This window comes from Rhodococcus sp. 320_ES (genome assembly GCF_059691855.1).
The window spans coordinates 765,026-995,711 of record NZ_JCAWAG010000001.1 but is presented as its reverse complement, the minus strand read 5'-3'; the positions used below and the strand labels follow the sequence as shown (position 1 = coordinate 995,711).

219 protein-coding genes and 1 pseudogene (2 of these 220 cut by a window edge) are annotated in these 230,686 nt (G+C 66.8%); 64 read left to right on the top strand and 156 right to left on the bottom strand.

Features of this window, described 5'->3' with window-relative positions; all coding sequences use genetic code 11:
- Nucleotides 1–68, bottom strand: the beginning of a protein-coding gene (locus AC59JP_RS04990) for a protoporphyrinogen oxidase (protein ID WP_497324508.1). The gene continues 1,300 nt to the left of window position 1, outside the view; only the first 68 of its 1,368 coding nucleotides appear in the window; it begins with the start codon at nt 66–68; its stop codon lies beyond the left edge, outside the window.
- A 26-nt stretch (nt 69–94) separates the two neighbouring features.
- The gene (gene hemE, locus AC59JP_RS04985) at nt 95–1,177 is read right to left on the bottom strand and encodes a uroporphyrinogen decarboxylase (protein WP_497324507.1); all 1,083 of its coding nucleotides are present in this window, start codon (nt 1,175–1,177) and stop codon (nt 95–97) included.
- A gap of 75 nt (nt 1,178–1,252) precedes the next feature.
- Between hemE and AC59JP_RS04980 the strand changes: the two genes are divergently transcribed.
- From AC59JP_RS04980 to AC59JP_RS04965, 4 genes are all read left to right on the top strand, one after another.
- On the top strand, nt 1,253–1,852 hold the full coding sequence (locus tag AC59JP_RS04980) for a DUF3000 domain-containing protein (RefSeq protein WP_497324505.1): 600 nt from the start codon (nt 1,253–1,255) through the stop codon (nt 1,850–1,852).
- Between the two features lie 19 nt (nt 1,853–1,871).
- Nucleotides 1,872–3,215: an HRDC domain-containing protein gene (locus tag AC59JP_RS04975; RefSeq protein WP_497324504.1), complete on the top strand. Its 1,344-nt coding sequence runs from the start codon at nt 1,872–1,874 to the stop codon at nt 3,213–3,215.
- Nucleotides 3,216–3,280: 65 nt separating this feature from the next.
- Nucleotides 3,281–4,492: a thiolase family protein gene (locus AC59JP_RS04970; protein WP_497324503.1), complete on the top strand. Its 1,212-nt coding sequence runs from the start codon at nt 3,281–3,283 to the stop codon at nt 4,490–4,492.
- Nucleotides 4,493–4,495: 3 nt separating this feature from the next.
- Entirely contained in the window at nt 4,496–6,583 is a 2,088-nt protein-coding gene (locus tag AC59JP_RS04965; RefSeq protein WP_497324502.1) for a 3-hydroxyacyl-CoA dehydrogenase NAD-binding domain-containing protein, read from the top strand.
- A 61-nt stretch (nt 6,584–6,644) separates the two neighbouring features.
- On the opposite strand, the gene dxs is transcribed toward AC59JP_RS04965, so the two are convergent.
- Nucleotides 6,645–8,522, bottom strand: coding sequence for a 1-deoxy-D-xylulose-5-phosphate synthase (dxs, locus tag AC59JP_RS04960; protein WP_497324501.1), 1,878 nt, complete (start codon nt 8,520–8,522; stop codon nt 6,645–6,647).
- Nucleotides 8,523–8,629: 107 nt separating this feature from the next.
- On the opposite strand from dxs, the gene glsA reads away from it, so the two are divergent.
- Complete coding sequence (glsA, locus tag AC59JP_RS04955; RefSeq protein WP_497324500.1) at nt 8,630–10,441, top strand: glutaminase A; 1,812 nt, start codon at nt 8,630–8,632, stop codon at nt 10,439–10,441.
- On the opposite strand, the gene AC59JP_RS04950 is transcribed toward glsA, so the two are convergent.
- The 4 genes from AC59JP_RS04950 to AC59JP_RS04935 all read right to left on the bottom strand — a co-directional run bounded on the left by AC59JP_RS04950 (nt 10,425) and on the right by AC59JP_RS04935 (nt 15,491).
- Nucleotides 10,425–11,171, bottom strand: coding sequence for an anti-sigma factor (locus AC59JP_RS04950; protein ID WP_497324499.1), 747 nt, complete (start codon nt 11,169–11,171; stop codon nt 10,425–10,427). The genes glsA and AC59JP_RS04950 overlap by 17 nt on opposite strands.
- A complete protein-coding gene (locus AC59JP_RS04945) occupies nt 11,164–11,922 on the bottom strand; it encodes a sigma-70 family RNA polymerase sigma factor (protein ID WP_497324498.1) in 759 nt (252 codons plus the stop codon). Before AC59JP_RS04945 ends, AC59JP_RS04950 begins: the two co-directional genes overlap by 8 nt.
- A 303-nt stretch (nt 11,923–12,225) precedes the next feature.
- Nucleotides 12,226–13,497 carry a class I SAM-dependent RNA methyltransferase gene (locus AC59JP_RS04940; RefSeq protein ID WP_497324497.1) on the bottom strand — a complete coding sequence of 424 codons (1,272 nt, stop codon included), beginning with the start codon at nt 13,495–13,497 and terminating at the stop codon, nt 12,226–12,228.
- Nucleotides 13,494–15,491: an APC family permease gene (locus AC59JP_RS04935; protein ID WP_497324496.1), complete on the bottom strand. Its 1,998-nt coding sequence runs from the start codon at nt 15,489–15,491 to the stop codon at nt 13,494–13,496. Before AC59JP_RS04935 ends, AC59JP_RS04940 begins: the two co-directional genes overlap by 4 nt.
- Before the next feature lie 131 nt (nt 15,492–15,622).
- Between AC59JP_RS04935 and AC59JP_RS04930 the strand changes: the two genes are divergently transcribed.
- On the top strand, nt 15,623–16,288 hold the full coding sequence (locus AC59JP_RS04930) for a potassium channel family protein (protein ID WP_497324495.1): 666 nt from the start codon (nt 15,623–15,625) through the stop codon (nt 16,286–16,288).
- 34 nt (nt 16,289–16,322) lie between these two features.
- A complete protein-coding gene (locus AC59JP_RS04925) occupies nt 16,323–16,988 on the top strand; it encodes a potassium channel family protein (protein WP_497324494.1) in 666 nt (221 codons plus the stop codon).
- Here AC59JP_RS04925 and AC59JP_RS04920 read toward each other — a convergent pair.
- Both AC59JP_RS04920 and AC59JP_RS04915 read right to left on the bottom strand, forming a co-directional pair.
- The gene (locus AC59JP_RS04920) at nt 16,975–17,559 is read right to left on the bottom strand and encodes a DUF3159 domain-containing protein (protein WP_497324878.1); all 585 of its coding nucleotides are present in this window, start codon (nt 17,557–17,559) and stop codon (nt 16,975–16,977) included. The two genes, AC59JP_RS04925 and AC59JP_RS04920, sit on opposite strands and share 14 nt — an antisense overlap.
- A gap of 56 nt (nt 17,560–17,615) precedes the next feature.
- The gene (locus AC59JP_RS04915; protein WP_497324493.1) at nt 17,616–18,002 is read right to left on the bottom strand and encodes an OB-fold nucleic acid binding domain-containing protein; all 387 of its coding nucleotides are present in this window, start codon (nt 18,000–18,002) and stop codon (nt 17,616–17,618) included.
- A 95-nt stretch (nt 18,003–18,097) separates the two neighbouring features.
- On the opposite strand from AC59JP_RS04915, the gene AC59JP_RS04910 reads away from it, so the two are divergent.
- Nucleotides 18,098–18,835, top strand: coding sequence for an alpha/beta fold hydrolase (locus AC59JP_RS04910; protein WP_497324492.1), 738 nt, complete (start codon nt 18,098–18,100; stop codon nt 18,833–18,835).
- Here AC59JP_RS04910 and AC59JP_RS04905 read toward each other — a convergent pair.
- Both AC59JP_RS04905 and dut read right to left on the bottom strand, forming a co-directional pair.
- Nucleotides 18,812–19,594, bottom strand: a complete 783-nt coding sequence (locus AC59JP_RS04905) for a DUF3710 domain-containing protein (RefSeq protein WP_497324491.1) — start codon at nt 19,592–19,594, stop codon at nt 18,812–18,814. The genes AC59JP_RS04910 and AC59JP_RS04905 overlap by 24 nt on opposite strands.
- A gap of 2 nt (nt 19,595–19,596) precedes the next feature.
- The gene (gene dut / locus AC59JP_RS04900; RefSeq protein WP_497324490.1) at nt 19,597–20,088 is read right to left on the bottom strand and encodes a dUTP diphosphatase; all 492 of its coding nucleotides are present in this window, start codon (nt 20,086–20,088) and stop codon (nt 19,597–19,599) included.
- A 72-nt stretch (nt 20,089–20,160) separates the two neighbouring features.
- Between dut and AC59JP_RS04895 the strand changes: the two genes are divergently transcribed.
- Complete coding sequence (locus AC59JP_RS04895) at nt 20,161–20,616, top strand: DUF3093 domain-containing protein (protein WP_497324877.1); 456 nt, start codon at nt 20,161–20,163, stop codon at nt 20,614–20,616.
- Nucleotides 20,617–20,637: 21 nt separating this feature from the next.
- On the opposite strand, the gene AC59JP_RS04890 is transcribed toward AC59JP_RS04895, so the two are convergent.
- Nucleotides 20,638–20,940 carry a DUF4193 domain-containing protein gene (locus tag AC59JP_RS04890; protein WP_497324489.1) on the bottom strand — a complete coding sequence of 101 codons (303 nt, stop codon included), beginning with the start codon at nt 20,938–20,940 and terminating at the stop codon, nt 20,638–20,640.
- A gap of 501 nt (nt 20,941–21,441) precedes the next feature.
- Between AC59JP_RS04890 and cei the strand changes: the two genes are divergently transcribed.
- On the top strand, nt 21,442–22,125 hold the full coding sequence (gene cei / locus AC59JP_RS04885) for an envelope integrity protein Cei (RefSeq protein WP_497324876.1): 684 nt from the start codon (nt 21,442–21,444) through the stop codon (nt 22,123–22,125).
- Nucleotides 22,126–22,128: 3 nt separating this feature from the next.
- Here cei and AC59JP_RS04880 read toward each other — a convergent pair whose 3' ends face one another.
- Nucleotides 22,129–23,025, bottom strand: a complete 897-nt coding sequence (locus tag AC59JP_RS04880; RefSeq protein WP_497324488.1) for an inositol monophosphatase family protein — start codon at nt 23,023–23,025, stop codon at nt 22,129–22,131.
- A gap of 104 nt (nt 23,026–23,129) precedes the next feature.
- Between AC59JP_RS04880 and ppgK the strand changes: the two genes are divergently transcribed.
- Both ppgK and AC59JP_RS04870 read left to right on the top strand, forming a co-directional pair.
- Nucleotides 23,130–23,939: a polyphosphate--glucose phosphotransferase gene (ppgK, locus tag AC59JP_RS04875; protein WP_497324487.1), complete on the top strand. Its 810-nt coding sequence runs from the start codon at nt 23,130–23,132 to the stop codon at nt 23,937–23,939.
- 165 nt (nt 23,940–24,104) lie between these two features.
- A complete protein-coding gene (locus AC59JP_RS04870) occupies nt 24,105–25,424 on the top strand; it encodes an RNA polymerase sigma factor (protein ID WP_497324486.1) in 1,320 nt (439 codons plus the stop codon).
- Between the two features lie 60 nt (nt 25,425–25,484).
- Here AC59JP_RS04870 and AC59JP_RS04865 read toward each other — a convergent pair whose 3' ends face one another.
- The gene (locus AC59JP_RS04865; protein WP_497324485.1) at nt 25,485–25,853 is read right to left on the bottom strand and encodes a DUF952 domain-containing protein; all 369 of its coding nucleotides are present in this window, start codon (nt 25,851–25,853) and stop codon (nt 25,485–25,487) included.
- 45 nt (nt 25,854–25,898) lie between these two features.
- Entirely contained in the window at nt 25,899–26,819 is a 921-nt protein-coding gene (locus tag AC59JP_RS04860) for an EamA family transporter (protein WP_497324484.1), read from the bottom strand.
- Nucleotides 26,820–27,032: 213 nt separating this feature from the next.
- Here AC59JP_RS04860 and AC59JP_RS04855 point away from each other — a divergent pair, with 213 nt between their 5' ends.
- Nucleotides 27,033–27,227: a DUF7455 domain-containing protein gene (locus AC59JP_RS04855; protein ID WP_497324483.1), complete on the top strand. Its 195-nt coding sequence runs from the start codon at nt 27,033–27,035 to the stop codon at nt 27,225–27,227.
- A gap of 112 nt (nt 27,228–27,339) precedes the next feature.
- On the opposite strand, the gene AC59JP_RS04850 is transcribed toward AC59JP_RS04855, so the two are convergent.
- Complete coding sequence (locus AC59JP_RS04850; RefSeq protein ID WP_497324482.1) at nt 27,340–29,079, bottom strand: DEAD/DEAH box helicase; 1,740 nt, start codon at nt 29,077–29,079, stop codon at nt 27,340–27,342.
- Nucleotides 29,080–29,274: 195 nt separating this feature from the next.
- Between AC59JP_RS04850 and AC59JP_RS04845 the strand changes: the two genes are divergently transcribed.
- Complete coding sequence (locus AC59JP_RS04845) at nt 29,275–30,381, top strand: YihY/virulence factor BrkB family protein (protein WP_497324481.1); 1,107 nt, start codon at nt 29,275–29,277, stop codon at nt 30,379–30,381.
- Here the strand turns inward: AC59JP_RS04845 and AC59JP_RS04840 are convergent.
- Complete coding sequence (locus AC59JP_RS04840; RefSeq protein WP_497324480.1) at nt 30,354–30,590, bottom strand: DUF3039 domain-containing protein; 237 nt, start codon at nt 30,588–30,590, stop codon at nt 30,354–30,356. The genes AC59JP_RS04845 and AC59JP_RS04840 overlap by 28 nt on opposite strands.
- A gap of 148 nt (nt 30,591–30,738) precedes the next feature.
- On the opposite strand from AC59JP_RS04840, the pseudogene AC59JP_RS04835 reads away from it, so the two are divergent.
- The 3 genes and pseudogenes from AC59JP_RS04835 to AC59JP_RS04825 form a co-directional block, all read left to right on the top strand.
- A pseudogene (locus AC59JP_RS04835) lies at nt 30,739–31,086 on the top strand (DUF3099 domain-containing protein); the annotation flags it as partial.
- A gap of 188 nt (nt 31,087–31,274) precedes the next feature.
- Complete coding sequence (locus AC59JP_RS04830; RefSeq protein WP_497324479.1) at nt 31,275–32,771, top strand: DUF7782 domain-containing protein; 1,497 nt, start codon at nt 31,275–31,277, stop codon at nt 32,769–32,771.
- Between the two features lie 172 nt (nt 32,772–32,943).
- Nucleotides 32,944–33,912: a sigma-70 family RNA polymerase sigma factor gene (locus AC59JP_RS04825; RefSeq protein ID WP_497324478.1), complete on the top strand. Its 969-nt coding sequence runs from the start codon at nt 32,944–32,946 to the stop codon at nt 33,910–33,912.
- Nucleotides 33,913–33,933: 21 nt separating this feature from the next.
- Here the strand turns inward: AC59JP_RS04825 and AC59JP_RS04820 are convergent, their stop codons facing one another.
- Together AC59JP_RS04820 and AC59JP_RS04815 are read right to left on the bottom strand one after the other, a co-directional pair.
- A complete protein-coding gene (locus AC59JP_RS04820) occupies nt 33,934–36,615 on the bottom strand; it encodes a bifunctional acetate--CoA ligase family protein/GNAT family N-acetyltransferase (protein ID WP_497324874.1) in 2,682 nt (893 codons plus the stop codon).
- A gap of 100 nt (nt 36,616–36,715) precedes the next feature.
- Nucleotides 36,716–37,963 carry an acetoin utilization protein AcuC gene (locus AC59JP_RS04815; RefSeq protein ID WP_497324477.1) on the bottom strand — a complete coding sequence of 416 codons (1,248 nt, stop codon included), beginning with the start codon at nt 37,961–37,963 and terminating at the stop codon, nt 36,716–36,718.
- An 82-nt stretch (nt 37,964–38,045) separates the two neighbouring features.
- On the opposite strand from AC59JP_RS04815, the gene AC59JP_RS04810 reads away from it, so the two are divergent.
- Entirely contained in the window at nt 38,046–38,735 is a 690-nt protein-coding gene (locus tag AC59JP_RS04810; protein ID WP_497324476.1) for an iron-dependent transcriptional repressor DtxR, read from the top strand.
- Between the two features lie 22 nt (nt 38,736–38,757).
- Entirely contained in the window at nt 38,758–39,750 is a 993-nt protein-coding gene (gene galE, locus AC59JP_RS04805) for a UDP-glucose 4-epimerase GalE (protein ID WP_497324475.1), read from the top strand.
- A 9-nt stretch (nt 39,751–39,759) separates the two neighbouring features.
- Here the strand turns inward: galE and AC59JP_RS04800 are convergent, their stop codons facing one another.
- The 4 genes from AC59JP_RS04800 to AC59JP_RS04785 all read right to left on the bottom strand — a co-directional run bounded on the left by AC59JP_RS04800 (nt 39,760) and on the right by AC59JP_RS04785 (nt 43,373).
- A complete protein-coding gene (locus tag AC59JP_RS04800; protein WP_497324474.1) occupies nt 39,760–40,896 on the bottom strand; it encodes a DUF4192 domain-containing protein in 1,137 nt (378 codons plus the stop codon).
- A gap of 89 nt (nt 40,897–40,985) precedes the next feature.
- Nucleotides 40,986–41,669, bottom strand: a complete 684-nt coding sequence (locus AC59JP_RS04795) for a sensor domain-containing protein (RefSeq protein WP_497324473.1) — start codon at nt 41,667–41,669, stop codon at nt 40,986–40,988.
- On the bottom strand, nt 41,659–42,291 hold the full coding sequence (locus AC59JP_RS04790; protein ID WP_497324472.1) for an MBL fold metallo-hydrolase: 633 nt from the start codon (nt 42,289–42,291) through the stop codon (nt 41,659–41,661). The genes AC59JP_RS04795 and AC59JP_RS04790 overlap by 11 nt, the downstream gene beginning before the upstream one ends.
- Nucleotides 42,288–43,373, bottom strand: coding sequence for an S-(hydroxymethyl)mycothiol dehydrogenase (locus tag AC59JP_RS04785; RefSeq protein WP_497324471.1), 1,086 nt, complete (start codon nt 43,371–43,373; stop codon nt 42,288–42,290). Before AC59JP_RS04785 ends, AC59JP_RS04790 begins: the two co-directional genes overlap by 4 nt.
- A gap of 159 nt (nt 43,374–43,532) precedes the next feature.
- On the opposite strand from AC59JP_RS04785, the gene sthA reads away from it, so the two are divergent.
- From sthA to AC59JP_RS04760, 5 genes are all read left to right on the top strand, one after another.
- On the top strand, nt 43,533–44,945 hold the full coding sequence (sthA, locus tag AC59JP_RS04780; protein WP_497324470.1) for a Si-specific NAD(P)(+) transhydrogenase: 1,413 nt from the start codon (nt 43,533–43,535) through the stop codon (nt 44,943–44,945).
- Between the two features lie 113 nt (nt 44,946–45,058).
- Entirely contained in the window at nt 45,059–46,003 is a 945-nt protein-coding gene (locus tag AC59JP_RS04775; RefSeq protein ID WP_497324469.1) for a proteasome assembly chaperone family protein, read from the top strand.
- Nucleotides 46,004–46,134: 131 nt separating this feature from the next.
- Nucleotides 46,135–47,172, top strand: coding sequence for an alpha/beta fold hydrolase (locus tag AC59JP_RS04770; protein ID WP_497324468.1), 1,038 nt, complete (start codon nt 46,135–46,137; stop codon nt 47,170–47,172).
- A 9-nt stretch (nt 47,173–47,181) separates the two neighbouring features.
- Nucleotides 47,182–49,683 carry a DEAD/DEAH box helicase gene (locus tag AC59JP_RS04765; protein WP_497324467.1) on the top strand — a complete coding sequence of 834 codons (2,502 nt, stop codon included), beginning with the start codon at nt 47,182–47,184 and terminating at the stop codon, nt 49,681–49,683.
- 21 nt (nt 49,684–49,704) lie between these two features.
- Complete coding sequence (locus tag AC59JP_RS04760) at nt 49,705–50,391, top strand: PhzF family phenazine biosynthesis protein (protein ID WP_497324466.1); 687 nt, start codon at nt 49,705–49,707, stop codon at nt 50,389–50,391.
- Here AC59JP_RS04760 and AC59JP_RS04755 read toward each other — a convergent pair.
- On the bottom strand, nt 50,378–51,010 hold the full coding sequence (locus tag AC59JP_RS04755) for a hypothetical protein (protein ID WP_497324465.1): 633 nt from the start codon (nt 51,008–51,010) through the stop codon (nt 50,378–50,380). The two genes, AC59JP_RS04760 and AC59JP_RS04755, sit on opposite strands and share 14 nt — an antisense overlap.
- Nucleotides 51,011–51,033: 23 nt before the next feature.
- Here AC59JP_RS04755 and AC59JP_RS04750 point away from each other — a divergent pair, with 23 nt between their 5' ends.
- The gene (locus AC59JP_RS04750; protein WP_497324464.1) at nt 51,034–51,312 is read left to right on the top strand and encodes a hypothetical protein; all 279 of its coding nucleotides are present in this window, start codon (nt 51,034–51,036) and stop codon (nt 51,310–51,312) included.
- Here AC59JP_RS04750 and AC59JP_RS04745 read toward each other — a convergent pair.
- Together AC59JP_RS04745 and AC59JP_RS04740 are read right to left on the bottom strand one after the other, a co-directional pair.
- Nucleotides 51,251–52,483, bottom strand: a complete 1,233-nt coding sequence (locus AC59JP_RS04745; protein WP_497324463.1) for an aminotransferase family protein — start codon at nt 52,481–52,483, stop codon at nt 51,251–51,253. The two genes, AC59JP_RS04750 and AC59JP_RS04745, sit on opposite strands and share 62 nt — an antisense overlap.
- A gap of 10 nt (nt 52,484–52,493) precedes the next feature.
- Entirely contained in the window at nt 52,494–53,108 is a 615-nt protein-coding gene (locus AC59JP_RS04740) for a Pr6Pr family membrane protein (RefSeq protein ID WP_497324462.1), read from the bottom strand.
- A 69-nt stretch (nt 53,109–53,177) separates the two neighbouring features.
- Here AC59JP_RS04740 and hrpA point away from each other — a divergent pair, with 69 nt between their 5' ends.
- Nucleotides 53,178–57,071, top strand: coding sequence for an ATP-dependent RNA helicase HrpA (gene hrpA / locus AC59JP_RS04735; RefSeq protein WP_497324461.1), 3,894 nt, complete (start codon nt 53,178–53,180; stop codon nt 57,069–57,071).
- Here hrpA and nrdR read toward each other — a convergent pair.
- Complete coding sequence (gene nrdR, locus AC59JP_RS04730) at nt 57,057–57,515, bottom strand: transcriptional regulator NrdR (RefSeq protein ID WP_497324460.1); 459 nt, start codon at nt 57,513–57,515, stop codon at nt 57,057–57,059. The two genes, hrpA and nrdR, sit on opposite strands and share 15 nt — an antisense overlap.
- Nucleotides 57,516–57,543: 28 nt before the next feature.
- Nucleotides 57,544–57,873, bottom strand: coding sequence for a hypothetical protein (locus AC59JP_RS04725; RefSeq protein ID WP_497324459.1), 330 nt, complete (start codon nt 57,871–57,873; stop codon nt 57,544–57,546).
- A gap of 277 nt (nt 57,874–58,150) precedes the next feature.
- Here AC59JP_RS04725 and lexA point away from each other — a divergent pair, with 277 nt between their 5' ends.
- Nucleotides 58,151–58,933: a transcriptional repressor LexA gene (gene lexA, locus AC59JP_RS04720; RefSeq protein ID WP_497324458.1), complete on the top strand. Its 783-nt coding sequence runs from the start codon at nt 58,151–58,153 to the stop codon at nt 58,931–58,933.
- A 61-nt stretch (nt 58,934–58,994) separates the two neighbouring features.
- Here lexA and AC59JP_RS04715 read toward each other — a convergent pair whose 3' ends face one another.
- Both AC59JP_RS04715 and ptsP read right to left on the bottom strand, forming a co-directional pair.
- On the bottom strand, nt 58,995–60,137 hold the full coding sequence (locus AC59JP_RS04715; RefSeq protein WP_497324457.1) for an acyl-CoA dehydrogenase family protein: 1,143 nt from the start codon (nt 60,135–60,137) through the stop codon (nt 58,995–58,997).
- Nucleotides 60,138–60,242: 105 nt separating this feature from the next.
- Nucleotides 60,243–61,922: a phosphoenolpyruvate--protein phosphotransferase gene (ptsP, locus tag AC59JP_RS04710; RefSeq protein ID WP_497324456.1), complete on the bottom strand. Its 1,680-nt coding sequence runs from the start codon at nt 61,920–61,922 to the stop codon at nt 60,243–60,245.
- A 136-nt stretch (nt 61,923–62,058) separates the two neighbouring features.
- On the opposite strand from ptsP, the gene AC59JP_RS04705 reads away from it, so the two are divergent.
- From AC59JP_RS04705 to AC59JP_RS04685, 5 genes are all read left to right on the top strand, one after another.
- Nucleotides 62,059–62,826 (top strand): DeoR/GlpR family DNA-binding transcription regulator, encoded by a 768-nt coding sequence (locus AC59JP_RS04705; RefSeq protein ID WP_497324455.1) that lies wholly within the window; start codon nt 62,059–62,061, stop codon nt 62,824–62,826.
- A complete protein-coding gene (locus tag AC59JP_RS04700) occupies nt 62,823–63,806 on the top strand; it encodes a 1-phosphofructokinase family hexose kinase (protein WP_497324454.1) in 984 nt (327 codons plus the stop codon). Before AC59JP_RS04705 ends, AC59JP_RS04700 begins: the two co-directional genes overlap by 4 nt.
- 52 nt (nt 63,807–63,858) lie before the next feature.
- Nucleotides 63,859–65,910 carry a PTS fructose transporter subunit IIABC gene (locus tag AC59JP_RS04695; protein ID WP_497324453.1) on the top strand — a complete coding sequence of 684 codons (2,052 nt, stop codon included), beginning with the start codon at nt 63,859–63,861 and terminating at the stop codon, nt 65,908–65,910.
- Nucleotides 65,911–65,942: 32 nt separating this feature from the next.
- On the top strand, nt 65,943–66,200 hold the full coding sequence (locus AC59JP_RS04690; protein WP_497324452.1) for an HPr family phosphocarrier protein: 258 nt from the start codon (nt 65,943–65,945) through the stop codon (nt 66,198–66,200).
- 237 nt (nt 66,201–66,437) lie between these two features.
- Nucleotides 66,438–67,307, top strand: coding sequence for an aldo/keto reductase family oxidoreductase (locus AC59JP_RS04685; protein ID WP_497324451.1), 870 nt, complete (start codon nt 66,438–66,440; stop codon nt 67,305–67,307).
- 467 nt (nt 67,308–67,774) lie between these two features.
- Here the strand turns inward: AC59JP_RS04685 and AC59JP_RS04680 are convergent, their stop codons facing one another.
- From AC59JP_RS04680 to AC59JP_RS04655, 6 genes are read right to left on the bottom strand one after another with little or no spacing between them, the layout of a single operon-like run.
- Nucleotides 67,775–68,785: a hypothetical protein gene (locus AC59JP_RS04680; RefSeq protein WP_497324450.1), complete on the bottom strand. Its 1,011-nt coding sequence runs from the start codon at nt 68,783–68,785 to the stop codon at nt 67,775–67,777.
- Nucleotides 68,778–70,220: a GTPase HflX gene (hflX, locus tag AC59JP_RS04675; protein WP_497324449.1), complete on the bottom strand. Its 1,443-nt coding sequence runs from the start codon at nt 70,218–70,220 to the stop codon at nt 68,778–68,780. Before hflX ends, AC59JP_RS04680 begins: the two co-directional genes overlap by 8 nt.
- A gap of 43 nt (nt 70,221–70,263) precedes the next feature.
- Complete coding sequence (gene dapF / locus AC59JP_RS04670; protein ID WP_497324448.1) at nt 70,264–71,133, bottom strand: diaminopimelate epimerase; 870 nt, start codon at nt 71,131–71,133, stop codon at nt 70,264–70,266.
- A gap of 10 nt (nt 71,134–71,143) precedes the next feature.
- The gene (locus AC59JP_RS04665; RefSeq protein WP_497324447.1) at nt 71,144–71,962 is read right to left on the bottom strand and encodes a TrmH family RNA methyltransferase; all 819 of its coding nucleotides are present in this window, start codon (nt 71,960–71,962) and stop codon (nt 71,144–71,146) included.
- Nucleotides 71,950–72,876 carry a tRNA (adenosine(37)-N6)-dimethylallyltransferase MiaA gene (miaA, locus tag AC59JP_RS04660; protein ID WP_497324446.1) on the bottom strand — a complete coding sequence of 309 codons (927 nt, stop codon included), beginning with the start codon at nt 72,874–72,876 and terminating at the stop codon, nt 71,950–71,952. Before miaA ends, AC59JP_RS04665 begins: the two co-directional genes overlap by 13 nt.
- 47 nt (nt 72,877–72,923) lie before the next feature.
- The gene (locus tag AC59JP_RS04655; protein ID WP_497324445.1) at nt 72,924–73,637 is read right to left on the bottom strand and encodes a class III extradiol ring-cleavage dioxygenase family protein; all 714 of its coding nucleotides are present in this window, start codon (nt 73,635–73,637) and stop codon (nt 72,924–72,926) included.
- Between the two features lie 123 nt (nt 73,638–73,760).
- Between AC59JP_RS04655 and AC59JP_RS04650 the strand changes: the two genes are divergently transcribed.
- Entirely contained in the window at nt 73,761–75,164 is a 1,404-nt protein-coding gene (locus tag AC59JP_RS04650) for a DUF349 domain-containing protein (protein ID WP_497324444.1), read from the top strand.
- On the opposite strand, the gene AC59JP_RS04645 is transcribed toward AC59JP_RS04650, so the two are convergent.
- The gene (locus tag AC59JP_RS04645; protein WP_497324873.1) at nt 75,157–75,687 is read right to left on the bottom strand and encodes an Rv2732c family membrane protein; all 531 of its coding nucleotides are present in this window, start codon (nt 75,685–75,687) and stop codon (nt 75,157–75,159) included. The two genes, AC59JP_RS04650 and AC59JP_RS04645, sit on opposite strands and share 8 nt — an antisense overlap.
- Nucleotides 75,688–75,752: 65 nt before the next feature.
- On the bottom strand, nt 75,753–77,264 hold the full coding sequence (miaB, locus tag AC59JP_RS04640; RefSeq protein WP_497324443.1) for a tRNA (N6-isopentenyl adenosine(37)-C2)-methylthiotransferase MiaB: 1,512 nt from the start codon (nt 77,262–77,264) through the stop codon (nt 75,753–75,755).
- 176 nt (nt 77,265–77,440) lie between these two features.
- Between miaB and gluA the strand changes: the two genes are divergently transcribed.
- From gluA to AC59JP_RS04620, 4 genes are all read left to right on the top strand, one after another.
- Nucleotides 77,441–78,169, top strand: coding sequence for a glutamate ABC transporter ATP-binding protein GluA (gluA, locus tag AC59JP_RS04635; RefSeq protein WP_497324872.1), 729 nt, complete (start codon nt 77,441–77,443; stop codon nt 78,167–78,169).
- A gap of 48 nt (nt 78,170–78,217) precedes the next feature.
- Nucleotides 78,218–79,045, top strand: a complete 828-nt coding sequence (locus AC59JP_RS04630) for a glutamate ABC transporter substrate-binding protein (RefSeq protein ID WP_497324442.1) — start codon at nt 78,218–78,220, stop codon at nt 79,043–79,045.
- A 94-nt stretch (nt 79,046–79,139) separates the two neighbouring features.
- Complete coding sequence (locus AC59JP_RS04625; protein ID WP_497324441.1) at nt 79,140–79,820, top strand: amino acid ABC transporter permease; 681 nt, start codon at nt 79,140–79,142, stop codon at nt 79,818–79,820.
- A complete protein-coding gene (locus AC59JP_RS04620; RefSeq protein WP_497324440.1) occupies nt 79,817–80,707 on the top strand; it encodes an amino acid ABC transporter permease in 891 nt (296 codons plus the stop codon). The genes AC59JP_RS04625 and AC59JP_RS04620 overlap by 4 nt, the downstream gene beginning before the upstream one ends.
- 2 nt (nt 80,708–80,709) lie before the next feature.
- On the opposite strand, the gene AC59JP_RS04615 is transcribed toward AC59JP_RS04620, so the two are convergent.
- The 5 genes from AC59JP_RS04615 to AC59JP_RS04595 all read right to left on the bottom strand — a co-directional run bounded on the left by AC59JP_RS04615 (nt 80,710) and on the right by AC59JP_RS04595 (nt 84,338).
- Nucleotides 80,710–81,300, bottom strand: a complete 591-nt coding sequence (locus tag AC59JP_RS04615) for a regulatory protein RecX (RefSeq protein ID WP_497324439.1) — start codon at nt 81,298–81,300, stop codon at nt 80,710–80,712.
- 6 nt (nt 81,301–81,306) lie between these two features.
- Complete coding sequence (gene recA / locus AC59JP_RS04610) at nt 81,307–82,353, bottom strand: recombinase RecA (RefSeq protein ID WP_497324438.1); 1,047 nt, start codon at nt 82,351–82,353, stop codon at nt 81,307–81,309.
- A 179-nt stretch (nt 82,354–82,532) separates the two neighbouring features.
- Nucleotides 82,533–82,727, bottom strand: coding sequence for a DUF3046 domain-containing protein (locus AC59JP_RS04605; RefSeq protein WP_497324437.1), 195 nt, complete (start codon nt 82,725–82,727; stop codon nt 82,533–82,535).
- A gap of 267 nt (nt 82,728–82,994) precedes the next feature.
- The gene (locus AC59JP_RS04600; protein ID WP_497324436.1) at nt 82,995–84,149 is read right to left on the bottom strand and encodes a glycosyltransferase; all 1,155 of its coding nucleotides are present in this window, start codon (nt 84,147–84,149) and stop codon (nt 82,995–82,997) included.
- An 18-nt stretch (nt 84,150–84,167) separates the two neighbouring features.
- A complete protein-coding gene (locus AC59JP_RS04595) occupies nt 84,168–84,338 on the bottom strand; it encodes a hypothetical protein (RefSeq protein WP_497324435.1) in 171 nt (56 codons plus the stop codon).
- A gap of 159 nt (nt 84,339–84,497) precedes the next feature.
- Between AC59JP_RS04595 and AC59JP_RS04590 the strand changes: the two genes are divergently transcribed.
- Nucleotides 84,498–84,659 carry a hypothetical protein gene (locus AC59JP_RS04590; RefSeq protein WP_497324434.1) on the top strand — a complete coding sequence of 54 codons (162 nt, stop codon included), beginning with the start codon at nt 84,498–84,500 and terminating at the stop codon, nt 84,657–84,659.
- Here AC59JP_RS04590 and pspM read toward each other — a convergent pair.
- The 4 genes from pspM to pgsA all read right to left on the bottom strand — a co-directional run bounded on the left by pspM (nt 84,647) and on the right by pgsA (nt 87,322).
- A complete protein-coding gene (pspM, locus tag AC59JP_RS04585) occupies nt 84,647–85,384 on the bottom strand; it encodes a phage shock envelope stress response protein PspM (RefSeq protein WP_497324432.1) in 738 nt (245 codons plus the stop codon). The genes AC59JP_RS04590 and pspM overlap by 13 nt on opposite strands.
- 10 nt (nt 85,385–85,394) lie before the next feature.
- Nucleotides 85,395–86,216: a PspA/IM30 family protein gene (locus AC59JP_RS04580; RefSeq protein ID WP_497324431.1), complete on the bottom strand. Its 822-nt coding sequence runs from the start codon at nt 86,214–86,216 to the stop codon at nt 85,395–85,397.
- Nucleotides 86,217–86,310: 94 nt separating this feature from the next.
- Nucleotides 86,311–86,649 (bottom strand): helix-turn-helix domain-containing protein, encoded by a 339-nt coding sequence (locus AC59JP_RS04575; protein ID WP_497324430.1) that lies wholly within the window; start codon nt 86,647–86,649, stop codon nt 86,311–86,313.
- A gap of 82 nt (nt 86,650–86,731) precedes the next feature.
- Complete coding sequence (gene pgsA / locus AC59JP_RS04570) at nt 86,732–87,322, bottom strand: CDP-diacylglycerol--glycerol-3-phosphate 3-phosphatidyltransferase (RefSeq protein ID WP_497324871.1); 591 nt, start codon at nt 87,320–87,322, stop codon at nt 86,732–86,734.
- A gap of 114 nt (nt 87,323–87,436) precedes the next feature.
- On the opposite strand from pgsA, the gene AC59JP_RS04565 reads away from it, so the two are divergent.
- Nucleotides 87,437–87,931: an amino-acid N-acetyltransferase gene (locus AC59JP_RS04565; RefSeq protein WP_497324429.1), complete on the top strand. Its 495-nt coding sequence runs from the start codon at nt 87,437–87,439 to the stop codon at nt 87,929–87,931.
- 15 nt (nt 87,932–87,946) lie between these two features.
- Nucleotides 87,947–88,228, top strand: coding sequence for a YciI family protein (locus tag AC59JP_RS04560; RefSeq protein ID WP_497324428.1), 282 nt, complete (start codon nt 87,947–87,949; stop codon nt 88,226–88,228).
- Nucleotides 88,229–88,245: 17 nt separating this feature from the next.
- On the opposite strand, the gene AC59JP_RS04555 is transcribed toward AC59JP_RS04560, so the two are convergent.
- Together AC59JP_RS04555 and AC59JP_RS04550 are read right to left on the bottom strand one after the other, a co-directional pair.
- Complete coding sequence (locus AC59JP_RS04555) at nt 88,246–90,816, bottom strand: FtsK/SpoIIIE family DNA translocase (protein WP_497324427.1); 2,571 nt, start codon at nt 90,814–90,816, stop codon at nt 88,246–88,248.
- Between the two features lie 67 nt (nt 90,817–90,883).
- Nucleotides 90,884–91,510 carry a TIGR03085 family metal-binding protein gene (locus AC59JP_RS04550; RefSeq protein ID WP_497324426.1) on the bottom strand — a complete coding sequence of 209 codons (627 nt, stop codon included), beginning with the start codon at nt 91,508–91,510 and terminating at the stop codon, nt 90,884–90,886.
- 57 nt (nt 91,511–91,567) lie between these two features.
- On the opposite strand from AC59JP_RS04550, the gene AC59JP_RS04545 reads away from it, so the two are divergent.
- Nucleotides 91,568–92,338 (top strand): sulfite exporter TauE/SafE family protein, encoded by a 771-nt coding sequence (locus AC59JP_RS04545; protein ID WP_497324425.1) that lies wholly within the window; start codon nt 91,568–91,570, stop codon nt 92,336–92,338.
- A 2-nt stretch (nt 92,339–92,340) separates the two neighbouring features.
- Here the strand turns inward: AC59JP_RS04545 and AC59JP_RS04540 are convergent, their stop codons facing one another.
- Genes AC59JP_RS04540 through thyX form a run of 3 tightly spaced genes read right to left on the bottom strand, consistent with a single transcriptional unit; the run spans nt 92,341 to nt 95,819 of the window.
- Nucleotides 92,341–94,155 carry a ribonuclease J gene (locus AC59JP_RS04540; RefSeq protein WP_497324424.1) on the bottom strand — a complete coding sequence of 605 codons (1,815 nt, stop codon included), beginning with the start codon at nt 94,153–94,155 and terminating at the stop codon, nt 92,341–92,343.
- The gene (dapA, locus tag AC59JP_RS04535) at nt 94,152–95,048 is read right to left on the bottom strand and encodes a 4-hydroxy-tetrahydrodipicolinate synthase (protein ID WP_497324423.1); all 897 of its coding nucleotides are present in this window, start codon (nt 95,046–95,048) and stop codon (nt 94,152–94,154) included. The genes AC59JP_RS04540 and dapA overlap by 4 nt, the downstream gene beginning before the upstream one ends.
- Nucleotides 95,049–95,069: 21 nt before the next feature.
- Entirely contained in the window at nt 95,070–95,819 is a 750-nt protein-coding gene (gene thyX, locus AC59JP_RS04530; protein ID WP_497324422.1) for an FAD-dependent thymidylate synthase, read from the bottom strand.
- A 69-nt stretch (nt 95,820–95,888) separates the two neighbouring features.
- Here thyX and AC59JP_RS04525 point away from each other — a divergent pair, with 69 nt between their 5' ends.
- A complete protein-coding gene (locus AC59JP_RS04525; RefSeq protein WP_497324421.1) occupies nt 95,889–96,332 on the top strand; it encodes a toxin-antitoxin system HicB family antitoxin in 444 nt (147 codons plus the stop codon).
- Here AC59JP_RS04525 and AC59JP_RS04520 read toward each other — a convergent pair.
- Nucleotides 96,314–97,519: a winged helix-turn-helix domain-containing protein gene (locus AC59JP_RS04520; RefSeq protein WP_497324420.1), complete on the bottom strand. Its 1,206-nt coding sequence runs from the start codon at nt 97,517–97,519 to the stop codon at nt 96,314–96,316. The two genes, AC59JP_RS04525 and AC59JP_RS04520, sit on opposite strands and share 19 nt — an antisense overlap.
- Before the next feature lie 29 nt (nt 97,520–97,548).
- Here AC59JP_RS04520 and AC59JP_RS04515 point away from each other — a divergent pair, with 29 nt between their 5' ends.
- Nucleotides 97,549–97,896: a VOC family protein gene (locus tag AC59JP_RS04515; protein WP_497324419.1), complete on the top strand. Its 348-nt coding sequence runs from the start codon at nt 97,549–97,551 to the stop codon at nt 97,894–97,896.
- Here AC59JP_RS04515 and AC59JP_RS04510 read toward each other — a convergent pair.
- The 10 genes from AC59JP_RS04510 to AC59JP_RS04465 form a co-directional block, all read right to left on the bottom strand.
- Nucleotides 97,893–98,516: a hypothetical protein gene (locus AC59JP_RS04510; RefSeq protein WP_497324418.1), complete on the bottom strand. Its 624-nt coding sequence runs from the start codon at nt 98,514–98,516 to the stop codon at nt 97,893–97,895. The two genes, AC59JP_RS04515 and AC59JP_RS04510, sit on opposite strands and share 4 nt — an antisense overlap.
- 71 nt (nt 98,517–98,587) lie before the next feature.
- On the bottom strand, nt 98,588–100,618 hold the full coding sequence (locus AC59JP_RS04505) for an HNH endonuclease signature motif containing protein (protein ID WP_497324417.1): 2,031 nt from the start codon (nt 100,616–100,618) through the stop codon (nt 98,588–98,590).
- 94 nt (nt 100,619–100,712) lie between these two features.
- A complete protein-coding gene (locus AC59JP_RS04500) occupies nt 100,713–100,874 on the bottom strand; it encodes a hypothetical protein (protein ID WP_497324415.1) in 162 nt (53 codons plus the stop codon).
- A 261-nt stretch (nt 100,875–101,135) separates the two neighbouring features.
- Entirely contained in the window at nt 101,136–101,561 is a 426-nt protein-coding gene (locus tag AC59JP_RS04495; protein WP_497324414.1) for a hypothetical protein, read from the bottom strand.
- 63 nt (nt 101,562–101,624) lie between these two features.
- The gene (locus AC59JP_RS04490; RefSeq protein WP_497324413.1) at nt 101,625–102,068 is read right to left on the bottom strand and encodes a flavodoxin family protein; all 444 of its coding nucleotides are present in this window, start codon (nt 102,066–102,068) and stop codon (nt 101,625–101,627) included.
- A complete protein-coding gene (locus AC59JP_RS04485; RefSeq protein WP_497324412.1) occupies nt 102,065–102,526 on the bottom strand; it encodes a hypothetical protein in 462 nt (153 codons plus the stop codon). The genes AC59JP_RS04490 and AC59JP_RS04485 overlap by 4 nt, the downstream gene beginning before the upstream one ends.
- Entirely contained in the window at nt 102,523–103,269 is a 747-nt protein-coding gene (gene dapB, locus AC59JP_RS04480) for a 4-hydroxy-tetrahydrodipicolinate reductase (protein WP_497324411.1), read from the bottom strand. The genes AC59JP_RS04485 and dapB overlap by 4 nt, the downstream gene beginning before the upstream one ends.
- Before the next feature lie 9 nt (nt 103,270–103,278).
- Nucleotides 103,279–104,388, bottom strand: a complete 1,110-nt coding sequence (locus AC59JP_RS04475; protein ID WP_497324410.1) for an alcohol dehydrogenase catalytic domain-containing protein — start codon at nt 104,386–104,388, stop codon at nt 103,279–103,281.
- A gap of 13 nt (nt 104,389–104,401) precedes the next feature.
- Nucleotides 104,402–107,080: an MGH1-like glycoside hydrolase domain-containing protein gene (locus tag AC59JP_RS04470; RefSeq protein WP_497324409.1), complete on the bottom strand. Its 2,679-nt coding sequence runs from the start codon at nt 107,078–107,080 to the stop codon at nt 104,402–104,404.
- 20 nt (nt 107,081–107,100) lie between these two features.
- Nucleotides 107,101–108,804 carry an AMP-binding protein gene (locus tag AC59JP_RS04465; protein WP_497324408.1) on the bottom strand — a complete coding sequence of 568 codons (1,704 nt, stop codon included), beginning with the start codon at nt 108,802–108,804 and terminating at the stop codon, nt 107,101–107,103.
- A 115-nt stretch (nt 108,805–108,919) separates the two neighbouring features.
- Between AC59JP_RS04465 and AC59JP_RS04460 the strand changes: the two genes are divergently transcribed.
- Nucleotides 108,920–109,585, top strand: a complete 666-nt coding sequence (locus AC59JP_RS04460; RefSeq protein ID WP_497324407.1) for an NADPH-dependent F420 reductase — start codon at nt 108,920–108,922, stop codon at nt 109,583–109,585.
- 19 nt (nt 109,586–109,604) lie between these two features.
- Here the strand turns inward: AC59JP_RS04460 and AC59JP_RS04455 are convergent, their stop codons facing one another.
- From AC59JP_RS04455 to AC59JP_RS04420, 8 genes are read right to left on the bottom strand one after another with little or no spacing between them, the layout of a single operon-like run.
- Nucleotides 109,605–110,399, bottom strand: a complete 795-nt coding sequence (locus tag AC59JP_RS04455; RefSeq protein ID WP_497324406.1) for an IclR family transcriptional regulator — start codon at nt 110,397–110,399, stop codon at nt 109,605–109,607.
- 12 nt (nt 110,400–110,411) lie between these two features.
- The gene (locus tag AC59JP_RS04450) at nt 110,412–112,283 is read right to left on the bottom strand and encodes a putative nucleotidyltransferase substrate binding domain-containing protein (protein WP_497324405.1); all 1,872 of its coding nucleotides are present in this window, start codon (nt 112,281–112,283) and stop codon (nt 110,412–110,414) included.
- Nucleotides 112,280–113,797 (bottom strand): GMC family oxidoreductase, encoded by a 1,518-nt coding sequence (locus AC59JP_RS04445; RefSeq protein WP_497324404.1) that lies wholly within the window; start codon nt 113,795–113,797, stop codon nt 112,280–112,282. Before AC59JP_RS04445 ends, AC59JP_RS04450 begins: the two co-directional genes overlap by 4 nt.
- The gene (locus tag AC59JP_RS04440) at nt 113,794–115,326 is read right to left on the bottom strand and encodes an APC family permease (protein ID WP_497324403.1); all 1,533 of its coding nucleotides are present in this window, start codon (nt 115,324–115,326) and stop codon (nt 113,794–113,796) included. The genes AC59JP_RS04445 and AC59JP_RS04440 overlap by 4 nt, the downstream gene beginning before the upstream one ends.
- A 42-nt stretch (nt 115,327–115,368) precedes the next feature.
- The gene (locus AC59JP_RS04435; protein WP_497324402.1) at nt 115,369–116,877 is read right to left on the bottom strand and encodes an aldehyde dehydrogenase family protein; all 1,509 of its coding nucleotides are present in this window, start codon (nt 116,875–116,877) and stop codon (nt 115,369–115,371) included.
- 20 nt (nt 116,878–116,897) lie between these two features.
- On the bottom strand, nt 116,898–118,013 hold the full coding sequence (locus AC59JP_RS04430) for an aromatic ring-hydroxylating oxygenase subunit alpha (protein WP_497324401.1): 1,116 nt from the start codon (nt 118,011–118,013) through the stop codon (nt 116,898–116,900).
- On the bottom strand, nt 118,010–119,107 hold the full coding sequence (solA, locus tag AC59JP_RS04425; protein WP_497324870.1) for an N-methyl-L-tryptophan oxidase: 1,098 nt from the start codon (nt 119,105–119,107) through the stop codon (nt 118,010–118,012). The genes AC59JP_RS04430 and solA overlap by 4 nt, the downstream gene beginning before the upstream one ends.
- 40 nt (nt 119,108–119,147) lie before the next feature.
- Nucleotides 119,148–121,580 (bottom strand): GcvT family protein, encoded by a 2,433-nt coding sequence (locus AC59JP_RS04420; protein ID WP_497324400.1) that lies wholly within the window; start codon nt 121,578–121,580, stop codon nt 119,148–119,150.
- Nucleotides 121,581–121,830: 250 nt separating this feature from the next.
- On the opposite strand from AC59JP_RS04420, the gene AC59JP_RS04415 reads away from it, so the two are divergent.
- The 3 genes from AC59JP_RS04415 (at nt 121,831) to AC59JP_RS04405 (ending at nt 124,490) form a co-directional block, all read left to right on the top strand.
- A complete protein-coding gene (locus AC59JP_RS04415) occupies nt 121,831–122,169 on the top strand; it encodes a bifunctional 3-phenylpropionate/cinnamic acid dioxygenase ferredoxin subunit (protein ID WP_497324399.1) in 339 nt (112 codons plus the stop codon).
- Nucleotides 122,166–123,344, top strand: a complete 1,179-nt coding sequence (locus AC59JP_RS04410) for an NAD(P)/FAD-dependent oxidoreductase (protein ID WP_497324398.1) — start codon at nt 122,166–122,168, stop codon at nt 123,342–123,344. The genes AC59JP_RS04415 and AC59JP_RS04410 overlap by 4 nt, the downstream gene beginning before the upstream one ends.
- A 72-nt stretch (nt 123,345–123,416) precedes the next feature.
- Complete coding sequence (locus AC59JP_RS04405) at nt 123,417–124,490, top strand: fused (3R)-hydroxyacyl-ACP dehydratase subunits HadA/HadB (protein WP_497324397.1); 1,074 nt, start codon at nt 123,417–123,419, stop codon at nt 124,488–124,490.
- Here AC59JP_RS04405 and AC59JP_RS04400 read toward each other — a convergent pair.
- From AC59JP_RS04400 to AC59JP_RS04385, 4 genes are all read right to left on the bottom strand, one after another.
- Nucleotides 124,482–125,810, bottom strand: coding sequence for a M16 family metallopeptidase (locus AC59JP_RS04400; protein ID WP_497324396.1), 1,329 nt, complete (start codon nt 125,808–125,810; stop codon nt 124,482–124,484). The two genes, AC59JP_RS04405 and AC59JP_RS04400, sit on opposite strands and share 9 nt — an antisense overlap.
- A gap of 31 nt (nt 125,811–125,841) precedes the next feature.
- Complete coding sequence (locus AC59JP_RS04395) at nt 125,842–128,109, bottom strand: polyribonucleotide nucleotidyltransferase (RefSeq protein ID WP_497324394.1); 2,268 nt, start codon at nt 128,107–128,109, stop codon at nt 125,842–125,844.
- A 304-nt stretch (nt 128,110–128,413) separates the two neighbouring features.
- Entirely contained in the window at nt 128,414–128,683 is a 270-nt protein-coding gene (gene rpsO / locus AC59JP_RS04390) for a 30S ribosomal protein S15 (RefSeq protein ID WP_188544827.1), read from the bottom strand.
- 104 nt (nt 128,684–128,787) lie between these two features.
- A complete protein-coding gene (locus AC59JP_RS04385) occupies nt 128,788–129,762 on the bottom strand; it encodes a bifunctional riboflavin kinase/FAD synthetase (RefSeq protein WP_497324393.1) in 975 nt (324 codons plus the stop codon).
- Between the two features lie 89 nt (nt 129,763–129,851).
- Here AC59JP_RS04385 and AC59JP_RS04380 point away from each other — a divergent pair, with 89 nt between their 5' ends.
- Nucleotides 129,852–130,523, top strand: a complete 672-nt coding sequence (locus tag AC59JP_RS04380; RefSeq protein WP_497324392.1) for a metal-dependent transcriptional regulator — start codon at nt 129,852–129,854, stop codon at nt 130,521–130,523.
- Nucleotides 130,524–130,540: 17 nt separating this feature from the next.
- Here the strand turns inward: AC59JP_RS04380 and truB are convergent, their stop codons facing one another.
- The 11 genes from truB to rimP all read right to left on the bottom strand — a co-directional run bounded on the left by truB (nt 130,541) and on the right by rimP (nt 141,325).
- Complete coding sequence (gene truB / locus AC59JP_RS04375) at nt 130,541–131,455, bottom strand: tRNA pseudouridine(55) synthase TruB (protein WP_497324391.1); 915 nt, start codon at nt 131,453–131,455, stop codon at nt 130,541–130,543.
- A 21-nt stretch (nt 131,456–131,476) separates the two neighbouring features.
- Nucleotides 131,477–132,148 (bottom strand): 4'-phosphopantetheinyl transferase family protein, encoded by a 672-nt coding sequence (locus AC59JP_RS04370; protein ID WP_497324390.1) that lies wholly within the window; start codon nt 132,146–132,148, stop codon nt 131,477–131,479.
- A complete protein-coding gene (locus tag AC59JP_RS04365) occupies nt 132,145–133,128 on the bottom strand; it encodes a metallophosphoesterase family protein (RefSeq protein WP_497324869.1) in 984 nt (327 codons plus the stop codon). The genes AC59JP_RS04370 and AC59JP_RS04365 overlap by 4 nt, the downstream gene beginning before the upstream one ends.
- 2 nt (nt 133,129–133,130) lie before the next feature.
- Complete coding sequence (locus AC59JP_RS04360; RefSeq protein WP_497324389.1) at nt 133,131–134,486, bottom strand: MATE family efflux transporter; 1,356 nt, start codon at nt 134,484–134,486, stop codon at nt 133,131–133,133.
- Nucleotides 134,479–135,450 carry a DHH family phosphoesterase gene (locus AC59JP_RS04355; protein WP_497324388.1) on the bottom strand — a complete coding sequence of 324 codons (972 nt, stop codon included), beginning with the start codon at nt 135,448–135,450 and terminating at the stop codon, nt 134,479–134,481. Before AC59JP_RS04355 ends, AC59JP_RS04360 begins: the two co-directional genes overlap by 8 nt.
- A 9-nt stretch (nt 135,451–135,459) precedes the next feature.
- On the bottom strand, nt 135,460–135,915 hold the full coding sequence (rbfA, locus tag AC59JP_RS04350; protein WP_497324386.1) for a 30S ribosome-binding factor RbfA: 456 nt from the start codon (nt 135,913–135,915) through the stop codon (nt 135,460–135,462).
- 33 nt (nt 135,916–135,948) lie between these two features.
- Nucleotides 135,949–136,239 (bottom strand): DUF503 domain-containing protein, encoded by a 291-nt coding sequence (locus AC59JP_RS04345; RefSeq protein ID WP_497324385.1) that lies wholly within the window; start codon nt 136,237–136,239, stop codon nt 135,949–135,951.
- 93 nt (nt 136,240–136,332) lie between these two features.
- Nucleotides 136,333–139,203 carry a translation initiation factor IF-2 gene (gene infB, locus AC59JP_RS04340; RefSeq protein WP_497324384.1) on the bottom strand — a complete coding sequence of 957 codons (2,871 nt, stop codon included), beginning with the start codon at nt 139,201–139,203 and terminating at the stop codon, nt 136,333–136,335.
- 102 nt (nt 139,204–139,305) lie between these two features.
- Nucleotides 139,306–139,659, bottom strand: coding sequence for a YlxR family protein (locus AC59JP_RS04335; protein ID WP_497324383.1), 354 nt, complete (start codon nt 139,657–139,659; stop codon nt 139,306–139,308).
- Between the two features lie 44 nt (nt 139,660–139,703).
- Nucleotides 139,704–140,720, bottom strand: coding sequence for a transcription termination factor NusA (gene nusA, locus AC59JP_RS04330; RefSeq protein ID WP_497324382.1), 1,017 nt, complete (start codon nt 140,718–140,720; stop codon nt 139,704–139,706).
- The gene (gene rimP, locus AC59JP_RS04325) at nt 140,717–141,325 is read right to left on the bottom strand and encodes a ribosome maturation factor RimP (protein WP_497324381.1); all 609 of its coding nucleotides are present in this window, start codon (nt 141,323–141,325) and stop codon (nt 140,717–140,719) included. The genes nusA and rimP overlap by 4 nt, the downstream gene beginning before the upstream one ends.
- Nucleotides 141,326–141,477: 152 nt before the next feature.
- On the opposite strand from rimP, the gene AC59JP_RS04320 reads away from it, so the two are divergent.
- Entirely contained in the window at nt 141,478–141,978 is a 501-nt protein-coding gene (locus AC59JP_RS04320) for a hypothetical protein (protein ID WP_497324380.1), read from the top strand.
- Nucleotides 141,975–142,421, top strand: coding sequence for a ferritin-like domain-containing protein (locus AC59JP_RS04315; protein ID WP_497324379.1), 447 nt, complete (start codon nt 141,975–141,977; stop codon nt 142,419–142,421). The genes AC59JP_RS04320 and AC59JP_RS04315 overlap by 4 nt, the downstream gene beginning before the upstream one ends.
- Before the next feature lie 52 nt (nt 142,422–142,473).
- Here the strand turns inward: AC59JP_RS04315 and AC59JP_RS04310 are convergent, their stop codons facing one another.
- On the bottom strand, nt 142,474–143,070 hold the full coding sequence (locus AC59JP_RS04310; RefSeq protein ID WP_497324378.1) for an O-methyltransferase: 597 nt from the start codon (nt 143,068–143,070) through the stop codon (nt 142,474–142,476).
- The gene (locus AC59JP_RS04305) at nt 143,067–144,821 is read right to left on the bottom strand and encodes a proline--tRNA ligase (RefSeq protein WP_497324377.1); all 1,755 of its coding nucleotides are present in this window, start codon (nt 144,819–144,821) and stop codon (nt 143,067–143,069) included. The genes AC59JP_RS04310 and AC59JP_RS04305 overlap by 4 nt, the downstream gene beginning before the upstream one ends.
- A gap of 45 nt (nt 144,822–144,866) precedes the next feature.
- Between AC59JP_RS04305 and yaaA the strand changes: the two genes are divergently transcribed.
- Complete coding sequence (gene yaaA, locus AC59JP_RS04300; RefSeq protein WP_497324376.1) at nt 144,867–145,610, top strand: peroxide stress protein YaaA; 744 nt, start codon at nt 144,867–144,869, stop codon at nt 145,608–145,610.
- Here yaaA and AC59JP_RS04295 read toward each other — a convergent pair.
- From AC59JP_RS04295 to mqo, 9 genes are read right to left on the bottom strand one after another with little or no spacing between them, the layout of a single operon-like run.
- Nucleotides 145,600–147,090: an MFS transporter gene (locus AC59JP_RS04295; RefSeq protein ID WP_497324375.1), complete on the bottom strand. Its 1,491-nt coding sequence runs from the start codon at nt 147,088–147,090 to the stop codon at nt 145,600–145,602. The two genes, yaaA and AC59JP_RS04295, sit on opposite strands and share 11 nt — an antisense overlap.
- An 11-nt stretch (nt 147,091–147,101) precedes the next feature.
- Nucleotides 147,102–148,319: a uroporphyrinogen-III C-methyltransferase gene (gene cobA, locus AC59JP_RS04290; protein ID WP_497324374.1), complete on the bottom strand. Its 1,218-nt coding sequence runs from the start codon at nt 148,317–148,319 to the stop codon at nt 147,102–147,104.
- A 16-nt stretch (nt 148,320–148,335) separates the two neighbouring features.
- Entirely contained in the window at nt 148,336–150,033 is a 1,698-nt protein-coding gene (locus tag AC59JP_RS04285; RefSeq protein ID WP_497324373.1) for an alkaline phosphatase D family protein, read from the bottom strand.
- A gap of 4 nt (nt 150,034–150,037) precedes the next feature.
- Nucleotides 150,038–150,436: a cobalamin biosynthesis protein gene (locus AC59JP_RS04280; protein WP_497324372.1), complete on the bottom strand. Its 399-nt coding sequence runs from the start codon at nt 150,434–150,436 to the stop codon at nt 150,038–150,040.
- Nucleotides 150,426–151,820: a cobyrinic acid a,c-diamide synthase CobB gene (locus tag AC59JP_RS04275; protein WP_497324371.1), complete on the bottom strand. Its 1,395-nt coding sequence runs from the start codon at nt 151,818–151,820 to the stop codon at nt 150,426–150,428. The genes AC59JP_RS04280 and AC59JP_RS04275 overlap by 11 nt, the downstream gene beginning before the upstream one ends.
- Nucleotides 151,814–152,434 carry a cob(I)yrinic acid a,c-diamide adenosyltransferase gene (cobO, locus tag AC59JP_RS04270; protein WP_497324370.1) on the bottom strand — a complete coding sequence of 207 codons (621 nt, stop codon included), beginning with the start codon at nt 152,432–152,434 and terminating at the stop codon, nt 151,814–151,816. The genes AC59JP_RS04275 and cobO overlap by 7 nt, the downstream gene beginning before the upstream one ends.
- Nucleotides 152,435–152,447: 13 nt before the next feature.
- Complete coding sequence (locus tag AC59JP_RS04265; RefSeq protein ID WP_497324369.1) at nt 152,448–154,400, bottom strand: VWA domain-containing protein; 1,953 nt, start codon at nt 154,398–154,400, stop codon at nt 152,448–152,450.
- Between the two features lie 27 nt (nt 154,401–154,427).
- Nucleotides 154,428–154,904 (bottom strand): GNAT family N-acetyltransferase, encoded by a 477-nt coding sequence (locus AC59JP_RS04260; protein ID WP_497324368.1) that lies wholly within the window; start codon nt 154,902–154,904, stop codon nt 154,428–154,430.
- Nucleotides 154,905–154,916: 12 nt separating this feature from the next.
- Complete coding sequence (mqo, locus tag AC59JP_RS04255) at nt 154,917–156,470, bottom strand: malate dehydrogenase (quinone) (protein WP_497324367.1); 1,554 nt, start codon at nt 156,468–156,470, stop codon at nt 154,917–154,919.
- Between the two features lie 92 nt (nt 156,471–156,562).
- Between mqo and AC59JP_RS04250 the strand changes: the two genes are divergently transcribed.
- On the top strand, nt 156,563–157,600 hold the full coding sequence (locus AC59JP_RS04250; protein ID WP_497324366.1) for an alpha/beta hydrolase: 1,038 nt from the start codon (nt 156,563–156,565) through the stop codon (nt 157,598–157,600).
- The gene (mtr, locus tag AC59JP_RS04245) at nt 157,597–158,964 is read left to right on the top strand and encodes a mycothione reductase (protein ID WP_497324365.1); all 1,368 of its coding nucleotides are present in this window, start codon (nt 157,597–157,599) and stop codon (nt 158,962–158,964) included. Before AC59JP_RS04250 ends, mtr begins: the two co-directional genes overlap by 4 nt.
- Before the next feature lie 13 nt (nt 158,965–158,977).
- On the opposite strand, the gene AC59JP_RS04240 is transcribed toward mtr, so the two are convergent.
- A complete protein-coding gene (locus AC59JP_RS04240) occupies nt 158,978–159,493 on the bottom strand; it encodes an alpha/beta hydrolase (RefSeq protein ID WP_497324364.1) in 516 nt (171 codons plus the stop codon).
- 112 nt (nt 159,494–159,605) lie between these two features.
- Between AC59JP_RS04240 and AC59JP_RS04235 the strand changes: the two genes are divergently transcribed.
- The 3 genes from AC59JP_RS04235 to AC59JP_RS04225 are packed head-to-tail and all read left to right on the top strand — an operon-like array spanning nt 159,606 to nt 161,583.
- Complete coding sequence (locus AC59JP_RS04235) at nt 159,606–159,965, top strand: GntR family transcriptional regulator (RefSeq protein ID WP_497324363.1); 360 nt, start codon at nt 159,606–159,608, stop codon at nt 159,963–159,965.
- Complete coding sequence (locus AC59JP_RS04230) at nt 159,962–160,855, top strand: ABC transporter ATP-binding protein (protein WP_497324362.1); 894 nt, start codon at nt 159,962–159,964, stop codon at nt 160,853–160,855. Before AC59JP_RS04235 ends, AC59JP_RS04230 begins: the two co-directional genes overlap by 4 nt.
- A complete protein-coding gene (locus AC59JP_RS04225) occupies nt 160,852–161,583 on the top strand; it encodes an ABC transporter permease (RefSeq protein WP_497324361.1) in 732 nt (243 codons plus the stop codon). The genes AC59JP_RS04230 and AC59JP_RS04225 overlap by 4 nt, the downstream gene beginning before the upstream one ends.
- On the opposite strand, the gene AC59JP_RS04220 is transcribed toward AC59JP_RS04225, so the two are convergent.
- From AC59JP_RS04220 to dxr, 7 genes are all read right to left on the bottom strand, one after another.
- Nucleotides 161,539–163,074 carry a cobyric acid synthase gene (locus tag AC59JP_RS04220; protein ID WP_497324360.1) on the bottom strand — a complete coding sequence of 512 codons (1,536 nt, stop codon included), beginning with the start codon at nt 163,072–163,074 and terminating at the stop codon, nt 161,539–161,541. The two genes, AC59JP_RS04225 and AC59JP_RS04220, sit on opposite strands and share 45 nt — an antisense overlap.
- Nucleotides 163,074–163,931: a type I methionyl aminopeptidase gene (gene map, locus AC59JP_RS04215; RefSeq protein ID WP_497324358.1), complete on the bottom strand. Its 858-nt coding sequence runs from the start codon at nt 163,929–163,931 to the stop codon at nt 163,074–163,076. Before map ends, AC59JP_RS04220 begins: the two co-directional genes overlap by 1 nt.
- 184 nt (nt 163,932–164,115) lie before the next feature.
- Nucleotides 164,116–165,912, bottom strand: a complete 1,797-nt coding sequence (locus AC59JP_RS04210) for a penicillin-binding transpeptidase domain-containing protein (protein ID WP_497324357.1) — start codon at nt 165,910–165,912, stop codon at nt 164,116–164,118.
- Nucleotides 165,913–165,979: 67 nt separating this feature from the next.
- The gene (locus AC59JP_RS04205) at nt 165,980–166,816 is read right to left on the bottom strand and encodes a GNAT family N-acetyltransferase (RefSeq protein ID WP_497324356.1); all 837 of its coding nucleotides are present in this window, start codon (nt 166,814–166,816) and stop codon (nt 165,980–165,982) included.
- An 88-nt stretch (nt 166,817–166,904) separates the two neighbouring features.
- Nucleotides 166,905–168,062 (bottom strand): flavodoxin-dependent (E)-4-hydroxy-3-methylbut-2-enyl-diphosphate synthase, encoded by a 1,158-nt coding sequence (gene ispG / locus AC59JP_RS04200; RefSeq protein WP_497324355.1) that lies wholly within the window; start codon nt 168,060–168,062, stop codon nt 166,905–166,907.
- A gap of 100 nt (nt 168,063–168,162) precedes the next feature.
- Entirely contained in the window at nt 168,163–169,383 is a 1,221-nt protein-coding gene (locus AC59JP_RS04195) for a M50 family metallopeptidase (protein WP_497324354.1), read from the bottom strand.
- Nucleotides 169,380–170,546, bottom strand: coding sequence for a 1-deoxy-D-xylulose-5-phosphate reductoisomerase (gene dxr, locus AC59JP_RS04190; RefSeq protein ID WP_497324353.1), 1,167 nt, complete (start codon nt 170,544–170,546; stop codon nt 169,380–169,382). Before dxr ends, AC59JP_RS04195 begins: the two co-directional genes overlap by 4 nt.
- A gap of 86 nt (nt 170,547–170,632) precedes the next feature.
- Here dxr and AC59JP_RS04185 point away from each other — a divergent pair, with 86 nt between their 5' ends.
- The gene (locus AC59JP_RS04185; protein ID WP_497324352.1) at nt 170,633–171,139 is read left to right on the top strand and encodes a DUF1990 domain-containing protein; all 507 of its coding nucleotides are present in this window, start codon (nt 170,633–170,635) and stop codon (nt 171,137–171,139) included.
- On the opposite strand, the gene puuE is transcribed toward AC59JP_RS04185, so the two are convergent.
- The gene (gene puuE, locus AC59JP_RS04180; RefSeq protein WP_497324868.1) at nt 171,129–172,064 is read right to left on the bottom strand and encodes an allantoinase PuuE; all 936 of its coding nucleotides are present in this window, start codon (nt 172,062–172,064) and stop codon (nt 171,129–171,131) included. The two genes, AC59JP_RS04185 and puuE, sit on opposite strands and share 11 nt — an antisense overlap.
- A gap of 183 nt (nt 172,065–172,247) precedes the next feature.
- On the opposite strand from puuE, the gene AC59JP_RS04175 reads away from it, so the two are divergent.
- Nucleotides 172,248–172,502: a DUF2631 domain-containing protein gene (locus AC59JP_RS04175; RefSeq protein WP_497324351.1), complete on the top strand. Its 255-nt coding sequence runs from the start codon at nt 172,248–172,250 to the stop codon at nt 172,500–172,502.
- A gap of 4 nt (nt 172,503–172,506) precedes the next feature.
- Here the strand turns inward: AC59JP_RS04175 and rlmN are convergent, their stop codons facing one another.
- Entirely contained in the window at nt 172,507–173,571 is a 1,065-nt protein-coding gene (gene rlmN / locus AC59JP_RS04170) for a dual-specificity RNA methyltransferase RlmN (protein ID WP_497324867.1), read from the bottom strand.
- Between the two features lie 275 nt (nt 173,572–173,846).
- Here rlmN and AC59JP_RS04165 point away from each other — a divergent pair, with 275 nt between their 5' ends.
- Nucleotides 173,847–174,698, top strand: coding sequence for an HpcH/HpaI aldolase/citrate lyase family protein (locus AC59JP_RS04165; protein WP_497324350.1), 852 nt, complete (start codon nt 173,847–173,849; stop codon nt 174,696–174,698).
- Here the strand turns inward: AC59JP_RS04165 and AC59JP_RS04160 are convergent.
- From AC59JP_RS04160 to rpsB, 6 genes are all read right to left on the bottom strand, one after another.
- Nucleotides 174,685–175,386: a class I SAM-dependent methyltransferase gene (locus AC59JP_RS04160; RefSeq protein WP_497324866.1), complete on the bottom strand. Its 702-nt coding sequence runs from the start codon at nt 175,384–175,386 to the stop codon at nt 174,685–174,687. The two genes, AC59JP_RS04165 and AC59JP_RS04160, sit on opposite strands and share 14 nt — an antisense overlap.
- Before the next feature lie 13 nt (nt 175,387–175,399).
- Nucleotides 175,400–176,260, bottom strand: a complete 861-nt coding sequence (locus tag AC59JP_RS04155) for a phosphatidate cytidylyltransferase (protein ID WP_497324349.1) — start codon at nt 176,258–176,260, stop codon at nt 175,400–175,402.
- A complete protein-coding gene (gene frr, locus AC59JP_RS04150; protein WP_497324348.1) occupies nt 176,261–176,818 on the bottom strand; it encodes a ribosome recycling factor in 558 nt (185 codons plus the stop codon). It lies immediately after the preceding gene.
- A gap of 34 nt (nt 176,819–176,852) precedes the next feature.
- Nucleotides 176,853–177,578 (bottom strand): UMP kinase, encoded by a 726-nt coding sequence (gene pyrH, locus AC59JP_RS04145; protein WP_497324347.1) that lies wholly within the window; start codon nt 177,576–177,578, stop codon nt 176,853–176,855.
- Between the two features lie 131 nt (nt 177,579–177,709).
- Nucleotides 177,710–178,534 (bottom strand): translation elongation factor Ts, encoded by an 825-nt coding sequence (tsf, locus tag AC59JP_RS04140; protein WP_497324346.1) that lies wholly within the window; start codon nt 178,532–178,534, stop codon nt 177,710–177,712.
- A 98-nt stretch (nt 178,535–178,632) separates the two neighbouring features.
- Entirely contained in the window at nt 178,633–179,514 is an 882-nt protein-coding gene (gene rpsB, locus AC59JP_RS04135) for a 30S ribosomal protein S2 (protein WP_497324345.1), read from the bottom strand.
- A 335-nt stretch (nt 179,515–179,849) separates the two neighbouring features.
- Between rpsB and AC59JP_RS04130 the strand changes: the two genes are divergently transcribed.
- On the top strand, nt 179,850–180,347 hold the full coding sequence (locus AC59JP_RS04130; RefSeq protein WP_497324344.1) for a murein hydrolase activator EnvC family protein: 498 nt from the start codon (nt 179,850–179,852) through the stop codon (nt 180,345–180,347).
- Here the strand turns inward: AC59JP_RS04130 and AC59JP_RS04125 are convergent.
- The 22 genes from AC59JP_RS04125 to AC59JP_RS04020 all read right to left on the bottom strand — a co-directional run bounded on the left by AC59JP_RS04125 (nt 180,335) and on the right by AC59JP_RS04020 (nt 203,793).
- Complete coding sequence (locus AC59JP_RS04125) at nt 180,335–181,498, bottom strand: MinD/ParA family ATP-binding protein (protein ID WP_497324343.1); 1,164 nt, start codon at nt 181,496–181,498, stop codon at nt 180,335–180,337. The two genes, AC59JP_RS04130 and AC59JP_RS04125, sit on opposite strands and share 13 nt — an antisense overlap.
- 161 nt (nt 181,499–181,659) lie before the next feature.
- Nucleotides 181,660–182,550 (bottom strand): tyrosine recombinase XerC, encoded by an 891-nt coding sequence (locus AC59JP_RS04120; protein ID WP_497324865.1) that lies wholly within the window; start codon nt 182,548–182,550, stop codon nt 181,660–181,662.
- Between the two features lie 55 nt (nt 182,551–182,605).
- Nucleotides 182,606–183,370 carry a siderophore-interacting protein gene (locus tag AC59JP_RS04115; RefSeq protein WP_497324342.1) on the bottom strand — a complete coding sequence of 255 codons (765 nt, stop codon included), beginning with the start codon at nt 183,368–183,370 and terminating at the stop codon, nt 182,606–182,608.
- A gap of 66 nt (nt 183,371–183,436) precedes the next feature.
- Entirely contained in the window at nt 183,437–183,778 is a 342-nt protein-coding gene (locus AC59JP_RS04110) for a histone-like nucleoid-structuring protein Lsr2 (RefSeq protein WP_497324341.1), read from the bottom strand.
- 367 nt (nt 183,779–184,145) lie between these two features.
- On the bottom strand, nt 184,146–185,288 hold the full coding sequence (gene dprA / locus AC59JP_RS04105; RefSeq protein ID WP_497324340.1) for a DNA-processing protein DprA: 1,143 nt from the start codon (nt 185,286–185,288) through the stop codon (nt 184,146–184,148).
- A complete protein-coding gene (locus tag AC59JP_RS04100) occupies nt 185,285–186,793 on the bottom strand; it encodes a YifB family Mg chelatase-like AAA ATPase (RefSeq protein ID WP_497324339.1) in 1,509 nt (502 codons plus the stop codon). The genes dprA and AC59JP_RS04100 overlap by 4 nt, the downstream gene beginning before the upstream one ends.
- Nucleotides 186,793–187,206 carry a YraN family protein gene (locus AC59JP_RS04095; RefSeq protein ID WP_497324338.1) on the bottom strand — a complete coding sequence of 138 codons (414 nt, stop codon included), beginning with the start codon at nt 187,204–187,206 and terminating at the stop codon, nt 186,793–186,795. The genes AC59JP_RS04100 and AC59JP_RS04095 overlap by 1 nt, the downstream gene beginning before the upstream one ends.
- Before the next feature lie 712 nt (nt 187,207–187,918).
- A complete protein-coding gene (nuoN, locus tag AC59JP_RS04090; RefSeq protein WP_497324337.1) occupies nt 187,919–189,490 on the bottom strand; it encodes an NADH-quinone oxidoreductase subunit NuoN in 1,572 nt (523 codons plus the stop codon).
- A complete protein-coding gene (locus tag AC59JP_RS04085) occupies nt 189,487–191,067 on the bottom strand; it encodes an NADH-quinone oxidoreductase subunit M (protein ID WP_497324336.1) in 1,581 nt (526 codons plus the stop codon). Before AC59JP_RS04085 ends, nuoN begins: the two co-directional genes overlap by 4 nt.
- Nucleotides 191,067–192,941 (bottom strand): NADH-quinone oxidoreductase subunit L, encoded by a 1,875-nt coding sequence (nuoL, locus tag AC59JP_RS04080; RefSeq protein WP_497324864.1) that lies wholly within the window; start codon nt 192,939–192,941, stop codon nt 191,067–191,069. Before nuoL ends, AC59JP_RS04085 begins: the two co-directional genes overlap by 1 nt.
- A 13-nt stretch (nt 192,942–192,954) precedes the next feature.
- Nucleotides 192,955–193,254, bottom strand: a complete 300-nt coding sequence (gene nuoK, locus AC59JP_RS04075) for an NADH-quinone oxidoreductase subunit NuoK (RefSeq protein ID WP_188544777.1) — start codon at nt 193,252–193,254, stop codon at nt 192,955–192,957.
- Nucleotides 193,251–194,012 carry an NADH-quinone oxidoreductase subunit J gene (locus AC59JP_RS04070; RefSeq protein ID WP_497324335.1) on the bottom strand — a complete coding sequence of 254 codons (762 nt, stop codon included), beginning with the start codon at nt 194,010–194,012 and terminating at the stop codon, nt 193,251–193,253. The genes nuoK and AC59JP_RS04070 overlap by 4 nt, the downstream gene beginning before the upstream one ends.
- Nucleotides 194,009–194,533: an NADH-quinone oxidoreductase subunit NuoI gene (gene nuoI / locus AC59JP_RS04065; RefSeq protein WP_497324334.1), complete on the bottom strand. Its 525-nt coding sequence runs from the start codon at nt 194,531–194,533 to the stop codon at nt 194,009–194,011. Before nuoI ends, AC59JP_RS04070 begins: the two co-directional genes overlap by 4 nt.
- On the bottom strand, nt 194,526–195,851 hold the full coding sequence (gene nuoH, locus AC59JP_RS04060; RefSeq protein WP_497324333.1) for an NADH-quinone oxidoreductase subunit NuoH: 1,326 nt from the start codon (nt 195,849–195,851) through the stop codon (nt 194,526–194,528). The genes nuoI and nuoH overlap by 8 nt, the downstream gene beginning before the upstream one ends.
- Nucleotides 195,848–198,235 (bottom strand): NADH-quinone oxidoreductase subunit G, encoded by a 2,388-nt coding sequence (locus tag AC59JP_RS04055; protein ID WP_497324332.1) that lies wholly within the window; start codon nt 198,233–198,235, stop codon nt 195,848–195,850. Before AC59JP_RS04055 ends, nuoH begins: the two co-directional genes overlap by 4 nt.
- A complete protein-coding gene (gene nuoF / locus AC59JP_RS04050; protein ID WP_497324331.1) occupies nt 198,232–199,536 on the bottom strand; it encodes an NADH-quinone oxidoreductase subunit NuoF in 1,305 nt (434 codons plus the stop codon). The genes AC59JP_RS04055 and nuoF overlap by 4 nt, the downstream gene beginning before the upstream one ends.
- A 1-nt stretch (nt 199,537) precedes the next feature.
- The gene (gene nuoE / locus AC59JP_RS04045; protein WP_497324330.1) at nt 199,538–200,290 is read right to left on the bottom strand and encodes an NADH-quinone oxidoreductase subunit NuoE; all 753 of its coding nucleotides are present in this window, start codon (nt 200,288–200,290) and stop codon (nt 199,538–199,540) included.
- Complete coding sequence (gene nuoD / locus AC59JP_RS04040; RefSeq protein ID WP_497324329.1) at nt 200,287–201,579, bottom strand: NADH dehydrogenase (quinone) subunit D; 1,293 nt, start codon at nt 201,577–201,579, stop codon at nt 200,287–200,289. The genes nuoE and nuoD overlap by 4 nt, the downstream gene beginning before the upstream one ends.
- A complete protein-coding gene (locus AC59JP_RS04035) occupies nt 201,579–202,247 on the bottom strand; it encodes an NADH-quinone oxidoreductase subunit C (protein ID WP_497324328.1) in 669 nt (222 codons plus the stop codon). Before AC59JP_RS04035 ends, nuoD begins: the two co-directional genes overlap by 1 nt.
- Nucleotides 202,244–202,798 carry a NuoB/complex I 20 kDa subunit family protein gene (locus AC59JP_RS04030; RefSeq protein ID WP_497324327.1) on the bottom strand — a complete coding sequence of 185 codons (555 nt, stop codon included), beginning with the start codon at nt 202,796–202,798 and terminating at the stop codon, nt 202,244–202,246. Before AC59JP_RS04030 ends, AC59JP_RS04035 begins: the two co-directional genes overlap by 4 nt.
- A gap of 40 nt (nt 202,799–202,838) precedes the next feature.
- Entirely contained in the window at nt 202,839–203,198 is a 360-nt protein-coding gene (locus AC59JP_RS04025) for an NADH-quinone oxidoreductase subunit A (protein WP_497324326.1), read from the bottom strand.
- 151 nt (nt 203,199–203,349) lie between these two features.
- Nucleotides 203,350–203,793, bottom strand: a complete 444-nt coding sequence (locus AC59JP_RS04020) for a hypothetical protein (RefSeq protein WP_497324325.1) — start codon at nt 203,791–203,793, stop codon at nt 203,350–203,352.
- A gap of 82 nt (nt 203,794–203,875) precedes the next feature.
- On the opposite strand from AC59JP_RS04020, the gene AC59JP_RS04015 reads away from it, so the two are divergent.
- Nucleotides 203,876–204,190 (top strand): hypothetical protein, encoded by a 315-nt coding sequence (locus AC59JP_RS04015; protein ID WP_497324324.1) that lies wholly within the window; start codon nt 203,876–203,878, stop codon nt 204,188–204,190.
- A gap of 4 nt (nt 204,191–204,194) precedes the next feature.
- On the opposite strand, the gene AC59JP_RS04010 is transcribed toward AC59JP_RS04015, so the two are convergent.
- The 6 genes from AC59JP_RS04010 to AC59JP_RS03985 all read right to left on the bottom strand — a co-directional run bounded on the left by AC59JP_RS04010 (nt 204,195) and on the right by AC59JP_RS03985 (nt 209,830).
- On the bottom strand, nt 204,195–204,500 hold the full coding sequence (locus AC59JP_RS04010) for a DUF2469 domain-containing protein (RefSeq protein WP_497324323.1): 306 nt from the start codon (nt 204,498–204,500) through the stop codon (nt 204,195–204,197).
- A gap of 37 nt (nt 204,501–204,537) precedes the next feature.
- The gene (locus tag AC59JP_RS04005) at nt 204,538–205,269 is read right to left on the bottom strand and encodes a ribonuclease HII (protein WP_497324863.1); all 732 of its coding nucleotides are present in this window, start codon (nt 205,267–205,269) and stop codon (nt 204,538–204,540) included.
- Between the two features lie 23 nt (nt 205,270–205,292).
- On the bottom strand, nt 205,293–206,078 hold the full coding sequence (lepB, locus tag AC59JP_RS04000; protein WP_497324322.1) for a signal peptidase I: 786 nt from the start codon (nt 206,076–206,078) through the stop codon (nt 205,293–205,295).
- Between the two features lie 15 nt (nt 206,079–206,093).
- On the bottom strand, nt 206,094–206,435 hold the full coding sequence (gene rplS, locus AC59JP_RS03995) for a 50S ribosomal protein L19 (RefSeq protein WP_497324321.1): 342 nt from the start codon (nt 206,433–206,435) through the stop codon (nt 206,094–206,096).
- A 188-nt stretch (nt 206,436–206,623) separates the two neighbouring features.
- Complete coding sequence (locus AC59JP_RS03990; RefSeq protein WP_497324320.1) at nt 206,624–207,481, bottom strand: hypothetical protein; 858 nt, start codon at nt 207,479–207,481, stop codon at nt 206,624–206,626.
- A 30-nt stretch (nt 207,482–207,511) separates the two neighbouring features.
- The gene (locus AC59JP_RS03985) at nt 207,512–209,830 is read right to left on the bottom strand and encodes a Tex family protein (RefSeq protein WP_497324319.1); all 2,319 of its coding nucleotides are present in this window, start codon (nt 209,828–209,830) and stop codon (nt 207,512–207,514) included.
- A gap of 81 nt (nt 209,831–209,911) precedes the next feature.
- Between AC59JP_RS03985 and AC59JP_RS03980 the strand changes: the two genes are divergently transcribed.
- Nucleotides 209,912–210,832, top strand: a complete 921-nt coding sequence (locus AC59JP_RS03980) for a hypothetical protein (protein WP_497324318.1) — start codon at nt 209,912–209,914, stop codon at nt 210,830–210,832.
- On the opposite strand, the gene trmD is transcribed toward AC59JP_RS03980, so the two are convergent.
- The 8 genes from trmD to AC59JP_RS03940 all read right to left on the bottom strand — a co-directional run bounded on the left by trmD (nt 210,829) and on the right by AC59JP_RS03940 (nt 216,322).
- Nucleotides 210,829–211,506: a tRNA (guanosine(37)-N1)-methyltransferase TrmD gene (gene trmD, locus AC59JP_RS03975; RefSeq protein WP_497324317.1), complete on the bottom strand. Its 678-nt coding sequence runs from the start codon at nt 211,504–211,506 to the stop codon at nt 210,829–210,831. The genes AC59JP_RS03980 and trmD overlap by 4 nt on opposite strands.
- A 1-nt stretch (nt 211,507) precedes the next feature.
- Nucleotides 211,508–212,050, bottom strand: coding sequence for a ribosome maturation factor RimM (gene rimM, locus AC59JP_RS03970; protein WP_497324316.1), 543 nt, complete (start codon nt 212,048–212,050; stop codon nt 211,508–211,510).
- An 8-nt stretch (nt 212,051–212,058) separates the two neighbouring features.
- Nucleotides 212,059–212,301 carry an RNA-binding protein gene (locus AC59JP_RS03965; protein WP_188544758.1) on the bottom strand — a complete coding sequence of 81 codons (243 nt, stop codon included), beginning with the start codon at nt 212,299–212,301 and terminating at the stop codon, nt 212,059–212,061.
- Nucleotides 212,298–212,747 (bottom strand): 30S ribosomal protein S16, encoded by a 450-nt coding sequence (rpsP, locus tag AC59JP_RS03960; RefSeq protein ID WP_497324315.1) that lies wholly within the window; start codon nt 212,745–212,747, stop codon nt 212,298–212,300. The genes AC59JP_RS03965 and rpsP overlap by 4 nt, the downstream gene beginning before the upstream one ends.
- Before the next feature lie 184 nt (nt 212,748–212,931).
- On the bottom strand, nt 212,932–213,321 hold the full coding sequence (locus AC59JP_RS03955) for a universal stress protein (RefSeq protein ID WP_497324314.1): 390 nt from the start codon (nt 213,319–213,321) through the stop codon (nt 212,932–212,934).
- Complete coding sequence (locus AC59JP_RS03950; RefSeq protein ID WP_497324313.1) at nt 213,318–214,844, bottom strand: tripartite tricarboxylate transporter permease; 1,527 nt, start codon at nt 214,842–214,844, stop codon at nt 213,318–213,320. Before AC59JP_RS03950 ends, AC59JP_RS03955 begins: the two co-directional genes overlap by 4 nt.
- Nucleotides 214,845–215,357 carry a tripartite tricarboxylate transporter TctB family protein gene (locus AC59JP_RS03945; RefSeq protein WP_497324311.1) on the bottom strand — a complete coding sequence of 171 codons (513 nt, stop codon included), beginning with the start codon at nt 215,355–215,357 and terminating at the stop codon, nt 214,845–214,847. It lies immediately after the preceding gene.
- Nucleotides 215,354–216,322 (bottom strand): Bug family tripartite tricarboxylate transporter substrate binding protein, encoded by a 969-nt coding sequence (locus AC59JP_RS03940; RefSeq protein WP_497324310.1) that lies wholly within the window; start codon nt 216,320–216,322, stop codon nt 215,354–215,356. The genes AC59JP_RS03945 and AC59JP_RS03940 overlap by 4 nt, the downstream gene beginning before the upstream one ends.
- A 246-nt stretch (nt 216,323–216,568) precedes the next feature.
- Here AC59JP_RS03940 and AC59JP_RS03935 point away from each other — a divergent pair, with 246 nt between their 5' ends.
- Nucleotides 216,569–218,125 carry a sensor histidine kinase gene (locus tag AC59JP_RS03935; RefSeq protein WP_497324309.1) on the top strand — a complete coding sequence of 519 codons (1,557 nt, stop codon included), beginning with the start codon at nt 216,569–216,571 and terminating at the stop codon, nt 218,123–218,125.
- Nucleotides 218,126–218,132: 7 nt separating this feature from the next.
- Nucleotides 218,133–218,798: a response regulator gene (locus AC59JP_RS03930; RefSeq protein ID WP_497324308.1), complete on the top strand. Its 666-nt coding sequence runs from the start codon at nt 218,133–218,135 to the stop codon at nt 218,796–218,798.
- A gap of 7 nt (nt 218,799–218,805) precedes the next feature.
- Here the strand turns inward: AC59JP_RS03930 and AC59JP_RS03925 are convergent, their stop codons facing one another.
- From AC59JP_RS03925 to smc, 7 genes are all read right to left on the bottom strand, one after another.
- On the bottom strand, nt 218,806–219,885 hold the full coding sequence (locus AC59JP_RS03925; protein WP_497324862.1) for a metal-dependent hydrolase family protein: 1,080 nt from the start codon (nt 219,883–219,885) through the stop codon (nt 218,806–218,808).
- The gene (gene ffh, locus AC59JP_RS03920) at nt 219,885–221,447 is read right to left on the bottom strand and encodes a signal recognition particle protein (protein ID WP_497324307.1); all 1,563 of its coding nucleotides are present in this window, start codon (nt 221,445–221,447) and stop codon (nt 219,885–219,887) included. The genes AC59JP_RS03925 and ffh overlap by 1 nt, the downstream gene beginning before the upstream one ends.
- Before the next feature lie 43 nt (nt 221,448–221,490).
- Nucleotides 221,491–223,914, bottom strand: coding sequence for a [protein-PII] uridylyltransferase (locus AC59JP_RS03915; protein ID WP_497324306.1), 2,424 nt, complete (start codon nt 223,912–223,914; stop codon nt 221,491–221,493).
- Nucleotides 223,915–224,020: 106 nt separating this feature from the next.
- Nucleotides 224,021–224,359 (bottom strand): P-II family nitrogen regulator, encoded by a 339-nt coding sequence (locus tag AC59JP_RS03910; RefSeq protein WP_188544748.1) that lies wholly within the window; start codon nt 224,357–224,359, stop codon nt 224,021–224,023.
- 3 nt (nt 224,360–224,362) lie between these two features.
- Entirely contained in the window at nt 224,363–225,727 is a 1,365-nt protein-coding gene (locus AC59JP_RS03905) for an ammonium transporter (RefSeq protein WP_497324305.1), read from the bottom strand.
- Between the two features lie 200 nt (nt 225,728–225,927).
- The gene (gene ftsY, locus AC59JP_RS03900; RefSeq protein WP_497324304.1) at nt 225,928–227,349 is read right to left on the bottom strand and encodes a signal recognition particle-docking protein FtsY; all 1,422 of its coding nucleotides are present in this window, start codon (nt 227,347–227,349) and stop codon (nt 225,928–225,930) included.
- A 25-nt stretch (nt 227,350–227,374) separates the two neighbouring features.
- A protein-coding gene (gene smc / locus AC59JP_RS03895) for a chromosome segregation protein SMC (protein WP_497324303.1) crosses the window boundary here: on the bottom strand, nt 227,375–230,686 show its 3' portion. Its footprint extends 300 nt past the window's final position; the window shows 3,312 of its 3,612 coding nt (coding positions 301–3,612); its start codon lies beyond the right edge, outside the window; it ends in the stop codon at nt 227,375–227,377.

Here is a 230,686-nt window from a genome sequence, read left to right as displayed (position 1 = left end):
AGTGCGAGCCGAAGTCGGTAGGCCGCAACGAGACCGGTGATTCCGGCGCCGACGACCGCTACTTTCACTGCGGAAAGGCCGGAGGCCGGTCGGTTCACTGCGCGATGCCGGTAGGTGGCAGCGCGTGCACCAGCTCCACGACCGCAGTCAGAACGGTGGGGTCGGTCTCGGGAAGAACGCCGTGCCCGAGGTTGAAGATGTGCCCGATGGCGTTGCCCGCCACCGCTGCGTCGGCTTCGGTGGCGATGCGTCGGACTTCCTTCTCGACGGCGGCCGATCCCGCGAACAGAACGGACGGGTCGAGATTGCCCTGCAGCGCCTTCCCCGGCCCGACGCGCTCGGCGGCCACGTCCAACGGGATGCGCCAGTCAACACCGACCACGTCCGCACCGGCTTCACCCATCGCGCCGAGGAGCTCGCCCGTGCCCACTCCGAAGTGCGCACGGGGAACGCCGGCTCCGGCGATCTCGGCGAACACCCGCGTGGAGTGCGGAAGCACGAACTCGCGGTACTCCGCCAGCGAGAGAAAGCCCGCCCAGGAATCGAACAGCTGCACCGCGTCGACCCCGGCGCGCAATTGCGCCTGCAGGAACGTGATCGTCAGGTCCGCAAGGGAGCCGAGCAGCGCGTGCCAGGTCGCCGGATCGGAGTGCATCATCGCCTTGGTGCGCTCGTGATTACGGCTCGGGCCGCCTTCCACGAGGTAGGACGCCAGGGTAAAGGGCGCACCGGCGAAACCGATCAGGGGCACGTCGCCGAGTTCGTCGAGCAGAAGTCCGATCCCGCGCGCGACCGCACCCACCTGCTCGGGAAGAAGTCGGGGAAGAGCGGCCACGTCCGCGGCGGTGCGAATCGGGTTCGCGATCACCGGGCCGGTACCCGGAACGATGTCGAGGTCCACCCCCGCGGCCTTGAGCGGAACCACGATGTCCGAGAACAGAATGGCTGCGTCCACACCGTGACGGCGGACGGGCTGCGCGGTGATCTCGCAGACCAATTCGGCGTCGAAGCAGGAGTCGAGCATGGCGATGCCTGCACGCACCTTGCGGTACTCGGGGAGCGACCGACCGGCCTGGCGTTGGAACCACACGGGGCGACGGCTGGGAATCCGCCCGGTCGCCGCCGCGAGGAACGGTGCATCGGGAAGAAGGCGTCGCGGAGTCAAGTCGGTGCTCATCGCCGTCCATGCTGCCACGGGTGGTGCGGCGCGCCTCCGACGCGTCGGCCTCGGGCGGCGATACCGTCCGCAGTTGTGACCACGCCCGTATCCGCCGCCGAGCCCGCGGTTTTTCGCGCCGCGATCGATGCGATGCACAAGGCCACGGTGCATCCGGACATCGAGGTCGGCCCCATCCGTCCGCCTCAGCGTCTGGCGCCGTTCAGTTATGCGATCGGCGCCGAGGTGCGCCACCCCGAGTCCGACATCGTGGCCGAGCAGTCCGACGGCGACGCGTTCGGCCGGCTGATCCTGCTGTACGACCCGGACGGCGACGAAGCGTGGAACGGCACCATGCGCCTCGTGGCGTACATCCAGGCCGACGTCGACGCCTCTCTCGCCTCCGATCCTCTCCTTCCCGAGGTCGCGTGGAGCTGGCTGGTCGAGGCGTTTCAGACCCGTGACGAGCCGCTGACCGCACTCGGCGGAACGATCACCTCGACCAGCTCGGTCCGCTTCGGCGACATCGCCGGTCCCGCGCGGGCGCACCAACTCGAGTTGCGGGCGTCCTGGACGGCGCTGACCGGTGAGCTGGCCGTCCACGTCGAGGCGTTCGGCGAGGTCCTGGCGTACGCGGCCGGATTGCCGCCTGCCGGAATCACCCGCTTGGAGTCACGCGCCGACACGGTCGACTGACCGCATAAAGTCGACTCTCATGCCCGACCAACCGGTAGCCGCCGAGAACCCCGAGATCCCGGACACCCCCGAGACCCCGGAGAGCCCCGAGGTACCGGAAAGCACGGCAGTGCCTCTTCTCGTGCCGGCGGACGGGGTTCCTCCTCTCACCGACACTCCGGCGTCGGTCGTTCGCGCTGCCGAGCTGCTGGCGGGCGGTACCGGCCCGCTCGCCGTCGACGCCGAGCGCGCATCCGGGTTCCGGTACTCCGCCCGCGCATACCTGGTTCAGTTCCGCCGCAAGGGTGCCGGCACGGTTCTTCTGGACCCGATTCCGATCGTCGAGTCCGCGGGCATTGCGGCGCTCGCGCCGCTCGCGGAGGTCGTCAATCCGCTCGAATGGGTCCTGCACTCCGCCGATCAGGACCTGCCCGGACTGGCCGAGCTCGGCATGGCACCCGCCGTCCTCTACGACACCGAACTGGCCGGGCGCCTGGCGGGCTTCGAACGGGTGGGGCTCGCCGCCATCGTCGAACGCACTCTCGGACTGGCCTTGCAGAAGGGCCACGGAGCGGCCGACTGGTCCACCCGCCCGCTGCCGGAGACCTGGCTCAACTACGCGGCACTCGACGTGGAGGTGCTGGTCGAACTCCGCGACGCGATGGCGGCGGAACTCGAAGCTCAAGGCAAGACCGCTTGGGCCGCAGAGGAATTCGAGCACATTCGGCTCGCGGGTCCACCTCCGCCGAAGCCCAATCGTTGGCGACGCACCTCCGGCATTCACGCCATCAAGTCGGCGCGCTCGCTGGGCGCGGTGCGCGAGTTGTGGACGACGCGCGACGAAATTGCGCAACGTCGCGACATCGCGCCGAGCCGGATACTGCCCGACTCCGCCATCGTCGCCGCGGCCCAGAAGGACCCGAAGACGATGAACGATCTGCGTACCCTGCCGGTGTTCGGCGGGCCGCGCCAACGGCGGTCATCGGCCGTCTGGCTCAGCGCACTCGAGCGCGCCCGCGCACTCGGGGACGCAGATCTGCCTCCCGTGTCGCAGCCCTTCACCGGTCCGCCGCCGGTCAGCCGGTGGTCCCGGCGCAACCCCGAGGCTGCTGCGCGCCTCACGGCGGCACGTGCGGGGTTGACCGAGCTCGGTGTCGACGTGTCGGTTCCCATCGAGAACCTCGTGACGCCCGATCTGGTGCGTCGGCTGTGCTGGGACTGGACTCCGCTTCCGGCCGACGAGGTCGAGGCCGCGGTCGATCGGTTTCTGGCCGACGGTGGTGCGCGGTCCTGGCAGCGCACCCTCACCGTGCCGGTGTTGACCGCGGCGCTGATCGAGGCGGAGCAGACACCCGCCGAGACCACCGAAGTTACCGGCGAGTAATCAGGGTTTAGAGTGTGCGTGTCCGGACCCCCGTCCGGCACGTAACAGTCCACCCCGGAGGAAGCATGTCCCCGAGAAGCGTCGTGTTCGTCGACGGCATCAGAACACCGTTCGGCAAAGCCGGACCCAAGGGCATCTACGCCGAGACTCGCGCCGACAACCTCGTCGTGAAGGCAATCCGCGAACTGCTGCGTCGTAATCCGCAGCTCCCGCCGGAGCGCGTCGACGAGGTTGCAGTGGCCGCGACGACACAGACCGGTGATCAAGGCCTCACGATCGGCCGCACTGCCGCCATGCTGGCCGGATTGCCGCGCAGCGTCCCCGGTTTCGCGATCGATCGCATGTGTGCCGGCGCCATGACCTCGGTGACCACCACCGCGTCGGGCATCGGTTTCGGTCAGTACGACGTCGCCATCGCCGGCGGGGTCGAGCACATGGGCCGCCACCCGATGGGCGAGGGCGTCGACCCCAACCCGCGCTTCCTCGCCGACCGCCTCGTCGACCCCAGCGCGCTCGTCATGGGCAACACGGCGGAGAACCTGCACGACCGGTTCCCGTCGATCACCAAGGACCGCACCGACGCCTACGCCGTGCGCAGCCAGGACAAGTACGACGCCGCCAAGAAGGCCGGCTTCATCGCCGACACCCTCGTACCCGTCGCCACCAAGTCCGCCGCCGGGTGGGGCCTGGCCACCGAGGACGAGCCGCCTCGTCCGGGTACGACGGTCGAGGATCTCGCGAAGCTCAAGACCCCGTTCCGTCCGGCCGGCCGCGTGACCGCCGGCAACGCCGCCGGACTCAACGACGGAGCCACCGCCGCCCTTCTCGCCGGTGAGGACACCGCCGCCGAACTCGGTCTGCCCGTCGGCATGCGGATGGTCGGCTTCTCCTTCGCCGGAGTCGATCCCGCCGTCATGGGCATCGGTCCCGTCCCGGCCACCGAAAAGCTGTTCGGTCGAACCGGATTGAGCATCGACGACATCGGACTGTTCGAGATCAACGAGGCCTTCGCCGTGCAGGTGCTGGCGTTCCTCGATCACTTCGGAATCGACGACGACGATCCCCGCGTCAACCCGTGGGGCGGCGCCATCGCCTGCGGCCACCCGCTCGCGTCGTCGGGCGTGCGCCTGATGACCCAGCTGAGCCGTCAGTTCGCGCAGCGTCCGGACGTTCGATACGGCTTGACCACGATGTGCATCGGCCTCGGTATGGGCGGCACGGTCGTGTGGGAAAACCCCGCGTTCGAATCCAATACTGCCGACGGCAAGAAGGACTGAACCATGGCCGACATCTCCACCGCCTTCGCCGACGAAGTCGTGACGAACGCGTACACCAAGATCTTCTCCGTTCCGGGCCTCGACGGCTCCGTCGCCCTGGTGACCCTGGACAACGGCTTGGACCACACCAAGCCGTCCACATTCGGGCCGGGCGGACTCACAGCGCTGGACGCCGCACTGGACGAGGCCTTCGCCGCGAATCCGGTGGCGATCGCCGTGACGGGCAAGCCGTTCGTGTTCGCGGTCGGTGCCGATCTGAACGGTGTTCCCAACATCACGTCGAAAGACGATGCGCTGCAGATCGGTTCGCTCGGTCACCGAGTGTTCCGTCGGCTCCGCGAATCGACGATCCCGACGTTCGCGTTCGTGAACGGGGCGGCACTCGGCGGCGGCCTCGAGATCGCGCTGCACTGCCACTACCGCACCGTTGCGTCGAACGCGGCCGCACTCGGTCTGCCCGAGGCGTTCCTCGGTCTCGTACCCGGCTGGGGCGGAACGCAATTGCTTCCGAACATCGTCGGGGCGTCGGCCGCCGTCACGGTCGTGATCGAGAACTCGCTGAACCAGAACAAGATGCTCAGCCCGGCGCAGGCGAAGGATCTGGGCATCGTCGACGAGGTGTTCGACGGCGCCGACTACCTCGAGCAATCACTGGCGTGGCTGGCCACCGTCGTCCGCGGCGACGTCACCCCCGCCCGCCCGGAGATCGATCGCGGTCAAGCGTGGGACGACGCGATCGCCCGCGCATCGGCCATCGTGGCCGGCAAGACCGGCGGGTTCGCGCCCGGTCCCGTCGCCGCCGTCGAGCTGTTGAAGTCCGCCAAGACCGTCGACATCACCGACTCGGCGTCACTGGATGCAGCCTTCGCCGCCGAGGACGAGGCTCTCGCGACGTTGCTGATGTCCGATGAGCTGCGCGCGGGTCTGTACTCGTTCGACCTGGTGCAGAAACGGGCCAAGCGGCCGGCCGGAGCGCCGGACAAGTCGTTGGCGCGCACGGTGTCCGGGGTGGGCATCGTGGGCGCGGGGCTCATGGCAAGCCAGCTCGCTCTGCTGTTCGTGCGTCAGCTGAAGGTGCCGGTCATTCTCACCGACATCGACCAGGAGCGCATCGACAAGGGAGTGGGGTACGTTCACGCCGAGATCGACAAACTCCAGGGCAAGAAGCGCCTGTCCCCCGATGCGGCCAACCGCCTCAAGGCACTCGTCAGCGGATCGCTGGACAAGGCCGCGTTCGCGAAGACCGACTGGGTCATCGAGGCCGTCTTCGAGAATCTGGACGTCAAGAAGAAGGTGTTCGCCGAGCTCGAGCAGTACGTCTCGCCGGAGACCATCCTGGCGACCAACACCTCGTCGTTGTCGATCGGCAAGATGTCGGCGGACCTCGCCCATCCCGAGCGTGTCGTCGGGTTCCACTTCTTCAACCCCGTCGCCGTGCTTCCGCTCCTCGAGATCATCAGGGGCGACAAGACCGACGACGCCACTCTCGCAACGGCATTCGCCACCGCGAAGGCGCTGAAGAAGTCTGCCGTGCTGATCGCCGACAAGCCGGGCTTCGTCTTCAATCGGTTGCTGACGCGGGCGCTCGGCGAGGTCATGAACGCGATCGACGAAGGCACCCCCTTCGACGTCGCGGACAACGCGATCACCGAACTCGGTATGCCGATGAGCCCGCTCACGCTGCTTTCCCTCGTCGGCCCGGCCGTCGCGCTGCACACCGGTGAGACGATGGCCGAGTACTACCCGGAGCGGTTCCACGACTCCCCCGGGCTGCAGGCCATCGTGGCGGCCAAGAAGTCGGCCATCTGGACCTACGGCGCCGACGGCACCAAGACCGTCGACTCCGAGGTCGCGGACATGTGGCCACAGGGCGACCGGCCGTCGACCGCGGAGCAGGTGCTCGATCGCACCCGGCGCGCGTTCGCGGAGGAGATCGAGATCATGCTGAGCGAAGGTGTGGTCGCAGCGCCGGAAGACATCGACCTGTGCCTGATCCTCGGCGGAGGATTCGGCTTCTGGAACGGCGGCATCACCCCGTACCTGGACCGCACCGGAACGTCCGAAGCGGTGACCGGCAAGAAGTTCCATTAGCAAGCAGTGATACGACAGCGGGCCCCTTCCGAGGAAGGGGCCCGCTGTCGTCGATCTGCGTCTAGTTCTCGCCGACCCATCCGAGGATGCGGCGTGCGATGTCGGCCGGGGTGAGTTCGAGCTCGGAATGGATGCTCTCGCGACTGGCGTGATCGAGGAAGCGCTGGGGCACACCGAGATCGCGGCAGGGAACATCGAGCCCCGCGCCGCGCATCGTGGCGGACACCGAGGATCCGATGCCGCCGTGCAGTCCGCTGTCCTCGAGCGTGACGACCAGTCGATACTCCTCGGCGAGCTTGATCAAGGACTCCGGGACCGGCAGCACCCACCGGGGATCCACCACCGTCGCCGAGACACCCCGTGCACGAAGCGCTTCCGCGGTCGAGAGGGCCATCGCGGCGAACGATCCGATCGAGACGATGAGCACGTCTCGCGACGACTCCGGAGCCTCGAGCAGCACGTCGAGAACCCCGTCCAGGCGGTGGACGGCCGTGATGTCTTCGCTCACAGCGCCTTTGGGGAACCGGATTGCCGTGGGGCCGTCCGACACCGCCAGCGCCTCGCCGAGTTCCTCGCGCAGGGTGGCGCCGTCACGCGGCGCGGCGACGCGCATCCCCGGAACGATGCCGAGCAGCGACATGTCCCACATACCGTTGTGGCTCGCGCCGTCCGAGCCGGTGACACCGGCGCGGTCGAGCACGACCGTGACCGGAAGCTTCAGCAGTGCCACGTCCATCAGCAACTGGTCGAACGCTCGATTGAGAAACGTCGAGTAGACGGCGACCACGGGATGCAGACCGCCCAGCGCCATGCCGGCCGCCGAGGTCATGGCGTGCTGCTCGGCGATGCCCACGTCGAACATCCGGCCCGGGTACGCCTCGCCGAACGCTGCCAGACCGGTGGGTCCGGCCATCGCTGCGGTGATGGCCACGACGTCGTCGCGGGTCTTCGCGCGCTCGATCAACTCGGCGGAGAACACCGAGGTCCAGTCGGGCTTGGACTTGGACTTCGCCAGTCCCGTGAGGGGGTCGATGATGCCGGTGGAGTGCATCTGGTCGGCCACGTCGTTCTCGGCGTACGAGTACCCCATGCCCTTGCGCGTGACCGCGTGGACGATCACGGGGCCGCCGTAGCTCTTGGCCCGCCGCAGCGCGGATTCGAGGGCTCGCTCGTCGTGACCGTCGACGGGTCCGAGGTACTTGATCCCGAGGTCGGTGAACATGACCTGCGGGCTGACGGCGTCCTTGAGGCCTGCCTTCATGCCGTGCAGCATCAGGTAGGCGGGTTTCCCGACGACCGGCATGCGCTTGACGAAACGGCGGCCGGTGTCGAGAACGCGCTCGTAGCCCGGCTGCAAGCGCAGTGCCGCGAGGTGGTCCGCCAATCCGCCGATGGTGGGTGAGTACGACCGGCCGTTGTCGTTGACGACGATGACCAGCGACCGGTCCTTCCCGGCGGCGATGTTGTTCAGAGCCTCCCAACACATACCGCCGGTCAGTGCGCCGTCACCGACCACCGCGACGACATGCCGCTGCTGGCCGGTGAGTTCGAAGGCCTTCGCCAACCCGTCGGCGTAGGAAAGCGACGCGGACGCGTGGGACGACTCGACCCAGTCGTGCTCGCTCTCGGCGCGGGAGGGATAACCGGACAGGCCGCCCTCCTTGCGCAGCGACTCGAACAGGTCGACGCGACCGGTCACCATCTTGTGGACGTAGGCCTGGTGACCGGTGTCCCAGATGACGGGGTCGGTGGGCGAGTCGAAGACGCGGTGGATCGCGAGGGTCAGCTCGACGACGCCGAGATTGGGTCCGAGATGGCCACCTGTGGCCGACACCTTCTCGACGAGAAAAGCTCTGATCTCCGCCGCCAGCTCGGACAGCTCCGACTGGTCGAGCTCACGCAGATCGCCAGGCGTCCGAATGCGGTGAAGTACACCCACCGAGATCGCTCCCTCCAGATTCGACCAACCGCAACATTCGGTGGTCAGGTTGTCCAAGTCTACGTGCCACTCGAAACTAGGGTTACCTCCATGATCGGGTTCCAGACATGAACGTGGTGAACGACATGCTGCGGCAGGTTCACTCACAATTCGTAGCCGACACGTCCGGGAGCGTGGCCGATTACATCCCCGAACTGGCCGCCGTCGACCCCGACTCGTTCGGCATCGTGGTGGCGACCGCGGACGGATACGTCTACGAGGTCGGCGACACTGCGACCGAGTTCACGATCCAGTCCGTGTCGAAGCCGTTCACCTACGCCCTCGCACTCGCCGACAACGGCGAGGACGCGGTGGGCGCCAAGATCGACGTCGAACCGTCTGGCGAGCCGTTCAACGAGATCAGTCTCGACCCGGTCACCGAACGGCCACGCAACCCGATGATCAACGCGGGCGCGATCACCTCGGTGTCGTTGGTGCACGGGCGATCTCACGAGGACAGGTTCGACCGCATTCGCGACACCTACTCGCGGTACGCCGGCAGGAACCTGACGATGAACGAGCAGGTGTACCGATCCGAAGCGCGCACCGGACATCGCAACCGGGCAATCGGACACATGCTGCGCTCGTTCGACATCGTCGACACCGATCCGGACGACGTGGTGGACCTGTACTTCCGGCAGTGCTCCATCGACGTCACCTGCCGCGATCTCGGAGTGATGGCCGCGACGATGGCGAACAACGGCGTCAACCCGATCACCCGCACCCGCGTCGCCGCGCCCGCGCTCGTCGAGCGAGTCCTGAGCGTCATGACGACCTGCGGCATGTACGACGGAGCCGGTGACTGGGTGGCACGCGTCGGCCTGCCCGCCAAGAGCGGAGTGGGCGGATCCATCCTCGCGGTTCTGCCCGGTCAGCTCGGCATCGCGGTGTACTCGCCCCGGCTCGATCCGCACGGCAACAGCGTGCGCGGAGTCCTGGCGTGCCGCGAGCTCTCCCGCCGGCTCGAACTTCACTTCCTGCACGTCGGACGAGCGGCACGCTCGGCGGTCCGAGCCGATTACACCCTCGCGGACGCACCGTCACGGCGGCGGCGCAGCGCCAGTGAGCAGACCACTCTGGAGGAGAAGGCGCCCGGAGCGCGCATCCTCGAGCTGCACGGAGACATGCTCTTCTCGGCGGCGGAAAGCGTCGTCCGCGCACTCGGCACCTCGGGCCCGGACCTGGATGCGGTGATCCTCGACATGCGCCGTGTCGACGACGTCAGCGACGTCGCCCGCACCATGCTCGACGACATGATGGCGTCCCTGCGATCGGACGGGTGTGCCACCGCGCTCGTCGACCCGAACGGCTCCCTCGGCCACACGACGTCGTCCATCTCCGGCGGGCAGGGCGAGCGGGTGTTCACCACCGTCGACGCCGCCAGCCAATGGGCCGAGGAACTGGTGCTGGATCGGTGGTGCACCGGGCCGAGGCAGCCGGCACGGGTCACGCTCGGCACCCACCCCGTCCTCGAGGCCATCGACGTCGATCACCGAGACGTGGTGCGGAACGCATTCGAGCTACGACATCACGGGCGCGGCGACGTGATCGCAGCGCCGGGCGACGACGCGATCGGCTTGGCGCTGATCCTCGAGGGCCGTGTCGTGATCGGCGCACCCGACCCTGCCGGTCGCACGGTGGCGGTGTCCACACTCGGGCCAGGCATGTCGTTCGGCGAGATGCCGATGATGCAACGCTCGCAGTTTCTCGTGGAAGTGCGCGCCGCGGCGCCCGTCACCCTCGCACTGATGACCATGGACCGCTTCGATGCGCTGACGAAGCAGGACCCGTCGGCCAAACTCGACCTGCTCGAGACGTTGCTGACGAGCGCCTACACGCAGGCCGAGTCGATCATTCGCTCGCTCAGGCGTCCAGTGTGACCGCGGCGATCGGGGTGGTCGTCGGCGCCGGCGAACCCCCGTCGGGTTCGACCGACACCGCGAAGGTGCCTGCCTGACCGAGACCGGTGATCAGGGTCGGCGCGTCCGGGTTCGCCGCGTCGGGTGGCACGAGGCCGACCGACCGTGGAGCGGACTCGCCCTCGATCAGCCACAGCTCGAAAACGCGATCGGGACCGGGCGAGGCCAGGCCGTCGAACGTGACGACCGCGGCGTTCGCGGTGCGTGACCACTTGACCGTCGCCGTTCCTCCGCCGGTGACCTCCGCAGTCGAGGTCCGGACGTCGTTCGCCGCCAGCACCTGCGATGTCGGAGCGTCGGATCGGTTGTCGCCCAGCTGGGTGGAGACGACCGTTCCGCCGACACCGACCACCACCACGGCAGCAGCCGCCGCGGCGACGACACGCCACCGGGACGAGCGTCGGGCACGGTGCTCGGCGAGCGAGGAGACCGAGCCGGACTCCTGCTTCGCATCGCCGATCGCGTCGAGAATGCGGTCGCGCAGTTGCGGGGGCGGCGTCACGGCCGTTGCGGACGACGTGACCGCCAGCGTCTCCCGCGTGTCGCGGACCACAGCGTCGAAGCTCGCACGCACGTCTGCGTCGGCGCCGCGCAGGGTTGCCTCGATGTCCGCGCGCTCGGCGTCGTCCATCGCGTCGAAGGCGTAGGGGTACGCCAGGTCTGCCAGGTCCGCGTAGCGGTCGTCAGTCATCTCGGTTCACCCCCAGACACGTCTTGAGTTTGATCAATCCATCTCGTATTCGGGACTTGACGGTCGGAACGGCGACTCCGAGACGCTCGGCCACCTCGCGGTAGGTCCAGCCGCTGTAGTACGCCATCTGCACGGACTCGCGCTGCGTGGCGGTCAGTGTGTCGAGGCACCGCACGACGGCCTCGGATTCGAGGGTCTGCGTGACCGATTCCAGCACTTCGTCGTGCGCCGGGCTGTGCGTCGAGGATCCGTAGAGCGCTTCGCGATCGGTGCCGGACTGTTCGGACCGCACTCGATCCACCGCACGTCGGTGCGCGAGAGTCATCATCCAGGCCAGCGGTGAGCCCTGCGCCGGGTCGTAGCGCTCGGCGGTCTTCCAGATCTGCAGGAACACCTCCTGCGTCGTTTCCTCGCTGAACCCGGGATCACGCAGGACGCGCAGAACCATGCCGTAGACACGCGCCGAGGTGAGGTCGTAGAGCTGAGAGAACGCGGTGCGGTCGCTTCGACCGGTGGCGAGCAGCAGCGTGCGCAGTTGATCGGTTTCCGCGATGCGCTGGGCCGCCGCACCGGTCTCGGGAACCGGGCACGTCGGATCGGGCGCCGAGTCGGGCACAGCAGTCGGCTCGTCCGCGCGGTGACGACCCACGTCGGTACCGGCCGCCTGGTCCCAGTTGTCGGTGCTCACCGGGAGAACCTCCCGCAGAGACCGGTCGTGATCACGTTCATCGACCATGAGAGTAGTGCTCATCTGCGCAACACCTGCACACCTCCACCATTTGGGGGCGTTGTCGCACGTGGACCGTCCCGTCGATCAGTGTGTCAGCCCGCTAGCGGTGGGGGTAACCGTCTCTGCGCCCGTTTTGCGGTAGTTCGGTAAGGGTTGATTCGTACAAGACCCTTACCGGAAGCTGGCGTTCATGACATCGACGATCAGCTGCCTGCACTCCTGGACCACCGAATCCACCCACCGCACCAGCGAGGGAACCGTCACGTACGAACGCTGCTCGTGCGGAGCGCGGCGGGTTCAGCAGCGAGGGGAGATCGTGCACGACTACCGCGTGAACAGTCCGATCACCTCGACGTGGTGGGTCAACGGGAACGCGTCGAACGCTCGGAGGTCGGTCAGCCGGTAGCCGGCCTCCTCGAAGAGTCCGGCGTCACGCGCGAACGCAGCGGGGTCGCACCCGATGTGGACGACGGTGCTCGCACCGGCCGACGAGACGCCACCGACGACGTCGCGCCCGGCTCCCGACCGAGGTGGATCCAGCACCACCACGGACGGGTCCGGCGGCAGTCGGTCGAACATCCGCTCTACCCTTCCCGAATACAGCGACACCTGCGGCAGATCGGCCAGCGCGACGCGGCCGTCGCCGACCGCCTGCCGCGAGAACTCCGCGCCGACCACCGAGCCCTGCTCCCCCACCTGATCTGCCAGGACGGACGCGAACACACCCACCCCGCAGTAGAGGTCCCACACCGTCGCGCCCGGCGCCGCACCGGCCCAGGCCCGCACGACGTCGCTGTATCGCTCGGCGGCGCCGGTGTGGGCCTGCCAGAAACCGGTCGCGTCCAGTTCGAACGTGCGCGAACCCACTCGCTCGACGGGCCGACCCGTTCCCTCGAGAACACGGTGGCGCTTCGGGCCGGACGCACCGGCCCGGCGTGCTGCGGCGCCGCGGCGACCGCGGTCGGTGCGTGCGGTGCGGCTCCCGGACCCCGGCGCCGACGCCTCGACGACGTGCCGCGCGCCGGTCGAATCGACCACTACGTGCAGTTCCGAATCCGGACGCCACGCCGTGTCGCCCAGACCCACGTACAGCCCCGGTACGACCTGGGGACAGCGGAGGTCGGTGACGAGACGCGAGCTGCGGAAGCGATGGAAACCGGCGTGCCCGGACTCGTCGACCGCGAGTCGCACGCGGCTGCGCCATCCGGTGCCGTCGTCGCTACCGGGCAACGCCTCTACCGTCACCTCACGGTCGATCTTGGCAATCCGCGCCAGCTGCTCGCGGACCACCGTGGACTTGATGGCCCGGAGCGCGTCGGGAGTGACGTGTGAGAAGTCGCAGCATCCGGATCCGCCCGGTCCCGAGATAGGGCAGCGCGGCGACATGCGATCCGGTGATGGATCGAGCACCTCGACGGCGTCCGCGCGGCAGAACGACTTGCCGGGGTCTTCGGTGACGCGGGCCAGAACCAGTTCTCCGGGAAGGGTGTGGCGAACGAACACGACGCGGCCGTCGCGGCGTCCGACACAGAATCCGCCGTGCGCCGGACCTTCGACTCGAATCTCGAAGGTCTCCCCGAACCAGCTGACGCTCACCTGCCGGTGGGCGGTTCGTAGCCGCGACGCGACGACCCGGGCGCGTTCTCGATCCGCTCTCGTTTGGCACGTTCCGACGAATTGAGTTGCCACGGCACGCTGGTCACCATGACGCCCGGCTGGAACAGCAAGCGGCTCTTGAGCCGCAGCGCGCTCTGGTTGTGCAGGATCTGCTCCCACCAGTGACCCACGACGTACTCGGGGATGAACACGGTGACGACGTCGCGCGGTGAGTCTCGGCGCACGCGCTTGACGTAGTCGAGCACCGGCTTGGTGATCTCTCGGTAGGGAGACTCCACGACCTTCAGTGGCACGGAGACATCCGAATTCTCCCACTCCCGCACCAGCTTTCGGGTGTCGGGCTCGTCCACGTTGACCGTGACCGCTTCGAGGGTGTCGGGCCGACTTGCCCGCGCGTACGCGAGCGCCCGCTGCGTCGGACCGTGCAACTTCGACACCAACACGATCGAATGCGTCCGGCTGGGCAGAACGCCGTCCCACTCGAAGTCCTCGAGTTCGGACGTCACCGAGTCGTAGTGCTTGCGAATCAACTTCATCAACCCGAAGATCGCGACCATCGCCACGATGGCGATCCACGCTCCTGCCGCGAACTTGGTGATCAGCACGATCACCAGCACGGTGGCCGTCATGGCCAGGCCGATGCTGTTGACGACGCGCGAGCGCATCATCTGGCGCCGCACCGCCGGGTCGGTCTCCGTCTTCAGATGCCGCGTCCAGTGCCGGATCATTCCGGTCTGGCTGAGGGTGAAGGAGACGAACACGCCGACGATGTAGAGCTGGATCAGCTTGGTGACCTCGGCGCCGAACATCACGACGAAGAAGATCGCGGCCGCGGAGAGAAACAGAATGCCGTTGCTGAACGCGAGACGATCGCCGCGCGTGTGGAACTGACGCGGCAGGAAGCGGTCCTGCGCGAGGATCGAGCCGAGCACCGGAAAGCCGTTGAAGGCGGTGTTCGCGGCTAGCACGAGGATGAGCGCCGTGACGATGGTGATGAAGTAGAACCCGATCGGGAAGCCGGAGAACACCGCGTCCGCGAGCTGTGCGATCAGCGTCTTCTGCTGGTACCCCTCGGGCGCGCCGATGAGCTGCGTCTCCGGCTCCGCCGCGTACTTCACGCCGATCTTCTCGGCGAGCACGATGATGCCCATCAACAAAGTGATACCGATGGTGCCGAGCAGCAGCAGGGTCGTGGCCGCGTTCCGCGACTTGGGTTTGCGGAACGCCGGCACTCCGTTCGAGATGGCCTCGACTCCCGTGAGCGCCGCGCACCCGGACGAGAACGCACGCGCGACCAGGAACGCGAACGCGATGCCGTAGAGGTGACTGTCGTCCTGCGTCAGCTCGAAGCTCGACGACTCGGCGGACACGTCGTCGCCCAGGACGAACACCTGGACCAGTCCCCAGATCAGCATCACGAACATGCCGATCATGAACGCATAGGTGGGGATGGCGAACGCCGTGCCCGACTCCCGCACACCGCGCAGATTGATGGACGTGATCAGCGCGATCGCCGCAACGGCGAACAGCACCTTGTGCTCGGCGACGAACGGCACCGCCGACCCGATGTTGGAGGCAGCAGCCGAGATGGACACGGCGACGGTCAGGACGTAGTCGACCAACAGCGCGCTGCCCACGGTGAGGCCCGCGGTCGGCCCGAGATTGGTCGTGGCGACCTCGTAGTCGCCGCCCCCCGACGGGTAGGCGTGGACGTTCTGGCGGTAGCTGGCCACGACGACGGCCATGACGACCGCCACCGCCAGTCCGATCCAGATGCTGAAGGAGTAGGCGCTGATCCCGGCGACCGAGAGCACGAGAAAGATCTCCTCGGGCGCATACGCGACGGAGGACATGGCATCGGACGCGAACACCGGGAGGGCGATCCGCTTGGGCAGGAGCGTATGTCCGAGCGTGTCGCTACGGAACGGTCTACCCAGCAGCAGCCTCTTGGTGGCCGTCGAAAGCTTGGACACAGAGGGAAGCGTAAGGCGTGGCAGCGCGCTCGGCGTGGTGCGGGTACGCCCGGCCGGTTTCGCGGTCTCCGTCGACGGTTGTACCGTTCTGACTCGGAAGCACACTCGCACTTGCCCCGATCGGAGCAGCGTTGTACGTAGTCGTCATGGGGTGTGGCCGCGTCGGGTCGTCCCTCGCCGCAGCACTCGTCCGGGTCGGGCACGAGGTTGCCGTGATCGACCGCGATCACACGGCCTTCCTCCGACTGGGACCGAACTTCCCCGGACTCACGGTGGTGGGGATGGGATTCGACCGGCAGGTGCTCATCGACGCCGGGATCGAGAAGGCCGACGCATTGGCCGCGGTCTCCTCCGGTGACAACTCGAACATCATCTCCGCCCGAGTCGCACGGGAGACGTTCGGTGTCGACCGCGTCGTCGCCCGCATCTACGACGCCAAGCGCGCCGCCGTGTACGAACGGCTGGGCATTCCCACGGTCGCCACGGTGCCGTGGACCACGGATCGCTTCCTGCACAACCTGATTCACGACACCGAGCCCACCAAGTGGCGCGACCCGTCGGGCAACGTGGCCGTCGCGCAACTGCATCTGCACGACGGGTGGTTCGGCAAGGGTGTGGGAACGCTGGAATCCGCCACCAACACCCGCGTGGCGTTCATGATCCGCTTCGGCAACGGCGTTCTTCCCACCCGCAAGACGGTTCTGCAGTCCGGCGACGAGGTGTGGGTCGCGGCCGTCGACGGAACCGTCGCCGAAGCCTTTGCCGCAGCGGGCAACCCACCCCCCGAGGACAGCTGATGACCGACTTCGCTTCTCCGACAGGTGGATCTCGATGAGGGTTGCAATCGCCGGCGCCGGCGCGGTGGGTCGATCCATCGCCCGCGAGCTGCTGCGCAGCAAACACCACGTGCTGCTGATCGAACGCAAGCTCGACCACGTCGACCCCGAGGCTGTCGCCGACGCGGAATGGCTCCTGGCCGACGCGTGCGAACTCGTCACGCTCGAAGGTGCGGAGATGCACACCTACGACGTGGTGATCGCGGCGACGGGTGACGACAAAGCAAACCTGGTCCTGAGCCTGCTCGCGAAAACCGAGTTCGGCGTGAACCGCGTCGTGGCGCGCGTCAACGACCCGCGCAACGAATGGTTGTTCGACAGCTCTTGGGGTGTCGACGTCGCCGTGTCGACACCGCGGATGCTGGCCTCGCTCGTGGAGGAGGCGGTGTCGGTCGGCGACCTGGTACGTCTGATGACACTGCGTCAGGGGCAGGCGAACCTGGTGGAGATCACGCTTCCCGCTGACACCCCGCTCGCGGGCAAGGCTGTTCGCAAGGTGGATCTGCCTCGCGACGCAGCGCTCGTGACGATTCTGCGCGGCGGGCGGGTGATCGTTCCCGAGAAGGACGACCCGATCGAGGGCGGCGACGAGTTGCTTTTCGTCACGACCGTCGACGTGGAGGATCAGTTGCGCGAGGCGCTCGGGCTCACGGCTCGCTGACCGGTTTCGGCGTCAGCGCGTCGGCTCTACGCACCGCCCAGAACGTCACGAGGAAGGCCAGCGCAGCCAGGGGCCAGCCCATGCCGATGCGGGCGACCGCGAGCCAGCCGGTGCGGTCCGCGTCGTATAGCTGCGACTGGACGATGTAACGAGCAGCGAACACGAGAACCCAAGCCGCCGTGGCGATGTCGTACGCCCGCATGGCGCCGCGCACGCGTCGCCACTGCGTTCCGCCGCCGTTCAGGACACCCCATACGATGCCGACCAGCGGCCGCCGAACGAGTATCGACACCAGGAACACTCCGGCGTACAGCAGCGAGGTATAGATGCCGAACAGGAAGAACCCCTTGGCGTCCCCGGTGCGGTGTGCGATGAACGCGCAGACCCCGACACCCAGGAAACCCGAGATCGCGGGCTGAATTGGATTGCGACCGATCAAGCGCCACACCAGAATTGCCGCCGCGATGCCGAGCGCCGACCAGATGGCCACGGTCAGCCCGAAGATCGAGTTCAGCGGAACGAAGGCGATGATCGGCAACGACGAGTAGACGAGGCCGCTGACGCCGCCCATCTGTTCGAGAACCGTCTCCGGCCGCTCCTTGCGCGCGACCGACGGCGTGTCTTCGGTCAAGAGAGCTCGGAATCCTCGTGAAGTTCGTAATACGGGTTGTAGACGATCTTGCGGCCGTCCCGTTCGCCGATGCGGCCCCGGATCAGCACCGTCTTGCCGGGCTCGATGCCGGCGATGCGGCGACGGCCGATCCACACCACCGTGATGGTGTCGGTGCCGTCGAACAGTTCGGCCTCGATGTTGGCGTTTGCCGCCTTGGAACACGCTTCGACGCTGCGCAACCGGCCGAGGACGGTGACTTCCTCGCCGCGCGTGCAATCGCACGCTCGTTGCGCCCCGGACGCCTGTGACGACTCGGCCATGTCCTCGGCATCGAGCTGATCGATGTCGGCGGTCAGCTTGCGGGTCATGCGGCGGAAATATCCTGCGGCAGCGGGTGCCATGGTGCGCTCCTGTTGATTCGGACAAGTGTCCCCGACTGTAGACCTCCCGGGACCCGACAACCACATCAGTCGCACCCGCGGTGCAGGATCGTTCGATGCCCCTGTTCGACACGCCCAGAACTGTGATTCTTCTCCCCGGCACCGGGTCGGATGCACGGTTCGTCGAGGACGCCTTCGCCACTGCCGTCGCCCACGCCGGGAGCACTCTGACCGCAGTGCGACCGGAACCGGCCGCCCTGGTGGCCGGGTATCTACGAGCGCTCGACCGCGCGGCCGAGGAGGCCGCGTCACCCATCGTGGTCGGCGGCGTGTCGATCGGCGGCGCGGTGGCTCTGGACTGGGCCACGCAGAACCCGGAGAAGGTCGCGGGCGCCCTGGTGGCGCTTCCCGCATGGACGGGCGACGGCGCCGACGCTCCCGCCGCGGCGAGCGCACGCGCAACAGCCGACGTCCTGCGCTCGGTGGGATTGGACGCCACGATCGAATCCATGACCGCGTCGTCCCCTCCGTGGCTCGCAGAGATGCTGTCGCGGTCGTGGCGAGAGCAATGGCCCGATCTGCCCACCGCCCTCGACGACGCCGCACGCCACGCGTCACCGTCGGTGCAGGCGCTGCGTACGGTTCGAATTCCGGTCGGAATCGTAGCCGCGGTCGACGACCCGGTTCATCCCGAAGACGTGGCCCGGCTGTGGGCACAGGAAATTTCCGTCGCCGCCCTGACCACACTCACCCTCGATCGACTCGGCGCCGACCCGTCGCTCCTCGGCCGACTCTGCGTCGAGGCCCTCGTCGAAGCCGACGAGCGGGGATCAGCCCAGCTGCTGCATTGCTGACCCCGACGCGCCGCGACGCGGCTGGGGCGTCTGGGCCTGAGGTGTCTGGGTCTGAGGTGTCTCGGCCTGCGGCGCGGGGCCCTGGGGTGCGGGTTGCGGGGCAGCCTGCGCCTGCGCAACCTGCTGCTGATGTGCTGCGGCCAGCTGCTCGGCGAGCGCCTGCGGCAACGTGATCGGAAGCGGGGTGCGCACCGGATGCGGCTCGGTCCCTCGGTCGACGACGGTGCCGCGGATCACGGTGCGAATTTGCTCGGCCAGCGGCGAATCGGCGCCGACGGTTCCGATCGGGCCCGTCGCGACTCCGCGAATCATCCAGCGATACCCGTCCACGCCGACGAACCGCAGATCGCCGTTGGCGGTCGACGCCAGGACCTCACGACCCCACGGGCCGGACTCGATGCTCACCGACGCGCTGTCCGTGCGCAGGGCGTCCGCGAGCTCGGACGCGACGTCGCGCCACTGCCCCGGCGACTTGGGGGCGGCGAAGGCCGCGATGGTGATGCGGCCGTGCTGCGTCATGAGGTGAACGGCCTGCGGCGCGCCGGCCGGTGTCATCTCGACCTGCAGTTGACCGCCGTCCGGAACCGGCACCAGCACGGATCCGAGGTCCAGCCGACCTTGCTGCAGGGTCTCGCGGTCCTCCCCCAGATCGGAGATCTCGAAGGGTCCGTCACCGGTCGCACCGGTCTCGTCGGCGACGCCCTCGTCCCGGTCGTCGTCTACCGGCGCACTCTCGTTCTTGTTGCGTCGTCCGAACATGTTCAGCTCTCTTTCTCGCCCGCTGCGACGGACCGCAGAAGTGCGTGGCCGCCGCTCGAGCCGTATCCGCCGCTGCCGCGGGTGGTTTCGTCGAGTGACTCGACCTCCACAAAGTCCACCAGCTCGACCCGTTGGACGAGGAGCTGCGCGATCCGATCGCCTCGGCGTAGTTCGATGGGTGTGCGCAGGTCGTGATTGATCAGACACACCTTGATCTCGCCGCGGTACCCCGCGTCGACGGTCCCCGGCGTGTTGACCACGGACAGACCGGTCTTGGCCGCCAGCCCGGACCGCGGATGAATCAGTCCGACCGTGCCCACGGGCAGTGCGATTGCAATTCCGGTCCCGACCATTACTCGCTCGCCCGGTGCGATGGTGACGTCCGCAGTCGTGGTCAAGTCCACACCGGCGTCACCGCCGTGAGCGCGAGTGGGCATCGGCACACCCGGATCGAGTCGCGTGATCGCGATGGGGGGTAGGTCACTCACGTGCACCGAGATTACTCGGCTGCATCTACTGTGGATGACGTGACCGACGGATCCCTGGCTGCAACCCCCACGACCCGCGTGGTGTACTCCGAACGGCTGTGGGTGCCGATCTGGTACTGGGTGGCCGCGGTCGGAGTCGCCGGCCTGCTCTCGGCCGAGGTGCACATGGGCTCGCCCGGCATCATCACCTGGCTGCCGTACGTCGTTCTGGTGCCGCTCGCGGTCTGGGGCGTCATGCACCTCAGTCGCACACGCGTCGAGATCACGGACGGACCCGACGGACGCGTCCTGCACGCGGGCAAGGCCCACCTGCCGGTATCCGTGATCGCCCGCGTTGCCGTGGTCCCCCCGAGCGCAAAAAGTGCGGCGCTGGGAAGGCAGCTCGATCCTGCTGCCTTCGTTCAACACCGCACCTGGGTGAAGCCGATGGTGATCGTCGTTCTCGACGACCCCGAAGACCCCACCCCTTACTGGCTGGTGAGTTCCCGCCATCCGGAGAAGGTGGCGGAAGCCCTCGTTCCTGCTACTTCGTGACTCTCGTGCCGCCGGTCGATCTCACGCGGCACAGTCGCGGCACACCAGGACGCCGCCGTTGTCCTCGGCGAGGCGCGAGCGGTGGTGCACCAGGAAGCAGCTCGAGCACGTGAACTCGTCGGCCTGCTTCGGCACGACCCGCACCGACAGTTCTTCGCCCGACAGGTCGGCGCCCGGCAGTTCGAACGACTCCGCCGTGTCCGTCTCGTCGACGTCGACCACTGCGGACTGAGCCTCGTTGCGCCGGGCCTTCAGCTCTTCGAGCGAATCCTCGGATACGTCATCTGTTTCCGTACGCCGTGGGGCGTCGTAATCGGTTGCCATGTTTCCCCTTCACCTTCCTGCACAGGCCACGCGCACACGCGCGCGGCCCTCTGTCGATCGTCTCGCTGGGGAGTTTCGTTCTGACTCGTCGCCGACCATTTTTCGATCCGACTTCTCTCGTCGTCCACCTATTCGCAGCCGAGGCCGACACGGATGATCCGACGGTCGAGCCCACACACGGTTGCCCGAATTCTTGCCCGCCGAACCTTCGTTCGACCCGGCGTCGAAAACGAATACTGCCCGGTCGACACCGTTTCTCGACTCGCCGGGCCGCCAGACGATAGCCGATCGCGGTCCGGAAGTGGTAACCGGGCCGAATCGGCGTGTCGAATGCGGTCCGACACACGCCCCAACGCCGGCCGCATCCCGAATGTTCCGCGCGTCCGCCTGCCCATCACAGGCACCACGCGGCGGTGCGGAACTAGAGTGACCTCCGACAGTCGCCGATCACCCGAGAACGGGGACGGCGGCATCGCCGGACACGAAGGGCATTTCAGCACCGTGGTTTCTTTGATTACCGAGGGTCGGTCCACCGACCGCAACGGCAACCCCTTCCGTCGTCGCCGAGCGCTCCCGATCGTGGCGGTACTCGCGGTGTTGGCCGTTCTGGGCGCCGTCGTCTGGATCAAGGTGTTCACCACCACGGAGGCAACCACCGCGGCCGTGTCCTGCAACCCACCCCAGCCGTCGTCGGATCCGAACGCCCCGGCTCCGGCTCCACTCGGAACCGAGGTGGATCCCGAGTCGCTCCAGGACGTACAGCCCGCGCCCCTCTCCGCGACGCGGGTCCGGGTGTTCAACGCGAACGGCCAGGGCGGGCAGGCCGCGCACATCGCCGCTCAGCTCAGCGACTTCGGTTTCGCGAGCGCTCCGGACGTCCAGGTCGGAAACGACCCCGTGTACGTCGACCAGAACCTCCAGTGCCAGGGACAGATCCGGTTCGGTGAGAACGGACGCGCCGCCGCGGAGACCGTCGCTCTCGTGGCACCGTGCTCCGAGCTGATCCAGGACACCCGCGCCGACGACACCGTCGATCTGGCTCTCGGGACCTACGCGCTGGCCGATCTGCAACCGAATCCCGATGCACAGGAAGTGCTGCGCTCGCTCGCGGACACCCCGCAGGGCGCCCAGCCTGCTCCGCTCGACCTCGACCTGCTCAAGGCAGCGCGGGTGTCGCGCTGCTGATCGTCACGGAATCGGGGCGAGCCCACCGATCTCGTTCAGCACGGTGCGAAACTCGTCCGCTATGCCCGGCGCGCACGCCACGGTGACTGCGCCGTCCCGACTGCGGGACGAGGCGGACGGCACGATGACGACAGCGCCCGCCTCGGCTGCGATCAGGCTGCCCGCTGCCCAGTCCCACGGACTGAGTCCGTGCTCGAAGTGTGCGTCGACCAGACCGGCCGCCACCATGCACAGATCCAGTGCGGCAGAACCGATTCGGCGGACGTCGCGGACGCGGGGAAGCAGCTCGCACACCAGGCGACCCTGTTCCCGCCGGCGAGCCGGGTCGTATCCGAACCCGGTAGCCATCAGCGCCATGGCCAGATCGTCGACCGGGTTGGCGCGCAACGGCTTCCACGTCTGTCCGTCGTCACACACGTGCGCACCCCCACCGAGGTGTGCGGCGTAGGTCCGTCGACCGACGACGTCGACGACGGCGCCCGCGACGGACGTTCCGCCGACCTGCGCGGCCACGGAGACCGAGTACACCGGAATGCCGTAGAGAAAGTTGACCGTGCCGTCGATGGGGTCGACGATCCACCGCACGCCGTCCGGCGGCGCGTCGTCGCCGCCCTCCTCCTCACCGAGTACGGCGTCGCCGGGGCGCAAGCGCACCAACGTGGTTCGCACCAGATTCTCGGTCTCGGTGTCGACGACGGTCACCGGATCGGTCGGCGTCGACTTGGACCGGACAGCGTCGTCGTGCGCACCGGACTCGGCGAACACCTCCGGTCGCCGACGGCGCACGAGCTCGCTCGCTTCCTCGGCGACGGCGACGGCGACACGCCGAAGAACGGCCGCTTCGAGGGACGAGGAGTCGAAGTCTCTTGTTGCGGAAGGAGGTCTCGTCACATCCATCATCCTCGTCCATCGGCGACGGCTATGCGAACGAACTAGTGTGGGCGCGAGTCGGATCACCCCAGACTCGGCCAACCAAGGTACTTGCACTCTTCGAAGGGGACCCCATGACGGAAGCAGTCTCGTCGCCCGGCTCGATCTCGATCTCGAACGCGTCCGCCGACGTGGCCGGAACACAGGGATTCGGAGTCGACATCGGTGGTAGCGGAGTCAAAGGCGGCATCGTCGACCTGACCACCGGTGATCTGATCGGCGAGCGCTTCAAGATCGAGACTCCGCAGCCGTCCACGCCCGAAGCGGTTGCCGACACGGTGAAGAAGATCGTCGATCACTTCGAGTGGACCGGCCCGGTCGGCATCACACTCCCCTGCGTCGTGACCGGAAACGTGGCGCGCACCGCAGCGAACGTCGACAAGGGATGGATCGGCACCGACGCCGGAAAGCTGTTCGGCGAACTTCTCGAACGTGACGTGACCGTCCTGAACGACGCCGACGCGGCCGGACTCGCCGAGGACAAGTTCGGCGGCGGCAAGAACACCAAGGGCGTGGTCATCCTCCTCACCTTCGGCACCGGAATCGGCTCGGCGATCCTCCAGAACGGGGTGTTGCTGCCGAACACCGAACTCGGTCACATGGAGGTCGACGGCAAGGAGGCCGAGCACCGGGCCGCGTCGTCGGTGAAGGAGAACAAGGACATGTCCTACAAGGAATGGTCGAAGGAGGTCTCGCGAGTTCTGACCCGTATCGAGGACCTCTTCTGGCCCGACCTGTTCATCGCGGGCGGCGGAATCAGCCGCAAGGCGGACAAGTGGATCCCCCATCTGACCAACCGGACGCCGGTCGAGGCGGCAACCCTGCTCAACACGGCCGGGATCGTCGGCGCCGCTCTGGCAGCCCAATCCGGCCTCGCACCATGACATGAGCGGCAGTGCGCGCCGGTTCCTGGCGCTGCGGTGGGTTCACGCGGCCGAATCATCGTTACAATAGAGTCCGCCCGGCTTCGGGCATGAAAACCGACTGACCTCTCCGCCGGAAGAACACTCTGGCGTGACGCCGCACGACACCGTCACGAAAGGGCGTACGTGGCAGCCACCGATACCCGTCAAACCGTAGACCGCGAGACCGACAGCAGCGAGATCGTCGGTACCGTCACGGAGACTTCGGCCCCCGCCAAGAAGGCGCCCGCCAAGAAGGCTCCGGCTCGCAAGGCCGCAGCCAAGAAGGCAGCGCCCAAGAAGGCAGCGCCGGCCGCCGCGCCATCGGAGGAACCGTCCGAGGACGGCCCCACCGACATCGCCGATCTCGACGTTCCGGAAGCCGAACTCGGCACCGACGTCGTCGAGGTCGTTGCCGTCGGTGACGAGGTCGAGGACGAAGCCACCACCGAGCCGACCGCCGAGGACAAGGCGTCGGGCGATTTCGTCTGGGACGAAGAGGAGTCCGAGGCGCTGCGTCAGGCGCGCAAGGACGCCGAGCTCACCGCGTCGGCCGACTCCGTCCGTGCCTACCTCAAGCAGATCGGCAAGGTCGCACTCCTCAACGCCGAGGAGGAAGTCGAGCTCGCCAAGCGCATCGAGGCCGGTCTCTACGCGACTCAGATCATGGCCGAGCACGCCGACAAGGGCGAGAAGCTGCCCGTGGCTCAGCGCCGCGACATGAACTGGATCTGCCGCGACGGAAACCGCGCCAAGAACCACCTCCTCGAGGCCAACCTTCGCCTCGTGGTGTCGTTGGCCAAGCGCTACACCGGCCGCGGCATGGCGTTCCTGGACCTGATCCAGGAGGGCAACCTCGGCCTCATTCGTGCCGTCGAGAAGTTCGACTACACCAAGGGCTACAAGTTCTCGACCTACGCCACCTGGTGGATCCGTCAGGCCATCACGCGCGCGATGGCCGATCAGGCTCGCACGATCCGTATTCCGGTCCACATGGTCGAGGTCATCAACAAGCTCGGCCGCATCCAGCGCGAACTCCTCCAGGATCTGGGCCGTGAGCCCACGCCCGAGGAACTGGCGAAGGAAATGGACATCACGCCGGAGAAGGTGCTGGAGATCCAGCAGTACGCCCGCGAGCCCATTTCGCTGGATCAGACCATCGGTGACGAGGGCGACAGTCAGCTCGGTGACTTCATCGAGGATTCCGAAGCCGTCGTGGCGGTGGACGCCGTGTCGTTCACCCTTCTCCAGGATCAGCTGCAGTCCGTGCTCGAGACGCTCTCCGAGCGCGAGGCCGGCGTGGTGCGCCTGCGCTTCGGCCTCACCGACGGCCAGCCGCGCACGCTCGACGAGATCGGTCAGGTCTACGGGGTGACGCGTGAGCGCATCCGTCAGATCGAGTCGAAGACGATGTCGAAGCTGCGCCACCCCAGCCGCTCGCAGGTTCTGCGCGACTACCTGGACTGATCTGGATCGATCGCACCACCGAACGCCGAGCCGGGCCGACCTCCACGAGGTCGGCCCGGCTCAGTTCGCTGACGCCTCAGTGAACACACCGCTCTCGTCCGGCCGATAGTCGACGACGGCGGTGACGGCGGACGCGGGCAGCGGACCGTACAGGTGCGGGAAGAGCATTCCGCCCGGATCGGTGGGCACGCCCGGCTCCCACTTCACCGGTGACCCCAGCCGCGACGGATCGAGGCGGAGCAGGACGAGGTCCCTGCGGCCGGCGAAGATCCGGTTGGCCGGCAGATGAACCTGCTCGGGTGTCGACAGGTGGACGAAGCCGTGGTCGTCCAGCGAGGCGGGTCGGTGTTCTCCGGTCCCCTTGGACGCCAACCAGTCCGAGAGGGTGCAGATGTGCACGAGGGCCGGGGTGGATGCGGTATCGGTCATCAGCGAACTCCTGTTCGTCCGGTCACACCAGTGTCGCACCAGCGGTCAGGGCGGCGGAACCGGCGCGCGCAACCCGGTACCTCCGAGTATCACCGCGGCGACGACCAGGGCGATGCCGACCACCTCCAGAGCGGTGGGCACCTGCCGGAGCACGACGACGCCGACGATCGTGGCGGTCGTGGGCAGCAGGGCCAGCAGCAGAGCGAACCGCGCACGCCCCACCCTGCGCAGCACCACCTGATCGAGCGCGTACGGAATCACGCTCGACAGCAGACCCACCCCGATACCCAGAACCCACGTGGCGGGATGGAGAAGCACGCCCGCCCCGACGGCGAACTGTGGCCACAACGCGACCGGAGCGAGCACCACGGCGGCGATGGTGATGCCGACGGCCAGAGAGTCCAAACCGTCGCCGTCGTCCGCCACACGCTTGCCCAGGACCACGTACGCGGCCCACAGAGCCGCGGACGCGAGCGCGAAACCGACGCCGACGATGCCGCTTCCGTCGAAGGTGTCGCCGTCGAAGGTCGCACCCGCGACCGACACCACCCCCGCGGCCACCATGAGCAGCGCGACGATGTCCCGCCCTCGACGAGACCCCACCGCCGCCACCGCGACCGGGCCGACGAACTCGATGGCGACCGCGGTGCCGAGCGGAATACGCGCGATCGCTTCGTAGAAGACCAGATTCATCCCGACGGTGACGATTCCGAAACCGCCGGCGATCGCCGCCGTGCGACGGGTCCACCGGCGTCCGCCGCCGAACGGCCGTCTCCACACGAGCAGCACCACGGCCGCGCCCGCAGCACGAAGCCACGCCACGGCGGCCGGTTCGGTGGTGTCGAACAGGAACACTCCGATGGCCGCTCCGAGGTACTGGAACACTCCTCCGACGACGAACACGAGGGGAATCGCCCACGTCGGTACCCGCGCCGCGTCGTGACGCGGTTGCTCTGTTCCGGTCATGTCCGGCCCGTCACCTGTTCACCGGTAGCGAACGTCGGCAGCGGCTCGGCCTCGGCACCAGCATGTTTCGTGTTGGTGACAACACACGGAAACGGGCGTGGGAACAACGCATGACGCCCGAACGTCTGTAAGAGTGAAGGAACCGCGTCGGACCGGCGCGGCGGACCGGCCCCAGGCTCGCGACTCGAAAACGCGAGCCAGTACGGAGGAGTCATGCCCGGATTGTTGACCGAAACAACGTTGAGTGCTGCGGATCGTTGCGATCGCTGCGGTGCCGGAGCGCGGGTGCGTGCCGTCCTCGAAAGCGGCGGCGAGCTTCTCTTCTGCCGTCACCATGCGAACGAGCACCAGGACCGACTGCAGCAGATGAACGCGACCATCGTCGCGGACGCTGACGCAGTGGCGTAATTCCGAGCTTGCTCGAACAGAGGGCAACCTCCGACAACTGAATTTTGCAGTTCCTGAGCGGGCGATCACCACGGTGATCGCCCGCTTTGTCGTTCTTCACCAGGCACGCAGCTCACCAGGCACGCAGCGCGGCGATGCGCTCGGTCAGTTGATCCGCCGTGGCGATGGCCGTGGGCGGGCCACCACAGGTACGGCGCAGTTCGCCGTGAATGATCCCGTGCGCCTTTCCGGTCCGGTGGTGGTGCATGGCGACCAGCCCGTTCAGCTCCCGTCGCAGCGACGCCAACTGGCCGGCTGTGCCGGCGCGCTCGGCGGCCGCTGCAGCGGGCGCGGGTGCTTCGACGACCTTCGACGGCGCGTCGATCTGCTCCTGCTGCCGTTTGCGCAGCAGGGCGCGCATCTGCTCGCCGTCCAAGAGCCCTGGCAACCCCAGGTAGTCGGCCTCCTCGTCGCTGCCGGAGAACGTGGCAGTGCCGAAGGACGACCCGTCGTAGATCACTTGATCGAGTTCGGCGTCGGCACCGAGCGAGGTGAACGCCTTCTCCTCGTCGCCCGGTTCGTCCTTGACCTTGTTGGCGTCGACGAGCAGGTCGTCGTCGAGACCGTCCTTCTCGCGGTGCGGCTTGCCGATCACGTGGTCGCGCTGCGCCTCGAGCTGGCTGGCCAGGTCGAGCAGCACGGGCACCGAGGGCAAGAACACGCTGGCAGTCTCGCCGGGCCGCCGCGATCGCACGAAACGCCCGATGGCCTGCGCGAAGTACAGCGGAGTCGACGCACTGGTCGCGTAGACCCCGACTGCGAGCCGGGGCACGTCGACACCTTCGGACACCATCCGCACGGCCACCATCCAGGCGGACGTCCCGGCGCCGAATTCGGCGATGAGCGACGAGGACGAGGGCTCGTCCGACAGCACGAGCGTCGGCGTCTCCCCCGTCAGAGTTTCGAGAATCTTCGCGTACGCGCGCGCCGTGGTCTGGTCGGAGGCGATCACCAAGCCGCCGGCGTCCGCGATCCCGCCCGCACGAAGTTGATGGAGCCGGGTGATGGCGGCGGTCAGCACCGCCGGAATCCAATCCCCCGACGGGTCCAGAGCGGTACGCCACGCGCGGCCGGTCTGCTCCGCGCTCAGCGGCTCTCCCAGACGGGCCGAGAATTCCTCGCCCGCGCTGTCCCGCCACCGAGCTTCGCCGGAGTAGGCCAAGAAGACCACCGGCCGCACGACGCCGTCCGCCAGCGCTTCGGCATAGCCGTAACTGTGGTCGGGCTTCGAGCGCGGCAGACCTTCGTCGTCGGGCTCGTACGTGACGAACGGGATGGGGCTGTCGTCGCTGCGGAAGGGCGTTCCGGTCAGGGCGAGTCGACGCGTGGCGTCGCTGTAGGCCTCGCGGATTCCCTCACCCCAGCTCTTGGCGTCGCCGCCGTGGTGAATCTCGTCGAGGATCACCAGGGTGCGCCGCGCCTCGGTGCGGACGCGGTGCCGAGCCGGGTGCGACGCAACCTGTGCGTAGGTGACCACGATGCCGTGGAAATCGCTCGACGTCTGACCGGTGCTGTTGGAGAACCGCGAGTCCAGCGCCAGCCCCACCCGCGCCGCCGACTCCGCCCACTGGTGCTTGAGGTGCTCGGTGGGTGCGACGACGGTGATCTGGTCCACGGTGCGGTCCGCCAGCAGTTCCGAGGCGATGCGCAGGGCGAACGTGGTCTTGCCGGCGCCGGGTGTCGCGACGGCCAGGAAGTCTTTCGGGCCTGCGGACAGGTACTTCGTCAGTGCTCGTCGCTGCCACGCGCGAAGGGGTTGACCCGACCCCGATAGCGTTGCGGTGGTCGAGCTTTCGCCGGTCTCAGCACTCATGAGCACACCTCGCCCACGCTGACATCGCACTCCCGTTCACTGCTGGTGTATCTGTTTCGGTCCGCAGGAGAGCCTAGCGTCCGAAGCCCGCCGCCCTCGCATCGAAGACCTCCGCGTCGATGTGAGGAGGAAGACGATCGGCGCGTCGCGTGGGTGCGACGAGCGGGCGTGTCGCCGGTAGGCAATGCTGGAACGATGACCGACGACGCGCAGACAGGACCGGACGGGGTTTCACCTCGTCGCGGTCCCGTGCGCACCGGTCTGCACGTGCTCGGCCGAACGGCGAGCAAGGCCTGGGACGATTCGATTTTCAGCGAGTCCGCTGCCGCCGCGTTCTGGCAGACGCTGTCTCTGCCTCCGCTCCTGTTGGGCCTGCTGGGCAGCCTCGGGTACGTGGGCGGATGGTTCGGTCCGGACACGTTGACCATCATCGAGTCCAAGATCGTCACCTTCGCCGGAACAACGTTCAGCGACAGCGTGGTGAACGAGATCATTGCGCCCACCGTGCAGGACGTCCTGCAGAACAGCGCCGGCGAAGTGGTCTCGTTCGGCTTCCTGCTCTCGCTGTGGGCGGGCTCGTCGGCCATCTCCACGTTCGTGGACGCCATCGTCAAGGCGCACGGTCAGCAGGACGCGCGGAATCCGGTGTGGCAGCGCATCTTCGCGCTTCTGCTGTATGTCATGTTTCTGATCGTCGCGGTGTTCGTGCTGCCCCTCGTCGCGCTCGGGCCCACGCTGATCGGTCGGGCGCTCCCCACGGCCTGGTACGAGGCCGGGTCGCAGGCCCTGGACATCTTCTACTACCCGGGCGTGGCGCTGCTGCTGATCGTGGGTCTGACCACCCTCTACAAGGTCGCGCTGCACACCTCGCTGCCGTGGCACCGCCTGCTCGGAGGGGCGTTGCTGGCGGCGGTGTTCTTCGTCATCGCCAGCGCGGTGCTGCGGTTCTATCTCTCGTGGGTCACGAGCACCGGCTACACGTACGGCGCCCTCGCGTCGCCGATCGCGTTCCTGCTGTTCACGTTCTTCCTCGGGTTCGCCGTCGTGCTGGGCGCCGAGTTCAACGCCGCCATTCAGGAGACCTGGCCCGCCAAGGCCACTCGTATCGACCACGTGAAGGAGTGGATCGTCGAGAAGGCGGCTCAGGACGGCGAACAGCCCACCTCGACCGTCGACGCGCTCACCAAGCTGGCCACCGGACCCATCCGTATCGACAGGTCCCGTCGCGCCACCCCGGCGGATTCCCACACACGGCCGACGGATTCCGACAAGCGTCAGTCGCCCTTGCGCAAACCGTCGTAGACCTTTTTGCACTCGGGGCAGACCGGCGATCCGGGCTTCGCCGACTTGGTCACCGGAAAGACCTCACCGCACAGTGCGACGACATGAGTACCCATGACCGCCGACTCGGCGATCTTGTTCTTCTTGACGTAGTGGAAGAATTTCGGTGTGTCGTCGTCGGCGGTTTCGTCCGTGGTGACGTCGGGACGTTCCTTGGTCTGAGTGCTCATCAGACGATTATGAAGCACGTCGGCGCGGCGCGAGAGGGACCAGGCGCCGAAAAGCGCTTATTCGTTACGGATCCCCTGTTCGGACCGGTTTTTCCCTTGTGACGTATGGACGTGTGCGCAGCGCGTAAGACAGTGACAGAGTGGAGTCATGGCACGCAACGCGAAGGTACAGACCTCCGGAGACGACTCTCCTCGCGAGGCCATCCGTATCACCGAAGCACACCTGTCCGTCGAGGATCAGCACCGGGCGCGGGTGAAGAAATACCTCACCATCATGTCCGTCCGTATCCCTGCGCTGGTTCTCGCTGCGATCTCCTACAGCATCTGGGCCAACCCGTGGATCGCGATGGCCATCATCGGCATCTCCATTCCACTGCCGTGGATGGCAGTGCTGATCGCCAACGACCGGCCGCCGCGCACCGAGGACGAGCCGTCTCGCTACCACTATCGCGCGCAGGACTCCACCGCGCTCGAAGCGCGTCCGCACCCGGTTGTCGCCGACGACGAGGACATCGTGATCGACGATCGTCCCGCGCTGACGACCAAGGTGGCGGCTCCGACCGCGTCGACGCCGCGTGAGCCGCGCAAGAAGAAGCCGAAGCCGTACACCGGCGAGGACTTCCTTGCGGACAACTACCCAAGTTCCTGATCGCTGACGTTCCCGCACGCTGGCAGAATGCGTCGGTGACCGATTCCTCGCCCGTCGACAGTGTCGGCCTTCTCGGATTGTGCCCGACGCTTCGAGCGGCATTCCGGCGTTGCTCGTACGACGCCGACTCGGTTCTCGCGACCCTGGGTGACGATGTTCACGCCGCGCTGGGACGCGCCGAGCCCGTGCCGGTTCGACGGGCGTGCGCATCCGCCGGTGACCTGGGCACGCTGATTCGGCTGTTTCTGTTGGCGGACGACCTCCCCACCGCGGCGGTCGAGACAGCGATCTCCCCCGTCGGTCTGGCCGACGCGATCGCCTGCGGCCTCCTGGTCGGCGACCATGAGTTCACGCGCGCCGCGCTGGACATTCGGCCGCTGGATCTCGGCAGCGGTAACCGCTGGGTGGTGTCCGACATCGACGGCAGCACCCGCGCCGTGGACATCGGCTCGGACCACGTGTTGGGCGTCGGACAGGCCTCGCTGTCCCTCGTACGTGCGACGCCCACCGATCCGGTCGCGTCGGTGCTCGACATGGGAACGGGCTGCGGTGTGCAGGCGGTGCACGCCGCAGCGTACGGAGCACACGTGACCGGCACGGACGTCAGCGAGCGGGCCATGACGCTGGCCGCGATGACCGCCGCCCTCAACGAACTCGACGTCGAACTGGTGCGCGGTTCCTGGTTCGAACCCGTCGTCGGCAGAACCTTCGAACGCGTCGTCGCCAATCCCCCGTTCGTCGTCGGGCCGGCGCGCGTGGTGCACAGCTACCGCGATTCCGGTCTCGAACTCGACGGCGCCAGCGCGTTGGTCGTCGGGACCGCCCCGGATCACCTCGAACCAGGCGGCGTCGCAACACTTTTGGCGGCATGGCTGCACGTCGAGGGCGAGGACTGGCAATCGAGGGTGGCGTCCTGGTTGCCCGATCACGGCGTCGACGCGTGGATCCTCCAACGCGACGTGGCCGACCCGGCCCTGTACGTCGGGACCTGGATGCGCGACGGCGGCGTCGACCTCCGATCGCCGGCGTCGGCGGCGCAGGCGGAGTCGTGGCTGGACCGCTTGCAGCAGGCGGACGTGGTCGGCATCGGCTTCGGAGTGGTGTATCTGCGGCGAACCGATCGGCCGACGCATGTCGTGGCCGAAGATCTCACCCACGGCTTCGACGATCCTCTGGGATCGGAGGCACCCGCGTGGTTCGACCGACTCGATTGGCTGCGTGAGCACGACGTTCTGGGATCGACCTTCGCGCTGGACCCGGCGACCGCGCTGGAAGAGGTGTCGCTGCCGTCCGAGGACGGGTGGTCACGTGTCGTCACCCGCGTGCACCGTGGAAACGGTCCGCAGTGGTCGCACGAGATCGACGAGCTGGGTGCGGCTCTGCTCGCCGGGTTGCGCCGTGACGGTCTCCCGGCCGGCGAGCTCGTCGAATTGCTGGCTGCTGCGCACGATCTCGATCCCGACGACCTCGCGGTGGTCGCCGAGGAGTTGCTCACCGGACTGCTCATGCACGGGCTGATCACACCCGGCTGATCACACCCTGCCGAGTGCGGCCGTATCCCACGGCGTCGTCTTCTCAGCAACTTCTCAGACGTGTGAGGGAGAAACCGCAGCTCACAGGGTTTACGACCCCTGCCTCGAGGGAACTTTCCAAGCGTGTCCGGGCGTTGAACCCAGTGAGACACCACAGAGCAGGAGGCACGTCATGACCAGCCCCACCACAGTCCGCCCTCGTCCCACCGACGCCGATCTGGACGCCCAAAGCCCGGCTGCCGATCTGGTGCGCGTGTACCTCAACGGGATCGGCCGGACCGCGCTGCTCACCGCCCTCGAAGAGGTCGATCTGGCCAAGCGAATCGAGACCGGCCTGTACGCCGCTCACATTCTCGAGACCGGCAAGCGCCTGTCGCCCGCCAAGAAGCGTGACCTGGCCCTCATCGTTCGGGAAGGCCGTGCTGCACGTGCACACCTGCTCGAAGCCAACCTGCGCCTGGTGGTGTCGCTGGCAAAGCGCTACACCGGTCGCGGCATGCCGTTGCTGGACCTGATCCAGGAGGGCAACCTCGGGCTGATCCGCGCGATGGAGAAGTTCGACTACGCCAAGGGCTTCAAGTTCTCGACGTACGCCACCTGGTGGATCCGTCAGGCCATCACCCGCGGCATGGCCGATCAGTCGCGCACCATCCGCCTTCCCGTCCACCTCGTCGAGCAGGTGAACAAGCTGGCGCGTATCAAGCGCGAGCTTCACCAGCAGCTCGGTCGCGAGGCCACCGACGACGAGCTGGCCGAAGAGTCGGGCATCCCCGTCGAGAAGATCGCCGATCTGCTCGACCACAGCCGCGACCCGGTGAGCCTCGACATGCCGGTGGGCAGCGACGAGGAGGCACCCCTCGGTGACTTCATCGAGGACTCGGAGGCCACCTCCGCGGAGAACGCCGTGATCGCGGGTCTGCTGCACACCGACGTGCGCAGCGTGCTCGCCACCCTCGACGAGCGTGAGCAGCAGGTCATCCGTCTGCGCTACGGCCTGGACGACGGTCAGCCGCGCACACTCGACCAGATCGGCAAGCTCTTCGGCCTCTCGCGTGAGCGCGTACGCCAGATCGAGCGTGAAGTCATGGGCAAGCTGCGCCACGGCGATCGCGCCGATCGGCTCCGGTCCTACGCGAGCTGACCCACAGCCCGACTCATACCATCAGCGCAATCGGCGCGGTCCCAGATCGATCTTGGTCGGGACCGCGCCGATTCGTATTTTGGCGTCCGTGATCGCGGCGCCCGACGACGACGCCAGCACCGGATCGCACACCAACTCGCGAAGCTCCGGAAGGTCTTCCGAAATGGCCGAGACTCGCTGAACGAAATCCACCAGCGCGCTTCGGTTCACCGGTTCCGCCGTCCGGTATCCGCTCAGCAGCGGCGCCGCCTTCGGCGCGTCGATCAGGGACACGGCCTCCTGCTCGGTGAGGGGCAGCACCCGAAATGCTCTGTCGCCGAGCAGGTCCGAGATGATCCCGGACAGGCCGAACGAGATGAGCGAGCCGAACGAGACGTCGTCCTGCACCCTGATCACGCACCCGATGCCCTTGGTGGCCATCTTCTGCACCTGAACCATCGGGGTTCCCGACACGGCGGACAGGTCGCGGTACGCGCGTGCCACCGCGTCGTCGCCCACGACGTCGAGCCGCACTCCCTCGAGGTCGGGGCGATGACGCCACTGCTCACCGAGCGCCTTCACGGCCACCGGATGGCCCAACTCCTGCGCCGCCTCGACGGCGTCCGCTTCCGTTGCGACACCGCGGAATTCGGCCACGTGTAGCCCGTAGCACGCGAGCAGCTGGGCTGTCTCGACGTCCGAGAGCCAGCGCCCGTTCGGGCTCGCGGAATGCCATCCCTCCACCAGGGAGCGTGCGCGTCCGGTGTCGATGTCGGCCGGGCGGACCACCTTGTCCGGCGGACCGCTCAGCCACGCCGCGTAGCGCCACGCCTTGGCGAGGGCGTTGACCGCGCGATCGGGGTCGGGGTACGACGGAACCGATCCTCGAACGGGATTGCCGTCGTCGTCGAGCGTGGCCAGCACGTCCGGAATACCCTCGGCCGCAAGGAATGTCGTCACGACCGGCTTCGTGGCTCCGCGCACGACGTCGACCAGAGCCTGCGCGTACGCCTCCACCTTCAGGGTGACCGGCGGGACGAACACCGCCACCACAGCGTCGACGTCGTCGGACGCCAGCGCCGTCTCGATGGCACCGGCGAACTCCGACGGAGACGCGGCCGCACCGACGTCGACCGGAGTACCCGATCGCAATCCTCGGGCGTTGGCACCGTCGGCCGCGAGCACACCGAGCGCCGTGGAGTTGCCGACCACCGCAACCCGCGGGCCGGCCGGCAACGGTTGGTACCCGAGCAGGATCGCGCAGTCGAAGAGTTCGGAAATCGATTCGACCTGAATGACTCCCGCCTGTTCGAACAGGGCGCGCACGATGGAGTCGTCGATGTCGTTTCCCGTCGCGAGCGCGGGAGGCACCGCGCCCCGCCCGCTCTTGACGGCAACGATCGGCTTGTTCCGCGCGACCCGGCGGGCGATCCGCCAGAACTTGCGCGCGTTGCCGAAGCTTTCCAGGTAGAGCAGCACCACCTCCGTGCTCTCGTCCTGATCCCAGTACTGCAGCAGGTCGTTGCCCGAAAGGTCCGCGCGGTTGCCCGCCGAGACGAAGGTCGACAGTCCCAGGCGACGTTTCGACGCCTGGGCCAGAATCGCGATACCCAGAGCGCCGGACTGACAGAAGAAGCCCACCCGCCCTCGGCCCGGTAGTTCCGTCGCCAACGTGGCGTTCAGCGCGATCTCCGGGTCGAGATTGGCGACGCCGAGAGCGTTCGGACCGACCAGACGCATCCCGTGTGCGCGCGCGGCGTGGACCAGACGGCGCTCGTTGGTTCGGCCGTCCTCACCCGCCTCGCCGAAACCGGAGGACACGACGACCAGCGCGCGCACACCTTTGGCCAGGCAGTCGTCGAGAACGGCGTCGATCGCTTCCGCTGGAACCGCGGCGACGGCCAGGTCGACCTCGTCGGGGATGTCGCTCACCGTGGCGTAGGCCCGGACACCGCGCACCGAGGTGTGTTCGGCGTTGACCGGGTAGACCGGCCCGGTGAATGACGCGCGAAGCAGGTTCGTCAGGACGGCGTTGCCGACCTTGGCCGGATCGGTCGACGCACCGATCACGGCGACCGATCGCGGACGAAGAACGTTGCGCACACTTCGAGCCTCGGCCGCTCGTTCCCGCGAATTGCGAACGGTCACCAGGGCATCGGTGGGGTCGATGTCGAAGTCGAGGCTGAGCACGCCGCCGTCGTAACTGCGGCTGACCTGGTACCCGGCTTGGCGGAACACCGTCACCATGTTGCGGTTCTCCGCGAGAACTTCGGCGATGAAGCGCGTCACCCCGTTCTCCGCCGCGGCGCCGGCCAGATGCTCGAGCAGGATGGGTCCCAGCCCACGGCCCTGATGGGCGTCGGCCACCACGAACGCCACCTCGGCCGAGTTGCCGTCGTGCCCTGAATCGTCGGCCGGTAGTCGCTCGTAGCGGCCGACCGCGATGATCTCGTCGCCGAGGGTCGCCACGAACGCCACCCGGTTCGAGTGGTCGACGGTGGTGAAGTTCAGGACGTCGCGCTGCGGCATCGTGGGGTACGGGCCGAAGTAGCGCAGGTATCGCGTGCGTTCGGACAGCTTCGAGTGGAACTCGACCAGCGCGTCGGCGTCGGACGGAACGATGGGCCGCAGGCGCACCGCCCGGCCGTCGGACGCCAGCACGTCGGCGGCCCAGTGTTTCGGGTAGTTCTCCGCCCTAAGACGCTCGCGTTCCTTCGGCGTCAGGTCGTCGGGAAGGCCGGAGGCCGGTCGTGGATCGTCGGGTAGGCCGGAGGCCGGTCGGGGTGTGTCGGGAAGGCCGGAGGCCGGTCGGGATGCATCGCCGTCAGTCACGGGGATCCTCCGGGTCGAGGCCGAGCAGTGGGAACACGGCACGACGGGTGGCGATGATCGCGGTGTCGATCCGTTCCAGTGAGCGGTCGAGGTGGGTGACACCCGATTCGGGGGTGCCTCCCGGTCCGTCCCACGGCGGGTAGTCCACGTCGCCGTCGTCGCTGAGGGTCGACGGCAGGTCGATACTCGGCGCGATCTCGCGCACGTGGTCGTGCCATACGTCCGGAATCGGTGTGGTGGGGTCGAGTTCGCGGCCCAGCGCGGCGGCGATCAGATGGGTCCAGGCGCGGGGAACGACACGCACGAGGCCGTAACCCCCACCGCCGACGGCCAACCAGCGTCCCTCCGAATGCTGATCCGCCAGATCGCGCATGGCGAGGAAGGCCGCGCGCTGCCCGTCGACCGTGAGGCCGAGATCGGCGAGCGGATCCTCACGGTGGCTGTCGACGCCGCACTGGCTCACGATGATCTGGGGTCGGAACGCAGCGATCGCCCCGGGCACGATCGCATGAAATGCTCGCAGCCACAGTCGATCTCCGGTCCCGGGGAGCAGTGGAACGTTGATGGAGGTGCCTTCGCCCTTCTCGACGCCGATCTCGCTGGACCATCCGGTGTTGGGCCACAACGTCGCCGGGTGTTGGTGCAGCGACACGGTGAGCACGCGTGGGTCTCCCAGGAACGCGGCCTGCACTCCGTCACCGTGATGTGCGTCGACATCGACGTAGGCGATGCGGTCGAAGCCGTTGTCGAGCAACCACGAGATCGCCAGCGCCGCATCGTTGTAGACGCAGAAGCCCGACGCCCAGTCGGCCATCGCGTGGTGCATGCCCCCACCGATGCTGACGGCACGCCGCGAGGTGCCGGACGCGATCGCACGCGCCGCGGTGAGCGTGCCGCCGGCGATCACCGCACTGGCGGCGTGCATGTCGGGAAAGATCGGGTTGTCCTCGGACCCCAGGCCGTGCACGACGTCCGACGCCCGCACGCCGAGAGGTGAATCCAGCGGCGCCCGTTTCACGGCGGCCACGTATTCGGGAGTGTGCACGCGCAGCAACTCGTTGTCCGTGGCGGCGACCGGGGCGATGATCTCCGCGCCGTCCAGCAACCCGATTCCGCGGGCGAGTTCCATCGTCAGCGCCAGCCGGGTCGGGTTCATGGGATGGTCGGCGCTCCACCGATACGACAGATAGTCCTGGCTCCACACCACAGCGGGCGAAAGGGCAATCGACTCCGGTGTCATGTGTCCCAAACTACGTGCCCGCGCGGTGTGGCGTGGCCTGCTCGGCAGACCGTTAGAATCGGACGGAACGAAGGGTGTGATTGTGAAGGATCTGGTCGATACCACGGAGATGTACCTCCGCACGATCTACGACTTGGAAGAAGAAGGTGTCGTCCCACTGCGCGCTCGTATCGCCGAGCGCCTGGAGCAGAGCGGACCCACCGTCAGCCAGACCGTCGCCCGGATGGAGCGCGACGGTCTCCTGCTTGTCGCCGGTGACCGGCACCTGCAGCTGACCGAGAAGGGTCGCAACCTCGCGGTCGCCGTCATGCGCAAGCACCGTCTCGCCGAGCGCCTGCTCGTCGACGTCATCGGTCTGCGGTGGGAAGACGTTCACGCCGAGGCGTGCCGCTGGGAACACGTCATGAGCGAGGAGGTCGAGCGGCGCCTGGTCGAGGTGCTCGACAACCCGACCACCTCGCCGTACGGCAACCCGATCCCGGGCCTCGCACAGCTGGGTCTGAGCAAACCGGCAGAGAGGCCGGAGGATCTGGTGCGGCTCACCGACCTACCTGCGGGAAAGTCGGTGGCGGTGGTGGTTCGCCGGCTGTCCGAACACGTGCAATCCGATCCCGACGTCATCGCGCGGCTGCGCGAGGCAGGGGTGGTCCCCGACGCCCGCGTTACAGTCGTCGCGAAGCCCGGGGTGTCGGTCACGATCACCGTTCCCGGACACGACGACGTCGATCTCTCCGAGGAGATGGGCCACGCCGTTCAGGTCAAGCAGATCTGAGCAACTCGAACAGGGGCGATCCGTGAAGTTGGTGGTCACCGGCGGTGCCGGTTATGTGGGTGGCGTGTGCGCGGCGGTGCTCGCCGAACGTGGCCACGACGTCGTGGTGGTCGACGATCTGTCGACCGGTAATCGCGACGGGGTTCCGCCCGGCGTCCGCTTCGTCGAGGGCAACGTGGCCGACGTCATCGGCAACGTCCTCTCCGAGGAGTCGTACGACGGTGTTCTGCACTTCGCGGCGCAGTCCCTGGTCGGTGAGTCGGTGGAGAAGCCGGAGAAGTACTGGCGCGGCAATCTCGGTGCCGCACTGGAACTGCTCGATGCGGTGACCGAGACGGGCGTTCCGCGGCTCGTGTTCTCGTCGACGGCGGCCACCTACGGTGAGCCCGAGATCTCGCCCATCACCGAAGACGCCCCGACGCGGCCGACCAACCCCTACGGTGCGAGCAAGCTCGCCATCGACAACGCGATCACCGGGTACGCGCAGGCGCACGGCTTCGGCGCCACGAGCCTGCGGTATTTCAACGTGGCCGGCGCGCACGCCGGATTCGGCGAGAACCGCGTCGTCGAAACGCATCTCATTCCTCTGGTCTTGCAGGTTGCACTCGGCCAACGCGAGAAGATCTCCGTCTTCGGTACCGACTGGCCGACGCCCGACGGCACCGCGGTACGCGATTACATCCACGTCCGCGATCTGGCCGAGGCCCACCTCCTCGCGTTGGAGTCCTCGGTACCGAGCACTCATCGCATCTTCAATCTCGGTTCCGGACAGGGCTTTTCGGTGCGCGAGGTCATCGCGTCGTGCGAACGCGTGACGGGTCTGCCCATCGCGGTGCAGAACGCCCCGCGCCGTGCGGGTGACCCGGCGGTGCTGGTGGCGTCCAGCGAGAAGGCGATGGCCGAGCTGGGGTGGAAGCCCGCGTCGACGGGTCTGGACGAGATCGTCGGCGACGCGTGGGAATTCCTGCAGCAGCTGGGCGATCGCTCGCACAGCGCACGCCGCACGTCGCCCTAGATCAACGGCCTAGACCAGCGGCGGAGGCAGCTCGACTCCCCGGTCGACCAGGTCGTCGTAGGCTCGACTCGCCACCTCCCGAACGAAGTCCGGCCGCATCGCGTTCATCAGCGCGTTGTCGAGCAGCGTCGCGAAGCTGTGATCGGGCTGTGAGGCGAGTGCCGCCAGGAATGCGGTGCCCGCCAACGGACCCTCTCCCCGCACGTAGGCGAAGAATCCCAGAAGCGTTGCGGCCGTGGCGCGGTCCGCATCGGGTAATGCGCGCGTGAGAGCGATCCACAACTGCTGCGCCTGATGGCACAGAGAGGTGACCGACACGGCGAGAAGCATGTCGCGCACGGTGATTCGTTCCACCGCCCACGCCGTCTCGGCGATCTCCATCGGGCCGAACGGCGCAATGCGGTCCGTCTGCAGGAGATCGAGAACGAACTGCAGTGATTCGAGGTCGGTGCGTTCGGTCGCCCGGTCGGCAGCGGTGTCGATCGCCGTCTCGACCATGCGGCGCACGGCTTCCGGGGCGGGATCGAGCAGGCGTTCGAGCTCGTCCCGCGACCCTCGGATCACCTTGCCGTTCACCACACTCGCGAGCGTCACGGGAGCAAGTCGATGGTCGGTCAGGACGCCGCGGCGAGTGTCACCGAAGAAGCTCGCCCACGGTGCGTTCGCCTCGATCCGCCCGACGATGTGCGCGCTGCGCAGCTCGGTTCCGAACTGACTCAGGATCGCGTCCACCACGTCCATGAGCAGGACGTGGTCGTCGAGCGCCTCGTAGTCGCACGGGTGCGTGACACCGAAGGCGGTGGCCGACGCCGACGACGCGATGGCCCGCTCGACCTCGTCGGTGTCGTCCACGATCACGGCGATCGCCTGCACGATGTCTTCTCGTTCGCACAGTTCGCCGAGCTTCGTCACCACCTCCACCATCACGGGGTGCACACCGTGCACGTCGGTCGGCGGGGCGAGGTCGTGCCGCATCGTCGGCCCGAGCGCGAAGGACGGGCCGGGACCCGACAGGCACACGACGACGAGCGAACGGCTCGGCACGAAGCCCATGAGGGCGGGAAGCGCGGTCATCAGGTCGGCGGGATCGCTGAGCTTCGGCACGGGGGCCGCGGCCCAACCGCCGGAATCGGCATGAGTTGTCATGCCTCGGAAGCATTCCGAGGTCGGGCCTCGGCGGATCCGAGCTCACCTGCGGAAAAAACCGGCCTGTGGATGACGGCTTCTCCCGGGGATCAACCGACTTTCTGCACCGCCTGCGTGAACAGTTCGTCCAAGGTCGCCGAATCCGGTGTGTCCCCGGAGAACGACATGAACGTGGCCGTGATTCGCACGTCGGATTTCTGCGCGACGAGCGAGAGCATCGACTGGGTCACCTCACCGGAACCCGAGGTCACGGTGCGGCGGTAGGCAGCCGTGTCGTCGGCGTCGATCGGCGGAGCGGGCACCAGATCCGTTGTGACCGTGGACACCACGTCGTTCGACGTCGCCTTCACCGACGGGCACTGCTCCCACTGCGCTCGCTGATCGGCGAGCGCATCGCGCACCCTCGTCAGCTCGACGGAGATGGTGGACCGAGTCTCGTTGTCGGTTCCGACCACGAGCGCGACGGAGTCGGCCGCGGTACCGCGCGCGGACGGCTTGCACCCGGCCGGATCGACCGAGGCGTCCGCTGCGATCCCGTCGAGATCCTGAGCCGCTGCCGCCGCGGCTTGCTGTGGAAGCACCGTCGCCTGGTAGGGACTCGGAAAGACGGACGGATCGAGCAGGAGCGCGTCCAGGTTTCCCGCGACGGGAGGGCTCGACAGGGGCGCGGCGCTGCTGGGTGAGGGCGACCCGGTGACGGTGGATCCGCCACAGCCGCCGACCAGCAACACCGCGCCGACTGCAAGCGCCGCGGCGCAGGTACTACGACCCACGCTTGATCCATTCCTCCAGGTGGGGCGACTCGTCACCGATCGACGTGCCGTCACCGTGGCCGGTGTTCACGACGGTCTCCGCCGGGAGCGCGAACAGCCGATCCCGGATGGAGCCGATGATGGTCGGGAAGTCCGAGTAGGACCGCCCGGTCGCCCCGGGGCCACCGGAGAACAGGGTGTCGCCGCTGAACAACTGACCTGCTTCGGGCAGGTACAGGCACGTCGAGCCCGGTGAGTGCCCCGGGGTGTGCAGGGCCTCGATGTCCGTGCCGGACACCGTGATTCGAGCCCCGTCCTCGAGCGTCCGGTGTGACACACTGGGGTGCGTCTGCTCCCACAGCACGTCGTCGGCCGGATTGAGGAAGATGGGGGCGTCGAGCGCTGCGGAGAGCTCGGGCGCCACCGTCACGTGGTCGTTGTGCCCGTGTGTGCAGACGATGGCGCGCACCGTGCGGCCCGCCACGGCGTCGATGATCGGCTGCGCCGAGTGCGCCGCGTCGATCACGACCACTTCGGAGTCGTCGCCGATCAACCAGATGTTGTTGTCGACGTCCCACGTCCCGCCGTCGAGGCTGAAGGTGCCCGACGTGACGACCTTGTCGACGCGCAGTGCTGCGCTCACAGCACGACCACCGAACGCAGAACCTTGCCCTCGTGCATCGTGTGGAACGCGGCCTCGACGTCGCCCAGTCCGACGCGTTCGGTCACGAACGTCTCGAGCGGCAACCGGCCCTGCTGGTACAGGTCGACGAGCATCGGGAAGTCACGCTCGGGCAGGCAGTCGCCGTACCAGGAGGACTTCAAAGCTCCGCCGTGGCTGAAGAAGTCGATCAGCGGCATCTCCAGGGTCATGTCGGGTGTGGGCACACCGACGAGCACGACGGTTCCGGCGAGATCGCGGGCGGCGAACGCCTGCTTGTAGGTCTCGGGGCGGCCGACGGCGTCGACGACCACGTCGGCACCGAACCCGCCGGTCAGTTCCTGGATCGCCTCGACCGCGTCCTGCTTCGACGCGTCGACCGTGTGGGTGGCGCCCAGCTTCAGGGCCCACTCGAGCTTGCCTGGGTCACGGTCCACGGCAACGATCGTCGAGGCGCCGGCCAACCGGGCGCCCGCGACTGCAGCGTTTCCGACACCGCCGCAGCCGATCACGGCCACCGTGTCGCCGCGCTGGACGTTGCCGGTGTTCATCGCCGCGCCGAGGCCGGCCATGATTCCGCAGCCGAGCAGACCGACGACGGCGGGATCGGCGTCGGGCGCGACCTTGGTGCACTGGCCCTCGTGGACGAGGGTCTTCTCCGCGAACGCCCCGATGCCGAGCGCCGGGGTGAGTTCGGTGCCGTCGTCGAGCGTCATCTTCTGTGCGGCGTTGTGCGTGTCGAAGCAGTACCAGGGCTTGCCCTTCTTGCACGCCCGACACTGACCGCACACCGCGCGCCAGTTCAGGACCACGAAGTCGCCGACCTCGACGTGGGTGACGCCCTCGCCGATCGTCTCGACGATCCCGGCTGCCTCGTGCCCCAGCAGAAAGGGGAACTCGTCGTTGATTCCGCCTTCTCGGTAGTGCAGGTCCGTATGGCACACACCGCATGCCTGCACCTTCACGATCACCTCGCCCGGACCGGGGTCGGGAATGGTGATGGTCTCGGTGGTCACCGGAGCACCCTTGCTTCTGGCGACGACGGCGCGGACCTGCTGGGGCATGAGAACTCCTCCAAGAAACGATGTGGGACGGATTACGTCGGCCCAACACTAACGATCGAAGTATGCGAACACCCGCATGGACGCGCACTCGCCGAACGTTCACCAGTTCGTGACACAGCGAGCACGCGCACGTTCCCCGATCGGAGTATTTCTGGACGAATGTCGGACGGAAACGAATACGACCTGCTCGTCATCGGCTCGGGGCCGGGCGGACAGAAGGCGGCCATCGCCGCAGCCAAGCTGGGCAAACGCGTCGCAATCGTCGAGAAGGGCAGCATGCTCGGCGGCGTCTGCGTCAACACCGGCACCATCCCCTCGAAGACCCTGCGTGAAGCGGTTCTCTACCTCACCGGGATGAGCCAGCGCGAGCTCTACGGCGCGAGCTACCGCGTCAAGGCCAACATCACGCCGCAGGATCTCCTCGCGCGCACCTCGCACGTGATCGGCAAGGAGGTCGAGGTCGTCCGGTCGCAGCTGTTGCGCAACCGGATCGAGATGATCACCGGCGAGGGCCGCTTCCTCGACGCCCACACCCTCGCGATCGACGACCGGGCTCGCGGCGAGCGGCTGACGGTGCGCGCGAAGAACGTCGTGATCGCCACCGGAACCGCCCCGGCGCGGCCGGAGGGCGTGTCCTTCGACAACTTCCGCGTGCTCGATTCCGACGGAATCCTCGACCTGCAGTTCATTCCGGCCTCGATGGTCGTCGTCGGGGCCGGCGTGATCGGCATCGAGTACGCCTCGATGTTCGCGGCCCTGGGCACGAAGGTGACCGTGGTCGAGAAGCGCGACACCATGCTCGACTTCTGCGATCGCGAAATCGTCGAGGCACTGCAGTTCCACCTCCGCGATCTCGCGGTCACGTTCCGCTTCGGCGAGGCCGTCACGACGGTCGACGTCGGCGAGTCCGGCACCGTCACCACGCTGGCCAGCGGGAAGAAGATTCCGGCCGAAACCGTCATGTATTCGGCGGGTCGCCAGGGCGTCACGGACTCGCTCGACCTCGAGAAGGCAGGCCTCGAGGCGGACGCCCGCGGCCGCATCTTCGTCGACGACAACTTTCAGACCAAGGTGGACAACATCTACGCCGTCGGCGACGTCATCGGCTTCCCCGCACTGGCGGCGACGTCGATGGATCAGGGCCGGCTCGCGGCGTACCACGCGTTCGGTGAGCCGACGGCCAAGCTGACCGATCTGCAACCGATCGGCATCTACTCCATCCCGGAGGTGTCGTACGTCGGCGCCACCGAGGTCGATCTCACGAAGAATTCCGTTCCCTACGAGGTCGGGGTGTCGCGGTATCGGGAACTCGCGCGCGGCGGCATCGCCGGCGACTCGTACGGCATGCTCAAGCTGCTGGTCTCCACCGAGGACCGGAAGCTGCTCGGGGTGCACATCTTCGGTTCCGGCGCAACGGATCTCGTACACATCGGCCAGGCCGTCATGGGGTGCGGCGGCACCGTGGACTACCTCGTCGACGCCGTCTTCAACTATCCGACGCTGTCGGAGGCTTACAAGGTGGCCGCACTGGACGTCACCAACAAGATCCGCGCCCTCAAGGCCTTCAGCTGATCGCCCGCTCACAGTCCGTGTCAATCACAGTGCGTGGGAATCAGACCGCACTCTCGGTGTGTTGGAAGGTAAGCGTGGGACGATAGAAGCTGCGCGCCACGAGAGGAGTCGTCATGGACGAGAAATCAGGGATGTACGAGCTGGAGTTTCCCGCACCCCAGGTGTCCTCTGCCGACGGGCTGGGACCGGTGCTGGTGCACGGCCTCGAAGGGTTCTCCGACGCCGGTCATGCGGTCAAGCTCGCGACCACCCACCTGCTCGAGACACTCGAGACCGAGTTGGTCGCGTCCTTCGACGTCGACGAGTTGTTGGACTACCGCTCGCGTCGCCCCATGATGACCTTCAAGTCGGATCACTTCGCTGCGTACGAGGAGCCGAGCCTCAACCTCTACGCGGTGCGCGACGCGACGGGCACTCCGTTCCTTCTCCTTTCCGGTCTCGAGCCGGATCTGAAGTGGGAGCGGTTCACCACTGCGGTACGCCTGTTGGCCGAGCAGCTCGGCGTCCGCCGCACCATCGGACTGAACTCGATTCCCATGGCGGTCCCTCACACCCGCCCGCTGGGGGTGACGGCCCACTCGACCAACAAGGAACTCATCGAGGACCAGCACCGCTGGGCCGGTGAGCTGCAGGTTCCGGGGAGTGCGTCGTCCCTCCTCGAGTACCGGATGGCGCAGCACGGCCACGAGTCCATGGGCTTCTCCGTGCACGTGCCCCACTACCTCGCGCAGACGGCGTTTCCGAGCGCAGCCGAAACGCTGCTGGAGAACGTCGCTCTCTCCGCGGACCTCGAGCTCCCTCTGATCGCCCTGACGGAGGCGGCCGCTCGGGTACGCGAGCAGGTCGATCAGCACGTCGAAGGCAACACCGAGGTTCAGTCCGTGGTGCACGCGCTCGAGCGTCAGTACGACACCTTCGTCACAGCGCAGGAGCAGCAGTCCACCCTTCTCGCCAGCGACGAGGAGCTGCCCAGCGGGGACGAATTGGGTGCGGAGTTCGAGAAATTCCTTGCCGAGCAGGCCAATTTCGAAGAGGACGACGACAACTCGGGCTCCTGAACGCGAAACCCAGTCGTAACCACACCCACCGGGTCGATTCGGTCGTCGGGGTTTAGGCTCGACCGAGATCGGCGGTGGATGTCACCGCGTCGACGTCGACGTTCGGAGTGGTCCATGGGAGGTGTCGAACTGTGACGGATCAGCGTCGCCGCACGTTGCGCCCGGTTCCCGACACCGAGCCCCGGCTGGTGTTCAGGACCATCCACGGTTACCGCCGCGCGTTCCGCATGGCGGGCGAAGGCCCGGTCGTCCTGCTGATCCACGGCATCGGCGACAACTCGGAGACGTGGCAGGAACTCATTCCTCACCTCGCCCAGCGGTACACGGTGATTGCGCCGGACCTGCTCGGTCACGGCCGCTCCGACAAACCTCGCGCCGACTACTCGGTTGCCGCATACGCGAACGGCATGCGCGACCTGTTGTCGACCTTGGGCATCGACCGCGTCACGGTGGTCGGTCATTCGCTCGGCGGCGGCGTGGCCATGCAGTTTTCGTACCAGTTCCCGCAGATGGTCGAACGGCTCGTTCTGGTGTCGGCGGGCGGCGTGACGAAAGACGTTCACCCAGCCCTCCGGCTGATGTCCGTACCGGTGATCAACGAGGTCATGAAGCTGCTCCGATTCCCCGGCGCGGGATCCGCGATGAAGATGGTGGGATCGGCGGTCAGCGCTCTGGACGGCTCCCGGCTACGTCCCGGGGCGATGTTGCACGACACTCCGGACCTCGTTCGCGTGCTGAGCGACCTGCTCGATCCGACCGCCTACTCCGCGTACCTCCGCACGCTGCGTGCTGTCGTGGACTGGCGCGGACAGGTCGTGACGATGCTGGACCGCTGCTACCTCACCGAGAACCTGCCCGTGCAACTGATCTGGGGCGATCAGGACATCGTCATCCCGGTCAGCCACGGGCACCTGGCGCACGCCGCGATGCCCAACTCTCGACTCGAGATCTTCCGCGGTTCCGGACACTTTCCCTTCCGCGACGATCCGATGCGCTTCCTCCGCGTTCTCGAAGGATTTCTCGACGACGCCGCCCCCCTGCATTTCGACGAGGCGCGCTGGCGTCAGATGCTCGTCTCGGGCGTCGGCGAAGACATGATCACCGGTAGCCCGTCCACCCGGCAGGCGGTTCTCGGTGCCATGGGGTCCGACGAACGGTCGGCCACCTAACCTGTAGGTGTGCTCCTCTCGTCCCGCGTCCCCGACCAGAACCTCTCCCCCGATGCTCTGTACGACGCATTCCTCGAGTGGATCACCGAACGAGGGCTCGAGCTGTACCCGTTGCAGGACGAGGCCGTCATCGAGTTGGTCACCGGCAACAACGTCATTCTGGCGACGCCGACCGGGTCGGGTAAGTCCATGGTGGCCGTCGCAGCGCACTTCGCGGCGTTCGCGGCCGGGATCCGCTCGTTCTACACCGCGCCCATCAAGGCTCTGGTGAGCGAGAAGTTCTTCGCGCTGTGCGAGATCTTCGGCTCGGAGAACGTCGGAATGGTCACCGGCGACGCCTCGGTGAACGCGCAGGCGCCGATCATCTGCGCCACCGCCGAGATCGTGGCCAACATGGCGTTGCGCGAAGGTCCCGACTCGTCCATCGGCCAGGTGATCATGGACGAGTTCCACTACTACTCCGAACCGGACCGCGGGTGGGCGTGGCAGGTCCCGCTGATCGAACTGCCGAATGCCCAATTCCTGCTGATGTCGGCCACTCTCGGGGACGTCTCGTTCTTCCGTGACGATCTCACCCGGCGCACCGGCCGCACCACGTCGGTGGTCACCGGTTCCGAACGCCCTGTCCCCCTGATGTTCTCGTACCGGGTCACGCCCGTCGTCGAGACCATCGAAGAATTGGTGAACACGCATCTGGCACCGGTCTACGTCGTACATTTCACCCAGGCCGCCGCACTCGAGCGCGCGCAGGCCCTCACGAGCGTGAACGTGACGACCAAGGCCGCCAAGGAGGCCATCGCCGAGGCGATCGGCAATTTCCGCTTCACCACCGGTTTCGGTAAGACGTTGTCGCGCTTGGTTCGTCACGGAATCGGTGTGCACCATGCCGGCATGCTGCCTCGCTATCGACGACTGGTGGAGAAGCTGGCGCAGGAAGGTCTGCTCACCGTCATCTGCGGCACGGACACTCTGGGAGTCGGCATCAACGTGCCCATTCGCACGGTGCTCCTCACGGGACTGACCAAGTACGACGGAGTGCGCACCCGGCAGCTGCGCGCCCGTGAGTTCCACCAGATCGCCGGGCGCGCCGGCCGCGCGGGGTACGACACGCTCGGAACCGTCATGGTGCAGGCCCCCGAACACGAGGTCGAGAACGCTCGCCTCGTCGCGAAGGCCGGCGACGATCCCAAGAAGCTCAAGAGGATTCAGCGCAAGAAGGCGCCGGAAGGCTTCGTCTCGTGGGGTGAGCCGAGCTTCGAGCGACTCGTCGCCGCCAGCCCCGAACCGTTGACGTCGCGCTTCTCGGTCACCAACTCGATGCTCCTCAACGTGATTGCCCGCCCCGGCAACTGTTTCGAGGCGATGCGGCACCTGCTCGAGGACAACCACGAGACGCGGGCGATGCAACGACGCCACATTCTGCATGCCATCCGGTTGTACCGAGGTCTGCGCGACGCCGGCATCGTCGAGCAGCTTCCCGAGCCAGATGCGGACGGGCGTACCGCACGGCTCACGGTCGAACTGCAGCGCGACTTCGCCCTGAACCAACCGCTGTCGACGTTCGCACTCGCCACCTTCGAGCTCCTCGACGCCGAATCCCCCACGCACGCACTCGACGTGGTCTCCGTCATCGAGTCGACGTTCGACGATCCACGGCAGATTCTGATGGCGCAGCAACACGCCGCACGCGGTGAGGCCGTCGCCCAGATGAAGGCGGACGGTCTCGAGTACGAGGAACGCATGGAGTTGCTCGAGGAGATCACGTGGCCCAAGCCTCTGGCGGAGTTGCTCGTTCCCGCGTTCGAGATCTATCGGGGCGGGCATCCGTGGATCTCCGAGTTCGCCCTCTCTCCCAAGTCCGTGGTGCGGGACATGATCGAGAAGTCCCTCACGTTCGCCGAGTTGATCAGTCAGTACGGGCTGACCCGCTCGGAGGGCTCGGTGCTGCGCTACCTTGCTGACGCCTACCGGGCGCTGCGCCAGACGGTGCCGCCGGAGGCGCGGACCGACGAGGTTGCGGACATCACCGAGTGGTTGGGCGAGCTTGTCCGCCAGGTGGATTCGAGTCTTCTCGACGAATGGGAGAACCTCACCGATCCGTCCCTGGACGACGACGGAACCCCGGTGGTCGCCTACGGCGAGGACACCCCGAGGCCCGTCACCGCGAACCAGCGCGCGTTCCGAATCATGGTGCGCAATGCCCTGTTCAAGCGCGTGGAGCTCGCGGCACTGCGGCGCTGGACCGCGCTCGACGACCTCGGCCACGACATCGATTGGGAGGACGAGCTCGAACCGTTCTTCGAGGAGTACGGCGAGATCGGAATCGGCCCCAGTGCGCGCGGACCTCAGCTGTTCTCGATCTCGTTCGGCGGTGACGAGATCACCGCGCGGCAGGTACTGGAAGATCCGAACGGTGATCTGGGATGGTCCCTCGACGCCGTCATCGACGTCGAGGAGTCCGATGCCGCGGCAGAAGTGGTGTTCTCCGGCATCGCGATCACGGCCGGGTGAGCTGCTGACTATCCTTTCCCCATGTCCATCGCTGTCGACGTCGTTCGCGTGTTTGCCGACCGCGGTGGCCGCTTCGGCAATCGGCTCGGGATCGTCGACTCGCGCGACATCCTCGTCCCGGAACTACGCCAGGAACTCGCCGGCCGCCTCGGGTTCAGCGAGACCGTGTTCCTCCAGGTGCCGGACGAACCGGCGCATTCGGTGGCGGTCGCCATCTTCACGCCCGCCGTGGAACTCCCGTTCGCCGGTCATCCCACCGTGGGCCTCGCAGGGTGGCTCGCCAAACGCGGAACCCCGGTCACGATTCTCGAGGTCGGCGCGGGAGACGTGCTGGTCCGTCTCGACGGCGACACGGTCAACGTCCGCGCCAAGGCCGAGTGGTGCCCCGAGTTCGAGTTCCATCGAGTCGAGACCACCGAGGCGGTGCTCGGCGCCAGTGCGTCGACCTACACGTCGGGCCACCACTACGTGTGGGCCTGGAGCGATCAGGAAGCCGGCGCCGTCCGGTCGCGCATGTTCGCTCCCGACATGGGCGTCGCCGAGGACGAGGCGACGGGAGCAGCCGCCGTGCGTCTGACCGAGCAGCTCGGTCGAGGTCTCGACATCACGCAGGGACGCGGCTCCCGGCTGTCGACGTCGGTTCTCGGCGACGGATGGATCGAACTCGGCGGCATCGTCGTCGGCGAACCACCGCTCACGCTGGACTGATCGCTACTTCGTCCCCGAGGCGGACGCCGGGCATCAGCGGCAGGTGATCACCGCTCCAGAACTTCCCGGGGTCGTACCAGTTGGCGTTGCGCCGATCCTCGAGCAATCCCATCGCTTCGTAGGTCAGTGCGACCACCTCGGCGCAGTACGCGGTTTCCAGCGCGACGTCGGCACGCCCACGGACCGTTGGAAGTCGACCGGCGAACCACCGGCCCGCAAGCCGCGCCGTGGTGGGAAACGCCGTCCCGTCCATCCGGGCGATGGTGGTGAGCAGCGCATCTTCCTGCTCGCGGGTGACCGACGATTCGAGCTGCCGCAGCCACGCCCGCTGCGAGTACTTCTCGGACCAGTGGGTCACCGCCTCGCGCAGGTCGTGCAGCTGAACCCCTCGCTGAAAGCGACCGGTCCACATGTCCCGCAACCGATTACCCAGCTCGGCGTGCCACATGAGCGGGGGCATGTCGTCGAGGACCACGGCCATCCCGACGTGGTTGACCGGGCTGTTCGTCAACGTCTGGATGGCGCGGTCGGGAAACGAGGTTCCGCGGAAGATCCAGATGTCGCCGGTGCGCGTCAGATCGACCGCCTCGTCCAGGCTCATTCGCGAAGTCATGGGCATCACAGTAGAGCTAGCCTGACCGGATGAAGTCCTCGTCGGTCTGGAAGCTCCTCGGTCTCGCCGGCGTCGTCGGTGTGGCTGCGTCGGGCGCCGTCGTCGCTCGGTCCGAGCGCGCTCGTCGCGCGTACACCCCCGACGAGGTGCGCGAACAACTCCACCGCCGCCTCGCGGTGGCCACCACGACGGCGCACTCGCAACCCGAGGCGCCTCCCCCACCGCCACCGAGCCGCGGCGAGCGGTTCAGGCGTCGAGTGCGCGACGCGTTGCCGCTGCCATCTCGGCGATCTCGTCGTCGGTCATGACGAACGCCGGAGAGAACTGAAGAGCTCCCTGACCGGCCGCTCGGGCCGAGACACCTTCTCGTCGAAGCGCTTTCACGAAGGGCATCGCTTCGGCCGGATCAGCCATCTGAACGGCGGCCACCGCGCCCAGTCCACTGCGCACCTCGGAGACCCGATCGTGGTGGGCGAGAGGACTCAGGTGCCGGTGCAGAGCGTCCTGAACGCGCGTCGCCTCGTCGAGCAGGCCTTCGCGTTCGATGATGTCGAGATTGGCCATCGCCGCTGCGGCGGCGCCGGCGTGCCCGCCGTAGGTGTACCCGTGGCGCCACCACGTGCCGCCGGAGTAGAAGGGCTCGGCGACACGCGGTGCGACGAACACCGCACCCATCGGGACATATCCCGAGGTCAGACCCTTGGCCGTGGTCATCATGTCGGGCTGAAGATCGAACTTCGTCGAGGCGAACCAGTCGCCGCCGATGCGCCCGAAGCCGGTCACGACCTCGTCGACGACGAACAGGATGTCGTGATCGCGGCAGATCTGGCGCACCTCGTGCAGGTATCCGGCCGGAGGTAGGTAGATGCCGCCGGCGCCGATCACGGGCTCGGCGAAGAACGCCGCGATGGTGTCCGCTCCTTCCCGCTCGATGAGCTCGAGCAGTGCCTTCGCGTCGTCCCACGTGACCGTGCGGGCGTCGGGCATCAGCTCGCCGTAGTGCTCGCGGTTGAGTGGTATTCCGGCGAGCGACGTTCCGCCGACATGCATCCCGTGGTACGCCTTCTGGCGGCCGACGATGACCGTCTTGCCCGGCTGACCCACCTGGTTCCAGTACCGCCGCGCGAGCTTCGCCGCAGTGTCGATAGAGTCGGAACCGCCGGAGGTGAAGAAGATCTTGCTGCCGGGCACGGGCGCGATGGCGGCGAGACGCTCGGCCAGGGTCAGGGTGATCTCGGGAACCACGTCACCGAACGTGGAGTAGTGCGCGAGCGTGGAGAGCTGGCGCGCAACTGCGTCGGCGATCTCGCTGCGGCCGTGACCGACGTTGGTGAACCAGAGACCGGCCGTGGCGTCGAGGTAGCGGTTGCCGTCGGCATCCCAGATCGACGCGCCGTTACCCTTCGCGATCACGAAACGGCCACCGTCCTCGATGGTCTTCATGTCGGCGAATCCGTGCCAGAACGCTGCAGCAGTCATGGCCGACACCCTAGCGAGCGCTCTCGTACCTCCGACGCCCGGCGAGCTCGCCCAGGCTCGACACGGCCAGCGCGATCAGGACGAAACCGCCCAACAGGACGACCAGCCCGATGGACAACGAGACGTATCCGCCCGATCGAGGATCGAGAAACGGGTACGGGTACCAGTCCACCATCGGACCGCGGATCAGTGAATACACCCCGTACACGACGGGAAAGCTCAACCACCACAGCGCATCCCGCGCGCCGACTCGTGAACGAGGTGGTACGAGAACCCAATCGAGCAGAATGACCAGCGGGAGGATTCGGTGCAGTGCATTGTTCGTCCACGGGTCCTGAATCTGCACGTCGACGTTCGACAGCAGCACGGCGTAGACGATTCCAGTGATCACCATGTACGTCGTCACGGCTCCGCGGAACCGATCCCACCGCTCGCTCGACGGATCGAGCACCGCTCCGACGCCCAGGACGAACGCGCACAGGACGTTGCTCAGCACGGTGAAGTAGCTGAAGAAGTTGGCGACGGTGAACCCGGGCCCGGTCGTGTGTGTCGGAATCCACACCAGCGCAGCGACGCCGAGGAGGGCGAATGCCATTCGGAGAACTCGGACCGCAACTCGGCGCATGCCGGTCATTGTCACACCCGATCCGCCCGCCCGGGACCGATCACGCCACCGACTAGACTCGACGTCAGAATGCCCACGTCATCCCGCTCTCAGCTCACCTCCCGACTTCGCGAACTGACCGTTCGCGACTCGTATCGGATCGGCCGCAATCTCGATCGATCCCGCGACGACGCGGCCCTCGCCAAGATCACCGCCGAGATCGAACGCGCCGAAGTCACCGTCTCGAACCGGCGCGCGAGCGTCCCCGACCTGACCTATCCCGCGGCGCTGCCCGTCACGGCGCGCAAGGACGACATCGCGGCCGCGATCGAGGCCAACCAGGTGGTCATCGTCGCCGGCGAAACCGGGTCGGGCAAGACGACCCAGATTCCCAAGATCTGCCTCGAGCTGGGCCGCGGCGTGCGCGGCGTCATCGGTCACACCCAACCGCGGCGCATCGCGGCGCGCACCGTCGCCGAACGCATCGCCGAGGAACTGGGCCAGCCGCTCGGCGAGAGCGTCGGCTACAAGGTGCGCTTCACCGATCAGTCGTCGGACAACACCTTGGTCAAACTGATGACCGACGGCATTCTACTGGCCGAGATCCAGCGCGACCGGTTTCTGCGTCAGTACGACACCCTCATCATCGACGAGGCGCACGAGCGCAGCCTCAACATCGACTTCATCCTCGGGTACCTCGCTCAGCTGCTCCCCCGCCGCCCCGACCTCAAGGTCATCGTCACCTCGGCGACCATCGACCCGGAGCGGTTCGCCGAGCATTTCCGCACCGCCGGTGCGCCGGCACCCATCGTCGAGGTGTCGGGCAGGACGTTCCCCGTCGAGGTGCGGTACCGCCCCCTCACCGTCGACGTGGACGACGAGACCGTCGACCGCGATCCCGTCGACGCGACGTGCGACGCGGTGGAGGAGCTTCTCCGTGAGCCGGAGGGCGACGTTCTCGTCTTCCTGTCCGGTGAGCGCGAGATCCGCGACACCGCCGACGCGCTGCGCGACCGAAACCTGCGCAACCTGGAGATCCTGCCGCTCTACGCGAGACTTTCTGCAGCCGAGCAACATCGGGTCTTCACTGCGCACACGGGGCGACGAGTCGTGTTGGCCACCAACGTCGCCGAGACATCGCTGACGGTGCCGGGCATCCGCTACGTCGTCGACCCCGGAACCGCCCGTATCTCGCGATACTCGGTGCGCACCAAGGTGCAGAGGCTGCCCATCGAACCGATCTCGCAGGCATCGGCTCGCCAGCGCGCCGGCCGGTGCGGACGCGTCGCCGACGGAATCTGTATTCGCCTCTACTCGGAAGAGGACTTCGATTCTCGGCCCGAGTTCACCGATCCGGAGATCCTCCGCACCAACCTCGCGTCGGTCATCTTGCAGATGACCTCCCTCGGGCTCGGCCGCATCGAGAAGTTCCCCTTCGTCGAGGCGCCGGACCCGCGCGCGATTCGGGACGGTCTCGGCCTCCTGAACGAACTGGGAGCGATCGACAACGCCCCGGCGAACACCGGTGACGGACCGGTTCTGACGCAGCTCGGACGCGAACTGGCGGGCCTCCCCGTCGATCCGCGCATGGCGAGGATGCTGGTCGAGGCCAACCGGACCGGGTGCCTGAAGGACATGCTGATCATCGTCTCCGCCCTGTCCATTCAGGACGTGCGCGAGCGGCCCGCCGAACACCAACAGGCCGCCGACGAGAAACACGCCCGGTTCGCGGTGGAGAACTCGGACTTCCTGGCGTACCGCGAGCTGTGGAACTATCTGCGCGCGCAACGAGACGAGAAGTCCAGCAATCAGTTTCGGCGTATGTGCAAATCGGAATTCCTGCACTACCTGCGTATCCGCGAGTGGCAGGATCTGCACGGGCAACTTCGGCAGATCACGCGCGGCTTGGGGTGGACGCCGTCGGACACGCCCGCCTCCGAAGCGACGATTCATCAGGCGTTGCTCGCAGGCCTGTTGTCGCACATCGGAGTTCGGGAGGGCGACAAGCGTGACTTCCTCGGCGCACGAGGAAGCAAGTTCGCGGTCTTCCCCGGCTCCGGCCTGTTCAAGAAGCCCCCGCGCTGGATCATGGCAGCCGAACTGGTCGAAACGTCGCGGCTGTGGGCCCGCATGGGCGCCCGAATCGAACCGGAGTGGGCCGAGAAGCTGGCGCCGCATCTGGTCAAACGCATCTATTCGGAACCCCATTGGTCGACCAAACGCGAAGCGGCGATGGCGTACGAGCGCGTCACGCTGTACGGAATCCCACTGGTGACCAAACGGCCCGTCAATTACGGGCCCATCGACGCCGAGATTTCGCGCGAGCTGTTCATTCGTCACGCACTGGTGCAGGGAGAATGGCGCACGCATCACGCGTTCTTCCGTGCCAACCAGGAATTACGCAGCGACGCCGAGGAATTGGAGCAGCGCGCCAGGCGCCGCGACATCGTGGTGGACGACGACACACTGTTCGCCTTCTACGACGAACGTGTCCCGGCGAATGTCGTGTCCGCGCGCCACTTCGACCGGTGGTGGAAGAAAACGTCCCGGACCTCGCCCACACTTCTCGACTTCGACCGCACCACCGTCGTCAACACCGACGCCGCCGCCGTCCTGTCGGGCGAGTACCCGGACGCTTGGCGTCAGGGAGAGTTGCAATTCCCGTTGACCTACCAGTTCGAACCGGGGAAGGACGACGACGGCGTGACCGTGCGCATCCCGGTCGCGTTGCTCGGCTCGGTCTCGGACGTCGGGTTCGACTGGCTGGTTCCCGGCATGCGCCAGGAACTCGCGAGCGCCCTGATCAAGACCCTGCCGAAAGAACTGCGGCGCAATGTCGTTCCCGCTCCGGATTTCGCGAAGGCCGCACTGTCCGCAGTGCGTCCACGGTCGGAACCGCTCACGTTCGCTCTGGCGCGTGAACTGTCCAGGTTGGGATCGACACGGATCGCTCCGACCGACTTCGATCCGGCGTCGCTTCCGGCTCATCTGAAGATGACGTTCGTCGGTCAGGACGAGAACGGCCGCGAACTGGCCCGATCGACGTCGCTGTCCGAGCTCCGTCGTCTGCTCGGGGAGCGCGCGTCGTCGGCCGTGGCCCGCGCCGCAGCCGATTCCGAGCGTGCACCGGCCACGCGGTGGACGTCGCAGACCCTCGGCACGCTCGAGCCCACGGTCACACGCACGGTGGGTGGTCAGAAGGTCACCGGTTACCCCTCGCTGGTTGCCGAGAACGACGGCGTCGCGGTTCGGGTCCTGGGTTCCGCTGCGCAGCAACGCGCCTCGATGCGGGACGGAACGCGGCGTCTGTTACTGGACGCGGTGCCGACGTCGTCGAAGTCGATTCTGGGCGGCCGCACCAACAGTCAGCGCCTCGCGTTGGGACAGAACCCCCACGGGAGCCTCGACGCGTTGCTCGACGACTGTCGCACGCTGGCGGTCGACGACATCATGATGGCGAACGGTGGGCCGGTGAGCTCGCCCGACGACTTCGCTGCGCTGGTGACGGTGACGCGCGCCGAGCTTCCGTCGCGCGTGGCCCGCATCGTGCGCGCCGTCGAGCCGGTTCTCGCCGCCACCGCCCGGCTGCGTTCGGCCCTCCACGGGGCGACGGGGGAAGCTGCCGAAGATGTTCGCGAACAACTGGATTCGCTGATCTTCCCCGGGTTCGTGTTCGAGACCGGTGAGAAGCACCTCGCCGAACTTCCGCGGTACCTTCAGGGCGCGATCGACCGACTCGAAGCACTGCCGTCCAGTGCGCAGCGTGATCGTGTGGGTATGGATGCGCTCGACCGGGTCTACGCGGACTACGACACCCTCTTGCAGTCTGTTCCGGAGGCGCGTCGCACCGCACCTGCTATCCGGGAGGTTGCGTGGATGATCGAAGAACTGCGCGTGAACTTGTTCGCTCAGAAGCTGGGGACACCGTATCCGGTGTCGGAGAAGCGAGTCCGACGGGTCATCGAGGACCTACGCCGTGGTTGAGCGATGCTCTCGGAGGTCTTTGATCTCGCGCTCGAAATCGTCGGCACTGCTGAACGAGCGATAGACCGACGCGAAGCGCAGGTACGCAACCTCGTCGAGATCACGTAGTGGCCCGAGAATGGCCAAACCGACTTCGTTGCTGGGGATCTCGGCCGATCCGGAGGATCGAACCGCGTCCTCCACCTGCTGCGCCAGCAATCCCAAGGCGTCGTTGTCGACGTCGCGGCCCTGGCACGCCCGTCGTACACCCTTGATGACCTTGTCGCGACTGAACGGCTCGGTGACGCCGCTGCGCTTGACCACCGACAGCACCGCGGTTTCGACTGTGGTGAACCGTCGTCCACACTCCGGGCAGGACCGTCGCCGACGGATGGCCTGACCTTCGTCCGCCTCGCGCGAATCGACGACTCGCGAGTCGGGGTGTCGACAGAACGGGCAATGCATGAGGCAAGACTACCCGCCGGCATTTCCGTCAGCGGGCGCCCGCCGCACCCAGCTCGCCCTGCACGATCGACGTGGATGTGGGCGATTGCACATCGTTGGTGTCGGCACGCAGGTTGGCTACGCCGATCAAGCCGAGCGACAGGACAGCGGTGGTCACGGCGACCGCGAGCATCTGCCCGACCGACATCCGCGAAGGCTGCTCGTGCTCGGTCCGCGACACGCCCGGCCCGCACTGACCGTAATCGACCGTTCCGGCGGCAGGCCGCGTACCGACCGGACGCCGCACCGGTGCGCTGCGACGCGTGCGGACCGAAGAGCTGGCCTGAACAGTGCTGGTGAGAACAGAGCTGGTGGTCATCGAAACAACTCCTTGCTGCGCGTCGACCCGTGGTGGGCCGACTGTGTCGGTGTTCGAACGTTCGAACGTTCGAATGCTCGATGTTCGATCACGCGTTCGAAAGAACGCATGTGCGATTTGTAGCACGCAGCTCCGACAAAGTCTGCGAAACACGCGACACGCTTCGAACAGGTGTTTGATCGAACAGGTGTTTCGGTCTAAATTCGTGGCATATCGCACAGCTCGTTCGAATCGAACGGCAGGCGAAACACGAATGCAGAACCAGGAGGCCAGGCGAATGAAGGACGACAACTCGTCATCCACAACGGCAACACGGAAGAAGGGCACGGAGCCGGACGCCGCTGCGCCCGAGTCGGGTTCGGTGGCCGTCGGTGTGCCCGATGCCGACATCACGGCAGGCCTGACCGATCGCCAGCGCCGCGTTCTCGAAGTCATCCACGCGTCGGTTCGCGAGCGCGGATATCCGCCGAGCATTCGAGAGATCGGTGATGCGGTGGGGCTCACCTCCACGTCGTCCGTCGCGCATCAATTGCGCACCTTGGAGAAAAAGGGATTCCTGCGGCGGGACCCGAATCGCCCCCGCGCGGTGGACGTTCGCGGACTGGACGATCCCGCACAGGACGCGCCGCAGAGCGCCCCTGAGATCGACACGGAGGTCGCGACCGCCGATGCGGAGCGCTTGCCCGCCCCGACGTTCGTGCCCGTTCTCGGTCGTATCGCGGCCGGCGGTCCGATCCTCGCCGAGCAGGCCGTCGAGGACGTCTTCCCGCTCCCCCGCGAGCTCGTCGGGTCCGGTTCTCTCTTCCTCCTGCGCGTCGTGGGCGAGTCCATGATCGACGCCGCGATCTGCGACGGTGACTGGGTTGTCGTGCGGCAGCAGAACGTGGCTGAGCAGGGCGACATCGTTGCCGCCATGATCGACGGCGAGGCGACGGTCAAGACCTTCAAGCGTATCGACGGTCAGGTGTGGCTGATGCCGCACAACCCGCTGTTCGAGCCGATCCCGGGCAACCACGCGGTGGTTCTGGGCAAGGTCGTGACGGTCATGCGCAAGCTCTGACCCGAGACGAAGAAACACCCCGGATGCGTCGTGCATCCGGGGTGTTTCTGTCTTCGACGAATCAGAGATTCAGCCCGCGGCCGATGATCTCCTTCATGATTTCCGTGGTGCCGCCGTAGATGGTCTGCACGCGAGAATCCATGTACGCCTTGGCGATCGGGTATTCCTTCATGTATCCGTAGCCGCCGTGCAGCTGCAGGCACCGATCGATCAGCTTGACCTGAGACTCCGTGGTCCACCACTTCGCCATCGCGGCTTCCTGGACGCTCAGCTTCTCGTCGTTGAGCAACTCGATGAACTTGTCCACCATGATGCGCACTGCCGTGGTCTCGGTTGCCAACTCCGCCAACACGAAACGGGTGTTCTGGAACTTGCCGATCGACTTGCCGAAGGCCTTGCGGTCACGGCAGTACTGGATCGTCATCTCCAGGGCGGACTCCATGGCCGCCGCCGCAACCACCGCGATCGACAGTCGCTCCTGGGGCAGGTTCTTCATCAAGTAGATGAAGCCCATGCCCTCCTCGCCGATGAGGTTCGCGGAGGGCACCCGGACGTCGGTGAAGCTGAGTTCCGCCGTGTCCTGCGCCTTCATACCGATCTTGTCGAGGTTGCGTCCTCGCTCGAATCCGGCCATGCCGCGCTCCACGCCGAACAGGCTGAAGCCCTGCGCGCCCTTGTCGGGATCGGTGCAGGCGACCACGATCACGAGGTCGGCGTTGATTCCGTTGGTGATGAACGTCTTCGAACCGTTCAGCACCCAGTCGTCGCCGTCGCGGACGGCCCGAGTCTTGATGCCTTGCAGGTCGCTACCCGTACCCGGCTCGGTCATGGCGATCGCGGTGATGATCTCGCCCGAGCAGAATCCCGGCAGCCAGCGCGCCTTCTGCTCGTCGTTGGTGAGCTCGATCAGGTACGGCGCGACCACGTCGTTGTGCAGCGTGAAGCCGATTCCGCTGAACCCGGCGCGCGTCGTCTCCTCGGTGACCACGGCGTTGTAGCGGAAGTCCTTGACGCCACCGCCGCCGAAATCTTCGGGTGCAGCGGTGCCGAGGAAGCCCTGCTTACCGGCTTCGACCCACACACCGCGGTCGACGATGTTCTGCTTCTCCCACTCGTCGTGGAACGGCGCCACGTGTTGCGCCAGAAACTTCTTGTACGACTCGCGAAAGAGCTCGTGCTCCGGCTCGAACAGGGTGCGTTCCATCGGTTCTCCTCAGATCGTGGCCGTGCGCCAGTTCTCTCGACTGTACGACCGGCGCCGACACGCGTCGATGACCAAGGCGTGCACCATCCGTGACCGACGTGGGCGTCAGCTCAGGATCGCGGCGGCCGCGGCGCGCGCCTCGTCGGTGCTCGACGTGGCCAGTACTGCCTCCGCTGCCTGACGGCACTGATCGAGTGTCACCGATTCGAGCTTGGCACCGACACCCGCCACGGCGGCGGACGCGGCGGACAGCGAGGTGACCCCGAAGCCGACGAGGACACACGCCAGCAGCGGGTCGGCCGCGGCCTCGCCGCACACACCGACGGGCTTACCGACTCTCGCACCGGCTTTCGCCGTCTGCGAGACGAGGGTGAGGACGGCGGGCTGCCACGGGTCGGTCAGTCCGGCGAGGTTCGCGGACATGCGATCGGCGGCCATCGTGTACTGCGCGAGGTCGTTCGTACCGATGGACAGAAAGTCGACGTGGTCGAGGATGCGATCGGCGAGCAGCGCTGCGGCGGGGACCTCGATCATCACGCCGGGCTTGAGCCCTCGCTCGCGCACGTCGGCCGCGAAGGCCTCCGCCTCGGCCGCCGTCGCGATCATCGGTGCCATCACCCACGGTTCGGAGCCCGTCGTCTTCGCTGCGGCGGCGATGGCGTCGAGCTGGCGGTAGAGGATGCCGCGGTTGCCCTCGGCGATGCGGATACCGCGCACGCCGAGTGCCGGATTGGCTTCGTCGGGGTGGTTGGCGAAGCGCATCGGCTTGTCCGACCCGGCGTCGAGGGTGCGGATGACCACCTTCTTGCCGTCGAACGCGTCGAGCACCTGGCCGTAGATCTCCGCCTGCTCGTCGACGGTGGGTTCGGTGTCGCGGTCGAGAAAGCTCAGTTCGGTCCGGAAGAGGCCGATTCCCTCCGCCGCAGTCGAACTCGCGGCGCGTGCGCCGGCGCCGTCCTGAACGTTCGCGAGTACGTCGACGAGGTGACCGTCGGCGGTTCGACCGGGGCCGGTCCACTGCGAGACCTGCTCGAGGTGCGACTTCGATTCGGCCACAGCGGTGTTCGCGGTCTCGGGATCGGGATCGACCACCACCAGCCCGCTGGTGCCGTCGACCATGACCAACGTGCCCGATTCGACCTCGTCCAGGCCGGTCACCGCCACGATGCACGGAATTCCGAGCTGACGCGCGATGATCGCGGTGTGGCTGGTGGGCCCACCCAGCGACGTGGCCAGGCCGACCACGAGCGACGCGTCCAGGCCGGCGGTGTCCGCCGGAGCAAGGTCTTCGGCCAGGAGGATCGACGGCTGCGTCGGGGTCGGTACTCCGGGCTCCGGGAGACCGAGGAGCTCGGCGATCACGCGGTCACGAATGTCGAAGAGGTCGGTGGTCCGCTCGGCCATGCGTCCCCCGAGCGAGGCCAGCGTGCCGGCCAACTTGCCCGTCGCCGCGGACACGGCGCCGACGGCGCCGGTTCCGTTCTTGATCTGCTTGACCGCAGGTGACAGCCACCCGCGGTCCTCGGCCATGGCGGCGTTGGCGGCGAGCACCTCGGACGCGGAGCCGGTAGCCAGCGCTGCGCGGTCCTTGAGCCGTCCGGCGACCACGGCCGCGGCGTCGCGCAGGCGCGCGACCTCGGCTTCGCGCTCGTCCTCGGCCACTGTCACCTCGTCGGCGAGCGGTACGGGCCGCGGCGCGGGGCGGATGACGGGGGCGTACCCCACACCCGGCACAACCGGCGTTCCCTGGTACTCGCTCGTCTTGGTGGTGACCGATGCCGACATGACGTTCTCTCCTTCGACGTATGTTCCACGTCTCGACTTATCTGACTTGTGATTCAGATTACTCAAATCCATTGACAAGTCAACACACACGGGCGTAAAACAACATAAACCAACAGAAAATCCCGAGGAGGTGAAGATGTACGCAGAAGAGAGACAGCAGGCGATCGCGAGTCTGATCGGACAGCGAGGACGTGTGTCCGTCACCGACCTCGCCGACTCGTTCGACGTCACCACCGAAACCGTACGTCGGGACCTCGCGGTTCTGGACCGAATCGGATTGGTCAAGAGAGTCCACGGCGGCGCCGTACCCGCGTCCACGCTCATCTCCACCGAACCGGGCATGGCCGAACGCGAGCACACACACGCAGACCAGAAGGACCGCATCGCCGCCAAGGCGCTTGCCTACCTCCCGCCTGCAGGCGGAAGCATGATCATCGACGCCGGCACCACCACGGCGCGGCTCGCCGCACTCCTCCCGGTCGATTGCTCGCTCGACGTGGTCACCAACTCCGTGCCCATCGCCGCTCGGCTCGCCGCCGTCCCGTCCGCACACCTGCACCTGCTCGGCGGTCGCGTTCGCGGCGTCACGCAGGCCTCCGTCGGTGAAGATGCACTGCGCGTTCTCGCCACGCTGCGGGTCGACGTCGCGTTCGTCGGAACCAACGCCATCAGCGTCGGACACGGCCTGTCCACCCCCGACAGCGACGAGGCCGCGGTCAAGCGCGCTATCGTACTGTCGGCCAATCAGGTTGTCGTCGTTGCCGATTCGGCCAAACTCGGGCGCGAGTTCCTCATCTCGTTCGCCCCCATCGACAGTGTCGACGTGCTCGTCACGGACGACGGCATCTCCAGCGCAGACGTCACTCGTCTGCAGGATCAGGGAATAGAGGTAGTAGTGGCATGATCGTCACTCTCACGGCCAACCCCAGCATGGACAGAACCGTGCTGCTGGACGGTGAGCTCGTCCGAGGTTCGGTACACCGAGCATCAGGAACGACCACCGACCCCGGCGGCAAGGGGGTGAACGTCGCACGTGTCGTCAGCTCGGCCGGAAAGGGTTGCACGGCAGTTCTTCCCGGCAACGGAAGCGATCCGCTCCTGGCTGCTCTCGGCGCCATCGGAGTCCGCTACCGCGCGGTTCCCACGCTCGGCGCCGCACGCATCAACCTCACGGTGAGCGAGCCCGACGGCACCACGACCAAGATCAACGAACCGGGAGCGACGGTGGGCTCGGACACCGTCGACGGACTGTTCGCCACCATCGTCGACCTCGCCGCGCACGCACAGTGGGTGGTCCTCTCCGGGTCCGTCCCGCCCGGCATCTCGGCCGGCTGGTACGGCGAGCTCGTACGGGCGATGACCGACCTCGAGTGCAAGGTCGCCGTCGACACCTCCGACGACCCCCTCACGGCACTTGCGGCCGGATTCCCCGACACCGCACCGGATTTGATCAAACCCAACGCCGAGGAACTGGCGCAGCTGACCGGGTCGAACGGTGACGAGCTCGAACGAGCCGCTGCCGCAGGCGATCCCGGCCCGACGGCGTCCGCGGCCGCGATTCTCGTGGACCGCGGTGCCGGCGCCGTCCTCGCCACGCTCGGCGCTGCCGGTGCCGTGCTGGTGACGGCCGACGGCGCCTGGTCCGCGATTCCTCCCCGAATCACCCCCCGGAGCACCGTCGGTGCTGGAGACTCGTCCTTGGCCGGGTACATCCTGGCGGACCTCGACGGGGCCCACGGGGCCGGACGGCTCGCACGCGCCGTCGCCTACGGCACCGCAGCCACCGCACTGCCCGGAACACAGCTACCGACACCCGCTCACGTGAACGAGGGCGACGTGACGATCCGAGCCCTCGATTCACCGATACGCGTTGCACGCGCATGACAACACCACCCACATCCGTCCACAGCACGACCGCACACCAAGGAAAGAATCAATGACCACCTCCAGCACCAGGCCGGGAATCATCAGCGAGGAGCTGATCACTCTCGACGCGGACCTCGGGTCCACCAAGAACGACGTCATCGAGAAGCTGGCCGGGCTGCTCGCCGACGCCGGGCGCGCCACCGAGGTCGACGGACTGCGCGACGCAGCCCTCGCCCGCGAAGCGCAGTCGGCCACCGGCCTTCCCGGCGGCATCGCCATCCCCCACTGCCGGTCTGCGGCCGTCACCACGGCGTCGCTCGGCTTCGCCCGCCTGAACCCGAAGGTCGACTTCGGCGCACCCGACGGCGACGCCGACCTCGTCTTCCTCATCGCCGCACCCGAAGGCGCCGGCTCGGAGCACATGAAACTGCTCTCCAGCCTGGCCCGTGCACTGGTCAAGCCCGCGTTCGTGACCTCGCTGCGTGAAGCGGCCACCCCGGCCGACGTCGTCGCGCTGGTCGAGGAGGTGCTCAAGCCCAAGGCCCCCAAGGCATCCGCTGCTGCTGCCACCACCGCGGCCGCGGCCGCCCCGGTTGCCACGACCAAGGACGCCGGACCCGCCGACGCTGCCGGCGGTGCCCGCCACATCGTCGCCATCACGGCGTGCCCCACCGGCATCGCGCACACCTACATGGCGGCCGATTCGCTGACCGCCGCCGGTGAGCGCGCCGGCGTTCCGGTCTACGTCGAGACGCAGGGTTCGTCGGGCTCGACGCCGCTCGACCCGTCGCTCGTCGCGAACGCCGCCGCGGTCATCTTCGCCACCGACGTGGGCGTGAAGAACCGGGAACGCTTCGCCGGCAAGCCCGTCATCGAGTCCGGCGTCAAGCGCGCCATCAACGAGCCCGACGTGATGGTCACCGAGGCGCTGCGCGCATCGATGGATCCGTCGGCACGCACCGTCTCGGGTACCGCTCCGGGTGCCTCCGACGCATCGTCGTCCGGCAGCTCGCTCGGCTGGGGCACTCGCCTGCGCCAGATCCTGCTCACCGGCGTCAGCTACATGATTCCGTTCGTCGCCGCCGGCGGCCTGCTCATTGCTCTCGGATTCCTGCTCGGCGGGTACGAGATCAAGGGTGTCGCGGAAGACATCATGACCAACAACAGCCTGACCAACCTCCCGGACGGCGGCCTGCGCATCTTCATCGGCGCGGTGCTGTTCCAGCTCGGCGGTTTGGCGTTCGGCTTCCTCGTCCCCGCTCTGGCCGGTTACATCTCGTTCGCCATCGCCGACAGGCCCGGTCTCGCACCAGGTTTCACCGCCGGTGCCGTGGCACTGTTCGTCGGTGCCGGATTCATCGGCGGCCTCGTGGGCGGCATCATCGCCGGCTTCGTCGCACTGTGGATCAGCCGCATCTCCGTACCGCCGTGGCTGCGCGGCCTGATGCCCGTCGTGATCATCCCGCTCGGCGCAACCCTGGTGGTCGGCGCTCTGATGTTCCTCGTTCTCGGCCGCCCGCTCGCCGCGATCACCACCGGACTCACCAACTTCCTCAACGGACTGTCGGGCTCGTCGGTCATCATCCTCGGCATCATTCTCGGCCTGATGATGTGCTTCGACCTCGGCGGACCGGTCAACAAGGCGGCCTACGCCTTCGCGACCGCCGGTCTGAGCGTCGACAACACTGCGTCTCTGAAGATCATGGCCGCAGTCATGGCCGCGGGCATGGTTCCGCCGCTCGCGATGGCACTGTCGTCCACCCTTCGCCCGAAGCTCTACAGCGAGGCAGAGCGCGAGAACGGCAAGGCCGCATGGCTTCTCGGCGCTGCCTTCATCTCCGAAGGTGCGATCCCCTTCGCCGCGACCGATCCGCTGCGAGTGATCCCGTCGATGATGGCCGGCGGCGCCGTCACCGGTGCACTGATCATGTCCTTCGGCACCACCCTCAGCGCACCGCACGGTGGACTGCTGGTGTTCTTCGCGATGAACAACTTCTTCACGTTCCTCGCGGCCCTGGCCATCGGTACCGTCGTCTCGGCACTGCTCGTCACATCGATCAAGCAGTTCGCGGGTAAGAAGGAACCCGTCCTGGTCGAGGACAAGATCGCCGTGGCAGCCTGATCTCCACCACTTCATCACCAGAAGGAGCACTTATGCCCAGCACCACCGTCACCGTCGGTTCGGCCATCGGGCTGCACGCTCGCCCGGCAGCCATCATCGCCGAAGCGGTCGAGGCCGCCGGTGAAGAGGTCACCCTCGAGGTCGAAGAAGACGAAGAGGTCGACGCCGGGTCGGCTCTGCTGATCATGACCCTCGGCGCCACCAAGGGCACCGAGGTCAAGGTCACCGCCGAAACGCAGGAGACGCTCGACAAGATCGCGGCACTCGTCGCGTCCGATCTCGACGCCTGACCTACGGCCTACCTGCAGCACCCCCGCCGTCCCGTACCAGGGAGGCGGGGGTGTTGTCGTCTCAGCAGTGCAGACCGAAATCGACCACCGCAAGGGCGGCATGTTCGTCACGCTCGAAGAGAGCTGCGATCGCGTGAACGACACGGGCGCACAGTTTCATGGCACGAACGATATGTACCTCGGAGTCCCCGAGGAACAGTTGGAATCACCCCGAGTCGAAGGGTGTTGGATCAAGGCATGACGACAGCGAGCCTTCCCGGAGGCACCTTCACGATGGCCGACGATCTCACCGTCACCCGAATGGGCTACGGGGCCATGCAACTGGCCGGACCGCACGTGTTCGGTCCGCCGGCCGACCGCGACGCAGCCGTCGCGGTCCTGCGCGAGGTGGTTTCGCTCGGGATCAACCACATCGACACCAGCGACTATTACGGCCCCTACGTCACCAACGAGATCATCAAAGAGGCTCTGCACCCGTATCCCGAGTCGCTCCACCTCGTCACGAAGGTCGGAGCACTGCGCGATGCCGAGGGTGGTTGGCCCCCCGCGCGCGAGCCCGAACAGCTGCGCCAAGCCGTCCGCGACAACATCGACCGCCTCGGCCTCGAGGCGATCGACGTGGTCAACCTGCGCGTCGGCGGCTTCGACAGCCCGGAGCCCGGATCCCTCGCCGAGCCGTTCACCGTGCTCGCAGAATTGCAGCAGCAGGGACTGATCAAGCATCTCGGGATCAGTACGGTCAACGCCGAGCAGGTCGCCGAAGCGCAATCCATCGCACCTATCGTCTGCGTGCAGAACTTCTACAACCTCGCTCATCGGGACGACGACGACCTGATCGATTCGCTTGCGGCGCAGGGTATTGCGTACACGCCCTACTTCCCCCTCGGCGGCTTCTCCCCGTTGCAGTCGAGCGAGCTGAACGACGTCGCAACACGCTTGAATTCGAGTCCGATGTCCGTGGCCCTGGCCTGGTTGCTCCAGCGCTCGCCGAACATCCTGCTCATTCCGGGCACGTCGTCGGTGGATCATCTGCGCGAGAACGTCGCCGGTGCCGGACTCACACTCTCGGCCGACGACGTCGCGCAGTTGGACAGTATCGGCGCCTGATAATCGGGTGCTGTTGACCGCGTATATCGCGGTCAACAGCACCGGATTCCTTCACTGGCGTCGTTTCGGAGACGGCGGTTGGGTATCCTCGGCCCATGGCTGAGGGGAGCAGCACACGAGGGCGTTGGGGAGCCCCGACAGCCCTGGTAGCCCTCGTGTTTCTTGTCGGACCGGACGTGCTGAGTTCGGTGGCGCACGCGCCCTCGATACGCGATTGGATTCGCTTGGTTCTCTGGGTCGGCCTCAGCATTGCTCTGGCCCGTACCACGTACATCGCGTGGAGGGACTACCGACAGCGCCCCGACCAGCCTGCGCGTCCGGTACCAAAAGACTCTGTGGCACAACGAGATGTCGTGTCGGCCATCGCCCGCTCCGCTGATCGCATGGAGTCGATCGAAAACTTACGAATGCAGTATCGCGGCCTCGCATTTAACGACGCTCGCGAACTCGTCGACCGGCATTCCTGACTACCGCCGACGCTTGGCCAGGAACACTCCTGGTCCCAGGATGATCAGCGCAACTGCTCCCCCAGCGACGAGCACCCACACGACGGTCCGCGTCGATTCGTTCGGTTCGTCTGCCGCTGCTTCCGGCGGCGGTGCGACCAGTTCCGTCGCGCCGCGTAGCACCATGATCGGCGGGAGCGTCGGCGTCGAGGTGAAGCCCTCCTCCGATCCCAACAACAGATCACCGTTGTCGGCGAACGCCAGCGACTCACCTTGCGGCTGCTCGGGCAGGGGAATTTGTTCGGCGGGCCCGGACATCAATGCGGACACAACGTTTCCGCCCGGAGCCGAATAGAGGTACAGGTCGGTGTAGGTACGGAGGGCCACCACCGTGCCGTCGGCGCTCACGGCGCCACCGGTCGCGAGGAGCGATCCCCGGATCAACGGCGGACCACCGGGCGTCCCCGTGGCCGTCAGCCGCATCTCCCCCACGCGAGTCAGCGCGCTCGGGCCGGGCGACGCCAACTGATCGACAGGAACTCCGGCGCTGTAGATCCCGCTTGACCCGGACGCCACCTTGGTCACGATCACCGGGACGCCGTCGCGGCCGATCAGCAGGGTCTCCGCATCGTGCGGTCCGTCGGGATACGTCAGTCGGTGCAGTTCCCCCGAACCGTCGGCAGGGTCGAGTCGAGTCAGCGCCACGGTGGGACGGATCGAGTCGTTGTCTCCGATGTCGCCCAACCACAACGAGTTCGAGTAGTGCGACAGGTCCTCGACGTCGTACGGGTCCACCGGATTGGGGATCCACCGCACCACGGCGCACGTCGTCGGGTCGATCTCGGCGACGCGATCGTCGGCGCCGCTGTCACCCATCCCGAAGAGCCTCCCGCCCACGACGGTGGTACCCGACAACTCCGAAAGCCCCGGGTCGGTGGGCGTACAGAGCTGACCGAAGCTCGCTTCCTGAGCAGCGGCCGTTCCCGGAAACAGCAGGAACGCAGCAGCAGTGAGGGAGAGCGCCCTACGCACTGTGGCTGAAGTCGTGCAGCGCCGACGCCAACGCGTACGGCACCTTCGCGTCGATGCGGGTGCCACCGTCCTCGTGAGTCGAACTGACGATCTGCCCGTCCGCGTGAATGCGCGACACCAGATCACCGCGGTCGTACGGCACCAGAACGCTCACCGACACCTCGGGCGGACGCACCAATTCACTGATCATGGAACGCAATTCGTCGATGCCCTCGCCGGTGTGCGCCGACACGAACGCCGCGCCCGGAAGAAGACTGCGCAGTTGCGTCAACGTGACCGGGTCCGCGACGTCGATCTTGTTGACCACCACCAGTTCCTGCACCGGCACGGTGTTCTGCTCGCGCACGACCTGGGCGATGACTTCGTGCACCGCGTTGATCTGCTCGGTCGGCAAGGGGTCGGACCCGTCGACGATGTGCAGCAGGAGGTCGGCGTCGGTGACCTCTTCCAGCGTCGACCGGAACGCCTCGACGAGCTGAGTCGGGAGGTGTCGCACGAAGCCGACGGTGTCGGTGAGGACGCAGGCTCGACCGTCGTCGAGCTGCGCCTTGCGCGTCGTCGGATCCAACGTGGCGAAGAGCGCGTTCTGCACCAGCACACCGGAACCGGTGAGTGCGTTGAGAAGTGATGACTTTCCGGCGTTCGTGTAGCCGACGATCGCGATGTTCGGAACGTCGCTGTGCAGGCGACGCGTCCGCTTGGTGTCGCGGGCGGCCTTCATGCCCTTGATCTCGCGGCGCAACTTCGCCATCCGCTCACGAATGCGTCGACGGTCGGTCTCGATCTTGGTCTCACCGGGACCACGCAGACCCACACCGCCGTTGCTTCCGGCACGACCACCGGCCTGCCGGGACATCGACTCACCCCAACCACGCAGGCGCGGGAGCATGTATTCCATCTGGGCGTACGCCACCTGGGCCTTGCCCTCACGCGACGACGCGTGCTGAGCGAAGATGTCGAGGATCAGCGCCGTGCGGTCGATGACCTTGACCTTGACGATCTTCTCCAGCGCAGTCAGCTGCGCCGGGGTGAGCTCGCCGTCGCAGATCACGGTGTCGGCGCCGGTTGCCACCACCACCTCGCGCAGTTCCTTGGCCTTGCCGGAACCGATGTACGTCGCGGCGTCGGGCTTGTCACGACGCTGAACGAGACCTTCGAGCACTTCCGAACCCGCGGTCTCGGCGAGAGCGGCGAGCTCGGTCATGGACGAGTCGGCTTGGATCGCGGTACCGGAGGTCCACACTCCGACGAGAACCACGCGCTCGAGTCGCAGCTGTCGGTACTCGACCTCGGTGACGTCGGTGAGTTCGGTGGACAGACCCGCGACACGGCGAAGCGATGCGCGGTCCTCGAGCTGCATGTCGCCGACGGACCAGGTGGGGTCTTCGTCGGAGTGGTTGTCAGCATCGGGCAGGAGATGATGTGAGTTCGTCATACACCACTCATGATCCACGAAAAGCCGGCTGCGTGCACTTGCATTACGTCAGCGATGCCCACCACGAGTCGGAGACGGTTCCCGAGGCCACGAGCTTCGACGGTCCACGCAGCTCTGCCGCTCCGTGCTGGATGCGAACGACGACCTCGCCGCCGAGCACCCGGACCGTCACCTCACCGCTGTCGGCGCCGTCGAATCGCAGCGCTGCCGCTGCGGCAGCCACGGTTCCGGTACCGCACGAGCGTGTCTCTCCCACGCCTCGCTCGAACACGCGCATGTCGACAGCGCCGCCACGCGGCACCGTCACGAACTCGATGTTGACCCCGTGCGGGAAGGTGTCGGCGTCGAACTCCGGCTGCGCCGACAGGTCGAGCGTCCGCAGAGCCGCGCTGTCGAGTTCGGCGTCGACGCACGCGAGGTGCGGATTGCCGACGTCGATCCCGATGCCGTCGAACTTCCGCCCGGCCACCATCGCGCTGGAGCGGCCGAGATCACGAACCTCGCCCATGTGCACCGTGACGTCGGCGTTCGTGTTGTCCGCAGAGTGCACGGTCACGGGACGGGCCCCGGCTCGGCTGCCGACGACGAAGTCCGACCGCGATTCGAGACCCGACGCGCGGAGGTAGTGCGCGAACACGCGCACTCCGTTGCCGCACATCTCCGCGATCGATCCGTCCGCGTTGCGGTAGTCCATGAACCAGTCGTCCTCGGAGACGCCGGACGGGAGTTCGCTGAGAACGCCCCGATCGCGGAGAGCCCCGGACCTGGCGATGCGGAGCACACCGTCCGCGCCGATGCCGCGCCGCCGATCGCACAGCGCGTCGACACGTGACGGCACCAGATCGACGGCCACGTCGAGGTCACGAAGGAGCACGAAGTCGTTCTCGGTGCCGTGACCTTTCGCGAAATCCATGGTGGACAGCCTAGCCGCGCCTCTGTCGAGCCATCTCGTACAGACTCACGGCGCCGGCCGACGGTGCCCCGAGCGAGCTGGCCGACCCGCCGATCGGGATGGACACCACGGTGTCGCACGCGGCGCGCCAGGCCGCGCTCATTCCACGCGTCTCGTTGCCCACCACGAGGACCGTTCCGCCGGTGAAGTCGTGGCCGTACAGCGGCACCGTCCCGGTCTCGTCCGTACCGACGACGGACATGGGTACGCCGCGGCCGATCTGCCGGGTGACGAACTCGACGACGTCGGGCGGTCCGCCGGCCTGCGCCACCGGCACCGCGAAGACGGATCCGGTGGACGCGCGGACGCACTGCGGATCGAACGGGTCCGCCCCGTGTCCTGTGATCACCACCCCCGCAGCCCCGAATGCGTCCGCCGAGCGAATCAGTGTCCCGAGATTTCCCGGTGACGTCGGGCGGTCGAACACCACGACGACCGGGTTGTCGCCGGGCGGGTTCCAGTTCTTCAGGTCCACCCATGCGGCCCCGCACACCGCGAGAAGCTCCGGCGGCTGGTCCGGCTTGTCGCCCAGTTCCCCGATCAGCTCGGGGGACATCGCGACCGTCGAGACGGTAGCTGCGTCGAGGATTCCGGACGCCCACGACGACAGTGGAGCGTCCTGACGCCGGTACACGAGAGTGTCGATCGGCCAGCCCTTCTCGAGCGCAAGAGTCAGCGGCCGTACCCCCTGAACCACGAAGAGACCGGCGCGCGTGCGCTTCTGGCGATTGGTGAGGTAGGACTGCCACTGCTGAAACCGCGCGTTGCGGGTGGTGATCATCTGTTCCATGTCGTCGAGACGCCCTTTCCGACGATCTGCACTGCGCGGTCCACCAAACGAGGATCGGCGCCGTCGAGCCACATGATGCGCGAGTCTCGACGAAACCACGAGCGCTGCCGCCGCACGTAGCGTCGGGTGCCCGTGAAGGCGAGCTCGCGCGCCTGCTCCTCGGTCATCTCTCCGTCGAGCATGGACAGAACCTGCGCGTACCCGATCGCGCGCGCAGCGGTGACGCCGTCTCGGAGACCGAGATCGACGAGACCCTCCACCTCGCCGATCAGACCCTGATCGAACATCTGCGTCGTGCGCAATGCAATCCGCTCATCGAGTTGGTCTGTATCACGGTCGATTCCGAGAATGATCGTGTCCCAGCGCGGCGCGCCGATGGTCGGAGCCGACGCGGCAAACGGCTTGCCCGTCAACTCCACCACCTCGAGCGCGCGCACCATCCGACGGCCGTCGGTGGGCAGAATGGTGGCGGCAGCAGCCGGGTCCGCCGCTCGGAGGGCCTCGTGCAGACCCTGCGTTCCGCGCTCGGCCAGAACCGCTTCCCACTTCGCTCTGACGTCGGGATCTGTTGCGGGAAAGGACCATTGGTCCAGCAGCGACTGCACGTACATCATCGATCCGCCCACGATCACAGGCACGACGCCTCGCCGCAGCATGTCCTCTATCTCGGCGGACGCGGCAACTTGGTACCCCGCGACGGTCGCGGTGGTGGTGACGTCGAGGACGTCGAGTCGGTGGTGCGGGATTCCGCGACGCTGATCGACCGGCGTCTTGGCCGTGCCGATGTCCATACCCCGATACTGTTGCATCGCATCGATGTTGACGATTTCGCCGCCCAGTTCCTCGGCGATCGTCAGCGCCAGATCCGACTTCCCCGTGGCGGTGGGACCGACGACGGCGACGGGCCGTGTCATGGCAACCCCCGTGTCATGGCAACCCCCGTGTCATGGCAACCCCCGTGTCATGGCAGCCACAGCCCGACGAAGTATCCGACGCCGTACGGTGCGCCTGAATAGAGCTCTGTGGCGCTCGACACCGGAAGTACGGCGGCAGCGGCGATCTGCCAGATCGCGCGGCCGGTCATTCCGATGTCGTGGCACAGGTCTGCGTCGAGCGCCCACAGCGCGTCGGCGTCACCGGTGTGCAGTGCCCGGTCGACCTTGGCCTGAACCTCCGGCGCCCCCTCGTGGAAGGAGCCGGGCGCCTTGGCGGTCAGCGTCGTCGCCCCGTCGGCGATCACCAACAGTCCGATCGGCTCGTCCAGCGCGTCCAGCTCCGCCCGCAGGGCGAGTCCGTACCGACGGGCCGCGGCAGGATCGGTATCGGCGGGGATCGTGCGCACTTCGAGTGAGGTCTCGGGCGCCGCCGCGGTCCTGATCCACGCTCCGGTGAGTGCGCTCAGCGGCATCGATCGGTCGACAGTCGGCGCCGTGTCGGGCGACAAGGTCACCACCACGTCGACACCGAACCCCGCATAGGTGCCCGCAGACGTCGCCGGAACGGTGTCGACAGCGTCGCCCACGCCGATGGCGATCCACCTGCTCGCGGAACGGGCGAGAACGCCCGCGGCGTCGAGTGTCGCCTGTCGCAAGTCCCGCGTCTCCAGCGCGATCGACCCACCAAGTTCCGGAACCAGGATCGGCGGGGACGAGACAAATGCGGCAGCGGCGAGCACCCCTCAAACCTAGTCGGTTGTGGTTCATCACCTGTTTCACTGGTCGCTGCGACGCAGAACGGGGTTGAATGGTCGAGCACACGTAGTTCAGGCAGCCGTGACGCGCGGCAGAGACGAGGACACATGACCGAGAACACGGGACCCAGCACCACCGGGGCCGACACCGCCCACACAGCCGCCGCCGACACAGCTGCCGCTGAGGCTCCGGCACCGTCCTCCTCCCCCAAGCCGTCGCCGCGCCCGGGGCCCAGGCCCGGCCCGGCGCCTTCGCACAAGCACCTCCCGCACCCGGTCGCGCACGCGCCCGCACCGGTGACCACCGATCCGTCGAAGTTCGGGCGCGTCGACGACGACGGCACCGCCTGGGTCTTCGGTCCCGACGGCGAGAGGCAGATCGGCTCCTGGCAGGCCGGCGACGCCGCCGAGGGTCTTGCACACTTCGGACGCCGCTACGACGACCTGGCCACCGAGGTCTCACTGCTCGAAGCACGCCTGACCTCGGGTGCGGGAGATGCGAAGAAGACTCGGGCTGCCGCGAGCGCACTGGCCGAGACGCTCCCCAGCGCCGCTGTCATCGGCGACATCGAATCGTTGGCCGCCCGCCTGCAGGCCATCATCAGCAGCTCCGACGAGGTCGCCGCGGCCAACAAGGAGCAGAAGGAACGCGAGCGCACCGAGAGCACCGCACGCAAGGAAGCCCTCGCCGCGGAGGCCGAGCAGATCGGCAACGAGTCGACGCAATGGAAAGCGGCAGGAGACCGCCTCCGCGAGATTCTCGACGAGTGGAAGACCATCCGCGGCGTCGACCGCAAGGTGGACGACGCCCTGTGGAAGCGATACTCGAAGGCGCGCGAGGCCTTCAACCGTCGACGCGGCGCGCACTTCGCCGATCTGGACCGCGAACGCGGAGCCGCGAAGATCAAGAAGGAAGAGTTGGTCGCCAAGGCGGACGAGCTGTCGACCTCGACGGATTGGGCCCCCACCGCCGCGGTGTTCCGCGATCTGTTGGTCGAGTGGAAAGCGGCCGGACGCGCTCCGCGTGATGCGGACGACGCCCTGTGGAAGCGATTCAAGGGCGCTCAGGACGTGTTCTTCGCCGCACGCAACGCTGCTCAGTCGGAGCAGAACGCGGAATTCGAGGAGAACGCAGCCGCCAAGGAGGAACTGCTGAAGGGCGCTGCGTCCATCGACCCGGCAACGGACATCGAGGGTGCCCGCGCCGCCCTGCGCACGCTTCAGGACAAGTGGGACGCCATCGGCAAGGTGCCTCGGGAGAAGATGCAGGACCTCGAAGGCCGACTGCGCGCGATCGAGAAGAAGGTCCGTGACGCAGCCGACAACGAGTGGCGCAGAACCGACCCCGAGGCTCTGGCACGAGCCGCTCAGTTCCGCGAGCGCGTGACGGCGTTCGAGGAGCAGGCAGCCAAAGCCACTGCCGCGGGCAAGACGAAGGACGCAGAGAAACTGCAGGCTCAGGCCCAGCAGTGGCGCGAGTGGGCCGAGGCTGCCGAGAGCGCGATCAGCTGAAGTCGGCTGGTCCGCGCTCGGCGCGGGCGTCGGCTTCCGCGGTGGCGATTCGTCGCCGCTCGGCTGCTGCGAGTTGAGCGGTCGACCTCAGCCACACGGCGCGGAGCCAATGGAACGTCAGCACAGCGACGACGATCCACGCCAACACCAGTCCGGCGCCCGGTCCCGCGCCCGTCGAGGTGGACGGCAGCGTCTGCCGCGACCAGATCGCCAACAGGCCGAACACGGTGGCCACTCCGGAACCGTAGAGAGCGATCCAGGCGAGCGCCCATTTCTGGGTGACCAAGGCCAGAGTCGAGAAGATCACCGAGAACACCAGCGTCAGCCACACGAAGATGCGCGACGGCAGGGCAATCGATTCGGCGATCGCGTCCGAGTCACCGGCCAGCACGTCCCATCCGTTGGCAGAACCGGTGTGCGGCAACGCGAACGACAGGAGCAGGACCAGGACGGCTACCGCGACCACGAGCGCGCGGGCTCCGGGATCGATCGCGCCGGACACCTTGCGTTCGGCGTCCTCCATGGTGCCGAGCCGCTCCAGTGCTGCCTGTTTGTCCGAGGCATTTTTCTCCGAGGCCGTTTTGTCTGTCACAGTGCACATCCTGTCGATACGGGTTCCGGGGCCGGGGCGCCGATGCTCGGCAATCCGAGTCCGACGCCGATGGGCGCCGTCTTCGGGGTGATACCGAGTGCGTAGCGGTCGCCGGCCTTGGTGGTGCGGTGGCCGAGAATTTCGCCGTCGGCGACGAGGTGGTACGGCCGAGCGTCGGTCACTCGGGAGGTCACGATGTCCCCCGGACGGATGGCCGACGGGTCGGCTCCGGGCCGGAAGTGGACCAGACGTCCGTCGCGGGTACGTCCGCTCATCCGCTCGGTGGCTGCGTTCTTGCGCCCGCCGTGCGCCGAGACCAGGAGTTCGACCTCGTTACCGACGATCGCCTGATTGCCTTCGAGGGTGATCTGCTCCTGCAGAGCGGTGAGACGCTCGTAACGTTCCTGCACGACGGCCTTCGGCACCTGATCGGCCATCTCTGCCGCGGGCGTCCCGGGTCGCTTGGAGTACTGAAAGGTGTACGCGCTGGTGAAGCGGGCGCGGCGCATCACGTCGAGAGTGTCCTGGAAGTCTTCCTCGGTCTCGCCCGGGAATCCCACGATGATGTCGGTGGTGATCGAGGCGTCGGGAATCGCGGCGCGAACACGGTCGATGATTCCGAGGAACTTGTCCCTGCGGTACGACCGCCGCATCGCGCGCAGAATTCGGTCCGAACCGGACTGCAGCGGCATGTGCAGCGTCGGGCACACTTTCGGTGTGGTCGCCATTGCCTCGATGACGTCGTCGGTGAACTCGGCGGGGTGCGGTGAGGTGAAACGCACACGTTCGAGACCCTCGATGGACCCGCACGCCTTCAGCAGCGAAGCAAAGGCGCCGCGGTCGCGTGGGAGGTCCGGGTCGCCGAAGGACGCACCGTAGGCGTTGACGTTCTGGCCGAGGAGAGTCACCTCCAGGACACCTTCGTCGACGAGTGCCTGCACCTCGGCGAGGATGTCTCCGGGCCGACGATCGACTTCCTTGCCGCGCAGCGACGGGACGATGCAGAACGTGCACGTGTTGTTGCATCCCACGGAGATGGACACCCACCCGGAGTGCGCGGAGTCGCGCTTCGCGGGCAGCGTCGACGGGAAGGCTTCCAGCGACTCGAGGATCTCCACCTCGGCGCGCTCGTTGTGGCGCGCGCGGTCCAGAAGCGCCGGAAGCGAACCGAGGTTGTGGGTGCCGAACACCACGTCCACCCACGGCGCCTTCTTGACGACGGTCTCGCGATCCTTCTGAGCCAGGCAGCCACCGACCGCGATCTGCATGTTCGGGTTGGCGTCCTTCGCGGGTCGCAGCATCCCGAGGTTTCCGTAGAGCTTGTTGTCTGCGTTCTCCCGCACGGCGCAGGTGTTGAAGACGACGAGATCCGGATCCGACCCGGCTTCCGCAGGTACGTATCCGGCTTCCTCGAGCAGTCCGGACAACCGCTCGGAGTCGTGCACGTTCATCTGGCAGCCGTGGGTGCGCACTTCGTAGCTGCGTCGGGTTCGGTCGATCGTGTCCACACCTCCAGGGTACGGCCCACTCCACCTGGCTCTTTCCTGCACCGACTCTTCGCGACGAGTAAAGATTCCATTACATAACCCGTGAAGAACCCCAATAAATGCCTGTGGCAGAGCAAACTACGAATAGGGTCATCGCCATGAGCTCGCCCGCCGCACCGGTATCTGCAAACCGTCCGATGATCTCGATGCGTGGAGTGCAGAAGCACTTCGGCGATCTCCATGTACTGAAGGACATCGACCTCGAAGTTCCGACTGGACAGGTCATCATCGTCCTCGGGCCGTCCGGTTCCGGAAAGTCGACGCTCTGCCGCACCATCAACCGCCTCGAGCCCATCGACTCCGGCACCATCGAGGTCGACGGCAAGGAACTGCCCTCCGAAGGAAAAGCGTTGGCCGCCTTGCGTGCCGACGTCGGCATGGTGTTCCAGTCGTTCAACCTCTTCGCGCACAAGACGATCCTGGAGAACGTCAAGCTCGCGCCCACCAAGGTGCGCAAGCTGGGCAAGGCCGAGGTGGACAAGACGGCGAAGGACCTCCTCGAGCGCGTCGGGATCGCCAACCAGGCCGACAAGTACCCGGCGCAGCTGTCCGGCGGACAGCAGCAGCGTGTGGCCATCGCCCGTGCGCTCGCGATGAACCCCAAGGTGATGCTGTTCGACGAGCCCACCTCGGCCCTCGATCCCGAGATGGTCAACGAGGTGCTCGACGTCATGACGTCACTGGCCAAGGAGGGCATGACCATGGTGGTGGTCACCCACGAGATGGGCTTCGCCCGCAAGGCCGGAGATCGGGTCGTCTTCATGGCAGACGGTCAGATCGTGGAGGACACCGATCCCGAAACCTTCTTCACCGCACCGAAATCCGACCGCGCCAAGGACTTCCTCGGCAAGATTCTCAGTCACTGATTCGGATTCACCCACGTAACCGCATCACCCATTTCACGAAGGAGTTCGATGAAGATCACACGTTCGCTCCGCTTCGGCGTCGCTGCCGTAGCCCTGGCTTTCGCGGCAACCGCTTGTGGAGGTGACGAAGCCACCAGCGCGTCCGAGAGCGCCGCGAGCGGCACCCTCAACATCGGCATCAAGTTCGATCAGCCGGGCCTCGGACTGCGTAACCCTGACGGCTCGTTCACCGGATTCGACGTCGAGGTGGCCAAGTACGTCGCCGACAAGCTCGGCGTCCCGGCCTCCGGCATCACCTTCAAGGAAGCTCCGTCGGCACAGCGCGAGACCCTGATCGAGAACGGCGAGGTCGATTACGTCGTCGCCACCTACTCCATCACCGATGCGCGCAAGGAGAAGGTCGACTTCGCCGGCCCGTACTTCGTTGCCGGACAGTCGCTTCTGGTGGCCAGCAACAACAACGACATCACCGGTCCCGACACTCTCGGCGGAAAGATCCTGTGCTCGGTCTCGGGCTCGACCCCCGCGCAGAAGATCAAGGACCAGTACCCCGATGTCCAGCTGCAGGAGTACGACACGTACTCCGCGTGCGTCGAGGCGCTGCGCAACGGCGCGGTCCAGGCTCTCACCACCGACGACATCATCCTGGCCGGCTACGCCGCGCAGTACCCGGGACAGCTCAAGCTCGTCGGTCAGCCGTTCTCGACCGAGAACTACGGCATCGGCCTGAAGAAGGGTGACACCGACACCCGCAACAAGATCAACGACGCGATCGAGGAAATGATCTCCTCGGGTGCGTGGAAGCAGGCGTTCGAGTCCACCGTCGGACCGTCGGGTTACCCGATCCCCAACCCGCCCACCGTCGACCGCTACTGATCCAATCGCTGCTGCCGACGGCCCGGTGCCCTGCCGGGCCGTCGGCAGTTGTTCGTTCGTCCCGCATCTCGAGATCCGACAGGGGAGCACGTAGGTGGACCTGATCACCAAGTACGACACGCAACTGCTTCAGGCGTTCTGGATGACCATCAAACTGACGGTGTTCTCCGCCGTCGGCGCGTTGATCCTCGGAACTGTCCTGGCAGGAATGCGCGTCTCCCCCATCCCCGTGGCGCGCTGGGTCGGTTCGACCTACGTCACCATCTTCCGCAACACACCGCTGACACTGATCCTCGTCTTCACGGCGTTCGGCCTGAACCAGACTCTCGGGTTGACCCTGGCCAACGCCGGATCACCGACGTTCCTCAAGGACAACAACTTCCGTCTCGCAGTTCTCGGATTGACGGTCTACACGGCCGCATTCGTATGCGAGTCGATCAGGTCCGGCATCAACACCGTGAACGTCGGCCAGGCCGAGGCGGGCCGATCCCTCGGTCTCACCTTCTCCCAGAATCTGCGGATGATCGTTCTGCCGCAGGCGTTTCGGGCCGTGATCGCACCGCTGGGCAGCGTGCTGATCGCCTTGACGAAGAACTCCACGATCGCCGCCGTCATCGGTGTTGCCGAGGCGTCCTTGCTGATGAAGTCGATGATCGAGAACGAAGCCGCCATCTTCGTTGTCGGCGGCATCTTCGCGCTCGGATTCGTGATCCTCACCCTGCCCACCGGCTTGTTCTTCGGCTGGCTCAACAAGCGATTGGCGGTGGCCCGATGAGCCAAGCATCGGTTCTCTACGACGCGCCGGGCCCGAAGGCCCGCACCCGCAACACGATCCTGTCCGTCGTCGTCGGGCTGCTCGTCCTCGCGGTGCTGTACTACATCTACTCCGCGCTCAGCGACAAGGGCCAGATCACTGCGGACAAGTGGCGCCCCTTCGTCGACTCCTCCACGTGGACAACGTATGTGATCCCTGGCATTCGGGGCACGCTGATCGCCGCCGCGCTGTCCATCGTGTTCGCGCTGTTCCTCGGTGCTGTCCTCGGCATCGGCCGGCTGTCGGATCATCGGGCGATCCGCATGGTGTGCGGGTTCATCGTCGAACTCTTCCGCGCCATCCCGGTTCTGATCCTGATGATTTTCCTCTATCAGTTCTTCGCCGAGTACCAGGTGTTCAAGTCCCGCTACCTCGCGCTTGCCGCGGTGGTGACGGGCCTGACCCTCTACAACGGTTCGGTGATCGCGGAGATCGTCCGGTCGGGCATCGGGTCGCTTCCCAAGGGCCAGACCGAAGCCGCCATGGCGGTGGGTCTGCGCAAGGGACAGATCATGCGCATCATCCTGTTGCCCCAGGCGGTGACGGCAATGCTCCCCGCGATCATCTCGCAGATGGTGGTGGCGCTTAAGGACTCTGCGCTCGGCTACCTGATCGGCTACGTGGAAGTGGTCCGCTCGGGCCAGCAGGTGGGCGCGTTCTACGGCAACTACCTCCCGGCGCTGATCGTGGTGGCGATCATCATGATCGTGCTGAACTCGCTGCTGACTCAGCTGGCCACCCGCGTGGAGAAGCGGCTTCGCAAGTCGAAGGGCAGCGCTGTGTTGCCGGCCGGCGCCAACGTGGGAGCACCGGGCATGACCGGGACCGGCAACTCCACCACGGTCTAGCTCTACTGCTCTACCTCGAGGCCTTCGGCGTCCGCGCCGTGGGCCTCGAGCTCTGTCTTGACCACGTCGAACGCCATGCCCTGAGCGAACCCTCGTCGTGCCAGCATCGACACCAGCTTGCGCACGATGCGGTCGCGCTCCGCTCGGTCCGTCGTCGACAGGTTCCCCGACCGTGCCAGGGTGCGCATCTTCTTCACGACCAGCTCACGGGCGCGTTCTTTTTCGTCGTCACCGTGGATGGTGTCCAGTGCCTGCGCGGCAATGTCCTGACTGATGCCCTTGGTGCGCAGTTCCATCCCGATGGCGCGCTTACCGCGACCCGAATACGTGTGCCGTGACGTGACCCACTGCTGAGCGAACTCCACGTCGTCGATCAGCTTGATGTCGGTCAGACGATCGAGCACTCGCTCGATGATCTCCGGCGTGAAGCCTTTGGTGGTCAGCTTGTCTGCCAACTCTTTTCGGCTGCGCGCCCGATCGGTGAGATACCGGAGGCAGACGTCTTTCGCCTGCGCCTCCGTGCCGCCCTCAGGACGCGAGCGGGCGCCCGAAGTGTCTCGGGCGCCCGGTCGGTCGGCGCGTTCGTCGCGCACTGCGGCCTAGAAGTCGACCGGAGCCGGCGCGACCTCGGCGGCGTCGCGAACGTCCGCCCCGATGCCGAGCTTCTCCTTGATCTTCTTCTCGATCTCGTCGCGGATGTCGGTGTTCTCGAGCAGGAACTTGCGAGCGTTCTCCTTGCCCTGACCGAGCTGATCACCCTCGTAGGTGAACCACGAACCCGACTTCCGAACGAAGCCGTGCTCGACACCCATGTCGATGAGCGAGCCTTCCTTGCTGATTCCGCGACCGTAGAGGATGTCGAACTCGGCCTGCTTGAAGGGCGGCGACACCTTGTTCTTGACGACCTTCACGCGGGTGCGGTTACCGACTGCGTCGGTGCCGTCCTTGAGCGTCTCGATGCGACGGATGTCGAGGCGAACGGATGCGTAGAACTTCAACGCCTTACCGCCGGTGGTGGTTTCGGGAGACCCGAACATGACACCGATCTTCTCGCGCAGCTGGTTGATGAAGATCACGGTGGTGTTGGACGCGCTGATGGCGCCGGTGATCTTGCGGAGCGCCTGGCTCATGAGGCGAGCCTGCAGACCGACGTGGCTGTCACCCATCTCGCCCTCGATCTCCGCGCGGGGAACCAGCGCAGCCACGGAGTCGACGACGAGGATGTCGAGCGCGCCGGAGCGGATCAGCATGTCGGCGATTTCCAGCGCCTGCTCACCGGTGTCGGGCTGCGAGACGAGCAGTGCGTCGGTGTCGACGCCCAGCTTCTGTGCGTAATCGGGGTCGAGCGCGTGCTCGGCATCGATGAAGGCGGCGATGCCGCCGGCCGCCTGCGCGTTGGCCACTGCGTGCAGCGCCACCGTCGTCTTACCCGAGGACTCCGGGCCGTAGATCTCGATGACACGTCCGCGCGGCAACCCTCCGATGCCGAGCGCGACGTCCAATGCAATGGATCCCGTGGGGATCACCGCGATGGGCACGCGAGCCTCGTCACCGAGACGCATCACCGAGCCCTTGCCGAAGTTCTTGTCGATCTGAGCAAGAGCAAGATCGAGTGCTTTGTCCCGGTCGTATGCTGCTGCGGCCATCATGTTCTCCTTAGTGGTCTTCTCCAACGGATCCGGCCGGCCTCCGGCCTTCCCGTGCGATCCGGCCGCTGAGGCCTTCCCGCGCGATCTGCCGATACGGTAGATGCGGGTACCGACAAGTTCTGAAACCAACTATAGGGGAACACCTGTTCGATTACGTGTCGAGACACGCCCACCGATCACCAGACAGATTTGGGAACATCGAACTCGGCGCAGAGTGCCCGCCAGACCTCTTTCGGATCCACCCCGGCCTCGATCGCTTGCGCACCGGTCAGGCCGCCCAAGCTCGTGATGACATGGTCGACGAGGATGGAATCGCCTCGAATTCGACCGAACTGGGTCTCGATACGTTCGTAGAAGTCGGTCATGCGCACGATGTCCACCGTAGCGGGCCGGGCGATGCGGTCCGCCTGGACCAGGTTGGGACTTGGTGCACCCCGGATTGTCAGGGACGCGTGCGATCGGCCGTGCCCGGAGCGAACCGCGGTGCCCGAACCTTCCGGCACCCCGGATCGTGCAGCTCACCGGCAACCCGGAGTGCCCGCACGCCCGTGCACCCCGAATAGCCGGCCGCATCCGCAATCGGCCGTGCCCGAAGCGAACCGGAGTGCCCCAAGCCTCGGAGCCGGCACCCCGCACCCTCACCGCCCCCCGAACACACTCCTGCACACCGCGACCGGATCCTTCACCGCGGTCGCGTCCCGCGCCGCACGTGCCGCCGCTGCGGCGTACGAAGGATCGGTGAGCACGGTCCTGACCGCGTCGCCCACGGACTCGGGCGTGAGCGGTCGCACGAGCACCGCACTCCCCTGCCGCGCAGCACGATTGGCCAGTTCCCACTGGTCGCCGCCGCCGGGGATCGTGACCACCGGCACGCCGGCGGTCAAGGCTTTGGACAGCATGCCGTGCCCGCCGCCGCACACCACCACTCGTGCGTCTCGAAGCATCACGTCCTGACGACCGAGCCCCGCAACGACCCACGGCGGCAAGTCTTTCGGCGGATCGTCGACCATGCTGACGATCACCCGCACACCGGAATCTCGTAGGCCTTCGACGGCAGCTTCGACCATGCCTTTCGCCCCGGTGATCGCCGTGGAGGGCGAGATCATCACGAGCGGATCGTCACCTGGCGGCGGCTCCAACACGGCGTTCGTCGGCTCCCACAGCAGCGGCCCCACGAGGCGCGCAGTGGACGGCCAGTCCGTACGCGGCACCTCGAGAGCCGGAATGGTGGCAACCAGGGTGGCGGCGGGCCCCGGTTCGTCGAAAGGAAGACCGAGCGTTTCCCGTGCCGCACCGCGCTCTCGCTGTCCTTGGCGAATGGAACGCGCGGTGAGCGTCCGCATGACCGAATCTCGTAGGCGCCCGCGTGGCCCGACGCCCGGAGCCAACCCACTTCCCAACGGCGGCAACGACTTCGACGCGGAATACAGGGGATGCGGAAGCAGTTCCACCCACGGCAATCCCAGTTTCTCCGCCGCCATCCCGCCCGACGCCGTGAGGACGTCGGAGACGACGAGGTCGACGCGGGCCTCGACGAGGTCGTTCATCAACGGTGTCGCCATGTGGGCCGCTCGCGCATGAAGGCGCTGCCCGGCATCGTGGTCGTCGTCGGTCGTGCGCGGCGCGAGTCCCTGCAGTTCGCGGCATTCGATTCCGGCTCGCCGAGCCGCTCCCGTCCAGCGATCGCCGGTGTACAGAACCGCATCGTCGCCCGCTCGAAGGATGGCGAGAGCCAATGCGATGGCCGGGAACGCGTGGCCCGGGTCTGGACCTGCCACCACCGCAATGCGCACGGGGCAACACTAACCGTTTCAGAGTTTCAGGTCAGCGTGGTCGTTGTTGCCCATCGCCTTGAACAACAGGTACAGCCCGAACACCAGGACCGACAGCGCGATCAACGGAAACAGGAACTTCAGGATCGCTCCGAGGACCGTCAGCACGATCCACACGACAGCGATTCCGAGCACGATTTTCCAGAACATGACACCGACTCCTTGGTTGCTGCGATCGGCGTACCCGATCGCTTCCGTGTGTCGATCGTGGCACGCGCCGACGCCGAAAACACGGCCTGAGCAGCAAGATCAGGGAAAGATCAGGGGTTACCCCGACACAACCCGAGGGACAGAAGTGACGAGATCGTTGTGTCGGTCCCGACCACCGACCCCACAGGCGGCGCGGTCATCGACACGGGCACCGGATGGGTCGAGTACACCGTCACGATGACAACGGGGGCCTTCGTCCCGCAGATCAACCCGCAGACGGTCACTGCGAGCGGAGCAGTCGAGGTGAGTCAGACGCCCTGACCGGAGCCGGGTTTCAGCTGATCCAATGCGAATGCCCACCCGCGCAGACGATCCGAGGCGAAGAGCAGGGCGTCGCGTCGAGCGGCAGGTCCGCTAACCCCAGGTGCAGTGAGTTGTGCTGCGGCAGCGACCAATTCGTCGAACTGGTCCACACCTTGATCGAGTTCCTCCACGGCTGATGCGATGGAGGCGGACAGATGTTCGGCTGCCCGAGGACTGCCCTGCGCAGCGCGTTCCATCTCCACGACGTCCTGCGCCACCGATTGCAGGGACTCCGAGGCTGCCGCGGCAATCCGTGCTGTGTCGTCCAGATCGGTCGTGGCGATGGCCCCCGATCGGGCGACCAGACCGAGCAGGTGGTGCAAACTCTGCTCGGCACCGGTGAGGCGCTGGACCGGACCGCGGGCTGCCGAACCCCACGGCGGAAGGGCACGTTTACGGGGCGCAGCGGGCGGGAGCGGGAGGTCCCGCATGCGTCGGTATCGGTTTACGGCGAGAACGGCAGGAACAGCGAAGACCACAACCGCGCCGCCACCGGTGACCACGAGCCACTCGGGAGCGGACGCTGCTGCTACCGCGGCCGTTCCGACGGCTGTCGACCCCGACGCGGCACCGAAGAAGGATGCCTTGCGCCGGGTCCGCCGGCGTCGACGAATCTCTTTCCTGCGGGGATCGGACAGGGCCAGCGCGTAGTCCACCACCGACCGAAAGTGCGACAGCGCCACCGCCGCGGTCCTAGCTCGTGGAACCGGTCTGGCCGGGCGGCTCGACGGCAGGCTGCGCGGGCGCAGAGAGGTTCTTCTGCGTGTTGGGCGTTCCCGACGTCAGGGAGTCACCGGCCATCGACGCGCGAATCTGCTCGAGGCGGCTGTGTCCGGCCATCTGGACGCTCGCCTGCTGAACTTCCATCATCCGGCCCTGCACGGAGTTCTGTGCGAGCTCCGCCGAGCCCAACGCGTTGGCGTAGCGCTTCTCGATCTTGTCGCGCACCGCGTCGAGGCTGGGGGTGTTCCCGGGTGCGGAGAGCGTGGAGTCCATGGACCGCAGCGACGCGCTGACCTGCTCCTGCATCTTGGCCTGCTCGAGCTGGCTGAGCAGCTTGGTGCGCTCGGCGACCTTGGCCTGCAGCGACATCGCGTTCTGCTCGACGGCCTTCTTGGCCTGCGTGGCTGCCTGCAGAGCCTGATCGTGCAGAACCTTGAGGTCCTCGACGCTCTGCTCGGCGGTCACGAGCTGCGCAGCGAACGCCTCGGCGGCGTTGGTGTACTGCGTGGCCTTCTCGACGTCGCCGGCGGCGTTGGCCTGATCGGCAAGGGTGACTGCCTGGCGCGCGTTGGCGTTCAGCTTCTCGACCTCGTCGAGCTGGCGACTGAGCTTCATCTCGAGCTGACGCTGATTACCGATGACGGACGCGGCCTGCTGGGACAGCGCCTGGTGCTGACGCTGAGCATCCTCGATGGCCTGCTGAATCTGAACCTGAGGGTCGGCCTTCTCGTCGATTTTCGAGTTGAAGAGGGCCATGAGGTACTTCCAGCCCTTGACGAAAGGATTGGCCATTGGTTGGTCCCGCCTCCATGAATTCTGCCGCGACGACCGCGACTACGGCTTTCCTGGAATGATTCCACGACCGTCGCCGTGGCGTGATGCAAGACTACGCAGCCGCGAGGGCCCTCGGTGCGGGCGCTGGAATAACGACTCTGGTCTCGTCGGAAATGTGCGCGGCCTTGTCGACCTCGACCGTCTCGGTCCGCACCGGCGCGTCGGACATTGTTTCGCTGACGTCGTAGAGAACGGCGGACAGCGGAACGGCCAGCGCGTCACAAATGGCATTGAGCAGTTCGCTCGACGCCTCCTTACGACCACGCTCGACCTCGGAGAGATATCCGAGGCTCACTCGTGCCGTGTTGGAGACCTCGCGCAGTGTTCGGCTTTGAGATACCCGAGTGCGTCGAAGACTGTCACCGAGTGCCTCACGCAAGAGCAGCGCCATGCGGCCCCTCCTTCATCGTGTCCGTCTCAATGCCAACGTCCGCCGGGGGCCGGATGGTTCCCGAGCGTGTCGTGCAAGCCTATTACGACTCCGTGACCGCCACGACACGAGGCCGCACCGCCTGAACGAGGTAGTCGATGCCGGTCACCACGGTGAGCACGACGGCGGCGCCCATGACGACCATCGCGGCGGGCATCACCACCTCCGGCAGGGGCAGAACGTACAGGCCGATGGCGACACCTTGGACCAGAGTCTTGAGCTTGCCGCCCCGACCGGCCGGGATCACCCCATGTCGCAGCACTGCGAAGCGCAGCGCGGTGATGCCCAGCTCCCGGACCGCGATGACCACGGTGACCCACCACGGCAGATCGCCGAGTATCGACAACCCCACCATCGCGGCACCGATGAGTGCCTTGTCGGCGATGGGGTCGGCGAGCTTCCCGAACTCGGTGACCAGTCCGTGCTTGCGTGCCAGCTGGCCGTCGATTCGGTCGGTCACCGCGGCGACCGCGAAGATCGTGAACGCCATGCATCGCCAGAACGTGTCGTGGCCGCCGTCGGCGAAGAGCGCGGCGAGGAAAACCGGCACGAGGACGATGCGCAGGACGGTCAGCACGTTCGCGATGTTGAGCAGAGGAGGTGTCGAGATGACCGCATCCGCTGGGGGTTTCACCGAATCGCCGCCGTGCCGCTCGGTCACCGAACGACCAACCGCTCGCGGCGCGGGAACTCGGGGTACGGCACACGGTCACAATATCTTCTGCGCTCGACCACTACTGTTCACCCCATGACTGTCGTCGTCCGTCGCGCCCGCACCTCAGACGTCGAGGACATCAAGCGCCTCATCGACATCTACGCCGGCCGCATTCTGTTGGAGAAGAACCTCGTCACCCTGTACGAAGCCGTGCAGGAATTCTGGGTGGCCGAGCAGGGTGACCAGGTCGTCGGATGCGGGGCCCTGCACGTGCTGTGGGCGGACCTCGGCGAGGTACGCACGGTGGCCGTCGACCCCAGCGTGAAAGGGCACGGCGTCGGTCATCTCGTCACCTCGAAGCTGATCGAGGTGGCCCGCGAGCTCGAGCTGACGCGGGTGTTCGTGCTGACCTTCGAGGTCGACTTCTTCAGCCGGCACGGCTTCGTCGAGATCGACGGCACGCCGGTCACCGCCGAGGTCTACGCGGAGATGTGCCGGTCCTACGACACCGGTGTCGCCGAGTTCCTGGACCTCAGCTACGTCAAGCCGAACACGCTCGGCAATACTCGAATGCTCTTGACGCTCTGACCGAGGAGAACAACCGTGGCCCACTTCGTCGTCTCGTACACCTACTCGTCGTCCACGACCGAGGGTCGCGACCGGTATCGCGCCGAGCACCGCGAATGGTTGCGAGGACTGCTGGACGAGGGAGTGCTCGTGGTGTCGGGCCCGTACACGGACGACAGCGGCGCCCTGATCATCGTCAACGGCGACGACGAGGCATCGGTCCGCAGCCTGTTCGACAACGATCCCTTCGCACGGGAGAACCTGCTCGAGGCCGCGAGTGTCACCGAGTGGAAGCCCGTGATGGGCGCGCTGACCTAGGTCAGGCGGCGTCCGTATCAGGCGTCGTCCGATTGCTCGCCCCCGTCGGGGTCGCCGCCCTTGATCGACCACAGCAAGCCGTCGAGCTCGTCCGGCTTGATCAGCACGTCTCGCGCCTTGGAACCCTCGCTGGGTCCCACCACGCCGCGCGTCTCCATCAGGTCCATCAGGCGACCGGCCTTGGCGAACCCGACGCGCAGCTTGCGCTGCAACATGGACGTCGAACCGAACTGTGACGTGACCACCAGCTCGACGGCCTGGAGCAGTACGTCGAGATCGTCGCCGATGTCGGCGTCGACGTCCTTCTTCTCGCCGGCCTTCTGAGCGGTGACGCCTTCCTGGTACTCCGGCTCGGCCTGGTTCTTGGCGAAGTCGACAATCGCGGTGATCTCTTCGTCGGTGATGAAGGCGCCCTGCAAGCGGGTCGGTTTGCCCGCACCCATCGGCAGGAACAATGCGTCGCCCATACCGATGAGCTTCTCCGCGCCGGGCTGATCGAGGATGACCCGCGAGTCGGTGAGCGACGACGTGGCGAACGCGAGGCGTGAGGGCACGTTGGTCTTGATCAGACCCGTCACCACGTCGACGGACGGTCGCTGCGTCGCCAGCACGAGGTGAATGCCGGCGGCGCGGGCCTTCTGCGTGATGCGCACGATTGCGTCCTCGACGTCGCGGGGAGCCGTCATCATCAGGTCGGCCAGCTCGTCGACGATCGCCAGGATGTACGGGTACGGCCGGTAGACGCGCTCGCTTCCGAGCGGCGCGGTGATCTCGCCCGACCGGACCTTCTTGTTGAAGTCGTCGACGTGACGGACCTTGTTGACCTGCATGTCCTGGTAGCGCTGTTCCATCTCCTCGACCAGCCACGCGAGCGCCGCCGCAGCCTTCTTGGGCTGGGTGATGATGGGCGTGATGAGGTGCGGAATGCCCTCGTAGGGGGTCAGCTCCACCATCTTCGGGTCGATCAGAATCATGCGGACTTCGTCCGGGGTGGCCCGCGCGAGCAGCGACACGAGCATCGAGTTCACGAAGCTCGACTTACCCGAGCCGGTGGATCCCGCCACCAGAAGGTGGGGCATCTTCGCCAGGTTCGCGCTGACGAAATCGCCCTCGATGTCCTTGCCGAGCCCGATGACCAGCGGGTGGTGGTCCTTGCGCGTCGACGGCGCGGTCAGGACGTCGGCGAGCCGCACCATCTCGCGGTCCGAGTTGGGCACCTCGATGCCCACCGCGGACTTGCCGGGAATCGGGGCGAGCAGTCGCACGTTGTCCGTCGCCACCGCGTAGGCAATGTTGCGGGCCAAGGCGGTGATCTTCTCGACCTTGACGCCGGGGCCCAGTTCGACCTCGTATCGGGTGACCGTCGGGCCGCGGGTGAAGCCGGTGACGGCGGCGTCGATCTTGAACTGCTCGAGCACCTCGGAAATGGCCTCGATCATGACGTCGTTGGCTTGGCTTCGCGTCTTGGGCGGATCGCCGTCGATGAGTAGCGACAGCGAGGGGAGGGTGTAGTCCCCTTCGATGACACGGTCGACGACCAGCTTGTCGTCGGTGTCGGGCTTCTTCGGCTCCGCGGCCTTGACCACGGGCTTCGGCTTCACGGGCACCGGCGGCGGCGCGATCACCTCGGTGGCCGTCTCCGGGGCCGGTTCCGCCTTCACGCGTCGGCTGCGGGGCTTCTTGACCGGTACGTACTCTTCGAGCGGGTAGCCTTGCGTGGCCGACGACGTCTCGTCGACGGGATAGCCCGACGCGTCGAACAGGGACGGGTCGTACGAATCGAACCCTCCGTCGTCGAACGCCGGGTCGCCGTCGAGCGGATCCCAGTCGCCGTACTCGTCGCCTCGACTGTCGGTGCCGAACAATGCGCGCAGCGTGGCCGGGATGTCGCGAATGGTGGTGCCCGTCAGCAGAAGAACACCGAAGAGGATCGCGATCAGCAACAGTGGGACGGCGATCCAGACCGTCACGCCGTCGGCCAGCGGTCCACCGACTGCGAAGCCGAGGAAGCCCGCTCCTGCCGCCCGGCCCGTCGCGTCGGCCGGCGATCCGGAGGCCAGATGCCACAGTCCGAGGATGGGCAGTGCGACGAGGAGGGATCCGAGAACCAGACGAGGTCGGGCTTCCGGTGTCGGCTCGGATCGCATGAGGGCCACCGCGGCCGCCGTGCCGAGAAGCGGGAGAAGAAACGCGGCCGATCCGACGACGGCACGGACGGCGATCTCGATCCACGATCCGACGGGTCCGGCGGCGGAAAACCACAACCCCGCTGCGATGACGACGCTCACCGCGATCAGACCGAGGGCGAGCCCGTCGCGCCGGTGACCGGGCTCGATGTCGGCCGCCTTGCCGACCGTGCGCGTGGTGGCACCGACGCCGCGGGCGGTGAGGGACCAGGTCGCGGCAATTCCGCGACCGACCGACGACATGGCGCGCTTGGCGGGAGACACCGTCTTCTTGCGCGGCGCGGGCGACCGTCGAGCGGTCGACGACGTACGCGGGACGGTCGGCTTGCGCGGTGTGGTGACCGTCCGAGACGTCTTGGGTGACGCCTTCGGCGCGCGCGATGTTGTCGTCTTCCCTGCCATGGATGTCAGGTTAGTCGCATCCTCACCTTCAGGACCATCCGCAACACGAGTAACACCCCACGAGCGGTCAGATTGCTCTGTCGACCGCGTTCAACGCCGCGATGTCCGCAGGATCGCCGTCGAATTCGAGGTCGACCGCGTCGCGACCGAATGCGTGCAGAAGCAGCTCGGACGGCTGACCGCGCAGCACCACCTCACCGCGACGGCCTCCTCGCAGCGTCTCGCGGCGCCCGCCGGGCGCCACCACGGTGACGCCGACGGGCGAGCTGCGGTAGCTCACCTTGCCCATCAGGCGCACCAGCCGCCAGAGCGTCGTCTGCGCGTCTGCGGACAGGTCACGCGGCGTCCACTCCCCCGGCCCCGCGCGGCGCACATCCTCGTGGTGGACGAACATCTCGTGCGCGTTCGCCTGTGCGTCGATCAGCTTGTACGGCGACCAGATGGGCGGACCCGAGCGAAGCTCGGCCACCAGGTCCGGCCAGGGCTTGCGGGCCACCGAGTTCTGCACCTTCTCGGTGTATCCGGCGAGCGGCGGCAGGAAGATCCCGGCCACGGCGTCGAACCGGCGCTCACGAATGACGAGGTGCGCCGCCAGATCTCGCACGGTCCAGTCTCCGCACAGCGTGGGCGCGTCGGGCCCCACCTCGACCATCGTCGTTGCCAGGGCCTGTCGTTCACTGCTCGCAAAACTCATAGGCAGACGGTACCTGCGCCGACGGGTCGGCGTTCGCGGTGTCGTAGCGTCGCTCCGGTGTCCGTAGTCGAAATCGTCGTCATCCTGCTGGCCGGCTTCGGTGCCGGCGCGATCAACGCGATCGTCGGATCCGGCACGCTCATCACGTTCCCCACCCTCGTCGCCTTCGGATATCCGCCCGTCGTCGCGACGATGAGCAACGCGGTGGGTTTGGTGGCCGGCGGCGTCTCCGGAACCTGGGGCTACCGGCGCGAACTGCGCGGTCAGTGGCGCAGACTGCGGTGGCAGATGCCGGCGTCGTTCCTCGGCGCGCTGACCGGTGCGTGGCTGTTGCTGCACTTGCCGGAGGACACGTTCACCTCGATCGTCCCCGTGCTGCTGGTACTCGCACTGATCCTCGTCGTCGTCGGACCCAAGATTCAGGACTGGGCACGCGGACGTTCCGAGTCGGGAACAGGCGTCGGGCCGGTCCGGTCGACCCTGTTGACGGTCGGAACCTACGCCGTCGGCGTCTACGGCGGCTATTTCACTGCGGCACAGGGCATTCTGCTGATCGGCGTGATGGGAGCGCTGCTGCCCGAAACCATGCAGCGGATGAATGCGGCGAAGAATCTGCTCTCACTCATCGTGAACATCGTCGCCGCAACGGCCTACACCATCGTTGCGTTCGACCGAATCAGTTGGGCCGCAGCAGGATTGATCGCAGTCGGCTCGCTGATCGGAGGGACGGTCGGCGCCCGATTCGGACGCCGACTCTCCCCCACCGCACTACGCCTGGCAATCGTCGCGCTCGGCCTCATCGGCCTGTGGCGACTGCTCGCGAGCTGACGTCAGTTCTGATTGACCTCGAGCACCGTCGGCACGATCATCGGCCGGCGACGGTACTTGTCCGCGACCCACCGGCCCACGAGGCGACGAACCGCCTGCGCGATGCGATGAGTGTCGCTCACGCCTTCACCGGCGAGGCGCACGAGCTCGGCCTCGACGAGCTGAGCGGCTTCCTTGAGTGCAGCCGGATCGTCCGAGAAACCACGACCGTTGACTTCGGGAGTGCTGACCGAACGTCCGGTGGTCGAGTCGATGGCGATGGTGATCGCGATGAACCCACCTTCACCGAGGACGAGACGATCCGACAGCGTCGAGTCGCCCACGTCGCCGACCGACAGGCCGTCCACGTAGACGTGCCCGACCGGAACCTGACCCACGATCTCGGCCAACCCGTCGACCATGTCCACCACGACGCCGTCCTCGGCGAGCACGATTCGGTCCTCCGGAACACCGGTGGCCGCAGCCAGCGCCGCGTTGGCGCGCAGGTGGCGCCACTCGCCGTGCACCGGCATGGCGTTGGTCGGCCGCACCGCGTTGTAGAGATACAGCAGCTCGCCCGCCGACGCGTGTCCGGAGACGTGCACCTTCGCGCTCTGCTGCGTGATCACCTTGGCGCCGCGCTTGGCGAGACCGTTGACCACGGCGAACACCGAGTTCTCGTTGCCGGGGATCAACGACGACGCCAGAACGACGAGGTCGTTCGCGCGGATGTTGATCTGGCGGTGCTCACCGCGGGCCATCCTCGACAGCGCCGACAGCGGCTCACCCTGTGAGCCGGTGGAGATGAGAACCAGTCGATCGTCGGGAAGCTTGGTCGCGGCGTCCATGTCGACCTCGACGCCCTCGGGCACGTTCAGGTAGCCGAGTTCCTGCGCGATCGCCATGTTGCGCACCATCGACCGGCCGACGAAGGACACCTTGCGGTTGTACCGATGAGCCACGTCGATGACCTGCTGAATGCGGTGCACGTGCGAGGCGAACGATGCGACGATCACGCGATTCTTCGCCTTGCCGATCACACCGTCGAGCACGGAGCCGATTTCTCGCTCCGGCATGACGAACCCGGGCACCTCGGCATTGGTGGAGTCGACCAGGAACAGGTCGACACCCTCGTCACCGAGACGCGCGAATCCGCCGAGGTCGGTCAGGCGGCCGTCGAGCGGAAGCTGATCGAGCTTGATGTCGCCGGTGTGGAGAACGACACCGGCGTCGGTGCGGATGGCCACGGCCAACGCGTCGGGAATCGAGTGGTTGACGGCGAAGTACTCGCACTCGAATGGTCCGTGCTGAGTGCTTTCACCCTCACGCACCTCGACCAGGTTGGGGCGCTGACGGTGCTCGCGGCACTTCGCGGCCACCAGAGCGAGCGTGAACTTGGAGCCGACGATCTTGATGTCGGGACGCAGGCGCAACAGGAACGGCACGGCGCCGATGTGGTCCTCGTGGCCGTGCGTCAGGACGAGCGCCTCGACGTCGTCCATCCGGTTCTCGATGTGCCGGAAGTCGGGCAGGATCAGGTCGACGCCGGGCTGCGCGTCCTCGGGGAACAGGACGCCGCAGTCGACGATGAGCAGCTTGCCCTGGTGTTCGAAGACGGTCATGTTGCGACCGATTTCGCCGATACCGCCGAGCGCCACGACGCGCAATCCCTTGCGCGGGGCCTTGGGCGGGCTGCCGAGGCGAATCGTCTTGTCGACGGGCGTCCGCTGATCGGGCCGCTGAATGTTTGCCGAGTTCTGAGGTGTGCGCGCTGGTCTCGGTGCAGGCGGGCCTGCACTGCGAGTCGCGCGTCCACGCGTCCGTGAGGGACGGGTCATACGAGTACTCCTGCTGAGTGGAGATCGGCTGCGAGAGCGTCGAGCTGATCGGTTGACGGAGGAACTTGGGGCAGCCGCGGCTCGCCGACGTCGATTCCGAGAAGGCGCAGTCCTGCCTTGGACGCGGTGACGCCACCGAGGCGCGCAATGGACGCAACCAGCGGGAGCATGCTCACGTTGATGGCCCGCGCGCGCTCGACGTCACCGGACTCGTACGCGGTGAGCAGCTCGCGAAGGCGGCCCGGTACGAGGTGCCCGATGACACTGACGAAGCCCACGGCTCCCACGGACAACCATGGGAGGTTCAGCGGGTCGTCGCCGGAGAGGTATTGCAGCCCAGTCGATTCGATCAGTTCCGCGCCGGCGGCCAGGTCACCCTTCGCGTCCTTGACAGCAAGAATTCGCGGGTGCTCGGCGAGCTTGCGCAACGTGTCGCTCTCGATGGGGACGATCGAGCGAGGGGGAATGTCGTAGAGCATCACGGGCAGATCCGTCGCGTCGGCGACGGCCGTGAAATGTGCGTAGAGACCGGACTGGGGCGGGCGGGAGTAGTACGGGGTGACGACGAGGAGCCCGTGCGCCCCGTCTCGCGCTGCGTCGCGCGCCAACTCGACGCTGTGCGCGGTGTCGAAACTTCCGGCGCCGGCCACGATGCGCGCGCGGTCGCCCACGGCCGCGACGACGGCACGGAGCAGATCGGACTTCTCGGGCTCGGTGGTGGTCGGAGACTCGCCGGTAGTGCCGGAGATGACGAGCCCGTCACAGCCCTCGTCGACGAGGTGGCTCGCGAGACTCACCGCAGCGTCGATGTCGAGCTTGCCGTCCTTCGTGAACGGCGTCACCATGGCGACGGACACGGAACCGAAGGGTCGGGCGTCCTGATCAGCGATCATGATCGGAAGGTTACCCGTGAACTACACCTCGGTAGTAATGGGACTGTGCGCTACTTCTGTTCCGTCGGGCAGGGTCTCGATCTCGAAATCGCCGAACACGTGCGGGGCCGTCGACGCGAGTAGTCGTAGACATTCGATGGCCAGGCGGCGGATCTCCACGTCGGCATGTTCGGTGGCTCGCATGGCGACGAAATGCCGCCACGCCCGGTAGTTCCCGGTCACGACCAGGCGCGTTTCGGTTGCGTTCGGAAGAACTCCGCGCGCCGCCTGCCTCGCCTGCTTTCCGCTCACGATTGCTGGGGCGTCCGCACCGAACTCCGACTCCAGCGCGTCCAGCAACTCCGAATACGCCTCGCGACTGGTGTCGGTGGCCTTCAGGAACAGCTCGGTCAGAGTCGAGTTCGCCTCGACGGCGGGAGGCAGCACGATGTTGGCGTCGCGCTCGGGCACCGACCGCTGCGACAGCTGTGAGAACGAGAAGTGCCGGTGGCGGATCAACTCGTGACTGCACGACCGGGAGATCCCGGTGATGTAGAAGCTGACGTTCGCGTGCTCGAGCACCGACAGGTTGCCGACCGCCAGCAAATGCGCGAGGTAGCCGCCGTTGGTCGCGGTGCGCGGATTGGGCTTGGACCAGCTCTGGTAGCACGCTCGACCGGCGAATTCGACCAACGCCTGTCCCCCGTCGGCGTCCGTGCTCCAGGGGATGTCGTCCGGTTGCTCGAAGTGCGTGGTGGCCACGAGGCGAACCGACAGGCGAGCGGTATTCATGGACGTGACTCTATCTATGACATCAGGCCGGCACTTGACTGATGTCAGATGTGACGTCACTGTGGTGTCATGAACCTCGACGCGTACACCGCCCGCCTGTCCGACGACCTCGTTGCCGCTGCCGCCCTGGGCGACGACAACACGAAACAGGTCGCCGCCGCGCTCGGGGTTGCCGCCCAGAACTCGGCCAGACTGATGCTGCTCGCCGCTCTATCCGACATGGCCGCCGACGTGACGAAGCAGGCCGACGGATTCACCGTGCACGTCCGACTGTCCGGGAGCGACGCCGTCGTCGACGTCGTGCGCGACGAGCCGGTGGTGGCCGACGAACACATCGACCCGCGCACCGCCTTCGACGACGCCGCGGGCGACATCAGCCGGGTCACCCTGCGTCTGGCGGAACAGATGAAGGCCCGCGCGGAGGAAGCCGCCCAGCAGAACGGGATGTCGCTCAATTCGTGGATGTCGAAGGCCATGCAGGGCGCACTGCGCGATCAGCTACGCAAGAACTGAGCGAGGTCGCCCCTCTCCCCCACGACGACGTCGTCCAGATCGAGCCACGACGCCATCTCGCGCAGACTGTTGTTCAACGCCGGCGCAACCACTCTTGGATCCTGACCAGGCTCGAGAAAAGCTCCCGGAATCCTCAATGCGCTCGAGGCCCGGTCCGCCTTGATGTCGACACGGGCACGCAATTCACCGTCCAATAGAAACGGAAACACGTAGTACCCGTACTGCCGCTTGGGTTCCGGCGTGTAGATCTCGATGCGGTAGTGAAAGTCGAAGATCCGTTCGGTGCGCGGCCTAAAGAAGATCAGCGGATCGAACGGACACAGCAGCGCCGCGCCGACGCTCTTGCGCGGCGTCTTGGCGTCGCGGTGCAGATACGCAGGCGCTCCCCACCCTCGGACGGTCACCGGCTCCAGCACACCCTCGTCCACCAGATCCGCGATCGCCGGAGTGGTCTGTTCACGCTTGAGTCGGTAGTAGTCGCGAAGGTCCGGCTCCGTCGCAATTCCCAGTGCGCGAGCAGATTTCGCGACCAGCGCACGGATCGCATCCCGCTCGGACATGTCGCTTCCGGCCAGTTCGGCGGGGAGCACCTTGTCGGGCAACTCGTAGTACCTCGTGAACCCCACTCGCCGATCGACGGACAAGCCGCCCGACGCAAACAGCTGCTCGCACACCACCTTCACATCGGTCGGGTCCCACCACGGGCCCTTCTTGGTGGTGCGTTGCATCCCGAGCATCTTCTCGAGATCCGCCGAACTCGACGGACCGACCTCGGCGATCGCAGCTCTGATGTCGTCGGCCAGAGTCGGATTGCGTGCCGTCACGCGGTGTGCGTGTCCGTACCGCCCGTGTTCGTACTTGCGCATCCGCCACTTCATCAGCGGCCAGTCCTCGACCGGCATCAGCGCAGCTTCGTGCGCCCAGTACTCCACCAGCATCCGGGGCTTGCGTGCCGTGTGCGCCCACGTCGCCGTGTCGAGAAGCCCGCGGTCGTAAGGGCCGATGCGGCTGAAGATTGGTGCGTAATGCGCCCGGACGGCTACCGACACCGAGTCGATCTGCAGAAGTTGTGTCGACGCAAGCACTTTGGCGAGCGCACGACGGTCCGCCTTTGCCGGCCGCTTCTGCCCGAACCCCTGCGCGGCGACGGCGATGTGCCGCGCTGCGTCGGCTGTCATCTCTCGCACGTGGTCAGGGTGCCACTAAAGTCCCCGACATGATCGGGAGACTCGATGAAGTCGTGTTCGACTGCACAGATCCGGGTGCGCTGTCGACGTTCTGGGCGGACGTCTTGGGTGGCGAACCGGTCCGCCGCGACGACGACTGGCACTACGTCGACCCACCGGGAACGCACCGCATCGCGTTTCAGCGGGTGCCCGAGGCGAAAACGGTCAAGAACAGGCTGCACCTCGACGTGGAAGTCGAAGACATTCCGGCCGCCACCGCGGCCGCTGAGGCGGTCGGCGCGAAACGGGTGGGTGACGTGCACTCCGATACCGCGGGGTCGTTTCAGGTGCTGCTCGATCCCGAGGGGAACGAGTGGTGTGTGGTGCGGGCGAACTAGGCCTCGCGACCTCGCGAGCACGCAACTGCGAACGTCGCGGCAAGGACGACTGCAACCGAAGTGCACACGGCGACAACCGTGTACGGCGACGTTGTGTACCCGAGTATCCACGCCACACCCATTCCGGCTCCGGTGGCGAGTAATGCTCCGACGGGAAGCACCGCAGCAACTGAGGTGACGATCCGCCGCGGATTGCGGTCGCCGCTTGCATGAAGCAGGGCATAAATCGCCACGAGAGCGAGGGCGTACGCGAGCACTGCACTGATTGCGTACAGCAACAGTAGCCACTCGGTCACCGACTCCCCGACGTCCAGCCCCACGAATGCACGACCCAGCACGACCAGCGCGGGCGATAGCCCCACCAGCGCTCCTGCAAGGCCTGCGACTATCACCCTCCCCGCTCGGCCGTCGGCACCCGACCGAATTCGTACCCCGCCCACGTGCAGCGACGCGCCCGCGACACAGCCGACGATGGCACCAGCCAGGGCGGCCAACAGCAAGACCGACCATGCTCGTGCTTCGACACCGTCACTGATGAAGGACATCCCGGCGACGTACGCGGTGTACCCGCCGGCCTGCGCGGTCGACATACCTAGTGCAGTGCCGAGTACTGCGGTCACTGCACCGAACAAAGCAAACCCGGCGGCCTGTTTAACCATTCACCCAGCATGACCGACGGACAGCACTCGACTCAAAACGGTGGCGGTTCGTCCGCCTTGCGGGCCCGCACGACAGCCTTGTGTTCCAGATACTTGTTCCTCAACCGTCGCGCAGTATCGCGATGCTCCGAGGTTTTGAGTCGGGCAATGGCGGACAAGGTGAGGTGTTCTTGCGCCTCGTGGTGGAGATGATGGTTTTCCCACCATGTCGGTGCATGAATGTCGTCGGGTAGTGGAGTGGACAGCTTTCTACGCCATGGTCCGTTGGGTTCGGGATCGGGGTCGGAGACGTCGGGGTCGTCAAACGCGAGGTTCGCGAGCGCAACGACGGCGGGCGAGGGCGCGGTGATGCGCACCGCACCAGTGTCGAGACGCCAGCACACGAATCCGCCCGCGAGTATCGCTGCGCGCCATCGCTTCTCGGTCTTCGCCTGATGATGAACCACACACAACGGTTGGATGTTCTCCGCGATCGTCCACCCTCCCTGAATGGGGTTGTCGTGGTCGAACTCCACGACGTGGTCGAGCTGGCACTCGTCGAACGGCCGTGCACACCCGGGACCTGTGCACGTGCGATAAAGAGCGCGAACCAGAGCCGTGACTTCGACGCTCGGCTTGTAGGTCAGAGCACCCTTGGGCGGGACCGAATGTCCACCGTGCCCGTCCGGGTGTACGCCGAGAGCCACACTGGGATTCTTCCGAACTCCCTGCAACTGGGCATGGATGTGCGCGAGCAGCGCCGAGTGCCACCCACGCAAGCGTGGGCGGTGTAGCTGATCGGTGTCCTTGTCGGGTAGTCGTGGTGGTTCGTAGTAGCGGCTTCGGTGGCGCATGACTCGCACCCGCTTCAAGCAGGTCGGCGCCGCATCAGGCTTCGGCAGCGGCACATCGGTCGAGGGCAACCCCGTAGCAACAGAATTCGGCAGGGTCTCTGCGATCGAGTCCGCCGGCGTAGCACTCGCCTCACCGTTATGGCTCTCGGTATCCGGTCCCGCCGGCTCGACTACCTCGGTCGGAGGCGACGCCGCCTCAACCGAGTCCGGCAGGGTTTCGCAGGTCGACTCCGGCGGCGGAACAGTTGCTTCCCCGTTTCGCCTCTCGATCTCCGGTGCCGCAAGCTCGACCAACTCGGTGAGAATCAATTGCCATTGCGCGTCGGCCGCGATATGCCGGGCAACGTCAGGAGGTAGCGGAGTTCCGTCGGCAAGGGTGGGTGGATTCGACGTCAGGCCGAGGAGTAACTCGATGCCCATGTGCGCGACGATGCGCTTCACTGGCGGCGGGACGATCTCCACGTCCCTGACGGGGCAGTCGTCGATACCGCATCCGCATGCGATGGCGTTGTTGCCCTGCGCCATTGCGCTCGCCGCGGCCGCTCGGAGCTGCCCCTTCGTGCGGGTGTCGTCGTCGCAGACCGTGCCGGCGATCTCGTCGATGCGAGCCATGAAGTCATCGGCACTGCATTCGTCGGTGGTGATGACGACGTCGGCACCACCGTCGTGCCTCTTTGACCTGCGCACCCCAGTACAGCTGCGCAGGTTGTTTTTTCGAGCCTCGGCGGCTTCCTCCGGGTCGTGGTCGAACCAGAGTTCCCAGATCGTGTCGCGCAGAGCGTGGGGGTGGTATAGCTGAGCTGCAGCAAGGACGTCGGGCTCGAGCACTGCGACGGTAGTGTCCGACGCTCGGGCGAGCACGCTGGTGATGACTTTGATTCGCGCCCAGTCCACAGTGCCCGCTGTGAATTCGGTGTCCACCAGAGGGAGTCGGTGCCAGAGCTGCTCGCCGGCGTCGATCATGTTCACCGCGACGGAATGCGACAGGTTCAAAGCCTGCGAGACGGTGCACGCGGCGTTTCGAGCCGCTCGTACGTGATCGCCGTCGCCGGTGCGTGCCTCCCGGTCGAACTCCTCGGACAGGTGAAAGTCGAGAAGGTCGTAGGCGTGATGAACTCGGACCGCGTCGAGGCAATTGACCTGGCGCTGCGCATCGGACAGGGCGGCAGCCAACTCGGGCGCAGACTTGACTGCACCCAATTGACCACTGGAACCCCCCGGTTCGAACATACGTTCTACCGTACGCCCCAATCGAACACCGTGCAACAGGAAATAACCTGCGGTGCAACCGATTCGAGAAAACATTAGTTGTCGGTGCCCTGTGCTAGGTGCTCGGTTTACCCTTCGCCGACCGCGCCCCCACTCCCCGCAACCACTCGACCAGATCGCCCGAACCACTGTCGAGCGACGCATCGAGCGGCGTCTTCGGCTCCCACAGTGGCACGTAATCGATATCTGCACCTCGCCCCAGCAGGTACTCCGCCATACTCAGCCGGCCACCGTGACACGCCGACCAGAACGCCCGCGAGGTGTCGTCAACGGAGGGCGGTGACAATTCTCGTGACGACCGTGGAAGCGCGCGTCCACGTCTGCACCGGCGTCCACCAGAACGCGCACGCTCGTCGCGCCGTTCGGATAGTGGCCGGGCCAATCGGTGACGACGTGAAGCGGTGTGCGCGAACAGCTTTCGTTGCCCACCCGAAAAGTCGCCGTGTCAGGTTCCAACAACCGGCGCAGTGTTGCGGGATCAACGAGGGGCAAGAAAATCGACTGTCCCCGGGTAATTACCGCCGGTGCTCTGGTTCGCGAATACCCGGTGGCAGTGGCCGAACGCGCAAATCGGCGACGGAACGAATATCGGTGTGGTCAATATCCAGTAGGTGTCCCCGACGACGCGGTAGTAGTCCCACCGATCAGGCGGTGTGTCACCGTATTTCACGGCACGGATCTCGCCACCCGGCTGGGTGTCGATTGCACGGTCGGTCGTGAAGAAGTCCTCGATGCTGCCGATGGTGTAGATGCGGAGCATGTCGGCGCCGCTCTTGGTGGTGTAGAGAAATTCCGTCGACGGCGGGGCGGCCACCGCGGTGGGCTGGGCGGAGGCAGGGGCCACCACCAGCCCGAACGATGCAGCCAGGAGGGCCAGAACCACTATTGCTCGTTTGATCTGCATAGGGGGACGGTAGAACGCAGACCTTCCGGACCGGTCAAGGAAAAGCTTCAGTCGAGTAACGAATTACTGCATCAACGTCGCAGCCAGCGTCCCGCCCAGCTCATGGCACTTCTCTCGATCCACGGACTGCAGTTCGAGCACCGGCGCGGCCTGCGCGAGTCCCCACCCGGTCGCGATCTTCGTGATCGAGGTGGTCGCACCCGCGGTGTCGGTGTTTCCGTACACCCATGCACCCCAAGGCTTCCCGGCAACGGCGCCCTGAGTCGGGTAGTACACGGTGTCGAAGAAGTGCTTCAGCGCCCCGGACATGTAGCCGAAGTTGGCCGGCGTCCCGAGCAGGAAGCCGTCGGCGGCGAGCACGTCCGGGATGGTGGCACCGAGGGCGGGGCGCACCACCACGTCGACTCCGGTGATGTCCGGGTCACGCGCCCCGGACAGCACGGCGTCGAGCACGTCGGCGAGCGGCGGCGACGGCGTGTGATGCACCACCAGCAACGTCGCACTCACGCGCGTTCGTCACGCTCGAGGTCGACAGCCCGCTTCATCGTCTCGCGAGCCCGGCCGCGGTCGCCCGCGTAGTCGTAGGCCCGCGCGAGGCGGTAGGAGTTCCGCCAGTTGTCGGGGTCCTTTTCCCATTCGGCCTTGACCTGCGCGAACAGCTCGTCCGCGGCGTCGCGTTCGATGCGGCCGGACGGTCGACGGGGAAGGTCGGATGCGTCGAGTTCGAGACCTTCCTCTTCGATGCGGCGCGCGAGGTGCTGGTGCGCGAATCCGGCGCGCAGTGTCGCGGCGACGATCCAGATGCCGATGATCGGCAGGATGATCACTCCGATGCCCAGCCCGATCCCGACCGCTCCACCGGTCTGGATGAGCTCGATTCCACGCCGGCCGAGCAGCACGAAGTAGAACGCCAGCACGGCGACCAGAACGGCGATGATCCCGACGACGCGGGCAGTGCGGTTCACAGATCCATCAACGGTTCGATGCCGACGGTGAGACCGGGCCGAGAGGCGATGGCCCGAACACCCAGCAGCACACCGGGTGTGAAGGAGGTGCGGTCGATCGAGTCGTGTCGGATCGTCAGCGTCTCGCCTTGCGTTCCGAGCAGAACTTCCTGGTGGGCAACGAGTCCCGCGAGTCGAACCGAGTGAACGCGCACCCCGTCGACGTCGGCGCCGCGGGCACCGTCGAGCTCGGTGCTGGTGGCGTCGGGACTACTGCCGACACCGGCGGAGGCACGCGCTTCGGCGATCAGCGCGGCCGTCCGGTACGCGGTTCCCGACGGCGCGTCGGCCTTGTTCGGGTGGTGCAGTTCGATGACTTCCACCGAGTCGAAGAAACGTGCGGCCTGCTGGGCGAACTTCATCGACAGCACGGCGCCGATGGCGAAGTTCGGTGCGATCAGCACGCCCGTCTCGGGAGAGTCGGCGAGCCAGGACCGGACCGTGTTCAGCCGTGACTCGTCGAATCCGGTGGTTCCGACGACGGCGTGAATGCCCTGCGAGATCAGATATTGCAGGTTGTCCATCACGACGTCTGGGTGGGTGAAGTCGACGACCACCTCGGTCTTGCTCTCGACGAACGTCGACAGTGCGTCGCCCTTGTCGACCTCGGCCACCAGCTCGGTGTCCGACGCCGCCCGGACGGCGTCGCTCACTGCCTGCCCGACTTTGCCGCTCGATCCCAGTACTCCGACACGAATAATCACGGCAGAAGCCTAATCGGCGAACTCGATGACCTGACGAATGGCACGACCGTCGGCCAGCTCGTCCATGCCGGCGTTGATCTCGTCCAGGGTGATCGTCGACGAAACCAGCTTCTCGACGGGAAAATTGCCGTCCCGCCACATCTGCTCGTACCGCGGGATGTCGCGCTCCGGAACGGCAGATCCGAGGTAGCTCCCGACGATGGTCCGGGCTTCGGCCACCAGACCGAGTGGTGAGATCGACGATCTGGCGTCGGGGGCAGGGAGGCCGACGGTGACCGTCGTCCCACCCGCAGCGGTTGCGGCAACGGCCGTTTCGAACGCGCGAGCATTCCCGGCCGCCTCGATGACAATCGTCGCTCGGATGCCTTTCTCGGCGACCTCCTGCGGCGAGAACATTTGCGTCGCACCGAGTTCACGCGCCGTCGCCAGTTTGTCGGGGAGGGAATCGACCCCGATCACCTCGCCGTGTCCGAGCGATGCCGCCGTGAGAACGGCGGCCATGCCGACGCCGCCGAGACCCACCACCATGATCGAGTCGCCCGGCTGTGGTGAAGCCGCGTTGAGTATGGCTCCACCTCCGGTCAGCACCGCGCAGCCCAACACCGCGGCGACGGCGGGCGGCACGTCCGACCCGACCGCGACGACGGAGCGTCGGTCGACGACGGCGTGCGTCGCGAAGCCCGACACACCGAGGTGATGCTTCACCTCACCGCCCTCGCGGTGCAGTCGCAGTCCGCCGTCGAGCAGGGTTCCCTCGTTGTTGGCCGCGCTGCCGTTGACGCACGGCATGCGTCCGTTCGACTCGCAGGCGGGACACTGACCGCAGCGCGGGAGAAACGTCATCACGACGCGCGTTCCGACCTCGATGTCGGCGACCGCCGATCCGAGCTGTTCGACGATGCCGGCCGCCTCGTGGCCCAGCAGCATCGGAACCGGACGGACGCGGTTGCCGTCGACGACGGACAGGTCCGAGTGGCACAGCCCGGCCGCTTCGATCCTGACGAGGATCTCGTTCTCACCCGGCGGGTCCAGCTCGAGGTCGGAGACGGTGATGGGCCGGGAATCGGCGAACGGCCGCTGCCGGCCGATCTCTTCGAGAACTGCGCCACGGATCTTCATGACGCCAACGTACTTACCTTTGGTGCGATGGCAACGACGGATTCAGCAAGTGGGCCACCAACGCGGTCCATCCGGTCTGGTGGCTGGCACCGAGACCCTCTCCGGTGTCGCCGTCGAAGTACTCGTTGAACGTGGGATGCGCGGACCACAGCGGGTCGTCGCTGGACTCGATTCGCCCGCCGTCGGCAGGCCGTTTTCCGTCGACGGGCCGGAACAGATCGGCCAGCCCGCGCTCGATGATGTTGGCCGCTTCCCGCAGCGTGACCACGTTCCCCGATCCGGTGGGCACCTCGATGGTGAAGGTATCGCCGTAGTAGCGGCCGTAGGCCCTGATCTTGTCCGCCAGAAGGACGTTGACCGGAAACCACACCGGCCCTCGCCAATTGGAGTTTCCGCCGAACATTCCGGTACGCGACTCCCCCGGTTCGTACGCGATGGACAGGCTACGGCCGTCGACGTCCATCGTCATGCCCTCGCGATATGACGCGGACAGCGACCGGATGCCGAACGAGGAGAGGAACTCCTCCGAGTCGAACATGCGCTCGAGAATTCGGCGCAGCTTGTCCGGCTCGACCAGGCTGAGCATCGTCTTGACCTTGCCACCGGCGTTGCGAACGAGCATGGGGCTGATGGTTTCCGGCCGTCGGCGCGCGACCCAGCGGAATCGCGACATCAGGTCCGGGCACTCCTCTGCCACCCAGGAATGTATTTCCGTCGCCGCCAGGATCGGGAGCAGACCGACCATCGACCGCACGCGCATGGGCAGTGCGTCACCGTTCGCCTGAACCAGCACGTCGTAGAAGAAGCCGTCCTCCTCGTGCCACAACGAGGTGTGCGCGGACCCGAAGGATCCGACTGCGTTCGCGATGGAGAGGAAGTGCGTGAAGAACTTGGTGGCGACGTCGTCCCACGCGGAGTCGTACCGAGCGAGCTCGAGGGCGATCTTGAGCATCTGCTGGCAGTAGAACGCCATCCAGCTCGTCGCGTCGGATTGCTCGAGACGGAAACCCGGGGGCAGCGGATCGGATCGATTGAACAGCCCGATGTTGTCCATCCCGAGGAATCCGCCCTCGAAGACGTTGGAGCCTCCCGCGTCCTTCCGATTGACCCACCACGAGAAGTTGAGCAGAAGTTTCGTGAACACCCGGACGAGGAAGCCGCGGTCACGGTGACCGTCGATTCGGTACACCTGCCACGCGGCCCAGGCGTGGACCGGCGGGTTGACGTCGCCGAATTCCCATTCGTACGCGGGCAATTGGCCGTTGGGGTGCATCGCCCATTCCCGGCACATCAGGACCAGCTGCTCCTTGGCGAAGTCCGGGTCGACGTGGGCCAGCGGGATTGCGTGAAAGGCGAGGTCCCAGGCGGCGAACCACGGGTACTCCCACTCGTCGGGCATGGAGACGATGTCGGCGAGGGACAGATGCGACCACGAGGCGTTACGCGCGTGGGGGCCCGAGCGCGAATCCGGCGCATCCGCGCCCACCGGGTCTCCCTCGAGCCACTGGTTGACGTCGTACCGATAGAGCTGCTTGCACCACAGGAGGCCGGCGTAGGCACGGCGGGCGATGTGACGGTCCTGCTCGCCGAGGTCGGGGCCGATGACGTGGTCGTAGAACTGATCCGCCTCGCGATGCCGATCGGCGAGGACCGCGTCGAAACCCGGCCCGAACGTCTCGCTGTCGGGAGCCGTGGTGGTCAACCGGAGCCGGATACGACGCGTGCCGCCGGGCTCGACGTCGTCGAAGCGGTAGAAGAACGCCGCCTTGGTACCGACGCCGTCCGGGTTGACGGAATCCTCGCCCGCGACGACGTGCCGGTCGATCCCGTCCTTGGGATACTCCGACAGGTTCTTCTCCGCGCCGAACAGTGCGACGAGGTTGGATTCGTTGTCGCAGAACAACAATTCCGGACTGTCCTCGCTCGCGAGGAAGTAGCGGCCGAGGAATCCGTGTTCGACTTCGACCGCGGCGAGGGAGCTGACGAGGAGGTCGTTCGTGACGTCGCGAATGGACCCACCGCGCGTGTCACGGCCCCACGACCAGGTGTTGCGCAGCCACAGGTGCGGAAGCACGTCCACCGACGCGGACTCCGGCCCGTGATTGGTGACGTCCACGACGATGCACACGTCGTCCGGTGACGCTTTGGCGTAGGTCAGCTGGACGTCGAAGAATCGGTTCTCGGCCAGGATGCCGGTGTCGCCGAGTTCGAACTCGCGGTCGTCGCGCCCACGAGCGGCGCTCTGCGCCCGCAACTCTGCGTAGGGATATTCGGCGTGCGGGTAGCGGTAGAGCCATTGCATCCAGCTGTGCGACGGGGTGCCGTCGATGGACCACCAGTACTCCTTGGCGTCCTCCCCGTGATTGCCCTCGCCGTTGGTGAGTCCGAAGAGCCGCTCCTTGAGGATCGGATCGTTCCGATTCCACAGTGCGATCGAGAAATTGAGGAATCCGAACCGGTCGCAGATGCCGCCCAGACCGTCCTCTCCCCAGCGGTACGCCCGCGATCGCGCGTGGTCGAACGGAAACGAGTCCCAGGCGTTGCCGTCGGCGGAGTAGTCCTCGCGCACGGTCCCCCACTGGCGCCCGGACAGGTAGGGACCCCAGGTTCGCCACGCGCCGAGAACGCCGGGTGATTCGGCGAGGCGGGCGTGTTCTGCCGTCGGGTGGTCGGTGGCGGCGTCGTCGGTCACCGAGACAGTGTGACGGGTGGCTAGAGTCCGCGCAGCGCGGGGAACTGGTCGTCCCGATATTCCCTGCCGTTGTCGGTGATGGCGGCCATTTCACGGTTCCGCAGTTCGACCCGCCGAATCTTCCCGGACATGGTCTTGGGGAGCTCGTAGAACTCGATTCGGCGCACCCGCAGGTACGGAGCGAGATGCTCACGTGCGTACTTCAGAATCTCGAAGGCCGTGTCCTCGTTCGCTTCCCACCCCGCCGCGAGCGAGACGTACGCCTTCGGGACCGCGAGCCTGGTCTCGTCCGGGGCGGGAACCACCGCCGCCTCCGCCACGGCGGGATGCTCGATCAGCACGCTCTCGAGTTCGAACGGCGAGACCTTGTAGTCGGACGCCTTGAACACGTCGTCCGTCCGTCCGACGTAGGTGATGTATCCCTGTTCGTCTCGCGATGCGACGTCGCCGGTGTGGTAGTACCCGCCCTCCATCACCTCGGCGTTGCGTTCGGCGTTGCCGACGTATCCGGTCATCAAGTTCAGGGGGCGATCGGTCAGGTCGAGACAGATCTCCCCCTCGTCGGCCAGTTCGCCCGTGGCCGGATCGACCAGAACGACGGGCACACCCGGGAGCGGTCGGCCCATCGACCCCGACTTCAGTTCGGACCCGGGCGAATTGGCCACCAGTGCGGTGGTTTCGGTCTGTCCGAATCCGTCTCGGATCGTCAGTCCCCATTCGCTGCGGATCCGTCCGATGACCTCGGGATTCAGCGGCTCCCCGGCTCCGATCGTCTCCCTGAGCTTTCCCGGCCCACCGGACAGATCGGCCTGAATCAGCATGCGCCACACGGTCGGTGGCGCGCAGAACGTGGTGACGTCGGCTCGCCGAATCTGATTCAGAAGCGCAGCGGCGTCGAAGCGCGAGTAGTTGTAGACGAAGATGGTCGCCTCGGCGATCCAGGGGGCGAAGAAGCAGCTCCACGCGTGCTTGGCCCACCCCGGCGAGCTGATGTTGAGGTGTACGTCGCCGGGCTTCACCCCGAGGAAGTACATCGTCGTCAAATGGCCGACGGGGTACGACACCTGCGTGTGCTCGACCAGTTTCGGTCGGCTCGTCGTCCCCGAGGTGAAGTACAGCAACAGCCGATCCGTTGCCGCCGTGACGGTTTCGAACCGAGCCGGGTCCTGCACGTCGGCGGCATCGGTGTACGCGGTCCAGCCGTCGACCGGCTCGCCCACCGCGATGCGCAGGAAGTCGCCGGGAACCTGGTCGAACTTCGGCGCGTCTGCGGCGCCGACGATCACGGCCTTCGCGTTGCCTCGTGTCACGCGGTCGATCAGGTCCGCCGGGCCCGCCGCGGCGGCGGTCGGCATGAGCACCGCGCCCAGCTTCATGACCGCGAGCATCGACTCCCACAGCTCGACCTGATTGCCGAGCATCAGCATGACGGCATCGCCCTTGCCGATACCGCTGCGCTCGAGCCAGCGGCCCACCTGATCCGATCGGTGTGCGATCTCGTCGAACGTGTACTTCGCTTCGTCGCCGTTCTCCTCGACGATCCACAGTGCGGTGGTGTCGTTTCCGCGGGCGACGCGGTCGAACCAGTCGATCGCCCAGTTGAAGGACTCGCCGACCTCGGGCCAGACGAATCGGCCGACGGCAGTGTCGTAGTCGTCTCTCGCGGAGAGCAGGAGATCGCGGGCGTCTCGGAAGGCGTCGTGCGCGGCAGTGATCTGCGTCATACGACTCACCCTACGACGCGGCTCGGAATTTCCGCACGAGGCCGGTCGTTGCCCTGTGTAACAAGAAATCGGCGTAACGACGCAACGACATATCGACAGAACAGGACCCATGATCATGAAGATCGGCATCATCGGCGCGGGATTCATCGGCGGAACACTCACACGGCGACTCACGGCACTGGGCCACGATGTGCGCGTGTCGAATTCGCGCGATCCGCAGACTTTGGCGGATCTGGCCGAGGAGACCGGCGCGACGGCGGTCTGGGCAAAGGACGCCGCAGCCGACGCCGACCTGGTGATCCTGAGCATCCCGCAGAAGAACGTCCCGAATCTCGCCGACGGCATCGTCGACGCCCGCAAGGACGGCGCACCGGTGATCGAGACCAACAACTACTACCCACAGCAGCGCGACGGCCGCATCGACGCCATCGAGAACGGAACTCCGGAGAGCGTCTGGGTCTCCGAGCACATCGGCGCACCCGTCTACAAGGTGTTCAACGGCATCTGGTGGAAGCACCTGCTGAACAGCGCGAAGCCTGCCGGGTCCGCGGAGCGCATCGCGCTCCCCGTTGCCGGTGAGGACGGACCGCAGAAGAAGATCGTGTTCGATCTGGTCGACGAGCTCGGATTCGATCCGATCGACGGCGGCACGCTCGCGCAGTCGTGGCGTCAGCAGCCGGGAACCCCGGTCTACGGCAAGGACTTCGGACGCGACGACGCGGCGAAAGCACTGGCCCAGGCGACCGAAGAGCGCACCGAGGAGTGGAGCGCCGCGAGCTGATCAGACCCTAACCGACTGATCAGGGCCCGCCGACATAACCCAGCTTTCGACTGATTTCGTCGGCTGCTCCCTGCGCCTCCGCGGCGACTTCCGCGAAGAGCTCGGGGCGCAGCCGATAGGACGGGCCCGACACGCTCAGTGCCGCAACGACTTCGGACGTATGGTCGCGCACGGGTGCAGACACGGCATTGAGGCCGATCTCGAGTTCTTCGTGCACCGATGCCCATCCGTTCTCGCGGATGGACGCAAGCTCCTTCTCGAGCACGGCCAGGGTTCCGAGCGTGGCCTCGGTGAAGGTTTCGAGGCGGTTGTTCAGCCTGTCCCGCAGGTCTTCTCGGCTCAGCTCGCTGAGGAGAATCTTGCCGCTCGAGGTGGCGTGGACCGGGCTGGATTGGCCCACCCACGTCCGCAGAGCCACTTCGGACTCGGACCGAGCTTCGACCACGTTGACGGCCCTGTCGCCGTCGAGAACCGCAAGATTGACCGTCTCGCCGACCTTGTCCGCGAGCGCGTCGCAGATGGACTGTCCGAGGCGGGCGAGGTCTCGCTGCGCCGTGGCCGATCCGGCCAGACGCACGATCGAGAAACCCAGTCGATACTTGCCTCGTTCGCCGAGCTGCTCGACGTAACCGCGAGCTTCGAGGACCCCGATCAGTCTCGACACGGTGGACTTGTGAACGCCGAGTTCGTCCGCGATCGCCGTGACGCCGGCGCTCCCGTGTCGGGCGATGATCTCGAGCACCAACAGTGCACGATCGACCGACTGAACCGCGGCGCCGCCGCGTTCGGCAGGTGTCGGTGAGGTCGGATGCATGGTGAGTCCACCTTAGCTACCGCCCGGTATGCCCGGCATGGGCACTCCGGAATTGGCGGCGATGTACCCCACACGCTTCTGCACGGAGGCGATCTGGCGGATGGCGTCCATCAGCACGCTCCGCTCCAGCGGGGTCAGTTCCGAGAGGACGACGACGTCTCCCGGAGGTCGGTTCTCCTCGAGCTGACCCACCTGGTGCGCGAACCGTAGACGCTGCAACAGCTCGAACACCTCGGTGAGAACTCGCGCGTCGTCGGCGCCTATCATCCCGTTACCGGCCGCCGCGTTCAGCCGCGCCGGCGTCGACGCCGCCGCCACCCCCACGCTCAGCCCGCCCCAGCGGGCGAGATTGACGATGGGAGCGACGGCATGAGTCTTGAGGTCGACGGTGTTGCCTCGCCGCGCGAGAACGTCGCGCAGGGAGCGCACTCGCGCCCGGGTCGCCAACGCTTCGCGCAACTGCAACCGAAGTGCGTCGGGAAAGTCGACGGCCATGGAGCGGTACGACGCCGGGACGGTGTGCAACTCGGCGTTTCCCCAGACAACCCGGCCGTCCACGAGCAACGACGACATGATGATGCCTCGGTCGCCGAGAGGGTCGTTCAGCCACTCCCGCGCGGCGACGCGCCAGTCACGTGACGACCGTGAGAAGCGCGGGCTGCTCGCCACCGCGTTGTTGGTGTCCGCCGGCAACCCACAGGCATCGAGAGTGCGATGGACGTCGGCGGCGAAACTGCGTAGATCGGCGGCCCGGCCGCTGAGGCGCTCGGCCCACGACAGTGCGCTGTCGACGTCGGACGACGGCATCGCCTCTCGTCGACCGATGCTGCCGAGCGAGAGCCAGGCGACGTCGCGGGCATGGATCGGCTCGTCCCGCCCGTGATCGACGAGGGCGATCTCGACGGCGCGGCGCACCGCCGCATCCACCACCACCGACAGGATGCCGCTGGCGGCCGTCACCGCGGTTCCGGTCGAGTGCATGTCGATCAGCAGCGGTTTGATTCCGGTGCACGCCTCGGCCAATGCGTCGGCCGAGTTCGCCGTCGCGATGCGGCGACGCAGCGCAAAACTCTGCGCGGTCGAGTCGGACAGCAGCTCCGAGTTCTCCACCACGCCGACGAGTCCACCGCGGACGTCGACGACGACCATGTGCCGCACGCCGAGCTCGAGCATCTCCATCAGGACGCCCGTGGGTGTTCGGTCGGCGTCGACGGTGCGCGCGGGCGCACTCATCACTCGGTCGATGGGAGCATCCACCGACACACCCGCGGCGACGACTCGGGTGCGCAGGTCCCGATCGGTGAAGATGCCGAACTGCCCGTGCGACAACGGAATCACGACGTACGACGCGCCGAGTTCGGTCATGGTGCACACCGCGTCCCGGATGGACGTGTGTGCGTCGACGGTGACCGGGTCCGGCCGGACCAGCGAGCCGACGGGCCGGCTCTCGGGTGACTGCTGATCCCCGATGGCACGTCCGCCGAACGACGCAGAGATGACACCGGCCAGGTATTTCGTCCCCTCCGGTCCGGCGAAGTACGGACGGACCAATTTACCCGGCAACCGGTACACCACGACGTCGGACGCCGCCCGCGCCACGAACGTCCACCGCGTACCGGACAACATCGCCGAGAATCCGAACAGCCCGCCCGGCGGCACGGTGTCGAGGGGCGCCGCACCTTTCGCGTCGTCCGGGTGAAGCAGGGCAACGGTTCCCGATCGGACCATCCACACCGCGTCCACGTTGGGCGAGTCCGACCCGACGATCGTGTCGCCGGCCCGGTAGGCGTCGATGCTCGCGGCGTCGGCGAGCTCGGTCAGCTCGCTCGGGGTCAGCGTGTGAAAAGGCGGATTCCGGCCGAGGAAGTCGGCCGTATCACTCACTCACGCACCAGATCCGCACACCGCTCGGCCATCGTCATCACGGTGATGTTCGGGTTGACCGCCGGCAGCTTGGGCATCGCCGACGCGTCGACCACCCGAAGATGCTGCACGCCTTTGACTCTGAGTTGCGGATCCAGAACCGCCATCGGGTCGTCCGGCGCTCCCATCTTGGCCGTTCCCGCCGGGTGATAGACGGTGTTGTGGGTCTTGTGCACGTAGTCGAGCAGATCGTCGTCGGTGACGGCGTCGGGCCCGGGGGCGAGCTCGCGCGCGATCCACTCCTTCAGCTGCGGCTGATCGGCGATACGTCGGGCGAGCTTGAGGCCCGCGAGCATGACGCGATCGTCGTGCCCGTCCGGGTCCGTGAAGTACCGCGGGTCCACCTTGGCGCGGTCGCGGTAGTCGCGCGAGCGCAACCGCACGGTTCCCCGCGACTTCCCTTGTGTGACATTGGGTGTCAGGCAGAATCCGTTGTCGGTGGTCGGATAGCCCCATCGCAGCGTGTTCATGTCGAAGGGCACGCTGCCGTAGTGCATCATCACGTCCGGGTAGTTCAGCCCGTCCTCGGTGGTGGCGAAGAGACCGATCTCCCACCACTGCGACGAGGTGGTGACCATCGGCTTCGACGCCTCCCAGAACACCAGTCCTTCGACGTGGTCGTCGAGGTTGGCGCCGACGCCCGGCGAATCGACTCGAACGCCGATGCCCATCTCGCGCAGATGCACCGACGGGCCGATGCCCGAGAGCATCAACAACTTCGGAGTGTCGATGGCGCCCGCGGTCACGATGACCTCGCGGCGGGCCGTCGCCGTGTCGTATCCGGTGAGGTCCGGCCTCTGGTATCGGACGCCGGTCGCAGTGAGCGAGTCGTCGATCAGAATTTCGCTGACCCAACAGTCGGTCAACACGTCGAGGTTCGTGCGGGTCCCGAGAATGGGGTGCAGGTACGCGTGCGACGTGGACATCCGCAGACCGTCGTCGGAGGAGTTGATCTGGAACCATCCGGCACCGTTGAGGACGGTGCTGCCGCGATTGAACTGCACGGTCGGAAGCCCTACGCCCGCAGCCGATTCGATGACGGCTTTGCCGCACGGGTCGAGCGGCGGAACGTCACGCAGAGTCACCGGTCCGGTGACGCGCGAGACGTACGGCAGGATCGACTCCGACCCCCACCCGGCCGCGCCCATCGATTCCCAGTCGTCGAGGGCTTCTGCGGGTGGGTGGAACGCGATGCAGGAGTTGTGCGAGGAGCACCCACCCAGCACCTTCGCGCGGGCGTGCCGCATGAAGCTGTTGCCCTTCTCCTGCGGTTCGACGGGGTAGTCCCAGTCGTACCCGGAGTCGAGAAGGTGCATCCACTCGGACAATTCGAGAATGTCCTTGTTGTCGACGTCCGTCGGCCCCGCCTCGACGAGCGCGACCGTCACCGACGGGTCCTCGCTGAGCCTGGCGGCCAGGACACACCCTGCGGTGCCACCGCCGGCGATCACATAGTCGTACACCCGTTCGGTCACACCGCATCCTCCTTGGCTTCGGCTGCATGTGATTTCAACGTACCGATGTTCTTCTTGCCCACGGTGAAATACCAGATCAGGCCGAGGCCGAGGATGATTCCGATGTAGACGAACGCGCCCCAGGTGTTGTACCAGGGCGTGCCGTAGACGGCCTCGCGCGGCCACGCCAGGTTGAGAGCCATGCCGGCTCCCCACAGCACGGCGAAGATGTTCACCGGCAGACCCCAGCGGCCCATCGTGAAGTAACCGCCCTCTTTCAGGTCCTTCGGCGGCCACTGGCCCTGCAGGCGCTTCTTGAGCAGCGGGCCCGTCACCATCAGGTAGGCGAGGTAGATCATGATGATCGCGATCGAGGTGAGAACGGTGAAGATCTTCGGCTGTCCCACGTTGATGACGAGAATCAGGATCGCGATCAGTCCGATGACCACGGCGGGCACGATCGGAGTCTGGAAGCGCGGGTGCACCTTCGCGAGCTTCTCGCCGAACGGCAGGGCGTTGTCGCGAGCCATGGCGAACGTCAACCGGATCGCTGCCGTGTGCACGGCCAGCGAGCAGACGGTGACCGCGACGACGATGCAGATCAGGAAGATCGTGCCGAGCGGCCCCCACATGACCGCTTCGACGATTCCCTGCAGGTTGCCGCTCTGCTCCCCGAGCGCCGGATCGTCGAGATCCGGTGCCGCCATGACGGCGAACACCAGGATGGCCCCGCCGATCACGAACGAGGCGAGAATGGCACGCAGAATGGCCTTGGGCGCGGTCCGGCGAGGTTCGACGGTCTCCTCACCGAGCGAGCTGGCGGTGTCGAACCCGTACATCACGTAGCCCGACGCCAGCGAGGCGACGAGGAACGCCCCGAGGTACCCCGAGCTCTCCCCCGCCCCGTAGCCGTTGGTGGAGAAGAAGACGCTCGGCCCACGAGTGATGTTGGCCGCCAGAATGATTGCAATCAGAACGGCGGCGATGAGTTCGATGAATACGCCGGCGCTGTTGATCATGGCCATCAGCTTGACGCCGCACGCGTTGATCACCGTGGTGAACACGATCATGATCGCGCCGAGCAGCACGGCGTTGGCGGCGAAATCGGTACTGCCGCTGCCGTCACCGATGATCTGGAAGCCGCTCCAGAGCCGAGGCAGGTTGAGCTGCAGTGCCAGCACGACTGCCGCGAGCGTGACGATGGAGGCGGTGAGCATCAGCCATCCCGACGACCACCCGACGATGCGGCTGCCGAGCAGTTTGGCCCAGTTGTAGACCGAACCCGCCACGGGATACTTGGCGGCCAACTCCATGAAACACAGCGCCACCGCCATCTGCCCCACGAAGACGATGGGCCACGACCACAGGTAGGCCGGCCCGGCCGTACCGAATCCGAAGTAGAACAGCTGGAACGTGCCGGTGAGGATCGAGATGTAGGACACGCCCGCCGCGAAACTGGCGAACTTGCCGAGACTTCGGTCGAGTGATTCCTTGTATCCGAAATCGTCGAGTCCACTGCTGCCGTCATTGCCCGCGTTCGTTGTGGTCACCGATATCCTCCAAGTGGGTGCGACGGTGAGCAGATCGTAAGGTCAGGATGCGCCGAACCACCCGGCTTTGGGTGACGTCGTGTTGTTCCAAATGTGTTTCGTTTCCTGATATTCGGACAAACCGGTCGGGCCGAGCTCACGTCCGTTGCCGGACTTCTTGAACCCGCCCCATTCCGCCGCGGCCGTGTAGTAACCGAAATCGTTGAGCCACACGGTTCCGTGGCGCAGACCGCGCACCATTCGTTCGCCTCGCGCCCCGTCCGACGTGCGAACCCCGGCGGCCAGTCCGTACTCGGTGTCGTTGCCCAAGCGAAGTGCGTCCTCGTCCGTGGTGAAGCGTTCGACGGTGAGAATCGGGCCGAACGTTTCCTCCTGAACGATCCGCATCTCTCGCGAGCAGTGATCGAACACCGTTGGCAGGAAGAAGCTTCCGTCGGACAGGGCCGGGTCCGAGGGGCGGGTGCCGCCGGTGAGCAGCGTGGCACCTTCGGACTTGCCCAGCTCCACGTACTTCTCGATCTTGTCCCGCTGCGCCGTCGAGACCAACGGGCCCGTCTCGCTGGCGTCGTCGACGCCCGGACCCATGCGAATTGCCTCGGCGCGCTTGACGACTTCTGCGACGAACTCGTCGGCCACCGACTCCTCCACGATCAGCCGGGTCCCCGCCGAGCACACCTGTCCCGAGTGCAGGAAGACGCCCGTCAGAACCTGATCGACGGAGGCGTCCATTCCCTCGGGGGTGGACACGGCGTCGGCGAACACGATGTGGGGGTTCTTGCCGCCTAGCTCCACCGCAACCTTGGTCACGTGCTTGGCCGCGGTCTCCAGAATGATGCGGCCGGTCGCGAGTCCGCCGGTGAAGGAGATGAAATCGACGTCCGGGGTGTCGGTCAGAGCGCTGCCGAGAGTGGCCCCACTTCCCTGGACCAGGTTCACCACTCCCGCCGGTGCACCCGCTTCCTCAATCAATCGAACGAACGCGATGGTGCTGAGCGGGGTCACCTCGCTGGGCTTGAGCACCATCGTGCATCCGGCGGCCAGCGCGGGCGCGACCTTCCACGACATCTGCAACAACGGATAGTTCCACGGGGCGATCAGGACGCACACTCCGATGGGCTCGTGCACCACCCGCGAGATGACGGCCGGATTGCCGACGTCGACCACCCGATCGGGCGACACCGTGGCCAGCTGGGCGTAGTACCGGAACACCGAGACCACGTCGTCGATGTCGATCCGGCTCTCCGGCAACGTCTTTCCGGTGTCGAGGGTCTCGATCAGCGACAACTCTTCCTTGTCGCGCTCGAGCAGATCCGCGATGCGGGCCAGCAGTGCCGTGCGTTCGGCCATCGGCGTGGCCGGCCACTCGCCCGCGTCGAACGTCGCCCGAGCGGCGGCGACCGCAGCCGTTGCGTCGGCCGGGGAGGCCTCGTCGACGGTCACGATCACCGCACCGGTGGCCGGGTCGATGCAGTCGCGGGTCTCACCCGAGGTGGACGCACGCCAGACGCCGTCGATGTAGTTGACGGTCCCGAACAGTCTCTCCGTGTCCACCGTGGTCCTTTCGCTTCTTGCTAGCCCAATCGTCCGCTCAGCCAAGCATGAAAGTCCCCGATGTGGTGTTCCGCGGGGACGAGCACGCCCCCGTTACGGTAGGCCCGCGACGACATCGCCGGTTGCGTTCGCTCGCACGCGTCGAAATCCTGCAGGTTGACCCGGTGGAACAGCTCGACGGATCGTGCGGTGTCCGCGCCGGACGCGACGACGTCGGGCGCATAGAGCCAATCGCACTCGACCACCGTGCGATCGGCGGACATCGGGAACATCCGATGCACGATCACGTGGTCGGGCACCAGGTTCACGAACACGGTCGGCTTGATCGTGATGGCGTAGTACCGGCGATCCTGATCGGGATCGAGACCGGGTAGCGCCTCGAAGCCGGCAGACCCGTCGACCGTGAAGCCGCGCACGTCCTCACCGAACTCGGCGCCGTGGCCGACGAAGTACTGCGCGGCCAATCCGTCCGCGAACTCCGGAAGCACCTCGGTGAGTTCGGGGTGAATGGTGGCGCAGTGATAGCACTCCATGAAGTTCTCGACGATCAGTTTCCAGTTCGCCGCCACGTCGTACACCTCGCGATGTCCGAGAGCGAGGGAGTCCACCCCGTAGTGCCCTACGGCGTCGGCTGTGCCGAGGCGTTCGGTGACGGCGCCGATGACCTCGTCCTCGAAGGGCGGAGGGTCGTCCGCGAGACACACCCACGCGTAGCCCAGCCACTCACGCAGTGCGACGGGAATCAGGCCCCAGGCCACGCGGTCGAGGTCGGCACCCGAATCGTCCTTCAGCGAGCCGAGATTCGGCGCAGCGATCAGTTTGCCGTCGAGACCGTACGTCCACGCGTGATACGGACACTGCAAGTTTCGCTTGACCTGACCCGACTCCTCGGTGCAGATCATGGCGCCGCGATGTCGGCAGACGTTCAGAAACGCGCGCAGCGCCCCGTCTCGGCCCCGAACCACGAGAACGCTCTCGCGGCCCACGGTGACCCGTCGAAAGGCACCGGGGCTTTCCAGGTCGGCGCTGCGGACACTGCAGAACCACATGGCCTCGAAGACGCGCTCCTGCTCGGCAGCGAACGTCTCCGCGCTGGTGTAGGACTCACCGCCCAGCGTCGGGATCAGGGACGTCACACCGTCACCAGCCGACGGGGATCGAACAGCGCGATCGGGTGATCGGTGCGTCCAGTGGTCGCGAGGTCCGCGAGAATTTCGCCGACCACCGGCACGAACTTGAAGCCGTGCCCGGAGAATCCGCACGCCACGGTCACATTGGCGGCGTCGGGGTGGCGCGCGATCACGAAATGCTCGTCCGGAGTGTTCGAGTACATGCACGTTGCGGAGTCGAGGCAGTCACCGTCGAGGGCCGGGAGCGTCTCGCAGACCCGCGCCCGCATGGCATCGATCTCCCCCGGGTAGACGGTGCGGTCGATCGTCTCGGGCGTGCACTCCTGACCCTTGCGGAAGAACGCGACCTTGACACCACCGGTGGGGCCGTCGATCGCGGGAAATCCATAGTCCTGCATACCGTCGGCTGCTTCGTGAATGAAGATCGGGTGATTCTCGAAGGGTGCCGTGCCGCCGATCGGATCGAACCAGTAGAGAACCTGTCGCTCGACCACGATCGGCACACCGAACTGCTCGAGCAGGCCCGGCGCCCACGCTCCGGGGCAGATGACGACCTGCCCCGCGGTGTACGTGCCCTTGTCTGTCGTGACCGTGACGCCGTCACCGTCTTCGGACCACGACTGCACCGTCTCGCCGAATTGCAGTGTGGCGCCGCGCTTCACCGCCAGATCGATGTGCGCCTGCACCGTGAGCTCCGGACGCGCGAACCCCGCCGCGGCTTCGAACAGCGCCACCTCGTCGTCGTTCAGATCGAACTGCGGAAACCTCGACTTCACCTGCGCCGCATCGAGAACCTCGTGCGGAAGCGACCATTGCTGCGACGCCTTCAGACTGCCGGCGACGGTCGTCGAATCCTTGCGCCCGATGAACAGGCCGCCGGTGATGCGGTACACCTCCTCACCGGACTCCTGCGCGAGTTCCGCCCAGAGTTCGTAGGCGCGCAGCAGCAGCGGAACGTACGCCGGGTCCTCGAAGTAGGACTGCCGAATGATGCGCGATCCGCCGTGGCTGGACCCCTTGTCGTGCGCCGGGGTGAACTTCTCGAGGCCGAGAACCTTCTGGCCACGGTCGGCGAGATGGAAGGCAGCGGCGCTGCCCATTCCACCGAGCCCGATGACGATGACGTCGTAATGCACGTGTCTATCTCCTGATCAGCTCGCCGGACGGATCGACGACAGCATCGTCGGCGACCGTCGCGGTCTCGTCGTGGCCGAAATATGTTGCGCTGACGCTGTCTCCGACGGCCACGGTGAGGGGCAGCCACGCGTAGGCGATCGTCCGAGCCAGGGTGGCCGAGTATCCGGCACTGGTGACGTACCCGACCACCTCGCCGTTCACCGACACCGGCTCCTTGCCCAGAACCACGGCGTCCGCGGAGTCGAAGACGATGGTGCGCAGTCGTTTCGTCGCCGGCCGGTCCGCGAGTGCGGCCTTGCCGACGAACTCCTTGGTGTCGCGGACCGCGAACTCCACCCCCGCTTCGGCCGGAGTGTGCTCCGAGGTCATGTCGTGTCCCCAGGACCGGTAACCCTTCTCGAGCCGGAGGCTGTCGAAGGCCAGGCGTCCCGCGGCGATCACCCCGTGTTCCTGTCCGGCCGACCAGAGCAGATCCCACAGAGCCCCACCGTGTTCGGCGCCCGTGTAGATCTCCCAGCCGAGTTCGCCGACGTACGACACCCGCATCATCGTCACCGGAATCGCGCCGATGTACGTCTGCAGTGCGCGGAAGTACTTGAAGCTCTCGTGAGAGATGTCGGCATCGCACAGCGGCGCAACGAGGTCACGCGCGCGCGGACCCCAGACTCCGACACAGCAGGTGGCTCCGGTGATGTCGCGGACGGTCACCGAGCCGTTTTCAGGAAGACGGCGAGTCATCCAGTCGATGTCGAGGGGGCCGTTGGCGCCGACCTGATATCGATCGGAGGCCAGCCGCGCGACCGTGAGATCGCTTCGGACACCGCCCACGTCGTCGAGCATCAACGTGTAGGTGACGCTGCCGACGGACTTGTCGACGTTGTTGGTCGTCATCTCCTGGAGGAACGCGGCCGCGCCCGGTCCGGCCACCTCGTATCTGGTCAGCGGAGTCATGTCGAACATCGCGACACGCGATCGTGTGGCGTTCGCCTCGGCCACGGAGATCGGTGACCAGAACGACGCGGACCAGTCGTCGCGCGGCGGCACCGTCACCGCCGCCACTTCGGCGGCGTTCGACTCGTACCAGGCAGGCCGCTCCCAGCCGCCCCCCTGTACGAACTGCGCACCCAACGCGACTTCCTGCGCGTGGAACGGACTGCGCCGCAGACCTCGGAGCTTCTCGCGTTGCTGCCGCGGGTGCACGATGTCGTACACCTCGACGAACGCCTGCTTGCTGGTCTCCATGATGAAGTCGGCGCTGCGTTCGGTCTCCTCGAACCGGTAGAGGTCCGATTCGTGGATGTCGGTCTGGGGCGCTCCGTCGATCATCCACTCGGCCACCGCCTTCGCGATGCCGGCCGAATGCGTCACCCAAATGGCCTCGGCGACCCAGAAGCCGGACAGATCGCGGTGCTCGCCGACGACGGAATGGCCATCGGGGGTGAAGGAGAAGATTCCGTTGAACCCGGACTCGACCTTCGAATCACCCAGCGAGGGAAGCAGAGCCATCGATTCACGCCACGCGGGAGCGAAGTCCTCCTCGGTGAACGGCAGCATCGACGGCATCTGCTCGCCGGCCGTGTCGGACATCAGGGTCGTCATGTCGACAGGCATGGGGTCGTGTCCGTAGTACCCGATACCGATGCGGTCGCCGTGCTCGCGGTAGTAGAGGTCCTGATCCTGGTGCCGCAGGATGGGAAGTCCCGCTTCGGCGGCGTCGCTGTTGCGCCCGACGAGCGGTTCGATCCGCCCGGTGGTCGCGTACTGGTGCGCCATGGGGACCAGCGGGACGGTGAGGCCGACCTGCTTTCCCAGCTGCGCTCCCCAGAATCCTGCGGCGGAGACCACGATGTCGGCGGGTACGTCGCCGTGGGGTGTGCGAACACCGGTGACGCGTCCGCCCGCGCTCAGGATCTCGGTGACGGGCGTGTGGCCGCGGAACACGGCACCGCGTGCCTCCGCGAGCGTCGCTTGAGCTTCGGCGGCGCGGACGGCCTTCGCGAGACCGTCGTCGGGAGTGTGGAATCCGCCCAGAATGCGCTCTCGGTCGACCAGCGGGTGCAGGGCGACGCAGTCCGCGGGGTCGAGAAGCTCTCCCCGGATCCCCCAGGACTGTGCCCACCCGGCCTTGCGCTGGAGGTCCGCCCACCGCTGCGGCGTGGTGGCGACCTCGAGCCCACCGACGGTGTTGAAGCACCATCCCCCGTCGTGGTGCAGGCCGCGGAATTTGTCGGCCGTGTACGCCGCGAAGTGCGACATCGAGCGCGACGAGTTCGTCTGGAACACCAGCCCCGGCGCGTGCGAGGTGGACCCGCCCGTGGAGAAGAGAGGGCCCTGATCGAGAACGGTGACGTCGGTCCACCCCCGAGAGGTGATCTCGTCCGCGAGGGAGGTGCCGACTATTCCGGCACCGATGATGACGACGCGAGGTGAAGACACGCAGAACCTCTCATAGGACAACAATTGGGACGGTGTTGCGCTTTGCGCAACACACTATTCACTACGCAACAGTTTCGACTCTCGATCCACGTCCGTCAAGCCACGAAACAGGCTGGAAACACGCCGGGCGCAACAGTTGACGGAACCCCGGTACATCGCGCATCCTGTTGCGCATCGGGATCCATGTTGCGCTCTCGACAACCAAATTCAGTATCGACGCAAACCGGACACGATCCGGTGGGAGTGCCTGATGACCGACACGATTCACACCAGACCGGCCTACCCGGTATGCAACCTCGCAGCCCTGCCCGTCGGTGAGGCCGTCACCGTGACCCCGCCGGGCTGGGACCCGATCTCCGTCTTCCACACCGACGAGGGGCTCTACGCCATCGACGACACGTGCACCCACCAGGACGCGTCGCTCGCCGACGGCTGGGTGGAGAACTGCGCCGTCGAGTGCCCGCTGCACGAAGCCTGCTTCGACCTGCGCACCGGAATGCCGTCGGGACCTCCCGCCAAGGTGGCCGTGCGCACGCACGCGGTGCACGTCGTCGACGGCGTCGTCGTGCTCGACCTCGGCTCCCAGTGACCGACACCGTCGAATCGGTCGTCGTCGTCGGAGCATCTCTTGCGGGCCTGTCCGCGGTGCGGGCTCTGCGCGACAACGGTTTCGGCGGCTCGATCACCGTTGTCGGCGACGAACCACATCTCCCCTACGACCGCCCGCCGTTGTCCAAGGCGTTCCTCTCCGGCTCCGTGAACGACACCTCGCTCGTGACGGACGACGAGGACCTGAACGTCGAGTGGATCCTCGGCGTCGCCGCAACCGGGCTGGACGGATCGTCCGTCGCGCTGGGCGACGGACGCACGATCTCCGCCGACGCCACCATCATCGCCACCGGCGCTCGCGCGCGCACACTCATCGGCGCGGACGACCTCACCGGGGTGCACACGCTGCGCACCCTCGACGACGCCGTGGCCCTGAAAGCGTCGCTGGCGACGGCGAAGCACCTCGTGGTGATCGGCGCCGGTTTCATCGGTGCCGAGGTGGCCTCCACCGCGTCTGCTGCCGGAATCGACGTCACCGTTGTAGAAGCCTCCACCGCTCCCCTGTCCGGCCCGCTCGGCTTCGACATGGCCGAGCTGTGTGTCGGCATGCATGCGGCCAACGGGGTCAGGCTGATCCTCGGTGCCGCGGTCGACACGCTGGAGGGCGTGGACGGCGCGGTGCGTTCCGTCCGCCTGGGAGACGGCACGTCCCTGCCGGCCGACGTCGTGGTCATCGGCATCGGCGCGGTCCCCAACACCGAGTGGGCCGCAGCGTCGGGTCTGGCGATCGACGGAGGCTTCGTCACGGACTCGTCCTGCCGCACCACCGTGCCGGGCGTCTACGCCATCGGCGACTGCGCACGCACCTTCGATCTCGTCCTGCAGGACCACCACCGCAGCGAGCACTGGTCCAACGCCACCACACAGGCCGCGGTCGTCGCGCGATCGATCCTGGGCCTGCCGGCACTCGATCGCCGGCCCGCGCCCTATTTCTGGTCCGACCAGTACGGCAAGCGCATTCAGTTCGCGGGGTGGCGGCAGCCGACCGACGCGGTGCGGGTGATCGACGGCGACCCCAGCGACGGGCCGTTCGTCGCCGTGTACGAACGCGGAGACGAGACAGTCGCCGTTCTCGCGGTGGACACTCCGCGACTCTTCACCCGAATTCGCAAGCAGCTGGCCGTCACCGTTGTCGCCGACCCTGCGTTCACCTGACGTTCGTTGTGACAGACACAGACGTTCGCGTGTGATTATTGGGTACGGCGCGGACCCGGTAATCTCGCCGCGATGAGCATCGATGACCGGACCACGGAACCTGCGGCATTCGATCCGGCCGACCATGCGCGCGCGATGGTCGGCTACCACTATCGGGTCGACGACTACTACGAGGTCGGCCGCGAGAAGGTGCGCGAGTACGCCAAGGCCGTGCAGGACCTCAACCCCGTCCACTGGAACGAGGATGCGGCTCGCGAGTACGGCTACGACGGTCTGATCGCCCCGCTGACGTTCATCTCACTGGTCGGCACCCTGGCTCAGAAGAAGCTTCTCGCCACCATCGCCACCGGCTACGACCTCAGCCAGATGCTCCAGACCGATCAGGTCATCGAGTACTACACCCCGATGCAGGCGGGTGACCGCATCGTGTGCGACGTCTCCCTCGACTCCTTCCGCCAGATCGTGGGCCGCGACATGATGGTCACCAAGAACATCGTGTCGAACCAGCGCAACGAACTCGTCCAGATCACGTACACGACGCTGCTGATCGGCCGTAAGGGCGACATCGACGAGACCGTGGCGAACGCCGCACGAGGAATGATCATGCACGGCATGACCTCCTTCGGCGCTGCCGGTGACGACGACGAGACCGAGGTCGAGACAGATATCGCGGACAAGCCGACCTACGAAGAGCCGGTGACCGTGCCCTTCAGATCCTCTGCGGCGCACAGGTTCGAGGACGTGTCGGTCGGCGACGAACTGCCGCCTCGCACGGTGGAGCTCACTCGCGGCGATCTGGTGAACTACGCAGGCGTTGCAGGTGACGCCAACCCGGTTCACTGGAGCGACGTGTTCGCCCACATGATCGACCTCGAAACCGTTGTGGCGCACGGCATGCTGACGATGGGTGTCGCAGCCGGCTACCTCACGTCGTGGCTCGGCGATCCCGGCGCGGTCCGTGACTACACCGTGCGCTTCACCAGCCCGGTCAGTGTGCACCCGGACCGGCCCTCCGCACTGGAGTTGGCGGGCAAGGTCAAGTCGCTCGACCCCGAGACGCGCACCGCGGTCGTCTCGTTGGACGCGCGATTCAACGGCAAGCGCATCCTGGGCCACCGAGCGACGGCGAAGGTTCAGCTAGCCTGAGACCGCGGTTTTCACCGGCGCCGGAAGTTGCCGGGCGTTCTTGTACGGCCCCACCACTGCGGCCGCCATCGGGCGCGCGAGCAACTCCGCCGCCACCGCGCGCACCTCGTCGTTGGTGACCTGGTCGATGCGCGCCAGAGTCTCCGACACGCTGCGATGGTTGCCGTAGTTCAGTTCACTGCGCCCGATTCGGTTCATCCGTGAGCCCGAATCTTCCAGTCCCAGAACGAGTCCGCCACGCATCGATCCCTTGGCGCGTGCGCACTCCGCGTCGGTGATTCCGTCGGCGGCAACCTTCGCCAGCACCTCGCGGATCAGCGTGGTCACCTCACCGAGGTTCTCCGGCTGGCATCCGGCGTAGACGGAGAACGCGCCGGTGTCGGCGAAGGTGTCCACCGACGAGTACACCGAGTAGGCCAGGCCGCGTTCTTCTCGAATCTCTTGGAACAGACGCGAACTGAGGCCACCGCCGACAGCGTTGTTGAGCACGGACAACGCCCAGCGGTTTCCCTCGTGCCGCCCGAAGGCGCGCACGCCGAGCGACAGGTGAGCCTGCTCGCTGTCGCGCGTCGTCACGCTGAGCGTGGGTGCGGTTTTGATGCGTCCGGTGCCGGTGCGGCGAGGCGCCGGGCCCACGTCGCCTCGAATTCGGTCACCGAAACTACGACGAACGCTCTCGACGGTGCTCTCGTGATCGACGTTGCCGGCGACGGCAACCACGATCCGCGGGGCGGTGTAGCGCCGAGTGTGGAACGAGTGCAATTGCGTTCGCGTCATCGTCTCGATGGACTCCACGGTCCCGATGACGGGTCGGCCGATCGGATGATCGCCGTACAGCGCTTCGAGGAACGCGTCGCCGAGCAGGTCCTCCGGGTCGTCGTCACGCATCGAGATCTCCTCGAGCACGACCTGCCGTTCGACGTCGACGTCCTCCGCGCGGCAACGGCCCCGCAGGACGACGTCCGCGACGATGTCGAGGCCCAGGTCGAGATCCTCGTCCAGCACGTGCGCGTAGAAGCACGTGTGCTCCTTGGACGTGAACGCGTTCAGCTCGCCGCCGACACCGTCCATCACCTGCGCGATGTCGAGCGCCGTGCGCGTGGGCGTCGCCTTGAACAGCAGATGCTCGAGGAAGTGCGCCGCGCCCGCCACCGACGGGCCCTCGTCGCGGGAACCCACGGCCACCCACACCCCGACGGACGCCGAACGCACACCGGGAACGAACTCGGTCACCACCCGCACACCACCGGGAAGGGTGGTTCTGGACACGCCCGACTCGTGGTCGGCCGTGACGCGCGGACGGCGCAGTCCGGACTCCATGGACTGCGCCGCCAGATTCGAATACTTCTTCTTACTCAGCGCTGACCTCTGCTGCGGGTGCCTCGGACGCCTCGGCAGCCGGAGCAGCCGCGTCGTCCTCGACGGGAACGAGGCTGATCTTGCCGCGGTTGTCGATGTCGGCGATCTCGACGCGAAGCTTCGAGCCGACGCTCACCACGTCCTCGACCTTGTTGATCCGCTTGCCGCTGCCGAGCTTGGAGATGTGCACCAAGCCGTCGCGACCGGGGAGCAGCGAGACGAATGCACCGAAAGCCGTTGTCTTGACGACGGTTCCGAGGAAACGCTCGCCAACCTTCGGCAGCTGCGGGTTGGCGATGGCGTTGATCATGTCGATCGCGGCCTGTGCGGACGGACCATCCGCGGCACCGACATAGACCGTGCCGTCATCTTCGATCGAGATGTTGGCACCGGTCTGCTCGGTGATGGAGTTGATCATCTTGCCCTTGGGCCCGATGACCTCACCGATCTTGTCGACGGGCACCTTGATGGCCGTGACGCGCGGTGCGAACGGGCTCATCTCGTCGGGTGCGTCGATGGCCTCGGCCATGACCTCGAGGATCGTGTTCCGGGCGTCCTTGGCCTGCGACAGCGCACCGGCCAGAACCTGGGACGGGATGCCGTCGAGCTTCGTGTCGAGCTGCAGAGCCGTCACGAAGTCCTTGGTACCGGCAACCTTGAAGTCCATGTCTCCGAAGGCATCTTCGGCGCCGAGGATGTCGGTCAGTGCCACGTAGCGGGTCTCACCGTCGACCTGATCGGAGACCAGACCCATGGCGATACCGGCCACCGGGGCCTTCAGCGGCACACCGGCGTTGAGCATGCCCAGTGTCGACGCGCAGACCGAACCCATCGAGGTGGATCCGTTGGAGCTGAGCGCCTCCGAGACCTGACGGATCGCGTAGGGGAACTCGGCCTGGCTCGGGAGCACGGGCAGGAGTGCACGCTCGGCGAGCGCTCCGTGACCGATCTCGCGACGCTTGGGCGATCCCACGCGTCCGGTCTCGCCGGTGGAGTACGGCGGGAAGTTGTAGTGGTGCATGTAGCGCTTGCTGGTCTCGGGTCCCAGCGAGTCGATCTGCTGGGCCATCTTGACCATGTCCAAGGTGGTGATGCCCAGGATCTGGGTCTCGCCGCGCTCGAACAACGCGCTGCCGTGGGCGCGCGGGACAACCGCCACCTCGGCCGACAATTCGCGGATGTCGGTGATGCCGCGGCCGTCGATGCGGAACTGGTCGCGCAGGATGCGCTGGCGGACCAGCTTCTTGGTCAACGAGCGGAACGCTGCGCCGATCTCCTTCTCGCGGCCTTCGAACCGGTCGCCGACGCTCTCGAGGATCTGTGCCTTGACCTCGTCGAGCTTGTCTTCACGCTCGGCCTTGCCGGCGATGGTCAGAGCCTCGCCCAGCGGAATCTGCGCGGCGTTCTCGACTGCCTCGAAGATGTCCGACTGGTACGCCGGGAACAGCGGGTAGTCGCCGGTCGGCTTCGCCGCGCTGGCGGCGAGTGCCTTCTGGGCGTCACAGAGCGACGCGATGAACGGCTTGGCGGCCTCGAGGCCCTCGGCCACGATGGCTTCGGTGGGTGCCTGCGATCCACCCTCGATGAGCTCGAACACGTTCTCGGTGGCCTCGGCCTCGACCATCATGATCGCGACGTCGGCGTCCGCGCCCGAACCGGAGACGATGCGGCCCGCGACGACCATGTTGAACACGGCCTCCTCGAGCTGCTCGTTGGTCGGGAACGCAACCCACTGCTTGCCGATCAGCGCGACGCGCACGCCGCCGACGGGGCCGGTGAACGGCAGTCCGGCGATCTGAGTCGACGCGGATGCGGCGTTGATGGCCACGACGTCGTACAGGTCCTTGGGGTCGAGGCTCATGACCGTGATGACGACCTGGATCTCGTTGCGGAGACCGTCGACGAAGGTCGGGCGCAGCGGCCGGTCGATCAGGCGGCAGGTCAGGATCGCGTCGGTGCTGGGGCGTCCTTCACGGCGGAAGAACGAGCCGGGGATACGGCCGGCGGCGTACATGCGCTCCTCGACGTCCACCGTGAGGGGGAAGAAGTCGAAGTGGTCCTTGGGGTTCTTCGACGCGGTGGTCGCCGACAGGAGCATGGTCTCGTCGTCGAGGTAGGCGACGACGGATCCGGCGGCCTGACGGGCCAGACGGCCGGTTTCGAAACGGATGGTGCGGGTACCGAACGAGCCGTTGTCGATCACGGCGGTGGCTTCGTAGACGCCTTCGTCGACCTCTACTGCGGATTCTGTGGTTGTCATGTTCTTCTCTTCGTCCTCTCGTCTTCGCCGCTCCCACCCGGGCGCGCCAGACGGCCCGGTGGCCCTGGCGGCGTAGTCGGCCGGCGGCGGAAGCGGTCCACGATCGAAACCCCTGGTGCCGCGCTCTCGTCGAATCGGAGAACGGACCGGAACCGAGGAGTCACTACCGGAGACCGACCCGTGCGATCGGTCGGCTGCGAGCGACTTCGTTACTGCTGGTGTTGCTGGTAGTGCTGTAGAAACACGTGTAGCCAGCGAGGCTCAGTCTAAGCATGCCTCGCTGGCAACAGTGCGGAGTGGATATTTATCGACGCAGTCCCAGACGCTCGATGAGCGAGCGGTAGCGGGCGACGTCGACCTTCTGAACGTACTTGAGCAGACGACGACGACGTCCGACGAGCAGCAGGAGGCCTCGGCGGGAGTGGTGATCGTGCTTGTGCACCTTCAGATGCTCGGTCAGATCGACGATGCGCTTGGTGAGCATGGCCACCTGCGCCTCGGGCGATCCTGTGTCGGTCTCGTGCAAGCCGTACTCGCCGAGGACCTTCTTCTTTTCTTCGGTGGTCAAAGCCACTGCATAACTCCTGGTGATAGACGTTCGCGTGTGTTCAGACGTTGGTGTGGCCGCCGCGAACCGCAGCACGCACCGAGAGAAGAGCCTACCAGCGCCGAGCGGCCCTACCGACCATCGGCGACGGCGGTGAGGATCTCCCGCGCGCGAGCGACGTCCCGATCCATCTGTTCCACCAGCGCGCCCACCGAGTCGAACGCCTCCATCCCGCGCAGCCGCTCGACGAAATCGACGGCGACGTGTTGGCCGTAGAGGTCGGCGTCGCCGTCCATCACGAAGGCCTCGACGGTGCGGGTCCGGCCGGAGAACGTGGGATTTGTGCCCACCGACACCGCCGCCTGGCAGCGCTTGCCCGACTTGACCGTGCCCACGACGGGCCCGGCGCCGAGCACGGTGAACCAGCAGGCGTAGACGCCGTCCGCCGGAATCGCAGCGTGCATCGGCGGCGCGACGTTGGCGGTGGGATACCCGATGGTCCGGCCTCGGCCGTCGCCGTGCACCACGACACCTTCGACCCGGTGCGGGCGCCCGAGTGCCTCGGCCGCCGCGGAGACGTCGCCGGCGTCCACGCATGCGCGAATGTAGGTGGACGAGAACGTGACCGTGTGTTCGGCGAGGAGATTGACGCCGTCCACCGCGAAGCCGAATCGGCGACCGGCCTGCTCGAGGAACGAGACCGTTCCGAGCGCCTTCTTGCCGAAGGTGAAGTTCTCCCCCACCACCACCTCGGCGGCGTGAAGACGTTCGACGAGGATGTCGTGCACGTAGCGCTCGGGGGTGAGCTTCATGAATTCCGCGGTGAAAGGCATGACGCAGAAGACGTCGACGCCGAGTTCTTCGGCCAGCTCGGCCCGGCGGGTGAGCGTCGTCAGTTGGGCCGGGTGGCTTCCGGGCCGCACGACCTCCATCGGATGCGGATCGAAAGTCATCAGAACACACGGAATGCCCCGCGCTGCTGCCGCTTTCACCGCTCGGCCGATCAGCTGAGCGTGACCGCGGTGCACGCCGTCGAACACACCGATCGTCAGAACGCACCGGCCCCAGTCGGCAGGTACCTCGTCGAGACCTCGCCATCGCTGCACAGTGGAGAACACTACGGCCACATCGCCTGGCGGTCACGCGCACATGTGTCGCGCGCGAGTACGAGCTGCCTTTTGCCTAGGATGAGCCCGTGAACACCCGCTCGCTGTCCGCCGTGGCGCAGGACTATCTCAAGGTCATCTGGACCGCGAGCGAGTACTCCGACGAGCCGGTGAGCACCAAGATGTTGTCCGAGCGGATCGGCGTGTCGCCGTCCACGGTGTCCGAAGCCATCCGAAAGTTGTCGGATCAGGGAATGGTCGACCACGCCCGGTACGGGGCGATCGCGCTCACCGACACCGGTCGGCGCGCCGCGGTCGCGATGGTTCGCCGTCACCGCCTTATCGAAACGTTCCTGGTCCAGGAGCTCGGCTACGGGTGGGACGAAGTCCACGACGAGGCCGAGGTTCTCGAGCACGCGGTGTCGGACCTGCTGATGGACCGCATCGACATCAAGCTCGGCCACCCGGATCGTGACCCCCACGGTGACCCGATCCCCACCGCCGACGGAGACATTCCCGCCCCGCGTGCGGTCCCGCTCAGCGAGTTTCGTGTCGGCCAGTCCGGGCGCGTCGCTCGGATTTCCGACGCCGACCCGGAGATGCTTCGTTACTTCGACACCGTGGGGATCTGCCTGGACCTGACGATCGAGATGGTCGAGCGCCGGGACTACGCCGGCACCGTGGCGGTCCGAATCTCCCCCACGGAGAACCCGATCGATCTGGGTCGTATTGCGGCCGAGGCGATTTGGATGACTGTTTAAGTCAGTCACGCAGCACTTCAGTCACGCAGCGTGGCCGGTCGCACCACCATGACGGTGCTGGCGCGCTTGCCCCGTTCCTGAAGCAGGGCAATGGTGTTGCCGTCCGGGTCGATCGCGGCGTAGATGCCCTTCATGCCGATCGGATCGAGCCACCGACCCTGGCTGATCGACTCCGCTTCCTCGGCGGTGACGGAGCGATGCTCGTACGCGGTCTTCGCAGCGGCGTCGATGTCGAGGCTGACGGCCGGACGGGTCTCGACTTCGGTGAGGGTGCGCGCATGCTCGAGGGTGAACGGCCCGACTCTGGTGCGTCGCAAGGCCGTGAGGTGTCCTCCGACGCCGAGTGCGGCGCCGAGATCGCGGGCCAGCGCACGGACGTAGGTCCCCGACGTGCACTCGACCTCGACGTCGAGATCCACGACCGTGTCACCGCGGCGGACCGACGTCAGGTCGAACCGGCTGACCGTCACTCGTCGTGGTTCGAGGACAACCGTCTCGCCGTCACGTACCAGCGCATGAGCCCGCTTGCCGTCGACCTTGATCGCGCTGACGCTCGCGGGGATCTGGCTGATGTCGCCGGTCAGGCTCTGCATCTGCGCGGCGATGTCCTCGTCCCGCACGCCGGACGCGTCGGCCGAGGAGACCGTCTCGCCCTCGGCGTCGTCCGTGGTGGTGGCCGCACCGAGTCGAATGGTGGCCGTGTACGCCTTCGTGGTGAGAGCCAGCAGGCCGAGCATCTTCGTCGCCCGCTCGACGCCGAGCACGAGCACCCCCGTCGCCATCGGGTCGAGGGTGCCGGCGTGCCCGATCTTGCGTGTCTTCAGCAACTTTCGGCAGGCGGACACCACGTCGTGGCTCGTCATGCCGGGGCTCTTGTCGATGATCAGCAAGCCGGCACCGACGAGTCCTGTGGGCGGTTTGACGTGAGGCACGGGAGACGATTGTGCCATTGCCTAGAGAACGGTGATCGCAGTCACCACGAGACCGCGTGACACGACCCACCGCCCGTCGAACGAGCTCAGCGGCGGGCCACTGGTGGTCGTACCGGAAATCAGCAGGTCGGTGTGGAAGGTTCCGGTGATGTCGTCGTCGCCGGTCGAGGCGTCCTTCTCGAACGTGATGTGCGCGTCCTCGAACCCCAGCCACCGGCCCGTCAGCGGAAACCAGGCCTTGTAGGTGGCCTCCTTGGCGCAGAACAGCAACTTGTCCCAGTGCACCGTGTCGTCGGACACGCTCGACAGCCAGGTGCGCTCTTGCTCGATGCTGACCGCGCCGAGGACGCCGTCGGGGAGTGCCTCGTGCGGTTCGGCATCGATACCGATCGACCGAACGGCCAAGGCGTGTCCCAGGGCGGCCGCCCGGTATCCGTCGGTGTGGGTGAGGCTCCCGACCACGCCGGACGGCCACTGCGGCGACCCCATCTCGCCCCGCAGAATCGGCGCCTGGTCGACTCCCAGGCGGGTCATCGCCTGGCGCGCGCAGTGGCGAGCGGAGACGAACTCGCGGCGCCGCTTCTCGACGGCCTTGGCGATGAGGTGTTCCTCGCGGGGGTGGGGGCTCAGCCCGGGCGGATCGGCGAACAGTTCCTCCGCCACCACGACGTTCGGCAGAATCTTCTCGATCACCGCAGTCGACCTCCGGACGCGCGCATCTTCTCGACCTCTGCTTCCATCTCCGGCGTCACCGTGAAGTGCCCACCGAACTTGTTCAACGTGCCCGGCGGGTACTCAGGCACCGGAAGAATCTGCCGCATAACAGGATTCGGCAGTCCCCGTCGCTTCCACTCGCGTGGGTAGCCGACGGACACCTCCTCGAATCGGACACCGTCGTAGTAGGTGGTTCGCGGGATGTGCAGGTGTCCGTACACCGCGCAGAGCGCGTTGTAGCGGGTGTGCCAGTCGGCGGTGTGCACCGTGCCGCACCACAGCGCGAACTCCGGGTAGAACAGGACGTCCGTGGGTTGCCGCACCAACGGAAAGTGGTTGATCAGCACCGTCGGGATCGACGGGTCGAGCTCGTCGAGCCGCCGGCGGGTGATCTCGAGTCGCTCCGCACACCAGGCGTCCATGGTCGCGTAGGGCGTGGGTTTGATCAAAAACTCGTCCGTCGCGACCACGTTGCGTTCGCGGGCTATCGCGAGGCCGTCCGTCTTTCCTGTCGCACCGTCGGGAAGGAACGTGTAGTCGTACAGCACACACAACGGCGCCAAGGTGACCGGACCGTTGTACTCCGACCGGCCTCCGGCCTGCCCGCTGTAATCCGACTGGCCGACCTCCCCGGTCCAGACCGGAAACGGGTCCTCCGGCGTGATGACGCCGAGCTCTCGGCACATCGAGACCAGGTAGTCGTACCGTGCGACGCCGTACATCTGGACCGGGTCCTTGGTCGTGGTGTAGAGCTCGTGATTGCCCGGTACCCAGATGACGGTGTGAAACTTCTCGGCCAGCATGCCGAGCGCCCACTTGATGTCGTCTGTCTTCTCCGAGACGTCGCCGGCGACGATCAGCCAGTCGTCCGGGCTCTCGGGTTCGAGCCCCTCGGTGATCGGCTTGTTGCCGTTGTGACCGATGTGGATATCGCTGACTGCCCAGAGCTTGGCTGGCACACTCACGACCTTTCGTTCTTCGTAGGAGCACGGTTGTCCGCGCCCTCCGTGATCCAGCGGCCGGACACGGTCCGTGCGGTGACCGCTATCAACCTGACAATGACGAACACCGCCAACCCCACCCAGATTCCGGCGAGTCCCCACTGCAGCGTCAGCGACAGCCAGACGAAGGGGAGAAATCCGAACAGAGCGCCCACCAGTGTGGCCGTTCGCAGGAACGCCGCGTCACCCGCACCGAGGAGAACACCGTCGAGTGCGAACACCACACCCGCGAGCGGGATCATGGCGACGAACAACCACCAGATTCCGCGCATCTCGTCCTGCACTCCGAGGTCGTCGGTGAAGACCCCCGGCAGCACCGGGTAGGACGCAGCGAACGCTGCCGCCAACGCGACGGCCGCGGCGGTGGACCACAGCGTGACCCGGCGCGCCAGGGACATCACCACGTCACCGTGGGAGGCGCCCAACGCGGCTCCGATCAACGCCTGCGCCGCGATCGCGAGCGAATCCAGGATCAGGGCCACCAGATTCCACAGCTGCAGCACGAGCTGATGGGCTCCCACCGCGGCGGCGCCGAACCGCGCTGCCACCGTCGTCGCCGAGAGAAAACACACCTGGAAGGCCGCTGTGCGCAGGATCAGGTCCCGGCCGAGCACCAGCTGCGCTTTCATCACCTGCACCCGAACTCCGAGCGGCACACGCGCACGCAACAACGCGGACACGAACAGTGTCGCCGCGACGAACTGTCCGACGACGTTCGCCACGGCCGACCCCTCGAGGCCCAGCTCGGGGGCGACGGACCAGCCGAACACGAGCACCGGACACAGCGCGGTGGACAGCACCACGCCGGTCACGACGTACCGCAGCGGCCGGACGGTGTCCTGCACCCCGCGCATCCACCCGTTGCCGGCCAACGTGATCAAGATCAGGGGCGCGCCGACGACGGCGATCCGAAGCCAGTGCTCGGCCTCCGCGGAGATCTCTCCCCCGCCCCCGATCACGGCGAGGATGGGCGACGCGAACACCTGGACCACGGTGAGCAGCACCAGACCGATTCCGGCGGCCAGCCACGTGGCCTGTACGCCTTCGACGACGGCGTCCCGATCGCGCCCCGCACCGTGCAGCCGAGCCGCGCGTGACGTGGTGCCGTAGGACAGGAACGTCAGAGCCGAGCCGACCTGCGCGAGAACGATGCCGCCCACGGCGAGTCCGGCCAACGCCTCCGCGCCGAGACGCCCGACCACCGCGGCGTCGATGAGGAGGTAGACCGGTTCGGCGACCAGAACGCCGAGCGCCGGCAGCGCCAGACCGAAGAGGGCTCGCGCCGAGACGTCAGCGGTCGCGGATGCGTCAGCCAAGAGCGGCGACGAGCGCGGTGATGTTGGTGTCGATGTCGCCGGTGGCCGTGTACCCGGCGGAGAACCGGTGACCTCCGCCCCCGAGCGAGGTCGCGACCGCGGACACGTCGACGGTGCTCTTCGCGCGCAGGGAGACGGACCATCCGATCTCGACTTCCTTGAACACCGCGGCCACCTCCGCCTCGGCGGTGGTGCGCACGATGTCGACGACGCTCTCGATCTCCTCGGACCTCAGGCCGCGGGAATCCTCGGTCCTGATGACGGCGTACACCAGGCCCTGTCCGCCTGCGGCGTCCTGCACCAGGCGAGCCGATCCCAGGACGCTGCCGAGCATGGGGAGCCACCCGAACGGGTGGGTGTCGAGGAGGCGACGCGCAATGGCGGCGCCGTCGATACCGGTCGACAACAGCCTCTCGGCGAGCGCGTGCGATCCAGGACGCACCCACCGAAACGATCCGGTGTCGGTGACGAGGCCGGCGAACAGGAGGTGCGCGATGTCGGCGTCGATGTCGACGTTCCAGTCGTCGAGCAGGGTGGCGATGACGGCGGTGGTGGATTCGGCAGCCGGGTCGATCAGGTGCGCGGTGCCGTACTCGGTGTTGGACCGGTGGTGGTCGATGACCAGAGAATTCGGGGCATGGTCCAGCCGCTCCCCCAGCGTGCCGAGGCGGCCACGGCTGCCGCAGTCGACGGTCACGACGAGGTCGACCTCCGAGCGCACGTCACGCGGAGCAACCAGGAACTCGAGGGCGGGGAGCTCGCGCATGGACTCCGGCAGTTCGGCCGGCGTGGAGAAGGCCACCTGCACGCTCTTGCCTTGTCGATCCAGAGCCAGTGCCAACGCCAGTCCGCTGCCGATCGTGTCCGCGTCCGGTTGGACGTGGCAGAGCACCGTTACGGAGTCAGCGTTGCTCAGCAGGTCGATGGCCGCGGCCGTGTCCGACGCCGGGGTGGTCTCGGTCATGCGCTGCGCTCAGTCGTCGGCGTCGTCGGTATCGGAACGTGGCACGCGGTACGGATCGGGATCGCCTGCAGGAGTGGCGGTTGCCGCCGTCTCGGCGACCTTGTTGTCGATCTCGCGGGCCCGTGCGAGCAGTTCTTCCATGTGCCGCGCGGTGTCCGGAACGGTGTCGGCGACGAAGGTCAGGGTCGGGGTGTAGCGCACACCGGTTCCGGCGCCGACCTTCGACCGCAGAACGCCCTTGGCCTTCTCCAGTCCCTGTGCGGCGGACTGGAAATCGGGTTCGGCGTCGAGCGTCTCCCCGAGGACGGTGTAGTAGACCGTGGCGTCGTGCAGATCGGCCGTCACCTTGGTGTCGGTGACGGTCACGAAATTCAGTCGCGGATCCTTGATCTCGTGGTCGATCGCGGTCGCCACGATGGTGCCGATCCGCTTGGCAAGCTTGCGTGCCCTGGCCTGGTCAACCACGGTCGAACTCCTCTTCGTCGTCGTGTGCGGGTGTCAGTCTTCCGGACCGAACACCCGCCGCCTCACTGCGAGCAGGTCGAGCTCCGGCCGCTCGGCCACGTGCCGCTCGCACGTGTCGAGCACGCGATGCAGATGCTCCACATCGCTCGTCGCTATAGCGACACCGATCATCGACCGTCGGTAGCGCTCCTGCTCACCGGTTTCCGCCGCGGACACGCCGAATTTCAGCAACGCCGCCACGACGGGTTTGACCACCGATCGCTTTTCCTTCAGGGAATGTACGTCGCCGAGCAACACGTCGAGCTCGAGGGCACCGAGATACATGGGCTGCTCCTCACGCGTGTCGTGCGAACGGACGGGACGCGAACCGGGGCGGTGCGGGCACAGTGGTCACTGCGCCCGCACCCCCGATCGGAATCAATCGCGAGGCTTCTCGCGAAGCTCGTACGCCTCGATGACGTCGCCGACCTTGATGTCGGAGTAGGTCACCGTGAGGCCGCACTCGTAGCCTTCGCGCACCTCTGTCGCGTCGTCCTTCTCACGCCGGAGCGAGGAGATGGTGACGAGATCCTGAACCACCGCGTTGTCGCGCAGCAGGCGGGCCTTCGCGTTGCGACGCATGATGCCCGAGGTGACGAGGCAACCGGCGATGTTTCCGACCTTCGACGAGCGGAACAGCGCGCGGATCTCGGCCTGACCCAGCGTGACCTCTTCGTAGACCGGCTTGAGCATGCCCTTGAGGGCCTTCTCGATCTCGTCGATGGCCTGGTAGATCACCGAGTAGTACCGGATGTCGACACCCTCGCGGTTCGCCAGCTCCGTCGCCTTGCCTTCGGCACGGACGTTGAAGCCGATGATGATCGCGTTGGACGCCGACGCCAGGTTCACGTTGGTCTCGGTGACACCACCGACGCCGCGGTCGATGACACGAAGTTCGACCTCGTCGTCGATCGCGATGCCGACCAGAGCCTCTTCCAAGGCCTCGACCGTGCCGGAGTTGTCGCCCTTGAGGATCAGGTTGAGCTGCGACGTCTCCTTCAGAGCGGCGTCGAGATCGTCCAGGCTGATCCGCTTGCGCGACTTCGCGGCCATGGCGTTGCGCTTGCGCGCATTGCGGCGGTCCGCGATCTGGCGTGCGATGCGGTCCTCGTCCACGACGAGGAGGTTGTCGCCTGCGCCGGGCACCGAGGTGAAACCGATGACCTGCACCGGACGCGACGGCAGTGCCTCGATGACGTCGTTGCCGTGCTCGTCGACCATGCGTCGAACACGTCCGTACGCGTCACCGGCGACGATCGAGTCACCCACACGCAACGTTCCGCGAGCGATGAGAACCGTTGCCACCGGACCGCGACCACGGTCGAGGTGCGCCTCGATGGCGACACCCTGTGCGTCCATGTCCGGGTTGGCACGCAGGTCGAGCGCTGCGTCGGCCGTCAACAGCACCGCTTCGAGGAGAGCATCGATGTTGGTGCCCTGCTTGGCGGAGATGTCGACGAACATGGTGTCGCCGCCGTACTCCTCGGCGACAAGACCGTATTCGGTCAGCTGCTGCCGGATCTTGTCCGGGTTCGCGCCTTCCTTGTCGATCTTGTTGACCGCCACCACGATCGGCACGTCGGCCGCCTGCGCGTGGTTGATTGCCTCGACCGTCTGCGGCATGACGCCGTCGTCGGCCGCGACGACCAGGATCGCGAGGTCGGTCGCCTTGGCACCACGAGCACGCATGGCCGTGAAGGCCTCGTGACCCGGGGTGTCGATGAAGGTGACGAGGCGTTCGTTGCCCTCGAGCTCGGTGAGCACCTGGTAGGCACCGATGTGCTGCGTGATGCCACCGGCCTCGCCCTCACGCACGGTGGCGTTACGGATCGAGTCCAGCAGTCGCGTCTTGCCGTGGTCGACGTGACCCATGACGGTGACGACCGGCGGACGCTGCTCGAGCTCGTCCTCGCCGCCTTCGTCCTCGCCGTAGGTGAGGTCGAACGAGTCGAGAAGCTCGCGATCCTCGTCCTCCGGGCTGACGACCTGCACGACGTAGTTCATCTCGCTGCCAAGCAGTTCCAGCGTCTCGTCGTTGACCGACTGAGTTGCGTTCACCATCTCGCCCAGATTGAACAGGGCCTGCACCAAGGCGGCCGGGTTCGCGTCGATCTTGTCCGCGAAGTCCGACAGCGACGCGCCGCGGGCGAGACGGATGGTCTCACCGTTGCCGCGAGGAAGCCGAACGCCGCCGACGGCGGGCGCCTGCATGGACTCGTACTCGGCGCGCTTCGCCCGCTTGGACTTGCGACCACGACGGACTGCACCGCCGGGACGACCGAACGCTCCTGCTGCCGCTCCGCGCTGACCCGGACGACCACCGCCGCCGGGACGACCGCGGAAACCACCGGCGGGTGCGCCGGCTGCCGGAGCACCGGGCGCTCCGCCGCCACCGCGGTAGCCGCCGCCTGCGGGGGCTCCGCCACCCGGACGCCCGCCGGGAGCGCCGCCCGGACGACCCGGACGGCCACCGGCTGCCGGTGCCGGTCGCGCGGAACGCGACGGCATGGCACCGGGGTTGGGGCGAGGAGGCATGGAGCCGGGGTTGGGGCGAGGGCCGCCGGGACGGGGACCGCCCTGACCTGCGGGCGGACGACCCGTTCCGGAAGGTGCTCCGGTACCGCCGGGACGCGGGGCTCCCTGACCGGGGGCCGGACGACCTGCTGCGGGACGCGGGGCCTGACCCGGCGCCGGACGCGGAGCGGGACGCTCCACCGGGGCCGAGGAATACGGGTTGTTGCCCACACGGGGTGCCTTGGGACCCGGCTTGGGTCCCGGTGCTCCCGGCTTGGAGGGCGCCGGTGCCGAAGCCTGCGGCGCTGCGGGTGCCTCCGCCGCGGGTGCGGCGGGTTCCTGCGGCGCGACCGGCGGTGCTGCGGGTGTGTCGACTGCTGCCGGCTGCGCGGGCTCGGGAGCCGGCGTCACGGTCTCGGGAGCCGCGGGCTCCGGAGCAGCGGCGGGCTTCGGACCCGGACGCGGTGCGCCGGGCTTGGGGCCTGCGGTGGAGGCACCGTTCGATGCCGCGCGGCCGTTGCCGCTCTTGCCCGCTGCGGGGTTGCTGTCTGCGGGGGTGCCGTCGGCGGGGGCCGACGAAGGGAACGATTCCCGGAGGCGACGTGCGACGGGTGCTTCCACCGTCGACGACGCCGATTTCACGAACTCGCCCTGCTCCTTGAGCCGTGCGAGTAGATCTTTACTTGTGACACCGAGTTCTTTTGCCAACTCGTGCACGCGGGCCTTGCCTGCCACTGCTCTCCTCACTGAGAGGTCGAGCGTGGCTCCTGGTGCAGGGGCCCGCACGACCTCGGGTTAACTCCGATGGACGATCATCGACGACGCTTCACGGTGTGCTCATGAATTCGTGTACCTGTTCTCCTCGTGGACCGACTCGGTGCCGATCCGTTCTGCCGACTCGATGGTCCGGGTCAGCTCCGACGTGTCGATCGATCCCGACACGCGTAGAGCTCGCCCGAACGCTCGACGCCGCTCCGCCTGGTGCAGGCATTCGGGCCGCAGGTGCATCCATGCACCACGCCCCGGCAACTTGCGACGAGCGTCGATCACCGCAGCGACGTTGTTCGCGTCGCCACGAGCCACGATTCTCACCAGCTCGGATATCAACTCGCGCTCTCGACACCCGACACACATACGCACCGGCATGGCCGGTTCGGACGTGGAGGACACGGAGAGTTCGTGCTGAGCCATTGACCACTCTAGCGCTGCCGAGGCGGGTTCGAACAATTCCACCCCTAGCCGCGCGGGGCGGACGCCGTGTCCGCGGCCGCCGCGTCGCTCCGAATGTCGATGCGCCACCCGGTCAGTCGCGCAGCCAGGCGGGCGTTCTGCCCTTCCTTGCCGATGGCGAGCGAAAGCTGGTATTCGGGAACGACCACGCGTGCTGCGCGAGCGTCCTCGTCGACGACGGTGACCGAGACGACCTTCGACGGTGACAGTGCATTTCCGACGAACCGCGCCGGATCGTCGTCGTAGTCGATGATGTCTATCTTCTCTCCGCCCAGCTCGCTCATGACGTTGCGAACGCGCTGCCCGACGGGCCCGATGCACGCGCCCTTGGCGTTGAGGCCGGGGATCGTGGACCGCACGGCGATCTTCGAGCGGTGTCCGGATTCGCGGGCCACGGCCACGATCTCGACGGAACCGTCGGCGATCTCGGGAACTTCGAGCGCGAAAACCTTGCGCACCAGGTTGGGGTGGGTGCGCGAGAGGGTCACCTGTGGTCCGCGGTTGCCACGCGCCACACCGACCACGTAGCACTTGATGCGCTCGCCGTGTTCGTACGTCTCCCCCGGCACCTGCTCGGCGGGCGGGATCGTGGCGTCGACTCCGTCGGCGTCGGTTCCGATCCGGACCACGACGGTCCCCTTGGCGTTGACCCGCGCGTCGCGTTGGATGACGCCGCCGACGATCTCGCCCTCGTGGGTGGAGAACTCGCCGAAGCTGCGCTCGTTCTCGGCGTCGCGCAGACGCTGCAGGATGACCTGCCGTGCGGTGGTCGCGGCGATGCGCCCGAAACCTTCGGGAGTGTCGTCCCACTCCGACACCAGGTTGCCGTCCTGGTCGATCTCCCGAGCCATGACGCGCACCTTGCCGGACTTGCGGTCGACGTCGATGTACGCGTTGGACGCATGACCGGCGGTGTGCCTGTACGCCGTCAGCAGAGCGGACTGGATCGTCTCGATGACGGCGTCGATGGTGATGCCCTTGTCGGCCTCGATGGCGCGCAGGGCGGTGATGTCGATATTCATTTGTCCGTCTCCTCTTCTGTGTCGTCGCCTTCGGCTTCCGTGTCGGGCTCGTCGGGCGGGTTCAGTGGGTCGAAGCGTCCCGGCGCGACCCCGCCGGCCAGTTCGAACTCCTCGCGATTGGGCGGCCGGAACTCCACCTGCACCACGGCACTGCGCACCGACGACAGGGAAATCGCGCGAACCGACGGTCCGGTCTTCGACCGCACGACGAGGTCGACGGTCTGCTCGTCGTCGGACAGAGCGCCGACGCGTCCCTGCACCTCGTCGACGTCGCCGGATTCGCCGGTGATCTCGAGCGCGACCCATCGACCGCGGGAGCGTCTCCAGTGCCGGGGCTGCGTGAGCGGACGGTCGACGCCCGGCGTGGTCACCTCGAGGTTGTACGGAGCGTTCCCGAACTCGTCGAGCGAATCGAGAACGTCGGAGATGCGGCGGCTGAGGTCGGCCGCGGCGTCGAGTTCGACACCTTCGTCGCGGTCGACGATCACCTTCACGACACTGTGGGCACCTGCTCGGGACACGGTGACGTCTTCGAGATCGAAGCCGTCCATGACTTCGCGGCCCGCGAGGAGTTCGACGACCCTCTCCCTGGATGGAACCGGCATCGTGAATCTGCTCCTCGTTCAGTTGTGGGAACCGCTGTCGGCGACATGGATTCCGGCCCGACGTGGCGGAACCGGAAGAACAAGGATAGCGCGGCGACAGGCCGCCGGTGACCATCCACGAGGAGACGGCAGACACCTGGCACGATGAGCGGGTGCGATCGCCCACCCCCTCTCCGTCGTTGTCCAGAAGGGCCCTGTTGCGGCTCGCGGGTGGAGCCGCCGTCGTCGTCGCATCGGCAGGATGCGGGTCGAAGGACCAGCCCGCAGCGGTCACTCCCGACGCACTGCTCGCCGAGGTGAGCCGCGCCCGGACGGATGCATCCGACGCTGCCACGGTCGCCCTGGCACGCCCCGACCTCGTCGGCGCGCTCGGTGTCGTGACTGCCGAGCGCACCGCACACGCCGATGCGTTGGCCGCCGAGGTCGCCCGGCTCACGCCGCCGCCGTCCACATCGGGTGCCGCCACCACCACCGGCGCGGCCCCGTCGACCGAGACCGCCCCGCCGCCCACACTGGACGAACTACGCGCGAGTCTGACCGCGTCGTCCGACAGTGCGGCGAACCTCGCCCGCTCGCTGTCCGGATACCGGGCAGGACTGCTGGGGTCCATCAGCGCCGCGTGTTCGGTGCACGTGTCGGTGGTGCTGGCGTGAGCAGCCAGGGGCCGGGACCGGAACAGCAGTCGTTGATCGACGCGCTGAACGCGGAGTACGCAGCGGTCTTCGCCTACGGACTCGTGGCCGCGTTCTCCAATCCGAATCGCGCCGACCTGGTCAGCGCGTGTGCGGCGGCGCACCGAGCACGGCGGGATTCGACATTGGACGCACTGAAGGCGGCGAGCGTCACCGCACCCGAATCCGCGGCGGGCTACTCGGTTCCGTTTCCCGTGTCCGACCCGGTGTCGGCCGCGCAGTTGGCGGCGCAGGTCGAGGTGGACACCGCGACCGCGTGGCGGTCGGTCATCGAACGCAGTCGATCCGACGCCACCCGCGGTGTCGGAGTGACGGCGCTGACCGAGGCAGCCGGTCGCGCCGCGACCTGGCGCGCCATTCTGGGGACCGAGCCGGCGACGGTGCCGTTTCCCGGTCAGCCCTGACGTTCTCGACGAACTGAGTTGTTCGACGAACTGGGTTATTCGACGACTTGGGTTATTCGACGACCAAAGCCAGAGCGAAACCGTCCCAACCGGCGCGGCCCACGGTCTGCAGAGCGGACGCGTCCAGCTTGGGGTGCGAGGCGAGCAGTGCGAGCACCTCGCGCGCGCCGCGAACCGTGGGATCGTCTGCGTCCGGTCGAAGTACGTCGCCGCGCCGGACGACGCCGTCCAGCACCAGGACCGTCCCCGGTCGACCCAGTACGAGCGCCCACTCGACGTACTGAGTGGCGTGCTCGTCGACCGCGCCGATGTGGACGATGTCGAAGGACGAATCGTCGTCGGTGCGCACGCCGTGCAGCGTCGTGACGGGTGGGCCGACGACCACGTCCACACGCTCGCCCACACCGGCGGCGGCCAGGTCGGAACGCAGCGACGTCGCGAGCTCGGGCTGCTCCACCAGGGAGACGACTCGGCCCTTCGAACCGATCGCTCGCGCGAGCGAGTGCGTCGACCGACCGTCCACCGCGCCGATCACGAGCACTCTCCGGGCATCGACCATGCGCGCGAGGATGCCGAGAAACTTCTCTTGCGCAGGTGCACCGAAGGTGTCGTCGAGGAACTCGTCGACGCCGACCCACTCGTCGGTCACGACGGTCTGCCGATCGCGGCGAGAACCTCGCTCACAGCCGCGTCGGCCGGCACTTCCCGCACTTCGCCGGTGAATCGATCGCTCAGCTCGACCGTCCCGTTGGCCCATCCGCGGCCGATCACCACGATGAGCGGGACACCGATGAGCTCGGAATCCTTGAACTTCACGCCGGGAGAGACCTTGGGCCGGTCGTCGAGAACCACTTCCACGGCGCGCGAATCCAGCTCGGCAGCAATGCTTTCCGCGCCTTCGCGCGCGCCGGCGTCCTTGTTGGCGATGACGATGTGCACGTCGAACGGAGCGACGGCGGCGGGCCAGCGCAGGCCCTTCTCGTCGTGCATCTGTTCCGCGATGACCGCGACCATGCGCGAGACACCCACACCGTACGAACCCTGCAGCAGCCGAACAGGTTTGCCGTTTTCGCCCAGCACGTCGACCGAGAAGGCGTCGGTGTACTTGGTGCCGAGCTGGAAGATGTGCCCGATCTCGATTCCGCGCGCCGCCACGAGGGGGCCCGCGCCGTCTGGGGACATGTCGCCGTCGCGGACCTCGGCGGCCTCGATGGTGCCGTCGGGGGTGAAGTCGCGGCCGGCCACGAGGTCCACCACGTGCTTGCCCTTCTCGTCGGCGCCGGTGATCCACGCGGTGCCGCTGACCACCCGAGGGTCGACCAGATAGCGAACGCCGTTGGCCTGCAACGCTTTCGGGCCGATGTATCCTCGGACCAGGAACGGATTCGCGGCGAACTCGGCGTCACCGATCATCTCGAACTCGGCGGGCTCGAGGGATGCCTCGAGACGCTTCTCGTCCACGTCACGATCTCCGGGAACACCGACCGCCAGCAGTTCCCACTCCCCACCGGGGTTGCGAACCTTCAGCAGGATGTTCTTGAGGGTGTCGGAGGCGGTCACGGTGCGCCCGAGGTCAGCAGAGTTGGCCCAGTCGACCAGGGTCGCGATGGTGGGCGTGTTGCCGGTGTCGTACACGGTGGCCTCGGGCAGGCCGTCCACCGGCGTCGACTCCGGTGCGTGCGTGACCACGGCCTCGACGTTGGCCGCGTATCCCGACTCGAGGCACCGTACGTAGGTGTCCTCGCCGATCTCGCTCTCGGCCAGGAATTCTTCGGATGCGCTTCCGCCCATGGCGCCGGACGTTGCGGCGACGATCACGTACTTGACCCCGAGGCGGGCGAAGATGCGCTGGTACGCCTCGCGGTGCGCGTGGTAGCTGGTCTTCAGGCCGGCCTCGTCGAGATCGAAGGAGTACGAATCCTTCATCACGAACTCGCGGCCACGCAGGATTCCGGCACGAGGGCGTTCCTCGTCGCGGTACTTCGTCTGAATTTGGTACAGCGTGACGGGCAGGTCCTTGTACGAGCTGTACTCACCCTTCACCGTCAGGGCGAACAGCTCCTCGTGGGTGGGGCCGAGCAACATGTCCGCGCCCTTGCGGTCCTTCAGGCGGAACAGGCTCTGCCCGTATTCGGTCCAGCGATCGGTGACCTCGTACGGGTCGCGCGGCAGCAGGGCCGGCAGCGAAATCTCTTGTGCGCCGATCGCATTCATCTCTTCGCGCACGACGCGCTCGACCTGCCGCAACACCTTCAGTCCCAGCGGCAGCCACGAGTAGACGCCGGGCGCGATCCGCCTGACGTAACCGGCTCGAACGAGAAGCCGGTGGCTCGGAACCTCCGCATCGGCGGGGTCGTCGCGGAGAGTGCGCAGGAACAGATGGGACAGGCGGGTGATCACAGGCCGAAATTCTAGTGGCAGCGGCAGTCGGTAGCGTTGCCGCCCGTGCTCGTTCTCCTCCCACCCTCCGAAACCAAGTCCGACGGAGGACGCGGCGGTCCCCTCGATCTCGACCGGCTGTGGCTGACCGAGCTGACCCCGATCCGGCGCACACTCGTCGACGCGCTGGTGGCGCTGTCGGCCGACGTGGACGCGTCGCGCTCCGCACTCGGCATCAGCGGCAAGCAGCTGTTCGAGATCGAGCGCAACGCGTTGCTGCTCTCCTCCCCCACGTCACCGGCGCTGGCGCGCTACACCGGCGTTCTCTACGAAGCGCTGGACGCCGCAGGCTTCACCAATGCTCAGCGAGCTCGGGCCGACGCGCGGATCGCCATCGGTTCGGCGCTGTTCGGTGCCGTACGGGCGTCGGATCCCGTTCCGGCGTATCGACTCTCCGGCGGTTCGACCCTGCCCGGGCTGCCCACTCTCCGGTCGCTGTGGAAGCCCGAGCTGTCCGACGCGATCGCGGCCGCGGCGGACGGTCTGGTCGTGGACCTGCGCTCCGGCACATACCAACAGCTCGGACCGATCGAGGGTGCTGTCACGGCCACCGTGCTCACCGAACATCCCGACGGATCACGCTCTGTCGTCAGTCATTTCAACAAACATCACAAGGGTCTGCTCGCTCGTGCGCTGACCGTGACGCGGGCCGAGCCGACCGACGCGCGGGCCGTGGCACAGGTGGCCTCCAAGGCGGGACTGCGCGTCGAGGTGGCGTCTGCGACCGAGGTCGTCGTTCTTACTGAGTGACGGCGTCCTGGGCGGCCTTGGCCTGCGCCACCTGAGCGGGGGTGTAGCGAATGAGCAGCGCCGCGAGTCCCGCGACCACGGCGAGCACGGCGCAGCCGAGCAAGCCGAACGTGTAACCGTCGCCGAGTGCGACGATCTGCGCGTCGGTCATCGAGGCGGCGGGACCGGTCGTACCCCCGAGCGAGAGTGTCTTGGCCACCGCCATCGCGGACACCACCGCGAGCCCGATCGGGCCGCCGAGGTTCTGTGCGACGAGCGAGATGGCCGTGAGCGGTCCGATGTTGTCGGGGTCGACGTTCGCGATCGCGCACAGCGGCAGCGCGATCACCGCGAGTCCGACGCCGAAGCCGATGCCGCCGATGGGCAGGAAGAGGTTGGTCCAGTACTGGGCGTCGACCCCGAGCGTCGACGCGTAGATCAGGTAGCCACACGTGATGAGGGCGCCGGCGGCGATGATCCAGCGCGGCGCGAGACGCGGCGCCAGCCAGGACGACAGGACCGCCGCCAGTGCCATACCGCCGCCGAACGGGATGAACGACAGGCCGGCGTGCAGCGGGCTGTACCCCAGCACTTCCTGGACGAACACCGCGACGATGACCGTCATCGAGAACAGGGCGGCACCGGAGAAGAAGATGGCGACGAAAGTGGCCACTCGGTCTCTGTCGCGGAACAGCGAGAACGGCAGCAGCGGGTTGCGTGCGGTGCGCTCGACGAGGAGGAAGGCCCCCACGAGCACCAGACCGATCGCGATCGAGGACAGGACCAGCGTGTCGGTCCATCCTCGTTCCGGGCCTTCGACCAGACCCAGCACGACGCCGAACGAGCCCAGGGTGGCGAGCACCGCACCGGGCACGTCGAGGGGGGCTCGTTCGGATCGGGTCTCGACCAAGGATTTCGAGCCGAGGATCAGGATCAGTAGACCGATCGGGAGGTTGATGAGGAAGATCCACCGCCACGACACCTCGGTGAGTGCGCCGCCGATGATCAGCCCGGAGAACGAGCCGACGCCGGTCATCGCCGCATAGATGGCAATGGCCTGGTTGCGCACCGGGCCGGGCGCGAAGGTCGTGGCCACGAGAGCGAACGCGGTCGGGGACGCGACGGCGGCGCCTGCCCCCTGGATCACGCGTGCTGCGATCAGCATGCCCTCGTCCTGCGCCAGACCGCACGCGGCGGAGGCGAGCGTGAACAGGGCGACCCCGGTGAGGAACATGCGTTTGCGGCCGAAGGCGTCCCCGAGGCGACCACCGAGCAACATCAGTCCGCCGAACGCCAGGACGTACGACGACACCACCCAGTTGCGTCCCGCGTCGGACAGGCTCAGTTCGTTCTGCAGCGGCGCGAGCGCGAGGTTGACGACGGTTCCGTCCAACACGGCCATCATCTGCATCCCGCTCAGAGCGATGATCGCAAGACCGAAGGCTCGGGTCGTGACGGGGTACGTCACGGCGGGCGAGGGCGGCGCAGGGGAATCGGACACGAAAGTAGACGTTACTGGGCGTCTCGCCCGAACCCGGCCACCGGACCGATCACGATGATGGCCGGAGGGCGCACCTTCTCGGCGGCGACGCGCTCCGCGACGGTGCCCAGATCTGCGGCAACCACCCGTTGCGAGCGGGTGGTTCCCTCCTGCACGACCACCACCGGCGTCTGCCCGGGCCGTCCGTTGGCGATCAACACGTCCGCGAACGCACCGATCCGCTCGACGGCCATCATCAGCACGATGGTTCCGCGGAGACGCCCGAGCGAGGGCCAGTCCACCAGCGAATCGGGGTGGTCGGGCGCAAGGTGGCCGCTGACGACGACGAACTCGTGGGTCACGCCGCGATGCGTCACCGGAACCCCGGCCGCGGACGGCACCGAGATCGCGCTGGTGATGCCGGGAACCACCGTCACGGCGACGCCGGCCGCCGTGCACGCTTCGAGTTCCTCGTATCCGCGTCCGAACACGTACGGGTCGCCGCCCTTGAGCCGGACGACGAACTTGCCGGCTCGGGCGTGGGTGACGAGAGCGTCGTTGATCGCCTCCTGGGCCATGAAACGGCCGTAGGGAATCTTGGACGCGTCGATCACCTCGACGTCGGGTCCGAGTTCGGCGAGCAGCTCGGGCGGTGCGAGCCGGTCGGCGACCACCACGTCGGCGCGGCTGAGCAACCGCCGACCGCGCACGGTGATCAGGTCGGGATCGCCCGGTCCCCCGCCGACCAGAGCGACACCGGCCGCTACCGGCTCGGTGGAGTCGCTGATCGCGCCGGACTGCAGCGCTTCGAGTAATCCGGTGCGGACCGCTGCGGACCGCCGATGTTCGCCACCGGCGAGAACGCCGAACGTCAACCCGTCGTGCTGCGCGCTGGCGGGTGTGACCGCGGTGCCGTCTCGGGCGATGTCGGCGCGCACGCAGAAGATGCGGGAGCGTTCGGCCTCGGCGACAACGGCGGCGTTGGTGGCGGGCTCGTCCGTGCAGGCCACGGCGTACCACGCGTCGTCCAGATCACCGGCGGCGTAGTCACGGATCTCGAGGGTGATCTGACCGAAGCTGGCCATCGCTTCGACAGCGGGAGTGGCCTCGCGCGTGACTACCGTGACGTGCGCTCCGCAGGCGACGAGCAGCGGAAGACGGCGTTGCGCCACGCTTCCGCCCCCGACCATCACCACGCGACGGCCCTCGAGATTCAGGCCGACGAGATACGGAGATTCGGTCGCGTCCACGGGGGAAGACCCTACGTCACGCCCGCACGGACGTCCTGACACCCGCAGCCGTCAACGCCAATTGTGCTGTCGGAAGCAGGATTTGCTCGCCGTCGACGACTTCCGCGTGATCGACCCTAAGCTCGAGTGCGCGGTCGTACGTCGTCAGTGACATCACACCGTTGTCGAACCACGGTCCGGCCTCGGTGCTCCAGGACGCGTTGGGCGGATCCACCTTTGCAGCGCGCGCGAGCCGGCCGAGTGCGCGGGCCACGGGCCGACGGAACGCCAACCGGTTCACCACACGCACCGGCAATTCGAGCGGATTGCGGAACGGCGACATGGTGAGCTGGTACATCGCCGTCGAGCTCGGCACGTCGGTCTCGGCTTTGGCGACGTAGGAGCAGTGGACGTCGCCGGAGAGCCACACGATGCTCTTGGGTGCGCTGGGCTTGGTGATCATCTCGTTCACGAGCGAGACCATGTCGCCGAACGACTTTCCGAACGCGGCCCAGTGCTCGAGGTCGAGACCGATGCGCAGCTTCTCGCCCAGCTTGGCGAAACGTGTGCCCCACGCTCCCTGCGCGACCGCCTCGTTCCACCCCTCGATGTGGTGCAGTCCGGGGAGCATCAGGAACGGCAGGGACGATCCGAGGAGCACGTGCGAGGCGTCGGTGTCGAGTGCTTGCTCGCGGACCCACGCCCATTCGACGTCGTCCACCATGGCCCGCCGCTGCGGGCTGAGGTCACGCGAGCACCGGGAGTCGATCATGACGAGCCGCGTGCGGCCGAAGTCTCGTCGGTAACTCCACCGGGCCGAACTCGGCTCCCGGTCGGCTCGAAGGGCGAACTGCGCCAACAACTTCTCCCGTTCGAGGTCGGACGACGCCGAGCGCACGGCGGCGTACAACTCGTCCGACGCGAGCTCGTCGGGCGAGAGGTTGCCCAGATGCTGGTAGACCCAGTAGGAGGAGAACGCACCGATGACGCGGTCGTCGAACCACGGCTCCTTGCTGGTCTCCCGACGCCAGTCGGCCGAGGAGTTCCAGTCGTCGCGCATGTCGTGGTCGTCGAGGATCATGCAGGTCGGGATGGTGGCGAGCAGCTCTCGGACGGGCTGACCTCCCCACGACTCGTGGTAGAGCCAGGTGTACTCCTCGAAATCGCAGATCTCGTCGGCGATCTCCTCGGACGTCGCGCCTGCGACGCGCTCACCCGCGGCACGCCGCGCGTGGAGCCGCTCGACGATTTCCGGAGACGGATCGTCCGCGTAGACCTGATCGCCGAGGAACACCAGGACGTCGGGCCACTCCGACGGGTCCTCGTCGCGAATGCGTTTTCCGAGCCCGGCGAGAGCGTCCGCGCCGATGCGGGTGAGCGCGTCCTCGGAGTAGGTGTCTCCGCGTCGGCAGGACCCGAACGCGATCGTGGCCGGCCCGTCGGCGCGGAACGGGTGAACCACGGCGCGCCGGTCCGGAAGCGGCCACACCAGATGATCACCGAGGCGAACCTCGTAGCCCACCAGTTCCTCGTCGCCGAGGTCGGTCACCGCCACCACGGCGTAGTGGTGGCCGTGCACTCCCCACGTCTGCTCGCTCGCGCTGACACCGGCGGACGTCGTGACGGTCACCGTGGTGGGTGCGCTCGTCTCGATCCAGAACGTGGCGCGGTGCGAGTCCACGTAACGCACGAGCGGCCCCAGGACGACGCGCGGCGAGAGATTGTCCGTTTCCATCCCTCTACAGTGCCACTCGCCGTCCGGGGCCCGCCATCGCGGCGACGGCAACGACCGCGGTGGCGCTCGTGACCCGTGCGGCGAGGAGTTCGTCGGCTCCGGAGGCAAGCAGTGCGGCCGCCTCCGCGACCGACCCGGTGCCCACCGCGGAGGCCGTGATCGGGGACGTGCCGACCGTGTCGACGACGGCAAGGGAGGCCGCGTCGAAAGCAACGACGTCGACGCCGTGGTCTGCGGCCAGATCGATGACGGCCGGCTCCGCCGCGCGCCGGTCCAGTGTGGCGATCACGGCGATCCTCCATTCGGGTCGAAGCACCGAATGCACCAGTCGCCGTACGTCGTCGGTGGCAGCGCCCGGGCGTAACCCGATTCCGACCGCGACCTCGGCGCCGCTAGTCGTCACCGAGGTATCGGCGACCGGCGTCGACGAATCGACCGATAGCGTGGGGAACGGACGCGGGGTGCGTGTGCAGATACGACGCGTGCACCGATCCGGACACGACACCTTCCCGCACGGAACCGGCCGCGCCGCTCCATCCCCAGGCGGGTTGCGCCGAGTCGTCGGCGTGGGTCAGATGCGTGCGGTGGAACTCGTGGCCGGTGACGCGCTCCCCCACCCGGAACAGGACGGAATCGGTCAACGCCACCGCCGTTCGGTAGCCGAGGGTCAGCCGCGGCGAGAACGACGCGTCGGTGTCGAGCACGCCCGTCATCGCGTGCCCGTCGAGAGTCGCGCCGAGGTACAGCAAGCCTGCACACTCTCCGTGAATCGGCATTCCCGCCGCCGCGCCGGTGCGTACGTCGCCGATCAGGTCGCTGTTCGCTGCGAGTTCCGCGGCGTGTTCCTCCGGAAAGCCGCCGGGCAGAACGAGTCCCGCGGTGCGCGGCGGTAGACGGTCGTGACGCGGATCCACCGTGACCACGTCTGCGCCGGCCGCGGCGAGCAGTTCGGTGTGTTCGGCGTAGGCGAAGGTGAACGCGGGGCCGCCGGCCACGGCGATCACCGGTCTGCTCGCGCCGGACGCCCGAGTCCCGACGGCTTCCTCCGGTGACCACGCGGGCACTACGGGAACACGTGCGGTGGCGGCGAGCCGCGCCACGGCCGCGATGTCGACGTGCTTCTCGACCAGTTCGGTCATGGCCGTGACTGCCTGCCCGGCAGCGGAACCGTACTCGGTGGCCGTGATCAACCCGAGGTGCCGCGACGGAACGTCGAGCTGGGCACTGCGGGGCAACGAACCGACGACGGGGATGCCGACGCGCTCGCACGATTGTCGCAACACCTGCTCGTGGCGATCGCTGCCGACGCGGTTCAGGATCACCCCGCCGATGCGGACGTTCTCGTCGTAGGTCGAAAATCCGTGCAGCACAGCGCCGATGCTCTGACTTTGACCGCGGGCGTCGATCACCAGAAGAACAGGAGCGCCGATCGTCGCAGCGACGGATGCGGTAGAGCCCTCGGCGGACGCAGGCGGGAATGCACTGTCCGACAGTGCGATCCGACCGTCGAAGAGCCCCATCACCCCTTCGACGACGGCGATGTCGCACCCGGCGCTCCCGTGCCGCAGGAGAGGAACGATGGCGTCGGATCCCAGCATCACCGAATCGAGGTTGCGTCCGGGCCGACCCGCAGCGAGGGAGTGGTACCCCGGATCGATGTAATCGGGCCCGATCTTGAACGGCGCGACGGTCGTTCCCGCGTTGCGCAGGGCGCCCATGATGCCCGTCGCGATGGTCGTCTTGCCGCTGCCCGAGCTGGGCGCCGCGATGACGACCGCGCCTACCATTCGATCCCGCGCTGACCCTTGCGGCCCGCGTCCATGGGATGGCGCACCTTGGTCATCTCCGTCACCAGATCCGCCGCCTCGACGAGGGCCTGTGGGGCATCGCGGCCGGTGATGACCACGTGTTGCTGTCCGGGCCGGGTTCGCAGGGTTTCCACCACTTCGTCGACGTCCACCCAGCCCCATTTGAGGGGGTAGGTGAACTCGTCGAGAACGTAGAACCGGTGGGTCTGCTCCCGGAGTCGGCGGGCGATCTCGTGCCAACCGTCGAGTGCGTCGGCCGCGTGGTCGGTCTCGCCGCCGCGTTTGCGCGTCCAGGACCAGCCCGACCCCATCTTGTGCCATTCGACGGCTCCGCCGACGCCGTCCCGCTCGTGCAGGTCCCCGAGTGTGCGAAAGACCGACTCTTCGCCCACCTTCCACTTCGCACTCTTGACGAACTGGAACACCCCGACGTCGAATCCCTGGTTCCACGCGCGCAGCGCCATGCCGAACGCGGCGGTCGACTTGCCCTTGCCCACACCGGTGTGGACGGCGAGGACGGGCAGGTTTCGCCGCTGACGCGTGGTCAGGCCGTCGTCCGGGATGCTTCCCTCGACCGGAACTCCTTGCGGCACGGCTATTCTCCGCTCATGCGGCGGCCCGCACGACGCCGGCCACCTGCGACGAGGACAGTTCGGGAAGCGACACGTACGCGCCGCGCAGGGCGGTGGCCATGTCCTTGGCGAGTCCGAGGCGAATCATGCCGTTCTCGCAGTCGACCACCACGGACGCCACCGATTCGGCGACCAGACGCGACGCCGCGATCTTCGCCCGTCCGACGGGATCGGTTCCGCCCGTTGCCCGCCCGTCGGTCAGCACCACCACCAGGGCGCGGCGTTGCGGGTCTCGCGCACGCTCGCGGAGCACCAGTTCCCTTGTGCGCAGGAACCCCTGCGCAAGCGGTGTGCGACCCCCGGTCTTCAGATCGCCGAGTCTGCGCACCGCGACGTCGATCGACGACGTCGGAGGAAGGACCACCTCGGCATCGGCGCCACGCATCGTGACCACGGCCACCTTGTCGCGCCGCTGATACGCGTCGCGCAGCAGTGAGAGAACGGCTCCGGTTACCGCGGACAGTCGATCCCGAGCCGCCATCGAGCCGGATGCGTCGACGAGGAACACCACCAGGTTGCCCTCGCGGCCCTCACGGACGACACCGCGCAGGTCGCGGCCGTCGATCCGAACACGTGATCCGCCCCGCTCCACGTGCTTCTCGGCGGCGGCGAGCAGGGTGCCGATCAGATGAATGCTGTTGCCGCCGAACGTGGTCGAGCGCACGACACGACCCGACGCACCACGCGAACGTGACCGGCGTCCCGGTGCGCCGTCACCGACGCCCGGTATCTGAAGCAGTCTGGCGCCGAACTCGCGGCCGGGTGTCGCGGAGGTGTTGCTCGGCGCTGTGTTGCTGGGCGCTGTACTACTCGGGGACGAGTCCGGGGAGTCGGAGGATGCCTGCGGCTCGTCGGGCTCGTTCGGAGGCGTCTGGCCACCGTCCGGATCGTCGTCGGGATCGGGTTCGTGGTCGGACCCGGAATCGGATTCGGGCGGATCTGCTTGCGCCGCGGCCTCGTCCATCTTCCGGTCGAGTTCGCCGTCGTCGAGCCCTGGAGCGTCGAAGGGATCTCGCCGTCGCCGGTGCGGCAACGCCAGTTCGGCGGCCACGCGCACGTCCTCCTCGGTGACCGTGTCGGCTCCCCGGAGCGCCGCGTGGGCGGCGGCGGTACGCGCGACGACGAGGTCACCGCGCATGCCGTCGACATCGAAGGCCGCGCAGAGCGCGGCGATGCGGCGCAACTCGGTCTCGGGGAGGACGACGTCGTCCAATCGCTCGCGCGCGGCGGCGATTCCGGCCGCCACGTCGGCGTCGTCCGCCGCGTACCGCGCCGCGAAGGCGGCCGAGTCGCGTTCGTAGGCGAGGCGACGACGGACCACTTCCATGCGGACGTCGACGTCGCGGGACGCCGTCACGTCGACCGCCAGCCCGAACCGGTCGAGCAACTGCGGACGCAGTTCGCCCTCCTCGGGATTCATCGTGCCGACGAGCACGAAACGCGCTGGGTGCGAATGCGATACACCGTCACGCTCGACGTGGACACGCCCCATGGCCGCGGCGTCGAGCAGGAGGTCGACGAGGTGATCGTGCAGCAGGTTCACCTCGTCGACGTAGAGAACTCCGCGGTGCGCCGCAGCCAGCAGTCCGGGCTGGAATGCTCGCTCGCCGTCGCGCAGGATCTTCTCTAGGTCGATGGAACCGACGACGCGGTCTTCGGTCGCACCCACCGGCAACTCGACCAATCGGGCGGGGCGCGAACCGTTCTCGTCGTTCACCGGCGGCAACAGAGTCGCGAGGGCACGCACCACGGTCGACTTGGCGGTGCCCTTCTCGCCGCGGACCAGAACCCCGCCGATCCCGGTGTGCACGGCACACAGCACAAGCGCGAGACGGAGCTTGTCCTGTCCCACGACGGCGCTGAACGGATAGCCGGCGGGGTGCTCTACCTCCGAATTGTGCAGGGACGTACTGGCAGTGGAAGACATCGGGTCAACAGTAGTCGAACCGCGAGGTCACCCGTTCTGCGCGGGCGTTCCCCCACCGCGGCGCATCGGCGTATGCGGAATGCCGTCCTCGAGCACTTCTTGGCCGTCGGGCTCGAAGCCGTGCTTGCGGTACATCTCGACCAGGTAGCTCTGGGCGTTGATGCGGCACGGGGCCGACCCGACCTCGGCCAACGCAGCCCGCAGGATTCGGACCGTGTGGCCCTGACCGCGCGCCGAGCGCTGCGTGCAGAGCCGACCGATACGGAACGACTTCTCGCCGTCGTCGTGTTCTTCCAGCAACCGCAGGGTGCAGACCATTTCGCCGTCACGCTCGAGCCAGAAATGGCGGGTGTCGGAGAGCAGGTCCTTACCGTCGAGCTCCGGGTATGCGCATGCTTGCTCGACGACGAACACTTCGACTCTGAGCTTGAGAAGGTCGTACAGAGTCTGGTTCGACAGATCGAGTGCCCATGATCGTTTGAGAGTTGCTGTCGCTGTCGTCATCTCGTGTTGCTATCACACAGCCGCGGGCTGCGCGAACCGATCGCCCGCAGGAGTGGCGGTATCGAGTCGAAGAGCACTCGATGTGCGTGCCCAGATCTCCTCGAACAGGCTGGGGTTCTCGGCGAGCTTGGTGCCCAGCGACGGGACCATGTCGCGCAGCTTCGGCTCCCACGACGCGTAGCGGTCGGCGAAGCACTTCTTCATGACGTCGAGCATCGCGGGCACCGCGGTGGAGGCACCGGGCGATGCGCCGAGGAGACCGGCAATCGTGCCGTCGCCCGCGTTGATCACGGCCGTGCCGAACTCGAGCTTGCCGCCCTTGCCTGTCGGCCGGATGACCTGAACGCGCTGACCGGCGGTCACGAACTCGAAGTCCTCGGCCTTGGCCGTCGGCATGAACTCGCTCAGCGTCTCGATCCGGTCCCCTTCGGACTGGGCCAGCTCGGTGACCAGGTACTTGACGAGCGACAGCTCGGTCACTCCGACGTTGAGCATCGGGAGCAGGTTGCCGGGCTTCACCGACGAGAAGAGGTCGGTGGTCTTGCCCGCCTTGAGGAACTTCGGCGACCAGCCGGCGTACGGTCCGAACAGCAAGCCGGGCTTTCCGTCGATTACTCGGGTGTCGAGGTGCGGAACCGACATCGGGGGTGCACCGACCGACGCCTTGCCGTACACCTTGGCCGAGTGCATCTTGATGAGTTCGGGGTTGGTGCAGCGCAACCATTCGCCGCTGACCGGGAAGCCGCCGAAGCCCTTGGCTTCCTTGATGCCGGACTTCTGCAGCAGATGCAGGGCGCCGCCGCCCGCCCCCACGAAGACGAACTTGGCGTTGACCTTGCGGACCTCACCGGTACGACGGTTCTCGACCTTGAGGGTCCACGTTCCGTTGGACTCCTTGGAGATGTCGCGGACGTCGTGGCCGAAGTGGATGGTTCCGCCGGACGCCGCGCCGTAGTTCAGGAGCTGCTTGGTCAGCGCGCCGAAGTCGACGTCGGTGCCGCCGTCGCTCCAGTTGAGGGCAACGGGCTCGGAGAAGTCGCGGCCGGCCGCCATCAGGGGCAGGCGACGGCTGAACTCGTCCTCGTCGTCGATGTACTCCATGTCCGGGAACAGCGGGTTGCCCGCGAGTGCGTCGTAGCGAGCGCGGAGGTACTTCACGTTCTCGGCGCCGTGCACGAAGCTCACGTGCGGAATCGGGTTGATGAAGTTCTTCGGGTCGGACAGCACGCCGTGCTCGAGGGCGTACGTCCAGAACTGACGCGACACCTGGAACTGCTCGTTGACGTTCAGCGCTTTGCTGATGTCGACTGAGCCGTCCTTGTTTTGAGGCGTGTAGTTCAGCTCGCACAGGGCCGAGTGGCCGGTGCCCGCGTTGTTCCAGGGATCGCTGCTCTCGGCCGCTGCGGCGTCGAGGCGCTCGAAGGTGGTGATGGACCAGTTGGGCTCCACTTGACGAAGCAGCGTGCCCAGCGTCGCGCTCATGATCCCTGCCCCGACCAGGACGACATCGGTCGTGGTGGGTGCGGATTGCTTCGAAAGCTCGTGTTCGGCCACTGGAGTCGACATCCTTACGTCCCTGGGTGCCCACGTTGGCACCTCGTTCGTTTACCCGATTGTGCCCCTCCGAACCGGCGAGTAACGCGCATTACGCTGTGAGGGTGACTACATGGGCGCCCGACGTACTCGGCGACGGATACGAGCAACTGACCATTCCCCTCGGACCGGACCCCGACGGCGAAGGAGACGTGGAGGCGACCCTGGTTCGGTATCGCCCCGCCGCAGCCCCGTCGACGGGCGCAGCCGTCATCTACGTGCACGGATACACCGACTACTTCTTCCAGACCCACCTCGCCGAGCACTGGGCTGCGCGCGGGTATCGGTTCTACGCGCTGGACCTGCGTAAATGCGGCCGCTCGTTGCGCGACGGTCAGACACCGCACTTCACGACAGACCTGGATCAATACGACGCCGAACTGAGCCGCGCACTCGAGCTGGTGCGAGAGGAGACCGGCGGCGCCGACGTGCTGTTCATGGCGCACTCGACCGGCGGCCTCATCGTCCCGCTGTGGCTGGACCGGCTGAACGCCGCGGCCGGCGGCACGTCCGCGACGGGCATCCGCGGCCTCGTCCTCAACAGCCCGTGGTTCGACCTGCAGGGCCCACCCGCCATCCGCAGTGTCGGCACGTCCTTCATCGACGTCATCGGCAAGGCTCGTCCCACCGCCACGGTTCCCGGCAGCAAACTGGACACCTACGGGGTCAGCATCGCGGCGGGTTCCAAGGGCGAGTGGACATACGACCTGAAGTGGAAACCGCTGGCCGGCTTCCCCATCAAGTTCGGATGGATTCGCGCGGTTCGCCGCGGGCACGCCGCTCTGCACCGCGGGCTCGACATCGGCGTGCCGTCGCTCGTCCTGCGGTCCAAGGTCACTCGCTTCTCCAAGAAGTACATTCCGGAGGTCGACGCGGCCGACACCGTTCTCGACGTCCGCCAGATCGCTCGCTGGGCCGGATGCCTGGGCGACCGAAGCACCATCGTCCCCGTCGAGGGCGCCCGTCACGACGTGTTCTTGTCGACGAAGGAGCCCTTGAAACAGGCCTTCGCCGAACTCGACTCCTGGCTCGACTGGTTCGAGTCCTCCTCCACCGCCGCGAAGTCCGGCGGCGAACACGCAGAGATCAGGGCGGACGCATGACCGACAAGCATTACGACATCGCCATCATCGGATCCGGGTCCGGCAACACGATCGTCGACGAGCGCTTCGCCGACAAGACCGTGGCGATCTTCGAAGAGAGCACGTTCGGCGGCACCTGCATCAACGTCGGATGCATTCCGACCAAGATGTTCGTCTACGCGTCCGAGGTCGCGGAGACGATCCGGGAGTCGTCTCGGTACGGCGTCGATGCGCACATCGACGGCGTTCGCTGGACCGACATCGTGGACCGCGTCTTCGGGCGGATCGACCCGATCGCGGTGGGCGGCGAGAAGTACCGCCGGGAGGGGTCGCCCAACGTGACCCTCTACTCGGGCCACGCCCGGTTCGTCGGTCCGCGGCGCATCGACACGGGAACCGGTGAGATCGTGACCGCGGATCGAGTGGTGATCGCCGCCGGTTCTCGCCCGATGATTCCCGATGTGATCGCCGAGAGCGGCGTGAAATACCACACCAACGACGACATCATGCGGCTCCCCGAGCTGCCCGAACGCCTGATCATCGTCGGAAGTGGTTACATCGCAGCCGAATTCGCGCACATCTTCTCCGCGCTCGGATCACGCGTGACCATCCTCGCCCGCAAGGACGCACTCCTGCGCGGCCTCGACGCCGAGGTCTCGAAGCACTTCACCGAACTGGCCCAGAAGAAGTGGGACGTCCGCCTCCACGTGGAAACCGTCGGCGCGCGGATCGAGGGCGAGAAAACGGTGCTGTCACTCTCCGACGGGTCCGAGGTGCACGGCGACGCCGTCCTGGTGGCGGCGGGTCGGTTGCCCAACGGCGACGCGATTAATCTCGAGGCAGCCGGTGTCGACATGCACGACGACGGCCGCGTGAAGGTCGACGACAATCAGCGCACCACCGCCGACGGCGTCTTCGCGCTCGGTGACGTGTCCTCGCCCTACCAGCTCAAGCACGTCGCCAACGCGGAAGCTCGTGTGGTGCAATACAATCTGCTGAACCCCGACGCATTACGCGCGATCGATCACCGCTTCGTTCCGTCCGCCGTGTTCAGCGATCCGCAGATCGCCATGGTGGGTATGACGGAGGACGAAGCCCGCGAGTCCGGTGCGGACATCACGGTCAAGGTGCAGAACTACTCCGACGTGGCGTACGGATGGGCGATGGAGGACCACGAAGGGTTCTGCAAGATCATCGCCGAGCGCGGCACCGGCCGGTTGCTCGGAGCCCACATCATCGGCGCGCAGGCGTCGAGCGTGATTCAGCCGCTGATCCAGGCCATGAGCTTCGGGCAGACCGCTCTCGAGGTGGCGCACGGGCAGTACTGGATTCACCCCGCGCTTCCCGAGGTGGTCGAGAACGCCCTGCTGGGCCTCGATATCTAGCTCGACGCGAGCCTCACCACGCGCTCGTCCGCATCACGATCTCCGTCGCCACGGCGGGCGCAGCGTCCACGGGGGCGCACGCACAGGGATCGAGGGTGACGATGCGGAAGTCGCCGAACACCTTGCGTCCGCTCGTGTCCGCCTCGGGCTGTTTCGCTGGATCCGATACGACCACGGTCGTGCGGACCTCGACGGGCGGGCAATCGGCACCGGGATGACCGCGGTCGATCGCGACGAGACTGACGAACCGGCCGAAGGTGCGGGCCGCGAGTGACCACGCGACGTCTGCGCCTTCTCGGTGACCGACGAGATTGACCCAGGGGATCTTCAACTCGTCGAGGGTCGCGAGCACGCGTGCGTCCGTCAGCCCGTCGACGGAGTCGATCGTGACGGTGCGCAGGTCCGAGTTGTGTAGTCGCTGAGCGACGGCATCCCACACGGTGTCCGGGTCGCCTGCACCCGGAATCAGCAACACCACGTCGCCGGAATCGGGGCCACCCACACGTACCGACACGGTCTCGGAGGTCATGGCGCGAAAGTTTATGCCACGTCGATATTGTGTCGGCGACTCTTCGGTTATATGGTTAGTTACATGAGTGATGAACCACGTAACCAACTAGCCAAGAAGGCTGGTGAGGTGCATGGATGACGACCGGCCCCTGTTCCTGCAGATCGCCGAGATGCTCGAGAACCAGATCATCGACGGAACGCTCGCCGAAGAATCTCGTGTTCCGTCGACCAACGAACTGGCCGCGTTCCACCGCATCAACCCCGCCACCGCCGGCAAGGGACTGAACCAACTCGTCGCCGACGGAATCGTCTACAAGAAGCGCGGCATCGGAATGTTCGTGACCACCGGATCACGAGATGCGTTGCGCTACCGCCGAAGTGAGCGCTTCTCCGAGCAGTACATCCGGCCCCTGATCGCGGAAGCCGAGAAGCTCGGCATCACCACCGAAGAGCTCAAGAAACTCATCGACGCCTGGGAGGACGAACAATGACCGACACCCGAACAGTTGCCTCGGTACGAGGTGTACACAAACGATTCGGTGACGTGACGGCGCTCGACGACGTCGGCTTCGACATCGAGGAGAACCGCATCTACGGACTGCTCGGCCGCAACGGAGCCGGCAAGACCACCGTCATGCAGATCCTCACCGGACAGTCCTGGGCGGACACCGGGACGGTCGAGGTGTTCGGGCACGCCCCGTACGAGAACCCCGAGACACTCCGCAACATCTGCTTCATCAAGGAGAGCCAGCGCTACCCGGACGACTTTCGGGTCAAGCACGTTCTGACGGCGGCGTCAGGGCTGCTCCCCCAGTGGGACAACGCTTTTGCCGAGCGGTTGCTCGACGACTTCGACCTCCCGACCTCCCGCAAGGTGAAGAAACTCTCCCGCGGTATGACGTCCGCACTCGGCGTGATCATCGGATTGGCATCCCGTGCACCCCTCACGTTCTTCGACGAGCCGTACCTGGGGCTCGACGCAGCCGCGAGACAGATGTTCTACGACCGCCTGCTCGAGGACTACGCCGAGAATCCGCGCACCGTCATCCTGTCGACCCACCTCATCGACGAGGTGAGCGACCTCATCGAACACGTCGTTCTCATCGATCGCGGAACCGTCGTCCTCGATGACGACACCGACAATCTGCGCGGCCGCACCGTCAGCGTCTCGGGCCCGGCGGCGCGCGTCGACGAGTTCACCGCCGGTCACGGCGTCATACATCGACGCAAGCTGGGATCGCTCGCCCGCGCGACGATCACCGGCGCCATCAGCGAACTCGAACGCTCTCGGGCGCGTTCGCTCGGACTCGAACTCGAACCGGTGTCGCTTCAGCAGCTGGTCGTCGACAGCACCACGAACAGGAAGGAGACGGTCGCATGACCGCCACACTCTCTCCCGCACGTCCCTCACCGGCGCCGCGCATCCTCCGGGTGGCCCGCATGCACACCGTCGCGTGGCCGCTGGCGATCGGCGCACCTGCCGCAATTCTGTTCATCGCCTTCGCAATCGGGTGGATTCTCTTCCTCGCCATCCCCAATCCAGACGGCAAGACACAGTTCACCGGTGGGGTCACGTCGGTGTTCTTCTTCGGCATCGGCTTCTACGTCCAAGCCATGACGCAGACGTTTCCGTTCGCACTCGGCCTCAGCGTCACCCGACGCGAGTTCTTCACCGCGACCGCGCTGACCGGGCTCGTCCAATCCGTGGTCTTCGGAACGATCGTCTACCTGTTGTCCCTGGTGGAGACGGCCACCTCCGGATGGGGGGTGCACATGAGAATGTTCGGCATCTTCGACTACCTCACGAGCTCGCCACCGACTCGGCTTCTGACACTGATCGCCCTGTTCTTCCTCGTCTCGTGCCTGGGCCTGCTGATCGGGACGATCTACCTCCGGTGGAAGCTCCTCGGACTGATGACGATGGGCGCCGCCGCCATCGTGGTGATCGGCGGAACCCTGATCTTCATCGCCTGGCGACAGGCGTGGCTCACCGTCGGCGACGCCATCGCCGACACACCGCGCTTCGTGAGCATGGTTCTGATCCCGGTGGTCGTGGGCATCGCTTCACTGCTCGGCGGCTGGGCCGCTCTGCGACGGACGTCCCCCTAACCTGGTTTCCACCACGGGCCGCCGGCTCTGCCGGTCGCCTGTCAGTGCCAGGACAGCTTCCACGTCGACGTGGGTCTCGACCAGATCGGCCAGCAGATCGAGCTGTGCACGCCGCACCGCGGACACGTCGGTGTCCGTCGCCACCACGAACTCCGCACGGCCCGAGAGCTTTCCGACCTCGGTCAAGAACATCCGCCGGAAGTCGTCGCTCTCGAACAATCCGTGCCAGTGAGTTCCGAACACAGCGCCGCGCCGGCTACCCTCGTCGTCGAGCAGAAAGTCGTCCCCGCTTCGGCTCACGCGCCCATGATGAATCTCGTACCCGGACACCGCGGTTCCCCACCCCGTGCCGGTGACGCGCTGCAGAGTCTTGACCGGATCGAAGGTGATGTCGAGGTCGAGCACCCCCAGACCCGCCACCTCCCCTGCCCCGGATTCGACCTCGTCGACGATCACCCGGCCGAGCACCTGATAGCCCCCGCAGATACCCAGAACCGGTCGACCCGCGCGGGCACGTTCGATCAGCGCGTCCGCAATTCCGTTGCGCCGCATCCACTGCAGATCCGACACCGTGGCCTTGGACCCGGGGACGACCACGAGGTCGGCGTCGACCAGTCGCGAAGGCTCCGTGGACCAGACCACGCTCACACCGGGCTCGCACGCCAGAGCCTCCACGTCGGTGGAGTTGGACACCCTCGGCAGCCGGACGGCGGCAACACGCAGCCACTGCTCCCCCACCGGCGGCGCCTGACGCCCCACCGGTGCGTCGGCGACCGTGGACAGCGAGTCCTCGGCGTCGAGCCACAGTTCGTCGCTGTACGGGACCACGCCGTAGGTCGGCCGACCGGTCAGGCGGTGCAACTGGTCCAAGCCCGGTGCCAGCAGAGCTGGGTCACCGCGGAACTTGTTCACCACGAAGCCCGCGATCAGTTCCTGATCCTCCGGCTCCAGAACAGCCAGAGTTCCGAAGAAATGAGCCAGCACACCGCCGCGATCGATGTCGCCGACCACGATCACCGGAATGTCGGCGGCACGCGCGAGCCCCATGTTCGCGAGATCCGTTGCTCGGAGGTTTATCTCGGCGGGCGAGCCGGCGCCCTCGCAGATCACGACGTCGAATTCCGCACGGAGCGAACGTAAATCGTCTGCGACCACCTCTCGCAGGTGGGTCCGGTGAGACATGTAGTCGGCTGCGCCGACGTGACCGGTGGCCTTCCCCCGCACGACGAGTTGGGACGTCCGGTCACCACCCGGCTTGAGCAACACCGGATTGAATCGCACGCTGGGCTCGAGGCCACACGCGAGCGCCTGCATGGCCTGAGCGCGGCCGATCTCGCCGCCGTCGAGCGTGACGACGGAGTTGTTGGACATGTTCTGCGCCTTGAACGGCGCGACGGACACCCCTCGCCGGGCCAGCAGACGGCACAGCCCAGCGGCCAACACACTCTTGCCGGCATCGGACGTCGTGCCGGCGACCAGAAGTGCGCCCATCAGGGCAGGGTCAGAATTTCCGCGCCCGTGTCGGTGACCAGGAGGGTGTGCTCGAACTGCGCCGTCCACGACCGGTCGCGCGTGAGCACGGTCCACCCGTCGTCCCACATGTCCCACTCGATGCCGCCGAGGTTGATCATGGGTTCGATGGTGAACGTCATCCCCGGCTCGATGACGGTGTCGACGTCGGGCTGGTCGTAGTGCAGCACGACGAGTCCGTTGTGGAACGTGGTTCCGATGCCGTGTCCGGTGAAGTCCTGCACGACGCCGTATCCGAAACGGTGTGCGTAGGACTCGATCACCCGGCCGATCACGTTGAGCGCGCGACCCGGCTTGACCGCCTTGATGGCACGCATCGTCGCCTCGTGGGTGCGCTCGACGAGCAGCCGCGCGTCCTCCGCCACGTCACCGGCGAGGAAGGTGGCGTTGGTGTCGCCGTGCACTCCGTCGATGTACGCGGTGACGTCGATGTTGACGATGTCCCCGTCCTGGATCACCGTCGAATCGGGGATGCCGTGGCAGATGACCTCGTTCAGCGACGTGCAGCAGGACTTGGGAAATCCCTTGTAGCCGAGCGTCGACGGGTACGCGCCGTGATCGATCATGTACTCGTGCGCGATCCGGTCCAGGGCGTCGGTGGTGACCCCGGGGGCCACCGCCTTCCCCGCCTCCTGCAGCGCTCGGGCGGCGATGGTGGAGGCGAGACGCATCTTCTCGATCGTCTCGGGAGTCTGCACCCAGGGCTCGTGGCCCTCGTTCGCGGTCGGCTTCCAGGCGTATTCGGGAGCCTCGATGGATTTCGGTACGGGCAGAACGGGCGACACGGTGCCGGGGGCGAGAGCGGTGCGGACGGACATGGGACCAGTTTAGGTGGCGGGCAGGCCGGAGGCCGGTCGGGTTTGGATGGCGGGCAGGCCGGAGGCCGGTCGGGTTTGGATGGCGGGCAGGCCGGAGGCCGGTCGGGTTTGGATGGCGGGTAGGCCGGAGGCCGGTCGGGTTTGGATGGCGGGCAGGCCGGAGGTCGGTCGGGTTTCTGTTTGCTCAGTAACCCTCGGGGAGTGCGGTCATCATGTCTCGAGTGACCGCGACTGCGTTGTCGGAGCTTCCTCCCCGCACCACCAGTGTCGCGAACGCGAGGTCGCCGCGGTATCCGACGAACCACGCGTGTGATCCGCCCTCGACCTCGGCCTCACCCGTCTTGCCGTAGACCTCGCCCTGATCGGCGATGCGGAGCGCGGTTCCGCTCGTCACCACCGTGCGCATCATCCCGCGCAGACCGTCGACCATCGCCGGGTCGATGCTCGGATGGTCGCCGTCGATCGTGGTGTCGTCACCCATGATCAGGTGGGGCACCGGAGTGGACCCATGGGCGATCGTGGCTGCGGCCAGCGCCATGCCGAACGTCGACACCAACACCTTGCCCTGCCCGAATCCGTCCTCGGTGCGCTGAACCAGATCCGACGCCGGCGGAACCGATCCGGACTCGGTGGGCAGACCCACCACGCCGTAGTCGGGTCCGATACCGAACTTGGACGCGGACACCGTCAGCGCGTCGGCGGGCATCTCGCTGGCGAGCTTGGCGAAGGAGGTGTTGCAGGACCGCGCGAACGCGGTCTCCATCGACACCGTGCCCAGAGCGAACTCGTTGTAGTTCGGGATGCTGCGCTCCCCGATCTCGATTCGTCCGGGGCAGGGAACCGGGGTGTTCGGCGTTGCGAGGCCCGTCGCGATGGCGGCGCCCGCGGTCACGATCTTGAAGGTCGATCCGGGCGGATACAGGCCCATCGAGGCCACCGGCCCGTCGCGGTCCGCGGCCTTGTTCTGCGCGACCGCCAGGACCGCACCGGTGGACGGCTGAATGACGACCATCATCGCCTGGTCGGTGGGCACCGCGTTCACCGCGTTCTGTGCTGCCACCTGCACCGGCCGATCGAGGCTCACCGAGAACGACGGAACGGGTTGCGGCGCAGTCTCGGTCAGCACCCCGATGTCGCTGCCGTTGGAGTTGACCGCGACGACGGACCACCCTGCCTTGCCGTCGACGTCGTCGGAGACCGCCTTCTTGACCTGCGAAATGAGGTCGGGAGCGAACGTGCGATCGGTGGCCACCAGATCGGCCTGTTCCGAGACGGTGACACCGGACATCGTCGCGAGCTGCGCGGCGACGCTGTCGTAGTCGTCGTCCCGCAGCGAAATCACCGAGTACGGGCCGGCTGCCGCAGTGGAGGATTCCACGATGGACTGCGCCGTGATCGTGGGATCGAACGGTGCGATCGTGCGCTGCAGGAAGGTTGCGGTAGCGACCACGTCGGCGGACGCCGAGGCGTCGAAGAGAACCTGATGCACCTCACCGGGAACGAGGACGTCCGAGCCCGCGTGTTCGTTGACGCGTGCGCGGGGGGCGGCCGTCGACCGGAGCACCATGGTCTGTGTGTCGCCCAACTGCGGGTGGACGTCCGTCGCGGTCCACCGCACCACCCACTGGCCGTCGCGTCGGCCCATGTTCAACCGGCCGTCGTAGGTCCACACGCGGTCCTTCGGAAGCTGCCACGTGTAGGTGTAATCGACGGTCGCGGTGTCTCCGCTCACGGCGACGGCACCCGTGGTGGCCGTCATGGACTCGGCCTGCAGCCCGTTCCACGCTGCGTCGAGCGCGGCCGACGCGGTATCCACTCGATCCGTGTGCTCGGCCGCGCCCGCCGTGTCGCGCGCAGCGAACGACGAGACGAACGACTCCGCGGCCGACTCGGGTCCGAGAGGCTTCGGTGTGCAGGCAACCAGACCGACCGACACGAGCAGAGCGGAGGCAAGTGCGGTACCGCGGTGGAGGAGAGACATCACTCGACATCGTAAGTCGCGGAAGCGAGCTCACCCCGTCACGAATCGCCGGTGTCGGGAGAGCGGATCAGTCCAGGAGAACGGTCGTGAAGGTAGCGACCTGGCGGAAGCCGACGCGTGCGTAGGCACCGCGCGCAGCGGTGTTGAAGCTGTTCACGTAGAGGCTCGCGGTGCGTCCGCCCGCCACGATGGACGCCGCGACGGTCGCGGTTCCGGCCGAGCCGACGCCGTGGCCGCGGAAGAGCGGATGCACCCACACACCCTGTATCTGACCGACCGTCGACGACATCGACCCGACTTCGGCCTTGTAGACGACCTGGCCCTCTTCGAATCTCGCCCACGCGCGGCCGGCCGCGATGAGACCGGCGATCCGGCGGCGGTATCCCCTGCCGCCGTCACCGGCGCGCGGATCGACGCCGACCTCCTCGATGAACATGGCGATGGCGGCGGTGAGGTAGATGTCGAGTTCGTCCATCGTCACCAGCCGGACGCCGCGATCCGGCGGCGCGGACGGCGCGCAGTCCAGCGCAAGCAACGGCTGCTCGGCGCGCACCTCGCGGGGCGGACCCCAGTCCCCCTCGAGCATCTCCCACAGCGGCAGGGTCAACTCGGCTCGACCGACGAGCGACGAACACAGTCGTGGACCGCGGCTCGCACGGTCGGCGAAGGACCGCAGATCGTCGGTATCACCGCGGAGGGGAACAAGATTAGCGCCGGAATAACACAACGACATCGACGGTCCACCGCGACTCCACATTTCACCGTGGATCTGCCGCGGCTGGACACCCGACTCCTCGACACGCGCAGCAACCATGCACGACGCGACGGGGTCCGCGTTCAGGACGCGGAGGACTTCGCTGGTGTCACGCACACCCAACGGCTTGGCACCGAGAAGCTTGAGCACCCGTCGTCACCTCTCTTGCGCACAGATTCCGTTGCGCGCCACGCCGCCGATACAGAATGCCATGAATGGCGTGCCGATCGGTGACGAATCAGCTCACCGACACGACAGGCGATCCGGACTCGGCGTCACCCTCGTACTGTTCGGCGATCCGCATGGCCTCTTCGATGAGCGTTTCGACGATCTGCGCCTCGGGCACGGTCTTGATGACCTCGCCCTTGACGAAGATCTGGCCCTTACCGTTGCCCGACGCAACACCGAGGTCCGCTTCGCGAGCCTCGCCGGGTCCGTTGACGACGCAGCCCATCACGGCGACGCGCAGCGGAATTTCCATACCTTCCAGACCAGCGCTCACCTCGTCGGCGAGGGAGTAGACGTCCACCTGCGCACGACCACACGACGGGCAGGACACGATCTCGAGCTTGCGAGGGCGAAGGTTCAGCGACTGCAGAATCTGGTTGCCCACCTTGATTTCCTCGACGGGCGGCGCCGACAGGGACACGCGGATGGTGTCGCCGATGCCCTCGGAGAGCAGCGCGCCGAACGCCACCGCGGACTTGATGGTGCCCTGGAACGCCGGGCCTGCCTCAGTGACGCCGAGGTGAAGCGGGTAGTCGCACTTCGCGGCCAGCTGGCGGTACGCCTCGACCATGACCACAGGGTCGTTGTGCTTCACCGAGATCTTGATGTCACCGAAACCGTGCTCTTCGAACAGGCTCGCCTCCCAGAGCGCGGACTCCACCAGCGCCTCGGGCGTCGCCTTGCCGTACTTCTTCATCAGCCGCGGATCGAGCGACCCGGCGTTGACACCGATGCGAATCGGAATGCCGGCCGCACCCGCCGCCTTCGCGACCTCGCCGACGCGACCGTCGAACTCCTTGATGTTGCCGGGGTTCACGCGAACGGCGGCGCAACCGGCGTCGATCGCGGCGAAGATGTAGCGCGGCTGGAAGTGAATGTCCGCGATCACGGGGATCTGCGACTTCTTCGCGATCACGGAGAGCGCGTCGGCGTCCTCCTGCCGGGGGCACGCGACGCGCACGATGTCGCATCCGGATGCGGTCAGCTCGGCGATCTGCTGGAGGGTGGCGTTGATGTCGTGGGTCTTCGTCGTCGTCATCGACTGCACGGAGACGGGCGAGTCGCTACCCACCCCGACGGTGCCGACCTTCAGCTGGCGCGTGACGCGCCGAGGAGCAAGTGTGGGGGCGGGTCCAGATGGCATGCCCAAGCCGACCGATGTGGTCACGGAATCCCTTCTTTCGTGATTCGTTCGACTTCCACTCTAGACGCGCCGGTGACCGCTGAACGGTGACGTGAGTGCGAACACTGAGCTACCGAACTTCGCGCTACTGGAAGAGCTGGATCGGGTTGACGATGTCGGCCGTCAGCGTGAGCAACATGAATGCGCCGCCGGCGATGATCACCACGTACGTCGCGGGCATCAACTTCATGTAGTCGACGGGCCGTCCCGCGGGCAGTCCCTTGCGGAAGCGCAGCTTGTTACGGATGCCCTCGTAGATCGTCACCGCGATGTGCCCGCCGTCCAGCGGCAGCAGCGGAAGCAGGTTGAACGCTCCGAGGAAGAAGTTCAGTGTCGCCAGCAGGCCCACGAACACTTCCCACAGTCCCCGCTCGGCGGCCTGCCCGCCGATGACGGAGGCACCGACCACGCTGATGGGGGTGTTGACGTCGCGCTCGCCGCCGGTGACGGCGGTCCAGAGAGCGCCGACCTTGGCGGGCAACTGGACGATGGCGTGCGCGGTCTGAACGAAGATGTAGCCGGTGTAGCTGAGCGATCCGGGGATGGCCGTCAGCACGTTGTACTGCACGTTCGGCGGTCCGACGGTCGCGATGCTCATACCGACCGCACCGACCGTGGTGGACGTGAGCTCACCCGACGCTGATTTCACGTAGCGCTGCACCTGCTGCAGCTCGACCGGCAGCGTCAGCGGTCGGTCGTCGCGCAGGACGCCCAGTTCAACGGTGCCCGTGAGCGGCTGCAGCGCGGACACCACGTCGTCGCTGGTCGGGGTGGGTGTGCCATTGACCGAGGTGATCACGTCGCCCTGCTGCAGTCCGGCCTGTTGCGCCGGGCCGGGGCCGCTGCACGCGGACAACGCTCCGTCCTCCGCCTGAGTGGGCGCCGCACAGCTGAGGCCGCCGACCTGCGCGGTGGGAGCGGTTTCCCGGTCCGGGAGCCCCCAGCCGAGGGCCAGCGCGAACACGAGGGCGAACCCGAGCACGAAGTTCATGGCGATGCCGCCGAACATGACGACCAGGCGCTTCCAGGTCTTCTGCCGGAACATGGCCCGGTCGACCTCGTCGGGAGCGAGCTCGTCGACCGCGGTCATTCCGGCGATGTCGCAGAATCCGCCGGCGGGAATGGCCTTGAAGCCGTACTCCGTCTCGCCCCGGCGCCACGAGAAGATCTTGGGCCCGAAGCCGATGTAGTACCGGCGCACCTTCATGCCGAGCTTCTGCGCGGTCCACATGTGACCGGCTTCGTGCAGAGCCACGGAGAAGCCGATACCGAGAGCGAAGAGGACCACTCCGAGAACGAACATCACGAGAGCGACACTCCTTCACGCTTGTCGACGAACGTGGCCGCGGCCGACCGTGCCCACGCGTCGGCCTCGAGAACGTCGCCCACGGTAGTCGGTTCCGCCGACCACAGGGCGGCACCGGTCTCCACGATGTCCGACACGGTGTCGACGATGGCGGGGAACGACACCCGTCCATCCAGGAACGCTTGTGCCGCAACCTCGTTGGCTGCGTTGTAGACGGCGGTCATGCACCCGCCCAGCTCGCCGGCGCGGCGCGCCAGCGCCACCGCCGGGAACACAGCGTCGTCGAGCGGCTCGAAGTCCCACCGAGCGGCCGACGTGAAGTCGCACGCAACCGTTGCGTCGGGCACTCGGTCGGGCCACCCCAGCGCCAGGGCGATCGGCAACTTCATGTCCGGCGGACTCGCCTGCGCCAGCGTCGACCCGTCGACAAAAGTGACCATCGAGTGGACGATCGATTGCGGATGCACCGTGACGTCGATGCGGTCGTAGGGAATGCCGAACAGCAGGTGGGCTTCGATCACCTCGAGTCCCTTGTTCACCAGGGTGGCGGAGTTGAGGGTGTTCATCGGGCCCATGGACCACGTCGGGTGTTTGCCGGCCTGCTCCGGCGTGACGGTCTCGAGTCCCTCGCGATCCCAGTTCCGGAACGGTCCGCCGGAGGCGGTCACCACGAGGCGGGCCACCTCGTCCGCCCGCCCGCCGCGCAGGCACTGGGCGAGTGCGGAGTGTTCGGAGTCGACGGGAACGATCTGCCCGGGTGCCGCGGCCTTGGTCACCAGAGATCCTCCGGCAACCAGCGACTCCTTGTTCGCCAGCGCCAGCCGAGCACCGGATTCGAGTGCGGCGAGGGTGGGTTCGAGACCGAGCGATCCCACGAGGCCGTTCAGCACGACGTCGGCTTCGACGTTTCGCACCAGTTCGGTGGCAGCGTCGGGTCCGGTTCGCGGGGTGATGCCGCCCAGCTGCGTTCCGGCTCGGGCGACGGCCACCTCGGTGACCCCGGTCTCGGCGATCTGCTGGTTCAGCAGATCCAGGTTGGCGCCGCCGGCAGCGAGACCGACCACCTCGAAGCGGTCCGGCCTCGCGGCGATCACCTCGAGCGCCTGGGTACCGATCGAGCCCGTACTTCCGAGGATGAGCACCCGGATCCGCTGCTGTTGCACCGCACCATTGTGGCCGACGATTCTGAGCGAACGCTGGGGGTCGGTCGAACCGAACGCTTCCGGACCGACGTGTGAGGATCGGGCACATGGATCTGAGCGCCTACGCCGACCGCCCGCTGACCTACGACGAGGTAGGTGCCACCGACGGCGAGATGCCGTCGGGATATCACCACGTCGATGTCGAACGACCGATCGGGCACGGCCGTGCGGCGTTCGATCTGGCGGCACGCCGCATCATGGAGTTCGACATGCACCGCGGGGCGGGTCTGCGTGTGCGGGCAACGACCATCCGCGCCGAGGAAGGGGCGATCGTCGTGCTCGGACTGGGCCCGGTCTCGATTCCGTGCCGCGTGGTGCGCGTGATCGACGAACCGACCCGGCGCGGTTTCGTCTACGGAACGCTGCCGGGGCACCCGGAGAGCGGCGAGGAGTCCTTCGTCGCCGAGTTCGATCCGGCGACGAACGTGGTGACCGCGCACATCCGCGCGTTCTCCCGGCCCGGCAACAAGCTCGTCGCCCTGGGCGGTCCGGCCAACCGCGCGATGCAGAAAGTGATGACGGGCCGCTACATCGGCGCGCTCGCTAGGCCGTAGTAGCGCCCTGCGCGTGGTGGGCGTGAGTAGCGCCCGGCGCGTGGTGGGCGTGCCAGTGTCGCGCGATGTCGACACGGCGGGTGATCCACACGTCGTCGTGACTCTGGACGTGGTCGAGGAATCGTTCGAGCGCCACGATCCGGGCGGGTCGGCCCACGATGCGGCAGTGCAACCCGACCGAGAGCATCTTCGGCGCGCCGTCGACGCCTTCGGCGTAGAGCGCGTCGAACGCATCGCGAAGGTGCGCGAAGAACTGCTCGCCGGACGGGAAACCGCCGGGCGACGCGAAGCGCATGTCGTTGGTGTCGAGTGTGTACGGAACCACGAGGTGATCGACGGTGGTGGATCCCGACGCCACCTTCTCCCAGTACGGGAGGTCGTCGGCGTAGGAGTCGGAGTCGTACAGGAAGCCGCCGTGCTCCACGACCAGTGACCGGGTGTTCGGCGAGTCGCGGCCGGTGTACCACCCGAGCGGCGCGGCTCCGGTCAGGTCCGTGAGGATCGAGACCGCATCGGCCATGTGTTCGCGCTCGACGTGCTCGTCGATCAGCTGGTACGACAGCCAGCGCAGCCCGTGGCATGCGATCTCGTGCCCGAGCTCGCCGAACGCGGCGACGGCCTCCGGGTTGCGCTCCATGGCTTTGGCCACGGCGAACACCGTGAGCGGGAGGTCACGCTTTTCGAACGTGCGCAGCACCCGCCACAGCCCGGCGCGCGATCCGTACTCGTAGAGCGACTCCATGCTCATGTGCCGGTTCGGAAAGGCTTGCGCGCCCACCATTTCGGACAGGAACGTCTCCGACTTGGTGTCGCCGTCGAGCACGTTGTTCTCCGCGCCCTCCTCGTAGTTGAGGACGAACTGCACCGCGATCTTGGCGGCGCCCGGCCACTTCGGATCGGGGGCGCGGCGGCCGTAGCCGACCATGTCGCGCGGATAACCGTCGAGGGGGTGCGGCTGACGCGTCGAAGTCACGTCGGGATTGTTGCAGCCCCGGCGCCGACTCGCTGGAATCGGCGTGTCCCCGATGGCTACGACGGACGGTCGTATGCCAAGATTGCGGGCACAGCGACGGGGCAACCCGCCCGACGATCTTTCAGGAGAGACACCGTGGCCGACAACAAGAGTCCCGCATCGATCCACGATCTCACCACGGCCGCCGAGGTTCCCTCCGCCGCGTGGGGATGGAGCGGCGAGGCTCCCCGCGCGTTCCGTGTGGCCGGGTGGATCGTCGCGCTCATGCTGCTGGTTCAGCTGATCGGCAACCACGTGGGCAAGGTCGAGGACCTGTGGCTGGTCGGCCTGGCGCTCGTCCTGATCGGCGTCCTCGTGATCGACATGGTCAAGCGGCGCCGCAAGCGCTAGGAGATCAGTTCTCCGCGGCCAACTGGCCGCACGCGGCAGCGATTTCCTGCCCACGTGTGTCGCGCACCGTGCACGAGACGCCCTGAGCGATGACTCGTTTCACGAACTCGTCCTGCACCGGCTTGGGGCTGGCGTCCCACTCGCTGCCGGGCGTCGGGTTCAGCGGAATCAGATTCACGTGCACCAGCGCGCCGAGCGCCTTGTGCAATTTCTTGCCCAGCATGTCCGCGCGCCACGGCTGGTCGTTGACGTCCCGGATCAGGGCGTACTCGATGGACACTCGTCGGCCGGTCTTGTCGGCGTAGTACCGCGCGGCGTCGAGGACTTCCTTGATGGCCCAGCGGTTGTTCACCGGCACCAGGGTGTCGCGCAGCTCGTCGTCGGGGCAGTGCAGAGACACGGCGAGCGTCACGGACAGGCCTTCGTCGGCGAGCTTGCGGATCGCCGGGGCGAGACCGACCGTCGACACCGTCACCGATCGCTGCGAGAGCCCGAGCCCTTCCGGGGCGGGTGAGACGATGCGCCGCACGGCGTCGACCACGCGCTTGTAGTTCGCGAGCGGCTCCCCCATCCCCATGAACACCACGTTCGACAGGCGGCCCTCACCACCTTCGACCTCGCCGTCGCGCAGGTCGGCGGCGGCGGAGCGAACCTGGTCCACGATCTCCGCGGTCGAGAGGTTGCGCTGCAGGCCTCCCTGTCCGGTGGCGCAGAACGGGCACGCCATGCCGCAGCCCGCCTGACTCGAAATGCACAGTGTGGCGCGACCCGGGTACCGCATCAGAACGCTTTCGAGCAGCGTGCCGTCGCCGGCTTTCCACAGCGTCTTGCGCGTGTCCCCGCCGTCGCACGACAGGTGCTTGACCGGCGTGAGCAGGGTCGGGAACAGCGCCGAACCGACGGCGTCGCGCACCGAAGCAGGGAGGTCCGTCATCTTCGCGGGGTCCGCTTCCAGCCGGCCGTAGTACTGCCGGGCGAGCTGGTCGGCGCGGAAGGCGGGCAGGCCCAGATCCGTGACCGCCTTGCGACGGGCGGCGGCGTCGAGGTCGGCGAGATGCTTGGGCGGCATACCGCGGCGGGGGGCGTCGAATACGAGTGGTAAGGCAGGCCGACGGCTGTTCTCTTCGGACGGGACAGCGGCAGGCCTGAGGCCATTCTCTTCGGACTTGTGCGGTGTTGTTGCCATGGTGAGTTCCAGTGTCCCACTACTGCCCGGTAACTGGCCAATGCCGCGTCGGAGAGGAGAAACTGCTGGTGAACACTATTGACGCAACCTTTCGCCCAGGGCGACCTCGTGTGCACGATGGACCTTCGACACCACCGATGACGAGCGAGGACCGCACCGTGACCACCTTTTTGGAGACTTCCGTGCAACCTGCCATCGCAGCCGACAAGGCTCGGTCGTGGCTTCTGGTTCCGGCTACCAAGCCCGAGACCTTCACCGCTGCAGCACAGTCCGAGGTCGACGCCGTCATCCTCGACATCGAGGACGCGGTGGCTCCCGCCGCGAAGCCGGCTGCCCGGGCGGCCGTCGTCGAGTGGCTGTCGAACGGCGGAAGCGCCTGGGTGCGCATCAACGACGCCACCACCACGTTCTGGGCCGACGATCTCGCCGCGCTGGCCGATGCACCGGGTCTGCAGGGCGTCATGCTCGCGAAGACCGAGAGCGGCAGCCAGGTCGAGATGACCGCCGAGCGCCTCCCCGAGGGCACTCGGATCCTCGCGCTGATCGAATCGGCCATGGGCCTCGAGGCGACACCGGAGATCGCTCGCGCCAACTCGACGTTCCGTCTCGCGTTCGGAAGCGGCGACTTCCGGCGTGACACCGGGATGAGCGACGAACCGCTGGCCATGGCCTACCCGCGCTCGCGCCTGGTCGTCTCCTCCCGCGCGGCTCGCCTCCCCGGACCGATCGACGGCCCGACCTTGGCCGTCAACGACGGGTTCCTCAGCCGCGACAGCGCTCTCACGCTGTCGATGGGGATGTCCGGCAAGCTCTGCATGCATCCCGACCAGGCCCCCATCGTCAATCGCGAGCTCGCACCGAGCCCGGCCGACGTGACGTGGGCACGCGAGGTCATCGATGCCCTCGGCGAGGACGGCGCGCGCGTCCGCGACGGCAGCGACCTCCCCCGTCTCGCGAAGGCCAAGAAGATCACCGCTCAGGCGGCGACGTTCCACATCACCGCGGGCTGATCAGCCCGTCGGGCTTTCGCCGCGTGTGAATGCGGTAGCGGACGCCGAACGACAGCCCGGGAACGCTCTCGATCGCTCGGCGCGCCGCGGCTTCGGAGAACTCGATGCCGAGAACGTCGACCAACGTTCGGCGATCCTCGAATCGCCACACCGTGTCGATTCGCCGCAGATCGAAACCCTGCGCATCGAAGAAGCGTTCCACTGCGGCGGGGTCGTAGTGCGGCAGATCGGCCCGCATCCAGTCGCCATACGGCGACGCGGTCGCGTCGAGGTCGACGACGGCCAACACTCCTCCGGGCCGCAGCACCCGCATGGCTTCCCGGATTCCCGGCCCGCAGCCTGAGCCGAAGAAGTACGCGGTGCGCGCGTGAACGACGTCGGCCGACGCGTCGGGCAGCGGCATTCGCTCGGCCGATCCGACCACCACCGACACCGTCGGGAGTGACGACACCCTCTCGACGGCGGGCCCCACCAGCGGCGCGTGCGGTTCGACGCCGATCACCGACCGGGCGCGCTCGGCGAAGACCGGCAGGTGATAGCCGGTTCCGCAGCCGACGTCGACGACGTCTCGTCCCGTCCAGTCGGCCACGTCGCGCAGCGCCGCGAAGATCGCGCCGTCCGCATCCTGGGCGCGGTTCTCGGCCTCGTAGACCTGCGGCCAGTTCCAGATGTTGGGGCTCTTGATCACCGCCACGGCGACGTCAGACGAGTGCGGTGAGAACGAGCCAGGTGACGAACACCGACGGCAGGACCGAATCGAGCCGGTCCATGATTCCGCCGTGGCCGGGCAGCATCGTGCCCATGTCCTTGATTTTGAGATCGCGCTTGACCTGCGACTCGATGAGATCGCCGAGCGTGGCGCTGAAGACCACGAGAACGCCGAGCAGAACACCGATCAGGGGGTTCGCGTCGAGCATGAACGTGACCGTGCACAGGCACCCGACGATGCAGAACAGCAACGATCCGCCGAGGCCTTCCCAGGACTTCTTGGGGCTGATCGCCGGTGCCATGGGGTGCCGACCGAACAGCACACCCGCCGCGTAGCCGCCGACGTCGGAGCAGACGACGGCGATCATCAGGACCAGTACTCGGAAACCGCCCTTGTCTTCGAGCGTCAGCATGGTCGCGAACGCTCCGAGAAGCGGCAGCCACGCGAGAACGAAGACCGAGATCGCGGTGTCACGCAGAAAGTTCTCCGGCGGCTTGGTCAGACCCTGACCCAGGAGCCGCCACACCATCATGACCAGAACGGTCGCGGCGAACGCGCTGATCGAGCCCATCGGACCCCACGGCCAGGCGGACCACATGACGGCCTGGCCGCCGACGATCAACGGGACACGCGGGACCTCGATACCGCCCTCGCGCAGGCGTTTCGCGACTTCCCACGTGGCGATGGCGACGGCCACGGCGGCCACGGCGACGAACACCTTGGGCACGAACGTCAGCACCACAATGAGCATGATGCCGAGACTGCCGCCGACGGCGAACGCGGCGGGAAGATCGCGCCCGGCGCGGGACGCCTTCTTCGCGGGCGCGTCCGGACCGGGACTATCGGAGGTCACTCATACCTCCATCAAGTCCGCTTCCTTGTTCTTCACGAGGTCGTCGACGGTCGCGACGTACTTCGCCGTGGTCTTGTCGAGTTCCGCCTCGGCGCGGGCCACCTCGTCCTCCCCCGCCTCGCCGTCCTTCTGAATGCGCTTGAGCTCGTCCATCGCCTTGCGCCGGACGTTGCGGATGGACACCTTGGCGTCCTCGCCCTTGCTCTTGGCCTGCTTCACGAAGTCGCGGCGACGCTCCTCGGTGAGCTGCGGGATCGAAATGCGGATGATGTTGCCGTCGTTCGACGGGTTCACCCCGAGGTCCGAGTTGCGGATCGCCGTTTCGATGGCGTTCAGCTGCGACTGCTCGTAGGGCTTGACGATGACCATGCGCGCCTCGGGCACGTTGATGCCGGCCAGCTGCGTGATCGGGGTGGGAGATCCGTAGTAGTCGATCACGATCCGGTTGAACATGCCCGGGTTCGCTCGTCCGGTTCGGATGGAGCCCAGGTCGTTCTGGGCGACCGTGACGGCCTTCTCCATTTTTTCTTCTGCGTCGAACAATGCTTCGTCGATCACGACCGGTCCTTCCGAAACTTGCTGTGTACGTTCACTATTTGACCAACGTCCCGATCTTCTCACCGCGCACCGCACGGGCGATGTTGCCCTCGGTCAGCAGGTTGAACACCATGATCGGCATCTGATTGTCCATGCAGAGACTGAACGCGGTGGCGTCGGCGACCGCGAGACCCTTCTCGATGACCTCGCGGTGACTGATCTGATCGAACATCGTGGCGTCGGGATCGGTACGCGGATCGGCGGAGTACACCCCGTCGACCGCCTTCGCCATCAGGACCACCTCGGCGCCGATCTCGAGCGCACGCTGCGCCGCCGTGGTGTCGGTGGAGAAGTACGGCATGCCCATACCGGCACCGAAGATCACCACGCGCCCCTTCTCGAGGTGACGCTGCGCGCGCAGTGGGATGTACGGCTCCGCGACCTGCCCCATGGTGATGGCGGTCTGCACGCGGGTCGCGATCCCCTGCTTCTCCAGGAAATCCTGCAGCGCAAGGCAATTCATGACGGTTCCGAGCATGCCCATGTAGTCGGATCGGGACCGGTCCATGCCCCGGACCTGAAGTTCGGCGCCGCGGAAGAAGTTTCCGCCGCCGATGACCACGGCAACCTGCACACCGGTCCGCACCACGTACGCGATCTCTTCCGCGACCTTCTGAACCACGTCGGGGTCGAGACCGACCTCACCGCCGCCGAACATCTCGCCGCCCAGCTTCAGCAGGACACGCCGAAAGCCAGGTCGTTCGGTTGCCGGTTCGGTCATGAAAGCTCCTTACGAGTGCGTGGCGCCTCGGTGCGGTCTACTCCGTGCGGTCTCATCCTGCCTCATGTCGCACTCACGACTGTGCCGTCCACCCCGAAAGGATGGACGGCACAGGTGCGATCTACACGAGATCAGTTCGAGCCGACCTCGAAACGAACGAAGCGGGTGATCGTGACGCCTGCGTCGGCGAGGATGGCCTTGACGGTCTTCTTCGAGTCCTGAACCGAGGACTGCTCGGTCAGAACGACGTCCTTGAAGAAGCCGTTGACGCGACCTTCCACGATCTTCGGCAGAGCCGCGTCGGGCTTGCCTTCCTCGCGGGCGGTCTCCTCGGCAATGCGACGTTCGCCCTCGACGATGTCGGACGGCACCTCGTCACGCGTGACGTACTTCGCCTTCAGTGCTGCGACCTGCATGGCAGCGCCGCGAGCGGCCTCCGCTGCAGCCTCACCCTCACCGGTGTACTCGACGAGCACGCCGACGGCGGGCGGAAGGTCGGAGCTGCGCTTGTGCAGGTAGGTGGCGACCGGGCCGTCGAAGGACACGACGCGACGGATCTCGAGCTTCTCGCCGATCTTGGCCGACAGCTCCTGCAGTGCCACGTCGACGGTCTTGCCGTCCAGCGTCAGCGCCTTGAGTGCGTCGACGTCGGCCGGCTTGCCCTCGGCGGCAACGTCCGCGATCGACTGCGCGAACGCCTGGAACTCGGCGTTCTTGGCGACGAAGTCGGTCTCGGAGTTGATCTCGACGAGGACGCCGCCCTTGGCGACGACCAGGCCCTCGGCGGTGGACCGCTCGGCACGCTTGCCGACGTCCTTCGCGCCCTTGATGCGCAGCTGCTCGACGGCCTTGTCGAAATCGCCGTCGGTCTCGGCAAGTGCGTTCTTGCAATCCATCATTCCGGAGCCGGTGAGCTCGCGGAGCCGCTTGACGTCAGCGGCGGTGTAGTTCGCCATCGTGGGCGAGCCTCCTCTTGATGTGGGGTGAATCCGGGGAGTTTTTCGAAAGAAAGACGAAACGGCCCCGGCCAGAGTTCTGACCGGGGCCGCGTCGACTATGCCTGTGTGGCAGGTGCTTCCGCGGCGGGCGCCTCGGTGACAGGAGCTTCGGTGGCAGCCGGTGTCTCGGCGGCCGCGGCCGTGGTGGCCTCGGCAGCGGGAGAGGCCTGCGCGAGCTGCTCGAGCTCCCACTCGGCAAGGGGCTCGCCTGCGCCGACCTCGGGCTTGTCGTCGGAACCGGTGTTGCGGCCGGCACGTGCCTGCACGCCCTCGGCCACGGCGGACGCCACGACCTTGGTCAGCAGGGCGGCACTGCGGATGGCGTCGTCGTTGCCCGGGATCGGGTAGTCGACGACGTCGGGATCGCAGTTGGTGTCGAGGATCGCGATGACCGGGATGTTCAGCTTGCGCGCCTCGGCGACCGCAAGGTGCTCCTTGTTGGTGTCGACGATCCAGATGGCCGACGGAACCTTGGACATGTCCCGGATACCGCCGAGGGTGCGGTCGAGCTTGGTCATCTCACGCGTGAGCATGAGGATTTCCTTCTTGGTGCGACCCTCGAAGCCACCGGTCTGCTCCATCGACTCGAGTTCCTTGAGCCGGATGAGGCGCTTGTGCACGGTGCTGAAGTTGGTGAGCATGCCGCCGAGCCAACGCTGGTTCACATACGGCATACCGACGCGCGTGGCCTCGGCTGCGATGGATTCCTGCGCCTGCTTCTTGGTGCCGACGAAGAGAACGGTGCCGCCGTGGGCAACGGTCTCCTTGACGAACTCGTACGCCTTGTCGATGTACGTCAGCGTCTGCTGCAAGTCGATGATGTAGATGCCGTTGCGGTCGGTGAAGATGAAGCGCTTCATCTTCGGGTTCCAACGGCGGGTCTGATGCCCGAAGTGCGTGCCGCTGTCGAGCAGCTGCTTCATGGTTACTACAGCCATGGCTGAAGAACTCTCTTTCGTTGTGCCGGTTGTCGCGGGAAACTCGGGTTTCCCGCCCTGGCGCTCGTGGCCCCCGGACCTGCACTGCAGGACCAGCCGGAGGCTAGATGTACGACCTTCCGAAAGGAAGGCCGAACGCGAACGCGCGAAGTCGACCCGTGATGACACGAGCCGCACGTCGAGTGTACGGCGTCGAAGCCCCAGGTCATAACCGCCTCCTGCTCGCCCGCGATCTGTCAAGACCACACGTCGATCTGTGGACGGCCGCGGCCGGTTGTCCACACCTGCCGAGTGATCGGTGCCGACGGGCATCGGGCCGCGGGAGGCTGTCGAGCATGACGCGATACGTGGCCGTCCTGGTGGCTGCACTACTGGTGCTGTGCTCGACACCCGCGACCGCCCGCACCGGCGTGTTCGGGTGGCCGCTGGCACCCCGGCCCCACGTGGTGACCGCCTTCGACCCTCCCGACCAGCGGTGGCTCCCCGGACATCGAGGTGTCGACCTGGCCGCCGAGCCGAACGCGGTCGTGCTCGCGGCCGGCGACGGCGTCGTGGTGTACGCGGGAACCGTGGCGGGCAAGCCGGTCGTGTCCATCGACCATCCTGGCGGTCTGCGGACGACGTACGAACCCGTCGAGGCGGGCGTAGCAGCAGGTGATCGCGTGCGGCGTGGTCAGCCGATCGGAACGGTGGCAACCGGCCATCCGGGCTGCCCCGAGGCGGCGTGCCTGCACTGGGGCGCGCGCCGAGACCGTGACTACCTCGATCCGACAGCACTCGTCAGCGGCCGAGCGGTACGACTCGAACCGGTGGTGACGACCTATCGGCGATGATTGGCGTGGCGACCGCCGGCGTCCGGGAAGTCGTCGGCCACCATGGCGGCGAGTTCGGTGAACGCCTCCCGAGTGCGCGGACGCAACCGCTCGAGGTCGACGACGGACCCTTCCGCGAGGTGCTCGTCGAACGGCACCACCACGACGGCGCGGCACCGGGCCAGGAAATGACGAGTCAATTCGTTCATGTCGATCCTGGCCGCGCCCGGGCGATGCGCGCTGACCACCACGACGGTCCGCTCTACGAGATGCGAGTACCCGTGCAGACCGAGCCAGTCCAGGGTTGCGGCCGCGCTGCGCGCACCGTCCACGGCCGGCGAGCTGACCAGAACCAGCGAATGCGCAAGGCTGAGAACACCGTTCATCGCCGAGTGCATGATGCCGGTTCCGCAGTCGGTCAGAATCAGGTTGTAGTGCACGCGCAACAACTCGATCACGCCGCGGTAATCCGATTCGGTAAAGGCCTCCGAGGCGGCCGGATCACGTTCTCCCGCAATCACTTCCAGACGGCTGGGCGCCTGCGAGGTGTGCGCTCGGATGTCGGAGTACCGGCGAATGTACGGGCCCGCGGCCAGGAGATCGCGCACCGTCGACTTCGTCTGCTGCGGCACGCGTTCACCGAGGGTTCCGAAGTCGGGATTCGCGTCGACGGCAACCACGTTGTCACCGCGCAACGACGCGAACGTCGAGCCCAGACCGACCGTGACCGTCGTCTTGCCCACTCCGCCCTTGAGCGAGAGGAAGGCTATGCGGTAGTCGCTTCGGATGGGTTGGCGAATGCGGTTGATCTGCGACTCGAGCCGCTCGGCCGCCGTCGGCTCCCCGGAGACAGCGCCGGCGGTGAATCGTCGAAGCGTGCGCCGCCACCCTGGTTCGAGGTCACGGTGTGAACGGTCGAGCAGAGCTTCCGCACCCAACTCACCGTTGACGGGCGGACGCGCCGCACCGTTGTACTGCGGTTGACCGCCGTGCTGGGGCTGACCGGAGTACTGCGATTGACCGTGATGCTGCGGTTGACCGTGATGCTGGGGCGTGTGTACGGGGTGACCGTCGTCGAAGCGAGTCGCGTCCGTCCGGAATGCGGACGTGTACAGGTTCGGGCCAGGCACCGACGGGGTCGTCGGCAGCCAGAATCGGTCTCGGTCGTTCATGTGACGATCCACGATCCTCCCTAGCGCCCTCGTCTGGATGCTTCCCCGCCTGCTACCCGACCATGCCCCTCGAACGACGAGTATGTTCCACATCACTAACTGATGGATGTAACTCTGGGTACACAGTACCAAATGGTGACGTCCGGTCCGAAACGGTCGATTTATGCGCGCGGATGCGCTTTATCGTGCACCGTTCGCAGACGTTCTACCGAAACGTGGGTGTATAGCTGGGTAGTCGCCAGGGATGCGTGGCCCAGGATCTCCTGGACCACACGGAGGTCCGCTCCGCCCTCGAGCAAATGGGTGGCGGCGGAGTGCCGTAAGCCGTGCGGCCCCAGGTCGGGGGCACCGGGTATGGCGGACAGCACTTCGTGAACCACGCTGCGGGCCTGTCGCTGATCGAGCCGTCCACCGCGCTTGCCGAGCAGCAGAGCCGAGCCGGACTTCGGGGAGGCGAGCGCCGGCCGCCCCACTTCGAGCCACGAATCCAGTGCGTCGGCCGCGGGTCCACCGAATGGGGCCGACCGTTCTTTGTTGCCTTTTCCGATCACCCGCACGAGGCGGCGCCCGAGGTCGACGTCGTCGACGTCGAGTCCGCACAGTTCTCCCACACGGATACCGGTGGAGTAGAGCAGTTCGACGATCAGTCGGTCTCGCAGTGCCAGAGGGTCGTCCTGCGCGGCACCCGACTCGGCTGCCGCGAGAGCATCGGCCGCCTGATCCGCTCGCAGCACGGCCGGCAACGTGCGGCGCGACGCCGGCGCCACGAGGCGCGCACCGGGATCGGTTTCCAGGAGGCCCTCACGGCACAGCCAGGCGGTGAACGTGCGCGCGGACGACGCGCGACGGGCGATGGAGGTACGAGCGGACCCGTCGCGAGTGAGCGAGGCGAGCCAACTGCGAAGCACCGTCAGCGTGATGTCCTCGAAGCCGGCGCCGGGAACTTCCTTCTCGAGATGACCCATAAAACTGCCTGCGTCAGACAGATAAGCCCGAACGGTGTGCTCCGAGCGCCCTCGCTGCAGTCGCAGATGCGCGGCGTAGCGGTCCATCACCGCGCTGTCGGTCACTGCTCTCTCTGTCGCAGCTCTGTCTGTCGCTGCTCTGTCATGATTCGGCGGCAGCCAGTTCGCGCTTCCACTCGCGGAAGCCCTCTTCGGTGCGGCCGCGTCGCCAGTACCCGGAAATCGATGCCCACTCGGCAGGAACTCCGCGTTCCTTGCGGATGTACGGGCGGATGTTCTGCATCACGGCCTGCGCCTCACCGTGCACGAAGACCTGAGCCTGGCCGGGAAGCCATTCGGTCGCTCGCACCGCAGCGATCAGCGGCGCATTGTCACCGGCGTTGTCGTTGCCCACCTCGTTCGACGGCGCGCCGCGGTGGATCCAGGTGACGTCGACCAGCGCCAGAGACTCCATGTAGATCTCGTCGTGCCGATCGGCCACTTCGATGAACACCTTGGCGATGGCGTCTTCGGGGAGCGACTCGACGGCCGCCGAGATCGCCGGAATGGCCGACTCGTCACCGGCGAACAAGTGCCAATCCGCATCGGGCCGAGGCGAATACGCACCACTCGGCCCGAACATGCTGACCGTCGTGCCGGGTTGCACGTTCGCAGCCCATGGGCCTGCCACACCCTCGTCTCCGTGGACGACGAAATCGATGGCGACTTCGCGACGGACCGGGTCGACGGACCGCACCGTGTAGGTACGGAGGGTGGGCTCGTCACCGAAGTGGATCTTCACGTACGAGTCGGTGAAGGTGCTGGGTTCGAACGCGCCGAAGTCCGGGTCTCCCATGAAGACCCGGACCATGTGCGGTGTCAACCGTTCGGTTCTGACGACGGTGAGCGTGGTGGTGCGTCGCGCCACGAGAGCGCCCCCTTCCGGGATCAGGTAAGTGTTACCTAATATAGCGCACTTCGGTGGCGCCGACGCTCAGTGTGCAGCGTCGTACGCGTCCTGAATTTCCTGACTGATACGCCCGCGCGCCGACACCGCAAAACCGTTGTCCTTGGCCCACGCGCGAACGTCCTGCAAATCTTGGCGCCCCTTCTTCGGCGCTGCTGCGGTCGCACGACGCGTTTTGCGGCCACCGGTCTTCTCGGCATGCTCGACCCAGAATGCGAACTGGTCGTAGAGCTCGTTGGCGTGCTTGTGATTCAGATCGATGGTGTACGAGACTCCGCCGAGGGAGAACTCGACGGTTTCGCCCTGCCCCTCTTTGATCAGCGATCCGTCGACATCGTCGATCATCTGGACAGTGGTACGTCGTGCCATTTTGTTTTGTTCCCTCTCACGATTTCGGTCCGTACGCGGATCCGACTGGAATGCTTTGGCCAAAGCATATGCCGCAAGAGAAACAAAGACACGCACCGGCCCGGTGGGATCGCGTCTTCACGTTCGACCGACTCGACCTCGTTGCAATTGCGAGATAATCGAAGACGTTGTGACGGTGCACTTTTGATCTCATCTTTTCAGGTTTCGGATATCTCCGTTCCGCTTGCAACAGACCGTTGGGTTCTTTTTCTGGGCGGCGATTCGCGCACCGATATGGACGCCCCGCCGTACCGTTATGCCGGTTTTCGAGCGGTGAGTCCGCGGACGCTTTTTGCGCAAACGGGTACGGAATATCGGAGTCGGCGTACTACCGACTCCTCGGCGCCCGCGCCCACCCAGTGTCGTCACGAATCACAAGCGATTCCATTTCCAGCAGAACCAATGCCGCCCGCACGTCCGACAACGGAACACCCGACAACTCCGATATCTCACGAGACCCCAGAGAACCGGCCCCCGGCAATGCATCGAGAACCAGCACAGCCGGTCCGGAAATACGATCGTCGGATCGGGTGAACAAATGGTCTTGCTCGTCCAGGGCCGCCGTGATCGACCCGATTTCCTCGACCACGTCACGCGCGTTCGACACCAGTCGGGCCTCGGATTCCCTGATCATCCGGTGGCACCCCGCCGACGACGCCGACGTCACCGGACCCGGTACGGCCACCACCGGTCGACCCAGAGAACGTGCCCACGACGCGGTGTTTCGCGCACCGCTGCGCCATCCGGCCTCGACCACCACCACACCCTCACCGAACGCCGCCACCAGACGATTGCGCGCCAGAAACCGATGCTTGGCCGGAGTGGTCCCGAGCGCATACTCGCTGACCACCAAGCCCGACGAGGCGATCTGCTGCAGCAACCGGGCATGACCGGCGGGGTACGCCCGATCGACGCCGCACGCCAACACCGCAACGGTCACTCCGCCGACGCCCATCGCCGCCCGGTGCGCCACACCGTCGATCCCGAACGCGCCGCCGGACACCACGGTCCACCCGTCGACGGCCATGTCACCCGAGATCTCCCCGGCCACGTGCTCCCCGTAGGCCGTCGCCGCCCGCGTGCCCACCACGGCCACCGCTCGTTCGGTGACGTCGAGCAGAGAGCGCGCACCGATCACCCACAGCGCCAGGGGAACCGACGTGTCGGCCCGGCCACCGAACTCCCCGTTGTGAAAGCCGACGAGTCGCCAGGCCGGCCACTCCTCGTCCGTGGGAATCACCAGTCGCCCTCCCAGGGCCGCTACCGCATCCAGATCGGCGACGGCGGTGTCGATGTGCGCACGCGCCGACACCCGATCCCCCACGACGCGAGGAACCACACCGGACTTGATGGCTCGGACCGCCTCGATGACCCCGAAACGATCGACGAAATCCGACACCACCCGCGACGGCCCCTGCGTCACCCGCGACAGGTACGCCCACGCCACCCGTTCGTCGTCCCATGCGCTCACGCGACACCCCGATCCCGAAACCCCATGGCCGCCAACACCGCATCGGGACCCGGCGACGACGTGCCCGCCAAATCGCTCAGGGACCACGCCACCCGCAGGGTGCGGTCGGCGCCTCTCGCGGTCAGCACCCCACGCCGCAGTGCCCGCTCCAGCGGTGCGACTGCGTCACGGGACAGTCGAAACTGTTGACGCAGAGCCGGTCCGGGCACTTCGGCGTTGGTGTGCCAGCCGAACTGCGACCACCGTTCGATGGCCGCGGCGCGCGCCGCAGCGACGCGCATGCGAACCTCCTCGGTCGACTCCCCCGGCTCGTCGGTCAACGCACCCGTCGTGACCGCGTGCATCTGCACCCTCAGGTCGACCCGATCGAGCAGCGGACCGGACAGCCTGCCCAGGTACCTGCGACGAACGGTCGGCGCGCACACACAGTCCGCGGTCCGAGCCGCCGCACACGGACAGGGGTTGGCTGCCATCACCAACTGGAAGCGCGCCGGGTAGCGGGCAACCCCGTCGCGGCGCGCGATCCTCACCTCACCGTCTTCCAGTGGGGTACGCAACGACTCGAGAACGCGCGCGGACATTTCCGCGCACTCGTCGAGAAACAGCACTCCCCGGTGCGCGCGGCTGACGGCACCGGGCTTGGCGATACCCGTTCCACCGCCGACGAGGGAGCTCACCGAGCTGCTGTGGTGCGGGGCGATGAACGGAGCCGAGGTGATCAGTGGCCGTTCGCTCGTCAACGTCCCCGCGACGGAATGCACTGCCGTCACTTCCAGGGCTTCCGCTTCGGTCAGTGGCGGCAGCAGTCCTGGAAGTCGTTGCGCCAACATGGTCTTCCCGATCCCGGGTGGGCCCGTGAGCATGAGGTGATGGGCACCGGCCGCGGCAACCTCGATGGCCCACCGCGCTTCCGACTGACCCACCACGTCTCGCAGGTCGCTCGACGTGTCCTCGGGCGGAGCGGGCACCGGTCCCGGCGGCATCAGCGTCGCACGACCGGAGAGCCACGCGATCACCTCCGCCAGATGCTTGGCCCCGAGGATGTCGATACCGCTCACCAGCCCTGCCTCGGCCAGACTCGCCACGGGCACCACCACCCGCGGCCACCCGGCGCTGCGTGCCGCAAGAACGGCCGGAAGAATGCCCCGAACGGAGCGAAGCCGGCCGTCGAGCGCCAGCTCACCCAGCAGGACGGTTCGCGAGAGCAGCCGTCGTGGAACCACTTTCGCAGCGTCGAGAACCGAACACGCCAGGGCAAGGTCGTACACGGAGCCGACTTTCGGCAAGGTTGCGGGTGACAGCGCAAGGATCACTTTCGAATTCGGCCACGTCTGACCGCAGTTGGTCACCGCTGCTCGCACCCGATCACGTGATTCCTGCAATGCCGTGTCCGGCAATCCCACGACATGTACGCCCGGAAGTCCGCGGCCGATGTCGGCTTCGATCTCCACGAGTACGCCGTCGATACCCGTCACTGCCACCGAATACGCACGTCCGAGGGCCATCAGAACACCGCCCGGTGGTGCACGACCGTCGGTTGCCCACCCGGAACGGCGATCACACCGATGACGTCGAACCGCACGGGTACGAACGGCCCTCCCCTCTCGATCAGCCACAACCCGGCCAGTCGCCGAATGCGGCCCTGCTTGGCGACCGTCACCGACTCCTCGGGTGAGCCGAAGCTCGTGCCCGATCGCGTCTTCACCTCGACGAAGACGATCGTGTCACCCTCCCGCGCAACGACATCCAGTTCGCCGTAGCGACAACGCCAGTTGCGCTCGACGACCTCCATTCCCGATGCGACGAGGAACGCCACAGCCGCATCCTCACCCCGCGCACCCAACCCGACATTCGACAACTTTCGACCCCCCAGCCGCTGCGCCCCGGACCGATCCCGAGGGCGCTCTGCCCAGAACACTGGCAGGAGCGGCTCGTTCGGCGCAGACGACGACCTGCGGGGAAACAGGTCTGTGGATGGATGAGCCTGTGGATGGAGGCTGTTTCTGCTGTGGGGAGCTCGCTTCGGGCACCCCCGATTGCGGGTGCGCGGACGCCGGGCACTTCGGTTCGCCCCGTGCGGTCGCGATTGAGGGTGCCGGGAGCTATCTGGGATGCACCACATGGCGTGGCCGCACAGCGGCGCGCGGGCAGGCAGTCGAATGAGCGCGCGATCACGGGGTTCACCTCCATACGCCTACCGTCCAGACATACGCACACGCTGCATCGCGCGCGTACGTCTGAACCGTGCGCGCATTCACCGGGCACACCGATTCGCCGGCACTTAGCTTCGAGGTTCGCCTGCTGCACCCCCGACCAGAGGGCCCACTTCGATACGCCTACCGTCCAGACATACGCACACGCTGCATCGCGCGCGTATGTCTGAACCGTGCGCGTATTCAGCGGGCACCCCGAATCGCCGGACGGGGCCTCGAGGATCGCCCAATGCACCGCCGATCTCAGGTGCACGAAACTGGTGCACCCCGATACGCTGCGAGCACAACCAATTGCAGGTGCACGCAGCGATTTGCGATGCCTCAAACAACCCCGACTGGCAAAACGGCGCGCGCTCAGTCGAATACGCGCGCGATAACGGCGCTCCACCTCATCACCAGCTCCCAGTGCACCCCAGCTCAGCGCACGAACACCGCCGCCGATTGCGCCAGGTCGAGCACCGGCTGAGGAGCCAGGCCCAGCACAACGGTCACCACCGTGGCGAGGAACAGCGCCAGACGGGTCAGTGCGCTGGGCACCACCACCTCCGGTGTCTCCGCCGTCGGGTCCGTGAAGAACATTGCGACGATCACGCGGACGTAGAAGAAGGCGGCGATGGCGCTGCTCAGAATGCCGACCAACACGACGGGGGTGGCGCCGCCCTCCACCGCGGCCTGGAACACCGCGAACTTGCCGACGAATCCGCTCGTCAGGGGTATGCCGGCGAAGGCGAGGAGGAACAGCGCAAACATCGCTCCGACAAGCGGATTGCGCCGACCGAGACCGGCCCAGCGCGAGAGCGTCGGAACCTCACCGTTGCGGTCGCGCACCAGCCCGACGACGGCGAAGGCGCCGAGCGTGCTGAATCCGTAGGCGAACAGGTAGAACATCGTGGACGAGAGTCCGGCGTCGTCGGCGGCGATCAAACCGGTGAGCATGAACCCGGCGTGCGTCACCGACGAGTAGGCGAGCATGCGTTTGACGTCCGTCTGCGACACCGCCAAGACCGCACCCACCAGCATGGTGAGGATGGCCACGGCCCACAGAAGTGGACGCCATTCGTCTCGCAGGGTGGGCAGAGCCACGTAGAAGATGCGCAGCATGGCCCCGAACGCCGCCACCTTGGTGGCCGCCGCCATGAACGCGGTGATCGGGGTGGGTGCCCCCTGGTACACGTCCGGGATCCAGGAATGGAATGGAACCGCACCGATCTTGAAGAGCAATCCGACCGCGACGAGGCCGGCGCCGACGAGAAGCAATGTGTCGCTCTCCGTGCGATTTTCGACCACTGCGCCGATGCCGGGTAGCGAGAGGGTTCCGGCGTAGCCGTACAGCAGCGCCACTCCGAAGAGGAAGAACGCGGACGAGAAGGCGCCGAGGAGGAAGTACTTGAGCGCGGACTCCTGCGACAGCAGTCGGCGTCGACGGGCCAGTGCACACAGCAGGTACAGCGGTAGCGAGAAGACCTCCAGTGCAACGAACATCGTCAGCAGATCGTTCGACGCCGGGAAGAGAAGCATGCCGCCGACCGCGAACATCGTGAGCGGGAAGACCTCGGTCTGTTCGGCTCCGGCGTCCGTCGCCTCGCGTTCGGCTTCGCTACCCGGCACTGCCGACGCACGGGGCGCGAACGCATCCGCGCCGACTGTCGCTTTCGCGTTCACCGACTGCACGGCGTTCTCGACGTGCCGCTCGCCGATCACCAGGACGGACAGGAACGCCACCACCAGGATCGTGCCTTGGAGGAACAGGGTGGGGCCGTCGACCGCCACGGCACCCATGACGGTGACCGCGCCGGGCGAACGAAAGTCCATGGCGAGCAGCACCACTGCGAGAAGCGCGAGCACGGTTCCACCCAGCCCCAGAACCAGATGGCTCGTGCGCCGCAACCGGGCAGGGACGAACGCCTCGACGATCACACCGGCGACCGCTACCGCGAAGACGATCAGCATCGGTGACAACTGCGCATATTCGACCGACGGAGTAGTCATCGGTGTCCACCTTCCGCGCCGACGATGGGACGATCACCGGACACCGTGGGCGTCGGGTCCTGTTGGTGCACCACCGTGAGGGTATGGCCGACAGCCGGATTCACCACGTCCAGCACCGGTTTGGGATACACGCCGAGGACGATCAGCAGCGCGATCAACGGAACGAGAACGACGGTCTCACGCGGAACCAGGTCGCGGATCCGGTCGTTCTCCTCGGCGACCGGACCGGTCATCACCCGTTGGTAGAGCCACAGGATGTAAACGGCCGAGAGAACCAGCGCACCCGCGGCGATGATGGCGGCAGCGTTGTAGCGAGAGAATGTTCCGATCAGGACCAGAAATTCACTGATGAACGGGGCCAGACCGGGCAGGGACAGAGTAGCCAGTCCCGCGACGAGGAACGTTCCGGCCAACACCGGAGCCACCTTCTGAACACCGCCGAACGACGCGATGGCCCGCGAGCCACGCCGTGACACCAGGAACCCGGCCACGAGAAACAGTGCTGCGGTAGAGATTCCGTGATTGACCATGTAGAGCGTCGAGCCGGACTGGCTCTGCGTCGTCATCGCGAAGATGCCCAGAATGATGAATCCGAAGTGCGAGATCGACGTATAGGCGATCAGTCGCATCATGTCCGTCTGCGCGATGGCCATGATCGCGCCGTAGAGAATGCCGATCACGGCCAAGGTGACGATCACCGGAGCGAAGTATCGGGACGCGTCGGGGAACAGTTGCAAGCCGTACCGCAGCATGGCGAAGGTGCCCACCTTGTCGACCACGGCCATCATGAGAACTGCAGTGGCCGGGGTGGATTCGACGGCAGCATCGGGTAGCCACCCGTGGAAGGGCCAGAGCGGAGCCTTGACCGCGAAAGCGAACATGAAGCCGAGGAACAGTGCTTTCAGCAGTGCCGGGTCGGCGCCCAGTTGACCGGAGGACGCGGCTGCCGCGATGTCCCGGAAGTCGAAGGTACCGGCGCCGTTTCGGGTGGTCACCACGTACAGCCCGATCACGGCGGCCAGCATGACGAGGCCGCCGACAAGGTTGTACAGAAGGAAGCGCACAGCCGCCGCAGACCGCTTGGCCTGGTCCTTCACCCGCCCGCCGAAACCGCCGATGAGGAAGTACATCGGAATCAGCATGGCCTCGAAGAAAATGTAGAAAAGCAGAATGTCGAGTGCGGTGAACGACACCATCACCATCGCTTCGACGACGAGCGTCAAGGCGACGTACGTGTGCACAGTTCGACCGGTCCCCGGCTCGGGGTCGGAGGCGTCGTTCCACCCCGCGAGCAACAGGAGGGGCACGAGAACCGCCGTGAGCAGCACCAGCACCAGCGCGATGCCGTCCACACCGAGGGTGTACCGGGTACCGAAAGCCGGTATCCACGACCGGGATTCGACAAATTGGTACTGCGCACCGCCCGGATCGAAGCGCACGGCCAGGATTATCGCGACGACGAGCACGACCGACGACACGACGAGACCGGCGATTTTGGCCGTCCGCGAGTGCGCGGTCGGGAGCAGCAGGATCGCCACCGCGCCGACGACGGGCAGCAACCACAGGATCGAGAGCATCAGCGCACCGCCACCAGCATCATGACGGCCAGAACAGCGGCCGCCCCTGCGAACATCGCGAGTGCGTAGGACCGCACGAACCCGGTCTGCAGTCGCCTGATTCGACCCGAGGACCCGGTGACCGCGGCCGCCACACCGGTCACCGCGGCGTCGACCACTCGCCGGTCGAGCAGCGCGGTGGCCCGCACGAGCAGTGTGCCGGACTTCAGAACGACTTCCTCGTTCACCGTGTCGCCGTACAGGTCTCGACGAGCTGCCGTCGTCAGGGCGGACACCTCGTCCGGTGCGACCGCGGGAACCTCACGCGTTCCGTACGCCCGATACGCAGCACCGACACCGATCGCCACCACAGCCAACGTCATGGTGGTCACGAGCCACACCGGCAGACCGCCTTCCGAATGGTGCTCCCCCACAACCGGCTCGAGCCACGTCTCGAGCGACGACCCGACCGCGAGCAGAGCCCCGGCGCCGATCGAACCGAGGGCGAGCACGACCATCGGCGCCGTCATGATCGTCGGCGACTCGTGCGGATGCTCGTTCCCGTCGGACCATCGCGGTGTTCCGAAGAAGGTCATGACCATCACGCGCGTCATGTAGAACGCGGTGAGCCCGGCGCCCAGAAGGGTGACCGCACCGAGGATCACGCCGGCCGCGCCCCCGGCTCCGAAGGCCACCTCGATGATCTTGTCCTTGGAGAAGAAGCCCGCGAACGGTGGTACTCCGATGATTGCGAGGTAGCCGAGCCCGAACGTCACGAACGTCACCGGCATGACCTTGCGCAGCCCGCCGTAGCGTCGCATGTTCACCTCGTCGTTCATCCCGTGCATCACCGACCCCGCACCGAGGAACAGTCCGGCCTTGAAGAAGCCGTGTGTGAGCAGGTGCATGATTGCGAATGCATAACCGGCAGGGCCCAATCCGGTCGCGAGGATCATGTACCCGATCTGGCTCATCGTCGACGCGGCGAGGGCCTTCTTGATGTCGTCCTTCGCGCATCCGATGATGGCGCCGAACAGCAACGTGACCGCACCGACGACGACCACGGCGGCCCGCGCGACCGGAGCCAGATCGAAGATGGCATTCGACCGCACCACGAGGTACACCCCTGCCGTCACCATGGTGGCCGCGTGGATGAGTGCAGACACCGGCGTCGGCCCCTCCATCGCGTCGCCCAACCACGACTGCAGCGGAACCTGAGCCGATTTGCCGCAGGCGGCCACCAGCAACATGAGTCCGAGTGCCGTCACCGTTCCCTCGCCGGCCGAGCCGACGCCGGAGAACACGTCCGCGTACGAGACGCTGCCGAAGGTTGCGAACATGATCATCAGCGCGATGGCGAGGCCGGTGTCACCGACTCGGTTGACGATGAACGCCTTCTTGGCGGCCGTTGCCGCCGAGGGCTTGTGGTGCCAGAACCCGATCAGCAGGTACGACGCGAGTCCGACGCCTTCCCACCCGACGTAGAGGCCGAGGAAGTTGTCGGCCAGAACGAGAAGCAGCATCGCCGCGAGAAACAGGTTGAGGTAGGCGAAGAATCGCCGGCGCGCGGGATCGTCCGCCATGTATCCGACCGCGTAGAGGTGAATGAGCGACCCGACGCCCGTGATGAGAAGAACGAAGCACATCGACAGCTGGTCGAGCTGAAGACCGAAATCGACCTGCAGACCGGCCACCGGAATCCACGAGAACAACGTGTCCACGACGGCGCGCTCGTCGGCGGGCCGTCCGGCCATATCGGCGAACAGGCCCACCGCCACCCCGAACGATCCGAAGGACGCGGCGGTCGCCAGCCAGTGTCCCCACGAGTTCAGTCGTCGGCCCGACAGCAGCAGCACGACGGCACCTGCAAGCGGTAGCGCGATCGTCACCCACATCACTGGACCCCCGTCAGTACTTCAGCAGGTTCGCGTCGTCGACCGATGCCGAGCGCCGCGCACGGAAGATGGTCATGATGATCGCGAGACCCACCACCACTTCGGCGGCCGCGACCACCATCGTGAAGAACGCGAAGACTTGACCGTCGAGGTTGCCGTGCATACGGGCGAAGGACACGAACGCCAGGTTGGATGCGTTGAGCATGAGCTCGATGCACATGAACACCACGACGGCGTTGCGGCGCAACAGCACCCCGGCCGCGCCGATCGTGAACAGCAGTGCGGCGAGATACAGATAGTTGTCGGGATTCATCGACGATCCCCTCCCGGCGCAGGGGCGTCTCGGTGTCCCCGAAGCATTCGATTGACGGACAGTTCCGAGGAGGATCCGTCGGGCAGCCGTGCGGGCAGGTCCACTGCATTGTGCTGCGAGTAGACCCCGGGGTTCGGCAGCGGCGTCGCGCGCCCGCCCGTTCGAAAACGCATGATGGACAACTGTTTCTGATCCTGGCGCTGGTGGAAGGTCTCCCGATGCGCCAGCACCATGGCCCCGAGGGTCGCGGTGATCAGCAACGTTCCGGTCAGCTCGAACGCCCACACGTACCGGACGAAGATGAGGTCCGCGAGAGCCTGGACGTTGCCTCCGGCGTTCGCGGTGTCGAGGCCGGCGTTGCCGATGTGGGCTGTGGCCGAACCGATTCCGGCGATGAGCAGCACACCGAATCCCAGGCCGGCGGCTATGGCCGCCACCCGCTGACCCCGGAGTGTCTCGACCAGCGAGTCGGCGGAATCCACCCCGACGAGCATGAGCACGAACAGGAACAACATCATCACTGCGCCGGTGTAGACGACGATCTGCACGACGCCCAGAAACACTGCGCCCTGGGCGATGTACAGCAGCGCGAGCATGATCATCGTGGTGGCCAGGAACAGCGCGGAGTAGACCGCTTTCCCCGCGCAGACCGTCCCGAGTGCGCCGATCACCGCGACCACGGCGATCACCCAGAACTGCACGGCCTCCGCCGTCGACGTGGCCTCGGCGGCCAGAAGCGCGGTCTGCGAGCCGATCACGCCGTGTCCCCCGCCGACCCGGTGACGTTCCCGCGGTAGTAGTCCTCCGCGCTGGTCCCCGGCGCCATCGGGTGCGGCGCCGCGGACATGCCCGGCTCCACGGGTGCGAGCAAGCGAGTCTTGTCGTAGATCAGGTCGGCGCGGTTGTCGTCGGCCAGTTCGTATTCGTTGGTCATGGTGAGCGCTCGTGTCGGGCACGCCTCGATGCAGAGCCCACACCCGATGCAACGCAAATAGTTGATCTGGTACGTGCGGCCGTACCGCTCACCGGGCGAGAACCGTTCCTCCTCCGTGTTGTCGGCGCCCTCGACGAAGATGGCGTCGGCCGGGCATGCCCACGCGCACAGCTCGCACCCGATGCACTTCTCGAGCCCGTCCGGATAGCGATTCAGCTGATGTCGACCGTGGTAGCGAGGCGCCGTCGGCGTCTTCTCCTCGGGGTAGTTCTCGGTCACGGGTTTCTTGAACATCGTGGAGAAGGTCACGCCGAACCCTGCTACGGGGCCGAGGAATTCAGGCATCGCTGCTCTCCTTGCTGGTCAACGACACACTGTCTCGCGTGCGTACCCGGCGGAACGCGGGCATGGTCTGGTTCGGCATCGGCGGCACCGGGAACCCGCCGGCCATCGGATCGAAGGGCACCGGGTCGAGAGGCGAAGGAGAGGCCGGCGAAACCGGCTCGGCTGCAGGGCGATCCGACGAACGCGCTCTTCGACGCAACCACATCGCTGCGGCCACGACCACGAGCACACCGGCGACGACGAGCACGACCGACAACGCCTCGTATCCCTCGTTGCGCAGTGCGCGCACCGTGGCGACGACCATGATCCAGACCAGCGAGACGGGGATCAGGAACTTCCACCCGAGGTTCATGAACTGGTCGTAGCGCAGTCGCGGCAGTGTCGCCCTGAGCCAGATGAAGCAGAACATGAACATCCACACTTTGGCCGTGAACCACACCAGTGCGAACCAGCCGGAATCGGCTCCGTCCCAGAGGCTCAGCGGCCACGGCGCGTGCCAGCCGCCGAGGAAGAGAGTGGTCGCGAGCGCGGAGACCGTCACCATGTTGACGTACTCGGCGAGCATGAACATGGCGAAGTTCAGCGACGAGTACTCGGTGTGGAAACCGCCCACCAGTTCGCCCTCGGCCTCGGGAAGGTCGAACGGAGCCCGGTTGGTCTCCCCGACCATCGACGTGATGTACACGAGGAACGACGGCAGCAGCAGGAAGACGTACCAGGTTCCGGTCTGAGCATCGACGATTCCCGACGTCGACATGGTGCCGGCGTAGAGGAAGACGGCGGCGAACGACAGCCCCATCGCGATCTCGTACGAGATCACCTGCGCCGTCGAGCGGAGACCTCCGAGCAACGGATAGGTGGATCCGGATGCCCACCCGGCCAACACGATTCCGTACACACCCACCGAGGTGACCGCGAGGATGTACAACACGCCGACGGGGAAATCGGTGAGCTGCAGCGGAGTTCGAGTGCCGAAGATCGACACCACCGGCCCGAACGGTATGACGGCGAAGGCCATGAACGCGGGCACGGTCGCGATGATCGGCGCCAGCAGATAGACCGGCTTGTCCACTCCCTTCGGAACGATGCCTTCCTTCAGCGCCAGCTTGACGCCGTCGGCGAGACTTTGGAGCAGGCCACCGGGTCCGACGCGGTTGGGTCCGACGCGCATCTGCATCCACGCCATGACCTTGCGCTCGGCGAGAATCATCACCAGAACGGTCAGCACCAGGAAGACGAAGACGGCCAACGCTTTTCCGATCACGAGCCACAGAGGGTCGTGTCCAAAGGCCGAGAGGTCCGTCGCCGCGATCGTCATCGGATCTCGTCCCGAGCGAAGCGGATCCGGACGATCTCGCCCGATCCAGCCGCGAGATCTCGTCGCACCGCGGATCCGGGCGAATTGACCGGCAGCCAGACCACCCGATCCGGCAGATCGGAAACCGCCATCGGCAGGGTGATCGACCCGCGTTCGGAGCTGACCTCGACCGGGTCCCCCTCGGTCAGGTAGAGCTCGGCGGCGGTCGACGCGGACATGCGAACCACGGGAGTGCGTGCGGTTCCGGCCAAGTTGGGTTCACCGTCCTGCGCTCGCCCGGAGTCGAGGAGCATCCGCCAGCCGGACAGAACTGCCTCACCCGGGCCGGGAACGGCTGCGGACGACGCGCGCACGGAGGGATTCGGTGTTCGGTTGCCGGACCACGTGCCGAGCCCGTCCATCTCGGCTCGAACGTCGTCGGTCTCGGCCGCATTCAGGTCGACACCGAGGGCGTGCGCCAGTGCGTGCAGAACGCGGTGGTCGGGCAGGGAGCCGAGCGACGGCAAGGCGGCCGACGACGGGCGCACGCGCCCTTCCCAGTCGAGGAAGGTGCTCTTCTTCTCCGTGGTTGCTGCCACCGGAAACACCACGTCGGCAATGTCCGTCACCGCACTGGCTCTGATTTCGAGGCTGACGACGAAGCCGGGTCCGGCCAACGCGGCCAGCGCGGCGTGCGGGTCCGGCAGGTCGTCGATCTCGACGCCCCCGACGACGAGGGCACCGAGTTCTCCCGATGCGAAGCTCGACAGCATGGCGCCGGTGGCACGACCGACGGTGTCCGGCAGGTCCGAGGCCTTCCAGAGCGCGGCCACCTCGGACCGGGCGTCCGGGTCGGTCGTCGGACGACCTCCGGGGAGCAGGCCGGGCAGCGCACCCGTTTCGAGAGCGCCCCGCTCGCCGGCACGACGGGGAATCCAGGCGATCCGCGCTCCGGTGGCGTCGGCGAGTGCAGTGACCGCGGTCAGGGTGCCCGCGATCTCCGCGGCGCGCTCGCCGACCAGGATGACTGCCCCCGGCGCTCGAAGCGCCTCTCCCACTTCGGAAGTACCGAGGGCGTCGAGGGCCGCCGGCTCCGCGCCGGGAACGGTCGGGACGAGATGTCCGCCGAGTTTGTGGAGGCCACGGGAGGTGAAGGGCGCGACGGAGTGCACCGCGAGCGACCTGGTCCGCGCTGCCTTGCGCAGTCGCAGGAACACCATGGGCGATTCTTCTTCGGGTTCGAACGCGACGAGCAGAACCGTGGGTGCGGCCTCGAGGTGTTCGTAGGTGACCTCCATGATGCGACCGGCGACGCGGGCGGCCAGGAACGCCGCCTCCTCGTCGCTGTGCGGTCGGCTGCGGAAGTCGACATCGTTGGTAGCGAGCACTTTTCGGGCGAACTTCGCGTACGCGTAAGCGTCTTCGACACTGGCGCGGCCTCCGACGAGTACCCCGGTGGGCGTACCGGCCAGACCCCTCGCTGCGACGTCCATCGCTTCCGACCACGACGCTTCGCGCAGGGAGCCGTCCGAATCCCGGATCATCGGGCTCGTGATGCGGTCGCGAGAGCTGGTGTACGCGAACGCCCATCGACCCTTGTCGCAGTTCCATTCCTCGTTGACCGAGGGGTCGTCCCCCGCCAGCCGGCGCAGCACCGTGCCGCGGCGGTGGTCGGTCCGTTGGGCACACCCACTGGCGCAGTGCTCACACGTGGAAGGCGTCGAGACCAGGTCGAAAGGCCGAGCGCGGAAACGGTAGGAGGATCCGGTGAGTGCGCCCACCGGACACACCTGCACGGTGTTGCCCGAGAAATACGATTCGAAGGGCTCCGCTCCGTAGATCCCGACCTGTTGCAGGGCACCGCGTTCGAGCAGTTCGATGAAGGGGTCTCCGGCAATCTGCTCGGAGAAGCGGGTGCATCGTGCGCACAGCACGCAGCGTTCGCGGTCCAGCAACACCTGCGTCGACAACGGAATCGGTTTCGGGTACGTGCGTTTGACGTCCTCGAAGCGAGACTCCGGCCGTCCGGACGACATCGCCTGGTTCTGCAGCGGGCATTCGCCGCCCTTGTCGCACACCGGGCAGTCGAGGGGGTGATTGATGAGAAGCAGCTCCATCACACCTTCCTGCGCCTTGGCGGCGTCGGGCGAGGAGTGCTGTGTCTTCACCACCATGCCCTCGGTGACCGTCGTGGTGCACGAGGCCAACGGTTTCCGCTGGCCTTCCACCACGACGAGGCACTGCCGGCACGCTCCGACGGGCGCGAGGAGCGGGTGGTCGCAGAATCGCGGGATCTGTACGCCGATCTGTTCCGCAGCCCGAATCACCAAGGTGCCCTTGGGAACGCTCACGGGAATTCCGTCGATGGTCAGATCGACCTTCTCGGTGACGGCCTCGGTGGTCATGACGCTGACACCTCTTCGAGGTTGATGGCCGACAGGCGCGGGTCCAACGGGCACCCACGATTCTCGACGTGTGCGACGTACTCGTCGCGGAAGTACGTGAACGACGACACGATCGGACTCGCGGCGCCGTCGCCGAGTGCGCAGAACGACTTGCCGAGAATGCTTTCGCTGATGTCGAGCAACTTCTGCAGATCGGACTCGGTGCCCTCTCCGCGTTCCATCCGCTGCAGAATCTGCACGAGCCAGTAGGTCCCTTCCCGGCACGGTGTGCACTTGCCACACGACTCGTGCGCGTAGAACTCCGTCCAGCGCAACACCGCTCGCACGACGCAGGTGGTCTCGTCGAAGATCTGCAGAGCCTTGGTGCCGAGCATCGATCCGGCCCCGGCGACACCCTCGTAGTCGAGGGGGACGTCGAGGTGTTCGTCGGTGAACATCGGCGTCGACGACCCGCCGGGTGTCCAGAACTTCAGCCGATGACCGGCGCGCACTCCGCCGCCGTACTCGAGCAACTCGCGCAGGGTGATTCCGAGGGGCGCCTCGTACTGGCCGGGGTTCGTCACGTGTCCGGACAGCGAGTACAAGGTGAACCCGGGGGACTTCTCCGATCCCATGGACCGGAACCAGTCGATGCCGTTCTGCAGGATGAGCGGAACGGAGGCAATGGATTCGACGTTGTTGACCACCGTCGGACACGCGTACAGCCCGGCCACCGCGGGAAACGGTGGGCGCAGGCGCGGCTGGCCGCGCTTGCCTTCGAGCGAGTCCAGCAGAGCCGTCTCCTCGCCGCAGATGTAGGCGCCGGCGCCGGCGTGCACGATCAGTTCGAGGTCGAACCCTGATCCTTGGATGTTCGTGCCGAGGTATCCCGCCGTGTACGCCTCCGCCACCGCCACGTGCAGTCTGCGCAGGACGGGAACGACTTCGCCCCGCACGTACACGAACGCACGTTCGGCTCGAATTGCGTACGCCGCGATGATGATTCCTTCGACGAGGACATGGGGAGTCGCCAGCAGCAGCGGCATGTCCTTGCAGGTACCCGGTTCCGATTCGTCCGCGTTCACCACCAGGTAGTGCGGCTTGTCGTCACCCTGCGGAATGAAGCTCCACTTGAGGCCGGTCGGGAACCCGGCTCCTCCGCGCCCCCGCAGACCGGCATCCTTGACCGTCCCGATGACCTCGTCCGGTGACATGGCGAGGGCGTTGCTCAGCCCGGTGTACCCGCCGTGGCGCAGATACGTCTCGAGCGTCCACGACTGCGGTTCGTCCCAGTACCTGGTCAGAACAGGACTCAGTGCCATGTCAGTCCTCCTCGCGCGCAACTGTGGACGGCGCGCTCATGTCGCGGTCACGGGCGACGGTCAGGCCGGCCAGCGACGGCTGTCCCGACGTGTCGCCCACCGCGGGCCGCGGATCGGCGAAACCGGCGAGAATGCGCTCGGTTTCACGGAACGTGCACAGCGGCTCTCCGCGGGTGGGTACCGCACCCGCACCAGATCTCAGATCGTCGACCAATGCGCGGGCGGATTCCGGGGTCTGATTGTCGAAGAACTCCCAGTTGATCATCACCACAGGCGCGTAGTCGCACGCTGCGTTGCACTCGATGTGCTGGAGCGTGATCTTTCCGTCCGGGGTGCTGCCACCGTGCGGGGTATCGAGATGGTCTTCGAGTGCGGACATCACCGCATCGCCGCCCATGATCGCGCAGAGGGTGTTGGTGCACACCCCGACGAGGTAGTCCCCCGTGGGCTCACGCCGATACATCGAGTAGAACGTGGCCACCGACGCGACCTCGGCTCCGGTCAAATGCAGGTGGTGCGCGCAGAATTCGATTCCCGCAGGGGTGATGTAACCGTCCTCGGACTGCACGAGGTGCAGCAGGGGCAGCAGCGCGGATCCCGGGTGCGGGTACCGGGCGATGATGGTCTCCGCGTCGGCGTCGAGGCGTGTGCGCACGTCGAGCGGGTAGGAGGTGGGCGCACCCGGCACCACCAGTTGCGCTGCTTCGTCTTCTCGTGCGCCGAGAGCGACGAACACCGGTTGATTCGACTTCATCGGTCCACTCCCCCCATCACGGGATCGATGCTGGCGACGGCCGCGATGACGTCGGAGAGCATTCCGCCTTCGCACATCGCCGCCACGGACTGCAGATTGGTGAAGGACGGGTCGCGGTAGTGCACGCGGAACGGGTGCGCCCCTCCGTCGCTCACCATGTGTACGCCCAGCTCACCGCGCGGAGACTCGACCGCGCTGTACACCTGACCCGCCGGCACCCGGAATCCCTCGGTGACCAGCTTGAAGTGGTGGATCAGCGATTCCATCGAGCTGTCCATGATGGTCCTTACGTGTTCCGGCGACTGCCCCAGTCCGTCCTTACCGAGCTTCAGGTCGGCGGGCCACGCTATCTTCTTGTCCTCGGCCATCACCGGGCCCGGCCTCAACCGATCCAGGCACTGTTCGACGATCTTCAGCGACTCGCCCATTTCGTCGACCCGAATTATGTACCGGCCGTACGCATCGTTGGTGGTTGCCGTACAGACGTCGAATTCGTAGTTCTCGTATCCGCAGTACGGATCACTCACTCGCAGGTCGTGCGGTAGCCCGGTGGCACGCAGAATAGGTCCGGTGATACCGAGCGCCATGCACCCGGTCAGATCGAGATAGCCGATGCCATCGGTGCGCGACTTCCAGATCTTGTTGTCCTCCAACAGGTCCGACATGTCCTGCAAGCGGGTGGGCAGCAAGTCGAGCAGCTCCCGGACCTTGCGGACGGCGTCGTCCGGCAGGTCCTGCGCCAATCCTCCGGGCCTGATGAAGGCGTGGTTCATGCGCAGTCCGGTGATGTTCTCGAACACGTCGAGAATGAGTTCGCGCTCGCGGAAACCGAACAGCATGGCCGTGACCGCACCCAGTTCCATTCCGCCGGTGGCGAGCGCGACGAGATGCGAGGAGATGCGGTTGAGTTCCATCAGCAGCACGCGAATCACGTTGGCGCGTTCGGGAATCTGATCGGTGACGTCGAGCAGCTTCTCCACACCGAGGCAGTAGGCCGTTTCGTTGAAGAACGGCGACAGGTAATCCATGCGCGTGACGAACGTGACGCCCTGAGTCCAGGTCCTGAATTCGAGCGACTTCTCGATTCCGGTGTGTAGATAGCCGATTCCGCAGCGGGCCTCGGTCACGGTTTCACCGTCGAGTTCGAGGACCAGTCGGAGCACTCCGTGCGTGGAGGGATGTTGCGGTCCCATGTTCACGACGATGCGTTCGTCCTTCATGGTGCTTGCGGCGGCCACCACGTCGCCCCAGTCCTCACCGCTGACAGTGATGCCGCTGTCGGATTTCATCAGTGATACCCCCGTCGCTGGTCGGGCGGTGGAATGCGGGCGCCCTTGTACTCGACCGGTATTCCGCCGAGCGGGTAGTCCTTGCGGCCGGGATGCCCGACCCAGTCGTCGGGCATCTGGATGCGGGTCAGGGCCGGGTGACCGTCGAACACGATGCCGAAGAAGTCGTAGGTCTCGCGCTCGTGCCAGTCGGTGGTGGGATAGACGGTGAAGAGCGACGGAATATGCGGATCCTCCTGCGGCACGGACACTTCCACTCGAAGTCGGCGATTGTGCGTGATCGACAGGAAGTGGTAGACGGCGTGGAGTTCACGCCCCGACAGTTCGGGGAAGTGCACCCCGCTCACCCCGAGGCAGAGCTCGAAGCGGAGATCCGGTTCGTCGCGGAGTCGCCCCGCCACCGCCGGGAGGTGCTCCCGCTCCACGTGCAGCGTCAGTTCGTCTCGGAACACCACCACATCGAACGCGTCCGCTGCACTGACACCCATTTCCGCCAGGGACTCCTCGAGAGCATCGACGGCCTCGTCGAACCAGCCACCGAAGGGTCGAGATGCACGCTCGGGCAACGGGGTCGAGCGTTGCAGTCGGCCGTATCCGGAGGTGTCACCCGTACCGCGGACACCGAACATTCCGCGCTGCGTGCCGGCGTGCTGACGCGGCTCGGTCATCGGAGCAGGCCGGTCATGTCGATCGTCGGGGTGGCGGACAGGGCGGCCTTCTCGACTTCGCGGGCCACCTCGTCGCGGTGCACGCCGAGCGGCATCTCCTGAATCTTCTCGTGCAGCTTCAGGATTGCGTGGAGCAACATCTCCGGCCGCGGTGGGCAACCCGGCAGGTAGATGTCGACGGGCACCACGTGGTCGACGCCCTGCACGATCGCATAGTTGTTGAACATGCCGCCCGACGACGCACAGACGCCCATGGCCAGAACCCATTTGGGCTCGGCCATCTGGTCGTAGATCTGCCGCAGCACCGGTGCCATCTTCTGGCTGACACGGCCCGCGACGATCATGAGGTCGGCCTGCCTCGGCGAGGCCCGGAACGCTTCCATGCCGAATCGAGCGATGTCGAAACGCCCGGACGACGTGGCCATCATTTCGATTGCGCAGCAGGCTAGTCCGAACGTTGCCGGCCACAGCGAGCCCTTGCGCACGTACCCGGCAAGCCCTTCGACCGTCGTGAGCAGAAATCCGCTCGGAACCTTCTCCTCTATGCCCATCGCCGATCAGCCTCCCGCAGGTTCGTGCCGATGTTGCAGGTCAATCCCAACTGAGCCCACCTCGTCGCCACTCGTACGCATACGCAACCGCAGCGCTGAACACGAACAGCGCCATCGCGACGAGACCGAAGAATCCGAGTGCATCGAAATGCACCGCCCACGGGTACAGAAACACGATCTCGATATCGAAGATGATGAAGAGCATGGCCGTCAGGTAGTACTTCACCGGGTACCGTCCGCCGCCCATCGGAAGCGCTGTCGGTTCGATCCCGCACTCGTAGGCGTCGAGCTTGGCCCGGTTGTAGCGCTTGGGTCCGACGATGGAAGCCACGATCACGGAGAACACCGCGAACGCCACCGCGATGACGCCCAGTACGAGTACCGGCACATACGCGTTCATGACCCTCCTCGTGGACCGAAACCCGCGGCTCTTGTGATCTTGAACACACAGTAGACGCGTTGCGGCACATGCGTCCCATTTCGGGGCAGAAAGTTCGTTCTCGTAAGCGCCGACACCAATACAGCTGTGACGCAGGCAGTTCCGTTCCGGCTCAGCGCGTACGGGAAGGCCGGAGGCCGGTCGACATGCGGCTGCGCAACAACGTCACGACCGTGTCGGTCAGCAGGAACGGGTCGATCGGGCGAGGGACCGACGCTTCGGCGCGCGACCACGCAGCCAGCCAGGCATCGTCGGCGCGCCCGGTGATCACCACGATCGGCGGGCAGTTCTCGATCTCGTCCTTGAGCTGCTTGGCAATCCCGATCCCGCCGGCGGGTGCCGCTTCGCCGTCGAGCATCACCAGGTCGATTCCGCCGGCGTCGAGATGCGCAACCACGATGGGTTCCGACGCCACCTCGACGTACTCGAGCCGCGGGAGTGTCGAATTGGGCCGCGTACCGATCGCGCGCATGACCTGCCGCCTCGCGTCGGCGTTGTCGCTGTAGAGCAGGATTCGCAACGGATTCTCGGCGTCTGACGCTGTGTCGTCGGTCACATTGGCGATCGTAGACCGAGGACGCCGGGCCACGACGGCTATTCGGTACGCGAGAGCGGCGTCGTGCTGACAGAATCGGATCATGACGAGTCTTGTGGACCAGCGCGAGTTGCGCAGCCTGCTGGACCCGATGCCCTCCGGAGACCGCTTCTTTCTGCGCAGGCAACCGGAGATCGGGTTTTCCGACGACCCGTACCTACTTCTGCTCGCCGTGACGGGCGGGAGAACGCACGATGTTCGCGCGATCGAACGCGGAAATTACGCGTGGGCGCTGCGCAAGGCGCGGGAATTGCGCATTCCGGACTGCAACATCTCGCACGACTACGCCGAAACCGACGGCAGCGACGACGGTTACGAGGGGTGGCACCTCAACGCTCGGATCGTCCGCGGCGCCTGACGCTCTATTCGGGCAGCCGCAGATCCGGCTTGTCGAGTTCCTCGATGTTGACGTCCTTGAAGGTGATGACCCGGACGTGTTTGACGAAGCGCGCCGGTCGGTACATGTCCCACACCCACGCGTCGCTCATGCGCAGTTCGAAGTAGATTTCGCCGTCCGCGTTGCGGGGAATCATCTCCACCGAGTTGGTCAGATAGAAACGACGCTCGGTCTCCACCACGTAGGTGAACTGTCCGACGATGTCCCGGTACTCGCGGTACAGCGAGAGCTCCATCTCGGTCTCGTACTTCTCGAGATCTTCGGCACTCATCGGCGGCGACATCCTCCTTCAAAACAGTGATGAATCATCATCTCGCACGCGCCGCGTCTCGGTCCATTCGGCCCATGACTGCGGCCACGTCGTCGAGTTCGTCGCCGTCGCCCGCTCTGCTGGCCGCGGCGACGTTGGCGTACGTCATCCGGTGCTCGCGGCTCGGGCCGAGGTCGGAGAGCATCCGTGCGTGCATCTTGGTGCTGTACCCCTTGTGCACCGAGAATCCGTATCCGGGCAGCTCGGCGTCCATCTCCCGCATGATGCGGTCACGATGCACCTTGGCCAGCACGCTCGCCGCCGCAATACACGCTGCCGATGCGTCGCCGCCGATCACGGGCAGCGACGGCGAGCACAGACCGGGCACCTTGAAACCGTCGGTGAGGACGTAGCCGGGTGTGACACCCAGGCCGACGACAGCGCGGCGCATGCCCTCGATATTGGCCACGTGAATCCCGATGCGGTCGATCTCCTCGGCCGGAAACGAGACGATGCTCCACGCCGTCGCGTACCGCTTCACCTTGGGATACAACGCTTCTCGCGATCGCTCGGTGAGCTTCTTGGAGTCGTCGATGTCGGAGAGGGACGACAGTGCTCGGTCACCGAGAACGCACGCCGCCACCACCAGCGGACCGGCGCAGGCACCGCGCCCGGCCTCGTCGACGCCGGCGACCGGACCGAGACCCGATCGCACCAAGGCAGCTTCCATGGTCCGAAGCCCGGCCGCTTTGCGAATGACGACGCGCGGCGGCCACGACGTGCGAGACAGCCGAGGGATCGTCGTTCGAGTCCTCACCGACCTTGAATGTCCGGGGAGTCGAGGAGACCCCAACGCGACGGGGGCAAGACGATGAGCTGCGCCTTGCCGATGACGTTGTCGACCGGGACAGTTCCCTGCAGCTCGTCACCGACGTGGTAGCGAGAATCGGCAGAGTTGCTCCGGTTGTCACCCATCACCCAGATGTTTCCCTCGGGAACGGTGACGGGGTCGAAGCACCGACCCGATTTCAGCGGGGTGTCGCAGGTCTGCTGCCCGGGTGTGAACGGGAAGTCCATCTTGATATACGGCTCGTCCAACGGTTGTCCGTCCACGAGGACACGTCCCTGATCGTCGCAGCACTGCACCGTCTGGCCGCCCGTCGCAATGACGCGCTTGACCAGATCGTTCTCGTCGGGAGCGACGAGACCGACCAGTGAGCCGAGTTCCTGGAACCCACGCACGATCGTGTTGGACGAGCGGGTGGAGACGAAGTCGCCGTCCCACGACTGCGGGCCCTTGAAGACGACGATGTCACCGGGTGACGGATCGCCGAATCGGTAGGACACCTTCTCGACGACGATCCGGTCACCGGTGCAACCGGCGCAGCCGTGCAACGTCGGCTCCATCGATTCCGAGGGAATCAGATAGACCCGAGCGATGAACGTCTGCAGAAGAAAACTGAGAACCAGAGCGACGATGATGAGGATCGGAAGTTCGCGCCAGAAGGAGCGCTGCTTCTTTTCCTTCCGAACGGGCTCCGAGGAGCCGTTTTCGTCGTCCGATTCGCTGCCGGTACCGGAGGTAGGAGTGTGCGCCACCGGATCAGGCTAGCGTCAGCGCTTCTCTTTGATCTTGGCAGCCTTGCCGCGCAGCTCACGCAGGTAGTAGAGCTTGGCGCGACGCACGTCGCCGCGGGTAACGACCTCGATCTGGGCGATGTTCGGGGTGTGCACCGGGAAGGTGCGCTCGACGCCGACACCGAAGGAGACCTTGCGGACGGTGAACGTCTCGCGAACTCCGCCGCCCTGGCGACGGATCACGACGCCCTTGAAGATCTGGATACGCTCTTTGGTGCCCTCGATGACCTTGACGTGCACGTTCAAGGTATCGCCGGCGCGAAATTCGGGGATGTCGTCGCGGAGCGACTTGTTGTCCAGGAAGTCCAGGGTGTTCATATTCGTCATCCTTGCGTTGGATCGCATGAGCAGAGGACCCGAGCGGCTACCACCCACACATGACGCGCGGGCGATGCTCGACTGGTTCGTACTCCGAGTGTTGTCGGCCGCGGCACGACGAAGAGAGCCGTGCGCAGGCAACCCGTCGATTGTGCCAGACGCACCCCGAACCGACGAAATCGTGAACCCTAGATCGACACCTTGTGTCGGTCGTCCCCGGATTTCGCGGGCGGCGGGGGCGCGGGAACCACGGTGCGCTCGAGTTCCACCTCGGCGGCCTCGAGAGCGTGCTCGACGTTGGGAGTGCCGGCGATCATGTCCTGGGTCCAGATCTTGGCGCGAATGATCGGTCGCCGAATCTTCTTCTCGCGGCGCAGCGCTCGCTCCATCCGCTTGGGCTTGCGGGTGTAGCGCCACCGGGCCCACGGGGCACTGGGTCGGGAGAGCCGCACCGCGCCGACGATCAGCAGCGGGAACACGAACAGTCCCACCAGACCCGTCCAGATCTTTCCCTTGAGCAACACCACCGCTGCGAGAAGCAGATTGACGACGGCCAGCGCGACGATCAGGCCACGCACCGCAGGATTCGGATCCTCGCGGAACCCCGTGATGTCGAACAGTTCCAGCGGGCGCAGACCGAAGAGCAGCATCACGGTGACCGCGATCGCCACGAACACCGCATCGACGGACGCGCGGCCTTGCTCGGCCCAGTAGACGTCCGCCAGGTAGAAGATCAACGCGAATTCGTCCAGGACCAGCGCGGCGCCGATGCCGAAGAACGTCGCGAGGACGGCGCCGGTGGTCTGCGTTCCGTCGACGTAGACGGCGATGAGCGCGATTCCCGAGACCAGCATGCATACGACGCCGAACACGACGTGATGCACGTGGTGTCCGCCCGGAGTCACGTTCCCCGGCCACCATTTCACCTGCGCGCGGATCAGTCGGACGCTGATGCGAATGAAGACGAACCCGACGATGAAGCCCACCAGGAAGAAGAGCAGCGGAAGGCGTCCGTGCTCCGAGAGGTGGTGCAGCCACCGATCCATGAGCCCGAGCTTAGCTGCGGCGGGGCGACGTCATTTGCCGAATCCTGCACGTCGGAGTGCATCTGCCATGGATCCGGCCGCGGGCGGCGCACTCGCCGGGCGCCCGCCACCCTGCTTCGGCGACCGATTCGGTGTGCCCGCCGGTTTCCCGCCGCCGCGCGGACGGTCCGCCGACTTGCGGGGCGCTGCCGGGGCGCCGACCTCGTCGTCCAGGCGAAGAGACAGACCGATGCGCTGGCGCGGCAGGTCGACCTCCATGACCTTCACGCGTACGACGTCGCCCGACTTGACCACCTCGCGCGGATCCTTCACGAACGAATGCGACATCGCGGAAACGTGGACGAGCCCGTCCTGATGCACACCGATGTCTACGAACGCCCCGAAGGCCGCGACGTTCGTGACCTGACCTTCGAGCACCATCCCCGGTGTCAGATCGGCGACCTTCTCGACACCCGCAGCGAACGTCGCGGTCTTGAATTCCGGTCGAGGGTCCCGGCCCGGCTTCTCGAGCTCGGACAGGATGTCGGTGACCGTCGGGAGCCCGAACCGGTCGTCGACGAAATCCGACGGCGACAACGTGCGCAACACAGCGCTGTTGCCGATGACCTCCCGGACACCGACGCCCGCCTTGTCCACGATGCGCCGGACCACTGGGTACGCCTCGGGGTGCACGCTGGACCGGTCGAGCGGGTCGTCGCCGCCGGCGATGCGCAGGAAGCCCGCGCACTGCTCGAACGCCTTCGGCCCCAGGCGCGGCACCTCCTTGAGCGCACGGCGATTCGGGAACGGCCCGTGCTGATCGCGGTGGGCCACGATGGATTCCGCCAACGAACCGGCCACTCCGGACACGCGGGACAGCAGGGGTACCGACGCCGTGTTGACGTCGACGCCGACCGCGTTCACCGCGTCCTCGACGACGGCCCCGAGGGAGCGCGCGAGCATGGACTCGGACACGTCGTGCTGATACTGGCCCACACCGATCGACTTGGGGTCGATCTTCACCAGCTCGGCGAGCGGATCCTGAAGGCGCCGTGCGATGGACACGGCCCCGCGAATCGACACGTCGAGGTCGGGCAGTTCGCGCGAGCCGTACGCCGACGCCGAGTACACGGATGCGCCCGCTTCCGAGACGACGACCTTGGTGAGCTTCGCATCGGGGAACTTGGCGATCAGTTCCGTTGCAAGCGTGTCGGTTTCGCGCGAGGCAGTTCCGTTGCCGATGGCGATGAGCTCCACCTTGTGCTTGGCGGCCAGTGCGGCGAGCGTCGCAAGAGCGTCGTTCCACTTGCCCTGCGGCTTGTGCGGGTAGATGGTCTCGTGGTCGACGACCTTCCCGGTGGCGTCGACGACGGCAATTTTCGTGCCCGTCCGAAAGCCGGGATCGAGTCCCATCGTGGTGCGGCTACCCGCGGGTGCCGCGAGCAACAGATCTTTCAGGTTGGACGCGAACACGTCGACCGCGTCGGCCTCGGCGCTCTGCCGCAGACGCATCCGGGTGTCGATCGCCAGACTGAGCAGAAGCTTGGTGCGCCACGCCCATCGGACGGTGTCGAGCAGCCAGCGGTCGGCGGGCCTGCCGCGGTCGGCGATACCGAATCGGGTGGCGATGCGACCCTCGTAGACCGTCACGCCGGTGCCGGCCTCCGGCTCGTCGCGCTCGGGGTCCATGGTCAGCGTCAGCACCTCTTCCTTCTCCCCGCGCAGGGCGGCGAGGATGCGGTGCGACGGGACGGTTGTGAACGGCTCCGAGAAGTCGAAGTAGTCGGAGAACTTCGAGCCCTCGTCCTCCTTGCCCTTGCGGACCTTCGCGGTGATTCGACCGCGGTTCCACATCAGCTCCCGCAGCTCACCGACCAGGTCGGCGTCCTCCGCGAACTGCTCGACGAGGATCGAGCGGGCTCCGTCGAGCTGGTCGTCGGAGTACGCAGCGGGGTCGGCGGCCGGGTCCGACAACAGCGCGTCGGCGACGGGCTGATGACCGGCCTCGCGCGCGATCTGCGCCTTGGTCCGGCGCTTCGGCTTGAACGGCAGGTAGATGTCCTCGAGCCGAGCCTTGGTGTCGGCGACCATCAGGCTGCCCAGCAGGGCGTCGTCCAACTTGCCCTGCGAGCGAATGGATTCGACGATCGAGTCGCGTCGCTCGTCGAGCTCGCGCAGGTAGCGCAGGCGCTCGTCGAGCGTGCGAAGTTGCGTGTCGTCGAGTGTTCCCGTGACCTCTTTGCGGTATCGGGCGATGAACGGAACCGTCGCTCCCCCGTCGAGAAGATCGACGGCTGCGCGGACCTGTTCCTCACGGATCTGCAGTTCTTCGGCGATGCGTTGGTTGACTGACTTCTGAACGTGCGTCACGGCGATGGACCCTACCGCGCCGGTAGTGTGGGCCCCGCGAGAAGGTTGGAAGGACGGCGTGCACATCGAGGGGTCAGCACGATGAAGAGGTGGGCAGCTGCACTCGCCGTGACGATGGCACTCGGTGTGGCTTCCTGCACGTCCGCCGCAGTCGAGCCGCCGCCCCCGGCCCCTCCCGAATTTCCGGCACCGGACATGACGGCGGCTCCCGACCTGACGGGCCGCCTGCAGCAGGCGTCGGACGGCGCGTCTGCGCGGGGCGCGCAACTGTCCATCGGTTTCCTGGACCGGACCACCGGTACCTACATGGGAGTCGGCGACACCGATCCGATCGAAACCGCCTCCGTGGTCAAGCTTTTCATCGCGGACGACATCCTCTTCCGCGAATCTCGCGGCGAGATCACTTTGACGCCGACCGACCTCGAGAACCTCGCTCCGATGCTCACGTCGTCGGACGACAGCGCAGCGGGAGCACTGTGGGACAGGTACGGAGACAACGACATCGTGACCCGTGTCGCGACCCGGTACGGCCTCCTCGCCACCACCCCGCCCGCCGACGGGTCGTGGTGGAACACCGAAACCACGGCCGCGGACATCGTTCGGTACTACGCGTTGCTTCTCGACGGGTCCGGCGGACTCGCGCGTGACCGGGCCGACCGCATCATCGGCTTGCTCGAATCCTTCACTCCCGAAGGCACGGACGGCTATCCGCAGACGTTCGGCATTCCGTCGGCACTCGAGGGCGAGACGACACGAGGCATCAAGCAGGGCTGGATGTGTTGCGTGGCGGGCCGGTGGATTCATCTGTCGACGGGATTCGTCGGCGACGGCGCACGGTACGTCGTGGCGGTGATGTCGCGTGAGGAGCCCTATCGGGGCGCGGACGGTTCGACCGAGGGCATCGACACCGCACCCGAGGACGACGACGGCGCGAAGCATGCACGCGCCACCGTCACCGGCGCGGTGAAGATCCTGTTCCCGGCGGGAACCGTGGCCGGTTAGGGCAGCAGGTCCGGGCGACGCTCGCGCGTACGTTCCAGCGATCGTTCTCGGCGCCAGGCTTCGATGCGCGCGTGATCGCCGGACAGGAGCACCGGGGGAACGTCGAGGTCGCGCCACGACACCGGACGCGTGTAACTGGGGCCTTCGAGCAGACCGTCCGAGAACGAATCCTGTTGGTGCGATTGTTGATTGCCGAGCACGCCGGGAACGAGCCGCGTGAACGCCTCGCACATCACCAACACGGCCGCTTCACCACCGATCAGCACGTAGTCGCCGATCGAGACCTCCTCGACGCGCACGCGGCGAGCAGCGTCGTCGACCACCCGTTGATCGATGCCTTCGTATCGGCCGCACGCGAACACGAGATGCTCCTCGCGAGACCACCGCTGCGCCGTCTCCTGCGTGAAGGGAACCCCGGCCGGGGTGGGAACCACCAGAATCGAGTTCTCGCCCAGCACGTCGTCGAGCGCGTCTCCCCACACCGTGGGTTTCATGACCATTCCGGGCCCGCCGCCGTACGGGGAATCGTCGACAGCCTTGTGCACGTCGTGGGTCCAGGAACGCAGATCGTGGACTCCCAGCGACACCAGGCCTTTGTCGATCGCCTTGCCCAACAACGCCGTTCGCATCGGTTCGAGGTACTCGGGAAAGATGGTGACGACATCGATGCGCACGTCAGTCCCCGTCCAGCAGACCTTCGGGCGGGTCGATCTCGACCGTTCGATCCTCGCGGGACACCGACGTGACGATCGCAGCCACGAAGGGCACCAACAGCTCTCCGGCGTCCTGACCCACGGGCCGCACGGACAGCAATTCGCCTGCAGCGGAATGCAATACCTCGACGACAGTGCCGACCTCGACACCCGCCTGCTCGTGCTCGGACGCGTAGCGAACGGTCATACCTTCGAGTTCGTGATCGTAGAACTCGTCGGGGTCGTCCGAGGGTGGCAGTTCGGAGGTGTCGACGACGAAGAGCACGCCGCGAAGTGCGTCTGCTTCACCGCGGTCGGTGATCCCCTCGAGACGCAGCAGAAGCCGCCCGGAATGCTCCCGGACGGCTTCCACCGTGTACTCGGTGAGGACGTTCGAACGACGAGACTTGCCGCGCAGTGTGGTTCCCACCGCGAAGCGCTCGTCTGGATCGTCGGTACGCACCTCGACGACGAGCTCACCCTTGATGCCGTGCGACTTGGCCACACGACCGATGACGAGCTCCACCGCGGCGGTTACTGATCCGTGTCGACGACGTCGACGCGAATGCCGCGTCCACCGATGCCGGCGACGAGGGTGCGCAGCGCCGTGGCGGTGCGACCGCCACGGCCGATGACCTTGCCCAGATCGTCGGGGTGCACGTGCACCTCGACGGTGCGGCCACGACGGCCGGTGATCATCTCGACGCGGACGTCATCGGGATTCGCGACGATGCCGCGAACCAGATGCTCGATCGCATCGGCGACGACGGTGCTCACTTCTCGGCGGCCTCGCCCGCTGCGTCGGCGGCGGTGTCGGCGGCCTCTTCGGTCTTGGCGGCCTTCTTCTTCTTCGGGGTGGTGGCGTCGCCCGTGGGGGCGTCGTCGGCCTGCGCGAGCGCGGCGTTGAACAGGTCCAGCTTGGACGGCTTGGGCTCGGCGTGACGCAGCGTGCCCTCGCTGCCCGGCAGACCCTTGAACTTCTGCCAGTCACCGGTGATCTTCAGAAGTGCCTCGACCGGCTCGGTGGGCTGTGCGCCGACACCCAACCAGTACTGAGCGCGCTCGGAATCGATGGAGATGAGCGACGGCTCTTCCTTCGGGTGGTACTTGCCGATGGTCTCGATGGCACGGCCACCACGGCGGGTACGGGCGTCGGCGACGACGACGCGGTACTGCGGGTTGCGGATCTTGCCGAGACGGGTGAGCTTGATCTTGACGGACATACTGGTGAAGCCTCTTTCGATGAATGGTCACGGCGCAATTCAGCGGTACGCACGGCCTGCGTACCCGGTTTTGCGTTGAGGGGTGTTGTGACCGCCGCGCGGTACGTAACCGGAGACGGGCGAACAGCGGTCCATTCTGCCAGACCGCTGTCCGCCTGCGAAATCACTACCCCGGGCCGGCCATTTACTTGGCGGGCTTCACCGCCAGCACCGGCTTGGGGCAGTCCAGCAGCACGCGCTGGGCCGTGCTGCCCATCAGCAACTTGCCCACCGGCGAGCGGTGCCGGATGCCGATCACCAGCAGATCGGCCGCGTCGTCCTCCATGGCCTCGAGGAGCGCCTCCACGAGGTCGGTCACCACGGACCGATCGAGGACGAACTCGACTCCCGAACTTTCGAGCTTCTCGCTGAGCTCCCCCGCCTCGGCGGAATCGGCGAAATGCGGATCGGCCAGTGCGTCGCCCTTGGTGACGTTGAGGACCTTCAGCGACGTGCCGCGCACGCGTGCCTCCGCGATGCCGTGTTCGAGTGCGGCGGATCCGTAGGCGTCCGGGGTGTAGCCGACGACGATCATGCGTTTTCCTTCTCTCGGTCGTTCTCGAGTTGTGCGATTTTCGTGCGCGGGCCGATCAGCTTGGCGATCAGCGGTGCAGCGAGCAGGGCGACGATGATCACGTAGACGACCACCGCGATCGGTTCGGAGAACACTCCACTCCAGTCACCGCCGTTGAGCTGCAACGTCTGTCGCAGCTGACGCTCGATACGCGGTCCGAGGATGACGCCGATGATCAACGGCAGCACCGGCAATCCGAATCGGCGCATCATCAGCCCGAGCAGACCGAACACCAGCAGCAGCGCGAGGTCGAGCCACTGGAGGTTGACGGCGTACGCACCGAGTACGGCGAAGAACAGGATGCCCGCGTAGAGGTACGGACGCGGGGTCCGCAGCAGCTTCGCCCACACGGGCGCCAGCGGGAGGTTCAGGACCAGCAGCAGGAAGTTGCCGATGAACAGGCTCGCGATGAGCGTCCAGACGAGCAGCGGTTCCTTGTCGAAGAGCGTCGGTCCCGGCTGAATGCCGTAGGAGACGAACGCGGTCAACATCACGGCGGCGGTGGCGTTGGTCGGCAGACCCAGCGAGAGCATCGGCACCAGAGTGCCTGCGGCAGAAGCGTTGTTGGCCGCTTCCGGTCCCGCGACGCCCTCGATGGCTCCCTTGCCGAACTCCTCCGGATGCTTCGAGAGCTTCTTCTCGGTGATGTAGGACAGGAACGTCGGCAGCTCGGCGCCGCCGGCCGGCAGCGCTCCGAACGGGAAACCGTACGCGGTACCGCGCAGCCAGGGCTTCCACGACCGTCGCCAGTCGCTCTTGCCCATCCACGGACGACCGACCGGAATGACCTCGGCAGGCTTGCGGCGCAGATGCGCAGCGACCCACAGCGCTTCACCGAGCGCGAACACGGCGACGGCAATGACGACGATGTCGATTCCGTCCGAGAGCTGCGGGATTCCGAACGTCGCACGCGGTTGGCCGGTGAGGAAGTCGATTCCGACCAGGCCGATCGCCAGACCGAGGAGCAACGAGATGACGCCGCGCAGCTTCGAGCTGCCCAGGACCGCGGTGACGGCCACCATGGCCAGCAACATGATCGCGAGGTACGACGGTGCTCCGAGTGTGACCGCGAAGCGAGACACCATGGGCGCGAACAGAACCAGCAGCATCGTGCCGATGGACCCGGCGATGAAGGAACCGATGGCGGCGGTCGCGAGGGCTTGCGCCGCTCGCCCCGCCTTGGCCATCTTGTTGCCCTCGATCGCCGTGATCACCGACGAGGATTCACCCGGGGTGTTGAGCAGGATCGAGGTGGTCGAGCCGCCGTACATGCCGCCGTAGTAGATGCCGGCGAACATGATGAAAGCGGCGCTGGGGCTCACGTTGTAGGTGATGGGCAGCAGGAGCGCCACGGTCATGGCGGGTCCGATTCCGGGCAGCACGCCGACGGCGGTGCCGAGCAGAACACCGATGCATGCGTACAGCAGATTCATCGGGGTCGCGGCTTGGGAGAACCCCTCCAGAAGCCAGTCGAAGTTGTTCATCTAGAGGATTCCGTCCAGTATGCCCGCGGGAAGCGGGATTCCGAGCCCGACGTAGAACGCGTAGAAGCTGACGAGCGAGAGCACCAGACCGATCCCGATGTTGCGGATCCAGTGCCGATTGCCGAGAACCGTTGCGGCGCCGCCGAACAGAAGCGCGCCCATGATCACCCAGCCGAGCAGGTCCACCAAGGCAATGGTGGCGACGAACAGTCCGACGAGCAGACCGACCGTCTTCCAGTCGGCGGGCGTGGAGGTGTCGATGTCCTCGCCGTCGTCGGGCTCGCCCTTGCTTCCGCGCAGGGTGGCCACGACCAGGATCGCCGAACAGATCACCATCGCGATGCCGATGACGAGCGGAAAGAGCTTGGGCCCGACCGGGTCCACCTTGGCGAACTCCGCCGTCAGCGACAGGGCGTCGACGACGAGGAAGACGCCGACCACCAAGAGCACTGCACTGACCAGGAACTGCGCGCGGTCCTGCGTCGGGGCGGCCTTGTCCACCGGGGCGCTCATACGAGACCCAATTCGGTCAGCGTCGACTCGACGCGCTTGTCCTGCTCCTGCAGGAAGGTCTCGAATTCGTCGCCCGTGGCGAACGCGTCGATCCATCCATTGGTCACGAGCGCTTCCTTCCATGCGTCGGTGGCGTGCAGTTCGGTGAGGGCAGCGATCATTTCGGCCTTCGTCTCGTCGTCGAGACCGGGAGGCGCCAGGATTCCGCGCCAGTTCGTGAACTGGAGGTCGATTCCGGCCTCGGTCAGCGTGGGCGCGTCGATTCCGGGAAGCCGCTCGGCGCCGGACACAGCGAGGACGCGAACCTGACCGGCTTCGATCTGGTCGACGTACTCCCCCAGCCCGGACGTTCCGGCGGTGATCTTGTTGCCCAACAGCGCGGTGAGCAGATCGCCACCGCCGTCGTAGGCGATGTAGTTGACCGTGGTCGGGTCGACGTCGACGGCTTGTGCGGTCTCCATCGGGAAGAGATGGTCCGGCCCGCCGGGTGACGAACCGCCGCCGATCGTGACCGACGAGGGGTCGGCCTTCCACGCGGCGACAAGGTCGTTGACCGTGCGGAACGGCGAATCGGCGGGCACGAGGATGCCCTCCTGCTCCTCCACCACCTTCGCGAGCGGGGTCGCGTCCGAGACGCGGGCGGCTGATCCGTTGGTGTACACCGCACCGACGACGCCGAGCCCCATCATCATCATGAGGTCGTTGTTGCCGCGCTCGTTCATCAAGCGCGCCATGGCCACGGTGCCGCCGGCGCCGATGACGTTGAACACCTCGACCCGGCCGGTGATGTCGCTGTCCTCCATGATCTTCACTGCTGTTCGCGCGGTCAGGTCGTATCCGCCGCCCGGGCTGTTGGGCACCATCATTCGGATGCGGTGCAGGCCTTCGCCGTCGTCACCTCGGGTGACTCCGCACGACGCGAGAAGGAGCAGCAGGGCCACGATGGCCACCAGCCGTCTCGTCATCGGTCCTCGATTCGTTCGTCGGTTGTGTGAGACTGTGATCGAGAGCAATCATGTGCCTCTACGTGAGGCAGGTCACGTATTCGTTGGCAAGGGAAGTTGAGTTCTTTGTGGTCACGCGGCAGGTCAAATCCGACCGGCCTCCGGCCTGCCCGCAGGTTCCCGACCGGCCTCCGGCCTGCCCGCAGGTTCCCGACCGGCCTCCGGCCTTCCCGCAGGCGAGGACCGTCGCTGGCCGGACAATTCCTGGTGCTGCAACTCGCAGTGGTAGCCGTGGTCCTGTCCGCGGTGGCCGCGGTGTCCATCCACCAGTCGACCCAGGAGTTTCGTGACCTACGCGGCGGTCGCATGCTCTCGGTCGCCGAGAACCTGGCCTCGACACCGATAGTCCGCGAGCGTTTGGCCGCCCCGCAGGCCGATGTCGTGCTGGCGCCCGACGTGGACCGCGCCGTGTCACTGTCCGGCGCATCGATCGCGGAGATCGTCTCGCCCGATCGCCGCGTCCTGGCATCGTCGGACCCCACCCGAATACGACGCGAAGCCGATCTCGGGGACAGCGACGTGCTGCGCGGCCGAGGCTGGTTCGGCGACGTCGAAACGGACGGAACGACGTTCATCGCCGGCCACGTTCCCGTCCTGGATTCGAACGGAAAAGTCCTCGGTGTGGCGACGGTCGCGGAACAGTACCCCTCGACGTGGGCGCTGCTGTCCGACGCCGGAGCTCGACTGTTGGTCTACCTCGGACTGGGCGCCGGGCTGGGCCTGATCGGTTCGTGGTTGCTGTCGCGGCGCATGCGCCGGCACACCCTCGGCATGGAGACCGCCGAGATCGCGAGCCTGGCTGATCATCGAGAAGCGTTGCTGCACAGCATCCGTGAGGGCGTGATCGCCGTCGGGAACGACGGGGTGATCACCATGATCAACGACAGCGCACGAACGCTTCTCGACCTCGACTCGGACGTCGTCGGTCGACGCGTCGCCGAGGTCGGAATGGATCCGGGTGTGCGTGACCTGTTGCTCGCCGACGGCGACGTCGAGGACGTCGTGGTCACCACCGCCACCCGTGTTCTCGCACTGAACCGTCGCAGCGCCACGAGCCGCGGGCAACACATCGGATCGGTCACCACGATGCGCGACAGCACCGAACTGGCGTCCATGCAGAGTCAGCTGACGTCGCACAAGTCCGTCACCGACACCCTGCGTGCGCAGACCCACGAATTCGCCAATCAGCTCCACACCATCTCGGGACTGGCCCAGCTGGGGAGCTACGACGAGGTGACGGCTCTCGTGGGGACGTTGACTCGTCGCCGAGCCGAAATCAGCGAGTCGATCACCGCCCACATCAAGGACCCCGCCGTGGCGGCCCTCCTGATCGCCAAGACGTCGTTGGCGGCCGAGACCGGAGTACGGCTCACCCTCGACGATCGTTCCACTCTGGCGGCCCTGGATCCGACTCTCGCGACCGACGTCATCACCGTCGTGGGAAATCTCGTCGACAACGCGCTGGACGTCTCGCGGCAACACGGTGATCGAGCCATCACGGTGTCGATCCGAGACAGCGACGACCTGGTCGTCGAGGTGCAGGACTCGGGACCGGGGGTACCGCCCGAGCTGCGTGAGGTCATCTTCTCGCGCGGTGTGACGTCCAAGCCGGACATGCCGGGTGGCCGCGGTATCGGACTCGCGTTGGTCAGGTTGGTCAGTGTTCAGCACGGCGGAACGGCTACCGTCGACGACGCCGAGTCGGGAGGCGCTCTGTTCCGGGTGCGCATTCCGCTGACTCAGCCGGTCCAGAGCGGAAGGTGACGCCTAGATGCCCGACGTAGTGGTGGTCGACGACGACTTCATGGTGGCCGACATCCACCGGCGTTTCGTCGACGCGACGGACGGCTTCACCACCGTCGCTGTCGCGCACTCGGCGGCCGCTGCTCTCGAGGCCGTCACCCGGCTCTCACCCGACCTGCTCCTGCTCGACGTCCATCTCCCGGACGCGTCCGGCCTCGAGGTTCTGCGTTCCCTGCGCTCGCAGAACAATCCGGTGGGGGTCATCATGATCACTGCGGCGCGCGAATTGGACACGGTGGCAAGCGCTTTGGACGGTGGAGCTGCCGACTACCTCATCAAGCCGTTCGAGTACCCACAGCTGCGGGAAAAACTCGACGCCTTTCGAGCCCGCGTCGACGCGCTGGCGTCCGGCAGTGCGGACCAGTCCCTCGTCGATTCTCTCTTCGGCAAGAACGGACCGGCGCCCGAGACCATGCGGCTGCCGAAGGGGATGTCGCCCGAAACCGGTCAGCTGATTCTTCGGTCCCTGTCCTCGGGAGCGGAGATGTCCGCGACCGAATGTGCCGACGTGGTGGGCATCTCCCGAGTCAGCGCGCGACGGTACCTCGAGCACTTCCTCGCGGCGGGAGCCCTCGACGTCCGGTTGCAGTACGGACGGGCCGGTCGGCCGGAACGTAGATACCGCGGTCGCTGACCGTGATCTACCGGCGGGGCTGGATCACTCCACCGAGCACGACCAGGTCCGGAGCCGACAGCACGTCCGGCCCACCGCGCGGATCCTCTTCGTACACAGTGACATCCGCACGCGCACCGTGCTCGATCCCGGCGCGACCCAGCCATGTGCGCGCCGCCCACGACGCGGCTCCCAACGCCTCGGTGGGTGACATTCCCACGCGCGTGAGCGCAGCGACCTCGTCGGCGATGCGGCCGTGCCTGATGGATCCGCCGGCGTCCGTGCCCGCGTAGATGGGCACTCCGGCGTCGTGGGCCCGCCCGACGGTGTCCGCGACTCGCGCGTGCAGGTCGCGCATGTGAGCGGCGTACTGCGGGTACTTCCCCGCCGAGTTCGCGATGTCGGGAAAAGTCTCGATGTTGATCAGCGTCGGCACCAGCGCCGTGCCGTGCTCCACCATCATTGCGACCGTGTCGTCGGTCAGCCCGGTTCCGTGTTCGATGCAGTCGATTCCAGCACCGATCAGACCCGGTAGCGCGTCCTCACCGAACACGTGCGCCGTGACCCGCGCGCCCTCGCGGTGCGCGGCGTCGATGGCGTCCTTCAGAATGGCGTCGTTCCACAGCGGGGCCAGATCGCCCACGCTCCGGTCGATCCAGTCCCCCACCAATTTGACCCAGCCGTCGCCCAGACGTGCTTGCTGCGCAACGGCTTCGGGCAGTTGCGACTCGTCTTCCAGGTCGACGGCGAGGCCGGGAATATAGCGCTTCGGCATCGCGATGTGGCGGCCCGCCCGGATGATGCGCGGCAGGTCCGGGTAGTCGTCGAGCGAGCGAGTGTCGACGGGCGACCCGGCGTCGCGAAGAAGCAACGCGCCCACGTCGCGCTCGGTCTCGGCCTGATCGATCGCACCGGGCAGGTCCTCGTGGCCGCCGCCGTACTTGATGCCGACGTGGCAGTGCGCGTCGACGAGTCCGGGAAGAATCCACCCGCCGTCGCACACGGTCTGCGCGCCCGGTACCGGCTCGAACGAAATCAGTCCGTCGCGCACCCAGAATTCGAGAACGTCGCCGTCCGGCAGTCCCACACCACGCAGGTGGTACACGATTACTTCTTGGGCAACTTGAGCTGCGAGAGGTCGATTCCTTCGAGCCCGGGCGGCAGTTGGTCGAGTCCCTTCGGCATCGACGACAGGTCCGGCATTCCGGCGGGCATGCCGCCCGGCATACCCGGGAATCCACCGCGCACCTTGGGCGGCGTGGGGCCGCGTCCGCCCTTCTTGCCCTTCTTGCCCTTGACTTTTCGCTGGTTCGCCTTGCGCGCGCCGGGCATGCCCATGCGACCGGCCATGGACGCCATCATCTTTCGCGCCTCGAAGAAGCGGTCGACAAGCTGGTTGACATCCGAGACCTTCACGCCCGAACCGTTGGCGATGCGCAGGCGACGCGAGGCGTTGATCATCTTGGGATCGGCGCGCTCCGCCGGCGTCATACCGCGGATGATCGCCTGCACTCGGTCCAGTTGCTTGTCGTCGACGGCAGCCAGCGCATCCTTCATTCCCGCGGCTCCGGGAAGCATGCCCAGCAGGTTGCCGATGGGACCCATCTTGCGGATCGCCATCATCTGCTCGAGGAAGTCCTCGAGCGTCAGCTGGCCGGAGCCGATCTTGGCCGCGGCGTTCTCGGCCTGCTGAGCGTCGAAGACGTTCTCGGCCTGCTCGATGAGGCTGAGAAGATCGCCCATGCCGAGAATGCGGCTCGCCATGCGGTCGGGGTGGAAGACGTCGAAGTCTTCGAGCTTCTCACCGGTCGACGCGAACATGATGGGGCGGCCGGTCACCTCACGGACGCTCAGAGCGGCACCGCCGCGGGCGTCGCCGTCGAGCTTGGTGAGCACGACACCGGTGAAACCGACACCGTCCTGGAAGGCCTGGGCCGTGCTGACCGCGTCCTGTCCGATCATGGCGTCGAGCACGAACAGGGTTTCGTCGGGCTGCGTCGCGTCGCGGATGCCGGCGGCTTGACCCATCAACTCTTCATCGATGCCGAGGCGGCCGGCGGTGTCGACGATGACCACGTCGAAGTGCTTGTTCTTCGCCTCGGCGACACCGGCGCGGGCCACCTCGACCGGGTCGGCCGCCGAGATACCGAGTGCGTTGTCCCCACCGCCGATGGATGTGCCGGGGTGCGGGGCGAACACGGCGGCACCGGCCCACTCACCGACGATCTGCAGCTGGCTGACCGCGCCGGGACGCTGAAGGTCGCAGGCCACGAGCAGCGGCGTGTGGTTCTGGTCCTTGAGCCACTTGGCGAGCTTTCCGGCGAGCGTCGTCTTACCCGAACCCTGCAGACCGGCGAGCATGATCACGGTCGGCGGGTTCTTGGCGAACTCGATGCGGCGTGTCTCGCCGCCGAGGATGCCGACGAGTTCTTCGTTGACGATCTTGACGACCTGCTGGGCCGGATTCAGCGCAGCCGACACCTCCGCGCCCTTGGCGCGTTCCTTGATGCGCGTGATGAACGAGCGCACCACGGGCAGCGCGACGTCGGCTTCGAGCAGCGCGAGACGAATCTCGCGGCACACGGCGTCGATGTCGGCGCCCGACAATCTGCCCTTGCCCCGTAGATCCTTGAGGCTTCCGGCCAATCTGTCGGAGAGAGATTCGAACACCGATGACGCTCCTGAGCTGATCGTTTTTGTCTGGTCTTCCACACTAGTCGGCGGAAGCGTCCTCGGGCTTCCTGGGTTCGAGGCCGGGAACCACCGCGAGGATGGCGCGTTCGAGTTCCAGACGCGTCTCCTTGGCCTCCGCGCCGGGCAGATCGATGCAGAAGGAGTCCACGACGGACGATCCGAGGGTGGCGACCTTGGCCCACCGCACGTCCGCGCCGTGATGCTCGAGCACCGACGCGAGTCGGCACAGCAGGCCGAGGCGGTCCTCGGCTCGTAGCTCGACGATGACCTGATCGGGTACCGACGTGTCGAACCAGATGACCCGCGGCGGAGCCTGCGCATAAAGCGGCACCGCCGACGGCTCGTCCTCGGGCACGTCTTCGCGCGCATCGAGTTCCTTGGCGTTCAGAACGGAGATCAGATCCAGCTCGCCGTCGAGGGCCCGGATCAGTTCCTGTCGCAGCAGGCCCGGAGGCGGCGGGGCGCCGAACTTCGGTGCGACGACGAACCGGTTCACCGCGGAACCGCCGGCACTGCCCACCGACGCCGACAGCACCCGCAACGACGCGAGGGCGAGGACGCCGGCGGCGTTGGACAGCAGTCCCAACCGGTCCGGAGCGGTGACGGTGACCTCGTAGGTGTGCGGTCCGTCCGACGGGACGAGGTTCACCTCGACTTCACCGTCGGCGGCATGGGCGACGAGATCGGGATCGAGGGGGTCAGGCGCGGGCAGTGCGTCGCCGGCCATCACCAGGCGGCACCGACGGACCAGTTCGCCGATCAGCGAGGATTTCCAGTCGCCCCACACGCCCGGCCCCGTCGCCAGCGAATCGGCTTCGGCCAGCGCGTGCAGCAGTTCGAGCAGCGCCGGGTCGCCCCCGATCGCATCGACGACGCGTCGAATGGTGTCCTCGTCGTCCAGGTCCCGCCTCGTCGCGACCTCCGGCAACAGCAGGTGGTGACGCACCATGGCGCTGAGGAGTTCGACGTCGGTCGGCCACAGCCCCAGCCGTTTGCCGATCTGGGTGGCGAGCTCTGCTCCGACCACGCTGTGGTCACCGCCGCGTCCCTTGCCGATGTCGTGCAGGAGGGCGCCCAGCACCAACAGGTCGGGTCGTGAGACGCGGGTGGTCAGCGCGCTGGCGTAGGCCGCGGTCTCCATCAGGTGCCGGTCGACGGTCCACGTGTGGATGGCGTCGCGAGGCGGAAGGTCGCGTACCGCGCCCCATTCCGGGAGCAAGCGACCCCACAGGCCGGTGCGGTCGAGTGCTTCGATCGCGGCGATCGCGCGCCGCCCCGCGCCGAGCAGGACCAGCAGGTCGTTGAGTGCTTCCTTGGGCCACGGCTCGCGCAGCTCGGGGGCATTGTCGGACAACCGGCCCAGGGTGGACGCCGACATCGGCATTCCGGTCTGCGCGGACGCCGCAGCGACCCTCATGATCAATCCGGGGTCCTTCTTCGGCCGGGCGTCACGGGCCAGCACCACCTCGCCGGCGTGCTCGACCACGCCCTCGTCGAGGGGGCGGCGTACCGGGACTCGGCGCAGGCGCGAGAGTCCGCGTCGCGGAATCGCGTTGCCGGCCGTGCGCAGACCGACGTCGACGGAGTACCCGATGGTGCGCGCCGAGTCGCTGAGGATCCGAGCGAGATCGAAGCGGTCGCCGATGCGCAGCGCCGCTGCGATCTCGTCGGCGTCCTGCGCGCGCAGTTGGTCGCGTGCACGACCGGCGATCCGGTGAAGTTCGGTGCGGACGTCGAGAAGCTTCTCGTGCGCCGCGGTGAGGCCGCCGCCCGGCGAGTCCGGGCCGAGGCCGGGCATGGCGTCGGTCAGCTGGGCGATGGACAGAGCGTCGAGCAGCTGCACGTCGCGCAGGCCGCCGCGGCCGCTCTTGAGGTCGGGTTCGGCGCGGTGCGCGATCTCCCCGCTGCGCGACCAGCGTGACCGGGTCTGATCCACGAGACCGTCGAATCGATCGCGAATTCCCGAGCGCCACTGGCGTCGCACTCCGCCGATGAGGAGGTTGCTCAGTTCGATGTCACCGGCGATGTGCCGGGCGTCGAGCATGCCGAGGGCGGCGGTGAGGTCCTGCGACGCCACCTGCAGCGCCTGCGCAACCGTCCGCACGCTGTGATCGAGCTTGATGTGCGCGTCCCACAGGGGGTACCAGAGTTGATCGGCGACCTGCGAGACCAGCGCGGGGTCGATGTCGTCGTGGAGCAACAGGAGGTCGAGATCGGAGAACGGCAGCATCTCGCGCCGGCCCAGTCCTCCCACGGCGACGATCGCGAATCCGCTGTCGGGTTTGATGCCGACCTCGGAACCCTTTGTCGTCAACCAGAATTCGTGCAGGTCCGTGAGCGCTTGCCGAAGCGCCGGTGCATCGAGGCGCCGACCGAGGCTCCCGCCCTGCAACAGCTGCTTTCGGGCCGCGACGAGGTCCGAAGCAGCATTGTTCCCAGCCATGGGCTCACCTCTTCACCGTTCGGATGTGCAGACGGCGGTGGCCGCGTACACGCCGACGAATCGACGCGGACGCGGCCACCGATCGAGCAGATGGAGTTGTGGACTCCTACAGAGCGTCGGTCCCACGTTCGCCGGTGCGAACGCGAACGACCGCTTCGACCGGGGAAACCCAGACCTTGCCGTCACCGATCTTGCCGGTGCGGGACGCTTCGACGATGACCTCGACCACCTTGTCCACGGCGGCGTCGTCGACGACGACCTCCACCCGGACCTTGGGAACGAAATCCACCGAATACTCCGCACCGCGGTAGACCTCGGTGTGGCCCTTCTGCCGGCCGTAGCCCTGCACCTCGCTGACGGTCATACCCAGGACACCGGCCTGTTCGAGCCCGGTCTTGACGTCCTCGAGCGTGAACGGCTTGACGATTGCCGTGATCAACTTCATCTCTTACGCCTCCTTGCTGGACAAGCGGCCCAGCGAATTTCCACCGAGTGCAGCAAAATCGTATGCCGTTTCTGCGTGTTCGGACTCATCCACGCCGAGGGACTCGCCCTCCTCGTCCGCACGAAGGCCGACGGTGAACTTGACGATGTACGCCACGATCGCCGTGCCGACCAGCGAGTAGAGCAGAACCGCACCGGCTCCGACGGCCTGACGCCAGAGCTGGTCGAAGCCTCCACCGTAGAACAAGCCCGCAACACCGGCCGGCGCTTCCGTGGTGGCCACGAGACCGACCATCAACGTGCCGACGATGCCGCCGACCAGGTGGACGCCGACGACGTCGAGCGAGTCGTCGAACCCGAGCTTGAACTTCAGGCCCACCGCCAGGGCGCACAGAACACCGGCAACGACACCGATCGCCAGAGCGCCGACGACGTTGACCGACGAGCACGACGGGGTGATCGCGACGAGTCCGGCGACGATGCCCGACGCACCACCGAGGCTCGTTGCGTGTCCGTCTCGAATGCGCTCGGTGAGGAGCCAGGCGAGCATGGCGGCGCAGGTGGCCACCACGGTGGTGATGAAGGTGGCGCCGGCGATTCCGTTGGAACCGACAGCGGAACCGGCGTTGAATCCGAACCAGCCGAACCAGAGCAGGCCTGCGCCGAGCATGACGAACGGCAGGTTGTGCGGGCGGAACGGCGTGGTCGGCCATCCCTTGCGCTTACCGAGGATGATGCAGAGCACCAGGCCGGCGGCGCCGGCGTTGATGTGGACTGCGGTACCACCTGCGAAGTCGATCGCGGCGAGCTTGTTGGCGATCCAGCCGCCCGTTTCCGAGGTGACGCCGTCGAAAGCGAACACCCAGTGCGCGACAGGGAAGTAGACGACGGTCGCCCACAGGCCGGCGAACAGAAGCCACGGTCCGAAGCGGAGACGATCGGCAACGGCGCCCGAGATGAGGGCGACGGTGATGATCGCGAACATTGCCTGGAACGCCACGAAGACGGTGGCGGGAATCGTTCCCACGAGCGGGATTGCGGCGTCTGCGACGGTCGCACCGGCATCGTCCGTCTCGGCGAGGTAGGCCCCGCCGATCAGGCTCTTGAGACCGAAGTACTGGAACGGGTCGCCGATGAAGTTGCCTTTGTCCTCACCGAACGCCACCGAGTATCCGTAGAGCACCCAGAGGACTCCGACGAGTCCCATGGCGCTGACGCTCATCATGATCATGTTGAGCACACTCTTGGCGCGAACCATGCCGCCGTAGAAGAACGCAAGACCCGGGGTCATGAGTAGCACGAGTGCTGCACTTGTCAGCATCCACGCCGTATCACCGGTGTCGGGCGCACCGATAGTGGGAAAATCCACCTTGAGCCTCCTCCTTCATCCTCCAGCCCAGCCGGTCGCGGCTGATGACCTGCAGGCAAGAGTGCTGTGATGAAGTTTCATCGACGACACTGTGGAGTTTCAGGGGTGTGAACGCATGGGCGGATCATGTTTCGGCCTTGTTTCATCGGCCGGTTCTTCGCCCGATTCGGAGTAACCGAACAAGTCAGCGGACCGAGAAATCAGCCCAGGAGAGCGTCGACGAACGCTGCCGGCTCGAACGGTGCGAGGTCGTCGGCGCCCTCGCCGAGGCCCACCAACTTCACCGGAACACCGAGTTCGCGTTGTACCTGGAAGACGATTCCGCCCTTGGCCGTTCCGTCCAGCTTCGTGAGCACGACGCCGGTGATGTCCACGACTTGCGCGAACACGCGCGCCTGGGTGAGCCCGTTCTGGCCGATCGTGGCGTCGAGAACGAGGAGGACGTCGTCGACGGGAGCCTTCTTCTCGATGACGCGCTTGACCTTGCCGAGCTCGTCCATCAGACCCGTCTTGGTGTGCAGTCGCCCGGCCGTGTCGACCACCACGACGTCGACACCGTCGGCGATTCCCTTGGTGACGGCGTCGAAGGCCACGGCGGCGGGGTCGGCACCCTCGTTTCCGCGGACCACTTCCGCGCCCACGCGCTCGGCCCACGTCTGCAACTGGTCCGCGGCGGCGGCGCGGAAGGTGTCGGCGGCGGCGAGCACCACTCGGCGACCGTCGGCGACCAGAACGCGCGCCAGCTTGCCTGTCGTGGTGGTCTTTCCCGTTCCGTTCACCCCGACCACCAGGAGCACCGACGGCCGGTCTCCGTGCGGAAGCGCGCGGATGGAGCGGTCCATGTTCGGCGACAACTGGTCGATCAGAACTTCGCGGAGCAAGGTGCGGGCCTGCGACTCGGTGCGGACGTTGCGCACGGCCATCTGCTCACGCAGCGTCGCCATGATCTCGTTCGTGGTGGCGCTGCCCAGGTCGGCGACCAGCAGCGTGTCCTCCACTTCTTCCCACGAATCCTCGTCGAGATCGCCGCCGCCGAGGAGGCCGAGCAGGCTGCGGCCGACCGCGTTCTGCGAACGTGACAGCCGCCCGCGCAGGCGGTCGAGGCGACCGGCCGTGGGATCGATGTCGTCGATGACCAGCGCAGACGGTGCAGTCGGAGCGGGTGACGTGTCCGGTGCGATGTCGACCGGGGCGGGATCCTCGGCCGACGGGAAGTCGTCACCCTCCACTTCGTCGGGCGTGGTGACGGTCTTCTCTGCTGCCGGCTGCTCGGCAACAGGATCCGGGAGGCCGACGTCGGTGATGCTGCGCTTCGGCGCGTCGCGCGGAACAGCGGCATCGTCACCGACACGCGGCTGATCGTCGGTGTCGGTCCGCTCCAGCGGGACCGGCGACGGCCGAGGAGGGTCCAGCGTCGGTGTCGAGCCGCCCTGCGAGAAATTGAATCCCGTGCCGGCGGTGTACCCACCGGAACGATCCCGCGGTTTCCCCTCGTCGACGGCTGTCGTGTCCGTGCTCGACAGCGAGATACGACGGCGACGTTGCAGAGCCAGACCGACCGCGAGGGCGATGATCAGGACGGCGACGACGACCGCGACGGCAATCCATACTCCAGTGCTCACACGATCATCCTGTCAGCCGAGTCGATCAGGATTCGACCGGGACCGCGGTTTCCGCCGGGTCGCGTCCGCGCATGCGCTGCGAGATGACGGTGGTGATTCCGTCGCCGCGCATGCTCACCCCGTAGAGCGCGTCCGCCACCTCCATCGTCGGCTTCTGGTGGGTGATGACGATGAGCTGCGACTTCTCGCGCAACTGCTCGAACAGTCCGATCAGACGGCGCAGGTTGGTGTCGTCGAGCGCAGCCTCGACCTCGTCCATGACGTAGAAGGGAGACGGGCGGGCGCGGAAGATCGCGACGAGCATCGCGACCGCGGTCAGCGATTTCTCGCCGCCGGACAGCAGCGAGAGCCGCTTGACCTTCTTTCCCGGCGGACGCGCCTCGACCTCGATGCCGGTGGTCAGCATGTCCGACGGATCGGTCAGGATCAGCCGTCCCTCGCCGCCCGGGAAGAGCTTCGCGAACACCCCGACGAACTCGCGTTCGACGTCCAGCCACGCCTCGGTGAACACCTGAAGGATGCGGGCGTCGACGTCGGCGACCACACCGAGGAGGTCCTTGCGGGCACTCTTGACGTCTTCGAGTTGGGTGGAGAGGAAGTTGTAGCGCTCCTCGAGTGCCGCGAACTCCTCGAGAGCCAGCGGGTTGACCTTGCCCAGGGTGGCCAAGTCCTTCTCCGCACGCTTCGCGCGGCGCTCCTGGCTCGCACGGTCGAACGGCATGGCCGCCGGCGCGACGACCGTTTCGCCGCGCTCCTTCGCCTGTTCGTACTCGGCCATCTCGAGGTCCGACGGCGGGAGTGTCACGTCGGGTCCGTATTCGGCGATCAGGTCGTCCAGTGCGATCGAGAACTGCTCGGAGATCGTCTGCTCGAGCTGTTCGATCCGCAGCGCCGCCTGCGCGCGCGCCACCTCGTCGCGGTGCACGGCGTCATTGAGCTGAGCCAGCCGGCTCGACAGACCGCGCACCTGCTCCTTGACCTTCTCGAGCTCGGCGGCCCGGTCCGCTCGACGGCGTCCGATCTCGTCTCGTCGTGCTGCGGCTTCCGCGACGGCGATCTGCAGGCGCGCCGCGACCCGCGTCCCGGCCTCGGCGACGGCGGATGCGACGGCAGCGGAATGAGCGCGTGCGGCGCTCGCTCGTTCGGCCCGCACGCGCGCCTCCCGCTCGATTCGCGCCGAACGCCTCAGCGAATCCGCTTTTCCGCGAACGGATTCCGCTCTCTCCTCGGCCGTGCGCACGGCGAGACGCGCTTCGACCTCGACGGCTCGGACCTCGACCAGGGCAGCAGCCGCCATCTCTCGGTCGGCGGACGTACCGTTGTTGTCGTCGGCGGTGTCGGCGTCACCCTGGTCGTTCTCGGCGTTGCGCAGCCGTTCCTCGAGCTCGACGAGAGCGGCGAACGCTTCCTCTCGCCCGGCCTCGGCGGCGTCGCGCTGCTTCTGCAGCCGCGCCGATTCGGCGTGAGCGGCCCGCGCCACCTGGCCGAGGCGGCCGAGCTGCTCGTACACCGCGGCCATGGCCGCGTCCGACTCGTTGAGTGCGGCCAGCGCCTGTTCCGCGGAGTCGCGCCGGTCGGACTGTTCGGCGAGCGCCCCGGACAGGGCCGCAGCGAGTTCGTCGGCGAGGCGTTCGGACGCGGCGAGCTCCTCGACCGACGAGTCGATGGCGGACTGCACCTCGATGGTGCTGGGCTGACGCTGCGAGCCGCCGGTGATCCACCCGGCCCCGATCAGGTCGCCGTCGCGCGTCACGGCGCGCAGATCCGGATTGGCTTGGGTGAGAGCAACTCCCGCGGCGACGGAGTCGACCAGGCAGGTGTCGCGCAGGAGTGCGGTGACGGCACCGCGAACCGAGTCGGACGCCTGGACGGCGGACAGAGCCCAGCGAGCAGCGCCGAGGGACCTCTCGTCGTTCGGCGCGCCGACCGAGGCGCGATGGACCACGGCAGCGCGTCCCCCGTCGCCGTCCTTGAGCGCCTGCACGGCCGAGCGGGCCCTGTCGGCGTCGTCCACGGTGACGGCGTCGGCGGCGGAGCCCAGGGCAGCCGCGACGGCCACCTCGTACCCGGACTCGACGGTGATGTCGGTCGACAGGCGCCCGCGCACGGTCGACGACGCGTTGTCCGTGAGCCAGGCACCGCCGTCCTTGCGCTCGAGGCCCATGGCCAGAGCGTCGATGCGGGCGCGCAACGAGACCACGCGCTGGCTTGCTTCCCGTTCTGCCGCTTGCAGTTCCGTCACACGCTCGTTCGCGACCCGCAGTGCGTCGACGGCACGTTCGTGGTGCGTGTCGAGACCGACCTCGCCGGCGTCGAGCACGCCGATCTGCTCCTGCACGCTGTCGAACTCGACCTGCGCGGCGTCGCCCCGTGCGCGGGCCTCCTCGATCGCAGCGGAGAGTCGTCCCACTTCTGCGTCGACGGATTCCGCGCGGGTGCGCATGGTGTCGACCTGACCTGACAGCCGGGCCAGCCCCTCACGTCGGTCGGCCACGGCACGCACCGCGGCGAAGTGCGCGCGCTCGGCCTCCGCCGCGGCTTCCTCCCGTTCGGCGAGTTGCTCGCGCGCGGCGTCCAGCGTGGCGCGGGCCATCTCGACGGCTTCGGCGAGCTCCAGTTCTTCCTCGGCAACGCGGTCGGCCTGCGCTTCGAGCTGGTCCGGATCCGGGCCGCGGCGATCGTCGGGCTCTGCCTCGAGGTGCCGGGCGCGTTCGGTGGCGATACGGACGGTCGCGCTCACGCGCTCGGCCAGGGCAGACAGTTGAAACCACGCCTGACCCGCCGCCTCGGCGGTCGGTGTGAGCCGCGCGAGAGCTTCCTCGTGTTCGAGCAGAACGCCGTTGCCTTCGGACAGTGCGTCCTGGACGGCCGCGTACTCCTCGCGAGCCTTGTTCTCGTCGTGGCTCTGCTCGGCCAGTTCACGTCGGCGCGTCACCAGGTCGTCGGCGGCGAGGCGTAGCTTGGCGTCGCGCAGGTCCGCCTGCACGGTCTGCGCTCGGCGTGCGACCTCGGCTTGACGCCCGAGGGGTTTGAGCTGGCGGCGCAGTTCTGTGGTGAGGTCCGTCAGACGCGCGAGGTTGGCTTGCATCGCGTCGAGCTTGCGGACGGCCTTTTCTTTGCGCTTGCGGTGCTTGAGCACGCCGGCGGCCTCTTCGATGAACGCTCGACGGTCTTCCGGGCGTGATTCGAGGATGGCGGCGAGCCGGCCCTGGCCGACGATCACGTGCATCTCGCGACCGATTCCGGAGTCGCTCAGCAATTCCTGGACGTCCATCAGTCGACAGGAGCTGCCGTTGATCTCGTACTCGCCCGCGCCGTCGCGGAACATGCGCCGAGT

Excerpts from the sequence above, each read along its gene's own strand:
- puuE (WP_497324868.1), bottom strand. The coding sequence starts at position 172,064 with ATGGTCGGCTACGGCCGCCGCGCCCCCGATCCGAAGTGGCCGGGCGCC.
- AC59JP_RS04950 (WP_497324499.1), bottom strand. The coding sequence starts at position 11,171 with ATGACTGACGACCGCTACGCGGACCTGGCAGACCTGGCGTACCCCTAC.
- AC59JP_RS04220 (WP_497324360.1), bottom strand. The coding sequence starts at position 163,074 with ATGGGCGCACTTCTGGTCGCCGGCACGACGTCCGATGCCGGCAAGAGT.
- AC59JP_RS04515 (WP_497324419.1), top strand. The coding sequence starts at position 97,549 with ATGATCGGGAGACTCGATGAAGTCGTGTTCGACTGCACAGATCCGGGT.
- solA (WP_497324870.1), bottom strand. The coding sequence starts at position 119,107 with ATGGGCAGCGCCGCTGCCTTCCATCTCGCCGACCGTGGCCAGAAGGTT.
- ptsP (WP_497324456.1), bottom strand. The coding sequence starts at position 61,922 with ATGTCGGCATCGGTCACCACCAAGACGAGCGAGTACCAGGGAACGCCG.
- AC59JP_RS04010 (WP_497324323.1), bottom strand. The coding sequence starts at position 204,500 with ATGAGTGCCGAAGATCTCGAGAAGTACGAGACCGAGATGGAGCTCTCG.
- AC59JP_RS04970 (WP_497324503.1), top strand. The coding sequence starts at position 3,281 with ATGTCCCCGAGAAGCGTCGTGTTCGTCGACGGCATCAGAACACCGTTC.
- AC59JP_RS04230 (WP_497324362.1), top strand. The coding sequence starts at position 159,962 with ATGACCGACACCCGAACAGTTGCCTCGGTACGAGGTGTACACAAACGA.
- AC59JP_RS04275 (WP_497324371.1), bottom strand. The coding sequence starts at position 151,820 with ATGGTAGGCGCGGTCGTCATCGCGGCGCCCAGCTCGGGCAGCGGCAAG.
- AC59JP_RS04345 (WP_497324385.1), bottom strand. The coding sequence starts at position 136,239 with ATGTATCTCGGTGCCCTCGAGCTCGACGTGTTGCTCGGCGACGTACAT.
- hrpA (WP_497324461.1), top strand. The coding sequence starts at position 53,178 with ATGCCCACGTCATCCCGCTCTCAGCTCACCTCCCGACTTCGCGAACTG.
- AC59JP_RS04055 (WP_497324332.1), bottom strand. The coding sequence starts at position 198,235 with ATGACCACCGAGGCCGTCACCGAGAAGGTCGATCTGACCATCGACGGA.
- AC59JP_RS04210 (WP_497324357.1), bottom strand. The coding sequence starts at position 165,912 with ATGTCTCTCCTCCACCGCGGTACCGCACTTGCCTCCGCTCTGCTCGTG.
- AC59JP_RS04120 (WP_497324865.1), bottom strand. The coding sequence starts at position 182,550 with ATGGACCGCTACGCCGCGCATCTGCGACTGCAGCGAGGGCGCTCGGAG.
- AC59JP_RS04495 (WP_497324414.1), bottom strand. The coding sequence starts at position 101,561 with ATGCAGATCAAACGAGCAATAGTGGTTCTGGCCCTCCTGGCTGCATCG.
- AC59JP_RS04860 (WP_497324484.1), bottom strand. The coding sequence starts at position 26,819 with ATGACCGGAACAGAGCAACCGCGTCACGACGCGGCGCGGGTACCGACG.
- hemE (WP_497324507.1), bottom strand. The coding sequence starts at position 1,177 with ATGAGCACCGACTTGACTCCGCGACGCCTTCTTCCCGATGCACCGTTC.
- AC59JP_RS03980 (WP_497324318.1), top strand. The coding sequence starts at position 209,912 with ATGAAGAGGTGGGCAGCTGCACTCGCCGTGACGATGGCACTCGGTGTG.
- AC59JP_RS04785 (WP_497324471.1), bottom strand. The coding sequence starts at position 43,373 with ATGCCCCAGCAGGTCCGCGCCGTCGTCGCCAGAAGCAAGGGTGCTCCG.
- AC59JP_RS04825 (WP_497324478.1), top strand. The coding sequence starts at position 32,944 with ATGACCAGCCCCACCACAGTCCGCCCTCGTCCCACCGACGCCGATCTG.
- nrdR (WP_497324460.1), bottom strand. The coding sequence starts at position 57,515 with ATGCATTGCCCGTTCTGTCGACACCCCGACTCGCGAGTCGTCGATTCG.
- nuoF (WP_497324331.1), bottom strand. The coding sequence starts at position 199,536 with ATGGCACTGAGTCCTGTTCTGACCAGGTACTGGGACGAACCGCAGTCG.
- AC59JP_RS04910 (WP_497324492.1), top strand. The coding sequence starts at position 18,098 with ATGCCCCTGTTCGACACGCCCAGAACTGTGATTCTTCTCCCCGGCACC.
- AC59JP_RS04555 (WP_497324427.1), bottom strand. The coding sequence starts at position 90,816 with ATGGCAGGGAAGACGACAACATCGCGCGCGCCGAAGGCGTCACCCAAG.
- rimP (WP_497324381.1), bottom strand. The coding sequence starts at position 141,325 with ATGCCGGTTCCATCCAGGGAGAGGGTCGTCGAACTCCTCGCGGGCCGC.
- AC59JP_RS04685 (WP_497324451.1), top strand. The coding sequence starts at position 66,438 with ATGACGACAGCGAGCCTTCCCGGAGGCACCTTCACGATGGCCGACGAT.
- AC59JP_RS03990 (WP_497324320.1), bottom strand. The coding sequence starts at position 207,481 with ATGGATCGGTGGCTGCACCACCTCTCGGAGCACGGACGCCTTCCGCTG.
- AC59JP_RS04855 (WP_497324483.1), top strand. The coding sequence starts at position 27,033 with ATGCCCGGATTGTTGACCGAAACAACGTTGAGTGCTGCGGATCGTTGC.
- AC59JP_RS04880 (WP_497324488.1), bottom strand. The coding sequence starts at position 23,025 with ATGATGGATGTGACGAGACCTCCTTCCGCAACAAGAGACTTCGACTCC.
- AC59JP_RS04475 (WP_497324410.1), bottom strand. The coding sequence starts at position 104,388 with ATGAAGATCCGTGGCGCAGTTCTCGAAGAGATCGGCCGGCAGCGGCCG.
- AC59JP_RS04335 (WP_497324383.1), bottom strand. The coding sequence starts at position 139,659 with ATGGCTCAGCACGAACTCTCCGTGTCCTCCACGTCCGAACCGGCCATG.
- AC59JP_RS04260 (WP_497324368.1), bottom strand. The coding sequence starts at position 154,904 with ATGACGACAGCGACAGCAACTCTCAAACGATCATGGGCACTCGATCTG.
- AC59JP_RS04665 (WP_497324447.1), bottom strand. The coding sequence starts at position 71,962 with ATGGAACAGATGATCACCACCCGCAACGCGCGGTTTCAGCAGTGGCAG.
- AC59JP_RS04690 (WP_497324452.1), top strand. The coding sequence starts at position 65,943 with ATGCCCAGCACCACCGTCACCGTCGGTTCGGCCATCGGGCTGCACGCT.
- AC59JP_RS03945 (WP_497324311.1), bottom strand. The coding sequence starts at position 215,357 with ATGAGCGCCCCGGTGGACAAGGCCGCCCCGACGCAGGACCGCGCGCAG.
- AC59JP_RS04840 (WP_497324480.1), bottom strand. The coding sequence starts at position 30,590 with ATGAGCACTCAGACCAAGGAACGTCCCGACGTCACCACGGACGAAACC.
- AC59JP_RS04945 (WP_497324498.1), bottom strand. The coding sequence starts at position 11,922 with ATGAGCACTACTCTCATGGTCGATGAACGTGATCACGACCGGTCTCTG.
- AC59JP_RS04580 (WP_497324431.1), bottom strand. The coding sequence starts at position 86,216 with ATGGCCAATCCTTTCGTCAAGGGCTGGAAGTACCTCATGGCCCTCTTC.
- AC59JP_RS04125 (WP_497324343.1), bottom strand. The coding sequence starts at position 181,498 with ATGAACGACCGAGACCGATTCTGGCTGCCGACGACCCCGTCGGTGCCT.
- AC59JP_RS04630 (WP_497324442.1), top strand. The coding sequence starts at position 78,218 with ATGAAGATCACACGTTCGCTCCGCTTCGGCGTCGCTGCCGTAGCCCTG.
- AC59JP_RS04460 (WP_497324407.1), top strand. The coding sequence starts at position 108,920 with ATGAAGATCGGCATCATCGGCGCGGGATTCATCGGCGGAACACTCACA.
- ppgK (WP_497324487.1), top strand. The coding sequence starts at position 23,130 with ATGACGGAAGCAGTCTCGTCGCCCGGCTCGATCTCGATCTCGAACGCG.
- AC59JP_RS03915 (WP_497324306.1), bottom strand. The coding sequence starts at position 223,914 with ATGGCTGGGAACAATGCTGCTTCGGACCTCGTCGCGGCCCGAAAGCAG.
- AC59JP_RS04465 (WP_497324408.1), bottom strand. The coding sequence starts at position 108,804 with ATGACGCAGATCACTGCCGCGCACGACGCCTTCCGAGACGCCCGCGAT.
- glsA (WP_497324500.1), top strand. The coding sequence starts at position 8,630 with ATGAACGTGGTGAACGACATGCTGCGGCAGGTTCACTCACAATTCGTA.
- AC59JP_RS04800 (WP_497324474.1), bottom strand. The coding sequence starts at position 40,896 with ATGACAACTCATGCCGATTCCGGCGGTTGGGCCGCGGCCCCCGTGCCG.
- AC59JP_RS04130 (WP_497324344.1), top strand. The coding sequence starts at position 179,850 with ATGACGCGATACGTGGCCGTCCTGGTGGCTGCACTACTGGTGCTGTGC.
- AC59JP_RS04905 (WP_497324491.1), bottom strand. The coding sequence starts at position 19,594 with ATGTTCGGACGACGCAACAAGAACGAGAGTGCGCCGGTAGACGACGAC.
- AC59JP_RS04400 (WP_497324396.1), bottom strand. The coding sequence starts at position 125,810 with ATGGAGTCCGGACTGCGCCGTCCGCGCGTCACGGCCGACCACGAGTCG.
- AC59JP_RS04925 (WP_497324494.1), top strand. The coding sequence starts at position 16,323 with ATGAGGGTTGCAATCGCCGGCGCCGGCGCGGTGGGTCGATCCATCGCC.
- AC59JP_RS04265 (WP_497324369.1), bottom strand. The coding sequence starts at position 154,400 with ATGTCTTCCACTGCCAGTACGTCCCTGCACAATTCGGAGGTAGAGCAC.
- miaA (WP_497324446.1), bottom strand. The coding sequence starts at position 72,876 with ATGACACGGCCCGTCGCCGTCGTCGGTCCCACCGCCACGGGGAAGTCG.
- AC59JP_RS04760 (WP_497324466.1), top strand. The coding sequence starts at position 49,705 with ATGTCCATCGCTGTCGACGTCGTTCGCGTGTTTGCCGACCGCGGTGGC.
- AC59JP_RS04455 (WP_497324406.1), bottom strand. The coding sequence starts at position 110,399 with ATGCATCCGACCTCACCGACACCTGCCGAACGCGGCGGCGCCGCGGTT.
- nusA (WP_497324382.1), bottom strand. The coding sequence starts at position 140,720 with ATGAATATCGACATCACCGCCCTGCGCGCCATCGAGGCCGACAAGGGC.
- map (WP_497324358.1), bottom strand. The coding sequence starts at position 163,931 with ATGTCCGTCCGCACCGCTCTCGCCCCCGGCACCGTGTCGCCCGTTCTG.
- AC59JP_RS04505 (WP_497324417.1), bottom strand. The coding sequence starts at position 100,618 with ATGTTCGAACCGGGGGGTTCCAGTGGTCAATTGGGTGCAGTCAAGTCT.
- AC59JP_RS04110 (WP_497324341.1), bottom strand. The coding sequence starts at position 183,778 with ATGGCACGACGTACCACTGTCCAGATGATCGACGATGTCGACGGATCG.
- AC59JP_RS04030 (WP_497324327.1), bottom strand. The coding sequence starts at position 202,798 with ATGGGCATAGAGGAGAAGGTTCCGAGCGGATTTCTGCTCACGACGGTC.
- mtr (WP_497324365.1), top strand. The coding sequence starts at position 157,597 with ATGACCGACAAGCATTACGACATCGCCATCATCGGATCCGGGTCCGGC.
- dapA (WP_497324423.1), bottom strand. The coding sequence starts at position 95,048 with ATGATCGCTGATCAGGACGCCCGACCCTTCGGTTCCGTGTCCGTCGCC.
- AC59JP_RS04915 (WP_497324493.1), bottom strand. The coding sequence starts at position 18,002 with ATGGCACCCGCTGCCGCAGGATATTTCCGCCGCATGACCCGCAAGCTG.
- AC59JP_RS04965 (WP_497324502.1), top strand. The coding sequence starts at position 4,496 with ATGGCCGACATCTCCACCGCCTTCGCCGACGAAGTCGTGACGAACGCG.
- nuoE (WP_497324330.1), bottom strand. The coding sequence starts at position 200,290 with ATGAAGTCGAATCAACCGGTGTTCGTCGCTCTCGGCGCACGAGAAGAC.
- AC59JP_RS04285 (WP_497324373.1), bottom strand. The coding sequence starts at position 150,033 with ATGGAAACGGACAATCTCTCGCCGCGCGTCGTCCTGGGGCCGCTCGTG.
- AC59JP_RS03940 (WP_497324310.1), bottom strand. The coding sequence starts at position 216,322 with ATGACGAGACGGCTGGTGGCCATCGTGGCCCTGCTGCTCCTTCTCGCG.
- rlmN (WP_497324867.1), bottom strand. The coding sequence starts at position 173,571 with ATGCCGCCCAAGCATCTCGCCGACCTCGACGCCGCCGCCCGTCGCAAG.
- AC59JP_RS04755 (WP_497324465.1), bottom strand. The coding sequence starts at position 51,010 with ATGCCCATGACTTCGCGAATGAGCCTGGACGAGGCGGTCGATCTGACG.
- AC59JP_RS04015 (WP_497324324.1), top strand. The coding sequence starts at position 203,876 with ATGACGAGTCTTGTGGACCAGCGCGAGTTGCGCAGCCTGCTGGACCCG.
- AC59JP_RS04700 (WP_497324454.1), top strand. The coding sequence starts at position 62,823 with ATGATCGTCACTCTCACGGCCAACCCCAGCATGGACAGAACCGTGCTG.
- AC59JP_RS04850 (WP_497324482.1), bottom strand. The coding sequence starts at position 29,079 with ATGAGTGCTGAGACCGGCGAAAGCTCGACCACCGCAACGCTATCGGGG.
- AC59JP_RS04185 (WP_497324352.1), top strand. The coding sequence starts at position 170,633 with ATGGATCTGAGCGCCTACGCCGACCGCCCGCTGACCTACGACGAGGTA.
- pyrH (WP_497324347.1), bottom strand. The coding sequence starts at position 177,578 with ATGACCGAACCGGCAACCGAACGACCTGGCTTTCGGCGTGTCCTGCTG.
- AC59JP_RS04355 (WP_497324388.1), bottom strand. The coding sequence starts at position 135,450 with ATGACCGAGACCACCCCGGCGTCGGACACGGCCGCGGCCATCGACCTG.
- AC59JP_RS04740 (WP_497324462.1), bottom strand. The coding sequence starts at position 53,108 with ATGCGCCGAGTTGCGGTCCGAGTTCTCCGAATGGCATTCGCCCTCCTC.
- AC59JP_RS04695 (WP_497324453.1), top strand. The coding sequence starts at position 63,859 with ATGACCACCTCCAGCACCAGGCCGGGAATCATCAGCGAGGAGCTGATC.
- AC59JP_RS03950 (WP_497324313.1), bottom strand. The coding sequence starts at position 214,844 with ATGAACAACTTCGACTGGCTTCTGGAGGGGTTCTCCCAAGCCGCGACC.
- gluA (WP_497324872.1), top strand. The coding sequence starts at position 77,441 with ATGATCTCGATGCGTGGAGTGCAGAAGCACTTCGGCGATCTCCATGTA.
- AC59JP_RS04025 (WP_497324326.1), bottom strand. The coding sequence starts at position 203,198 with ATGAACGCGTATGTGCCGGTACTCGTACTGGGCGTCATCGCGGTGGCG.
- nuoL (WP_497324864.1), bottom strand. The coding sequence starts at position 192,941 with ATGTGGGTGACGATCGCGCTACCGCTTGCAGGTGCCGTCGTGCTGCTG.
- AC59JP_RS04100 (WP_497324339.1), bottom strand. The coding sequence starts at position 186,793 with ATGGCCCTCGGACGTGCGTATTCGGTGGCAGTGACGGGTATCGACGGC.
- AC59JP_RS04595 (WP_497324435.1), bottom strand. The coding sequence starts at position 84,338 with ATGTTCTGGAAAATCGTGCTCGGAATCGCTGTCGTGTGGATCGTGCTG.
- tsf (WP_497324346.1), bottom strand. The coding sequence starts at position 178,534 with ATGGCGAACTACACCGCCGCTGACGTCAAGCGGCTCCGCGAGCTCACC.
- AC59JP_RS04405 (WP_497324397.1), top strand. The coding sequence starts at position 123,417 with ATGAGCATCGATGACCGGACCACGGAACCTGCGGCATTCGATCCGGCC.
- AC59JP_RS04575 (WP_497324430.1), bottom strand. The coding sequence starts at position 86,649 with ATGGCGCTGCTCTTGCGTGAGGCACTCGGTGACAGTCTTCGACGCACT.
- recA (WP_497324438.1), bottom strand. The coding sequence starts at position 82,353 with ATGGCCGCAGCAGCATACGACCGGGACAAAGCACTCGATCTTGCTCTT.
- AC59JP_RS04415 (WP_497324399.1), top strand. The coding sequence starts at position 121,831 with ATGACCGACACGATTCACACCAGACCGGCCTACCCGGTATGCAACCTC.
- nuoD (WP_497324329.1), bottom strand. The coding sequence starts at position 201,579 with ATGAAATCCGACAGCGGCATCACTGTCAGCGGTGAGGACTGGGGCGAC.
- AC59JP_RS04235 (WP_497324363.1), top strand. The coding sequence starts at position 159,606 with ATGGATGACGACCGGCCCCTGTTCCTGCAGATCGCCGAGATGCTCGAG.
- AC59JP_RS04225 (WP_497324361.1), top strand. The coding sequence starts at position 160,852 with ATGACCGCCACACTCTCTCCCGCACGTCCCTCACCGGCGCCGCGCATC.
- nuoH (WP_497324333.1), bottom strand. The coding sequence starts at position 195,851 with ATGACGATCGCGGCGACGGACCTCTCGGCCTTTGGACACGACCCTCTG.
- AC59JP_RS04725 (WP_497324459.1), bottom strand. The coding sequence starts at position 57,873 with ATGACCACCAGCTCTGTTCTCACCAGCACTGTTCAGGCCAGCTCTTCG.
- AC59JP_RS04650 (WP_497324444.1), top strand. The coding sequence starts at position 73,761 with ATGACCGAGAACACGGGACCCAGCACCACCGGGGCCGACACCGCCCAC.
- AC59JP_RS04620 (WP_497324440.1), top strand. The coding sequence starts at position 79,817 with ATGAGCCAAGCATCGGTTCTCTACGACGCGCCGGGCCCGAAGGCCCGC.
- AC59JP_RS04035 (WP_497324328.1), bottom strand. The coding sequence starts at position 202,247 with ATGACCGAGCCGCGTCAGCACGCCGGCACGCAGCGCGGAATGTTCGGT.
- AC59JP_RS04705 (WP_497324455.1), top strand. The coding sequence starts at position 62,059 with ATGTACGCAGAAGAGAGACAGCAGGCGATCGCGAGTCTGATCGGACAG.
- AC59JP_RS04750 (WP_497324464.1), top strand. The coding sequence starts at position 51,034 with ATGAAGTCCTCGTCGGTCTGGAAGCTCCTCGGTCTCGCCGGCGTCGTC.
- AC59JP_RS03955 (WP_497324314.1), bottom strand. The coding sequence starts at position 213,321 with ATGATCGTCGTCGGCTACACCCCGGACGCCTACGGATCCGCCGCACTC.
- AC59JP_RS04645 (WP_497324873.1), bottom strand. The coding sequence starts at position 75,687 with ATGGAGGACGCCGAACGCAAGGTGTCCGGCGCGATCGATCCCGGAGCC.
- AC59JP_RS04500 (WP_497324415.1), bottom strand. The coding sequence starts at position 100,874 with ATGGCGGAGTACCTGCTGGGGCGAGGTGCAGATATCGATTACGTGCCA.
- AC59JP_RS04890 (WP_497324489.1), bottom strand. The coding sequence starts at position 20,940 with ATGGCAACCGATTACGACGCCCCACGGCGTACGGAAACAGATGACGTA.
- AC59JP_RS03930 (WP_497324308.1), top strand. The coding sequence starts at position 218,133 with ATGCCCGACGTAGTGGTGGTCGACGACGACTTCATGGTGGCCGACATC.
- hflX (WP_497324449.1), bottom strand. The coding sequence starts at position 70,220 with ATGACGAACTCACATCATCTCCTGCCCGATGCTGACAACCACTCCGAC.
- AC59JP_RS04240 (WP_497324364.1), bottom strand. The coding sequence starts at position 159,493 with ATGACCTCCGAGACCGTGTCGGTACGTGTGGGTGGCCCCGATTCCGGC.
- AC59JP_RS04715 (WP_497324457.1), bottom strand. The coding sequence starts at position 60,137 with ATGGAACGCACCCTGTTCGAGCCGGAGCACGAGCTCTTTCGCGAGTCG.
- AC59JP_RS04540 (WP_497324424.1), bottom strand. The coding sequence starts at position 94,155 with ATGACCCGTCCCTCACGGACGCGTGGACGCGCGACTCGCAGTGCAGGC.
- lexA (WP_497324458.1), top strand. The coding sequence starts at position 58,151 with ATGAAGGACGACAACTCGTCATCCACAACGGCAACACGGAAGAAGGGC.
- AC59JP_RS04085 (WP_497324336.1), bottom strand. The coding sequence starts at position 191,067 with ATGCTCTCGATCCTGTGGTTGCTGCCCGTCGTCGGCGCGGTGGCGATC.
- AC59JP_RS04745 (WP_497324463.1), bottom strand. The coding sequence starts at position 52,483 with ATGACTGCTGCAGCGTTCTGGCACGGATTCGCCGACATGAAGACCATC.
- rpsP (WP_497324315.1), bottom strand. The coding sequence starts at position 212,747 with ATGTCCGTCAAGATCAAGCTCACCCGTCTCGGCAAGATCCGCAACCCG.
- AC59JP_RS04920 (WP_497324878.1), bottom strand. The coding sequence starts at position 17,559 with ATGGGCGGCGTCAGCGGCCTCGTCTACTCGTCGTTGCCGATCATCGCC.
- AC59JP_RS04395 (WP_497324394.1), bottom strand. The coding sequence starts at position 128,109 with ATGACAACCACAGAATCCGCAGTAGAGGTCGACGAAGGCGTCTACGAA.
- nuoK (WP_188544777.1), bottom strand. The coding sequence starts at position 193,254 with ATGAATCCCGACAACTATCTGTATCTCGCCGCACTGCTGTTCACGATC.
- AC59JP_RS04815 (WP_497324477.1), bottom strand. The coding sequence starts at position 37,963 with ATGACACCGGAGTCGATTGCCCTTTCGCCCGCTGTGGTGTGGAGCCAG.
- mqo (WP_497324367.1), bottom strand. The coding sequence starts at position 156,470 with ATGTCGACTCCAGTGGCCGAACACGAGCTTTCGAAGCAATCCGCACCC.
- rpsB (WP_497324345.1), bottom strand. The coding sequence starts at position 179,514 with ATGGCTGTAGTAACCATGAAGCAGCTGCTCGACAGCGGCACGCACTTC.
- AC59JP_RS04845 (WP_497324481.1), top strand. The coding sequence starts at position 29,275 with ATGACCGACGACGCGCAGACAGGACCGGACGGGGTTTCACCTCGTCGC.
- nuoI (WP_497324334.1), bottom strand. The coding sequence starts at position 194,533 with ATGCCTGAATTCCTCGGCCCCGTAGCAGGGTTCGGCGTGACCTTCTCC.
- AC59JP_RS04525 (WP_497324421.1), top strand. The coding sequence starts at position 95,889 with ATGAACCTCGACGCGTACACCGCCCGCCTGTCCGACGACCTCGTTGCC.
- AC59JP_RS04565 (WP_497324429.1), top strand. The coding sequence starts at position 87,437 with ATGACTGTCGTCGTCCGTCGCGCCCGCACCTCAGACGTCGAGGACATC.
- AC59JP_RS04975 (WP_497324504.1), top strand. The coding sequence starts at position 1,872 with ATGCCCGACCAACCGGTAGCCGCCGAGAACCCCGAGATCCCGGACACC.
- AC59JP_RS03910 (WP_188544748.1), bottom strand. The coding sequence starts at position 224,359 with ATGAAGTTGATCACGGCAATCGTCAAGCCGTTCACGCTCGAGGACGTC.
- AC59JP_RS04775 (WP_497324469.1), top strand. The coding sequence starts at position 45,059 with ATGGACGAGAAATCAGGGATGTACGAGCTGGAGTTTCCCGCACCCCAG.
- AC59JP_RS04550 (WP_497324426.1), bottom strand. The coding sequence starts at position 91,510 with ATGAGTTTTGCGAGCAGTGAACGACAGGCCCTGGCAACGACGATGGTC.
- sthA (WP_497324470.1), top strand. The coding sequence starts at position 43,533 with ATGTCGGACGGAAACGAATACGACCTGCTCGTCATCGGCTCGGGGCCG.
- dapF (WP_497324448.1), bottom strand. The coding sequence starts at position 71,133 with ATGGATTTCGCGAAAGGTCACGGCACCGAGAACGACTTCGTGCTCCTT.
- nuoN (WP_497324337.1), bottom strand. The coding sequence starts at position 189,490 with ATGACTACTCCGTCGGTCGAATATGCGCAGTTGTCACCGATGCTGATC.
- AC59JP_RS04865 (WP_497324485.1), bottom strand. The coding sequence starts at position 25,853 with ATGACCGATACCGCATCCACCCCGGCCCTCGTGCACATCTGCACCCTC.
- thyX (WP_497324422.1), bottom strand. The coding sequence starts at position 95,819 with ATGAATACCGCTCGCCTGTCGGTTCGCCTCGTGGCCACCACGCACTTC.
- rplS (WP_497324321.1), bottom strand. The coding sequence starts at position 206,435 with ATGAACACCCTGGACTTCCTGGACAACAAGTCGCTCCGCGACGACATC.